This is a genomic window from Anabaena sp. TISTR 8404 (genome assembly GCF_056847745.1).
The window spans coordinates 4290001-4520686 of sequence record NZ_CP180578.1 but is presented as its reverse complement, the minus strand read 5'-3'; the positions used below and the strand labels follow the sequence as shown (position 1 = coordinate 4520686).

Genomic DNA, 230686 nt, shown 5'->3' with positions numbered 1-230686 from the left:
GGTTTACCCTGTTTTTGAGACCAAAATCTAAAACAGCTGGGATTAACTGCTTCCAATAGTTTTTTATGAGAATAGCCCTATTCACCGAAACCTTTTTGCCGAAAGTTGATGGCATAGTTACACGCCTACGCCACACCGTTGACCATCTACAACGCAATGGAAATCAAGTTTTAGTAATCGCCCCTGAGGGTGGAATTACGGAACACAAAGGAGCGAAAGTTTACGGCGTTAGTGGCTTTCCTTTACCTCTGTATCCAGAGTTGAAAATGGCACTGCCTCGCCCAGCAATTGGTTATGCCTTAGAAGAATTTCAGCCAAATTTGATTCATGTTGTGAATCCAGCCGTTTTAGGATTATCAGGCATTTTTTATAGCAAAGTTTTGAAGCTGCCCTTAGTTGCTTCTTACCATACCCATTTACCGCAATATCTCCAGCATTACGGTTTAGGTATGTTAGAAGGATTATTGTGGGAATTGCTCAAAGGCGCTCATAATCAAGCATTGTTAAATCTTTGTACCTCTACAGCCATGATGGATGAACTGTCATCACATGGCATTGAAAGAGTCGATTTGTGGCAACGGGGTGTAGATACAGAATTATTTCACCCTGATTTAGCAAGTTTAGAAATGCGATCGCGTCTTTCACAAAACCATCCCGAAAGCCCTTTGCTACTTTATGTTGGCCGTCTGTCTGCCGAAAAAGAAATCGAACGCATTAAACCAATATTAGAAGCCATCCCCCAAGCACGATTAGCTTTAGTAGGAGATGGGCCACATCGCCAAGCATTAGAAAAACATTTTGCTGGCACAAATACTAATTTTGTTGGCTACCTTATGGGACGTGAGTTAGGTTCTGCCTTTGCTAGTGCTGATGCCTTTATCTTTCCTTCCCGAACAGAAACCCTAGGGTTAGTTCTATTAGAAGCGATGGCCGCTGGTTGTCCAGTAGTTGCAGCCCGTTCTGGAGGAATTCCTGATATTGTTACAGATGGTGTGAATGGATATCTTTTTGACCCCAAAGCTGATATTCAAGATGCTATTTCTGCCACAATTCGCCTCTTGGAAAATCAACAAGAACGAGATATCATTCGTCAAAACGCTCGTAAGGAAGCAGAAAAGTGGGGATGGGCAGCGGCCACACGCCAGCTGCAAGATTACTATCAAAAAATAATCTTGACAAAACAACCGACAGCAGTATTTAAATAGAGGTTTAAATGAGACATTAGGCGGGGTTTCCCGCCTGTAATTCCTGGGAATGGCGATTAACGCTATAGCGCAAGCAACTCTTCAAACTCACATTTAAAATTAAAAATTTCCATGACTCTTCCCAATCCTGGTAGCGTCTTGGCTACATTAACCGAACTTACGCAAGTTAATCGCACCCACGCTTTACTGCGTCGTGTCAAAGACCTGTCTGTTAACGAATTTGTTTGTTTACTGGACTTTATTACTGCTGAGTTCCAACAATTTCTCAGAGCAATTGAATTGATCAATAATGAAGCTCTAGAAACTATGTTGGAGAAGGTTTTAGAAGCAATTACCCTGAAAATTGGTCAAATTCTGCAAGCCGAACACACAGCTATTTTTTTAGTTGACTATGATAAAGGTCAACTGTGGTCAAAAGTTCCTCAAGACAATAGTCAAAAATTTTTAGAAATTCGGACTCCCATTACCGTTGGGATTCCTGGTCATGTTGCGAGTACAGGCCAATACTTAAATATTGCGGAAACTGCTACTCATCCCTTATTTAGTCCCGATTTAGAAAAACAAATGGGCTACAGAATTCGTAATATTTTATGTATGCCTGTGATGAGTAGTAAAAATCAAATTGTTGCCGTAGTCCAACTAGCAAATAAAGAAGGCAATATTCCCTTTAATCATGAAGATGAAAACTGTTTTCGGGATTTTGCAGCTTCGATAGGAATTATTTTAGAAACTTGTCAATCTTTTTATGTTGCAGCCCGCAATCAACGGGGCGCAACAGCACTTTTAAGGGCAACTCAAACACTAGGGCAAAGTTTAGATTTAGAAGCAACTTTGCAAATAGTTATGGAACAAGCCCGAATTTTAATGCAAGCAGACCGCAGCACGCTATTTTTGTATCGCAAAGAAATGGGCGAACTTTGGACAAAAGTAGCTGCTGCTGCTGATCAAACAGATTTTATGGAAATTCGGATGTCGGCAAATCGTGGTATTGCTGGCTATGTCGCATCTACAGGAGAAGCATTGAATATTCCTGATGCTTATAAAGACCCTCGCTTTGACCCCACAACAGATAGAAAAACTGGCTATGTAACTCGGAATATTTTATGTTTACCAGTATTTAATTCTGCCAACGAATTAATTGGTGTCACACAACTAATTAATAAGCAAAAAGGCAGTTTTACTGCTTCTGATGAAGAGTTTATGCGAGCATTTAATATCCAAGCTGGCATAGCATTAGAAAATGCTCGTTTATTTGAAAATGTCTTGCTAGAAAAACAGTATCAAAAAGACATTTTACAAAGTCTTTCAGATGCTGTAATTTCTACAGATATGATTGGTCGAATTGTTACGATTAACGATGCAGCATTAGAGTTATTAGGTTGTCCTGTAGGAGAGGCTAATAACAAAAGCAATAAATTACTATGGGAACAAAATTTAATCGGTCGCTTTGTTTGGGAAGTAGTACCGATTGAAAATTTACAAATTCGCTTAGAAGATAGTTTAACAGTTGGTGCTAGACATTATGTCCCAGAGCAAAGTCTGATAGTAGGGCTGTATCAAGCATTAAGTTTAGATGGGCGAGTTGGTAGTGACACTCAGGATTCAGCAGTTAGTAGTCAACAGTTAATATTAGCAGTACGCGATCGCACCAACCCCGATGTTTTCATTCCCTGGAATCTACCCCTAACTCCCCAATCTCAGTTAATTTCTTCTAGTCAGGTAGAAAAATTAGAACGCAGTATTAATTTAACAGTTAATCCTCTAACAAACCCAGAAGGCGGAGTTAGAGGTGGTTTGGTTGTTTTGGAAGATATTAGTCAAGAAAAACGCCTGAAAACTACAATGTATCGTTATCTTACTCCCCATGTAGCTGAACAAGTAATGGCTTTGGGTGAAGATGCCTTAATGGTGGGTGAACGTAAAGATGTAACGATTTTATTTTCTGATATTCGTGGTTATACTACTTTGACAGAAAATCTGGGAGCAGCGGAAGTTGTATCGTTGTTGAACCAGTATTTTGAAACAATGGTGGAGGCAGTTTTTAATTACGAAGGCACTTTAGATAAGTTTATTGGCGATGCTTTAATGGCTGTTTTTGGTGCGCCGTTACCACTCACAGAAAACCATGCTTGGCAAGCAGTGCAGTCAGCTTTGGATATGCGCCAACGTCTAGAAGAATTTAACCAACGGCGCATTATTGAGGAACAACCTCAAATTCGCATTGGGATTGGAATTAGTTCTGGGGAGGTTGTTTCCGGTAATATTGGTTCCCAAAAACGTATGGATTACACCGTGATTGGTGATAGCGTCAACTTAAGCGCCCGCTTAGAAGCCGTCACCAAAGAATATGGCTGTGATATTATTTTGAGCGAATTTACTTACCAACTGTGCAGCGATCGCATTTGGGTACGTCAGTTAGATAAAATTCGAGTTAAGGGTAAACACCAGGCGGTAAATATTTACGAGTTAATTGGCGATCGCAACACTCCCCTGGATGCTGATACCCAAGAGTTTTTATTTCACTACCATACTGGCAGAGTTGCCTATTTATCGCGTGATTTTACCAAAGCGATCGCTTGTTTTGCCGCTGCTAAATATATTCGACCCAACGACCAAGCTGTAGATATTCATTTAGAACGCGCTCATAATTACCATAAAACACCACCTCCATATTCTTGGGATGGTGTTTGGACAATAGTTAGCAAGTAGCAACGTAAATTTGTGGATTGTTGGCTACAAAATATCTTGAACTGGGTTGAATTCAGGATATGCTGCCACAGAGTAGACACAGCAGATTGCAAGTGAATGAGGTACAAAGTTGAAGAACAAAGCTATATGATATAGGACTCATATTTGATTATTGAAAAAAATTCAGTACACATCTAGCTTCCCTCTTATCCTTTCCCTGTTCCCCGTTCCCTATTCCCTCCCTATACAAGGATTTTCAGTAATCAAATCGGATGCCTATAAGAGGCTTTCAACACTATTCCCTGTTCCCTGTTACCTGCTGTAAAATATCCAGTAATCAATCAAAATTAATTTTTCGCTTTTTACTATTTATTAATCCCAGTATTTTTTCTTATTCTTCAGCTTCTCCACCTTCATTTTTAAAAGGATTCTCGCCAATTTGTAGCTGTTTTTTACTGTGTTTTAACTGTTTCCACAAAGCTTTGATTTGTTCATAAGCATCATCTGGTGCAATTTTTCCGCCTGTTTCTAAGCTACAAACGTAACTAACTTTCTGAGCAAATTCTTGAAGATTGGCATTAAATACTAAGTTTTCTGGTTTGACTTGACCGTAATAGCGGCCATGAGGATAAATAAAATCATCTTTGTTCACTATTTGATGCTCCACTTGTTAAGCTCCGTTATTGTTTGAATATCTAAAGTTCAATTATTAGTTATGCATACATCCTGTGTTTAAAGGTGAAAGAGCTTGATCAGCAATTATCTTGAAACAATCGTTGTGCAGGAATTACTAATAGTGTACCCTTCTGCCAGTTGCTAATTTACATACTTCCAAATTAAATACTAATCATCTTTAAACTGCTATCTACTGAGTTTAAATTTATACTAACTTCTCTAAGATGCAAAAATTTAGCTGATTTTGTAAAAAAACCTACATTGATAGTCTACTGATTTTTAAGGAAATTTAACTCTACTAGAGGTTAGATTTTATATATCTAAAAGCAATTTTACGCACTCCATCTTAACCAAGAATTAATTCGACTCAATAGCAAAAGTTCATTAACCAGAAGCTGCGTTTGTCATATTCACAAAACGACAGCCACAAATGTGATGATGCATTTTCATAACCAATTAAAAAGCATATATTTAGGAATCCGGTTTGATTTCCGAATTTACTTGTGTAGACAGGGAATAGGGAATGGGGAGTAGGGAGTAGAAAAGAAACTTTGTCTAAGTGTACTGATTTTTTTCAAAAATCAAATATGAGTTCTATAGTAACTAAGTTTTTACTTTTAAGGATGTCTCATGAAACAAGCTTCCAAGACAATTAATTGATGAGTGGAGATTGTAAAAAGATTTACGGGTAAATACCCAGTCAGCACAAGAGGAAGCTACTGTAGAAAACCCCTATGATTTCATAAGTTCTGTTTAACCTTTTTATAGCTAACTCACAACTGATTGGCTAATCTTTGTTAACTAAAGATAAAATGGTTAAGCCCGAAAGGACACAAGCTGCCCATTGCTGAAAAGTTTACCTCCTACCATGTCAGTTCATTCCAAGCTATACGAAGGCAAAGCAAAAATACTCTATACAACAGATAATCCAGAAGTCTTGCTGGCTGATTTTAAAGATGATGCGACTGCGTTTAACGCCCAAAAGCGTGGCAGTATCATAGGCAAGGGAAAAATTAACTGTAGTATTTCTAGCCAATTATTTAAACAATTGGAAGCAAACGGTATAAGAACTCACTATATTGACAGTCCAGCCCCAAATCAAATGCGGGTGAAAGCGGTCAAGATTTTACCATTAGAAGTAGTTGTCAGAAATATTGCTGCTGGTAGTCTCAGCCAACAAACAGGTTTACCAGTTGGTACAGTTTTAAAACAGCCTTTGGTTGAGTTTTATTACAAAAATGATCAACTAGGAGACCCGTTGTTAACACGCGATCGTCTACTCTTGCTGGAACTAGCTACGGCGGAACAAGTAGACGCAATTAAGAATCTAGCATTGCAAGTCAACGAGTTTCTGCTTAACTTTTGGCAGCAATGCGGCATTACTCTAGTAGACTTCAAACTAGAATTTGGTTTGGACTCACAACAGCAGATACTCTTGGCAGATGAGATTAGCCCAGACACCTGTCGTTTATGGGACACAGGAGAAACTGATCCTAACCGCAGGGTAATGGATAAAGACCGCTTCCGCCGAGATTTAGGCAATGTAGAAGATGCTTACCAGGAGGTTTTACAACGAGTGCTACAAGTTGTAGAAAATAAAAATTAATTTAAAGTGAGTAGTTATTTGTCCTTGGTCATTTGTATTGACTAATGACTCTTGACTATTGACAAATGACTATTGACTATTGACTAGTGTGTGATGGTGTGCGGAAGTGAAGAGGAATATCAATAAAATGCGTTTATCTCCTATATTAGTAGCAGTTGTAGCAATTACAGCGCCATTAAGCGGTTCTCTCAATGCGAAAGCTCAAACTCCTGAATATTTACAACAGACAGCTAAAGCTTTAAAAACCGCGACAAATCAGCCACAAGAGAATGACGCAAGCCAAGGTTTGGCCAAAGAAAGTTTAACATCTGATCTCAACACCACAGAAGTTAAGGTACTCGAAGATACTAAACCTGAAACTGTCGCAGTTTTTCTAACACAGTCAGCGGCAGCACTGAAACCACAGGTGATCGTACCCACCGTAACAGTACCAAAAATTGCCCAAACTCCAGAAACAACGCCAAACTCTGATATTCAACAGCCCAACACCGTTCCTGATAACCCACCACCAGCTACACAACAAACACCTGCCCCATCTCCTACTACTCCAGAAACAGAAAACACTAATCCGCCGACGGCAGAACCCACCTCTCCCACATCTCCAGAGAATACCAACCCGCCAACAATAGAACCTGCTTTTCCCACATCTCCAGGGAATACTCAACCAGAGAATACCAACCCGCCAACAATAGAACCTGCTTTTCCCACATCTCCAGGGAATACTCAACCAGAGAATACCAACCCGCCAACAATAGAACCTGCTTTTCCCACATCTCCAGGGAATACTCAACCTAATGGCACTTCCGAAACAACAGAACCTAGGGTGTTAGTGTCAGAAGTAGTTGTGAGATCCCAGACAGGACAATTAACCCCAGAACTAGAAGAGAAAGTTTATCAAGTCATTCGGACTCAACCAGGACGAACAACAACCCGTACTCAGTTGCAAGAAGATATTAATTCTATTTTCGGTACGGGTTTCTTCTCCAACGTCCAAGCACAACCAGAAGATACTCCCTTGGGCGTGCGAGTCAGCTTTATTGTGCAGCCTAATCCTGTGCTGACAAAAGTGGAAATTCAAGCTAATCCTGGCACTGGTGTTGCTTCTGTCCTGCCTGCTAACACTGCGGATGAAGTTTTTAAGGATCAGTATGGCAAAATCCTCAATTTGCGTGATTTGCAAGAAGGTATCAAGACCTTAACCAAACGCTATCAAGACCAAGGTTATGTGTTAGCCAACGTGATTGGTGCGCCACAAGTTTCGGAAAACGGAGTCGTCACTCTACAAGTAGCAGAAGGTGTAGTAGAAAATATTAAAGTTAGATTCCGTAACAAAGAAGGTCAGGAAACAGACGACCAAGGCAGACCAATTCGGGGTCGAACACAGGAGTATATTATTACACGCGAAGTAGAATTAAAGCCAGGACAAGTATTTAACCGCAATACAGTACAAAGAGACCTGCAACGGGTATACGGATTAGGCTTATTTGAAGATGTGAATGTTTCTTTAGATCCTGGTACTGACCCTAGCAAAGTCGATGTTGTCGTGAACGTAGCTGAACGTAGTAGTGGTTCGATCGCAGCTGGTGCTGGTATTAGTTCTGCCAGTGGACTATTTGGGACAGTAAGTTATCAACAGCAAAACCTCAACGGTAGAAATCAAAAATTAGGGGCAGAAGTCCAAGTGGGAACACGGGAGTTACTGTTTGATTTGCGATACACTGATCCCTGGATTGCTGGTGACCCCTACCGTACTTCCTACACAGCGAATATTTTCCGTCGCAGTTCTATTTCCTTGGTTTATGAAGGAACAGATGACAACGTAGAAACCTTTAGATCTGGAGATACAGAGGGCGATCGCCCCCGTGTGCTAAGGTTAGGTGGTGGTGTTACCTTTACCCGTCCTTTGTCTGGTAATCCCTACGAACGCGCAGAATGGACAGCGTCAGCAGGTTTGCAATATCAACGAGTTTCCACCCGTGATGCTGATGGTAATCTTAGAAGATTTGGCACAGTGTACACAGATGGAGTACCTGGAGAATTAATTCCCTTAAGCTTCTCTGGTGAAGGTGAAGACGACTTATTGTTATTACAACTAGGTACACAGCGCGATCGCCGTAACAATCCCCTACAACCTACCAGTGGTTCTTTCCTCCGCTTTGGGGTTGATCAGTCAGTACCAGTAGGGCTAGGTAATATTTTACTCACCAGATTGCGGGGAAGCTACAGCCAATACATTCCCGTTCAACTCACTAACTTTTCTAAAGGCCCACAAACTCTAGCTTTTAACATTCAAGGCGGAACTATTTTGGGTGACTTACCGCCTTACGAAGCATTTACTTTGGGTGGTAGTAACTCGGTGCGCGGTTATGAAGAAGGTACATTAGCCAGTGGACGCAGTTACGTACAAGCATCAGTTGAATATCGCTTCCCTGTCTTTTCCATCGTTAGTGGCGCAGTCTTTTTTGATGTTGGTAGCGACTTAGGCAGCAGTACAAGGGCAGCAGAAGTTCTCAACAAAAATGGTACTGGCTATGGTTATGGTCTGGGCGTGCGCGTGCAATCGCCCTTGGGGCCAATTCGCATCGACTACGGTATCAACGACGACGGTGACAGCCGCATTAATTTCGGCATCGGCGAAAGATTTTAAAAAGGCTGAAGTGTGTAGACACCCTTTGGGTGGCGTCCCGCAGGGTAGTCTGAAGTATGAAATTAGCTTTTTCAGACTTCACACTTCATACTTCATACTTTCTCTTGACTCTTTGACCCTTGACCCTTGACTATTTATTAAGGTGTATTAAATTTTCGCCTATGCAACAGCACACCATAGCAGGGGAAATCTACCAAACTGGAGTTGGGCTGCATAGCGGTATCACTACTAATGTGCGGATATTGCCAGCCCCAGCTAACAGTGGGCGTTATTTTGTACGGGTAGATTTACCAGATTTGCCAATTATTCCTGCTCTATTGGCAGCAGTAAATGAAACTGTTCTCTCAACGCAGTTGGGTAAAGGTGAAGCATCTGTTCGCACAGTAGAGCATTTATTGGCAACATTGGCAAGTATGGGTGTCAATAATGCCCGCATCGAAATCGATGGGCCAGAGGTTCCACTATTGGACGGCTCAGCACAAATTTGGGCAGCTAGTATTGCGCAAGTTGGCTTACAACCACAACCAGCGGATGAAACCCAAGTTGGTGTGGTAGTCAACGAACCAATCTGGGTTTATCAAAACGATGCTTTTGCCTGTGCCTTACCAGCAACAGAAACCCGCTTTAGTTACGGTATTGATTTTGATTTGCCTGCCATTGGCAACCAATGGCACAGCTGGTTATTAACGGCTGATGTTGGTGATGCTGCTGTTAGCTTTGCTGCGGAAATTGCACCTGCGCGTACCTTTGGTTTATTACATCAAATAGAATACTTACAAAAGGCTGGATTAATCAAAGGTGGCAGTTTGGATAATGCTCTGGTTTGCGGGTCTGAAGGATGGTTAAATCCGCCATTAAGATTTGCAAATGAGCCAGTCCGTCATAAGATGTTGGATTTAGTAGGGGATTTGAGTTTATTGGGAATTTTCCCGCAGGCTCATTTCTTAGCATATAAAGCCAGCCACAATTTACATATTCAACTTGCGCAAAGGATTTTAGCGGCACAGCAAAATCCCACTGACAAAATCTGAGGGGGTTTCAGCGCCATCCCACTTAAATTTCTACAGTCAAGGTCAAACAATCCGCCAATGTCAATTCTTGCAGAAGTAAATAGTAGCGATGCGATCGCATCCTCATCTGTTGTCACACAAACTCCAACTGCACCTGAAGTGAAAAAAACATTCACTACCGAAGAAATTCAGCAGTTGCTACCCCATCGCTATCCCTTTTTGCTGGTAGACAAAATTATTGACTATATACCAGGAAAACTGGCAGTGGGCGTTAAAAATGTTACTATTAACGAACCTCAATTCCAAGGACATTTCCCCGGTAGACCACTGATGCCAGGCGTGCTAATTGTCGAAGCAATGGCACAAGTTGGCGGAATTGTGTTAACACAACTGCCAGAATACGATGCAGGTGGACTGTTTGTATTTGCTGGTATCGATAAAGCCCGCTTCCGTCGTCAAGTTGTTCCTGGAGATCAGCTAATCATGACAGTGGAACTGTTATGTATCAAACAACGTCGGTTTGGGAAGATGCAAGCCCGGGCCGAAGTTGATGGACAGCTCGCTGCTGAAGGCGAATTGATGTTTTCTTTAGTTGGTTAACAACTTGTTTGAGTATCTCGGTACAACCGTGATGTACCTTGACTCAATCCTGAAAAAGGATAACAAGTAAATAATTATCCACAATAGAATTTGAAATTTCTTGATTTTCGCTGCCCTCACACTTAACTTGCTTCGCCCGACACTTTTCTTTGCTGAAGTTCTCAAAACTCAGCAATGCCAGTTGCCTCAAAGCGCTGGCTTCTCAAGACAGTTCTGGAGATTCACCCTTGAAGACTCTTATTCATCCAACGGCTGTAGTTCATCCTAAAGCGGAACTCCACCCTACAGTGCAAGTCGGTGCCTATGCTGTGATTGGAGCGCATGTCAAAGTCGGCCCTGAAACAATAATTGGCGCTCATGTAGTGCTAGAAGGGCCTTGTGAAATTGGGGCGCGAAATCAGATTTTTCCAGGTGCAGCTATCGGCATGGAACCCCAGGATCTCAAATTTGTGGGAGAACCTACCTGGGTAAGAATTGGTGACGATAATTTAATTCGAGAATATGTCACCATTAACCGCGCCACTGGCGAGGGAGAAGCCACAATCATCGGCAGCAACAACTTGCTGATGGCTTATGTTCATGTGGCGCATAACTGCGTAATAGAAGACCATGTAGTAATTCCCAACTCAGTGGCTTTAGCAGGTCATGTCCACATTGAGTCTCGTGCCAGACTAGGTGGTGTTTTGGGAGTTCATCAATTTGTTCATATTGGTAGACACTCAATGGTCGGTGGAATGTCACGCATTGACCGGGATGTGCCGCCATATATGCTAGTGGAGGGTAATCCGGTACGAGTTAGAACCCTCAACTTAGTAGGACTAAAACGCTCTGGGATGTCAGCCAGTGACCTGCAAATTCTCAAAAAAGCCTTCCGCATTCTCTACCGTTCTAACTTGACTTTCAAGGAAGCATTAGAACAGTTAGAACAGCTAGGAGATACAGAGGAACTACAGCACTTACGCCGCTTTATACTTCTGTCTCAAATGCCAGGAAGACGCGGCTTGATTCCAGGTAGGGGTAAAGCAGGCGCGAGTGATGAGTCCTAAGTTATGTGGGAGAAATTAGGAGTGAATTCAACTTCTAATTTCTCACTGGAAAATTTTGAGTAATTTTTGATAAAAATGCGGATATTTATCAGCACTGGCGAAGTGTCTGGCGATTTGCAAGGGTCGCTGTTAATTGCAGCGATTCAACGTCAAGCCGTTGCTGCTGGGTTGGAATTAGAAATTGTCGCCCTCGGTGGCGAGAAAATGGCAAAGGCAGGGGCAACTATTTTGGGCAATACCAGTGGGATTGGCTCAATGGGTCTTTTAGAATCTCTGCCTTATGTTGTCCCAACTTTATTAGTACAACAAAAAGCGATCGCCTATCTCAAGCAAAATCCGCCAGACCTAGTTGTGTTGATTGATTACATGGGGCCAAACCTTGGCATTGGTACTTATATGCAGCAAAACCTGCCTGATGTACCTGTGGTGTATTACATTGCTCCCCAAGAATGGGTTTGGTCAATGAGTTTGCGAAACACATCTCGCATTGTGGGATTTACAGACAAACTCTTAGCCATCTTCCCCGAAGAAGCACGTTATTATCAAGAAAATGGCGGAAATGTTAGCTGGGTAGGGCATCCGTTAATTGATCGGATGCAGGATACACCCAATCGTCAGGCGGCGCGTGCCAAATTGGGAATTGCAGCAGAACAAATTGCGATCGCACTTTTACCCGCTTCTCGTCAGCAAGAACTCAAATATCTTTTACCCATAATTTTTGAAGCGGCTCAGACAATTCAAGCTAAATTACCAGAAGCTCACTTTTGGATTCCCTTATCTTTAGAAAGCTTTAAACAACCAATAGAAGCAGCAATTCAAAGTTACGGTTTACGAGCAACAATCGTATCTGGCCAACAAAAGGAAGTGTTTGCTGCGGCTGATTTCGCCATTACTAAATCTGGCACGGTTAACTTAGAATTAGCGCTGTTTAATGTGCCGCAAGTTGTGGTTTATCGCCTCAATGCTATTACTGTGTGGATTGCGCGGAAAATCCTTAAAGGTTCTATTCCCTTCGCTTCACCTGTGAACTTAGTAGTGATGAAGGAGATTGTGCCAGAGTTATTACAAGAAAAAGCTACACCAGAAAATATTACCCAAGCAGCGATGGATTTACTGCTGAATCCCGAAAGCCGACAGCAGACATTGACAGATTATGCCGAAATGCGACAATGTTTGGGAGAAATTGGTGTATGCGATCGCGCTGCTCAAGAAATTTTGCAAATGCTAACTGAAGTATGAAGTATGAAGTATAAATTATGAAGTCTGAAGTCTGAAGTGTGAATTAATTTTACTCAGCACTCAGCACTCAGCACTCAGCACTCAGCACTTAATGAAAAAACGACGACCAATCGCAGTTGATTTGTTCGCAGGCGCAGGCGGCATGACCCTTGGCTTTGAACAAGCTGGTTTTGATGTATTGGCAGCTGTAGAAATTGACCCCATCCACTGCGCTACCCATGAGTTTAACTTTCCATTTTGTACAGTATTGTGCAAAAGTGTAGAAGATACGACAGGAGAAGAAATTCGCCAACGTTCTGAAATAGGCGATCGTGAAATTGATGCAGTTATTTGTGGTTCACCTTGTCAAGGTTTCTCACTCATGGGTAAACGGGTTTTTGATGACCCGCGAAACTCTTTAGTATTTCATTTTCATCGCTTAGTGTTGGAACTACAACCGAAATATTTTGTGATGGAAAATGTTCGCGGAATTACAGTTGGCGAACACAAACAAATTCTCAAAAGTTTAATTAGTGAGTTTCAATCTCACGGCTATCAAGTAGAAGAAAATTATCAAATTCTCAATGCTGCTCATTATGGTGTACCACAATCTCGTGAGCGTTTGTTTTTGTTGGGAGCCAGAGAAGATGTCAATTTACCAAAGTATCCCAAACCCATTACTCAAATAGCAAAACCAAATCAGCCAACGCAACAAAATGCTTTACCACTGAGTCCGACGGTGTGGGATGCAATTGGCGATATACCAGAAGTTGAAAATTACTCAGAATTATTAGAGCAAGATTGGGTATTTGCTGAGTATGGCAAACCTAGCGATTATGCTTTAGCACTGCGCGGCATTAGTAATTTAACAGATGATTATAGCTGCGATCGCCAATTCGATTCCCGCATCCTTTCTTCTAGTTTTAGAACGAAACACTCACCCACAACAATTCAACGCTTTCAAGACACACCCCAAGGAGAAAGAGAACCAATTAGTCGCTTTCATAAACTGCATCCTGCTGGTGTCTGCAATACTTTACGCGCTGGAACAGATAGATACAGGGGTTCTTTCACTTCTCCGCGACCAATTCATCCATTTACACCCCGTTGCATCACTGTTAGGGAAGCAGCACGACTGCATTCTTACCCAGACTGGTTTAGATTTCATGTCACCAAATGGCATGGGTTCCGCCAAGTTGGTAATTCTGTACCACCACTATTAGCAAAAGCTGTCGCAACTGAGATTATTCGCAGTTTAAACGTAATTCCTATCAAACCTAGTTATCAACAGCCGCTAGGAGATGAAAAGTTGTTGCAATTGAAAATATTACAAGCAGCACAACGTTATCTCGCTGAAGTCTAAGTACGCAGGGTGGGTATTCTCAGTTCAACTCTTAATTAACCGCAGATTATTTGTTATCTTTAGCAGATTTATATCTTTACTCTATATGATTAGCTTTTTCAAAAAATATTCACATTTCTTATCTTCAACCTAAAATTTTTACATCTCTTCATAAAACCACAAAGAATCCATTAAACAACACTTTTAAGAGCCTCGTCTTAAATTAACTAAAATTCCAGTTATTGTTTAGATTTACGCCAAAAAAGCTTATTAAGATACTGATTATATGACTTTGTAAGAATAAGCTATAAAACTCAACCTGTTATATAAGAAATTTGTAGCAATTTGTTAGTTTGGTTGAAAAATATACCACACTTTCCTATTTACATCCTATATCTCAAGGTAGAAAATAATGTTTAACATTTATTTGGGCAACCTAAGCAAATTTCTGTCTTAGGGGTGTTTGCTCCAAAAGAGCCTGCCTAATGTATCTCCAGTGCAACTGAGGTCAAATGACGCAATCATTCAATCCAGTCCAAGAGTGGGAACAACGTCGAGATCAAGCAACCCGCTATTACCAGGAAGGTAAACTTCAAGAATCACTCGCTCTGGCAACCAAGAATCTAGAATTAGCTAGAGCAATTTCTGATCGAGCCAAAGAGGGTTACACATTAAACGACCTCGGTTTAGCTCACCTTGGCTGCTGGCAACCTCAAAGAGCATTAGAGTGTTTTGAGCAAGCACTTGTAGTTGCTCAAGATATAGGTAACGCAAGAGCCGAAGCAACTGCCCTTAGTAATCTGGGTTCTACTTACAGCCGTCTCGGAAAGTTTTCGCAAGCGCTGAAATATTTGGATAAAGCCCTGGAAATGTTTAGAAGATTGCAAGACAGTCAGGGGGAAGTTTCGACTCTCAATGATGTGGCACTAATTTACACCAAATTAGGAGAACCAAAACGAGCGCTGTTACTACAGCACCAAATTCTCTCAATGCGGCGATTGCTAGGTGACTTTTCTGGTGAAGCCACAACATTAAATGGTCTTGGGTTTGCTTACAGTGTCTTAGGCAAGCATGGGCAAGCTCTAGAGTATTTGCAAGAAGCACTTTCTATTCATCGAGCTGTCAAAAATTTGGTTGGGGAAGCAACAACCATGAATAATATTGCTTCTGTTTACAGTGATTTAGGACAACCTAAACAAGCGTTATTACTTTACTATCAAGTACTGTTGTCTCGTCGCGCCCTGCAAGACCGCGCTGGTGAAGCAACAACTTTAAACAATATTGGTTACACCTACAGCATCCTAGGAAATAACTGGCAGGCAATGAAATTTTATAAACAAGCCATTGCAATTTATCAAGAATTCGGCGATCGCTTGGGAGAAATTTCGACTTTACTAAATATGGGCAACTTGTACGCCTCAACCAAACGCAAAAAGAAGGCCCTATCTTGTTACCAAAATGCCCATGAATTATCTCAGCAAATCGAGTATCAGCCACTGTTACAGAAAGTACAGCAGCATATAGACTCTCTGTAGAGCTTGATTAAAAATGGGTGGTAGAGGAGTCGAACCTCTCTATGGCGGATTAAAAGCCCGCTGCACAGCCGCTATGCCAACCACCCGTGAATGAGGGAGTGGGAAGAAGAGACAAGGGAGACAAGGTGCAGGGGGAAAAGGAGAGAGATTTTCTCTCAACTTCCTGTCTGATGACCTCTTCATACTCCCTACTCACTACTCTCTATTCCCCAAATTCAATCCACCAGGGAGGTACTGCCCCTCCTATAACTGTGTTATCAGCACAGCGCCTCACTTTTCGGCTTCAGGTGGTAATTTAACGGAAGCTAAGAGAATCGAACTCTTGACGGTGTTAGCCGCAGCCGCTTTCAAGGCGGTTTCCTCGTCCATGCCGGACAGCTTCCCTGAAGGGGTGCCTGACGGGGCTTGAACCCGTTACGACTGGTTCCACAAACCAGTGCCTCGACCGCTTTGGCTTCAGACACCATCAATGGAATCAATGGGAATTGAACCCATAACCTCCTGCTTGCAAGGCAGGCGCTCTAGCCATTTGAGCTATGACCCCATGAAGAAAGTAAAAAGTGTAAAGTAAAAAGTAAAAAGAACTGTTTAAATTCTTTCTTTTGGCTTTTTAAGGCAAGAGTGGTAGGACTCAAACCTACAACCTTCGAGTTAGAAGCTCGATGCTCTCTTCGATTGAGCTACACTCTCAATAATTGGTAGTCCTGGCAGGATTTGAACCCGCAACTTATTGCTTGTAAGGCAATTGCTCTACCGTTGAACTACAGGACTACGCAAGCGAGTGGAGGAATTTGTAGACGCGGTAGTGGCTTCCCGAAGGGTACCAGCAACCTCTTCGTTCTAAGCGAAGCGCCTCTTCCGGTTGGGCTACAAGAGCAAAGTTTGGCAGCCCTACCAGGGGTCGAACCTGGAATCTTCGCCTTCAAAGGGCGGGATGTTGCCAATTACACCACAGGGCTTTATTGCCAGGGCAGGGTTTGAACCTGCAACCTCATCGTTCAGAGCAATGCGACTTTCCAATTCGTCCACCCGGCAATGAATGGCTGCCTCGGCAGGTATCGAACCTGCGACCTTTCGCTTAACAGGCGATCGCTACTACCACTGAGCTACGAGGCAACGTAGTCCCCTAGATCGGAATTGAACCGACGACCTCCTGTTCTTGTCCTTATCGGACACGCTTCGCGAACAGACAGGCGCTACTACCAACTGAGCTACCAGGGGATAGGAAGGAGAGATGGGTAATTACCCCGTGGACTGGTTTAATTCAACTTGAATCAGCCACTCCACCATCTCTCCTATGTAACGAGAGCGGAGGGATTTGAACCCCCACGTCTTCAGTTTCGTAGACTGAGATGTTATCCAGTTACACCACGCTCTCAATAGGGATTAGGGACTAGAGGCTAGTATTTTTACTCAGCACTTTGAACTCAGAACTCAGCACTTTTCAGGCGGAGAGAGAGGGATTTGAACCCTCGACGGATATTAACTACCCGTTTCCTCTTAGCAGGAGGACGCTTTGAGCCACTCAGCCACCTCTCCACAGTGGGTCGAGCAGGATTTGAACCTGCGAACAAAATAGAACAGTTTTACAGACTGTCGTCTTTAACCAGACTCGGCCATCGAACCATAATTCCCCCGACGGGATTTGAACCCGCAATCTCCGCTTTGAAAGAGCAGTGACTTAACCGTTCGTCCACGGGGGCAAAAGAATTTTAGATTTTAAATTTTGGATTTTAGATTAAAAACTCAATCTAAAATCGGTAATTCAAAATCCAAAATTGTGTGACGCAGGGACTAGGATTTGTAGATGCCCGCTAGGGCAGCTTCCCGAAGGATACCCAGAACATCGGATTTGGAGTCACGAGGTGTTGCCTTTACACCATCCCTGCATTGGTAGCAGCGGCGGGATTTGTAGACGCGGAGCGGCTTCCCGAAGGGTACCCGCATATACTCGGTTATGAGCCGAGGGCTTTACCGTTAAGCTACACTGCAACGTACCCAAGGCTGAGGTGAGATTTGAACTCACGATGTCCGTTTTGCAGACCAATGCCTTCAACCACTTGGCTACTCAGCCTTATAGGAGCCTTGACGGGAATTGCATCCGCTTCTCTGTGCTTGAGATGCACAGTGACTTATCTAGTCGTCCACAAGGCTACACGGGAGTAACGAGAATCGAACTCGCAACCTATCGCTGGAGCGGCGATCGCTCTCACCATTTGAGCTATACCCCCATGTTTGGTATCTGTGCCTAATGTTTAGAAGGCAAAAGTAAAAAGTTAAAAGGCAAAAGAAAGATTTTTTTACTTTTATCTTTTGAATTTTTAAAGGCACAGATAATTTTTGGTGAACTTGCCCATTCCTTATTTAGTTTTCAAGGTTCGGAAAATTACTTTGCTTGAGAAAAACTGTTAACCAAATAACCGACGCTCTAAGTAATAAACCTGTCGTGTATTACTGATGTATTCGGTGGTTTTTGCTTAAACCAATTGAGAACTTTTGGCTTGGATGTCCTCTACTTCCAGTTGTTTAGAAGTGGGAGAGGCTTTTTTTACTGGAAACTTTCGTTGATTCCAGTGCCTGTTCTGTATTTGTGTGTAGAACATGATTTTTAACTTTGGAAGGCTTTGTCTTTCACCTCACTACATATATACTACATATATACTACAAAAAGTGTCAAGGGGTTGAGCAAAAATTTTTGAAAATGGCTGAAAACCCTTATATTGATTAGCTTTTGACTTATTAACCTCTCTGAAAAGTAAAACTACAAGCTTATGATGGGCTGAATATTTTTAGGAACCTAATGTGAAAGAAAAAGACCTGAAGTTATACAGAATATTTGGTTGTGTAGCGATCGCCTTTTGTGTAACAAGCTGTAGCACGTCTGCAAAATTGGAAAATGCCCAACCAATTAACAAAGTCCATGCAGCACAAGTGCCAGATCAAGCAGTAACCAACCCAATAGATGTCAATTCACAGCCATCAACTAAGCCAGAAAACCCTAATTTCGAGGTTCCGGCGAAATTTCAAGGAAAAACCTTATATAAAGTAGAACCGAGTAATCAAGAGAAAGTTATTGCCTTGACTGTTGATGATGGCCCCTGGCCAAAAACAACTTTACAAATGCTGGATATCTTCAAAGCAAATAATGTTAAGGTGACATTCTTCTGGGTGGGGAGTGCTTTACAAGCAAATCCTGAAATTGCCAAGCGAGTTGTAGCTGAGGGACACGCCATTGGCAACCATACTTGGCATCACTGGTATAAAAACATGGATGCAGTCACAGCCAAAAAGGAAATTGACCGCACATCTGACCTGATTTACAAAACAACAGGAGTCAAAACAACTTTGTTTCGACCTCCTGGCGGCTTTTTAAACAACGGATTAGCTGCTTACGCGAAAAGCCAAAAATATTCTGTAGTTATGTGGTCGTTGACTTCAGCCGATACAGACCCCCACGCTAAACCCCAAGCATTTGTGAATAATGTGTTGAAAGGCGCGAAACCAGGAGCTATTGTTTTAATGCACGATGGTGGAGGCGATCGCCACAGAACAGTAGAAGCACTGCCACAAATCATCACTGGACTAAAACAGCAAGGCTATCGATTCGTCACAATACCCGAACTACTACAAGAAAGTGGAGAAGTCTGAAGTCTGAAAAATTTCAAAGTTAAAGTTGAAAAACTCAAGGATGAACTTCATACCTGACATTTCATACTTCATACTTCACACTTCATACTTTACAGAAGCACAAGCTTGCGCTTCTTGCCAAAGTTTGTGCAGAAAGAACTCAGTGCGATCACTCATTGTGGTAATAAACACACCTACAGAATCTTCAGCACCATTCGATAGCCAAGAACCCCGCAGCGTAACTTCCATATATTCGCTATCGCAGACACACAAAGCTACAACTTCCCGATCATCTCGTTTCACCTCAGCCTTAAGTGCTTCTACCCCTGGCAGATCAACAGGTAGCAAAAAGGAAGCAGAACTTGGTTCAACACACAAATTTTGTCCAACTCGCATAGCGAAAATTACTCGCTGTGCTACCCACTCCTCTAGTGACTGAGGAATACACTCTAAACAAAAGCTCCTTTCGGTGTAAGTTAATTTCAGCATTCCTTATGCTCTCCTGTTATTCCAGGTTTGCTTGCACATTTGTCCAGAACTGTTCTGCAAAAGCGATCGCTGGGTGAATTGGTGCTTTCGGTATTTTCCGTAGCTGCATCCCAGCCTCAGACAAAGTGCGATCGCCTTTTCGGGAATTACATCTTTCACAAGCTGTGACTACGTTATCCCAAGTGTGTAAACCACCTTTAGATCGAGGGATGACGTGATCTAAGGTCAAACGTTTGCTGCTACCGCAATATTGACAAGTGTGATGGTCTCGTCGCAAAACTTCCCGCCGATTCACTGGTGGTACTTTCCATGTCCGCTCACTAGAGCCAATTTTTAAACGGATGTGTTTTGGTACGTTAATTACTAAACTGGGTGAATGAACTCGCCATCCGGCTTCTGAAGTAAAATCTAGCGGTTCTGCTTTGTTTGTTACTAACAGCACGATCGCTCGCTTGATATTTACCCGACACAGTGGCAAGTAATTTTGCGAAAATACCACCACGGATTGCTCTAACACTTGCATTACGCTCGTCACAGCTTCACTCCTTATTAAAAAACCCCCGCTTCTGGTCTAAGTGAAGCGGGGGTTAGAAATTTACCAAAAACTTTTCTGGTTTTATATCGGTACAGCATTCTCTTGTCTGTACCTCCCGCTTATTTGGTTCAGTTGTGGTTTTGCATTCAGCACGCCGATGCCGAGATATCTAGAATCATAATTCTCCTCTGTGATTAGCCCATGAATCTGGCTATCATCGCCCATAAATAAATACTCCACTCCCACAGCGGCTGATTCCCAACTAAATCGGCAGTTGGTGGCACGCAAGGAAGTAGAGATGGGGTAAATGGATTTCACAGAAAATTTCACCTATTGAACATTCCTTTAAACATACTACACTTGTATTACTATCCTGTCTATACTTTAAGGAGAAAAAGTCATGCATACGATTACTCGCACTCCAACTACCGATATGGAAGTTACCAGCATTCGACTGGAGCGAGAACTCAAAGACAAACTCAAAGAAATAGCTGGCAATCAAGGCTATCAAGCCTTAATCCGCGATATTCTCTGGAATTATGTCCAGCAAAAATCCGGTGAGTGGAAACCGCGATTTTCACGAGCCGATATTCGAGCTAGTATAGCCGCCACTGCTCAACAGGAAGAACGTTGTGTACTTACAGGTCAATTGATTCAACCTCAACAACCGATGTTATTAGGACTCACCAGGAATGGGGATATGGTTCCTCTCAGTGTCGAAAGTTTGGCTGGTTAGTTTTTAATTCCATTGAAAGCAGCCTAGTTATCCAGATAACTGGGTTGCTTTCAATATTTGACTTCTGCACTTTATAAATATTTTGTATTTAAATTTATATCTATTTATTAAGCTACAAATACAATAGGCAAGCTGAAGAGCAAACTGGAGTTTGAATAACAGGTATGCGATCGCACTAAATAAAGTAAATGACCAACTTTATTACTACTTAATAAATATAGGCGTAAGCTGGATACAGCAGGCACAAGCCTTTGCCTGAGCAAAACAAGAAACTATCAGAGTTTTTCCAGAGGCTCTGTCATAATAGAATTTAATTTTTGGCAAACTCACACAAATGTACTTAACATTAGAAAAATATTTAGCAACAAATATTACTAAATTTAATCTAATTAGCAGTATTAATGCGGTAATCATTTTTAGAGTTTTTATTTTAATTCCAGAGAAATTACGGTTTATGTATAGTTACCGACAAGCTATTCTAGGCCAAAGTCTAGTAATTAAGTTCTGCGTCAAAGCCTAAAATCCCCTGGAAGCAGCACCTTAGTATATTTTAAATACTTCCATACCCATGTATAAATTAGTTTAATATACCAATAACTTGTTCATCTGCAAGAGAAAGGGGCTATAACAGGTGAGAGAAAGTCTTGATAAAAGATTTACCACTCATCAAGGTGCAGCAACGTAAATAATGGTGAATAACATGCCAAGAAATTGGGTGCATACGATATGAGGTCATTATCCAAGAGCGTGCCAGGAATGAAAAAGCGTTTATCATTGCCGCCACAGAGTTCAGATGACCTAGAACGACTACAATCATACCCAGTCAAACTGATGCAGCATCAGAAAGAACCAACTCTTCAGTTGGTACAAAAAATTAACCACATCATCGCCAATAACTCAGCAACGACATTGATGCTGCAAGAAATTGCTCAATTGCTAGGAGATGCTTTCAAAGTCGATTGCTGTTGTTTAGTAACAGTATCCAAAGAGGCATCTAATGAATCAATAGCCGTGCATTGGTGTTCTGATGAGTATCTGGCAATGCCACACCCAAGTGAGTTGCTCTCGACAGAAAATCTGTTGATGGACTCTCCTGTAGTGCAATGTGCGGCTGAACCATTCACCATTGAGGATATTTCTACTATCCAAAATAGTTTGGTAGTTGGTTGCCAACACCTCCCATTACCAGTAAGAGCAGTTTTAGCAATCCCTACGAGGTTTGCAGGTCAGAATAATGGTGTGATTAATTTGATCAAATTCCAGCAATATAATTGGAATGAGACAGAAAAACAGCTATTAAATTTGATTGAGTCAGCTTGTGCGATCGCTTTTTCTCAAGTATCACAAGTTCAGTTAATCGCCTCGCAACAACAGCATCTGCAAAAAAGCGAGCAACACCAAAGCTTGATCAAGCAACTAACTATATTAAGTCGGAGTAATTTGGAGCTAAATCAAATGCTCCAGTTGGCTATTTCCTCTACTGCTGAATCTTTACAGGCAGACCGAGGCTTACTAATTTTACTCAAATATACAGATCCTTTATTTAGAACTCAACCGAAAAAACAAGTTCCCAAGGCAAAAGCAACTGTAGCTGCTGAATGGAACCGAAATACACAAACTTATTCCGGTAGTAAATCAGATGTTGAGCCTCAGTCATTTTTGATTTCTGAGTGTGGTTTGTGCCAGCGTGTATTCACAGACCCAGGAAAAGCCGTAATTATTAATGATTATAGAGATCTACAAGAGACTTGGACAGCGGCTTCATTATTTGCAGTTGATGCACTACCAGCAGTACTGTTAGTACCATTAGAAAATCAAGGCAAAGTTTTAGGATTTATTGTTCTACAGCAAGGAACAGCCCGGAGTTGGCAATCAGCAGAATTAAATCTTGTGGAAATGGTCTGCGCTCAGATGAGCAACGCCATTATTCAATCACAAACATTGCGGCAAGTACAGACTTTGGTAGATGAACGGACAGCCAAACTCCAAAGCAGTCTAGAATTGCAAGCAAAATTGCATGAAAAAACACGGCAATATGTTGAGCAACTACGTGAACTCAATCATCTCAAAGATGAATTTTTGAGCAATATGAGCGATCGCCTACGATATCCACTGACAAATATGCAAATGTCTATCAAGAATTTGCGTTTGCCAGGAATCCAGCCAGAACGGCAAGCAAGATACATGGATATCTTAGAGCAAGAATGTACGAAAGAAATTAACTTAATTAATGATCTGCTGACACTCCAGAAATTAGAGTCCCAGCAAGAACGTCCACAATTTGAAACTATAGATTTAAATACTAAAATTCAAGCATTAGCAGCCAACCTCCAGCCGAAACTAGCCGCTAAAGCCTTAAGTATCAATCTGGATTTACCTCAGGATTCTTTGAAAATACAGACTGAATTAGAAAGTTTTAACCGCATCCTGCAAGAATTATTAACAAATGCGTGTACATACTCAGAGCATGACACGGTAATTCATGTGCAAGCCTGTCACCAAGTTGAGCAACTGATCGATCAAGTTATTATTAAAGTGACTAATACAGGTCGGGGCATCTCCGAAGAAGAAGCAACCTACATCTTTGATCGGTTCCGTCGTGGTAAAGGAGGACGATGGACTCCGGGTACAGGTTTAGGGCTTGCTTTAGTCAAATCTCTGGTACAGCATTTGAATGGGGCGATCGCTGTTGAAAGTACCCAAATTCCCGATTCTGAACAAAGTCAAGTTTGTTTTACCCTCACCCTGCCACAATTTTCGGACGAAAGCGAACTATAATTCAGACCGTGACTGAACAACACAACTCTACAGTAAACCTTGATTTCAACGCCGCTGTTGATGAAACCAGCCTAGAAGACAACTTGGCTATTGATCCCGCTAATTTGCCTCCTGTGGCTGTCCAAATCGAGAAAATAGCCGAGCGACAACGGCAAATTTCAGCTAAAATCCACATTCCCCATCCTGTGGAACGTATATGGCAAGTGCTGACAGATTATGAAGCCTTAGTTGACTTTATCCCTAATCTTGCCAAAAGTCGTTTATTGGAACATCCTAACGGTGGTATTCGACTTGAGCAAGTAGGCTCGCAACGCTTATTGAATTTCAACTTTTGTGCGCGTGTAGTTTTAGATTTGGAAGAATATTTTCCCAAACAAATTACTTTCTGTATGGTTGAGGGAGATTTTAAAGGTTTTTCTGGTAGTTGGAACCTAGAGCCTCACTCTCTTGATGGCATTATGGGAACTAATCTTTGCTACACCATCCAAGTTTGGCCAAAACTAACTATGCCAGTGACTATTATTGAACGTCGTCTGAGTAAAGATCTCCAGCTAAATCTTTTAGCAATCTACCAGCGTGTAGAACAGTTGGCATAGTAGACATTTGTAGATGGTATTTCGTCAAGGTTTCCTGACTAGAAACTTCTAAGCAGGAAAACCTGACACTTAAACTATTGTCTATTTTTTATATAATACCCCCAGGGGAATTCGAATCCCCGTTACCTCCGTGAAAGGGAGGTGTCCTAGGCCTCTAGACGATGGGGGCGTAAGACTTTTGTTATTTACAAGCTGGAATTTAGTTTGATCATTGCCCATTTAAGATACCCCCAGGGGAATTCGAATCCCCGTCGCCTCCGTGAAAGGGAGGTGTCCTAGGCCTCTAGACGATGGGGGCATAGCAATCAAACCTTTTATAAATTAACCAATTTCCCCAATGATGTCAAGAGCTTTTGCAAAAAAACAATTTTTGTTGCAGATCATCTAAGATGCGGTGAGAAGAGGCAGATGGGTAGGGTGCAGGGGGCAAGGGAGAAAAACAAACAATTGACTATTAACTATTCACCCTTGACTATTAACCAACTACCACTTTTTTTAGAACTAGAGGACAATAGAGTATCGTACAAAACCAAGTATGAAAGAAAATCAAATTTTCATCCGGTACAAAGAGTGTAATGTTGTACTCTGTAGAAGTTATCTTTACACTTCTTTAAAAGAGATTTTGAAATTTATCGCTCAAAATCTACAACATGGAAGCATCTCTTGAAATCACCTTACAGATGGTGATCGCTGTCGTAGCAGGTATTAGCGCCCAAGTAATGGCTGCATACTTGCGTGTACCTAGCATCGTCTTATTGCTCTTATTGGGCATTGTCCTCGGCTCTGATGGTTTGGGATTGCTGCATCCGCATTCGCTAGGTACGGGACTAGAAGTAATTGTTTCCCTAGCAACGGCTATCATCCTGTTTGAAGGTGGACTGAATTTAGATTTGCGAGAATTAGGCAGGGTTTCAGTTAGCCTGCAATTGCTCGTTACCCTAGGAACGCTGATTACCCTACTTGGCGGAAGTATGGCGGCTCATTGGCTGGGTGAATTTCCTTGGAATATTGCTTTCCTTTACGCTTCTATAGTGGTTGTAACGGGGCCAACAGTAATTGGGCCTCTGCTCAAACAAATTAATGTAGATCGGCAGGTTGCAACACTTTTAGAAGGGGAAGGGGTTTTAATCGACCCAGTAGGCGCTATTCTAGCCTTCGTTGTTTTGGATACGATTGTTAATGGTGATGCTGACCCAGTTAACGCCATTGTTGGTTTGTTGATGCGTTTGGGGGTGGGTGCAGCAATTGGTGCAGTTGGTGGCTATTTGATGAGTTGGGTTTTCAAATATGCCAGTTTGCTATCGTTTGAGTTAAAAAACCTGGTTGTATTAGCAATACTTTGGGGTTTGTTTTCTCTGGCCCAGACGATTCGTAGTGAATCGGGAGTGATGACAACAGTAGTAGCGGGAGCAGTATTTGCCAATTCTTCTGTACCTGAAGAACGTCTTTTACGCAGCTTTAAAGGTCAGTTAACTATCCTCAGCGTTTCCGTACTCTTCATTCTGTTAGCGGCTGATTTATCAATTGCGAGTGTGTTTGCTTTGGGTTGGGGTAGTGTATTAACTGTTTTAGTACTGATGTTTGTGGTGCGGCCAATTAACATTTTGGCTTGTACTTGGAACAGTAAGCTCAACTGGCGACAGAAATTATTTTTAAGCTGGGTAGCTCCCAGAGGAATTGTTTCTGCTTCTGTTGCTTCATTATTTGCAATTTTACTCACCCAGCGTGGGATCAATGGTGGTGATGCCATTAAAGCTTTAGTGTTTCTCACCATCATCATGACAGTAGTTTGCCAAGGGTTAACAGCTGGCGGGATCGCCCAACTATTACAAATTACCTCCAAAGATGCAACTGGAGCGGTGATTGTCGGTTGTAATTCTTTGAGTTTGTTAATTGCCCGTTTCTTTCAAGAACGGGGAGAAGCTGTTGTAATGATTGATACAGACCCGGAACGTTGTGAAAAAGCAGCAGAGCAAAATATTCGAGTAATTGCTAGTAGCGCTCTCGACACTGGAGTTTTGGAAGAAGCAGGATTAGCTTCTATGGGAACTTTTTTGGCGATGACGAGTAATGGGGAAGTCAATTTTGTCTTAGCGCAACGCGCGGCTGAGGAATTTAGCCCCCCGCGCGTGTTAGCAGTATTTCCCCGTGACCCGCAGGCGAGTAATGGCGGGAATCAAAAGACGGTTAACCAAGCTTTTGTTAATGACTTAACAATCAAGACTTGGAACGAGTATTTGAATGATGGACGCGTGAAGTTAGGAACAACAACTTTGGAGGCAGCAGATTTTGATAGTCAACAAGAGCGCATCCAAGAAAAAATTCGGACTGGGGTATTGATACCGCTGTTATTAGAACGAGAAGAACGTCTACAAGTGATGTCGGCCAATCAAAATTGGGAAGTAGGCGATCGCATTATATATTTACTGCATGACCCCAGACCAAATCTTTTAAAACGCTTGTCTGGCGCTAGTCAATCTACTCCTTTAGCTGTAGAAAAGTTACCGGAAGTGGAAGAAGTTGCTGTACCAACTTTGGCTCAACTTTCTACTAGTGAAGTTTCGGGAAATTGAGCCAAATTTTCTGCTGTATAAGTTTCCTGTTCTTGCCACAGTAGAGCCAGTAAATGTACTACTGCCAAAATTAAGGTTGCAGCCGCAACAATATAACTGTGGATAGCGTAAAGATGTTGCACTGTCAGGGTGTTAATCGCTCCACCACCAGTCAGGATATTGCGCAGTTGCTCACCAATAAAGGGAATGGCTTCGATAGTTCCCAACTCAATGCTGAAACGCCAGTATCCTTCTTGCGTCCAGTCAAGGAGCATTGCTGTCCAATCTAGCCCGATCGCACTAACTGCTAATAAAACACCACTCACCCAAGCAACTAGCCAACTCTTGCTAAATTGTCGTCCTAAGAACATGACTACAATTTGTACCAAGGCGATCGCAATTGCGGCATTACCTGCTATCTCATGGGTTCTATAAAACAACCAGCCATAAGGCACTTGAGTATTAATCATTTTTAAGGAATTGTAAGCGCCACCTGCTGTAGGTTCGTAGTAAAAAGATAGCAAAATGCCAGTGGTCGTATAAATCAAGCACAGGGTCAGAATTACGACTGACAATATCGTTGCAAGTCGCCGCAAAATTCTCTCGAACTGGGTGCTTTGCATCATTCACCCCTCCTGTTCTTTGTTAAATATGTATTCTTATTACATTTTATTTAAGAAATATAAATATTTTTTGCCTTCATCAAAGAAAGATAAAATTTTTAAATCAGATATTTGACCCAAACTTTTAGTGGTTCTGGCGAACCGTACCAGATTCCAGGGCTTCTGGGTGAGTGTCTCACGCCTTCAATAATCAGATTCTCTGCCCCTTCGAGATGAGCAGCAGTAATAGGTGTAATACCATCTCCCCAAGTGTTCCCTTGACCACATGTTAATTGATAACTGCTGTAGGCTAACCAGCTACCAGGTCGCCGTTCGCCAAAGATGGTTTTGCCAGCAACACACACATAACGCACATTTTTATAGAATGCGCCTGGATAGTTATTAGTCACAAAGTCAAGATTCCAGCGCGTCCAGCGTTCTTGACTGATATGAGGTGTACCTAAGGTGATGAGTGTGGCGACTAAAGGATGAGCATTCCAAACCGAGGGATTAGCTTGACTGCGTGGAGTGTAGGGCTGTTCTCCTAAATAAATCCGGGAAATCCAACCACCCGCTGAATGTCCAATTAGATTGATTTGGGTAGCTTGATATTCCTGCAATATCTGTTTAACAGTCAGGTCTAGCTGCTGCAAAATTGGTGTCACAGGCCTGCCACCGATGGTAGGGAGCCAATCGCGCCGTCGTAGTGGTACTGTGACTGTAGGAAACCCCAACTGTTTCAGGGATTGTTCTAGGGTAAGGTAGGCGATCGCGCTTTCTAAATATCCAGGCACAATAACTGTAGGTAACGGCATTTTGCAATTAAATTAAAGAGTCTCTGAGTTGAAATAATGTCATTAAAATATTAATTATCAAAATGGAATTTAGGAGCCAGTTGTCAAAATTCAGTATGAATTTTGTATAAGTAGTGGATGAATCAACTCTTTTAAAACCTCTACCAATTCTAAAAATTAGTGCAAAAAATTAGTAGTTTTGGCTGCTGAATTCTTCTTCAAGAAGACCTTTTTGTCATTTCTATTAGAGAAAAAGCCAATTTGGCCACAATTTACAACTACCTGATGTGATAATATGTCTTCTGTATGCAATTTTTGGCAACCACCTACTACAAAATCTAAACTGACTAAACAACAGTTATACCGATAGTTAAGTCCGGTTGTATCTAGCTCGATATATCTTTAGACTGATGCGTTCCGCGTCACTGGCAACTACTGTAATTGTCAGTTCAGATTACGTAAACATATACGTAAAATGGCGATTAGTAAAGTGAAAAGTATTTCTTTTCCTGATTTGCAAATGCAACCTAGAAAGATAAAATTGCGTCATTTAAAAATTAAACCTGACTAAAAAATCTAAAATTTGCCATTTTGAGTTCTGCCAGGAACTTATTATCTTTAGAGGGATGCATATTTTACCAACAAGATAATATTGATTTCCCAATAAACTGCAACTGAGCCGAGTGAACGATAACAGCTATGTCTTACGTCTCCCTGCTAAAAAATATACCTGAAATTTTAAGCCAGCCAACTGGAATAGCAGCTATAGCCTCAGTTGGTATTCATGGAGCTATTGCGTTGATTGTGCCATTAATGCCAGTAGATCCTAGTAAACCGAAGGAAACAGCTTCTTCAAAATCTGTTGGCATTTTGGAGTTAAGTCAAGCTGATCAAAATCGTTTACCCCAAACTCCAGGTACACCTAATTTTGCTGTGCAACCGCAACTACCAAAATTTCCACAGCAACAGCAACTAGCGCTACAGCCACAAGTACCTCCACCAAATTTAAATAGCCAGACAACTGTACTGCCTCCGCTACCACCATCTAGTTATACACAGCCAGTACTGCCATCCTTACCTACAACTTCTAATAACTACCGCGTTTCCTCATTACCTACAAGGCAGTCTTTCAAGATTCCCAAACAAGATTTTCAATTTGATAATTCTGGTTTTAAAGTTGGTAGTCAAAAATTTACCTCATCAATTCCTAATTTTGATGACAAGCCTGTAATTCCAGAAACATCGCAACCACTTCCAGTAGAAAGACTACCAGAACTACCACCAGCAAAAATACCTCCGGAATTGCTGAATAGCCCAATTCCCAGTCCTACCACTAGCTCAAGTATTACAGCTGCAAACAACAGAATTACTCCCCAACCAATACAGCCTGATAATAATGTTAATGTAGGGATTCCTCAAAACCAGACTACAGAAACTGGTATAGCTCAAACGCCTAAGGCTGGTGATAATACAACATCATCAACGGCAAGTCTCCCAACTTCACAGCCCGTAAATACACCAATCTTGCCTAAATTGCCCATAAAAGCACCCAACCAAACGCTAATCGCTCAAGTACAATCTTACGAAGAACTGAGAAAAGCACTCCAACAGCAATATCCTAATTCAGAAGAAAAAGCAGTAATTCGGGACACAGTTTCTGTTAGTACAGCGGGTGTGGAGGGTACTGTTTTAGGTTTTATAGTAGTAGATCCTGATGGTAAAGTATTGGATATCAAATTCCAAGACAAATTACTTTCGCCAGCATTGCAATTAAAAGCAAGACAATATTTCAATGCTAATGCCAAATCTCTCAAGGGAGATAAAGCAATTAGCCGTTATCCATTTAGTTTGCGTTTCCAAGATAGTAGCAAGACGGCTGGGGCTACTCCAGAACCAACTGAAACACCATCAGCCACAACTCAACCATTGCCTAAACCAGCAACAGATAATCAGCCTGTGATTACGCCAGTAGGCAATAGTAGTCAGCTAAAGCCGACTCCAGCAGTAACGGCTCAACCATTGTTAACCCCAGTACCTAATAACGTTCAGCCAACACCATCATCGACAACGGTTACTAATACCAGCCGCCTATCATCGTCTGGAGAACCTGACCGTGAATTAATTCAAAAGTTGCGCAAGGTAAGAGAAACAAGAGAAAATTCTAATTCAGAAAAATAAAATAATATAGTTGGTTTTTGGAATGGCGATCGCTCTACAGTAAGGAACAGGTAACAGGGGAGCCAGTCGCGTGCGGAAGTGTCCTCCGTTGAGCGAACTGGCGTGAAAAGGAACAGGCTTGAAAGCCTTTTGTTACATAACTTTTTGGTTAAAACTAGTACCTCATTCACCTGCAATCTGCTGTGTGTCACAGTACAGCACAGGGCGATTTCAATACCATGAATAACTATCTCAACCTATATAGAGGCGCGAAATTTCGTGTCTCTATGTTTGACGTTTTAGTGCTGTAGTTAACTAAACTTGCAGAAAAGAAGGATAAAATGCGATCGCTAAATTAAATTATTTTTTACTCAATTAGATAAATTGAATAGCCATTACCCATAATTACTGAAGTCTGTCAACATACAGCAGCAAGGCTACGAAAACTCTCTGGCTCTGTTAACATTTTTTATAATTTCCTACTTGGTGGGAAGAATAGAGAACAGCGATCGCCTTAACATTATGGAGGAGTGAAATGAGACTGAGCGACAAACTTTTAAACTCAGACAAAAAAGCAATGGTTATAGATGACTGTTGCAAATTGTTAGAAGCACAAATCACTTCTAAGTCAGGAATTAGCGGTATTGCACTCAAAACTGCCTTTGCAGCCCTCAAAGGAATTAAGCCAGGATATATTGCCTACGGTGTTGAGCAACTTTTACCAGAATGCTTTAATGCGCTTGATCCGATGTGGGCTGAAGGTGTACAACAAGGTGATCCAGTAGCGCACTTAGCAACAAATAAATCTCGCACAGCAGACGCAATATTGAGCGTAACTGATACTAAGTTTAAGAGTGTCAAGCGGCAAATTGTGCGTGGAACCTATGAAAAATTTAGGGGTTCCGCCAAACAACACGTAGAAGAAGCAGTACCAGATTTTGCACAGGTAATTAATAAGTACGCCTAATTCTGGTAGAGACGCGAAATTTCGCGTCTCTACAAAAACAACCTTGCTACTTAAATCCCGGCTAATATTACAATTGCCGCACCACTGGCTTACCGTCTACGACTTCACCAACTAAAACTACATCTGCACAGTTGACGAAGATGCCGTTTTCTAAAACGCCAGGAATGTTATTGAGGGTTTTTTCTAAATTCACTGGATCGTCAATAGAGTCAAATCTGACATCAAGGACAAAGTTACCTTGATCGGTGATGACTGGCCCGGCTTTTTTCACACCCATACGCAATTCTGGTTTACCGCCAAGTTGCTTGATGGCATTGGTGACGGGAGTAATTGCCATTGGGATAACTTCTACTGGAACGGCAAACACAGAACCCAAACGATCAACTAACTTACCACTATCTACGACAACAACGAATTGTTTTGCTAAATAATCGACAACTTTTTCGCGGGTATGGGCTGCACCGCCACCTTTAATCAAATTCTTTTGGGGGTCGACTTCATCTGCACCATCAATAGCAATATCAATGTGGTCAACCGCATCTAAAGTGGTGAGTGGTACACCGTACTCTTTTGCTAATACTTCTGATTGAAAAGAAGTAGGAATACCGACAATATCTTTAAGTTCACCAGATTTGAGGCGATCGCCTAAATACTGAATTGTATAAGCTGTAGTTGAACCCGTACCTAAACCGACAATTGAACCTGATTTTACTAATAGGGCGGCAGCTTTACCAACCTCTTGCTTCATCAACTTCACAGGATCTGTTGCGGTCATTCCCAAAACTCCACAAAAACTGACTATAGTCCATATTAGAAGGCAGATGACCCCCATTCGCTTTTTTTCTAGTGCTGAGTTGAAAGTGCTGAGTATCAACAATTAACAATGACCTAGCTGACTTGGTGGTTGCTATAAGATGAATAAGATTGAAGCAGAAAATTTCAGACTTCATACTTCACACTTCATACTTCTATGCGCTTGATTTTATACAGTAAACCCGGTTGTCATCTGTGCGAGGGCTTACAGGAAAAATTAGAACAAATTTTAGAGACACAAAATTTTACTACTGTAGAGTTAGAAATTCGTGACATTACAACTCGTGAAGATTGGTTGCTGGCGTATCAATATGAAGTCCCAGTGCTGGTTTTAGCCAATCTTCCAGGTTCAGAAGCATTTGAACAACCTCTACCACGTCCTTCTCCTCGTGCTAATGTCCAGCAAATTCAGCAAATGTTGTGTAAGTATTTATCCAATACCAAAAAAAATGATGCAGAATAAGCGCAAGACAAGCGTGTGGCGAGGTTCACAAGATGAAATTGCGGGAATTACTAGCAGCAGTAGACAGTGTGGCACAATTGCCTAACAATTCTGAGTTGGCAGATGCCGAAGTCAAGGGGTTAAAAACCAACTCCCATGCTTGCGGTGAAGGAGATTTATTTATTGGAATGCCAGGAACCAGGGTAGATGGGGGAGAATTTTGGCCGAGTGCGATCGCATCTGGTGCGGTAGCGGCGATTGTTTCTTCCCAAGCTGCCGAAAAAAATCCTCCCACGCCGGAGGCTGTAGTGATTAGTGCTAGTGACATGACTCAAGCTTGCGCGCAAATAGCAGCGGCTTTTTACGATTATCCAGGACAAAAACTCAAATTAGTGGGTGTGACCGGCACAAACGGTAAAACGACCACCACTCACTTAATTGAATTTTTCCTTAACAAAGCTCATCTGGCTACGGCTTTGATGGGAACTTTATACACTCGCTGGCCAGGTTTTGTGCAAACTGCTATCCACACTACGCCATTTGCCGTGGAACTACAACAGCAGTTAGCAGCAGCAGTGAATGCTGGTTGTGAGTTTGGTGTAATGGAAGTGAGTTCTCATGCTTTGGCGCAAGGTCGAGTCTTGGGTTGTCCGTTTGAGGTAGGAGTATTTACCAATCTCACCCAAGACCATTTGGACTATCACAGCGATATGGAGGACTATTTCGCGGCGAAGGCGTTGTTATTTAGTCCCAATTATCTCAAAGGCAAGGCGATAATTAACGCTGATGACCCCTACGGCAAACGATTAATTGCGACATTGCAACCAGAACAAGTTTGGAGTTACAGTGTCAGCGAGCGCAATGCCGATTTGTGGATGAGCAATTTAAATTATCAGCCAGATGGTGTTAGTGGTATTTTACATACACCAAAGGGTGAAGTTACATTTCGTTCACCGCTGGTTGGGCAATACAATTTAGAAAATGTCTTAGCAGCAGTGGGAGCAGTTCTTCACTTAGGACTAGACTTACAGTTAATCGCCGCTGCAATTGGTGATTTTCCTGGCGTTCCCGGACGGATGGAACGAGTGCAAGTTAGTCCCCAACAAGATATCAGTGTTATTGTTGATTATGCCCATACCCCCGACAGTTTGGAAAACTTACTCAAAGCTGCACGCCCATTTATTCCAGGTAAGATGATTTGTGTGTTTGGCTGTGGTGGCGATCGCGATCGCACCAAACGTCCAAAAATGGGTAAAATCGCCGCAGATTTGGCAGATGTGGCTGTCGTAACTTCTGATAACCCCCGTACCGAAGACCCAGAACGGATTTTGCAAGATGTTGTAGCCGGAATTCCCGACACTGTGCAACCAACTGTAATTTGCGATCGGGCTACGGCTATTCGTACGGCAATTTTACAAGCCCAACCTGGGGATGGCGTGTTATTAGCTGGTAAAGGTCACGAAGACTATCAAATTCTCGGTACAGAAAAAATTCACTTTGATGATAGAGAACATGCCAGAGATGCTTTACAGTCCAGGCTAGGAAAGGATGAAGGGTGAAGTATGAAGGGTGAAGTGTGAAGTGTGAAATTTAACTTTTCACGCTGGATGTGAATTACGAAATCCTGTTATTTTCTAAGGTTTTCAGGCTTGTCTAAAAACACAATGTTAAAATCATCAACAAAATTACTAGGATTTGTTTCAGACTTCATACTCCATCCTTCATATTTTCTCACGCCCATTTATAACTTAATGTTGTTTACGTAGTCTTTTTGTAACAAACATATACATGAAACTAAAAATCAATGACATAATTATTTCTTCCTTGTTGTGCTTGACTCATGAATGATTCTCTGCGTAAGGAGTTATCCGTTTATCAGCTGGCCTTGGGAGTGGAAGCACCACCTCAACCATTGCCAAGCAATCCTGCTAGTCTGTTATCACTGCTGAAGTCGCAAATTGATTTATTGATTGAGAAGCAAATTACCGCAACTTTTTGGGTTAAGTTACCACCAGGAAAAATTTGGTACGCAGAATTAAAGCGTTATCAATCTGCGATGGGTGGATCTGGTGTGATTAATATTTGTCGAATAGAGAAAATCAAACCTGAGACAGAAGAGAAAGAGACTGATTACACGACCCCAAGGCAGCAAAACTGGGTAGAATTATTATCAAATTATCAATTACGGCGAGAATACTTTTTTATAGTATCCTCGCCGCAATTTTGTAGTTTGATTGTGGCGCGTAGACCACGAAAAAGAAATCAAAACCGCAACGCTAATAAAGCCAAAAATAGTAAACTTCCGTCATTGCTGGCTGTAATGACAATGGAAGGAAGAATAATTCAGCAAGTTTTAGATGCTCTTAAACAGGTGGCTGCACCGGAATCATCTGCTGTTTTTCCAACTGAGTTGATTTATCCAATTACAACTGAACCAGCGCTGATAAGTCAATTACTAACAAAACAACTCCAGCGCCAAAATTCAATCCAACGGCAAATTGCCAATAAACGCATTCACAAATTACAAGAGCAAAATCAAAAGTTGCAAAATAAAGAGCAACTCAAAGATGATTATTTAAGTAGTGTGTGTCAGGAATTGCGTACACCCTTAACACACATGAAAACTGCACTGTCGCTGTTGAATTCTCCTACCCTGAAACCACCGCAGCGACAACGTTATTTACAAATGCTGAATACTCAGTGCGATCGCCAGAGTATACTCATCACTGGTTTATTAGATCTTGTCAATCTAGAACATAATTTAGAAGCAACCAGCTTAGAATTAGTGCGCTTATCGGATATCGTACCCGGAGTAGTTAGCACCTACCAGCCTGTGGCTCAAGAAAAAGGTATTATGCTTGCCTACACTGTACCCACAGAACTACCAGCAGTTTGGTGTGTCACAGGTGGAATAAAGCAAATAGTGATTAACTTGCTCCATAACAGCCTGAAATTTACCCCCAAAGGTGGGCAAGTGTGGGTAAGAGCGCGTCTTCACGGAGATTATGTGCAGTTAGACTTCCGGGATACCGGTATTGGTATTGCGGAAAGCGAAATTTCTAAAATTTTTGACTCTTTTTATCGAGTACGTTCTGGAACCACTGAAGACTTGAGTGGTGCGGGATTGGGCTTAACTATTGTGAAGCGCTTATTGTGGCGCTGTGGTGGTTCAATTTCCGTGAGAAGTAAACTAGATGAAGGGTCTACTTTTACAGTCCAGTTAGTTACTACTCCTAACAAAATCCCGTTTAAATAAATCTTATAACTGAAGCAAAGTCTACTCATACAGTACGTCAGGGAAAAATAGCTAAATATTGCTTAATTTGGGAAAAACATAACGCAGGTGTTTGTTTCGACAAGCACCTCTGCGATGGTATTTCTGCAAAGAGTAATTAGTTTTGCGATATCGCACTTTTGGTAAACTTGCGGGGCGATTTTGGCAATTTATGGGGATTCCCTGTTCCCTGTTGCCCGTTCCCTGTTCCCTTTTAAACTTTTGTACCCCTCTTAACACTAGAGTTTTTGTGTAAGTATTTTTAATCGCCAAGAGAACTGCTAAAATCTCCCTATTCTCGATAGAGAATATGAATTTTTTGTTGAGTTTGCAATTAAACATTACTAATACGTGCAAACATCCAGTAAGATAAACCTTATATAACTATATATACATCAATTTACCGTAGATTAGAGAGGAGCCACGGAATGAACTTTTGGCAGCATCCCTTGAAGCGATCGCAACTTACAACTCAGCAAAGACCTTATCGGTTCAGGCTCAATTCTCTCAAAGGTTTTGTATCACTCACTTTGGTAGGGGCTATTTTGAGTGTGGCGCTGGCCGCCTGCTCTGGTGGAAATAGCAGTAATTCTGCTGGTGAAACTCCTTCTGCGAGTCCGGTTGCAGCTAACAAACCAAACGTTGAAGTCACCCTAGTTTCCTTTGCTGTCACCAAAGCCGCTCACGAAGCCATCATTCCCAAGTTTGTCGAAAAGTGGAAGCAAGAACATAACCAAACTGTTACCTTCAAGCAAAGTTACGGTGGTTCTGGTTCTCAAACTCGTGCCGTCATCGATGGTTTGGAAGCAGATATTGTTCACTTAGCATTGTCTGGAGATACGGAAAAGATTCAGAAAGCTGGATTAATTCAACCCGGATGGGAAACTGAAGTTCCGAACAATGGTATTGTTTCTAAATCTGTTGCTGCGATCGTTACTCGTGAAGGTAATCCTAAAAATATCAAAACTTGGGCAGATTTAGCAAAAGATGGAGTCAAACTAATTACAGCTGACCCAAAAACATCTGGCGTTGCTAAATGGAATTTTCTAGCACTGTGGAATTCTGTCATTAAAACTGGTGGAGATGACGCTAAAGCAACTGAGTTTGTCAGCAAAGTTTACAACAATGTACCGCTTTTGACAAAAGATGCGCGTGAAGCTACTGATGCCTTTTTCAAGCAAGGTCAGGGAGATGCTTTAATCAACTACGAAAATGAAATTGTTTTAGCAGAACAAAAGGGTGAAAAAGTAAATTACATCGTCCCTGATGTCAACATTTCTATTGATAATCCAGTTGCTGTAGTAGACAAAAATGTTGATAAACATGGAACCCGTGAAGTGGCAGAAGCTTTTGTCAAATACCTCTACACACCAGAAGCACAGCAAGAATTCGCCAAATTAGGATTTCGACCTGTAGATGAAACTGTTGCCCAAACTAAAGAAATCAAGGACAAATTCCCCAAAGTAACTACTCTAGGCACAGTTAAAGATTACGGTGGTTGGAGTGAAATCGATAAAAAGTTCTTCGCTGAAGGAGGTATTTTTGACAAGATTCAAGCACAAAAGAAACGGTAATTAATTATTAGTCATTTGTCATTAGTCATTTGTCAAATGACTGATGACAAATAATAAATGATCAAAGACAAATGACATTTTTATGGCTGTATCTTCTTCTCCATCCCCAGATCAAAATCTTGTTTCCGAAACTCCTGTCTGGAAGAAGTTCCTGCATCAGTTAATTCATCTTCCTTGGACATGGCGAATTACCTTGGTATACCTAACATTCATGTTGTTTATGCCAATAGTTGCTATGTTCCTAAAAGCCAGTACAGAACCACCTGCTAGGTTTTGGGAAATTGCTACTAGTGAGGTGGCCTTAGCAACTTACAACGTTACTTTTGTGACATCTATAGCGGCTGCTCTACTGAATGGTGTATTTGGTACTTTAATCGCCTGGGTTTTAGTGCGTTACGACTTTCCCTTGAAAAGGCTAGTTGATGCTACTGTAGATTTGCCCTTTGCACTGCCGACTTCTGTTGCTGGGTTAACATTGGCAACAGTTTACAGCGATAATGGTTGGATTGGTTCACTGTTAGCCCCACTAGGAATCAAAGTATCTTTTACTCGTTTGGGCGTAGCAGTAGCAATGGTATTTATTTCCCTACCTTTTGTAGTGAGAACTGTACAACCTGTACTGCAAGAAATGGAACATGACATTGAAGAAGCAGCTTGGTGTCTTGGTGCTTCGCAATGGCAAACATTTTGGAAAGTAATTTTACCACCGTTATTTCCCACAATTTTGACTGGTATTGCCTTGGGTTTTTCCCGTGCGGTTGGGGAATATGGCTCAACAGTAATTATTTCTTCTAATACACCCTTTCAAGATTTAATTGCGCCAGTATTGATTTTCCAACGATTAGAACAGTATGACTATTCTGGCGCTACTGTTATTGGCATCGTGTTGCTGACAATTTCTTTGATACTGCTATTGGCAATTAATTTCTTACAAGCGTGGGCAAGAAGATATGACAGTAAATGAGCCAAAATTCCACTCGTCTGCTTCTAATGCAGGTATAGCTAAACCCAAACAGCAAAAAAGCTGGGTGCCAACAATTTTAATTGGCATCGCAATTTCTTATCTAGCCTTAATTCAATACATCCCAGCAATTAACGTTTTTTTCCAAGCTTTTAAAAAGGGAGTTGGGCCGTTTTTTGCCAACCTAACGCACCCAGCTTTTCTTCATGCAGCTTGGCTAACGTTCATATTGGCATTGATTGCCGTACCACTAAATACAGTATTTGGATTGTGTGCAGCTTGGGCGATCGCTCGTCATAAATTCCCTGGTCGTGCCATCATTTTAAGTATTATCGACCTGCCCTTTTCCATCTCCCCCGTAGTTGCAGGGTTGATGATTGTCTTACTTTACGGGCGCAATGGCTGGTTTGGCCCTTTCCTGCAAGCCCATGATATTAAAATTATCTTTGCCTTTCCTGGGATGGTGTTGGCCACAGCCTTTGTCAGTATGCCCTTTGTGGCGCGAGAAGTCATTCCTGTGTTAGAGGAATTTGGCAGCGACCAAGAAGAAGCAGCGAAAACCTTGGGTGCAAAAGATTGGCAGATATTTTGGCGCGTCACCTTACCTAGCATCCGTTGGGGATTACTTTACGGCTTAATTTTAACCAATGCCAGAGCAATGGGTGAATTCGGTGCTGTTTCTGTAGTGTCTGGTAACATTGCTGACAAAACTCAGAGTTTACCACTGTTTGTAGAAGATGCTTACAAACAGTATGAAACTGAAGCCGCCTTTTCTGCTGCCGTACTCTTGGCATTGTTAGCAGTAGTTACCTTGATACTGAAGGAAATTTTAGAACGGAAAACTCGCATCAAAGATGTTGAATGAAGTCTGAAGTCTGAAGTCTGAAGTCTGAAGTAGGGAAAATTACCCTACTCCCTACTCCCCATTAGTATGGCAATTGTTCTCACTAACTCATCTGGCTCGATGGGTTTGGCAATATGCTTTTGAAATCCGGCTTGCAGTGCTTGTTGTTGGTTGATTTCACCCGCATAAGCAGAAAGTGCGATCGCAGGTATTGTTCCTCCCTGTTGGGGTGAGTATTGTCTAATTTGCCGAATCAAAGAATAGCCATCCATTTCGGGCATACCGATGTCAGATACTAGTAAATCCGGCAAAGATTGATTTAATAAGGTCAATGCTTCTAATGCGGAAGCGGCTGTAGTCACTTGTGCGCCAGCTTGGGTGAGGATGAATTCTGCTAACTCGCGCATATCTTGATCATCATCGACAACCAATATTTGAATGCCGCTGAGGTCGATCGCACTTCCCAAACGGTTAGTATCTGAAGATAACTTTTGCTCAACAATGTTTAATGGCAACCTGACTGTGAATGTTGCCCCCAAATTCTGCCCTGGACTATCTGCTTGCACTATTCCGCCATGCAGTTCTGTTAAATGGCGGACAATAGCCAGTCCTAAGCCTAATCCTCCAAATTTTCTTGTCGTTGCGCCATCTTGTTGCCGGAAGTATTCAAATACATAAGGTAAAAATTCTGGGGTGATGCCAATGCCTGTGTCTTTTACTTTAATTTGAGCATACATCCCCACCTGATCTAGTTGCACTTTTACTCGTCCGCCTGCTGGGGTGAACTTCACAGCGTTAGAAATCAGGTTCCAGACAACTTGTTGTAAGCGGTTGGTATCACCGGAAACTGTGCCAGAAACAGGATTGAGTATTGTTTGGATTTGAATATTTTTGGCTTCGGCGGCTAGTCGCACTGTTTCTAGGGCGGCTTCAATAGTTGCAGCTAAATTTACTGGTGCAACATTTAACGACATCTTGCCTTGGAGGATGCGAGAAACATCTAATAAATCTTCAATTAATTGTGCTTGCAACTTGGCATTGCGTTCGATGGTTTCTAAGGCTTGGTCGGTTTTGGCAGCATCTAAGCGCTTACTGCGCAACAGTTTTGTCCAACCTAAAATTGGATTGAGGGGCGATCGCAATTCGTGAGATAGTACTGCCAGAAATTCATCTTTAATTCTGTTGGCTGCTTCAGCTTTGGCGCGATCGCTTTGAGCTATGCGGTACAATTGAGCATTATCAATTGCTAAAGAAGCACGCCGCGCTAATTCTTCTGCTAATTGTAAACTGCTCTGGTCATAGCATTGACCAGACTCAGCTGAGATAAAGGAAATCACACCGAGAATTTTGTCTTGGGTTTTTAATGGCACTGACATAAAAGATTTAAACCCAACAGAGCGCAGAATTTCTAAATGTTCTGGGTCACGGGCTGCTTGTACTAACAATTCATCAGGAAAATCAGCTAACATATCTGATTTTCCTGTGCGTAGTGTCCATGCAGCGCCTCTAGGATCATTCGGGTTGAGAGGATATTTCTCCCGCATTTGCTCAGCCCATTGCAGTTTGGCCGGGTCGATGTGAGCTACCGCAATTTGCTCAATAGAATTATCTTCTTGGACTATGTGAACTGTACACCAATCGGCTAACTCTGGTACTGCCAACTGTGCAACTCGTTCTAAGGTAGTTTGGTAATCCAGGGAAGATGCTAAAACTGCGCTGGACTCTGCTAAAAAGCGTTGGTTGCGCTCTAACCTGACTTGCTCAGTAACATCTACCACATACGCTAAAACATCTTCGATTTGCTGGTTGGAGTTGGTTGTGGGCAGATAGTACACATTGTAGTAACCAGGAGAGCGATCGCTCCGACCAGGAGCATTAATAGCAAGGCTGAGTGAGCTAAAGGGATTTCCTGTACTGTAAATTTCATCAAAAACTGAAACTATGCTCGGATCAATTTGGCCAAAAAGCTCAACAACTGAATGTCCTAAATGTTGTTCACGAGTGAGTCCGTTGATTTGAGCTAATGCCTCATTAATTGCAACAAATCGCTGCTGACTATCTAACAAACCAATTCCTATCGGAGAGGTTTCAAAAATAGTTTGTAGCTGACGCTGCACTGTTTCTGCTTGCATCCGGGCAATGCGTTCACGTTCTAGTAATCGTTCCCGTTCTTGTTCAACTTGCTTGCGTTGTGTAATATCGATGACAACACCAATAGAATTTTTAGGGTTTCCCTTCAAATCGTAAGTAAACTTGCCTCTCGCTTCTACCCAATGAATCGAGTTATCTGACCAACGCAGGCGGTATTCGTGGTGATAATCTTTCTTGGTCTGCATAGCTTGCTGAAATTTGGCTTCAGCTTGCCCTAAATCATCTGGATGCACCCGACTTGCCCAAACTTCATGCGCGGGTTGACATTCATAAGGTTGCAGACCTAGCACTGTAAAGTGTCCTTCTGACCAACGCAATGTATTAGTTTGGATATCCCAGTCCCACGCTCCCATACGTCCGACATTGAGTGCTAGTTGCAAGTGCGCCTCACTTTCTCGCAATTCTTCTTCCGCACGCGATCGCTCTACTGCTAACCAAGTTTGTTCCGCAATTTGCTCCATCAGCGTGACTTCTTCTTCTGTCCAGTGACCTGGTGAAGTATGATGTAGCACAAATAACGCTACAAATTTACCTTGTTTCACCAACGGCACACATAACAGAGATTTAGTTTGAATAGCATCAAAAGCTGCCGCACCCCCTCCCTGAGTCCGAGGATCAGCATCCACATCATCTACAACAATTGTCTTGCCTTGTTTGAGTTCAGCAATAATTTCTCGGCCAAAAGAATCCATGTGATGACAGCCAACCACGCTAATCACACCGTTGCAGTAGTCGCGATCGACAATCACGTATTCTTGGGTAGAATCTATTTCACCGTAGGTACAGCGAGTTACTTGGAAATGTTTTCCTGTAGCACGCACCACCTGCCACATAATTTCCTTGGGATCTTGAATAGTCCGAATTGCATCGTTTAATTGAATTAAAAATTCCTTTTGTTTTTCTTTGTGTTGCAGCTGTTCGAGCAGTTGTTTACGCTCTGTGATGTCAACAGAAACGCCGCTCATACGAATTCCCTTTCCAGTTGCATCTAGGTAGACTCTGCCTTGACTATTCAGCCAGCGCACTTCTCCGTCTGGAGTAATTACCCGGTACTCCTGCTGATAAAAAGTTTCTCCCGCAGTTGCTCTTTGGGCTGCTTGCACAATTTGCAACTGATCATCCGGATGAATTGTAGCCACAAACTCTTCTGCTGTCCCGTCTTCCAGTCCCCAAACACCAAGCGCATTCGCAGAACACACCACACGATTTGTAATTAAATCCATATCCCAAGCAACCATCTGGGCTGAGGATAAAGCAAGTTGCAAGCGTTCTTCTGTTTGTCGTAGCTGTTCCTCAATTTGCTTGAGTTGCGTCACATCCTGAAACATCCCAATAGCAATTGCTGGATGTCCATACATGGCTGGCAAGGTTTCTCCCCAACAAAGTGTTGAGCGAATGCCTCCGGGTGTATGCCAGTTCATTTGATAGTTTTCTAGCTTTTCTCCTTGTGCTAACAACACCGCAGGCATTTTTTCTGTGGGGATGCGCCTGCCATTGGTATCGGTGCAATAGTAAAAGTCTGGGTATTTATCCAAAGATTTATTTTTTGGTAAGTCGCCACCAGCTAATTCATTGGCGATGCGATTAGAGAAAGTAACTTTTGCTGTGCCTGGTTCAATAAATACCGTAGGTGTTGGCATTAAATCCAACACAGCTTGTAACCATTGATGCTGGTTTTCTAAGGCTTCAGTTTGTTGCCTCAGAGCGCTTTCTATTTGCTTACGCTCGGTTACATCTTGAAATACAGCAACAGCTGCCACAATTTGATTTTGGCTATTAAGAATTGGGGCAGAATTAACACTAATAAAAGTTTGGTTAGCCTCACTTTGTAGCTGCATTTCTTCGTTAGAAACGACTTCACCTGTGCGGAGCGATCGCGCTAATGGATACTCCTCTGGAGCATACATCTGTCCATTAGGACGAAAGGCTGCAAATGGAGTAATAGGTACATATTCTTCTAGTTCTAGGGATTCTTCATAGCTGTACCCAATAATTTGTTTGGCTTGTTCATTAGCCAGAACTAATTTCCCAGTTGCGGCATCGGCAATTAGCACACCTGTTGGTAACTGCTGTAAAACAGCTGCAAATCGTTTATGTTCCATCTCAAGCTCGTGCAGCAACCGCTCTCGTTCTGCTTCCGCTTGTTTGCGCTCTGTAATATCACGAAAATATACTGCTAGTCCTTCCGGCGAAGGATAAGCATTTACCTCTAACCAACAACTAACTGCCTCCCCATATTCTTCCCAGGAAACTGGAACTTGTTGAGCTAATGCCCGATGCATCGCTTGATATGCGACCCCATCGACAAGTTCTGGAAACACTTCTTGCCAAACGTGTTTACCGATGAGTTGCGCTGGTGTTTTGTGTAAAATTTTAGCTGCTGCCTGATTTACATATGTGTAGTGCCAATTGCAATCAAAGGCAACAAAGGCATCTGTAATACTTTCTAGAATTGTTGTCACCCGATGTTCACTTTTTTGAGCGATCGCATTTGGTGCATTTTCTAGTAAAGCTTCTAAGTCTTGTTTCTGACGTTTTAAGGTGGCGATCGCTTGGTTTTGTTCAAGGATGCGCTCTTGTAACAAAGCGTTTTCAGAACTCGCCCTAATTTCGTAGAAATCGAGATTTTGTTCGTTTTCTAAGCTGCGGGCAAAGTATTCAATCAATTCCGAACGAGAAATTCCTTGCTTTTGCGCTGCTTCATCAAGCGATCGCCATGCTGTACCGGTAAGAGATATACTAACTCGTTGTTTTTTTTCTGAATCCCAGTTACTAACAAACTTACCAGTAGAGTCGCGCTTCATTATAGATTGATCCGTATGCGTACACGGTTCTTCTATTTAAGATCAATTATTTCCTGATTAGGATCTACCTGGGGATTGAGGTTTAAATTTATAGCATTGCAAGGCGATGCATTCACAATGCAAGTCGATGCATTCACAATGCGAGGCAATGCATTAACCCGACTTTTCACGGTATCTGAAAAACCTCTCTCCAAACCTCTCTCCTCGTAGGAGAGAGGCTTTGACTTCTCCCCCTTCCCTCGTAGGGAAGGGGGCTGGGGGGTTAGGTTTCTTATTTGTTTTTCCATATCACGTGAAAAGTCAGATGCATTAACAATGCGAGGCGATGCATTAACATTGCCGATTAAAAACTTAGGTATACACCGTAGGCTAAGTGATTCAGGTGATTGCTGCTAATACCAATTGATTTTCCCAGAGAAATTCCACTCCAGCTGAGAGCGCTTTTAGAGAAAGTGTTTCTTTGGTGCATATTATCCAGCCTCATTGCTGTTAAGAGCTAATTTCCGTTTTATCAAAGACATTTTTTAAAAAGTTTAACCCTTGTTCAATCTGGGAAAATTCCTCGGCTGACAGACCATTGAGAATGTCAGCAATCTGAGCGCGAGTATGGTTGAGGGATTGTTGAAGATGATACTTGCCATCATCAGTAAGATTGAGAACTATCCGCCGTCGCTCTTGGGGATGGTGTTCGCGCTGCACTAAGTTGCGTTGCACTAGTCGTTCTATAGTTGCTGACGCTGTAGCAGAGGTGACACCGAGATGTTCTGCTAAATCAGAGAGTGAAGCACCAGGATTTCGGTTAATAAATGCCAGCGATCGCAACTGCGGAATCGACAAAAAACCAGCATTATGCGCACGCATCTCCTTCCTGATAAACCGCATCACTAATGGAATTGTTTCCATTACTTTGGCAGCACATTCTTCAGAAGTTGCACCATGTGAGGGTTTATCGAGCTTCATGGGCGAGTTATTCTCCTAGTTACATTGCCACCCGTGGATAAAGTTTGCCACAGATGAGGGTTAATATTATTAATGTTAGTAGGAGAATTGTACAATCCAGAGCAAATCCATAAAGACTTGTGCCGTTAAGTAGCATCGTGCCTCTTAAAGCATCCACCTCATAAGTCAATGGGTTGATGTGGGAAATGAATTTTAGCCAGTTAGGCATTAACGAAATCGGATAAATGGCATTGCTGGCAAAAAACAACGGCATGGTTAATAATTGCCCAATGCCGGTCATGCGTTCTCGTGTTTTCACCAAACAACCAATAATTAGGGAAAAAATACAAAAGCAACCCGCACCCATGAGTACAATCAATAAAACTTTGATGATTGCCCAGGGATGCAAATTGAGTTTCACACCTAACAGTAGTGCCAATCCGTAGATAATAAATACCTGTGACAAGCACCTTACTCCACAAGCTACAGCTTTGCCTAATACCATAGCGACGCGGGGTGTAGGACTAGCCAGGAATTTATGCACAATCCCTAAATCTCGTTCCCAAATCAGTGTCATCCCACCAGTAAAAATGGCGACAAACAGTACACTCTGGGCGAGAATTCCGGCTGTCATAAAATCCAAATAAGGCAGATTTCCCCCTGTAGGAATAGCTCTAGTTTTGGAGAACACTTGCCCAAAGATTAATAGCCATAATGCTGGCTGGACGGCTCTAACAATTAAATCAGTGGGGTCGTGGCGTAATTTACGTACTTCTAATTCTGCGATCGCTAATGTTTTTATAATCAACTCACTAATTGCAGAGATCAGATTATTTTTGCGAATCGGTCTGGTTCTAACCCAACCGTTGAGCAGTACGCCTGGTTCTTGCTGTGTCACGGTAGTTAACTCCTGATACTAATTGGTCGCCTGTATAGTGAATAAACACATCATCTAAAGTTGCGTTAGGCTTACCTAAAGAGGCTTTTAAGTCTTTTGGAGCGCCTGTGGTAATTTCCTCGCCTCGTTGCATAATTACCACTCGGTCACAAAGATTATCGGCTTCTTCTAAAAAGTGAGTGGTTAAAAATATCGTTGTACCGAAATCAGTACAAAGCTTTTGCACCAGTTGCCAAACCTGAGTCCGTGCTAAGGGATCTAGTCCGACGGTTGGTTCATCTAAAAACAAAATTTGTGGTTGATGCAAAATTGATTGAGCAATTTCCAGCTTGCGAATCATCCCACCAGAGTAATTTCTCACTAAACGGTGGGTTGCATCTGCTAAACCCATAAATGCCAGAATTTCGCGAATGTATCTTTCTCGATACTTGGTAGGAATTTCATACAACTTGGCAAATATCAACAGATTTTCATAACCTGTGAGGCTACCGTCAGCAGACAGGGCTTGCGGCACATAGCCAATCACCCGTCTGACAGCCATAGATTGATGAGTTATGTCATAGCCAGCTAAAGTTGCTTTTCCTGCATTGGTAGGTAACAAAGTCGTCAACATCTTAATAACTGTACTCTTGCCTGCCCCATTCGGGCCAAGCAAGCCAAAAACTTCACCCTGTTCTACAGATATGTTCAGGTTGTTAACAGCAGTTACTTTGCCAAAGCGGCGTGTGAGTCCTTGAGTTTCTAAAATAATCGGTTTCGGTGTGCTGGCAGGTATCTCCGACCGATTTGCTTTTCCTGTCAGTCCTGTCACAAGTTTATCTACTCACTAATAGTTAGATAAACTAATTATTAGGTTAACAATATATTTTGTCAATAGTTGATTGCAAAAAAATTAACCAAGAATAGCGAACCCTATCCTTGGTCAAAGTAATTAAATAAGAATCCAGAAGCCAGAATGCAAAAATCAGAAACAGAACTTCAATTCTCAAGTCTAACTTCTGATTCCTGAATTCTGTTTTGCAGAACTTCTGTGGCTTTCTCTGCTGGAAGCGGTTTATAGAAAAAATAGCCTTGCACATCCTCACAGTGAATAGATTTCAAGAAATCTAGTTCTTCTTGCTTTTCTACACCTTCGGCCGTGAGTCTTAAGCCTAAGTTACGTCCCAAAGTAACAATTGCCTTCACAATATGAGCAACTCGCACATCTGTGGTTAACTCTTGAATAAAGGATTTATCAATTTTGAGGTTGTGTAGTGGTAGAAGTTGTAGGCGTGAGAGAGAAGAATGACCTGTACCAAAGTCATCTATAGAAAGGTGAACGCCCATCTGTTCTAGATTATGTAAAACAGTTCTGGTAAATTCTAAATCGGCGATCGCAGTCGATTCCGTAATTTCTAATTCTAAAAAACGCGGCTCTAATCCTGTCTGGGCAAGAATTTGGGCTACATCTTCTACCAACGTAGATTGGCGAAACTGTTTAGGAGAAAGATTAACAGCGACAGTTAAAGGGGGTAACCCAGCTTCTTGCCAAGCTTTGTTTTGCCTACAAGCTGCCCGTAATACCCATTCACCAATAGGAATAATTAATCCACTTTCCTCAGCCAGAGGAATAAAAACATTAGGAGCCACTAGCCCCATTTCTGGGTGTTGCCAGCGTACAAGCGCCTCCATTCCAGTGATTTTTCCCGTCCCGATATTCACACGAGGCTGGTAATATACTGTTAATTCTTCTCTTTCTAAGGCACAGCGCAAGCTTTTCTCTAAAGTTAGCAGTTCTGGAGTTCTAGCACTGAGGGTAGTTGTGTAAAACTGATAATTATTTCTGCCTTCGTCTTTAGCGTGATATAAAGCAGCATCTGCATGTTGGATCAGAGTTTCAGCATTATGGCTGTGTTCATCAAACAAAGCAATGCCAATACTAGCACTGACATAAAGTTCGTGACCATCAAAACAAAAGATATCCTGTAAGGTTTGCAGGATTCTTTGGGCTACTTGGGCTACCTCGTCCAGATAATTTACCCTTGGGAGCAGGATAGTAAATTCATCTCCTCCCCAACGCGCTACAGTGTCTCCTTCTCTCAGGCATCCTTTGAGTCTTTGCGCCACACTTTGTAATAATTTGTCTCCCAAAGTATGACCTAAAGTATCATTAATCACTTTAAAGCGATCTAAATCAAGAAACATCACAGCTAAACTTTCACTATTGCGCGTGGCGTTAGGTAAAGCTTTAGACAGCATCTCATTAAATAGCAAACGGTTGGGTAATCCCGTCAGCATATCGTGAAGTGCTTGGTAGCGAATTTCCTCTTCTACTTGTTGACGCTTCCAAGCACCGCTAATACTAGCCGCCATTGTTAACAAAGTTGATTCTTCATGTCTTGACCAAAGACGCTCTTGGGAACAGTCAGCTAAACCAAGACAACCCCAAAATTCATCCTCTAGTCGCAACGGGACTAACAGCAAAGATTGAATACCATCTCTGGCCAGCAGTTCTTGTTCTGCTAGAGGAAATTCTTGAATAGTGCCACTAATCGATTGTCCGCAAGAGAGAGTAGCATACCAACGCGCCAGTTCAGAAGATTGATAAAGCTGATTTTGCCAATGGTATCGAGAAGATGTAAAGTTATCCCGTATCCATTCAAATTGCAGGCTAAGAGCCATTTCTCCTGTATCTAAATGGTGGTGGTTTTTAAATAGATAAGCGCGATCGGCTTTAGCTGCTTCTCCTAGCACTGCCAAGGCTTTATCTATACCAGTTTCATAATTCATTTCCACTAGCAAATAATTTGCTGCTTCTGCTACTGCTTGTAATAAGCGATCGCGTTGGCGTAATTCAGCTTCTGCTTGCTTTTGCTCTGTAATATCCCTAACTATAAAAGTTCTAATTAAATCGCTTTCAGGTAAGTAGTGAATACATTGTTCAAAAACTTCTTTATCAACTTTTATTTCTCGCCAAAAGGAATTTATTTTTCGATCTTCTACCGCATTGAGCAATCCTGCTAAAACAGGGTGCTGCTTGCCAATTTCTTTAATCTTGGGGAATTTCACAGATGCAGCTGGATTAAGATATGTGATTGTTCCCTCTAAATCCATCTCGATAATGGGATTGGGGATGAGTTCCGGGAAAGATGCTAAGCGTGCTAAAGCAGTTTCACTAGCCGCTTCAAAATTAGGATCAACAACCAGAGTTTGAAAAGGATTGGCAAGATTAGCTTGCTCTAACAGAAAATCTGATAAGTCATCAACTTCGCAAGTTTCCGAAAAAGCTTTTTCCGATATATGAGAAATAGCATAGTATTTAGCCTGGACTTGACTATTTCCAAAGGCAACTACATCTCCATGCTGGAGATTATGTGATATGCATTTCGTACCATTCACATACAAGCCATTAGTACTGGCTTTTCCCTTGAAGTTGCCATCAATAATCCGAAAGCCATACTGGTCAGTTTCTGGAAGAGTGACTCGCAGTAAAATCGCATGTTGTCTTGATACTGAACGAGAACGAAGAACAATCGCGTTTCTAGAATCTCGACCAATGGAATAAGTGGTTTCTTGAAGTGGGATAGTTCTTTGCCCTTGTAAGTCTTGGACAACCAACAGGTGGCGTATTTTTTCCCACTCATTTCCTGGCATTGCTTTTCCTCAAAATCTCATTTCTTGAATCTACTGATGAAAAATCTTACTTGTAGTCACTTGCTTTCAGTTTAATACTTGCTTAAATATCTAGAATAAAATTAAAAGTATCCTATTTACATAGTAAAACTGCTGATTTTTATTTATGAATCAGAGATATTTTTTATTACATTAAAAATCTTCTCAGTAACTTACTCAAGATAAAAGCTTTGTAAAAAAATACTTGGTAAAATTACTTAATTATAAATTAATAATTGATTGTTATTTAGTATGATCTCGAACTAATTTAGTTGATGAATTTGACATATTGATTGCTAGTTACATTGTTGTAGCAGGTTTGCCAATCTCGGTTGTTTTCTCTTGAAAACCACCAGCATAGTTAATTACACATATAGTTTTGTAAATTTTATGAGTTCCATAAGCAACGCCACTAACTTTAAATGCAGCGTTAAAGATATTGGTGCGATGACCGCGTGATGGTACTCCATCATCAATAATTAATTGCATAACAATATCTTGGGCTGTATTTGGGCCATAGCTAATATTCTCAGCCGCAGTGATTTGCCATTTACCATAACGATTGATGCGATCAAAAGGATTGCTACCATCACTACCATAATGACCTGTCGCGCCTTTATTACCTTGGTCTTTTACATGAGCTTTTGCAGCCAAAGACATACCCCTCGATATAGTTAATGCTCCAACAGGACGTGCTGATTTAAGAAATGCGATCGCCTCATCAACAGCTTTTTTTCCTTCTTGAGTAATTAAATAAGAATTTTGTGACAACTTGACACGGTTACCTTGAAAACCTTTTCTGTACTTTTCTAAAATGGGTATATAAACTTGAGGATTTTGTCTGACTTTGTTTGTTTCAATAATTACTTGTTGTTCTAAAAGTGAAAGATAATTGGCTTTTGCTACTAAATATAAACTGGCTTTTTCGTCCATAACTAAAGTAGACTCTGCTAGAGACGATCTGGGTTGAAAAAACTGAAAAGAATAAGTAATAGCTAAAACGCTTAGTATAGGTATTGTTAATTTCATGTAATTGATAACCGTAGTTAAATTTCTGTTTTATTGTATTTTTTATTACATAAATTTGTAAATAGTAAATATATGCAAAGTATAATATTTTATTCTTGCTACGTAGAAAATTCTGCTGTACCGAAAGTCAATACAGTAGTAGGGAGAAGTGATCACACATCTCAACTTGCACATTTTTGTGTTGACTGTTAACAGATAACAATCAACAGTCAACAAACTTTATAAGTGATGGATAATTTCAAGGCGTAATAGCTTAACAGTCTTAGCTCACACGCTTTCTAATCAAGTTCTATGAGTATTGAAAAATTCGGGAATTACGCCAAACTAGCATCGGAGTTTGACGGCAGTCTAATCAACGAATCAGGTAAAGTAAAGATAAGTAAAGAAAGCGCTTTAATAATAAATGGCTGCTCTACCCTTACAGGAAATTTCTGCTCAGTTAGAAAGTTCAAATTTACGCGATCGCATGGTTGCGCTTGCAAGTCTGCGCGATGTCCCGGCTGAAGATGCAGTACCTTTAATTAAAAAGGTGTTGAATGATGATTCTCTGCAACTGCGGTCTATGGCAATCTTTGCCTTGGGAGTCAAGCAAACTGACGAATGTTATGCAATTTTAGTTAGAATTTTGCAAACTGACCCTGACTATGGTATCCGTGCTGATGCGGCTGGCGCATTGGGCTATTTAGGTGATACCAGAGCATTTGAGGCGCTGTCTAGAGCATTTTATGAAGATACTGATTGGCTAGTACGCTTTAGTGCTGCTGTAGCTTTAGGGAATCTCAAAGATCCACGCGCCCACGAAATTCTCATGCAAGCCTTGAATAGTGAAGAAACGGTTGTACAAGAAGCGGCGATTTCTGCACTAGGGGAAATTGGCGACTTAGAAGCAGTTGATAGTATTCTCAAATTTGCTCAATCAGAAGATTGGTTAATCCGACAACGGCTGGCAGAAGCTCTAGGAAATCTGCCCACTCCCAAGAGTATCTCGGCTTTAAAATATTTAGAGAAAGATAGCCACCCCAACGTTGCCGAAGCAGCAAGAGTCTGTCTTAAGAGGATTGAGGAAAAAGACAAACAAGCATAAAATTTGCTTCTCCTGCTACCTTTTAATAATAAGAGGGACTTTTAGTATTTTGATGCAGGGTAAAATCATTCATGAATATTGAAGAGTTTTTTGAGTTAAGTGCTGGTAAATGGTTTTCCCATCGTACTAGCCACCATTTAGCATTTAAGCAGTCTGAAGATGGCAAATCAGACATTGTAATTGAGATGTTAGCCGCAGATCATCCAGAAGTTATCAAACTGTGTCAACAGTACGAAGTCAACCCCAGTGAAGCTTCCTGTGGTGCAAGAGTTACCTGGAACGGCACAATGGAATGGGATGAAGAGAAGCACACTGGTTCAACTGTGTTAGTTACTGTACCCGATGCCGATAATCCAAGTGAAGGTAGGTTACTACGAGAAATGGGTTATGCGGAAAAAGCTCCTGTCGCCGGACGCTATAAGATGGGCAGTGATGACGCATTAACTTTAACCACAGAGTACGAAACGATGTGGTCTGAAGAACGTCTGTGGTTTGCTAGTCCCAATTTAAGAATGCGCGTTAGTATTCTCAAGCGCTTTGGCGGTTTTAGTATGGCTTCCTTTACTTCAGAAATTCGTATGGGTGGTAGCCCAGCAGCAGCGAAAGCAACTGAAGTGAGTAATTCAGCATCTTAGAGGATACAAGGGGTAGGAGATAGAAGAAAAACAAATCTTCCCTACTCCCTACTCACCACTCCCCTAAATTTGGAGTAAGTTAGCGATCGCCTGTGGTAATGGCAAAATAATGATGATTAATAAAGTCATAGCCATTAATCCCAAAATGTCACGCCCGTTATCTAATTCTGTAACATCATTCAAGGCGGGTTCATCAATCAGAGGGATAAATAATAAAATGATCGCCCAGACAAAAAATTCTGACTGTACCAAAGACAGTAATAGCAGTAGCAAGCGAGATATTTGACCAATAACTATTGCTGTTCGTTGCCCAAACATCGCATGGACAATATGACCACCATCAAGTTGTCCCACAGGCATCAAATTCAAGGCTGTCACAATTAATCCTAAAAAACCAGCCACAGCCAATGGATGCAAGTCGATAGCAGATTTCGCAGTCAATTGACTACCCAAGGCTAATTTTGAAAGTAATGCTAATAAAATTGAATATCTCGGATTAAGTGCATCTGGGTCGAGAATTCCTGTTTTGTCAGTCATAGGAACTATCTCAGAATGAGCCAAACCCCAAATTATTATGGGTAATGTTGCCAAAAATCCGGCAATTGGCCCAGCAATACTGACATCAAATAAAGCTTTACGGTTAGGTACTGGACTACGCATTTGAATAAATGCGCCGAAAGTGCCTAAGAAAAAAGGCATAGGGATAAAATAAGGCAGCGTTGAGCGAATTTTGTAGAACTTAGCTGTCAAATAGTGACCAAGTTCGTGAATGCCCAAAATCGTGATTAGACCCAAGGAATATGGCAATCCTTTGAATAAAACATTTGGATCAGATTTTAATGCTGTTAGCTCAACACCAGCAATTCTTGCGCCCACAAAGGTAGTAGTAAACAGAGTTGTAATCAGTAGTAAAAGTGCTAATCCTGGTCTAGTTAAATTTTCTGTTTTATTTTTGTTGACATTTGAGGCTGCTTGTGAATTAGGCACTAAAACAAAGAAAGGTTTGCCATTGACTCCTTCTTGAAAAATCACTAAAAAGCGATCGCCAAATTGTGCTTCGATATTGGACTTAATTTGTTGGTAAGCTTGATGAGGTTTAGTTCTTAACTGACCTCGACAGATAATAGCTTGAGGTCGATACTCAAGATTTTGGATGTAGTATACAGACCAGGGAAAACAATTTCGCAGCTGGCTTTCTTCGGTAGGTTCAATGGGACGCACTGGTACTGGTTCTGCGGTAGGATGAATAGCCTGTAATGTAGAAGTTTGGGGTTCAGTTTGCTGATCTGTTGGTGCTGTTCGCCCCCATTGAAATAACAGCCAGTATAACAAAAGGCAAACAATAGACGACCCAATAATCAGACCTGGTGGCGGAGGTTGTTTTATGCCATACCTCATTGTCCATCCAGTTAATAGCAATGCTGGTGTCATTAACACTAGCCATAACAACCAAACAGGCGTGCGTGTAATGCCAACAGCACTGCGTTGCACCATCAGATAAGTAGCTAGTCCCAGTAGGAGGAGAAACCAAAAAGTCATGTGTTCTTTAATAATTTGGAAAAGTGTCTCACCAGTGGTGTTAGCAGCACAGCCCTCACCACAAAGCAGACTCTAAAACCCGAATTTTTAACAATAGTTAACTCTTAAGGATTGATTTTTCATACCAATTTGCAAAATCATTGCAACAGATGAATTGCTCAAAAGATATAAATAGTTCAACTGTGTTACTAAAGTTTTACCACTCCTCATTTTCATTTAGTTTTTTTCATGTGTTCCTTACCTCAACAGCCCAGTCATACAGCTAAGTCACCACGGCCTGTGCTAGATAGCATTTTGGCTTTTCCACCAAATCGGGACACATTGGGAGGAACCTCCTACTTCATTGTAAGAAATGAAGGGAATATCCTCATCGATTGCCCAGCCTTAGACCAAATGAATCTAGATTTTTTGCGATCGCATGGGGGTGTAAGATGGTTATTTATTACTCATCGTAGTGCTATTGGTAAAACAGCAGAACTTCAGTCTGCTTTGGGTTGTGAGATTGTAATTCAAGAACAAGAAGCGTATTTGTTACCAGGTCTAACCGTTACTACCTTTACCCAGGAAATTTCTCTTACTTCCACCGCACAAATAATTTGGACTCCAGGTCATTCTCCAGGTTCATCTTGCCTTTATTACAGTGAATTAGGCGGCGTTTTATTTTCTGGTCGGCATTTAGTACCAAATCAGCAGGGTGAACCAGTCCCATTACGCACAGCCAAAACCTTTCACTGGCTTAGACAAATTAAAAATGTTCAATCTTTATTAGAAAGATTTACCCCAGAAACCCTTCAATATATTTGTCCTGGTGCGAATACAGGGTTTCTCAGAGGTAAACGAGTTATAGACCAAGCATACAAGCAACTTGCTGCCTTGGATTTTCCAGCTTTGTTGCAGGCACAACCGATTTTGTAAAGGTAATAGAGAAGTAGAGACGCGAAATTTCGCGTCTCTACTAATCTCTAGCCCTTAGCCCCTACAGCTACAGTATTTCTCGCCAATATTTCGACTGCTGCTTGATATTGCAAATCGGCTTCTGTTGCAATCTGTTCGCGGGAAATGGGTTGTTGGGTAACTACTTGATCTGGCTTAATTCCTAATTTATTAATATCTCGATGCTGCGGAGTTTCATATTTAGCAATGGTGACTGCCAAACCAGAACCATCTGACAATTCAAATAAAGATTGAATTAAGCCTTTACCAAATGTAGTTTCGCCTACTAATGTCGCCCGTCCATTGTCTTGCAGTGCGCCAGCGAGAATTTCACTAGCACTAGCAGTTCCTTGATTGACCAAAATGACTAAGGGATCTTGTGTCAGTGGCGGGCCAAAGGCTTCAAAACTGCCTTGAATGCCTTGGCGATTAACTGTGTAGACTATTGTGCCAGAATCTAACCACAGCCGAGCAATTTCAATGCCAGCCTGTAAAAGTCCGCCAGGATTGTTGCGTAAATCTAAAATATAGGCAGCAGCGCCTTTTTTTTCTAGACTATTAATAGCGTGTGCCAACTCCATAGAAGCGTTGGCATTAAATTGAGTGAGGCGAAGATAACCAATGGATGTACCTTGAGGAGAAGTACGCAATTGGGCAACAACAGGGTTGAGTTCAATGCGATCGCGTACTATACTAACTTCTCGCTGTTCCTCTCCATCACGTTCAATCAACAGCGTTACTAAACTGCCAATGGGGCCACGCATTCTGGCCGCAGCTTCATCCAGGGTCAAGTTCTCTGTAGAAAATCCTTCAATTTTCAGAATGCGATCGCGCGGTTTAATGCCTGCTTTATCTGCTGGTGAACCTTCAATCGGCGAAACTACTTCTAGTTGTCCTGTATGCGGATTGAGGGCAATTTGCAAACCAACCCCTGTTAATTCTCCAGAAGTATTAACTTGCAAGCTGCGATACTGTTCTGGATCTAAAAAACGGGTAAAAGGGTCATCTAGGCTCTTGAGCATGGACTGAATCGCTGTGTAAGCTGCTTGTGTATTGTTCAGCGGCTTTTCCAAGACTTTTTGTCTGACTGCTGCCCAGTTTTGATGATTAAATGTCTCATCTAGATAAGTGCGATTGACAATGCGCCACACTTCTGAAACTAACTTTTGCTCATTAGTCAAAGCCGTTGCTGTTGGGATGAATCCGCCAATCGCCAAACAAAACGCCAAAAATAGTGAAAATCCTATCCGAAAAACTTGCTTTTGCATGAACCCCATTTTCAATTCCACCTGAACCCAAATTGTACAGAACTGCCCAGTTCTCTTGTTTTTTCTGAAGAGGGAACAGGGAACGGGCAACAGGTGAGACCAGCCCCCGTCTTGGCGATTTCCGTCACGATGGGGGACTGGCGAACCCGAAGGGAAACAGAAGGTTGTGGTGCGGGTTTCAATCCCCAACCAGAACTTGCCACTCATAGAAATATGGGTCTCTAGTTCCCAGATAGAGAACAAGTGCAAAGGAGAAACTGTTCCCTATTCCCTATTCCCTATTCCCTTCTTTGATGAAATCTATCTCTCGACTATGTTACTTTTTTTATAGAAGTAGTGCATTGCTCTCATCAAATTGTTAAAGCAATCGATGAGTACACAAGGCACTCTACAAACGATAAGATCTACTTTGGAACTGGCATTTTAAGTGTTTGGTTGCAAAGAGAACGCCATATATTTCATATTTACAGAGTGTTAAGTTGCTTAAAACTCTGATAACTCTGACAGCAAAAAACCAAACAAACAACCTTTTTGTGAAAATCCCAAAATTGCCAATTGGGAGATTTATCAACCGCAACCGATTTTTAGGAACTTGAGATTGTATGGCCAACGTTTACGACTGGTTTGAGGAACGCTTGGAAATTCAGGCGCTCGCAGAAGACGTAACAAGCAAGTACGTCCCTCCTCACGTCAACATTTTTTATTGCCTGGGTGGAATTACCTTAACTTGCTTTCTCATCCAGTTCGCCACTGGATTTGCCATGACGTTCTACTACAAGCCAACAGTTGCAGAAGCTTACTCTTCTGTGCAGTACATCATGAACGAAGTAAACTTCGGTTGGCTGATTCGTTCTATCCATCGCTGGTCTGCCAGCATGATGGTGTTGATGATGATTCTGCACGTCTTCCGGGTTTACTTGACTGGTGGTTTTAAAAAGCCCCGCGAATTGACCTGGGTGAGTGGTGTAATCATGGCTGTAATCACCGTTTCCTTTGGAGTTACAGGCTACTCCCTGCCTTGGGATCAGGTTGGTTACTGGGCTGTGAAAATTGTTAGTGGTGTACCAGAAGCAATTCCTGTAGTTGGGGTACTGATTTCTGACCTACTACGTGGTGGTTCTAGTGTTGGTCAAGCAACCTTAACTCGTTACTACAGCGCCCACACCTTTGTTTTGCCTTGGTTAATTGCAGTATTCATGCTGTTCCACTTCTTGATGATCCGCAAGCAAGGCATTTCCGGGCCTTTGTAATTTAATTGTTTGTTCGGCCAAAATGTGAAAAGGCAATAGCTGTTTCCAGACAAAGTTGTTTGTTTTAAACTGATGAAAAATTAGATACACCACATCAGCAAAAAAATCACAGACAATTCTATTAGGAAGCTAAAAGCTACTCCCTTATCCAAGGTGGTCTTAAAGACACAAGGCTAGGGCGGCCTGATAGCAAACGGCTAACATCAATGCTTTAACTGAAATTCAGCAGGAGAGCGCACTTAAAAATGGCAACAGTAAAAAAACCCGATCTGAGCGATCCTATTCTAAGAGCTAAACTGGCCAAAGGTATGGGTCACAACTATTACGGTGAACCAGCTTGGCCTAACGACCTACTTTACATCTTTCCAGTTGTAATCATGGGATCTTTCGCTTGTATTGTGGCTCTAGCTGTACTAGATCCAGCAATGACAGGTGAACCAGCAGATCCTTTTGCTACACCACTGGAAATTCTGCCAGAGTGGTACTTGTACCCAGTATTCCAAATTTTGCGATCGCTTCCTAACAAATTGTTGGGAGTTTTAGCAATGGCTTCCGTACCCTTGGGACTAATTCTTGTTCCCTTCATTGAGAGCGTTAATAAGTTCCAAAACCCCTTCCGCCGCCCAGTTGCGACCACAGTATTTCTGTTTGGAACTCTCGTAACTCTGTGGTTGGGTATTGGTGCTGCTTTACCTTTAGACAAATCCTTGACCTTGGGACTGTTCTAAATTTAGATTAGTCACCAAAAATTGCTTTGACGCTTGTAAGTTTCAGAAGCATGTACAAGGAGGTGAGTGGTTAGCGCCACTCATCTCCCCGCAATATGCTTGTGAAACAAGTAACAAGCGTCAATTTTAGTAATCCAGGTAGCATCTTGGATTTTCAGTTTTGGATTATGGCAATAGCCAAGTTAGTTAGGAAATTAACAGATGATAAAACTCAGGCACCAAAAGACTTTTAACTCTGTCCCCTGTCCCCTGTCACCTGTTCCCTGCCATAATAGCTATTCCAAAATTTAAAATCTCTAATAGCCAACAACTAAACACATCTTTTATTGAATATTCAAGTCACGGTCAATGCTAAGCATGGTGGAGCGAGACCATCTGACTGTAACGAGCGACCTTACGCTCTTAAATAAAGTGCAACAATGGTTTGAGCAATTTTGTCTGCAATATGTATTTCAATTTGGTTGGTCAGAAAGCCAACTTTATCGACTTAATTTAGCATTAGCAGAGGGCTTTACCAACGCAGTTCGTCACGCTCATCGAGCTTTACCACCGGAAACAACCATAGAGATAGAAGTTAGCCTATGGGTTGACCGTATGGAAATCAGAATTTGGGATCATGGTAAACCTTTTAATCCCGATGCGATCGCTGAGCCAGAACCCGGTACTCCCCAAGTAGGTGGCTACGGATGGTTTTTGTTGCGGCGGTTAACTGATCGGGTAATTTACGAACGTAGTAATGATGAGAGAAATTGCCTACTAATTGTCAAGTATGCCAACCAAGAAATTCCAAAAGCAAAATAAAACGGGATTTCTTATGCACTAAAAAAGTTTGTATAAAAAAAAATACTCAGTCTAGTAAAGTCAGCATACGATTGTAATTACTCTTTTGCTAAGATTTGGCAGCAGCATTGAGATTACTCAGGCTGCAAAAGAGTAAAACTTATATAAATAAAAACGTAAATGCTGATTGATGTAATGGGAGAAAACCCGAAAGCAAGTAAAAAAAATAACACTAAATCTCGCCATGTCTTCGTTTTTATAGAAATTTTTGCTTGTGAAGGTGGTATTCAATCTTATGTAAAAGATATTTTTCAGGCTTATTTGGAATTAAACTCAGCACACAATGCAGAAGTATTTGTACTGCGAGATAGTCCTAACTGCGCAAATCCTTTTGAGTCTGAGAGTTTAAAATTTCATTATTTTAAAAATAATTCGCCGCAAATAGGCAGAATTAATATGGCAGGGGCTTTGTTAAAGTTTCTGTTACAAAAACGCCCCCAACACGTTTTTTGTGGTCATATTAAACTCGCAGTATTAATCCAAACTCTTTGTCAGCCTTTAAGTATTCCCTACACAGTCCTCACCTACGGTAAAGAAGTTTGGGAACCGTTAAAAAATCCAGAACGCCGCGCCCTCGCCGCCGCCAGCGAAATTTGGACAATTAGCCGCTACAGCCGCGATCGCGCTTGTGCTGCTAATGGGATTGACCCCAACAAAGTTAAAATGCTTCCTTGTGCAATTGATGGGGAGAAATTTACACCAGGGTCAAAACTGCCAGACTTAGTAGAAAAGTATGGCTTAACAGATGCTAAAGTCTTGATGACAGTAGCACGCCTCTGGTCGGGAGATATTTACAAAGGTGTTGACGTAACGATTCGGGCGCTACCGAAAATCGCTCAAGTTTTCCCTGATGTCAAATATTTAGTAATTGGTCGTGGTGATGACCAACCACGATTAGACCAGTTGGCAACAGATTTGGGTGTCAGCGATCGCGTTGTGTTTGCTGGCTTTGTCACAACAGAAGATTTAATCGCCCATTACCGCCTAGCAGATGCTTACATCATGCCTTCTCAAGAAGGTTTTGGGATTGTTTATCTCGAAGCAATGGCTTGTGGTGTACCCGTGTTATCGGGTGATGCTGATGGTTCGGCTGACCCCTTACAAGATGGTAAACTAGGCTGGCGCGTTCCACACCGTAATGCTGATGCCGTCGCCGCAGCTTGTATTGAAATTCTGCACAAGAAAGATCAACGTTGTGATGGACAGTGGTTGCGAGAACAAGCGATCGCTCATTTCGGCACAACAGCCTTCCGACAGCAGCTATTGTCATTAGTCAAGAGTCCATAATCCATAGTCAATAGTTAAAACAGATTAACCATTGACCATTGACAAATAACCATTAACTAACCCCAAACTCGCTATCCTAGAAAGAGAGCAAGACAGTACTTAAAAAATGAGCTTTAACAATTCTCAATTGAATCTGGTAAATCTCCGCCCTTTGCTCACTTTATTAGCAGTTATCTGGTTGCTAGGTTCATTGGGCTTGGGTTGGTTAGTGAAGTCGTTGTTTATTCTGTTTGCACTGCTGTCACTAGCACCTGTGGTTGCATTCTTCGGGTTTCGCTGGTGGCTACAACGCAACTTAGTGACTGACAAGTGTCCCGTTTGTGCATATGAATTCACAGGCTTAAATAATAGCCAATTACAGTGTCCCAACTGTGGAGAACGGATCTTAGTTCAGAAAGGTCATTTCCAACGCTTTGCACCAGAAGGCACAATTGATGTGACAGCGGTAGAAGTACCAGCCAAATCGTTGGAAGAATAAGAAAAAAGTATTCAGTTGTTGACTGTTGATAGTTAACTGTTAGCAGTCAATGAACCTCATGAGTAACTGTGTTATTTAAAAGCCTGATATCTGACTATTTCTGGATGGTTAGTGGTTAGTTTTAAAGGGCTAACCACTAACCTAAATTTAGTTAATGAGTTTAACTAGCATTAGCCAATTTAGCTTCAATGTCTGATGCTTGTACTGCACCAACAAAATCTCCAGCTTTAATCACTAAGAAAGGTGTGCCAGCGATGCCCAATTCATTAGCTAGTTTGAGATCTTTTTCAACTGCTGTTTTAGCAAGCTTGCGATCGCTTTCAAATTTTGGCAAATTTAAATTAAGTTTTTTAGCAATATCTACATACAAAGCTTCACCTAGTTGCTTTTGATTTGCAAACAAAGCATCATGATATTCCCAAAACTTACCCTGTTGTTTAGCCGCCCAAGCTGCTTGTGCTGCTGGTACTGCTTCGGGGTGAGTGGAAACTACAGGTAAATTTTTATAAACCAAGGTGAGATTATCTTTGTGCTTTTCTACTACTGACTTCAATGTTTTCTGCACCTCAGCACAGTAGGGACATTGAAAATCAGAGAATTCTATCAGCACAGTTTTTGATTGAGTTGAGCCAGTTGTCGGTGAATCTCCGATGATACTTTCAGGATTAGTTTTTAAATCGCTTAAAAAAGCTTGTTGTACTTGTACTAATTTCTCTTGCTTTGCCAGCTGATACTCTTGTAGAGCATTGATCACGAATTGGGGATTGTTACGGATAATCTCTAAGACTTGCTTTTCGAGTTTAGAATCAATCTCGGTAGCCGCTTGTGCAGGCAGTGTCCAGCCTAAGACCAAACAAAGCAAGCAGAGGATGACCCCGGTACGTAGATACTGAAATAGTTGTCGCATATCAAAATACGGAAAATGATCCAACACTATTTCAGTATTACCTACTGTCTTTAAAGGTGAACAGTAGACTTAGGTAAATATTTTGTGTGGAGATAAGGCAGGAGTAAAGAGGCTTTTAGCCTTGTGATCTTTTTTGAATGGTTATCTTGAACTCGACTTTCTACTTAATTAAAAATTAAGGATTACCTACAATGATATTGCGATGGATAGATTGACAGAACTCTTACACAGATAGTAAATCTCAATCCAAAATCCCAAATGGTATGACTACCTGTCAAGTCAATTCCAACCGCCCACGATAACCCGTGACAATGCGGCTACCATCCTTGAGAATGTGGATTTCAATTTGGTCACTAGCCCAAGTAATTTGGTCTGCTAAAGCTGGGTTAAAGACATTCACCCGTTGATTACTGGAGGAAACAGGGGAATTGGGAGAATTAATTGCTAAAGATTCAACAAACGGCCCATCAATTAAAATATCTAACTGTTCTAATAATTCCTGAGAACCGGGAGGTGCAGACTCAGACTGGAGTTGTTTGAGGGTAAAACCTGTAAAAGACATGATATTTAAGCCAGCAGCTTTTAGTTTACGTGCCAAAGCGGCTAGTGCAGGTGCTTGCCAAAAGGGTTCACCACCAGAGAAAGTTACACCTGTGTTTTGTGGTTTGCTGAGAATTTGTTCGGCGAGGGTATCCACAGAAATCAGTTGGTTAATTTCAAATGGCCACGACTCAGGGTTAAAGCACCCAGGACACTCACGTGGACAACCTTGTACCCAAACAACAGCACGACAACCAGGGCCGTTAACTTCTGATTCGTCAACATAGCCCATAATGTTGAGATAGCCAGGGGGAATTTCTGGGAGTGTTGGCGATGGGTGAGTTGGTTGAGTTGCCATCTATTTCCTCCTGTGTTTACATTACTCATCAATGCCCTTGATATTCTGAGCAAAATTGCGCGATCGCTGCCAAAATATTCATTAAATCAATTATGGCTACGCGTTACTTGACGTGCTGCATTTGATTTGACGAAACTGCATCTAAATTTTGGTAGTTACGAGAAAATGCCAAAAGCAACACTTCTAACAAAAATTTAACGTTGAAATATGAGGAACTTGTGAAGAATGTCTTAACAAGACAATCAATCACGAGACCTACTAGCAAACATAAAAGAAATTTATTGTCTAGCCTTGATTCTCTAGTTTCTATTTTCAAGCTAGACCTCACACGGATTAAATTTCTGTTACGAGATCCTGCCAACCTAATTTTAGGTATATGAAGAAGTTGGAGAAATAATGGCTAATAATTTATGCTTGCATTATATTTATTAATAATTCTATTTTGCTAGAAATATATTTTATTTTCAATTTTATTTATTAATATTTTCTGAGAAATTAGAAATTTTTATATATATGTATAATCAACCAATCAAAATTGTATTAGTTGATGATCAACCTACTGATTTAGATTTTTTAACTGAAGTTCTTGAAAATCAAAATTGTCAAGTACATAAATTTAGTTCTGGCTCACAGGCAATTAATGCAGTTATAGAAATATTACCTGATTTAATTTTGCTTGACATTATCATGCCAAACATGAATGGTTATGCAGTTTGTCAACATCTCAAAAATAATAAACAAACTCAAAATATTCCCATTATTTTTCTCAGTCCTATAAAAACTTTAAAAGATAAAGCAAAATTTTTTGAATTAGGTGCTGTTGACTATATTACTAAACCACTATGCTCACACGAAATTCTTATCCGAATTCAACCTCATATTAATCTTCAAAATCGGCTAAAATCACCACAATTCCAAGGTACAGAACAAGCGATAAATTTACTTAGTATCAAAATCCGTAACCATAACTTAGCATTAACAGAATTAGCCAAAAATCAGGTATTATATCAAGGCAATCTCAAGGTAGCATTTAGAGAAATTACAGAAGTCGTTACTAAAAACCTGACAATCGAGCGAGCCAGTCTCTGGCTATATAATGAATCTTCAACTCATATCTATTGCCTTGACTTATTTGAGCAAAGTTGTCACCAACATAGTGAAGGGCATACTTTAGCCGTAGCAAACTATCCCATTTATTTTCAAGCTTTGCAGCAAGATGAGGTGATTGCTGTTGAAGATGTTCATACTGATCCTCGAACTAGAGAATTCGCTCAACTTTATTCACGCCTTAATATTACTTCTATTCTGGATACACCAATTAGATTAGAAGGAAAAACCGTGGGAGTTTTGTGTCTGGAGGCGGTGGAAATTTTACGTGAATGGACACTAGAAGACCAAAACTTTGCCCGTTCCCTCAGTAATTTAGCATCTTTAGCATTAGAAGCGCGGGAACGCCAACGGGCCGAAATTGCACGTCGCGCTTCTGAAGCAAAGTTAGCATCCGCTTTTAAAGCATCTCCCGACCCAATTATCCTGTGTAAATTTCCAGAAACTCGCTACATCGAAGTTAATGACAGTTTTTGTAGGCTGTTTGGTTATTCTCGTAACCAAGTGATTGGTCGTACTGAGAAAGAAATGCAGATTTGGGCTAATTGCGAAGAATGTGTTTTGCTTGGGCAAATCCTACAACAAACAAAATCCCTACGCAACTATGAAGTTGATTTCCGTACCTCAAATGCAGAAATCAAAACAATGCTGTTTAGTGCGGAAATGATGGAAATTGATGGACAACAATATGTATTAGGCACTGCTAAAGACATTACGGAACGCAAGCAAGCAGAAAATGAAAGCAGGTTATTACTATTAACTTCGCAAGCTATTACTCGTGCTGTTGATGTTAAGAGTGCTTTAAAAGTAGTGCTGCGCTTAATTTGCCATTCTATAAATTGGGATTTTGGCGAAGCATGGTTACCTAGTGATGATGGCACAGTTTTAGAACATAGTTTAGTTTGGCATGGAGAGGAAATCAACTTAGAGAAATTCTGTGATGAAAGCCAAACTTTCAAATTTGTCCTTGGTGAAGGACTACCAGGACGAATCTGGCAAACTAGACAACCAGAATGGATAGAAGATGTATCTACTGCTAAGCAACCAGTGTTTTTGCGATCGCCACAAGCTGCAAAATTAGGATTAAAAGCTGCTTTTGGTGTGCCAATTTTAGCTGATGGTGAAGTATTAGCGATTTTAGTATTTTTTAAACGCAGTTCAGCATTAATAGATAAGCGTTTGCTGATGTTAATTGGGGCTGTTGCTACCCAGTTAGGTAGTTTGATTCAGCGCAAAATTATCGAAGCCGCCCATAGGCAAAGTGAAGAACGTTTACAATTAGCCCTAGAAGCCAGTGATTTAGGCTTGTGGGATTGGAATCTCAGCAGTGGTAAAGTCTACCGTGACTGGCGGTGGAAAAAAATGCTGGGGTACACAGAAAACGACATTGGGGATAATTATCAAGCTATTGAGCAGATTATCCATCCAGAAGATTTATCAGCAGTCACCTCAGCTTTAAAAGTTCACCTCCAAGGTGCGAGTACTGTTTATGAAGTTGAATGTCGAATGCGCTGTGCTGATGGGGAATGGAAGTGGATTCAGTGTCGCGGCAAAATTGTAGAATGGGGCAGTGGGGGTCAACCGTTGCGGATGACGGGGACTCATAAAGATATTACAGAACGCAAAACTTTAGAACGAGAATTGGCGCTACGAGAGGCTCGACTGAATGCTTTTTTCAGCAGTGCGCCTGTGGGGATGAATATATTAGATAACCAATTGCGGTATGTGCAGATTAATCAAGTTTTAGCTGATATTAACGGGTTATCCCAACAAGAGCATATTGGGAAGACAATGTATGAAGTAATACCCGAAATTGCACCTTTAGTAGCACCATTTTACGAACATGTATTATCGACTGGTCAAGGAATTCTCAATGTAGAAATTTGTACGCCCATACCTAAACAACCAGAGATACAAAGTTATTTCTTGACTTCGTATTTTCCGATACCTGGTGAGGACAACAGCCTTTCTGGTTTGGGTACAGTTGTGATTGAAATTAGCGATCGCAAATACGCAGAACTGGCTTTGCAAGCAAGTCGGCTACGCTATCAAACATTAGCCGAGGCTTCACCTGTGGGGATATGGCATACCGATGAATTAGGTAATTGCATTTATTTCAATCAGCGCTGGTGTGACATTACTGGCTTAAAACAATCAGAAGCGATGGGGACTGGCTGGGCCAAAGGCTTACATCCAGATGATCGCGATCGCGTTTTTGCTACCTGGAATGCAGCAGCAGCTAAATCTTTATACAAGTGTGAGCATCGTTTTCTGCGTCCTGATGGTAAAAGTGTCTGGGTGATTTGCCAAGCTTTACCTGAAATCAACGAAAACGGAGAAATTACCGGACACATAGGGACAATTACAGATATAACCGACAGTAAACTAGCAGAAGCAGCCTTACGCGAGAGTGCAGAACGAGAAAAAGCGATCGCCCAAGTCATTCAAAGAATGCGACAGACCTTAGATTTAGACAAAATCTTTGCCGCCACCACCGCAGAATTAAGACAAGTACTAAATTGCGATCGGGTAGCTGTTTATCGTTTCAATCCTGATTGGAGTGGTGAATTTGTCTCTGAGTCAATGGGAGAAGGTTGGAAATCTTTAATTTTGGAACAGAAAAAAGATCCCATTGTCAAAAACAATGCTATAGAAGATGGTCGATGTTTAGAAACTATTTTAGAGAGTGCAGCTTACCCAATCGAGGATACTTATCTGCAAGCAAACCAAGGTGGAATATATCACCAAGATGTAAGTTTCCGTTGTGTTTCAGATATTTACAAAGCTGACTTTGACCCTTGTTACTTAGACTTATTAGAGCGCTTTCAGGCAAAAGCTTATATTATTGTCCCAATTTTTTGTGGTAGCAAACTGTGGGGATTATTAGCAAGTTATCAAAATTCTAATTCTCGACAATGGAAAACAGGAGAAATTAACATTGTTGTTCAAATTGGCAATCATTTAGGAGTTGCTTTACAACAAGCGGAACTTTTGGCACAAACTCAAAGACAATCAGAAGCATTACAAGCAGCAGTGATTGCTGCTGATGCTGCAAACCGAGCAAAAAGCGAATTTCTCGCCAACATGAGCCACGAATTACGCACACCTCTTAATGCAATTCTTGGCTTTACGCAAATCATGAGCTATGACAATCAACTGTCAACAGAACATCAACAAAACCTAGCAATTATTAATCGTGCAGGCGAACATCTGCTCAACTTAATCAACGACATTTTAGAAATGTCCAAAATCGAAGCTGGCAGAACTACTTTGAACATTAGTAGTTTTGATTTAATTACTTTATTAGAAAACCTCGAAGAAATGTTGCGTTTGCGTGCCAATTCCAAAGGGTTACAACTGCGATTTGAATATGCAGCAAACCTACCGCAATATGTGCAAACAGACGATAACAAACTGCGTCAAGTTCTACTTAACCTCTTAGGAAATGCAATTAAATTTACTCAGACAGGCAGTGTAACTTTGCGCGTCAAATTAGCACCTCAAACAAATGCAGAACACACCACTTTCCACTCCCTAATTTTTGAGGTACAAGACACAGGTGTTGGTATTTCCCCAGAAGAAATCGACTTGTTGTTTCAAGCCTTTGGACAAACCGAAATTGGTAAAAAAACCCAACAGGGAACTGGACTAGGTTTAGCAATTAGTCGTAAATATGTGCAACTAATGGGGGGAGATATCAGTGTCAACAGTCAAAAAGGTATGGGTAGTACATTTACCTTCCGAATTGATATTGGTTTAGCCTCTACTCATCAAGTTTCAGCGAGTCAATCTCAACGCCAAATTCTGGGTTTAGCACCAGGACAAACTGAGTACCGAATTTTGGTTGTGGATGATATTTTAGAAAGTCGTTTGGTACTGGTGAAATTGCTGCAATTCATGGGTTTTGTGGTACAAGAAGCGACAAATGGCGAGGAAGCTGTAGCTTTGTGGCAAGTATGGCAACCACATCTAATTTTTATGGATATGCGTATGCCTGTTATGGATGGCTATACAGCTGCAAAGATGATTAAAGAAACAAATGTTCATTCTATTATTATTGCTTTAACTGCCAATGTCTTTGAAGAACAACGAGAAGCTATCTTATCAGCAGGTTGTGATGATTTAATTAATAAGCCTTTCCGTAAAGAGCAAATATTAGAAAAAATTCAACAATATTTAGATGTCCAATATATTTATCACGAAGAAGAACAGCAACTTTCAAATGTAATACAGCCAAATGTACAACCTATTATTACATATCATGATTTATTACCTTGGTTGGTGCAAATGCCAGATGAATTGCTGGCGCAAATCTATCATGCTGCTGCTCAATGTAGCGATGATTTGATTTTACAGTTAATGGCCAATATTCCTGGTGATAATACTATTAGTAAACAATATTTAGCTGATTTAGCTTATAATTTTAACTTTGAGAAAATTATGGAAGTTACAAAAATGGCTAGGGAGACAAAAATTAACGATTAAATAGATTTTCAGGTTTTGATTTTAATCTGCATGATATCTGTCAATTAATTTAAATTAATTAAATGAAACTACTGGTAATAAAATTTGAGAAGTGCGATCGCCACCACAATGTACTGTCAAGGTGATAATTCGGGCATTGAGTAAATCAGCGCTATTTATAACTGCGCCATTCCCAGAGTTCATCGCATAAGCGGGAAAACACGCCACACTCAAACTCAAACGCAAGGCGTTACCTTCGGCAATACACACACAAGTTGTTTGTAGGTGAATTTTGATTGGGACAGTAGTATTTGGTGGACAATGTACATAACCTTGCGTCAAATTAAATACTCGTCCATCAGGCTGTAATTGCGATAAGACAGCACATAAATCATAACTAGGTTGATCAGCACTGCAATCAATTTCTACAACTACATCACCAAGTAAATATAACTCTTCTGTTAGTGGTTGACTAGTATAAGTTAAAACATCTGAACGGCAATCAATATGCGATCGCTCAAATACACCCGCAGGTATTCCCCCGTGACCGCCTAAAGATGGTGCTGGTCGCCAAGGGTCGTGAACTAACACATCAAAAGAATTTTGGATTTTGGATTTTAGATTTTGGATTAATATTCCTGAGTCCTCGCGGATGCTGGCTAGTCCGGTGGTTGACAAAAAATAGGATTTCTGGTTTGCTGTGTTTAAACTGGGTAAAGTACGCCATATATTACTTCCCATTTCAAACAGGCAAATAGGCGACTCGTGCAGTAAGCCTGTATCTATATCTTTCAAAAATTGATCAAACCAACGGATTTGCATTCTATCTACAGGACTGGTAGCTTTAGCACCAAAATCTACATCCCCCACTTTTCGACCCCAGGGTAAATGCGCCCAAGGCCCGACTAATAAATGCTGGGGTTTACTGCTACGGGCTACCATATCTTTGTATAAATGCAGCGTACCGCGCAGGTAAATATCAAACCATCCCCCGATATGAAACATCGGCAAGTCAACAGTTTGCAAATGATTTTTGGGTGAAAGTTCTTCCCAGTAAGCATCTGGTTGGGGATGTGCTGCCCATTCATGATAAAACGACTCAGGGGCAAGTTGTTGTAGAATTTCAGGGCTATTTACAGGTAAATTGCGAGCAGCAGCAAACAAAGCTTGATAAGCTGTTTGATCATTACGTAGACGCGCAGTTTCTGTAGCTAATTGAATTGCCCAAGCGAGATTAGTTTGCAAACAGAATGCACCACCTTCATAAGCCCAATCTGTATACAAATCATAGCCAATCATGGCTGGACAAATTGTTTTTAAAGCGCTGGGTTGAGAGGCTGCGGCGTATAGTTGTGTCATTCCTTGATAGGAAAAACCATACATCCCGACTTTGCCATTACTACCAGGTAAATGTGCTGCCCAATAGATGGTATCTTCACCATCAGCAATTTCATGGGCGAATAATTTAAATTCGCCTGCGGAAGTTCCACGTCCGCGTACATCTTGAATAACTACAATATAACCGTGAGCAGCATACCAACTTGGATGAGCATAAACAACAGTGGATGCGATCGCTCTACCATAAGGTTGCCGCATTAATAATACAGGAAAGTTCTCTGCGGCATCAGGGCGATAGATATCTGCATCCAGACGCACACCGTCACGGGTGTACATAGATGCGGTTTGTTTCGGAAGAACTTTGTACATGGATAGATATGATGGCGAAAGTGCAAAATAACGCCGATTATGAGATATACCTAGAGAACATCTCGTTTTGGAAACTTGAACTCAGGTTATTTTAGAACAAATTATTTTGAAGAGCGATCGCACTTACTAACGTGACAAAAAATCAAACGTCAAAAAGCAGTACATCTATGGTTTGATTTGAAAGATATCAAATTTGCCAGATTTCTATTCAAGTTCAAGAACTCTCATGATCAAGGTTGCACCTGCTGTTGTCGTTTTGGGTCAAAATAGTGTAGCAATAGCCCGTAAAATAATCAGCGTCCTGCCAGGAGCAACATTATATGGTTTAGCAGACCGTACCTCTGGGGTTGACGTTAGCTTTACAAATTTTGGTGAAACGCTGCGCGAGTTGTTTGCTGCGGGAACTCCGTTAATTGGTATTTGTGCTGCTGGGATTATGATTAGAACTTTAGCCCCCCTGATTTCTGATAAACGTCAGGAACCGCCAGTGTTAGCTGTGGCGGAAGATGGTAGTGCTGTAGTTCCCCTGTTAGGTGGACTGAATGGAGTGAATGATTTAGCACGCCGCATTGCTGAGGTACTAAATGTTAACCCAGCAATTACAACTACAGGAGATATTCGCTTCCGCACAGCTTTGTTATCGCCTCCCCGTGGCTATTATTTAGCAAACCCAGATGACGCTAAGACTTTTATTTCCGATTTGTTAGCAGGGGCGCAGGTAAGATTGGAGGGAACTGCACCTTGGTTGAGTAATAGTCAATTGCCAATTGACGCAAATGGAGATTTAATCATTCGAGTTACAGAAAGATTAGTTACTCATACTGTTAATTGTCTTGTTTACCATCCTCAAACTGTAGCAATCGCCATTACTCATCCCTCTGTTAATTTAACTACAGTAAAGCAAATCCTTGCAGATGCCGAACTTGCACCCGCATCTGTAGCTGGCATATTCGCCCCCCTTAGCATTGCAGCAAATCCAGAAATTCATACTTTAGCTGATGCTTTAAACGTACCTGTCCGCTTTTTTCACCATGAAAGTTTACTTACACCAGGTTATAACCCTGCACAAGCAATCGCACTCGCGGCAACAGGCTCATCTGCTAAACTGATTCCTACTGCATCTACTGAGATAGCACTGGCCATTGCACCCGACTTAATTGACTCCAGCAGTATCGGTCAGCCACGCGGTAAATTAGCAATTATTGGCACTGGCCCTGGTGCAACGCAGTGGATGTCGCCTGAAGTCAAAGAAATTCTCAAGTCAGCTACTGACCTTGTGGGGTATAAAACCTACATCGATTTAATTGGTTCTTTAGCTGATGGTAAGCAACGCCATGAGTCTGACAACCGCGAAGAAATTGCACGGGCAACAATGGCGCTGGATTTAGCAGCCACAGGAAAGTATGTCGCTGTCGTTTCCTCTGGCGATCCTGGTATATATGCAATGGCGGCGGCGGTGTTTGAAGTACTTGACCGTTCTCCCAAACCAGAATGGGACAGTGTAGAAGTTCACGTTGCGCCAGGAATCTCAGCAATGCAGGCGGCGGCGGCGGCGGTTGGCGCACCTTTGGGACACGATTTCTGTGTAATTTCACTATCAGATATTTTGAAACCTTGGTCAATTATTGAACAACGAATTGCAGCGGCGGCTGAAGCAGATTTTGCGATCGCATTTTACAATCCTGTTTCCAAAGACCGCACTTGGCAACTTGCAGCCACCAGAGATATTTTGTTGCGCTATCGCACACCAGCAACCCCTGTAGTGTTAGGTAAAAACCTTGGCAGGCCGGGACAAACAACGCAAGTAATTTCTCTTGACCAATTAACACCAGATGTCGCCGATATGCGGACAGTAATTATTGTTGGTTCTAGCCAAACTAGAATTATCAAACGTAGTGATGGCAATATCTCAGTTTATACACCTCGTCGGTATGGCTAATTAATTACAGAGCTTTTTTAAATGACCTCTACCTAGAGATAATGAGTATTTGATTGAGCCAGAGGTAAATGTTAAACATTTTGATGTTCAAGAACGCTGGTCAAGTTTAGAAGTTGTTGTTGTTGCGATCGCTTTATCGAAAAAAGTAAAAATCGGCAACAACGAAGTAACTCACATTTCTATTGCACTCTCTTAACTTTACCTAATTTTCATAAATTTCATACTTGAGTTTTCTATGCCTGCGTAGTCATACATAACTTTGCTATGTAAAAATAAACAGGCTCAAATGCTGTTAATGCAAGGGTTTCAAGTTGCAAGTAAAAATTATATACCTACGTAGAATATTCAATTTTACTGGCGATCGCCAATTCTAACGTTCTACGCGATCGCCAAAACTGTTATTGGTTAGATATTGGGTTAACTGTTTTCAGCAAATCACTTCAACCCCTGATTGGTAAGTATTTTAGAGATTTTAGTACGTTTGTATATGTGAAGCTCAGGCTAGAAAAAATGAAAATTTGAACAAGAAATCTTAAATGAAAATAAAAAATATTATTATTTTTATACATGTTTATACATAACAACCCAAAACTTGTTACAAAAAGCACATTTTGTCCAAATAACCTCTCTGTAACATTGCTAAACATTTAATAATAATCTTTTTAGAGAATATGCTTTTTAACTCTATAGAGTTTATATTTCTGTTTTTGCCATTAACTCTGTTAATATTTCGCACTCTTAGCAAACATGGCTATTATCGTTTAGCAAGAACATCATTATTACTCGCTTCTTTATTTTTTTATGGTTGGTGGAATCCTAAATATCTCTTGCTGATGCTGATTTCAGTTACTATGAATTTCTTTTTCAGCTTCAGTATTAATAAGTTGTTTGATTCACCACGAAAGAAAAAAGCAATTTTCATACTAGGCGTAGCTTTTAACCTTCTACTTATTGGTTATTACAAATATGCCAACTTCTTCCTTTCGTCAGTAAGCAGCTTGTTTGATATAAACTTTGAATTACAAGCGATTATCTTGCCATTGGGGATATCATTCTACACTTTTCAACAAATAGCTTTTTTAGTTGATTCATACCGAGGAGAAACAGAATATAACTTTTTAGATTACTGCTTATTTATTACCTTTTTTCCGCAACTAATTGCAGGCCCGATCATTCATCATGCAGAAGTGATGCCGCAGTTTGCAAGTAAGAAAATATATCAATATAATCCCGAAAATTTTGCAGTGGGATTAACTATTTTTAGTATAGGGCTGTTTAAAAAGATAATTTTTGCAGATGGCGTTGCAGCTTATGCCAGTCCACTATTTAATGCTACTGCTCAAGGTATAGTGCCAGGATTTTTAGAATCTTGGGTAGGTGTAATCGCCTACACGCTTCAATTGTACTTTGATTTTTCTGGCTACTCTGACATGGCAGTTGGCATAGCCAGAATGTTTGGCATAACTTTACCTGCTAACTTCTTTTCACCTTATAAAGCCATAGGAATCAGCGATTTTTGGCGTAGGTGGCACATTACTCTCTCCAACTTTCTGCGAGATTACCTTTACATTCCTTTAGGTGGTAATCGTCAAGGAGAAGTCAGACGAAACATCAACTTAATGATCACTATGCTACTAGGTGGATTGTGGCATGGCGCAGGCTGGCAGTTTGTCTTTTGGGGTGGATTACATGGAACTTATTTGATTATTAATCATCGATGGAACGCCCTACAAAAAAGAATTGGCTGGAAAGATAACTGGTTCACATTAAAAGCTGCTTGGTTAGTAACTTTTTTAGCTGTTGTAGTAGGTTGGGTATTTTTCAGAGCAGACAGCCTAGGATCTGCTTTTGTGATATTGAAGAGTATGACTGGTTTAAATGGCCTATCATCAAATACTAATTTAGAGTTAGATAAAAGCGCGATCGCTTTTGTGGTACTTTTATTAATTTTCACTTTGTCGATGCCCAACACTCAAGAGTGGATGAGCAAATATGAGCCTGTGTTGGAATACGACAAATTAAGAAAACTTTCCCGTAACAATTCATTTTGGAATAAATTTGTTTGGCATCCTAACACCTTCTATGCAATTGTTACCGCAGTAATCACTGTATTTTCACTTTTGCATCTGACAAGAGTTAGCGAATTTTTATATTTTCAGTTTTAGAGGAATTTATGTATTCTTTCATTTACTTGACCGTAGCAGGGATACTGTTAGGCTCTATTGGCTTGTTTAATTTATTAGTTGACCCCTTTTGGTATAAGGATGGGAATAAAATCACAAAAATTAATCTTACTTTCAATGAAAGAGTGACAAAAACTAATCTTTTAAATAGAGGAGATGCATCAAAATATGATTGTCTAATTTTAGGAAGTTCTAGACTCACTCTTGTAAGTACAAAAGCATTCAAAAAAAATAATTGTTTTAATTATTCTTTTAGTGCTGGGACAGCAGAAGAATTTCCAGTTTATGCAAAGTATGCTCAAGAAGTTGGAGTGAAAGCAAAAAGAGTATACGTAGGTATTGATGGTTTTAACTTCTTACCTGCTACAAAAATGTCTGAATTTAAATCAGATGTTAAAGTGCCAAAACCTACTCCTATATATAATAATTATTTTTTCTCTATAGATGCTTTAAAACTCTCTTTCCGAGCAATTACTACAAATGCTAATAATATTAGCTTTAATGACGCAAGAGAAGTTAGATATTATGATCAAGATTTCCAAGGCAGAGTGTTTTCATCAGTTCCTAAATACGAGCCTAAATTTGTAGATCAGAAAACCAGTGAGGAATGTGATTTTTCTCGCGTCAAGTATTACAAGCAAATCCGTAATGTGTTCCCAAATGCAGAAATAGTTGGTTATGTTGCACCTGTATCTGCATGGTCAGTTTACAACGATGTTTATGCAAAAGGCTTGCTAAATTGCCAAGCACAAGGGATTTATAATGTCTCCAAGAATTTCAATGTTACTTATGATTTTTCTCAACCATCAGAAATAACAGAAAACCCCAAAAATACTTATGATGGCAGTCACTATTACCCCTACATACATGATCAAATAGCCAAAGTATTAGAAGGTGAGCAGTCTGATAATGGCATTATTGTCAATAAACTTACCCTTGAGCAATATCAGCAAATTAATAACATCAAGCTGAAAGAATTTTTGCAAAAACAAGGCAGAGAGGATTTATGGTAATTCTGTCTAATACACTCATTGGTAAAGTTTAGGCAAAAGCGATCGCCTACTATCCTCTGTTCATAACTCAAAACAATACCTCTACAAAGCTTCCTACTCAGTAAACAAAGGTCTGGCTTGTTGCGTTGACTGCAACTTTGCTTCTAAAGTTGTCCAATCTTCCTGTTCAATCAAGTTAATAAAGTCATCCAGGTTTTGGCGATATTGTTGCAACGAACCTAACAATGCTTGGCGATTATACCTTGCCATCATTACCCCTAACTCAGGGTTTCCCCCACCCACACGACTGGTATCTCGAAAACCGGAACTAGCTAAATTTTGAGCTAACAGTAAAACTTCTGAGTCAGTTTCACCCATACAAGCAGTAATGAGTGAAGCACTCACCATAACAGGTAAATGAGAAATCCAACTCACAGCGCGGTCGTGTTGTTCTGGTTGGCAATGGTAAATTTTAGCTCCAAGCGATCGCACAATTTCTTCTAAAATAGCGATCGCATCTTGAGGTGTGGTCGCATCTGGTGTAATTACGTAAGGTCTATCCACAAACAAATTTTTTTGCGCCGCTTCTATGCCACTATCTGCCGTTCCCGCCATTGGATGACCACCCACAAACCTTTTCCATAATGGAGAAACTGCTTTAACTATCGGTGCTTTCACTGAACCAACATCAGTAATAATCGTAGCGACGGAAAGATGTGCAATTAACTGTTCAACTTGGGGAACAATAAGGGCGATAGGCGTACAAATAAAGATAATGTCTGCGGCTGCTAACAAACTCATATCTACAGAGGCTTCATCGACACTGCCAAGGGCTACTGCTGTTTGACAGGTAGATTCACGACGACTCACTCCTAAGACATGATGACCTTGCGATCGCAAATCATAACCCAAAGAACCGCCTATTAAACCCAAACCTAAAATACCAATATTCATAATTTTATTTAGACAGTTTGTTTTTTATGTACATTCTGCATACTTTACCAATTAAAGAAATAAATTTAATTCTTTTGACTTTTAACTTTTGACTTAATATTTATGGGTAGCATCAATGACTGTAGAGGAATTGCTCGAACAATACGCAGCAGGGGTTACAAATTTTAGTGGTATCGAACTTTGTGAAGCAAACCTGAGTGGTGCCAAACTCAATGGTATCAATCTCAGAGAAGCTAATTTGAGCGTGGTAAATCTTAGTGGGGCAAATCTCAGCGAGGCTGACTTAAGTTATGCCAAATTGAATGTGGCTCGACTCAGTGGCGTGAATTTTGTCGGTACAATTATGAATCATGCCAGCTTGAATGTAGCAAACTTGATTCGTGCAGACCTTAGCCGCGCCCAACTGCGAAGTGCTTCCTTGGTACGTGCTGAGTTAATTCGGGCGGAACTAAGTCGTGCTGACTTGTTTGAAGCTAACCTCAACAATGCTGATTTGCGTGAAGCTACACTCCGAAAAGCAAATCTTCGTCGCGCTAATTTAAGCGAAGCCAGTTTAAAAGGTAGTTCCTTGGCTGGTGCAAACTTGGAAATGGCAAACTTAAACGCCGCAGACTTGCATCGTACTGACTTTAGTGGTGCCAATTTACGAGATGCTGAATTTAAACAAGCAAACCTGACCCACGCTAATCTCAGTGGTGCAGATTTAAGCGGGGCAAATCTTCGTTGGGCTGATTTGAGTGGCGCAAATCTCAGTTGGGCTGATTTAAGCAATGCAAAATTGAGTGGTGCGAACTTGATGGGGGCAGACTTGAGCAATGCTAATTTAACTAATACCAGTTTTGTCCATGCAAATTTGACTCAAGCAACATTAATCAAAGCAGAATGGATTGGTGCTGATTTAACAGGCGCAACCTTAACTGGAGCAAAACTACATTCTGCCTCAAGGTTTGGGCTAAAAACCGAAGGCATGATTTGTGAATGGGTTGATCTTAGCCCAAAAGGCGATCGCTCGATCATCCAAAAATTTGAAGCCGACGACCCAGGCGACTTTTTTAACGAAACGCCTCCCACCATTCGCATCATAGTTGATGCCGCCCTCGAACCAGAAGCCAACTTTGCCCTGGCTGGCGCTTATTTCCAAATCGCTCAAGAATATCGGGTTATCAAGCAACCCCCCAGTATGGAAATTGGCCGTCGCCGGACTGTTTTTACATTCCGAGTAGATAGTGATGAAGCTTTATTACCCACCGCCTGTATTGCCATTCTGCCTTTTAGAGATGCCACCAGTACACACAAAAGCATTTATCAAGTAGTAGAACTGCTCAATCAAGAAGATATATCCAACTTAGATATAAAAATACCCCATCGGGTGAAGCAATTGACCACGCTGATCGAACAAGCTATTAGTCAGGCTCAGACTATTAGGCAAATGAAAAAAAATCTAGAGTTAGCAGCAAAATTAAATTTTTTTAAAGCGCCCACGCAGACCATCTTAACTAATTCCAGCGCCCAGACGTTGACAGTATACGATAATCCCAACTTTGGTAAAAAATTTATTAATACCTCGCAAATAGATGCGGCATTCTTAGCTGATAAATCCAGCGAAACAACCACAAATGCACCACTTTCGTTAAATATAGTTGTAGATTTTCTCAAAAGCTTCCACTATATCAGTGAATAAGAAAATCTTGATATTGCCAGAAACGAATTTTTGGAGGTAGCAAATGCGTGATACCTTTAACAGAATGGTAGGTCGGACTCGCTATGTAGTTTGTCGCTTGTTTATCCACCTAGGCGGGTCGGATGTCGCACCAATTTTAGGCGTATTAAATCGCGGTGCGAGAGAAGCGATCGATGCTGATGGTGATATGCAGGTTTTAGGAGAAGTACTAGTTGAACTGTGCGAAACCCTGCTGCGATATGATGAATACTGGATGTCTGCTGCCAACGAAGGCGACGTATTTTGGAATGAAGGCGAAGCAGGCGATTATGTCAACGAGTTATTTACTGACTCAGCCGAAAGATACGGTGCTGATATTGATTGGGACTCTCCCTCTGGCTTTGATGAACCTTTATCCGTCCCGGTGACGCGTAATGTTGTGATAATGATTACCGTAGCTTTTGAAGGGGAAGTACCAGAGTTGGAAACAGACCTATCAAATATTCAAGCACTCAAAGAAGGTTTAAAAGCTTTAATTAATTTGCACTACAAAAACAAACTTCGAGCCATTCAAGTACATTTTTCGCCAGCACAGTTAGGCGACGAACTGACAAACGATCAGCTGTTGCAATATTACCCAGAATTGATACCTTTGTAAATTGTTGGGTTGTCCGTACACCACCCATTTTGAGAAGTTGTTAAGCTCGGAGATAAGACAATACTGCAATGATCATGACCATATTACGTAAATTTACAGTTGTTGTTTTAGCCTTGAGTTTGTGTATAACAACTGTTGCTTGCGGGGGCGGAGAGCAAACTACTCCCACAGGACGGAATGTTAGCCAAACCTCTACTGCCACCAAACTCAGTGATGGTCAGTATCAAGTACAACAAGCTACTTATGACGATGGCACAGGGGAATATACGCTGTTTTTACTGAATAGTAAACCCCCAACCTTTACAACCGAAAATTTGCAAATGGCACGGCTGACTGATGAAGAAATCAAAGAGGGTAAGAAATCTTACCTGAAGGTAGAAAATGGCCAGCCAGCTTTGTACCTCACAGAAGACTTTAAAATTGAGTACGTCCACAACGTTACTCAAACTCAAACTAATCCCCAAACAGGACAACAAGAAACAGTTGTTGTTCGGCGGGAAAACAGCTTTTGGTCACCCTTTGCTGGTTCTTTAGCTGGGAGTTTAGCAGGTCAGGCAATTGGTAGTCTGTTATTTAGGCCCCAATACTATGTACCACCTGTTTATCAACCAGGCGGAGTACTAACTGGTTTTGGTGGTTATGGTTCTAGCTATGACGAAGCTGTTAGCCGTTACCGCAGCCGTTATAATGCACCACCAGCAGCAGTGAGAAATCGTACAGCTTTCCGCACCACAGGCAATATTAGAAGAACATATCCTAGTGGTAGTGGTTCCACTGTCCGCACTACTACCCCTCGCAGAACTACAGTTAACCGTCCTAGTGGTTCTGGGTTTGGTGCTAGTGAACTGCAACCATCGGGTAGATCTAGCACTACCAGACGTAATTCAGGTAGTAGTTTTGGTAGTGGCGGACGGAGTCGGACTCCTAGCCGTAGCGGTGGTTTTGGTAGCAGAAGACGTTAATTAATTTGCAGTTCAGTAGTTAGCATCAAAACTATAATTTGTGTAGGTTGGGTTAAAAATAGTGAAACTTAACCTACGCATTTTTTTAGGTAAAGTTTTAGTTTTTCTACCCGTCGAACTGACATTGAATTATAAATTTAAAAGTTATACTAAACCAGCTTGAAAAATTTGATTTGGAGTGAGATTTAATTCGGGAAAAGTCTGAGAGATAATAGGACTGCTATCTCGAAACTTGCTAATCTGATATTCTCCATCAACTAAATTACAAACAGATATTGTCGGTTGTTTAGGATTACCAATAAAATTACGTCCACCCAACGCCGCATAATCTATAATCCAATACTCGGCAATACCCATCTCTTCATAATCAGCATATTTCATGTAATAATCGTCTCGCCAGTTAGTTGACACAACCTCAATTACCAAAGGTATCGATGCACCTAAACTAATGGTAGATGCTTGTTTCCATAATGGTTCATTTGCCAGATTTGTCTGATTTAGCACTAACACATCAGGAAAATAACCAGAATCTTTTTCCAAAGGTCTAACCATAGCTTGGTTAGGTATAAAGAAAGGAATGTCTAATCGAGAGAACTCAACTGTTACTTTTTTTGCTAAAAAACCCTTGATTTCTTCATGATCTCCTACAGGTTGTGTCATTTCAACAATACTTCCATTATGTAATTCGTAGCGAACTCCTGAGTTTTCAGGCAGCCAATCCACAAATTCCTCAAAGGTTACTAGCTTGGGTATGGCTTGAGTCATAGCTTGTGAAAGTTCTTAGTTTGAAATTATTATCTCTAATTTAGGCGGCTGCGGACAGCTTGATAACTACGGTTAAGTACATTGGTATAATTATATATAGTTGTTTTACATCCTTAAAGCTGTTTTCCCCTGAAGCGTTAAAGTATATGTAGAATATACGTATACTCTCAGGCTAATGTTATATCAAATAACTGTAAAAGTTGATGCTGATTCTGTTTACCATCAACCATATAGATTAACAGTAGATCACTTTATTATCGACGTAATACTTAGTCAAAATAATGTGGTAGAAACTCTAAATCTTGCTTTAAGAGTAAAAAATTACCAAGAATTTTTGCCAGAATTTAGCTCAAATATAGAAAGTTGAATTACCCAGATAAAGTTACGAGATTCATCATTGTCATTTTATCTAATCGATATTGCACAGCATATTGAAGCTCTCGGTAGTTTTTGGTTTGGAATCAAAAAAATATATTGGGAAAATCCTAAAAGGAGTTGGATAGCTGAAACACTAGAAGAAAAAAAAGACTTGGAATGTATAACAAACCACTTCCAGGAAGAGTCTCATGAGAATATATGTTACAAAGAAATGGCTCCTGAAATGTTGGAATCGCTTATAAAGAATCGTCAGCTTCATCAACATTTAGTTCTGCCAATGTCCTTTTACCGAGAAGGATACAATGAGTTTATCTCCAAAAGATATACAAGTTCCTTCATTAATTTCTACTTTTATCTAGATGATTTGTATGGACAAGGCAAAACGAAAAATAAAGAGATAGAAAACCTATTTAAGTCATCAAAACATATTAGAAAAGCTTTTGAACAAGCAATAAGTTTCTTCCAAGAGCAAGACAATTCTGAAAATTTGGAAGAGTTGAATAAATTTTTGGAAATAGAAAGAAAAACTTTAAGTGTTGATGGACTAATTGAACTGATTGTACAAATCCGTGGTAATTTATCACATTTTTCTCAGAAAAGTTCTAAAAAGAAGGGACACCCCTTGAATCAGCGAGACTTTAGAAGTGTTGCACTGTTAATGAATTTAATTTGTATGTTTACATTTGTACATCTGACAACTGGTGAGCAACCACAATAGTACGATCTTCAAATCTTCTAATTTAGATTGCAACTCACCTAATTGATTTTGAGGGTTGAGACAGTGGTAGGACTAAAAAGCGATCGCTGGCAATACTTGAAATCAGCCATACTGCTAGACTGAAGGCATTGATTAGGCTAAGTTGACCTATGACCATTGCAATCGGCCAACCAATACAACAGCAACCACTCAATTTTGACGAGTTTGTTGCCTGTTATGGTGGCGATAACCGCTACGAACTGATCGATGGAGAGGTGTTCGACTTAGAACCAACAGGCCAGCATGAAGAGGTTGCAGCCTTTATTACCGCAAAGATATGTGTCCAGATTGAGAAAAAAGGCTTACCTTGGTTTGTGCTTCAGCGGGGACTATTACGCCCTTTTAACATGGGGATGACAGCATTTCGACCAGATGTTGCAGTTATTGATCGAAATGAACTTGCCAAAGAACCGCTTTGGTCTGACCAGTCAATCCTGACGCTGGGTAGTTCGATTAAATTTATAGCGGAAGTTGTTAGTAGCAACTGGCAAAATGATTATGCCCGTAAGGTAGAAGATTACGCAGTTTTAGGCATTCCCGAATATTGGATTGCAGACTACGCTGGGTTAGGTGGTACTCGACACATTGGGAAACCCAAACAACCTACCCTCTCTATCTGTACGTTAGTGAATGGAAAGTATGAAATTCAGCAGTTTCGGGGCAATCAGACCATCACCTCTCTAAGTTTCCCAGATTTAAAACTGACGGCTGAACAGGTGTTGAAAGCTGCTAGGTAAAATTGCCATGATTTGGCTATCCTCAAAATCAAGTTTGCTAAACTAGTCGCCAATTTGTTGAACTACTGCCTAAATTTGGGTACTGTTGTTGAAATCAAGTGCGATCGCTTCAGCCTGTAATCCTTATGAAAAATAAATTTAATAAAGCTTTATATTCGTCATGAATCAAAGAGCGAGCGCCGAAAAGCCTTGGTTTTCCAAGCCATAATATCCAAGTTATCCGTAGATGCGCGATCGCCCCTAACCAAAAAATTGAATTTCTCTAAGTTTGTGACCACGTTAAAAATTTAGACATATTTTTCCGTAAGCAACGCAAGGTTGAGTATAATCACATAAATCTATGAAAGTAAGAGGTGTCAAGAGATTTTGGCGGAGCGATCGCTGAGAGTCCAATATTTCTTACCACCGCATAACTTCATCATTAGCTGGCTCCCCTGCTTATTGGAGATAAGATAAGCTATGCTTCTGTTTTCTGCCTGGAAATTCTTCAAGTTGACTCCGCTGGCATTAGTACTTTCCCTGGCTGTATCAGGGGTATCCACACTGCTATTCCCCATAGCTATCGATCAGTCTAAAGCAGCAGAAACAACTCAAGCAGTCACAGGAGTCAAGCTGAGTCCATCAAAACGCCTTGCCTTAGTTGTCGGTATCAATGAGTATCCTGAAGACCCTCTAACATTGCCAGTGAGTGACGCACAGCTGGTCAAGCGAGAACTAGAGTCAGTTGGTTTTGAGGTAACACTACTTATCAATCCGACAAAAGGAACTTTGACAGAAGCTAGAGATGCTTTTGTAAGAAAGGTAAATAGCTCTGGTGATAACGTCACAGCCTTATTTTTCTTTGCTGGACATGCGGTGCAGTTTGACGGACACAACTACTTGCTCCCAGCTAAATCTAAGCTTCTTTCTGCACCAAGTGAGGCCGACATCATTGATCAAGCAATGGATGCACAATGGGGTATTCTGAACTATCTAAGTAAGTCAAAAGCTTCACAAGTAATCTTCGTCCTAGATGCCTGTCGCACTAATCCTTTCAATCCAGGGCATCGAGGTACTAGAAGTCCTGGACTAGCAAAGATAAATGTCAACCCTGGTGGCCCCGACACGTTTATTTTGTTTGCTGCTTCACCAGGTCAAGTTGCTTTTGATGGAGATAAAGGTGCATCCAACAGCCCTTTTAGCGAAGCCTTTGCTAAGGCAATCTCTCAACCCGGTTCTTCATTGGAAAGTGTATACAAGCAAGTAAACGAGCAAGTAAAGAAAACCACGGATGGTAAACAGCGTCCCTATCAGGAAGGAGTGCTGTTTAACTTTGAGTTCCGTGAAGCTGTCGCTGCTCCGGTAGTGGCCTCTGGACAAGCTCGATTGCTGGAAACAGGGTTTGAAAAACGTCAGTACGATATTGTTAAGGATGGCTACAAACTGCTCAGGCAGACCTTAGCTAAAAAATCAATCAACGATATCCAAAAAGCTGCTGAAGGTGGAGACGCAGAAGCACAGTACTTACTGGGAATTGCCTACAACGCTGGTGAGGGAGTTGCTGCTGACTCAGAACGAACAGCTTATTGGTTAAGGCGGGCAGCAACCCGTGGCTTTAGTCGCGCCCAATTTGCTTATGGACAGCGACTTTATTGGGGTTGGGGAGAGACACAAGTCAACAAGAAAGAAGGATTTGACTGGTGGTTGGTAGCTGCCGAAAATGGTAATGCATCGGCTATGTTGGAAATTGGTGACACCTATCTCTATGGGAGAGAAGGGGTTCCAGGGCAAGACCTAGCCCAGGCAGAAAAATATTTCAATCAAGCGCTATCAGTTGGGGCATTAGAGGCTGAAACCTATCTCGGCCGTCTTTATGCAGAGAAGGCAAAAAAAGCTCAAAAAGCAGGAGACACCAAGACGTTTGCACAAGCCAGTGAAAAAAGACTAGCTTACTATCAGAAGGCTGCTCAAAAAGGCTCCTCCGATGCCATGTATTGGTTAGCTCAGATGTATCGTTATGGCGATTATGTCAAAGTCGATTTGCCAAAGGCAATTGAATGGTACAAAAAGTCCACATCCGCTGACAATAGTTACGCGGCTGTAGAGCTGGCACAGCTATATGCTGATGAGAGTGCAACAGGATTAGGGAAACCACAACCTGAAGAAGCAGCCAAGTATTTCCGCATTGCTCTGAACCTGGGTTCTAAAACTGCTGGCGTAGAACTGGCTGACCTAATTAGAAATGGTAAAGTTCAAGTTACTCCCAAGACCTCTAAAGAAGCAATCCAGCTTTATGAGCAGGCTGTTGTTGATGGTTCTTTGAGAGCAGCAGCTCACCTGTCAGATCTTTACCTTAAGGGACAATTGGGAGCAAAAGATCTAAAAAAAGCTGAACAGTATGGGCTAAAAGCCCTTGAACTAGAGAAAACGACGAAACCAGATAGCGAAGATGCCTGGCCGATGTATGTACAGAGTGCTTATAGCAATCTGTTGAGGCTTTATAAAGAGGAAAAGTTACAGCCAGCCAAACCCCAGTTAGTTAAAGCTATCGAGGATCGGGTTGGTAGCCTAAACGGTAATCTGAAGCGCTTTACTGTTCCAATAACCTGCGGAACTATAAAGACTCCTTTCCATCTCTATGTGTGGGATTGGAAACTTAATGAACCCCCAACGACAGCCCAGTTCGATTGGATCGAAAAAGCAAGAGGCTGTGAAGTTCCCAAAGATGTCGTTGAGGCATTTGATAAGCTGTATAAGATTGCACGTGAGAATAATGTTTCTTTCCAAGAGCTAACTGTTTATGCGTTAAGTAATGCTAACCAGAAGAAGTAGTGACTAACTAAGTACCTCCATCAAATCGTGTGAAGCTATCAGGTAAATAACTGAAGCACTCATTATATTTAATACTTAGAAATCTACGTGTTTGTCACGTTCGGAAGGTTGATCCTTGCTTTTATTCACAATTAGCATAAATGTGTTACCCTAGTAGAGTTGTCTAAATTCCGCACATCCAGGAGTTCGGGTGTTTTCTGCTGTGAAAATACGCCTGGGTGGAGGTTTAACCCGAATAGGAGTTAAGAATATATGCCAGTCGTTTCATTGGCTCAAATGATGGAGTCAGGAGTTCACTTTGGGCATCAAACCCGCCGCTGGAACCCAAAAATGTCTCCGTACATTTATACTGCCCGCAATGGTGTACATATTATCGACTTGGTGCAAACAGCCCAGTTGATGGAAGATGCTTACACCTACATGAGAACTCAAGCAGAGCAAGGTAAAAAATTCTTGTTTGTTGGTACTAAGCGTCAAGCAGCAGGAATTATTGCTCAAGAAGCATCTCGTTGTGGCGCTCACTATATTAACCAGCGCTGGTTAGGTGGAATGCTCACCAACTGGTCAACCATCAAAACACGGGTAGAACGTCTGAAGGATTTAGAACGCCGCGAAGAAAGTGGCGCTTTAGATTTATTACCCAAAAAAGAAGCTTCCATGCTGCGTCGGGAAATGGCAAAGCTGCAAAAATACCTCGGTGGAATCAAAACCATGCGGAAAGTCCCTGACGTGGTAGTGATTGTAGACCAACGCCGGGAATATAACGCAGTTCAAGAATGCCAAAAACTGTCAATTCCCATTGTGTCCATGTTGGATACCAACTGTGACCCTGATGTTGTGGATATTCCCATCCCAGCAAATGATGACGCTATTAGATCTATTAAGCTGATAGTTGGCAAATTGGCGGATGCAATTTACGAAGGCCGTCATGGTCAGCTGGATGTAGAAGAAGAATACGAAGATTACGAAGGCGCTGAGGAAGATTACGAGTACGACGAAAGTGACTACTCTGACTCGTTGATTCCCGATGATGAAGATGAAGACGAATAAACTATGAAGTTATGAAGTATGAAGTCTGAAAGATAAAACTTCACACTTCATACTTCACACTTCAGACTGTCTTCAGTTCTGAGTAAGATAGAAATACTCAACGCCCGTAAGCGATAAAAACTCTAGGTCAAGTTAGGAATTGAGGCAACATGGCGGAAATATCTGCAAAACTCGTCCAAGAGCTACGCCAAAAAACTGGTGCAGGCATGATGGACTGCAAAAAGGCGCTAAAAGAAACTGATGGCGACATTGAACAAGCTATAGATTGGCTACGGAAAAAGGGCATCGCTTCTGCGGGTAAAAAAAGCGATCGCATCGCAGCTGAAGGTCTAGTAGACACCTACATTGTTCCAGGCGGCAAAGTTGGTGTACTCATAGAAGTTAACTGCCAAACCGATTTCGTTGCCCGAAATGATGCTTTTAAATCTTTAGTTAAAAGCCTCGCACAACAAGCTGCTACTGCTGATAGTGTTGAATCTTTGCTGGCTCAACCTTACATCGGAGATAACAGCATCACTGTAGATGAATTCATCAAGCAAAGTATTGCAGGCCTTGGTGAAAATATCCAGGTACGCCGCTTTGTCAACTTTGCAGTAGCAGACGGTACAGCAGGAGTAGTAGACAGCTACATCCACACTGGTGGTCGCGTTGGTGTACTAGTTGAAGTAAAATCTGCTTCAGAGGCAGCTGCGGGTAACGATGAATTCCAAGCTTTGGCACGGAATGCGGCAATGCAAGTTGCAGCTTGCCCCAACGTTGAGTATGTCAGTGTAGACCAAATCCCTGTCGAAATTGTCAAAAAAGAAAAAGACATTGAAATGGGCAAGGAAGATTTGGCGAACAAACCTGAGAACATCAGAGAAAAGATTGTTCAAGGACGGATTGAAAAACGTCTGAAAGAAATGACTTTGCTCGATCAGCCTTACATCCGCGACCAAAGTATTTCTGTGGAAGACTTGGTGAAACAAGTTAAGGCGAAAGTCGGTGAAGAAGTTCAAGTCAGCCGCTTTGTGCGCTACATCCTAGGTGAAGGTATTGAGAAGCAAGAAACTAACTTTGCTGAGGAAGTTGCTGCTCAAATGGGAGCGAAGTAATTTGGTCAAGAGTCAAGAGTCAATGGTCAATGGTTATTGCTTTTGACTATTGACTCTTGACTATGGACAAAGGACAAATGACACTTTTTAAGACAGGTCAGCTTACACTAAACTGACCTGTATTTTATTATTAGAAGATAACTGCGTACATTTGTACCAAAAGCAGGTTCAGATGATCAATTAAGAAAAGATATGGCGAGAGCAATTGAGCGAATTGATCGGGATTTGGCAATGCTGGAAGAAGCGATACGTGCGATCGCAGCAGAACTTCAAAGCGCCTATACTATATATCTCACCCTCCTAGGTGAAGCCGTGCGGAAGCAGTTGATTCTGGCAAGTTACCATCTGTGTACTCAGGGTTATCCCGAAAACTTTTTAAAGTTGTCGTTAAATCAACGGCAAAAATTGCAACAAGCCATCCGCAAATTAGGCAAAGAACTATCTGAGCAATTACTCACCTATATCAATGGTGAGACAGTCAGAGAAAATGAGGATGTTGAGGAAAATGAAGGCGATGATGAACAAGAGCTTGTTGTTCAGCCCTCAAAACTTAATACCCCTGACTCTTCTAACCCTGTAGAATTGGCAAAATGGCAAAATAGCTTAGAAGAATTGATGCAACAAGCACTAAAAAAAATCTCCCATGACGTAAATGTGTTGTTGCAACAAGCTGATATCTTGCCCAAAAAAGTCCCAGAACCAATTTTAGAAGCAGCCGCAGCAGCCTCAGAAGCAGCAGCCGAAGTCATGCCAGGGCCGCCAAATCTCTTAAACTTGGTAATTGAAATTGACAATGACCAAGATGAAGATGAATCTAGCTTGACACAGATAATGGCAATTAATCTGCGACTAGGAGAAATCGAATTTGCCGACGCGACACTAGCCTCTAGCCGCAAACAAATTCGTAATATCTTAGTGCAACTCCAAAAACTCGGACGAGAGTATCAAAAAAAGCAACGCGAACGTTCTATTGCTGAAGCCGAAGCTGCTTGGCGCTCAAGTTGGTATGAGGATTAGTCAAAAGTCAAAAGTAAAGACTATTGACATTGACTACTGACAATTGACCATTGACCAATAACAAATGACTAATGACACACCAGATTGGATACGCTTACATAAAGCCTTGGCTGTAGAAGCAGAACATGGCTTTACAGACTTAATGGGCAAACAATACCGCTTTAGTGAATTTCTCAGCTTGACTTTTGGGAAATTTCCAGCGGCTTTACCTGCACTTGAGCGTCGCCGCTGGCAAGAACTTGCGACAAAATTTGCCAGCTATCCCAATTTGGAAGTCAAAGAAAGACAACACTTAATTGCTACAACTCGCAGGTATCTCGACCAACTGCAAAAACAGCAAGAAGACCCAGAGGAACTAGAAAAGCAGGGGAGAATTTATAAATCTAAAGTTCCAAATTCTACTCCTGTTGTTAGTGAAGTAAGTCGGAGACTAGCGCCGAGAATTGACCAAAAGCTCAGCGACTTACCAGAAATAGGCATTCGGAAAGCTGACAAATTAGCAGCCTTGTGTTTGTACACCGTGCGAGATTTGCTGTTTTACTATCCCCGCGACCACATTGACTATGCACGTCAGGTAAGTATCCGTGAATTACAAGCGGGTGAGACAGTCACTATTGTGGCCAGTGTGAAGCGTTGCAATTGCTTTACTAGCCCAAAAAATAACAAATTATCGATTTTAGAACTGGTACTTAAAGATAATACAGGTCAAATTAAAGTTGGTCGCTTTTCTGCGGGTGCGCGGTTTACCAGTCGTGGTTGGCAAGAAAGTATAAAACGCCGCTATCCAGTAGGTAGTGTGGTAGCCGCCTGTGGGTTGGTAAAAGAAAGTAAATACGGCTTGACACTAGATAACCCAGAACTAGAAGTTTTGGCACATCCAGGAGACACTATTGAGTCGCTGACTATTGGGCGGGTAGTGCCAATTTATGCACTTACCGAAGGTGTGATGGCGAATATGGTACGCCAAGCGGTGATAGCGGCTTTACCTGCGACGGCACATCTCAAAGACCCTCTGCCCAAGGGTTTGCGAGAAAAGTATAATTTGATGGAATTGAAAGATGCGATCGCTAATATCCACTTTCCTAGTGATAGCGATACTTTACAATCTGCCCGTCGTCGTCTGGTCTTTGATGAATTTTTCTACCTGCAACTCGGCTTACTCCAACGTCAGCAACAAGCCAAGGCTATTCAAACCAGTGCTGTTCTTGCACCTAAAGGCCAATTAATTGAAAAATTCTACGAAATCTTACCCTTTCAACTAACAGGCGCACAGCAAAGAGTTCTCAACGATATTTTGAATGACTTGCAGAAAACTACACCAATGAATCGTTTGGTACAAGGCGATGTTGGTTCTGGTAAAACTGTTGTGGCTGTGGTAGCAATTTTAGCGGCAATTCAATCTGGTTACCAAGCAGCTTTGATGGCTCCTACAGAAGTATTGGCAGAACAGCATTACCGCAAGTTAGTTAGCTGGTTTAATTTGTTGCATTTACCAGTGGAATTACTCACAGGTTCCACTAGAACTGCCAAACGCCGAGAAATTCACTCGCTACTAGAAACAGGGCAATTACCTTTATTAGTAGGAACTCACGCTTTAATTCAAGACCCGGTAAACTTTCATCGCTTGGGGTTAGTGGTTATAGATGAACAACATCGCTTTGGAGTGAAGCAGCGGGCGCTATTACAGCAAAAAGGCGAACAACCCCATGTATTAACAATGACAGCAACTCCCATTCCTCGGACACTAGCACTGACAATTCACGGGGATTTGGATGTTAGCCAAATTGATGAATTACCACCGGGGCGACAAAAAATTCAAACCACTGCCCTAACTAGCCAGCAACGCAGCCATGCTTACGACCTCATCCGCCGAGAAGTTGCTCAAGGTCGGCAAACTTATGTAGTATTGCCTTTGGTGGAAGAATCAGAGAAATTAGACTTGCGATCGGCAGTAGAAGAGCATCAAAAGTTACAAGAAAGCGTATTTCCCGAATTTCAAGTCGGGTTGCTGCACGGCCGTATGAGTTCAGCCGAGAAAGACGAAGCAATTACTCATTTTCGGGATAACAAAACGCAAATTTTAGTATCTACGACTGTGGTTGAGGTAGGTGTAGACGTTCCTAATGCTACAGTAATGCTCATTGAAAATGCAGAGCGCTTTGGCTTATCGCAACTCCACCAGTTGCGAGGGCGTGTCGGTCGGGGTGCGGCTCAGTCTTATTGTTTGCTGATGAGCAGCTCCAGAAGCCCTGACGCTCAACAACGGCTAAAAGTATTGGAACAATCTCAGGATGGCTTTTTCATCTCAGAAATGGATATGCGTTTTCGTGGCCCTGGGGAAGTGCTGGGAACTCGTCAATCGGGTGTGCCGGATTTTACATTAGCTAGTTTAGTGGAAGATGAAGAAGTATTGCTGCTGGCTCGGCAAGCCGCAGAGAAAGTCATAGAAATAGATGTCACCTTAGAGCGCTGGTATTTGATGAAAGAAGAGTTGAAATATCGTTATGACAGATTAATGGGAGGCGCTATTTTAACTTAACTCAGAAATGATTAACTCATCATTGCCTATAAGACCAAAAAAGATACTCAAAAAAGTGGGCTTTCTGAGGGAAATTCTGTAAAATCGAAATTTAAATAACAAAAAGGCAAATTTTATGATACGTTTGCTAAGTTTACTACCAATAATGCTCAGCCTGTTTCTGATGGGATGTTCTACGCAAACAAACGCTAAACCTCCTGTAGATACAACCAATTCTCAACTTCAAATCCCCGCAGCTACTGGTCAAACACTACCAATTTCGGCTAAAGCAGTTGTTCCTAACGGTACAACAATCGAGTTAGAAGTAGCATTGACTCCAGAACAGCAGGAAAAAGGCTTGATGAATAGACCTGCATTACCAAATAATCGCGGTATGTTATTCAAGTTTCCTTCTGCACAGCCTGTTCGGTTTTGGATGAAGAATGTACCCGTACCTCTGGATATGGTCTTTTTACAAAATGGGGTAGTGAAGTATATCCAAACTGCTGCACCTCCTTGTCCTAATGAGCCTTGTGCGACTTATGGCCCAAACGTGCCAGTTGATACTGTAATTGAACTGCGTGGAGGGCGAGCAGAAGAATTAAAGCTCAAGCCAGGAGATAGTGTCAAAATTAAATTTTTAAACAACAGCAGTTTACGGTGATCAGAACGAAAAGCTTTGTTTAATCAGGGATAGCGGCATATAAACAATATTTTTTTGTGTAAAAAAAATGTTAAGTAGATATGAACCAACATTTTGTCACTAGAGTATCTAATATGATGACAAAAATAGTAAAAAAAACTACTTAAGAGGTAAAATAACAATCTTAAGGTTTCACTGCGAAAAATCATCCTTTTGGCGTAAGTGTAAATAGTCCTTCATAAGAGAGCATAGGCTATGGAATCTTTGTCACTCAATGTGTAATTAAATAAAACACTTAGCCAAATTCAGGATGAAACTAATTTAACTTCCCGGAGGTGCTACTAAAAAACTGAGCAAACCGCTGATTTAAAGGGTGAAATTTCTCATTTATTGAGAAAAATTGTTTTATTTGAGGATTATCAAGCAATATTTTGGGATCTTAATCCGGTAATTGCACAGTCCAAACTGAAATAGTAGCTGCGGACAAAAGAGGAATGGTGAATTCATATATGACCATACACACTAGACAAGGAGGTGAGTTACAAATGTCACCATCAACATATTCACGACTGATTCATTTTTTACAGGAAGATTTGTCAATTTCGGCAGCATCTCTTGCAGTAGCTTTACGTCATCGGGAACAAGATCCTGGGCCTTTGCCGATGATTCTTTGGCAGTATGGGTTGATTACGATGGAACAGTTAGAACAAATTTATGATTGGCTAGAGACTGTTTAAGTATGAATGCTCATTGCAGGAGAATTCAGGTATGTCACGTCCACCCTGCCTTTTCCCAAGGCTGATAGATAGGGAAATTGACTTTTACCAATCCTACTTATTTAAATTCAAGTTGAAAGAGCGAGTTAAAGATAGTGATTACACTCGCTCTTTTGCTTTTAGGTCAATGGTCGTAATCAATAACTATAGACCATTGACCATCGACTTTTAACCATTAAGTACTTTAGCAGCTGCGGCTACACCAGCACCTGGTGTAAAGTTTTCATAGCCAAGTTCTAAAAGCACAACTTCTAAGGATGCTATGCAGCTCAGAATATCGCGATCGCTCACAAAGCCCAAGTGACCAATACGGAAGATTTTATTTTTTAGATGGTCTTGACCACCAGCTAAAGCAATATCAAAACGCTTTTTCATCAACGAGCGAATTTTATCTGCTTCTATATTGGGTGGTGCTACCGCTGTAATTGCTGGACTAGCACAGCTATCTGCGGCAAACAAAGGTAAATTTAATCCTTTAATAGCCGCGCGAGTAGCATTCTTTTGCCGTTCGTGTCGTCCAAAGATTGACTCTAAACCTTCTTCTTTCATCATCCCCAAGGTGGTATGCAGCGCCACGATTAAATTCACCGGGGGAGTGAAAGGTGTGGTATTTTTGGCGGCAGATTTTTTGTATTTACCTAAATCTAAATAATATTTGGGCAATTTAGCTGTTTTGTAAGCTTCCCACGCTTTGGCACTTACAGAAACAAAACCCAAACCTGGGGGAATCATGTAACCTTTTTGCGAACCTGAAGCAACGACATCAAGTCCCCAAGCATCAACAGGTAAATTGAATGCTCCCAAACTAGTTACAGCATCCACAATAATTAAAGCTTCGCCGTGTTCTTTAACGTGGCGGTTAATAGTTTCCAAGTCATTGAGAACACCAGTTGATGTTTCACTGTGGGTGACAATAACAGCTTTGATTTCCTTGGCGGTATCAGCTTGCAGTTTTTCGGCAAACTGCGCTGGATCTAAAGGTTGACCCCATTCCGCAGTGATGGTTTCCACATTTAACCCGTAGGCTTGGCTGACTTCGGCCCAGCGTTCACCAAATTTACCATTACAACCAATTAAAACGCGATCGCCAGGCGAGAGAAAATTAATGATCCCCGCTTCTACTGCACCTGTTCCACTGACATTCAGCATCAACACATCACTTTCGGTTTGGTGCAGCCATTTGAGGTTAGCTGTCACCTCAGCCAAAATGTTACTAAACTCACTGGTACGGTGTCCGATGGGGTGCTTGGCCAAGGCCAGTAAAGCGGCTTCTGGCACCGGTGTCGGGCCAGGAATCATCAGCATCAGCTTATCTTCCATGTCTTTGTCCTAATAGTCAAATAACAGTTAATGGTTTAGGGTATGGTTTATTCTGGAGCAAAATTTATACATATTTATCTATAGGTATAGTTGAGTTTTGCACCAGTATTTTCTGTATTCTCCAAATCCATAAGATTATTGGTCAGCTTGACCTTTACAATTTAGTGAGAATTCTAGATAACCTGAACTTTGGTTTTAGACAATCTCACCAGACGCATCAATACCCACATCTGAAAGTTAAGTAGAGGCTTATCTTTGGCTCATGGCAAGGAGACATCTATTTTTGTTACCCAGTTCGTTGAAGTTTTATAGCGGCGATTATCTAGAATCGCACAAATTGGGGTACAGATACAATTAATTTTTTTCTGAATCTGAGTAATGGTGATCGCACCACTTAATCCCACAAAAAATGAACAGAGAGCAATCAGCGATCGCTCTCTTCTTGCGTTTATCTGACAAAATAGCAAGGAAACTATCAATTAAGGTTATTAGCTCAAACTTTAGACGTTGTTTTTTGTTGCTGCTTTTGCTTACGTCGTAACGCTACACCAAAAGCACCTGCTGTTAATGAGCCTATGATAGTAATAGGTTCGGGTACAGGTTCGCTACCACCAGATCTACCAATAATGAGATCAGATGGAAGAGATTGATCAAGTGTATCTATTACCCCAAATCCTATAGTGTATGTTCCGGCTGTAGTGAATGTGTAAGAAGTTTGAGATGCAGTTTCTCCAAAATTACCCACTAGCTGCACATCAGCCAATTTATAAAGTGAAGACCCAATTGAGTAAAACGAAAAATCATTATACGGTAAGAAATCACCTGCTTGAAACAGCCAATCAAACCTCAAAATATCTCCTGCTTGTGCTGCAATGGTGTTTCTAATAGCAGAACCAATAGTAGTATTTTGGGAGTTAACAGCATCTAAAGATCTATTAGCTAAGCCTAAGAAGGACTCTATAGCCGTGTCAGCCACTCCACCAGAAGAAACTTTTGCTTGCTGATTATTAGAACTGAAGCTAACGTTGCCAATTGACTGCCATCCACTAAAATCTGAGATGGTAATCACTGCTGCTTGAGATGGACTAGCGGCAAAAACAAATGTTGCTCCCGCACTAGCCACTAGTAACTTATTCGTCAAACTCAATTTAGTCATTGTATTTACTCTGGAAAAGATTACAAAATTGATCCCAAATTGATATGAGCTAGTATCGCAAAATAATTGTGTAAAAAAAACTACAGAACAGATTATCATTAACCTGCCGCTGAGATAAAAAGCGATAAAAGTTAACACTAACATGATTGCAAGCAAACCTCGCAATCCTAAATAATTTGCAAACAAATATGTTGCCTATTCTCTGCTTCAAAAAATAGTTTATTCATCCAAGATGATTGCTATATAAATTAATTTGCCAAGGTTGTAAAAACTTTATTTTCCCCAAATTAGTTCTAAACGTTCTTGGGCTTTTTTAAGTGCCTCTTGGGGAGATTCACCCAGCAATGCAGCTTCAATTGCTCGACCTAGACTCTCAGATAGACGACTATATCCAGCTAAAGTAGGTCGAGCGCGTGCTACAACCATTTGATCTAAAAAAACTTTCATCCAAGGTCTTTCGTTAATATATTGCTGATAAGCTTTGCTTTGCGCAGATTTGAAATTAACTGGCAAAAAACCTGTACCAATTGACCATTCTGTTTGAAATTCTTCAGTCAAAACATATTCTAAAAATTTTAGTGCTGCTTTCTCTTTCTCTGGTGTGGTCTTCATCACATAAAAATTGCCTGTACCTGTTACAGTTGCTTGACCAACATCTCTAGGTATGGGAAACACTTGATAATCTATCTGAGACTTGGTGATATAAGTCCAAGGCCCAGTAATTTGCATAGCTACACGTCCCTGAAGAAAAGCATCTTCTTCATAACCTCGTTCTGGAGGAGAAAGAGTTGCTGAACCATCTTTTAACAAGTCTTGCCAAAACTGTAGAGCATGAATTGCTCCAGGGTTATTTAAATTCGGCAACCCATTACTGATAACCTCACCGCCAGCACTAAATAAAAAGGGAAACCAACTAAAAACAGTCCATTCTCCTTTACCCATAGGCAGCAACATACCATACTGTTCGGGTCGTCCATCACCATTGCGGTCTACAGTCAATTGTTTGGCAACTTGCTGCAATTCTTCCCAAGTTGCGGGTGTATTTGTAATACCAGCAGCTTTAAACAGTGTGGGACGGTAAAAAATTCCCATATTACTTGTGTAAAGTGGTACTGACCACAAATGCCCATCTAAAGTTAATTCGTCTATAAGGTTCAGGCTAAGTTCTGACTTGATAGGTAATTTGTCTAGCCAGTCTTCTAAGGTTCTAACTGCATTGAGTTCGACCAACTGGCCAGTAATTTGTGGATAAAAGCAAAGAATATCTGGCGGTACTTTACCGACAACTGCTGTTAAAATTTTCGGTAGTTGTTGACCGAGTTGACCAGCGTAAATAGATTCTACCTGGATATCAACATGAGTCTGATTAAATTTATCAACTAACTTTTGAAATACATCACGATTTACAGGTGGATTAATTCCATGCCATAGTGTTATACGAGTAACTTGGTCATTTTGTGGTAACTGTCCTTGACAACTCGATAAAAAAATCAAGCTGACACTCAAGACCACAAACAAAGTAGCAATTCGCCAGATAGAATCAAAAAACTGGTGAATGATTTTAACTATGGGGAATGAAAAAATAGTAAATTTCATACCTAATTTTCCGTCATATACAGTAGTTTTATCATCTAAAGTACTGATTTAGTTTAAAATATTACGTATTTCCAATTAATATAGGTTTAATATGCATAAAAACTTAATTATAGATGTTGGTGTGCATACAGGAGAAGATACTGAGTTTTACCTCAAAAAAGGATTTCGAGTTATTGGGATTGAGGCGAATCCTAATATTTATAATGACACCAAGCAAAGACTAAATTCATATATAGAAAGTGATCAGTTAATTCTCCTTAATATTGCTGTATCATCTCAAAATCAACCAGTTACTTTTTACGTCAACTTAGACAGAAGTTTTTGGAGTACAACCTCAATTGATTTTGTCCGGCGCAACGAATTGTTTGGGACGCGCTCTACTGAAATAACAGTAGAAGGACGGAGATTTGAAGATATTTTACAAGAGTTTGGCATTCCTTATTATCTAAAAATTGATATTGAAGGTGCAGATATATTATGCTTACAGGCTTTACAAATGTTTGAAAGCAAACCTCAATTTTTATCTATAGAATCTACAAAAACATCATGGAATGATCTGTTAGCAGAATTTGCACTACTAAAAAAACTTGGGTATAGAAAATTCAAGGCTGTCAGCCAATCCGAAGTAACTAAACAAGTATGCCCCTATCCTGCTAAGGAAGGTCAATACATAAAGTATCAGTTTGAATACGGTGCTAGTGGGCTTTTCGGTGAAGAAACGCCAGGAGTTTGGCTATCTGACACTGAGGTAATCAAAGTCTACAAACGTGTTTTTCTCCAATACAAACTGTTGGGAGCTAATGGGATTTTAAACAAATTTTTATTAGGGAAAATACTAGTAGATAAACTTCAACTTAAAGACCCTTGGTATGATACTCATGCTAGTCTTTGATTCTATTTTTATCCGAATTTCAAAAAATAAATTTCTTTCGTAAACTTCAAAGTAAATTTTTAGAATTTTCTCACCCTAAGAGGTTGTTTGAAAAGTCTAGATTAAGACTAGCATCGGCGATTAAAAATCGCGGCTATACAGACAAAACTCACGAAGGTGGGTTTTAAACCCTTGATTTTTCATTAGTCCGCGTAGGCGGACTTTGCTTGTGTAGTAGCGAATTATATTCGCCCAAAACTTTTCTTAGACCGTTCAAACATTCTCTTAACCAGATTGAGAAATTTCTTCTAAAACACTTTTTGTGATACTAGTCTCTGCTCTGGTATAGACATAGGTTTGGAATTGAGGCAATTTTTGAGTTTTAAAGACTTTCTCAGCTCTTTGCCAAAAGTCTGTATCTTCTCCATAAGCAATATTATTAAATCCTTTCAATTCAAAAAATACTTCTCTCTTACCAAAAAAGGTAGGGCCTAATACGCATTCTCGAAGATTAATTGTTTTTCCTGGTTGAAAATAATCTGCTACCCAAACCTCTTCTTCTGTCGCAAATCCACCTTCAACTAAATCAATTTCTGGATGTGCTTGCATATATTGAATTCTGGTTTCTAGATGTTCTGGCAGATATGTATCATCGCTATCCAAAAATGTTATATATCTGCCAAAAGATGCTTGAATTCCAGTATTTTTAGCGTACCAAAGTTTCTTATTTTGATGCTTTAGATAGCGAATGTTCGGAAAATCTTGAATATATTGATTAACAATTTCAAAAGTATTATCTTTACTCCCGTCATCGACTACAACTAGTTCCCAACCTTTAAAAGTTTGAGCAATCACACTATTAATACAATTGTTTAAATATTTCTCACGATTGTATGTACAAAGAATAATTGATATTTCAGGAATTACATCAAAAATTACATTATTCATCATTCAATAACTCAAAAATATATAGTTGCTCAACATTAGTGAGCAGGTATAACGGAATTATTGTACAGGATAGTAGATGCTATGCAAGAAAGCATCTTTGTTTTTGCCAAGATGGTAAGAATCAGGCAGGATAAGTAATAGACAAGTGTCTTCACTGATGCTTTGGAGCAATATTTCAGTACTTTAGGTTTCATCAATAGGACATAACAGTGCCACAAAATCAGCCACCCACTAACAATCAAAGTCAACGTTGGACATTTGCCCAACTTTTCGGACTGGTAAGACGTAATCCGTTAATGATTTCTCGATGGGTGCTGCGTTGGGCTGTTGTGGGGACGGTTAGTGGTCTTTTTGCAGGGTTGTACTGGAATGTTTTAGAACTGTTAACGCACCAGTTACAAAAATTTCAAGGTCTCAGCCTGTTAATTGTGATGCCACTGGCTGGTTTAATTGTTGGGTTAGTGATTCATTTTTTAGGCAATCCTGGCGAAATCGCAGTGATTGTAGATAACATTCATTTTCGCGGTGGTCGCTTGGATGCACGCAAAAATCCTTCAATGCTTCTGGCTTCACTTGTGAGTATTGCTGCTGGTGGTAGTGCTGGCCCAGAAGCACCTCTGGTGCAGGTGACAGGTTCCTTTGGGACTTGGGTAGGCGATCGCCTCAAACTTCAAGGTGAAGATTTGCGATCGATGAGTTTGGCGGCGATGGCGGCTGGCTTTACGGCTTTGTTTGGCGCACCTCTGGGTGGTGCGATGTTTGCCCTAGAAATCCTGCACCATCAGCATATTGTGGAGTATTACGAAGCTTTAATGCCAGCGATTGTTTCTAGTTGTGCTAGTTATCTGGTATTTACTGCGATTACTCATTTAGGAATTGCACCGACTTGGCATTTTCCACAATATCGTCTGGAAAATATCGATGATTTTGCCTTGGCAATTTTGTTTGGGATGATTGGGGCGATCGCTGGATGGATTTTCATGGGGATTTTTCGGAGTTGCGATCATCTGTTTGCTCGCATTTCCGTCCCTATCTATTTACGCACCACACTAGCAGGACTTGGACTTGGTATTCTAGCCGCTTTCTTGCCCCTCACCCGTTATTTTGGCCATGAAGAGTTAGAAACTGTAGTCATAAATAACTTTTCTGGTGTTTTCTTGTTAACACTGGCTTTGGGCAAAATGGCTGCCATTAGCATAACAGTTACAGGCGGATGGCGTGGGGGATTCATTATCCCGTTATTTTTCACTGGTGTATGTATTGGCAAAGCAGTAGTAGTTTTAATTCCCGGAATTAATCCTGCCTTGGCGATGATTTGTACAATGGCGGCGATTAACGCAGCAGTCACACGCACACCTATTAGTACAACTTTGCTGCTATCGAAACTGACTGGTTTCAGTCCTTTTACACCAATTTTGTTTGCTAGTTTAGTAGGATTTTTTCTTGCCCCTAAAGTTCCTTTGATTACTGCTCAACTGAAATCTCAACAAGAAGCTATTCATTAACTAAATAATCACTATCAAGAAATTCTTTATCTCTTGAGATTATTTAAAAACTCTTTTTTGGCTGCCAAATATTTAGTAATTTCTGCGGCATTCAACGGAATAACCTTAGTTGTTGGCCGGATTGGTTGTAATAATGCATTCACGCTACAAGAGAAATTACTAGCTTTTCTATATACGCAACCATAACTTACACCTGGCAAACGAAAATAGCTACCTATTGCTAATTGTTGAAATGTCATCAGTGCCTCAGAATTTCTATTGAATAATTACTATGGAAATCTAAATTTATTGACGTAATTTACTATGGTAAGCCGGATAAATTAAATAAGCCATAACACATATTCATTGCATAATCTTTTTATGGTGTTGTTGACAGTTGACTGTTGATTGTCAAAATCATTAAATATACAAACTTTATGTGAAACGACTTAACAACAGATTTGATCTTTATATTGTTGCTTGATTCTGCTTACCATGCCTATCTTAATCGTTAGCTGAATGTTATTCGCTACCTCTTGCTGATTTAGGCTCAGTCATCATTTGTAGTTAGGCAAATTCACCTGATTTTGGGCAAAATTTAGTGGTTGATTTTTTTTAGCTAAAAATTTATAAGTTATTTCTGATTTACTGCACTCAAAATCGCCAATTGATGAGCTACTTTAGGTTAGCTCTTCGGGCAAAAAAAAACAATACGTGCTAGAATTGTATCAAAATATGTCAATTATTCAAGAGTAATTTGGAATAATTTTACGCTTTACCACCTTTAAAGGCTAAATTCTACGATTTTTGGAGTTTTTTAGGTTATGACAACCTCACAGGAGAGGATTATCCCCACAGATCTGCGGAACGAAATGTCCCGGTCTTATCTGGAATACGCCATGAGTGTGATAGTGGGTCGGGCGCTACCAGATGCCAGGGATGGTCTGAAACCTGTGCATCGCCGTATCCTCTACGCTATGCACGAGCTAGGTTTAACGCACGATCGCCCATTTAGAAAGTGCGCTCGTGTGGTGGGGGAAGTTTTGGGTAAATATCACCCCCACGGAGACACAGCAGTATATGATGCCTTGGTGCGGATGGCGCAGGATTTTTCCATGCGATCGCCCCTAATTAACGGACATGGTAACTTCGGTTCCGTAGATAACGATCCGCCAGCGGCAATGCGATACACAGAATGTCGCTTGCAAGCTTTAACCAGCGCCGCTTTACTCCAAGACATTGAATCAGAAACTGTAGACTTTGCAGATAACTTCGACGGTTCCCAACAAGAACCGACAGTTCTCCCATCACGGGTTCCCCAACTGCTACTCAATGGTTCTTCGGGAATTGCTGTGGGGATGGCTACGAATATTCCGCCCCACAACTTAGGCGAACTGATTGATGGGTTGGTGGCTTTGATTCACAATCCCGAAATCACCGACCTCCAGTTAATGCAGTATATCCACGGCCCAGACTTTCCTACAGGGGCGCAGATTCTTGGCACAGCAGCAATTAAAGAAGCTTACACCACTGGGCGCGGTTCCATTACCATGCGTGGTGTTGCTAATATTGAAACCATCGAACAGCGCGGTCGTCCTGAACGAGAAGCAATTATTGTCACTGAACTGCCTTATCAGACTAATAAAGCGGCATTAATTGAGAAAATCGCTGAATTAGTGAACGAAAAGCGCATAGAAGGCATTGCAGATATCCGTGACGAAAGCGATCGCGACGGGATGCGAATTGTCATCGAACTTAAGCGCGATGCTTATCCCCGCGTAGTTTTGAACAACCTTTACAAGCAAACCCCACTGCAAGCCAACTTTGGGGCGAATATGCTGGCGTTGGTCAACGGCGAACCGCAAATTCTCACCCTCAAGCAGTTTTTAGAAGTCTTCCTCGATTTCCGCATCGAAGCTATCACCAGACGCACCCGCTACGAACTGCGAAAAGCGGAAGAACGCGACCATATTTTGCAAGGGTTATTAATTGCTCTATCACAATTAGATGCAATTATTAACTTAATTCGTCATGCGCCAGATGCACCGACAGCTAAAGGTGAATTGATTACAACCTACGGACTCTCGGAAGTCCAAGCCGATGCGATTTTGCAAATGCAACTACGGCGATTAACTGCCCTAGAAGCAGATAAAATTCGCCTAGAACACGAAGATTTGCAAAGACAGATTGCTGATTTGCAAGATATCTTGGCACGGCGAGAAAGAATTTTAGAAATTATTGAAACCGAAGTTTCGCAAATTAAAACCAACTTTGCCACACCCCGGCGGACAGTTATTACCCACGCCGAAGGCGAAATTGATGAACGTGACTTAATTGCTAACGAAAAAGCAATTATCCTCTTAACAGAGCAAGGTTACATCAAACGGATGCCCGTTAACACCTTTGAAGCCCAAAGCCGCGCTACTAGAGGTAAAGCCGCCGCCAAGGTCAAAGATGATGATACTGTAGAGCATTTCTTAACTTGCTGTGATCATGATAGTGTTTTATTCTTTAGCGATCGCGGCGTAGTTTACTGCCTCAAAGCTTATCAAATCCCTGTGGGTTCCCGTACCAGTCGCGGCACACCCATCGTGCAGATGTTACCCATTCCCAAGGAAGAAAAAATCACCTCGATTGTCCCCGTTGATGAATTCAGCAGTGATGAATATCTGGTGATGCTGACTAAAGGCGGCAATATCAAGAAAACTGAATTAGCTGCTTTTAGTAATATTCGGGCGAATGGTTTAATTGCAATTTCCTTAGAAGAAGGTGATCAACTGCGGTGGGTACGCCGCGCCAGAGTCGAAGACAGTATCATCATTGGTTCTCGTCTGGGTATGGCAATTCACTTTAGATGTACCCACGAACAACTGCGTCCTTTAGGTAGGGCGACACGTGGGGTAAAAGCCATGAAACTCAAAGCTGGCGATGAACTGGTGGGAATGGATATTCTGCCCGCAGCGATTCTAGATACACTCAACACTGACGAACCCGAAATCGAAGATGCAGAAACCGAAGATATGGAGAATCTGGAAGAAACCACAGAAGTACCAGGAAACGGCAGCGTTGGCCCTTGGGTGTTAGTCATCACAATGGGCGGATATGGTAAACGCGTACCCGTCGGCCAATTCCGGTTGCAAAACCGTGCTGGACAAGGTTTAATGGCGACCAAATTCAAGAACCGCAAAACCAAAGACAAACTAGCCACCTTGCAAATCGTCAACAACGATGATGAAATCATGATGGTCACAAATCGCGGTATTATTATCCGGCAGGCTACCAATGCAATTTCGATACAATCGCGATCGGCAACAGGTGTAAGAGTGCAACGCTTGGATGACGATGACGCAATTACCGGAGTTGCCATAGTCCCGCCTGATACTGGTGAAGCTGAAGAGGCAGAATGAAGTTAGAAGTATGAAGTGTGAAGTATGAAGTATGAAATATCAGACAAAAAAGCTGTTTTCAGCCTTTAGCCTTTACACTTTATCATTACTAATTGGTGTTTTGATGGGGCTAACCGTCGCCCCTGCGGGGGCATGGTTTTTGGCTTGGATAGCCTTAGCCCCACTTTGGGTATTAGTTCTTACTTCTTCAAATAAGAAAAAACCCCCAGCTTATATCCTTGGTTTAGCTTGGGGTATCGGTTATCACAGTGTTGCCCTCTTCTGGATTACCGGGATTCATCCTATGGATTGGTTGGGTGTGCCTTGGTGGCCAAGTTTAGCTATTACCCTATTTTGTTGGGGATTTATTAGCCTGTGGGGAGGGCTGTTTGTCAGTATTTGGGCTGCTGTAATGGCACGACTGAATCAGTCTAAACCTTTGTTGAGGGTTCTGATTGGTACAGCAGTTTGGTGCGGTTTAGAAAGTTTGTGGAGTTCTGGTTCCTTGTGGTGGAGTTCTTTAGCTTACACTCAATCACCGCATAATTTGGTAATTTTACACCTTGGGCAACTATCTGGCCCTAATACTGTAACAGGTGCGATCGCCACCATCAATGGCCTAATAGCCGAAGCCTACCTATCCTCTGCACCTCGGCGATTCATCAATAAATATCTAGCACTAGCCACAACATTATTCATCACCTTACATCTAATAGGCTGGTTCTTATATAGCCAACCCCTCGCCCAACCACCAGAAGCAGTCTTAAAAATTGGGGTGATTCAAGGTAATATCCCCAACAAAATAAAAGTCAAACCCGAAGGTTATCGCCGCGCCATTACAGGCTACACCAGCGGCTATTTAAATCTAGCCGAACAAGGTGTAAATGCCGTCCTTACGCCCGAAGGTGCTTTACCTATTTTTGAGCGTAACTTAGTTGATACTCCCCTAATTTCAGCAGTCAAAGAAAAAGGTGTGGTAGTTTGGGTTGGTGCTTTTGGCGAACGCGGACGCAGTTATACAAATAGTTTATTTACCGTGAATAGCAAGGGTGAAGTTACCAGCCGCTACGATAAATCCAAACTAGTCCCATTGGGCGAATATATCCCCTTTGAAGAAATTTTAGGTAAATTAATCAGCCGCTTGTCACCTTTGGATGAACACCAAGTTCACGGTGCAGCCAACCAGATATTTGATACACCTTTTGGCAGGGCAATTGTAGGTATTTGTTACGAATCTGCATTTCCTGAGATATTCCGCCGTCAAGCTGCGGCGGGTGGGCAATTTATCCTTAGTTCTTCTAACGATGCCCATTACAGTGCAGCTATGCCATTTCAGCATCATGCTCAGGATATTATGCGAGCCATTGAAACCGATAGATGGTCAGCACGGGCAACAAATACCGGCTATTCCGCTTTTATCGACCCTCACGGCAAAACATTGTGGTTCTCTGGCTATAACATCTACCAAACTCAAGCAGAAACCATATATCGCCGCCAAACGCAGACTTTATATGTGCGTTGGGGAGATTGGCTGACACCGTTGTTGTTGGGTTTAGGTGTTGTTGGATGGTTTATGGAGAGAAGCAAGGTTAGTTCAACTTAATAACCCATATTAATCACTTTGCTTTTTTGCTGTTCTTGGTCTCATTCCTCTCAAAGACTGATTAGATAGTCAGGCTTCATAACCTATTCATAACTAATCTGTTATGGACAATCCGGTAGTCTAAATTTCTGACTATGGCGTGGGCAAAAGCTACTTGCTCAAGATGCATTCACGGATGACAAAAATAATCGAGGATATGATGAAAAAGCCTGGCTATTCTGTGTTTCAACGTATCACTGCTGCACATTTACTGCGGAAAATGTGTTTACTAGGATTGACTTTACCGTTCTTGGCATCCGTCACCAGCAGTTTGGTAGTGGCTAGAGAGAATGAGAACGCCAACGCACCTTATGAGATTGGACTTTGGGGCGATTTGCCATACTCACAGGAGCAAGAAGTAGGCGTAACAAGACTAATCGAGGATATGAATTCGCAGAAACTTGCTTTCACAGTCCATGATGGCGACCTCAAGGCTGGTTCTAACAGCCTTTGTGACAATGCACTGTACACCAAAGCGCTCGGCTACTTCAACGCCCTGGAAGCACCAGCAGCCTTTACACCAGGTGACAACGATTGGACAGACTGCGATCGCCCTTCCAATGGCGGATATAATTCACTAGAGCGCCTCGACTACGAGCGTCAGTTATTCTTCAGCACAAATTATTCTTTAGGGCAGCGTCGAATAGCCCAGGAAGTCCAAACAACACCGCTGTGCCTCGGTGTTAATGGCGCAGTACCTTGTGTCGAGAACCGCCGCTGGACTGTGGGTAGGGTAACTTATGCGACACTCAACGTTCAGGGTTCGTGCAATAACCTCTGCGATACTGCGCCTGACCCAGCAGAGTACGCGGCGCGAAACGCAGCCAATATTGCATGGCTGAGAGAGACCTTTAGAGTTGCCAAAGAACGCAACTCGGCGGCGGTTATGTTGATTTCTCAAGGTAATCCGGGGTGGGATCTGAGTGACTCAACCAGAGCGCCTTTGCGTAATCCAAGAACGCTTGTGGAAACCGATGGTCAACCTGATGGCTTCAAGGACTTTTTATTAGCGTTGCGCGATGAGGTGATTGCTTTCCGTAAACCTGTTGCCTACGTGCATGGCGATTCGCACTACCACCGCATAGATAGGCCATTTTTAGATGCTCAAGGCAGACGGCTGGAGAACTTTACTCGCATTGAGACATTTGGTGACAATCAAGGGAATGGCACTAACGATGTACAGTGGATCAAGGTGAGAGTCGATCCCCATAGCCGCGAAGTGTTTTCTTATCAAGCACAAATTGTTCCTGGTAATCGAGTAGCGGTTCCGGCTCCCTAATGCTACGCAGGTTCTAATCATTAATAACTAAGCTTGTGTAACATTAGTTAGTTATTTGATAATTGCACTCAACTTAAAACCCTCGCTATAAAGTGAGGGTTTTGGCAATTTATACCATACGCGCTCAAAGACTAGCAGAACGATTAAGAACCCTGGGTGTAGACCCAGATTCTTTGATTTAAACAGGTTTATCTGTTAACTCTGGTTGGGATTTATTTGCTTGTAATTGCACCCAAACAAAGAAGGGAATTGCTAGTAGTTGAGTAGCAGTCGAAAATACGACTAATAGGGTGATAGAGCGATCATACAAAACACCCATTAAAGTGCTACCTAAAAACCAAGCAAAACCATAGCCAGTGCTGAAGATACCATAAGCTGTGGCGCGTTTATTTTTGGGTACAAGTCCAGCGATCGCAGCTTTCAAAATTGACTCTTGCGCCCCCATACCAATACCCCAAAATGCTATGCCTAACAGCGCTAGTTGGGTATTACCTAAAAATACCAAAGGTGCAAACAAAGATGATACAAACGCTGCAACCATCAAAATCGAAATACCAACTCTATCGAAGAAATAGCCAAATATGAGTGCAGCGATCGCATCAACTCCCATTGCGAAGGCATAGAATAGGGGAATTGTTTGCCCTGAAGCAATATCTCCTTTTTGAAAATGAAAAGCGATTAAGGGAAAATCTGCATAACCAGCCGCAATAATCGCAACTGCACCAAGATATATCCAAAATGCTCGTGGTATTCCGTCTTCTTCATTAATTTCATGTTCAATTTCCAAATCGCTGGGGTTGGGATAGAGAAATTGCAAAACCAATAACACAATCACTCCCAACACCGCAGGTACAATCAAAATCGTGAAGCCGTTGCGATACTCTCCTTGGAAATAAACCATTGCTGCTACCGCTAAAGGCCCCATCACAGCACCGGTTTGATCCATTGCTTCATGTAAACCAAAGCCAAAACCTCTGCCAATTTGACTCACACCATGAGAAAGGAGTGCATCTCGTGGGGGAGTACGCACGGCTTTTCCAGTGCGTTCTGCCATCATCAAACCTGCTGCAACCTCCCATCTGCCTGCAAATGCTAATAGTGGTACAACAGCAGTATTCAAAATAAAACCTAAGGTTGTAATTCCCCAATACTTGCGGGTCTGGTCACTGAGATAACCAATGACTAAGCGCAAACCATAACCGATAAGTTCCCCAAAACCCGCTACTAGACCTACCACAGTGCCGCTTGCTCCCAAAACCTGCAAATAAGCCCCCGTAATACTACGCGCTCCTTCATAGGTGGCATCGGCACAGAGGCTGACAAAACCCAATAAAATCACAAACTTCAAAGCGGCTGATTTCTGTGGCATACCGTATCTATTCAAATTGCTACTTTATAGACTTCTGTCTTGACTCTGTGTTGGAAACCGGAGAAAAATCGTCGTTTTTCCTGGAAATTACTTCCTGTAGCAGTTAAGACAGAATTTTGGTTATATCATAAACTCCTTGAATAGTTGGCAAAGTTCACTTTAAACATTCAGATTCAGCCGCATAAGATAAAAATTACCAAAATCTCTCCGCCCCACTTGCAATTTTTTACATAGATAAATTGCTCAACAAGGTGATTTTGGTATTGATTGTGTAGTATTTTTGGTGCTAGTTCTGTCTTAGGATCAATCCAATGAAACAGCTCCTCAGAACAGTATTTGGCATTAAAACATACATCATTTGGCTGCTGACACCAATACTGGCAATTATTCTTGGTGCATCGCTATTAGCTACCCCAGCGTTAGCTACTGGCGTGTATCAAATTCCGAATTTAAACCCTGGCGGCGACTGGGTGGTAGATCAAGGTGAAGTGATTAGTCGCATCAACGAAGGTAAAATTAGCAGTGCCTTTGAAGATTTAGCAAAAAAAACTGGCAATGAAGTGAGATTTGTCACCATTCGCCGTTTAGACTATGGTGAAACACCAGAAAGCTTTACTAAAGGGCTTTTTGAAAAATGGTTTCCTACCAAAGAAGCGCAAGCTAACCAAACTTTGTTGGTGCTAGATACTGTTACCAACAATACTGCCATTCTGAGCGGAGATAAAGTCAAGTCTTTGCTAACTGATTCTATCGCTGAGAGTGTAGCTACAGAAACTTTAGCTGCACCCTTACGAAATGGTAACAAATATAACCAGGCATTTTTGGATGCCAGCGATCGCCTAGTTAAAGTTCTTTCTGGTGAACCCGACCCCGGCCCACCACAAATTGCTGATAACGTACAGGTAGAAGGCACATTCACAAAAGCAGAAGATACCAACCAAGGTAACGCTACTGCTTGGGTGATAGGATTGCTAATTGCTGCAACCGTTATTCCGATGGCGACTTACTACATCTATCTGGTATATCAACCACCATCTAACGGGTAATCTTAAAGTCTAAAGTATGAAGTCTGAAGTCTGAAATTTCATACTTTATACTTTCCATATCCCGAACTCTGGTCAAGTAAATCAACCACCAGCGAACTGATGATTTCATAAGTTGAAGTATGAATTATAAAGTACTAAATTTTATACTTCATACTTCACACTTCATACTTTTTTCAGTCTTGAACATAGTCTTGTCCTGTCACCAAAGCAACCTCAGCCCGGACAAATTCTCGGCCTAAATAGGCTGCATGGTCTAACTGAGTCACTGGACAGGGTTGAGCTTGTTCAAAAATTTTGACACTGAGTTCTTTAGCTGTTCTGCCACTATAAACTGTGGTGTGAGTTCTTTCTACCTTACCGCGTGCTGGAATTACTTTGCCTGTTTCGGGATCTACAGCTAAACCACGTTCATCAATAACATTAGTGAAATGCTTGGCATAAATTAATCCCTCTCCTCTATCTAAATAGATGATGAAATATCCAGCGGAGTCAAGGTCAATATGACGCTGAGAAAGTCTATCATCAATTGCCGCTAAATCTTTAACTATTAAATCCATAAGCATGAACAAAAGTAAAATTCTTTATTCAGGGTTTTTACACTATATACTTAAGTGTAATTCTTATTTTCCTCAGTACGATAATTAAATTGGTAAGCGATTAATATCTTTGTTACAACCAATAACTACCATTGCCGAACCACGTTCTAGACGTTTGTGAGGATCTGGATTAATTACAAATTTGCCATCTTGACTCACAGCCAGCAAATTCAAACCATAACGGTTACGCAACTGAATTTCTGTAATGGTTTTACCATGAAATTCATCTGGAACAATCAACTCCACAATACTATGATCTGGATCAAGATCAAATCTATCGAGTATGGACGGTTTAGTGAGGGTACGTGCTAAAGCACAACCTGCTTCATATTCTGGAAAAACAACGTGGTCTGCACCGACTCTTTTTAATAATTTGCGGTGAACTTCACTAGATGCTTTGGCCACAATGTGAGGTACACCACCCTCTTTAACATTAAGAGTAGTAATAATACTTTCCTGAACATAATTGCCGATCGCTACAATTACCGTATCAAATTCAAAAATACCTGCTTCTTTGAGTGCTGCTGGTTCTGTAGAATCTAATTGCAACGCGTGACCAACTATTTCTTCTGTTAATGCTTCTGAAACTCTTTTTTCATCAACATCTGTCGCCAGCACTTGATAACCCAATTTATGCAGTGTTAAGCAAACAGATCGACCAAAGCGACCTAACCCAATTACAGCAAATTGCTGATTATCTTTACGTAAACTGCGAAAAAAACCTAGTGATGCAAGATTCACAGTTGTTATCCTTATAAAAGCTCCCTGTATTTAGGACAAAAAATTCTTAAATCTCACTTGAAGTAACAATTTTTATTTTTTGCCTAGTGACTTAATATTTTACCAGTTTAAGTTAATAGTATCGACAATACTAGGTGTGTTTATCCTACCAGTAAGTTTTCTTCTGGATAGTGAATTCTGGTAGGACGAGGGTCGCCTAAAATAGCAGCCATTAATAGTAAAACTCCAACTCTGCCTATATACATAGTCATAATTAACACTACCTTAGCTGCGGTGGAGACTGTACTTGTAATCCCTGTAGAAAGACCGACCGTAGCAAAGGCAGATACTACTTCAAACAAAATTTGAATAAAGTCTAATTTTGGATCTGTTAAGGAAATAAGAATAGTTGCGAAAATCACCGTACCTACGGAGCCAACTAATACACCCACAGCTTTCAAGATTAAAGTTATTGCTATTTTACGGTCAAATAGTAAAACTTCTTCTTTGCCTTGGAGAATTGCTTTTGTACAACTAGTAAGAACGCGTAAAGTTGTAGTTTTAATACCGCCGCCTGTACCACCAGGACTAGCACCTATAAACATCAGTGCTATGGTAATGAATAAACCAGCAGTGGTCATTTTACCAATATCTATAGTGTTAAACCCGGCAGTTCTAGGGGTTACAGATTGAAACCAAGCCACTAATAATTGACCACCAAAATTTAGTTTGCCAAAGGTTTCATAGTTTCTAAACTCTATGCAGAAAAAAGCAATTGTTCCGAGCAATAAAAGAATTAAAGTTGTACTGGTAGCAACTTTGAAATCTAAAGAAATTACCAAAGTTGTCTTCTGTTTGAGGATGCGATCGCGTAACCACAGGTACATTTCTAAAATAACTTGATAACCAATACCCCCAAAGATAATCAATGTAGTCACAGTGAAAACGACTAACCCAGATGTTTGATAACCAATTAAATTATCTTTAAATAAGCTAAAACCTGCATTATTCCAAGAATTAATGCTATGAAAAATCGCTAACCACAGACCTTTTGACCAACCATAATCTGGAACAAAAGCGGGCAGCAGTAAAAATATGCCTGTAATTTCAAAAATTAAAGTAGTGGCAATAATTGAGCGGATAACTTGGGCGCTACCATGCATTCCTGGCCTGTCTAAAGCTTGTTGAATTGCCATTTTTTGTCGAAGGTCGAATCTGCGCCCAATTAGCAAAATCAAAAAGGTAGTGGTTGTCATATAGCCTAAACCACCAATTTGAACTAATAGCAAAATAAACAACTCACCCCAAAAAGAAAAATAAGTCCCAGGGTCAACTACTGATAGGCCTGTAACACAAACTGCGGATGTTGAAGTGAATAATGCCACAACTAAGTTATTCCAGTTGCCATCGCTAGTTGAAATAGGCAGCATCAGTAAAATAGTTCCTACTGTGATGACAGCCAGAAATCCCAAGCAAATTGTCCGCGAAACAGTCATATTAAGGTAAAACCTCTGAATTCTTCCAGGGAAGCGTTTGGCGAATAGAATTCACTACTACACAAACAAAGTCCGCCTTTGCGGACTAATAAAAAGCAAGAGTTTCAAACCCACGGAGGTGGGTTTTGTCTGTGTAGCTGCGACTTCCAGTCGCCTAAGTGATATACAAACATTCTCTTTAGCTCTCCTTGGAAGGAAAAACATCCTTATTTAATTAAAAACACACATGGTAGCCTACCAGTATGTTTATTTAAACTCTGCTTTGTCTTAGCATTATTTGTTTTATGAGTACAACACTATATCAGCAAATTCAGCAGTTTTACGATGCTTCTTCTGGTTTATGGGAAGAAATTTGGGGCGAACACATGCACCACGGCTACTATGGTGCAGATGGAACACAGAAAAAAGACCGCCGTCAAGCGCAAATTGATTTAATTGAAGAACTACTGAATTGGGCAGGTGTAGAAACAGCAACTAACATTTTGGATGTAGGTTGTGGAATTGGGGGTAGTTCTTTATACTTAGCAGAAAAGTTTCATGCTAGGGCTACAGGTATTACTTTAAGCCCTGTGCAAGCCGCCAGAGCCACAGAACGCGCCCAGGAAATGCTATTACATCTCAAAACTCAGTTTTTGGTTGCTAATGCTCAAGCCATGCCTTTTGCAGATGATACTTTTGACTTGGTGTGGTCGCTGGAAAGTGGCGAACACATGCCCGATAAAACTCTGTTTTTGCAAGAGTGTTATCGGGTATTAAAACCGGGTGGAACTTTGATAATGGCAACTTGGTGTCATCGCCCTACAGATGATTTACCACTCACAGCAGATGAACAAAAGCATTTGCAGGATATTTACCGAGTGTATTGTTTACCTTATGTGATTTCTTTACCAGAGTATGAAGCGATCGCCCTTCAACTACCGTTAAAAAATATCCGCACTGCTGATTGGTCAACTGCTGTGGCCCCATTTTGGAATGTGGTAATTGATTCAGCTGTAACGCCAGGTGCGATTTTTGGGTTGTTGCGTTCTGGCTGGAGTACCATTCAAGGAGCCTTATCGCTAGGCTTAATGCGTCGCGGTTATGAACGTGGATTAATTAAGTTTGGCTTGGTGTGCGGGAATAAGTAGATATTCCGGCTTCTTGAATTGCAGAAAAGGCTGTTTCTCCGATAATCCGGTGCGCCGCAGTTGTCGGATGAATACCATCCCAAAATAAGAACTGGTCTGGATTACCACATAGTTGAGAACCAGATAAGCACGAACTAGTAACATTCGTAAAACCAAATGCAGCCGGATTGGCGATCGCATTCCGATACAGAGTGTTAGCATCCAAAGTTACAATCTCTAACTCAGGATATTGCTGATTCAGTATTTTTAGCGATCGCCGCAAGCCTTGATTATGTGCTTGGGTTAATGAACTCAGGTTGGCAGAATTGGTATTAGTTCTGGTTGCGGGTAACTTGCCTAAATCTGGTAAATTAGCCACCAAAAATTTTTTTGCACCGACATCAGTTAAAGAAGCGATCGCTTGGTTGACATTCTGCACTGGGACTGTAGCATTATTTACCCCTTGTAAATAATCATTAGCCCCTGCCCACACTACATACAAAGCATTTGGATTAACTTTTTGATGTGCCTGGGTAAAGGACTTGACTTGAGTAAGTAAGTTTGGAACATAATTGTTACCAACATTGCCAGTAGTTGCACCTCCATAAGCAAAATTGTTAGTTTGCTTGCTGGATATTTGTAGGCGATCGGCAAGATACTCAATCCAAACCCGACCATTTGAGTAACGCCCTTGAAAGTATGTCGGACTAGGCGGGTATATTCCCCCTGTTGCTTGAAATACCATACCTGCATCCGAAAGACTATCACCAAACACATAAAGTCCGGCGATGGGATGAGTACTACCAAGAGAATTTGTGATTACAACCATGATAAAAATTAAAAATGCCAGTCCTATTGCTAAAAACAAATTTCTTTTTGGCATGAATTTGTGGTTTTGCCAGTCTCTAAACTAATAGTTACTTGGCGAAAAATTGCCAGGAAAATTAATTTCTTCTCTAGGCTAACAAGCTAACTGAAGGGATTGTGAGCGCAACCGAATACTTTTAGGTGTGGATTTTGCTAAATATACTGCTGATATATATTCATTCTATTTGATGCAAAAACTTACTTGTGGAGGAAGACAAAACGAAACATATTTGTTTGTCAATCAATTAAAGCTGATTTTTGACAATTATGTCGCTTTTAATGAAACCTTTTTTTAAAGCAGTCATCACAGCTTGAGTGCGATCGCTCACCTCTAACTTCTGTAAAATTGCATGGATATGAACTCGCACTGTTCCCGGTGCAATATATAGTGTATGAGCAATTTCTTGATTGGTTTTGCCAGCTGCTAACAGTGAGAGAATTTCTTGTTCGCGCCCAGTCAATGGATTGGCAGGTTTTGAGATGTTTTCTGAGTCAGGTGAAAATGTTTCAGACACAAAAGAAGAGCGAATTTCTTTGGTTGCAGTTTCATCCCACCAAGAAGCCCCAGCCGCTACAGAACGCAATGCTAATACTAATTTTTCCGCAGCAATACCTTTCAGACAATAACCTTGAGCGCCTGCTTCAATCAACTGCGAAATTAAAGGCTTTTGCCAATGGGAGGTAAGAACTAAAATTGGTAGCAGCGGATTTTGCTGCTTAATTTGTCTACAAGTTTCTATTCCGCCAATTCCTGGTAAACCTACATCTAACAGCACGATATCTAGAGGATTTTGCTTGACTAATTCAATAGCTGTTTCACCATCTTCCGTCTCAGCAATAATCTCTAACCCAGGTTCTTGTTGCAACCGCACATGCAAACCTAACCGAAAGAGTTCATCATCCTCAACTAACAGAATTTTGATTGGGGTAGAGGACATTTCACACAGTTGGAGAAGATTGAAATGGGTAGACAGGCAATTTGAAAGCAAACACAGCACCAGTAGGTACTAGGTTCTCTGCCCAGATTATACCCCCGTGGGCTTCAATAATTTGCCGAGATAAATAAAGCCCCAATCCCGAACCTTTAGCTTGGCGTTGGTAAAGCCCACCGCCAGCATCACTATGGCCTTGATAAAATCTTTCAAATAAGTGCGAGAACTGTTCTGGTTGAATACCCGCACCTGTATCTAAAATTTTCACTACTTGATAAGAAGCTTGCGGTTCTAAGACAACTTCTACCCTACCACCACGTCGAGAATGATTAATGGCATTTACTAAAAGATTATTAAACACTCGATGCAGTTGCAACCCATCACCATGAACCCACAAAGATTGTCGCCAATTAGAATCACCATAACTTACCGACAGATGCACACGACGATTAGCCCCTAATTCCATCAAATCACCAGTAGCTTCTTCTGCCAGGATAGTTAAATCAACAGGTGCTAAGTCCAGCTTTAAACCTTCGCTATCGTTGCGATAGACATCTAAAAGTGTTTCTAGTAGTTGTAGGGAAGTCTCATGACTACGTGCCATGATTGACAAGACTTGTTGCTGGTTTGGTAAGACTGGGCCAAATTTTTCTTGTTGAAAGGCTTTGATAGTTTCAATCGCCCCTAATAATGGTGTTTTTAAATCATGGGTAAGGGTAGAGGCAAAATCTTCTCGTACCTTGACTAATTCCTCTTGAGATTCTAACTTGGCGCGAGTCACTGCGATCGCTTCTTGAGAACGACGTAAGCGATCGCTTAAAACACCAGTCACAATTAATGCCATCGCCGCAATTAATCGGCTGGCTATTGTAGATACCTTAACTAATTCACCTCCTGGTACAACCAGATTCAACAGCGTTAAGCACACAGCAACTACAGTCGCCTGAAAAGTTGCAATTCCCCCAAACCAGTAGTTTGTCAATAAGATTGCGCCTGTATAAAGATAGCCAAACACATATTCTGTTGGTGTTTTAAACTCCATCAACATCACTGCAATAAACATCCCCACTATGACTAAAAACTTCCACATTTGTGAGTTTTTAGCTAGTACTTTCTTTGGAAATAACCTCATTTAATTTAAAATACAGCAGGGAACAGGATTGAAAGTCTTGTTTGACATGGCTTTTTGGTGAAAACCTGTACCTCATTCACCTGCAATCTGCTGTATATTCCTCATTTAGATTTTCTTTGACTAGTTTATCCTCTCTGCTTTATCTGCACCTCTGTGGTTAGTTATAAGCAGTTGACAGCGTTTAGTTTTTTCTAAACGCTATAAACGCTAGATATATAAAAAATAAACACTGTATAAACAAAAAATAAGCATAAATTTATATCTTCTATCTCTTGTTTTTACTAGTAAAGAAATCGATGATTTAAATTAATACAAGTAATTGTAATTTGACTTAATAATCTAATTACGAATTACGAATTACAAATTAACAATTATGCTCCAAGGATGGATTCAAATTGGACTAACTCTACTAATTGTCGGAGCAATAACTCCATTGTTTGGGCGATATATGGCGCGTGTCTACCAAGAACGTAGCACTATTCTCGACCCATTTTTAAACTCAGTTGAAAGAGTCCTTTACTCTTTAGTTGGTGTGCAAACTAAAGCAGATATGACAGGTTGGCAATATGCCAGAGCCATTTTATATAGCAATGTAGTTATGGCGTTGTTGATATTCTTGATTATTATGAATCAAGGATGGCTACCTTTTAACCCAACAAACATACCTGCACCAACCTGGGACACAGCATTACACACAATAATTTCTTTTATTACTAACACCAACCAACAACATTATTCTGGGGAAACATATTTGAGTTACGCCAGTCAAATGTGGGGACTTGGTTATCACATGTTCACCTCAGCCGCCACTGGTTTAGCAGTAGGAATTGCTTTTATTCGGGGATTAACTGGTAGACCTTTAGGTAACTTTTATGTAGATTTAATTCGCACAATTACGCGAATTTTGTTACCTATTTGTATTGTTGGTGGTATTGCCTTGATGGCGGCTGGTGTTCCCGAAACATTGGCAGGGCCAGTTGTATTTCCCACCTTAGAAAATCCTAATATTAGTCAGGCGATCGCACTTGGCCCTGTTGCGCATTTTGAAATCATCAAAGAATTAGGAGAAAACGGCGGGGGCTTTTTTGCCATTAACTCAGCCCATCCTTTTGAAAATCCCAACGGGTTTTCTAACTTAATTGAAATTGTGGCGCTGCTGTCAATCCCCGCTTCCTTGATTTACACCTACGGCTTGTTTGCTAACAATACTAAACAAGCTTGGTTAGTCTACGGAATGGTAGGCGTGATTTACATAACATTTATTATCATCACAGCCATTGGTGAATATAACGGCAATCCGGCGGTGAATGCACTGCTAGGTAGTACACAACCAAACTTAGAAGGTAAAGAAGTCCGATTTGGCTGGGCGCAGTCTGCATTGTTCGCTGTTAGTACAACTGGCACTATGACTGGTGCAGTCAATAGTATGCACGACTCATTCATGCCTAATGGCGGTTTTGTTACCCTGTCTAATATGTTCTTGCAAATCATCTGGGGTGGACAAGGTACAGGCACAGCTTACCTGTTTGCCTACTTGATTTTGGCGGTGTTTGCCACAGGCTTAATGGTAGGGCGCACACCAGAATTTCTTGGACGCAAAATCGAAAAACGCGAGGTGGTACTAGCGAGTTTTTTAATTCTTTTAGTTCACCCCATTGCCATTATGATTCCCGCTGGCATAACTTTAGCCTTCCCCGAACAACTAGCAGGAATTAGCAATCCTGGCTTTCATGGATTTGCTCAAGTTATTTACGAATATGCCTCCGCTGCGGCTAACAACGGTTCAGGATTTGAAGGCTTAGGAGATTCTCAACCATCACCTTTGGCGATCGCAACAGGCGCAAAAACCACAGTTACCGCCCTGTGGTGGAACCTCAGTACTTGCTTCAGCCTCCTCGCCGGACGTTACATCCCCATCACTGGCTTACTTTTACTCGCCGATAGTATGTCCCGCAAACCACAAGTTCCCTTCACCACTGGCACATTACGCACCGACACCGGATTATTTACAGGCGTAACCGCAGGCGTAATTTTAATTCTCGGCGCACTCACATTCTTCCCAGTCTTAGCATTCGGCCCTATCGGCGAAGCCTTCTGGATTACCAAAGGTATCGGCTAATACAATTTTGGATTTTAGATTTTGGATTTTGGATTGAAAATCCCTTTCTCTTAATCACTAAACCACTATTTGCGAGCTTTTCTTTGCGTCTTTGCGCCTTTGCGTGAAACATTTCTATGAAAACCAACATAACTCCTCATCTTCCTCAAGGAACGCGTGACTCACGCAAGCATACCCCGAAAGCAGATATGCGAGGACTCTACCAAAGAGCAATTAAAGAGTCATTTGTCAAGCTAAATCCCCGAATTGCTGTCAAGAACCCAGTCATGTTTGTGGTTTGGGTAGGGACAATAGTCACCTTCCTAGTAACCCTTGACCCCAATTTATTTGGCACAATCCAGGCAAATGTTAACCAACAACGCTTATTAAACGGGTTAATTACATTTATTCTCTTTTTCACAGTGCTTTTCGCCAACTTTGCCGAAGCCGTTGCAGAAGGACGAGGTAAAGCTCAGGCAGATTCTTTGCGGTCAACACGTTCTGATACTATTGCTAATAAAATTCTCCCCGATGGTTCTATTCAAAAAGTCAATTCTACAGAACTACGACGCGGCGATTTGGTAAAAGTGGTAGCTAATGACATGATTCCCGCCGATGGCGAAGTGATTCAAGGGATTGGCTCAGTGGATGAGTCGGCAATCACGGGCGAATCTGCCCCTGTACTGAAACAACCAGGTACAGATATTGCCAGTTCTGTTACAGGCGGTACGCGTTTACTCTCAGATGAATTGACAATTCGGATTACAGCAGATCCTGGTAAAGGCTTTATAGATCGGATGATTTCTTTGGTAGAAGGTGCCGAACGTACCAAGACACCGAATGAAATTGCCCTGACTGTATTGTTAGCCGTACTAACACAAGTCTTTTTAATTGTGGTAGCAACTATGCCGCCCTTTGTCAACTACATTGCTAACTTTATCAGTACTGCATTTGGGACAGAAGCCGGAAATAGTTTGCGTGCAGGTGCAAGTGTTGCTATTTTGATTTCGTTGTTGGTTGCTTTGATACCGACAACCATCGGTGGTTTACTCAGTGCGATCGGGATTGCGGGAATGGATAGGGTAGCGCAGTTTAACGTGATCGCAACCTCTGGACGCGCCGTCGAAGCCTGTGGTGATATCAATACCTTAGTGCTAGATAAAACAGGCACAATCACCTTGGGCAACCGCATGGCTGATGAGTTTATCCCTGTCAATAGTTACACAATAGAAGATTTGGCACGAATTGCTTATGCTGCCAGTGTATTTGATGAAACTCCAGAAGGTAGGTCAATTATCAAACTAGCAGATACTTACGGAGTTGGGATAGATTTCAACATCAACCAAGCAGAAGGTGTGGAATTTTCTGCAAAAACCCGGATGAGTGGCACTAATTTGCCCAACGGTAAGCAAGTCCGCAAAGGAGCAGTGGATGCAATTAAAGGATTTGTTCGTTCTCGTGGTGGCCATGTTGGAAGTGAAGTTGATGCAGCCTACGAGCGAGTTTCTCGTTTAGGTGGTACACCTCTAGCCGTTTGTCAAGATGACCAAATTTTTGGTGTTATCTATCTCAAAGATATTGTCAAACCTGGTTTACGAGAAAGATTCGACCAACTCCGCCGTATGGGTGTGAAGACAATTATGCTGACAGGTGATAACCGCATTACAGCTGGTGTAATTGCTCAGGAAGCAGGAGTTGATGATTTCATCGCTGAAGCCACACCAGAAGACAAAATTAGTGTGATTCGTACCGAGCAATCTGAAGGTAAGTTGGTAGCTATGACCGGAGATGGTACGAATGATGCACCTGCATTAGCTCAAGCCAACGTGGGTTTGGCTATGAACTCTGGAACCCAAGCTGCTAAAGAAGCTGCCAACATGGTGGATTTAGATTCTGACCCCACTAAGTTAATTGATTTAGTGACTATTGGTAAACAATTGCTCATCACTCGTGGGGCGTTAACCACTTTCTCTATTGCCAATGACATCGCTAAGTATTTCGCTATTATTCCGACTATCTTTGCAGCTGCAGGAATTGGCGCACTTAACATTATGGGACTTAAAAGCGCTCAATCTGCAATTATCTCAGCCCTGATTTACAACGCTCTGATTATTCCCGCACTTATTCCTTTAGCACTGACAGGAGTGAAATTCCGCCCTCTGACAGCTGATCAATTATTAAGACGCAACATTTTGATTTATGGTTTGGGCGGGATTATTGCACCTTTTATCGCCATCAAATTGATTGATGTCATCTTACCTTTGTCTTGAAAGTAGGGAATAGGGGCGTATGGGTGTAAGGGCAAGAATTTTTCATGTTTGGTAGTGGGATTTTTTTTGGTGAATAACTATTATGAAATCTTTTCGTTTACCTCAAATATTTGCAGAAGTGATTGAACTCGTATCTGATTTGCGCTTGGCAAAACTACCTTTGTATATTTTTTTGGGAATGTGTTGCAATCTTCTGATTGCACCTGTTGTATATGCTGCTACCGGAGATAGTTTTTCCCATTTGCAAGCTTGGGCATTGGGTTTATTAGGAATAGTAACTTTGAGTCTTTCTACATATTTATTTTTTGTCATGTTTGTCCCGGAGAAATTCTAATGAGTTTTGCACGCGAAGTTAACAGAGCTATTCGTTCTACTTTAATACTGTGGGTAATTGGCGCTATCATCTATCCTTTGGTGATGATTGGCTTTGGACAAATTATCTTTCCATCTCAAGTCAACGGAAGTCTAATTAAAAATAGCCAAGGTCAAGTTATTGGTTCTGCTTTAATTGGTCAACCTTTTACTTCCGAAAGATACTTTAACAGTCGCCCCAGTACTACCAGTTACAGCACTGCTGACCCAAAAAAAGATGAGGCGGGAGTTTTAAAAACAGGTGTTTCTGGTGCTAGTAATTTAGCTCCTAGTAATTCAGCATTAATCGAACGCATCAAAGGTGATTTAAATCGGCTCAAAACAATAGGTATCCAACCTAATAACGATTTAGTTTATACTTCTGGTTCTAGTCTTGACCCCCACATTACTCCTGAAGCAGCCAGAGCGCAAGTTAGCCGCGTAGCAAAAGCGCGAGGACTCCAACCTGCTCAACTAGAAACTTTGATTGCTCAAAATACCGATGGTCGCTTTCTCGGTATTTTTGGTGAGCCGGGAGTCAATGTTTTGAAATTGAATTTAGCTTTGGATACTTTAAAGTCTGCAAGTTAGTAATACTTAGACTTGGTTGAATAATTATGATTTGCTACCAGAAAATTAAGTTCTTGATTTGTTTTAGTTTTGTTGCGTGGATGCTATCAACTTCTCTCTATTCCTACTTCATTCTAGGATTACAACATCAAGCTTTTCCCCTGCTGGCAGATATTAATTTGCTTCCTGATTTCCCAGAAATAAAATTGTTTCAACGTGAACGTGGTGGTATCAGACGTATAGGAAGTAATAGCGGGAGAAATAGCATAAAGGTAAGTTATGGCAAATTAATTTAAATCATGTAGCTGAAGGAGTAATCCTTTGTATGTGCAGCGGTTTTCCCCATACTCACAAATCTTCACAGCCTCCGCAGGAAACTGGATTGAGTCAGTCAAATAGCTTGCTTAATGACCGCTATCGTATCCTTAAACCTCTTGGACAAGGAACATTCCTGGTTATTGATGAGCAAGACTCACGAAATGATCAAGACCTGACATCTTTTGAGCAGGCAACATCCAAATTGTGCGTTATCAAAAAATTCTTACCACAATGTCAAACTTTTCACCATAACCAGAAAACTTCTGAGCTATTTCACCAGGAAACTTTACGTTTAACTCAACTTGGTAAACATCCCCAAATTCCTCAATTGCTAAATACCTTTGAGCAGGATGATAAAAAGTATTTAGTGCAAGAATGGATTGATGGACAAACCTTGGAACAAGAATTTGTTGAAGCAGGAGCATTCAATGAATTAAAAATTCGTAAATTGCTTGGTGATTTGTTGCCAGTATTGCAGTTTATTCACGCTCATCAAGTAATTCATCGTGATATCAAACCTAGCAATATTATTCGTTGCCAAAGCAATGTCTACGGCAGACAAGGGCAATTATTTTTAGTAGATTTCGCAGATGCTAAATATATTCCTAGTAATTGTGAACAAACTGGAACTATAATTGGTAGTCCTGAATATGCTGCACCCGAACACATTCGAGGCAAAGCTGTATTCGCCAGTGACCTCTATAGTTTGGGTCTTACCTGCTTATACTTGCTCACTCAGATGTCACCTTTTGAACTATATGATTGCAGTGAAGATGTCTGGATATGGCGTTCATATTTGATTGAGCCTATAAGTCCATCTTTGGAGAAGATTCTTGCCAAGTTGGTGCAGCCAGCTACTAAACTACGCTATCAATTTGCGGCAGAGGTACTGATAGATTTAAATAATTCATCAAATCACTTTGGTGGTTCATTAGGTGGTTCTGCTAATACCAATATAGATGATGAGTTAGAAAATCCTTATTTTGGGTTGAAGCGTGAAGCAGATTTACTAGCTTCTATATATTTGATCAAAGATAGTTCTGTTACATCTGTAACTATTTTTGACCCTAAAACACAAACTTGGCATTACTTACTTGCTAGGAATGAATGTTCAGAACTGGCAAGAAAAGTAGCTGCGTTTTTAACTCCGCGTCCAGATGCGGCTACACCTGTTAAAGTTTCTCGGAAGATAATGCGGGAATCAAACAAAATATCCCAAGTAATTTTAACAGCGATCGCCTTGACTGTTGCTTGTCTCGTCTGGGGTCTGGAATCAAATTCGACTTACACCCATTTAAAATTTGAGTTAGTCAGAACTTTTCAGGAATTGCTCAACGTAGGGAGATAGTAAAACTACTTATTTTCCAAGATACAAACTTGTAACTAACTTGCAATTAGTTTTGCATCAAAAACAATCTGCGGTCAGCTATGAATTCCCAAACTTTAAATTTACATCAAACTGCTACAGTGGCGATCGCTCCTCCATCTATTCAACCACAATCAACAAATTATAGCCAACACAATTTCGGCTATTTTATTGGTATATTTGTTGTTTTTGTGATTATAGATTTTATTCTTGGCTGTTTTTTGCGCTATAAAAGCTACCAAAAGCAGCGTTATCTAAAAACAATAGAAATTATCCAGGAAGTTAAGAGATTAGACCAGTTTCAAAAGGACAAAACTTAAATTTATCCAGAGATAAATCTCAAAAAACAGCAGATTTGAACCTTAGAAAAAACCTGGAACAAGACTCTTTAGTATCAATTTAGTAAAACCAAAGGCACTTATGAGACAGAAAGAAACAATCTTCGTGATTCCTACCCATCGTTTGAGAGATGTAGCCCAGACTATTGAAAAATATGATGAAAATTTTTGGGCAAATGGTCATGCAGTAAAAATGATCATCTTTGATGATTCCACTATTGCTAATTATGAAAAATACTATCCACTTCTAGAACAAACTAAAACTGTCAATGATGTGTTTTATGTTGGCCCTTATGAAAAAGAACAGTTTATTACTTTCTTAAATGAAAGACTGCATGATAAAAAGCTAGAATCACTTGTCAAAAATTTATTTCGACCTAGTTATGGTGGCAATCGTAACTTTACACTGATGTATACTTTGGGTAATTTAATGGTCAGTGCAGATGATGATATGCGACCAGATGCACTGATTGAAACTAGTCCAGAATCTTTATCAAATGATGAAATATGTCGAGGTAAACTGATCAAAGCAGATCAAAAAGAAGGTTTTATTCATAAATCTTTTGACATACTCACAGCTTTTGATGATGTTCTTGGAAAAAAAGCTAGTCATGTTCCTGAAAACTTTGAGATGGGAGAATATTTGATTGATACAGCAATGGACTTAGAAACCAACACAACAAAAGGTTACTTTACGGAAAATTCCCTCTTAGTACAAAAAGGGACTGTGTTAAATAATGCTGTAGTCAAGATTGCTCAGACATTTCGTACAGGAACTAATGATATTGATACACTTGATTTTGTCAATATGTATCTCAATGATGAAAATCAAATTAGTCCATACGATCTAAATGATTTTTATATATTGACTAATTTTAGACCTGTAGTTACTAACAAAAACTGGAGGATGGATTGTGGTGTTGCTGGCTATGATAATCAGCTAGGTTTACCTCCCTTTTTCCCAACTCGACTCAGATTTGAAGATTATATCTACAGGCTATGGATACAACAAGAAGGCATTGTAGCGGCTCATGTTGATGCAGTCCAAAATCATATTCGGAATAACTATATGCGGAATCCGTTGGCTAGTGAAATATTTAATGAAGAAATATGCAGCCTGCTCAAAAAGAAAATTAAGGAGAGCGTGTATCATCTTGACGATTTGAGTATTAAATTTGATTATTCTGGTGAAGTAACTCTACTAGATTCTGAGGAAATTCTGGAAAAAATTTCTGCCATTTATAATCAAGTGTTACAAGCAGCATTATCTACCAAAAATGAAGAACGTAAACAGTCTCTCCAATTATTTGCCAATAACTTGTCAAGGGTATTTTATGGCTTTGAACCTGACTTTTTTCAACAAAATGTCTCTCGGATTGTTGATGATGTAATTAGTCAATTTCATGCGTCTCTAGAAATTTGGCCAACTTTAATAGAAATTTGTTACTTCTATAAAGATAAGAAAAATCTACCACAAGTTCGAGTTAAAAATAATAAGTTGAAGTCGAGACATGGATCTAGATTAAGTGAAGTAGTAGCGTAAATTCATGCAAACAAGCAATCAGCAAGATAAAAATACTTTTCTCTATCCTCGCACTCCCTACCAGGGCAAACGCATCTAAATATTGATGCACAGAACGAAAGAAGAGGCTTGGAAGTACAACCGTAAGCCATCAGTAACAATAAGAACTGATCGGTTGAGAAGAGAGTAGGGATACAGAACATAAACTCGGTATGGTATTGTCAAAAAGTATCCTCAAGAAAAAAAGCACGCTACACTGACGTTTGGATGAAGCTCAAGCCCAAAATCACAATAGCTGACCATTTTGCACAGATGTCAGATCCAAGAGTAGACCGCACAAGATTACATAAGCTAATTGATATTTTGACAATTGCGATTTGTGCAGTAATCTGTGGAGCAGATAGTTGGGTGGCAATAGAATTGTATGGCTGCACAAAGTATGAGTGGTTAAAAACATTTTTGGAGTTACCAAACGGAATACCATCACACGATACATTTGCAAGAGTGTTTGCACAATTGAATCCACAGCAATTTCAGTCATGTTTCTTAAACTGGATAAAATCAACTCAGAAGATAACAAATGGTGAAGTTGTAGCAATTGACGGTAAAACTTTATGTGGTTCTTATGATAAAAGTAGTGGTCAGAGTGCGATTCAAATGGTAAGTGCATGGGCAACTACGAATAAATTAGTGTTGGGACAGGTAAAAGTAAACGAAGCATCTAATGAAATTACAGCTATCCCAGAACTACTGAATGTTTTAGAGTTGAATGGTTGTATCGTGACAATTGATGCAATCGGTTGCCAAAAAGAAATTGTGAAGTTAATTACGCAACAAAACGCAGATTATGTAATCACCTTAAAAAAGAATCAGGGTAATCTATATGAGTTAGTAGAAGAACTATTAAGAACAGGAATAAGCACAGGGTTTGAAGGGCTTCACCATAGCACATATAAAACAGAAGAAACGGGGCATGGTCGTGATGAAATCCGCAATTATGTGATGTTATCTGGAATTGAATCTCAGCTTGACCCAGATTCAGTTTGGTCAAACTTAAAAAGTGTTGGGATGGTAGAGTCTGTTCGACAAATAGATGGTAAAACAACAGTGGAGACTCGTTATTATATTAGCAGTCTTGAGAATGATGCGAAAAAATTTGCTAATTGTGTTCGCAGTCATTGGGGCATAGAAAATTCGTTACATTGGGTATTAGATGTAGCTTTAAAAGAAAATGACTGCCGGATTAGGAAAGATAATGCTCCACAAAATTTTGCAGTGATGCGGCAGATAGCAGTAAATCTTTTAGGTAAAGAGAAACGTGTGAAGCGGGGAATCAAAAATAAACAGTTTTTGGCAGCAATGGATAATAACTATTTAGAAAGAGTTTTAGCTTTAGCGTAAACTAGCTTGTCAATAATTTGGTTAAGATTGTTGCTTATTTTTAAGGGTAAGCTTACTTATTTATAGCTGAATAGTTAGCTAATTTATCTTTAAACAAGAGTTATTTCATTAGCGATAAGCTAATTTACTTGTTAGCAAAAAAATCGATTTGTTCTATTTATATTTTGGTCAAGTTTTGCACTTATGAAAATGATTTTGAAATCCTTATTAGTTTTTGTTAGGAAATAAGGTGCGTTTTCCCTGCACTCCCTACTACGGACAAGTCAAACCAGAGAATTTGGTTTTTCATACCAATCTTCAAGAATTTGCTCAAAAAGTCAGCTACATAGCAGGGTTAGAAACAGGTGGGAAACTGTCTTTAGTAGAAGCCTATGAAAGAATTGAAATCCTCTGGAAACAATTGGAACACAGCAAGAAACAATTGGGCGTTAGTGCAGAGTTCAAATAAACACTCTTGTGGATTGTAAAAGGTGTTACCTAAAAACTCATCATTCAAATTTAGATTCATAAAAAGTACAAAATATGAATTTTTTTTAAGGAAGATTTAATAATTAAATCGGGGTAAGATGAAATTGATTGACCTAGATACTCCAATGAAATCTAACCCCTTTCCTGTTTCCAGTAACATTAGCTACACTCGTGCTTCTCGTTGTGGCAAACACAAGATTTTTCTTGGTATGGCCCCTGGTGTTGGTAAAACCTACAAAATGCTTGATGAAGCACATCGGCTCAAACAAGAAGGTAAAGATGTAGTTATTGGTACTTTAGAAACTCACGGTCGTATAGACATAGCAGCCAAAACTGTTGGTTTGGAGGTAATTGCTCAAAAGACTTTACAGCAGGGGGAGTTAACACTTATAAAGATTGACACTGATGCGATCATAGACCGTCAACCCCAGCTAGTTCTGATTGATGAACTAGCACACACCTATATACCAGGGTCACAGCGAGACAGAAGCTATCATGATGTGGAAACAATACTAAAAGCAGGTATAGATGTATATTCCACAGTAAATATTCAACACTTAGAAAAATTCCGTAATTTAATTACTCAAATCACAGGAGTTGTAGAACAAGAGTATATTCCCGATAGTTTATTAGAACTAGCGAACGAAGTAGTAGTTGTAGATGTTACTCCCCAAACATTACAAGAGCGGTTACTGGATGGCAAGATTTATCCATCAGATAGAATTAAACAGTCATACAAAAACCTATTTCAATACAGCAATTTAGTACTTTTTAGAGAACTAGTACTGCGGGAAGCTCAGGTGGCAGAGTTATACCGGATTACACAAATTGTTTTAAGACAAACACATAATAGTTTTTGGCACATTCTCTTACGAGGTTCTTTAATTAGTAAATTATCACGTAGATTAGTTCGCCGATTAGATCAGGTTTTGAACTGTAGCTCTTGTAGTCAAGAAGTAACTTGTGGTCAAACATTGCTTTCCCAAATTGACCTTCATATTATTTCTACAGTTTCTTTTGTAATTGTTTTAGCATTTTTTATTTTTACTATCTCAGAAATATGCAAATTTGCCCAAAAGAAAATTGGAATATTTACTATTATTACTTTTCGGAAATATCCTTGTTATAAATGCCGATATTTTAAAGATAATCAATATATGAAATGTGCAGTAAATCCTGCTGATGTTTTAACTAAACAGTCATTCAATTGCTCTGAATACCAATCTAAATAGATTTTTTCAGTTTTTTCGATAGATATTTTCATCTATAAATGCAAATGATTTTCTTTAGTTTGACTTATGATTTCTTTTGTAAGACCTTTCTGTGTCGTCAGCATTGTTCTAACATCCTCATTGGTTAGTCAAGGTAATAATTTTATCTGGCAAAATCCAATTAAACAACTGCAAGAAGCTAGAAAATGTCTTGGCTGTAACTTATCAGGAGCTAACTTGTCGGGTGCTAACTTAGAGAGAGTTGATTTGCGTTCATCTGACCTTCAGAGGGCTAACCTCAAAAATGCTAATCTTCGGTATGCAAATTTAGAGTGGGCAGACTTACGCATAGCAAATTTACAAGGAGCTGATATGACGGGAGCAAACCTCAGCATGACCTCTTTGAGTGAAGCCAATTTACAAGGGGCAAATCTAGAAACATCTAACTTGAAGATGGCCAGTTTAAGAAGTAGTAATCTCAGCCATGCTAACCTTGTTAAAGCATTAATAAATCAGGATTTGCTAAATAGCCATTCTGTGATTTTATGTAAAACAATATTACCAAATGGAATTACATCTCTTCGCTGCAATAGTCAGCCTGATAAAAACTAAAATTTTAATGATTGAGCGATCGCCCTTATGTAATGCGATCGCCTTTAGCTTTAATTAATTACGCGCATCGTCAATTACGCAAGACTTAAACTTCTCAATCTGGGCTTTTGGACTATTGATCAGCAAGTCACTAATCAAGGTACTGGGAGTAATATCGCCTGTGAGATTAACCCAAAGCTCACCCAATACTGAATTGGTGCATTTGACTTCTATCTTGTCCCCAGCATTAGCACCAAAAGACGACAAGGCTTGATCAATATCCTTAAGAGTGACTTGACGACCAATGTTACTAGCCATTAATGCTTGGATAGGCGATTTGTTCAAAGCATCAATCAGGGCAATGGACTCAGTATAATATTCCTCTGGTGTACCTTGATAGCAAGTACCATGCTTAATCCATTCATGCCGATGCAAATTTGAAGCTGTTCCTGGCATAACTACTTGTAGCCTTGCCCAAGTTTCAGGAGAAAGTTCTGACTCTACAGCAGGCAACTTTGACCAAGCATTTGCTTTATCAAAGGCGATGTCACTCTTGCTGACTCCGCAGTAAATATTTGATTTCGGCTGAGGCCACAAACCGTGTAACGCGAAGTTGGTAGCTTCCGGGCGGTTTGGATTTTTTGCTAAAGTTTGGCACTCAGTTTTTTCGGGTTTAGTCTCACAAAAAGCTGGTTGCCAACTCACGGCTAGTAGATAATCTTTACCTACAGCCACAGGAATTACAGGCGGGATGTTTCCTGTTGTATCAGAAGGCACACCCTCAGAACTCACGCAACTAGTAGGAACCCAACGCCGAGAGGGGCTGGCACTGGCAATTTCTAAGAGATAGTGAGAAGGGATATCCTTATTTTTAGCAACTATTTGATAAGTCTGTCCTGGCTGTAATCTGACATTGCCGGGGTTTGTGCCTTTTTTAATGGAAGTTACGGCTTCACACGCGCCGACAGCGGTGGTGAATTGATTTTCTGAGGGAACTAAAGCTAGAGCAGGATTAGGCAATAAGATGAAGGACAACGCCAATAAAATTACTAATGCCAGCGTTTGTTTAAGCGATCGCAGCATAGGATACTCCTTAATATTTATATTGAATATTCATAAAACGGTAATGCTTTTCCTGATTTTGCTAAGTAATATCTTTGTCGTATAGCTTGTAGCCAAACTCTGCTCGACTATAAGTGCATCAGACAAAAATATATAAGTGTTTATACTTAAAATAAAATAAAATTATTAACTTTATAAATTGCTGAGTTATTCAATCAGAATGCAAATTTCCGAAATTAGAGTGCCAGTACCGAGTAAAAAGAATAGAATTTAGCTCTTTTCAGCGCTTGTGTCTCTAAGTTTTTTTGGATAACTTATTTCTGGACAATTCCTAATGTAAAAACTTGTTGTTCTTGAGTTTGTAGGTGTATTTCTAGTTCAAAATTTTTAGTAAAAGTCCCAAACTTAAAGAACTCACCCCAGCGACTTTTTTAACAAAATCCGATTTAATGGCTAAATCAATGTTCTCAACAAAACGGCTCAGCAGAAAGTTCATGCGTTGGCTGCTGGCAGAAAACCGAAGAGAGAAAGAAGGCCCTTACCAAAAAGAAGAAACACACCGCCAGCATCCTTGGTGGCAAGTTATGTGCTTAACGGGTGTAGATTATTTCTCTACCCTCGGTTATCAACCAGGAATTGCCGCACTGGCAGCAGGTGCGCTTTCTCCTCTGGCTACTCTCATTTTGGTTTTATTAACGCTCTTTGGTGCATTACCAATCTATCGGCGCATTGCTGCCAAAAGCCCACATGGCGAAGGTTCTATTGCTATGCTGGAGCATTTACTTTCTTGGTGGCAAGGCAAATTACTAGTACTGTGTTTACTTGGCTTTGTGGCAACCGACTTTATTATTACCATTACCTTGTCTGCTGCTGATGCCACAGCCCATATTATCGAAAATCCTCTCACCCCAAGTTTGCTGCACAATCAAAGCATTGCTATCACACTCTTGTTAATTACCTTACTTGGTGCAGTTTTCCTGAGAGGTTTTAAAGAAGCAATTGGTATTGCAGTATTTTTGGTAGCAGTTTATCTGCTGTTGAATTTGATTGTCATTAGCATTGGTTTACATCAAATTGTAGTTCACCCAGGAGCGATCGCCGACTGGCAGACAGCACTTTTCGCACGCCATACCAATGTTTTTGTGCTTATTGGTGTGGCTATCCTATTATTTCCCAGGCTGGCATTGGGTTTATCGGGGTTTGAAACTGGTGTAACCGTTATGCCTCTTGTCCAAGGTAGCAGTAGCGATACTCCCGAAATGCCTAGAGGACGAGTTCGGAATACCCGCAAGCTACTAACTGCTGCTGCTGTCATTATGAGCTTCTTTTTGCTAACCAGCAGTTTTGTGACGACTCTTTTGATTCCAGCAGCAGAATTTGCCACAGGAGGTAAAGCCAATGGCCGCGCCCTTGCTTATCTAGCACATCTTTATTTAGGCAATGGCTTTGGCACAATTTATGACTTAAGCACCATTTCCATTCTGTGGTTTGCCGGGGCATCGGCAATGGCAGGACTGCTGAATATTGTGCCGCGTTACCTACCACGCTATGGTATGGCACCTAGTTGGGCGCTATTAACACGACCATTAGTATTGGTATATACAGCAATTGCTTTTGTGGTGACAGTGATTTTCCAGGCCAACGTAGAAGCACAGGGTGGTGCTTATGCCACAGGTGTGCTGGTATTAATTAGCTCCGCAGCCTTTGCTGTGACTCTATCAGCCCATCGTCAACACTCTACACGGGGAAGATTTATCTTTGCACTAATAACACTGGTTTTTATATATACGACAATTGTTAATATCATTGAGAGACCAGAAGGGATTAAAATTGCTACTTTTTTCATTGGTGCAATCATTTTTACTTCGTTAGTTTCCCGCGTTTGGCGCTCAACGGAACTGCGAGTAGAACAAATAGAAGTTGATGAAAATGCCCACCAATTCATAGCAGAAGAAAGCCAAGGCGCGATCCGCATTATTGCTAATCGGTTAAATGTGGGTAATGAACAAGAATATGTTTTCAAGGAAAAAGAAGTACGGGAAGACAACCACATTCCACCTACAGATCCGGTTCTGTTTCTAGAGATTTTGGTATCTGATGCGTCAGACTTTACTGATGTGATCAGGGTGAAAGGTGTACAAGTTGGTGATTATCGGATTTTACGTGCTGAGAGTGCCGCAGTACCGAATGCGATCGCTGCTTTGCTACTTTATATTCGTGACCAAACTGGTAAAATTCCTCATGCTTACTTCGGCTGGGTAGAAGGAAATCCGATCCAATACTTACTGCGTTTTATCTTGTTTGGGGAAGGTGATATTGCTGTAGTTACCCGTGAAGTACTGCGTCGAGCCGAAAAAAATCCCGAAAGACGACCTGGAATTCATGTTGGCGGTTAAGACAATGTAGAGACGTTGCATTGCAACGTCTCTACACACGGTTGTCGGTAGGCACATTGTTTGATTTGCAAGACATAGCATCCCTATTCCCACAGTAAATAACAAGTGCTAAATTTTTACGTAATAAGTCAGTACGCAGATGTAGAACTAGTTTAGTGGTTTGTACATCCCTAACTTTGAATCAAGACAATGGATACAAAAAGCAAAGTCAACGTTTGGTGGAGATACGTTGTTTTATTTACGCTGCTTGTGGCATTCAAACCAACTAACCATTTCCTTCACCAGGCTTTGCAGGGACATCCACTAGATATTAATTATTTTTGGACAGAACTTTCGCCCTTTGGGTTGCTCAAGCAAGGTCTTTACAACGGTAATGGTGGCGCTGATTGGAAAATCGGTCAGCCAAAAGCTACTATCTGGAATGCGGAACAGTTGCGTTCTGTGCCAGAGTTAAGAAAATTTGCCTTGGAACTGGTAAATCGCGATCGCACAATCAATAATTTAAAACCTTTAAAAGAAGATACTTTACTGTCACAAGCAGCGCAACTTTATGCCCGAGATATGCTTGAGCAGCAATACTTGAATCATATTTCTTTAGATGGGAAAAACCCCCGCGATCGCTATATTGCAGTTGGTGGTAGTCGGCGTGTGGGAGTTGGCGAAAATATTATTAGAGATAGTATTCAAGGTTTGGGGTTAACTTACGGCACAGTCGAAGATTTTCAACGTGGTTGGATGTACAGCAATAGTCACCGCGCAAACCTCCTCACTCGTGAATACAGCAAATTTGGCTATGGCATAGCTGCTGGGAAAAATGGCCAGATTTATGCAGTACAAATGTTTGGCGATTAGACTAGCTAAGGAATTCACCAAAAGACAAAACTCGGTCGAGTTTCTGGGATATCCTTAAATAAGTGAGAGATTTGCCAAAGATAAGTAAGAATGAAACTGGCAGCAAGAGTAAGTCAGGTCAAGCCTTCTTTAACCTTAGCGATCGCAGCTAAAGCTAAGGCCATGAAGGCAGAAGGTATAGATGTTTGTAGTTTTAGCGCTGGCGAACCGGATTTTGACACACCAGCGCATATTAAAGCCGCAGCAGCAAAAGCTTTGGAAGAAGGCAAAACCAAGTATGGCCCTGCACCCGGAGAACCAAAGTTAAGGGAAGCGATCGCCCAGAAGCTGAAAACGGATAATGGTTTAGATTACAAGGCAGAAAATGTGATCGTCACTAATGGCGGTAAGCATTCTTTGTACAACTTGATATTGGCGCTGATCGATCCGGGTGATGAGGTAATTATCCCGGCTCCCTATTGGCTCAGTTATCCCGAAATGGTAACTTTGGCAGGTGGCGTATCAGTTATTGTTAACACCGATGCTGCCACAGGCTATAAAATTACACCAGAACAACTGCGTCAAGCCATTACCCCCAAGACGAAGTTATTTGTCCTCAACTCCCCATCCAACCCGACAGGGATGGTGTACACGCCCGATGAAATTAAAGCTTTGGCGCAAGTAGTAGTTGATGCAGATATCTATGTAGTCTCCGATGAGATTTACGAAAAAATTCTCTACGACGGTGCAGAACACGTTAGTATTGGTTCTCTTGGTCAAGAAATTTTTGAGCGCACCTTTATTAGTAACGGGTTTGCCAAAGCTTACTCCATGACTGGCTGGCGCTTGGGTTATTTAGCCGGGCCAGTAGAGATTATTAAAGCCGCCAATTCCATTCAAGGGCATAGTACATCTAACGTTTGTACCTTTGCCCAATATGGTGCGATCGCAGCCTTACAAGAATCTCAAGACTGTGTAGCCGAAATGCTTGAAGCTTTCGCCAAACGGCGACAAGTCATGCTAGAGAGAATTAACGGCATTCCCGGCCTATATTGTCCTAAACCAGACGGCGCATTTTATCTGTTTCCCGACATCAGCAAAACCGGACTCAAATCTCTAGAATTTTGCGACGCTTTAATCGAAGAACATCAAGTTGCAGTTATTCCCGGAATTGCCTTTGGTGCAGATAATAACATTCGCCTTTCCTACGCCACCGATTTGGCCACAATCGAAAAAGGATTGGATAGGTTAGAGAAATTTGTGCGATCGAGGATTTAGGGTTGTCATTGGTCATTTGTCATACGACAGATGACCAAATAATTACAAATGCAGTAGGACAAAAACTTTGGTATCGAAAGTATCGTTCTATTCTAAAATTATTTGTTGTTATTTATAGTACTAATGCAGGTTGCTGATATGGAACGAGCGCAATCAATGAAGCAGCGTTTTAGTTAAGTTACTTTATGCTTTTAACGAATGCAAATTTATTAATTGACGTTATGTCCCGTAAATTAGCGCATCAGATTGAGAGGATGTAGTGCCAGTTAATGCTGATAAACCCCACCTGTGGAAGCAAGATATTGCTCAGTCGGTAGACTTTTACAACAGTTGGTTCATGGAATTTGCTCCCAGAGCCTATCGGGATACTCGCATTGCTACAACCCAACAAGTAGAATCAGCTTTAGTCTGTACAGACAACCTCACCAACATTACACCAGCTGTGCTGGGCCAATATCCCTTGGTACTGCCAATACTCCGCATGGCAACAGCACCACCCATTGCACGAGATCGCCTGATTGGACTAGCTGGGGTATTGCCCAACGTTGTCAAAAATATGGAAGAAAAGCAACGCATCCCGCCCAAAATGGATAGTACAATGCTGGATGCCGAGCTACAAAAAATCGTTCAAGTCTTGGCACGGTTGATAGATAGAGATATCTTCCCCTGGCTGGAAACAATGCTAGAACCAACACAGATACAAATCCATAGGGCAGCAACAATTGTTGCAGACCGTCTTTGTGGTGCGCTGGCTGACCCAATTATTCGCAACGCCCAAGAACAGAGACAACTGGCCACAATTAAGCAGTGGTTAGAGGCGCGTGACTACTCTTACATCAGGGGAGGTACAGGAGTAAGATTTGAAACCATGCAGCCAGGAACCTTTGCGTTTCGACTCAACATTCCTGTCAGCTTGCAGTCTGGTAGCAAACAAATCAACATTCCCATTGACGTAGTAATTATGCCATTTGAGTCCCAAAGAGGAGATTTACCCTTACTAATTGAAGCTAAATCAGCCGGGGATTTTACTAATCCCAACAAGCGACGCAAAGAGGAAGCCATTAAGGTAGCTCAATTAAGGAGCAACTACGGTAATCAAGTCCGTTTTGTTCTATTCCTTTGCGGTTATTTTGATAGCGGTTACTTGGGTTATGAAGCTGCTGAAGGAATTGATTGGTTGTGGGAACATCGCATTGAGGACTTAGCATTATTTGGCGTATGAACATAACGAAGGCAACTGAACAAGCAAGGGTGTTAAGCCAATTGCAACTAGATGCAGCCAAAACCCAAATAGAGCGTAACAAGCTCGGACAGTTTGCTACACCAACAGATTTGGCAGCCGACATTTTGAAATATGCCTTGGAATTATTACCAGCACATCTACAAATCCGGTTTCTTGACCCAGCTTTTGGCACAGGTTCTTTCTATTCGGCATTATTACAAGAATTGAACCCATTACAAATAATTTCAGCAGTAGGCTACGAAATTGACCCGCATTACGGCTTGTCAGCGATTTCTCTTTGGCGTAGCACGCCATTAGAATTAAATATTACTGACTTTACCCAAGCAACACCACCCCAAACTAACGCTGAAAAAGCCAACTTAATCATTTGCAATCCGCCTTATGTACGACATCATCATTTAAGCAAAGTTGAAAAGCAGAGATTACAAAATACAACTTTTCAAATCACAGGTATAAAACTCAGCCAGTTAGCTAGTCTTTACTGCCATTTTTTATGCATTGCAGATGCTTGGATGGCTGATAATTGCCTAGCTGGGTGGCTAATACCTAGTGGATTTATGGACGTAAATTATGGACAACAAGTTAAGGAGTATCTGTTAAATCGGGTTACATTACTACGTGTTCATCAGTTCCATCCCCATGATGTGCAATTTACAGATGCACTAGTATCTAGCGCAGTTGTTTGGTTCAAGAAAGCTTTGCCACCAGCTAACCATCATGCTGAGTTTAGTTATGGTGGCAGTCTAGCGACACCCAATGAAAGAAAATTAGTCTCTTGTGAGGTACTAAACTCAACAGCCAAGTGGACAAAAATTGGATTTATTGCCAATCAAATAAATTCTATTTTCAAGCAGTTTAAACTAAAAGATTTATTTACAATCAAACGAGGTTTAGCGACAGGAGCTAATAATTTTTTCGTATTAACACCAGCACAAGTCTCTGCATATCAAATTCCCACTGAGTTTTTAAAACCAATTCTGCCTAGTCCCCGCTATTTACCAGTTGATGAAATTGCAACTGATAGTATGGGGCATCCCATTTTGAAGCAACAGCTATTTTTGTTGGACTGTAATTTGCCTTTATCTGAGGTGGAATCAAAGCATCCTTCACTTATAAAATATCTTCAAAAGGGAGTAGAAAATGGAATTAGTTCCCGCTATCTTTGCCAGCATCGCTCTCCCTGGTACTCACAAGAACATCGCCCACCTTCTCCATTTCTTTGTACCTATATGGGTCGTCAAGATACTAAAAGAGGCAGACCCTTTCGATTTATTCTCAATCACTCCCAAGCAACGGTTACTAACGTTTACTTAATCTTATATCCCAAACCTATTTTGAGTAAAGCACTGGCACAAAATTCGGAATTACTAAAGTTGGTATGGCAGGCTTTGAATCAAATTTCAGATGAAATGCTAATGGGTGAGGGTCGCGTTTATGGGGGTGGATTATATAAGCTAGAACCAAAAGAATTAGGTAATGCTACTGCCTCGATTCCATTATTGTTTTAATGTTAAGCTTGTAAACATCAATTTATGAACTCAGAATTACTCCATATCTCGTCCTTGCAACATTCCCATCAACTTACGTTTGCGGGTGTGGATTTCCATTAATTTGGCACGATAATTTGACCATTGGGCTTGTTTATCTGATGCTATGTAGGCGGCGCGGGCTTTTTTTAACCACTCAACAGCAGCATCATAATATTCTGCTTTCCCGGCATCCATAATTGCTTCGGCACGACGACAAGCATGGGTAATTACCCACTCAGGACGATGGGGGATAGCAGCATTCATTACATGATGAATAATATCAGAGTGATAGTGACTGAGTTCATTGGCGATCGCGATCGCATCATCAATCAATTTCTCATATAAGAAAATATCCACCTTAACTGTGTCAATTTCCCAACTAGTGGAAAGACGGAGCATTTTTAACAATTCAGTTTTGACATTGACCCATTCTTCCCCAGCTAAATCTTTGATATCTTGATATTCTTCTAGAGAAGGGTGTGCCTGAAAGGCCAGTTTTTTTGCTTGCAATGCTGTGGTTTGATCTCCCAACTTTTGGGCTAAATCACTTGTCCAAGTACCCAAGTCATATTGGCAATTTCCCTTTAAGTGCAAGCCAATTTGCGCAATATGTAAAGCTTGTTGTAATGCCCCCTGTTCTTGCAGGGTTTTTCCCAAGGCAAAAGCTTCTTCCATTGAATTCATCTCGGTTTGGGCAGCTTCTAAAGCTTCCTCTACCCTGCCTAATCTGCCCAGCATCGTGAGATATTGCCGGGTTTGTCCTTCCGCTTCCGCCAAATATAAATATTCTTGATAACGTTCTTGGCGTTCGAGAATTTTCAGCCGAATTAAAGCTAAATCATCGGCATAATCAGGAATAGTGGCTTCCCATACTCCCCTTTCGCTAATTTTGCCTTCAAGAACTTCTATTAGTGGTGGGTAATCCCATCCTTGGCGTAAAGCTTCTAAACTCAAACCAAAATCAACATCCCATTCGTCTTGCCAAACTTCCAAATTTACCTGGATGTCAACTTTTTCTTCTGGAGTCAGTTTTGCTGTGAGAATAGCTTCACACCAAGCATTGTTCAATTCCCAAGCAATTTCATCATAGTCAGCACCATACTCGGCGACTTCATACCAATTTTCGATACAGCTAGAAGTAATGGCTTCCAAAACTGCGATCGCTTTATTCCCTTCTCCTTGCTCTATCAAATCTACAGCAGATTGGACTAAACTCAGCAATTCCTCTGCTATTGGATCTTCTTCACAGCCATCCTCAAAATAGCGTACACCATCGTGGATAATCTGCCGCACTTGCCGCCGTAATGGAGCCGTATCAATAGTATTCTGGTGCAGAGATTTGAGCTTGTTCTTCTGGGGAGCAGGGTTTGTCATCCAGATTACATGGCGATCAATTGTATCGATCAGTTGTGGATGTTCGGCTACTAATTCTTGTACTAGCCGCTGAGTTTGCACATGATCTAGACGATCTAGCAATTGCTCTAAAGTCGGGCGATGCTCAATAATTTCTGGCTGGCGGACACAAACAAGCATAGTTGCCACAATGTGTTTACACCATCCGTCAAAGTTATAGGCACAGGTGCAAGTTGCTGAAGTTAAACTATGTCCATCAAAGCTGAGGTTGACACGATATGGTCTAGCCTCACTACCATCAACTTCTGCATGTAACAGATTACCGCGTCGAATGATGGTATCCACAGCACCTGACTCAAAATAAGCCTCACCACGTTGGTAAGACTTAGCGTTGGCATAACGACGGATGGTAAATTCACTGATTTTGGGAATAGACATCGGGCAGACGAAGTGCGAAAATCCTATGGGTAAATGAATTTTAGATCCAGGTTGGCTTTTCGGCTCATACCGATTTTGAATTCCCAGTCATCACCATAAGGCTGTTACTGAAATTTCAAACAATTACGATACTAGTACAAGAAAGCAGAAGACAAAATATTTACCTCAACAGTGGTTTATTTTCTATATTGACTACTAGTATTTTCTAATACTTATTATCTCAGTTTAATTGTCCAATTTATTGATTAATCAAAGCACAAGCGACTTACTAAGGTAAAAATAATAAGTTGTTGGCAACCTGAATCAGCTATTATAGCTTTCCGAAAAAATTAGCCATATCAGTATAAAATTCAATAAGTGAATAATGTTTACTAAAATTGTCAATAAATTTATATCTTCGCTTGCTAGGGTGAAAGATAATAGTTGATTTAGCCATTCCCAACTCTCATCGGGTTGTGAGGATAGCTAGTCGAGTTGAGAATAAATAGGCGAAGCACACGGGGAAACTAACGTGAGTCATGGATTTGATTACGATTTAGTAATTATTGGCGCTGGTGTAGGCGGACATGGCGCTGCCCTACACGCGGTAAGCTGCGGTCTGAAAACAGCGATTATCGAAGCAGCAGACATGGGCGGAACCTGTGTCAACAGGGGCTGTATTCCATCGAAAGCTTTGCTGGCAGCAGCTGGACGTGTGCGGGAGTTACGTAATGCCCACCACCTCAAGTCACTGGGCATTCAAATTAGCAATGTGGAATTTGATCGCCAAGCGATCGCAGATCATGCAGGCAATTTAGTCTCGAAAATTCAAGGCGATTTAACCAACAGCCTCAAGCGCTTGGGAGTAGATATCATCCGGGGTTGGGGAAAAATCGCGGGTACACAGAAAATCACTGTCACTGGAGATGGCAGTGAAAAAACAATCACCGCTAAAGATATTATTCTTTCTCCTGGTTCAGTTCCCTTCGTCCCTCCAGGGATTGAAGTTGACGGTAAAACTGTCTTTACCAGTGACCAAGGTGTAAAGCTAGAATCTCTACCACCCTGGGTAGCAATTATTGGTAGCGGTTACATCGGCTTGGAATTTTCTGATGTTTACTCGGCTTTGGGCAGTGAAATCACGATGATTGAAGCCCTAGACCAGTTAATGCCAGGGTTTGACCGCGATATCGCCAAACTTGCTGAACGGGTACTCATTACCCCCCGCGATATTGAAACCAAAGTCGGTATCTATGCTAAAAGAGTTATCCCTGGTACACCAGTGGTAATTGAGTTAGCTGATTTTAAAACCAAAGAAGATTTAGAAGTCCTGGAAGTTGATGCTTGCTTAGTTGCTACAGGACGCATCCCCGCCACCCAAAACCTTGGTTTGGAATCTGTGGGTGTGGAATTAGACAGGCGGAATTTTATCCCCGTCGATGATCGCATGGCAGTATTGAGTGCAGGCGAAGTTGTGCCGCATCTGTGGGCAATTGGTGATGCCAATGGCAAAATGATGCTGGCTCATGCTGCTTCTGCTCAAGGTATTGTAGCTGTAGAAAATATCGTTGGGCGATCACGGACTGTTGATTATCGCAGCATCCCCGCCGCAGCCTTCACTCACCCAGAAGTTAGCTATGTCGGTTTAACAGAAACCGCTGCTAAAGAATTGGGACAAGCAGAAGGTTTTGAAGTCGGTACTAGTAAGAGTTACTTCAAAGGCAACTCTAAGGCGTTGGCAGAAAACGAAGCCGACGGTATTGCTAAGGTAATCTATCGCAAAGACACAGGCGAAGTTTTAGGCGTTCACATCTTTGGGATGCACGCTTCCGACTTAATTCACGAAGCCTCAGCCGCCGTCGCTAAACGTGAATCTGTTCACACCCTCGCCCATCTAGTTCACGCCCACCCAACCCTCTCGGAAGTTCTAGATGAAGCCTATAAACGGGCAGTAGCTGTTTAGTCAAGAGTCCATAGTCAAGAGTCCATAGTCAAAAATGTTTTGATGATTGGCTCTTGACCATTGACTATTGACAACTAACCATTGACCATTGACCATTGACTCTTGACTACCTATGCAAATCCGTCGCCGTTCACCTAGCCCAGCTATAGATGTATCTATATTGCGCTATCAAGTTGCACTGCCAGATGCCGCACCTAACAATATTTTGGAAGAAATTGTCTGGCACAAAGAAACTGAAATTGACCAAATGCGGGAAAAGCAGCCTTTGAGAGAATTACAAAAGCAAGCACTTTCTGCACCGCCAACTCTGGATTTTGTCGCCGCCCTCAAACAAGGTAAGACAAAACCAGCGTTGATTGCGGAAGTCAAAAAAGCTTCTCCAAGTAAGGGAGTGTTACGGGAGGATTTTGACCCTGTAGCGATCGCTTTATCTTACCAACAAGGTGGTGCTAGTTGTATTTCTGTTTTGACAGATGTGAAATTTTTTCAAGGCAGCTTTGACAACTTAGCAAAAGTACGAGCTGCCGTAGATTTACCTTTACTATGTAAGGATTTTATTATCTATCCTTATCAGATGTACTTAGCCCGCATTCAAGGTGCAGATGCAGTTTTATTAATTGCCGCTATCTTGAGTGACCAAGACTTGCAGTACTTCATCAAAATTGCCAAAGCCTTAAATATGGCAGCATTGATAGAAGTTCATAGTCTAGAAGAACTCGATAGAGTACTGGCTTTAGAGGATGTCTCTGTAGTTGGGATTAATAACCGCAATCTTGAAGACTTTACCGTAGACTTACAAACCACTTGTCAACTTTTAGAAGCTAGAAGTCAGCAATTACGCGATCGCGATATTGTGGTTGTCAGCGAATCAGGTCTACATACACCTGATGATTTGAGTGTAGTAGAAAAAGCAGGCGCAACCGCTGTACTGATAGGAGAATCATTAGTCAAACAACCAGATCCAGAATTAGCGATCGCCCGGATTTTACCAAACAGTTATTCAAGGTAAAGTTCTCTTGCTCTGTCAAAGCAGAGCAATGAATATCGTATCAATAAAAACAAAATACTTTGCGTAATTTCTCTTGACTTGTCTAAAACTTAATTGTTAATTACACGCATGTTATAACCAAATTTTGGTTTCTTGTGTAACAATTCATGGCAAGAGATAAACTCTAAACAACATAAATTATACATTTGCAATATTTAAGCCACATGGAGCAAATTCCTCTGCCGTCACCTATTCACTACGAATTGATACTTCAACTTTTAGAAAGACAAACCTTGTTAGCCGTCAATCAAAATCCCGATTTGCGACATCAGGTAAACCAACTCATTATTACGCTTCGGAAAGCCGCAGTCCAACAAAAACGGTTAGAAGAAATTTGTGAAGTTACTTCTATGACTGTTGACCATCGTTGGTCGCTAAATCATCATATTGCGGAGAAAGTAGTTGCTCCTGACTGACGAAGATTTTGTGCAACTATTATGCCTAGCGATCGCCTCTTATACCGTTTCACTTTAAGTTTGATACAAATAGACCGCAGGGCGCAGGGAGAAAGAGTAAACAACCAATGAATTTGTATCAAGATTTTGGTGAAATGGTATTAGTCATCTTCATCTTCTGCAACTTAATTTTAAATTTTGGATTGGGGTTGATTGGTCAGTACCCCAGCTCATCAATTGTTCAATCTCTTTCAATCTACAATCCAAAATCCAAAATCCAAAATTGATTCACTTGATGTTTTCTACTAAGCTTGCCACTACAGTCAGCAAATGTATTGGTTCTATCGGTTTGGCTATGTGGGTTTGGTAGCCTGATGCGATCGCCTTTTGTCTATCTTCTTCCCGTGCAAAGGCTGTAACCGCTACAGCAGGAATATGACAGCCTGCTTCCATCTCCCACTGCCGGACTTTTCGCATAAACTCGTAGCCGTCTTCCTGAGGCATACCGATGTCAGAAAGAATCACAGTCGGTTGCCACTCGAACACTTGTATGAGCGCCTCTGCTGCTGAACCACAGGTGCGTGCTTCTGCTCCCTGCTGTATGAGTACTGCTGAAATAATATCTCTAGCATCGGGTTCGTCATCAACTACAAGTATCCGCACACCTTCAAGCCTGTGTAAGTTTTTGTCCAGGGAAGACGATTCTATAAGTTTCATCGCTAGATTGCTTATGCTTTCCCGGTTAGTAATCATAGGCAGTTTAATTGTGAAAGTTGCCCCTTTGCCCTCACCATCACTATCAGCCTGCACTTTCCCACCATGAAGTTCGACTAAATGCCGAACAATTGCTAAACCCAGCCCCAAGCCGCCAAACTCTCTTGTTGTTGAGCCATCAGCTTGACGAAAGCGCTCAAAAACGTATGGCAGAAATTCTGGTTTGATACCCACACCAGTGTCCCGCACTATTACTTCAGCCAGTGAGTTAGTCTGCTGAAGTTTTATTTCCACCCGGCCACCTGGGGGCGTGAATTTCACAGCATTTGAGAGCAGGTTCCATACTACCTGTTGAAGCCGATTTTGGTCTCCTAAGATAGGTTCTACATGGGCAAGTTGTAGTTGTAAATCGATGTCTTTAACTTCAGCGGCGTGGCGCACCGAATCGATCGCATTAATAATTACAGTGGCTAAATTGAGCGGCTGTGGTTCGAGACGCAATTTACCAATGATGATCCGTGATGTGTCGAGAAGGTCATTGACCAGTTGAGCTTGAGATCTGGCATTGCGCTCGATAGTGGCGATCGCATGTTGTGTTTTTTCTGGGTTGAGCCTCCCGGTATTTAGCAACTGCGCCCAGCCGCAGATAGCATTGAGAGGGGTTCTCAGTTCGTGGGAAACGGTAATTAAAAACTCGTCTTTGAGACGGTTAGCCGCCTCCGCCTCAGTTCGTGCGGCTTCAACTTGAGACAAGTGTTCGTTCCGCTCACGCTCACGCTGTGTCAGCAAGTCAGCCGAAAATTCTAAGGCTTTGCCTAACAAAGCTACTTCCTGAATGTTTGAGAAACTGATGCGCGGATATTCACCTTTGGCTAGCGCTTCCGCAGCACCAGCAGCCTCAGCAATGCTTTGTGAAATTCGGCGTGAGAGAACAAGCGCACCCACACAACTTACCACAAGCAACGCCAAACCAGAGCCAACGACGAGCCACATCGCACGGCGTGCCGGACTTTCAATCACCTCAACCGGCACGACAACGGCGGTCGTCCAGTCAGAGAAATTGGCTCGTCTGAAGGCAACATACACTGGCGTTCCCTCCAAGGTGGTATCACGGTAAACACCCTCGGTTGTTGCCGCGATCCGCGTCTGAAAAGACGGTGTACCAGGCTTTCCAACAAACCGCTCAGGACTGCGAGTCCGGGCTACAACAATACCATAACCATCAACTACAGTACGCGTCCATTCCCCATCAATCTTTGTCTGGGACTTAATAACGCTAGTGAGTGCTTCTGAAGTAATGATGGCAGTAAGTACATACCTTAGCTTGCCACCTTGTATGATGGGAACGCGGACAGGAAAAGCCCATTTTTGCTTGAGACGTGACAAGGCTAAGTACCCCACTGTTGGCTGGCGTGTTTTGACAACACGGCGCAGACTTTCAGGCTCATTTGCCAAAGGTAGTGTCGTGCCGTAGGGGCGAAAAGTATTGAAGACCTGCTGTCCATCCGGCGTTAAGAGGATGACACTCAACCAAGTTGGCTGCGTCTGCACTGTGCGCTGCGCTTCGCTATAAAAGGCTTTTAATTCATCTTGGTCGAGCCGGTCAGAGGCTGCCAGTGCTTGGAGTGTCCTAGTTGTACTTGAAACCTCTTGTTCTACATCTTGTGTGAGATTGCGTGCTGCTAAAACCAAGCGGCGCTCTGACGCTGCACGCTCATTCAATGAGAGTTTGTATACAACAGCAACAGCAAACAGTACAACTGGAATTAATGCCCCTGTGATGAGTAATACAAGGTGCCACTTCAGAGCCAGCGTGCGTCCGCCGAACAAATTCCAGCTGCAATTTATACTTGTTTTACGCAAACCAACTTCCAAGTGTGAGGATAGTTTGGTTTTTTTTGATCTTGTCACGCTTTTTTGCTGAAAGCACACAAATCATTTAGTGTGCTTTCATGATTGGATTATAACTAGGGATTTATAGCAGGGAACAGGGAACAGGGAACAGGTAATAGGCTTTAAAGTCTCTCAGTGTCTATGTTTGATAATTAATATTTGTCATTATCCATGCTTCGACTACTATATCTCGTACTAGTGAGAGTACTCAAAGATTTTCTCTAAGTAATAGTAGAGACCTAGCAATACTAGGTCTCTAGAAGTGTTATTTGTAACGATTTATTCACTATTTATGATGCTGATGTGTGGACTGGTTGTTTAACTAGCGATCGCACTACGGCAATAATGGCATCAGCATCAATTTTGGCAGCATGAAGTAATTCTTCTGGGGTTCCAGAAGTTGGCATTTCACTCACGGCTAATTTGATCAGTTGCAGTTGTGGCCCTTCATAAGTTGGCATTTCTCCTACACCTGCAAAAGCATCTAGTACAGCAGAGCCTAATCCCCCTTCTAGCCAATGATCTTCAACGACGACCAAGTTACCTTCAGTATCGTGCGCTGCTTGATGGAGAGTTTGCACATCAATGGGTTTAACTGAGTAAGCATCGATGATACGGACTGTAATTCCTTCGTTTTTCAGGTGTTCATAAGCTTTGAGTGCTTCATGTAAAGTAATACCTGCGCCAATAACTGTTGCTTGGTCTTGGTCAGAACTGCGGATAACCTTGCTACCACCAATGGGAAATTCTTCTTCTGCACCGTAAATTACTGATGTCGCTTCGCGGGTAGTACGTAAGTATACAATACCTTGGCGATCGCTCATTTGCGCTACTAATTTAGCAGTTTGATTAGCATCACTGGGATATAATACAGTGCTACTCCATACAGCCCGAAAAGCAGCTAAATCTTCCAATCCCATTTGGGAAGCGCCATCTTGACCGATGGATACACCAGCATGGGAACCCATCAATTTAACATTGGCGCGGGAAACAGCCGCCATTCTAATAAAATCATAGGCGCGGGTTAAAAAAGCGGCAAAAGTCGAAGCGAAGGGTTTATATTTTCTGACTTGCAAACCAACCGCAGCGGCGACCATTTGCTGTTCTGCAATGTACATTTCAAAGTAGCGTTCGGGAAAAGCTTCGGCAAAATCTTCGACATAAGTGGAATTACTGACTTCAGCATCAAGAGCAACTACATCTGGTTGAGCAGTTCCTAAAGCTTTTAAAGCATCGCCATAAGCTCGACGTGTAGCTACTTTTGTGCCTTTTTGGTAACTAGGAAGTTGCAGTGGTTGAGGATTACCTGTAGAAACCGGTTGTGCTTGGGTTTCTGGTTGATTGACTTGGATGGTAATCTGACGTTCACCACCTAATTCTGCGATCGCTTGTTTTTCTTGTTCAGTTTTTAAAGCTTTACCATGCCAACCACCTAAATCTTCTAAAGAAGCCACACCTTTACCTTTCTTGGTACGGGCGATAATAACTGTAGGGCGATCATTAACTGCAATAGCCGCACTCAAAGCTTCATCTATTTGGGCCAAATCATGTCCATCAATTTCCATTGCTTGCCAACCAAAGGCTCTAGCACGATTAGCATAAGCTTGGGTGTTCCAGCCTAATTCAGTTTGACCCCGTTGACCCAAGCGGTTGACATCAATAATGGCAATCAAATTATCTAAGGTGTAGTGTGCAGCATGGTCAAATGCTTCCCAAACCGAGCCTTCGGCTGTTTCACTATCGCCAAGCAGCACCCAGACATGATAAGGAAGTTGGTCTAAATATTTACCTGCTAAAGCTAACCCTACAGCAATGGGTAAACCTTGCCCTAGAGAACCAGTTGCCACATCTACCCAAGGTAAAATGGGCGTGGGATGACCTTCTAAACGGCTACCAAATTGCCGCAGCGATCGCAATTCCTCATCATTAATCACCCCTGCTGCTTTGTACATAGAATATAGCAATGGTGCAGCGTGTCCTTTAGAAAAAATCAAGCGATCGTTATTCGGATTTTCAGGATGCGTAAAATCGTAGCGGAAATATTTGGCAAGTAAAACCGCCATCAAATCCGCAGCAGACATAGATGATGTAGGATGACCAGAACCAGCAATGGTTGTCGCCCGAATACTATCAACACGCAACTGTTGAGCTAGTTCATACCATTGATGCAGTTGCTCTTGTGTAGTCATAATTGTTTTCCTAAATTAAAATAATCAAAATTAAAAGCAAATTACTTTTGATTTTTGCTATTGATCAAAAACTTGTGTCTATGAAGATTTGTTTTGATTGATGAATTTATCAGCCTTGCTCAAATAGCCCAAAGCTTTTCTAAATAAATCTGATTTATCAGAATATAATTCAGGAAACTTATCTGTAACCGCAGATAAATAAACGGTGAAACAACACACCAAATTGAAAATTTAGTGCTGAACAATTATTAGTGGGTCTTTTTTCCCACTAATTAATTCTGAATTATTCTGTAAAACTCACTTCACTAATCAGATATGAATGCTGTTGTAAATAATCTGTCTATCTTGGTCTACTTTAGAGAGGAGAATAAAAAAACTCTTCTTACTAATGGAATAACTAATATTTCTATCTAGAAGAAGACTGCAAAACAGAATTCAGGAGTTAAAAGTCACAATCCAGAATACAATTGGAGTCTGACTGGTGGATAGATAATAAGTGCAGTACCACATTATCATCTGAATGAGCATATAAACACATTAGTGGTATGTTAAAATTCCCCACTTTCTTGTTCTGACTTCTAAATTCTTCAATGCACAGCTATTGGCTACAATATGGCTATGTCTGAAACTTCTCCTTCTTTAACTACAACACGCCCCACGTTCATCTTAGTAGATGGACATTCTTTAGCATTCCGTTCATACTTTGCTTTCGCCAAAGGACGAGATGGTGGACTGCGGACTAAAACAGGGATACCAACGAGTGTATGTTTTGGCTTTCTTAAGACCTTGTTGGAAGTCATGGCGACACAGCAGCCACAAGCAATGGCGGTTGCATTTGATTTGGGTTTACCGACTTTTCGCCACGAAGCTGACGATACCTACAAAGCCGACCGTCCGGGAACACCAGAAGATTTTGTTCCTGATTTGAAAAATTTGCACGAGTTACTCGAAGGGTTGAACCTGAATATTTTTACTGCGCCTGGTTACGAAGCCGATGATGTTTTGGGAACTTTAGCACAAACAGCCACTGCGGCTGGGTATAGGGTGAAGATTTTAACAGGCGATCGCGATTTATTTCAACTGATTGACCCAGACAAAGAAATTACTGTTTTAAACTTTAGTCCCGATGCTTTAAAACGCTCTACAAATAGTATTACAGAATTTAGTACAGAACAAGTTAAAGAAAAACTAGGCGTATTACCTACACAAATCGTCGATTTTAAAGCTCTTTGTGGTGATAAATCAGATAATATTCCTGGAGTTAAAGGAATAGGTGAAAAAACCGCAGTACAGCTATTAAATACTTATGGTTCTCTCGAAAATATTTATACTGCAATTAATGAAATAAAAGGCGCAACTCAAAAAAAACTCACAGAAGGTCAAGAGGATGCTAAAAAGTCTCAATATTTAGCACAAATAGTCACAGATGTACCTCTCGAAGTTAATTTAGAAAACTGTAAATTAACCGGATTTGACACAAGTATTATCACGCCGGTTTTAGAAAAATTAGAATTCAATACTTTTTTAAAAAAAATTAACGAACTTCAGCATAAATTTGGTGGGACAGTCACAGAAACTCCAACAGTAGAAGAAACACCAGCAGTATTCAGCACTGATGACGACGATGATGATTTATCGTTTTTTACGGCTGCTGAGACATCTGCATTCCAACAGCAACCAGTTTCGGAAATTCAACCACGAATAATTGATAGCCAAGACAAACTAACTGAGTTAGTAAATTTATTGCAACAATTTACCGACCCAGCAAAACCAGTTGCTTGGGATACAGAAACCAGCGATTTAGAACCACGAGATGCTGTCTTAGTTGGAATTGGTTGTTGTTGGGGAACTCAACCAGATGAATCAGCTTATATTCCCTTAGCGCATAAAAATGGGGAAAATTTAGATAAAGAAATAGCACTTGCAGCACTACGTCCAATCTTAGAAAGTGCTGATTATCCGAAGACATTTCAGAATGGCAAATTTGACCGCTTAGTTTTTCGCTGTCAAGGAATTAACTTAGCTGGAATTGTCTTCGATCCCATGCTGGCTAGTTATGTTTTAAATCCCGATACCAGCCATAATTTAACTGATTTGGCTTTGCGTTACTTGGGTTTGAACATCCAAAATTATGCAGAGTTGGTTCCTAAAGGTAAAACTATTGGTGACATAGATATCTTGGCTGTCGCTAATTACTGTTGTTTTCAAGTTCATGCAACATGGCAATTAGTACCAAAATTGCGTGCAGAATTAGATAAATTTCCAGCGTTATCTCAACTATTACTCGAAGTAGAACAGCCGCTAGAAGCAGTTCTCGCAGAGATGGAATATACAGGTGTCCGCATTGACTCCGCTTATTTGCGAGAACTCTCAAAACAGTTAGAAACAGATTTAAAAAGGTTAGAAGAAAAAGCGACTGAAATAGCTGGGGAAAAATTTAATTTAGGTTCTCCGAAAAAATTAAGCCAAATCTTGTTTGAAAAGTTAGGATTAAGCACTAAATATTCTCGCAAAATTCAAACAGGCTATTCTACCGATGCAGCAACTTTAGAAAAACTGCTAGAAGTTGATCATACTGGGTTTGTTGAGGCGATAATTGAGTACCGAACCTTAGCAAAACTAAAGTCTACTTATGTAGACGCACTACCAGCATTGGTGCGTCCAGATACTCTACGAGTGCATACAAATTTTAACCAAACAGCAACATCAACTGGACGCTTATCTTCTTCTAATCCAAATTTACAAAATATTCCAATTAGAACTGCTTTTAGTCGGCAAATTCGCAAAGCTTTTTTACCGGAAAAAAATTATTTAATGGTAGCTGCTGATTACTCACAAATTGAGTTGAGAATTTTGGCACATTTGAGTCAAGAGCCGTTGTTAGTGCAAGCATATCAACAAAATGAAGATATTCACACAGTGACAGCTCGATTAGTTTTTGAAAAAGATGATATTTCCGCAGATGAAAGAAGAATAGCCAAGACCATTAATTTTGGTGTAATTTATGGTATGGGTTCGCTGAAATTCTCGCGTTCAACTGGGATAGATAAAAACGTTGCGAATGAGTTTATTAAGCGATTTAACGAGCGTTATGCTCAAGTTTTTGCATATCTGGAGGGAGTAAAAAAACAAGCGATCGCCCAAGGTTATGTTGAAACAATTCTCGGTCGTCGGCGTTATTTTGACTTTACGAATAACAGTTTACGCAAGTTAAAAAATAGTAATCCTGAAGATATTGACTTGAGTAAGTTGAAAAATTTAGGCGCTTTCGATGCTGGCTTACTGCGTTCTGCTGCTAATGCACCTATTCAAGGTTCTAGCGCTGATATTATCAAAATTGCAATGGTGAGATTGCATGAGATTTTAAAACAATATCAAGCACGTTTGTTATTGCAAGTTCACGACGAATTAGTGTTTGAAGTTCCTCCTCAAGAATGGGAAGAATTACAACCGCAGATTAAATCAGTGATGGAAGGTGCAGTGTCTTTGAGTGTGCCTTTGCTAGTAGAGGTACGTGCAGGGGAGAATTGGATGGAAACGAAGTAATTCGCAATTAGAAGATGAGGGGAAAAATTTTACATCCCCTCTGCTTGTTTAACGAATGCGACAGAATTTGCGATCGCTAAAATTAGCCTCAAAAGAGTTTCAATTTTTTGTAGAAAGACTATTCATAAACCTATGGCAACAGATCAGGTGATGATTGTTTTATCTGCGCCACTTAAACCTGTTAGCTAGAGAATTAAACCTTGATAATTCATAACTTGCTTTTTTATCTATGGAAGTGTGCGATGTCTACGACGGGCTACGCCTACGCACTTTACATGATTTGTGGAAGCGATCGCACGTATAACTCATTATGCAACTGATTTTTTGCGGCTAGGACGCTTATATTCCGATTTTTTCTTCAATCCTACCGCTTGGGCTTGATCGCTATCTAATCCATATTGCCCCCGCACAACTTCTTTCATCGCTAAAACCGCATTGTGAAATTCCCATTCTGCTAATCGCGCCGCATCAGCCGCAGCACGGTATAAAGCTTGTTTTTCGGTTTCGGCTTGTTGTGTAGCTAACATAGCTTGATAAGCTTGCTGTAATTTGGCAGCAGAAGCATCAGTACGGTTAGTTTCATAGGTAGTGATCGTTTGTAAACCATGCCATGAACTAATGTCTTCATTAATTAATTGAGGCCGCAAACGGCGTGTTGTATCTTGGGTAGGCATATTAGCATACTGTAGTAAACTATGCTTTTAATGTACCCATTGCTACCCTCAATTTATCAGGAAGATAAAGTTTTTAGGTAAAAAAATGTGAGTTCGATGCAACAAAGGTGCAAAGCAATGCAACAAAGGTGCAAGGCAATGCAACTAAGTTGCAAGACAATGCAATCAAGTTGCAAGCTAATGCAATCAAGATGTAAGCCAATACAACAAAAGTGCAAGTCAATGCACCTAAATAAATTAGAGAGTGGACAAACAGTCGCCCACTCAACAGACTTAAACAGAAACAAAATTATTCTGAGTCAGCGTAGTGGTATCAAAGTCAGTCAGAATCGCTAAAGTTTGATTACCCAAACGAATCTCATTCCCAGCGAAAAACAACTGACTAAAACTCAAACCAGACAAACCAATCTTATCGCCTTGACCCAAACTAAAGTCAGTAATCGTATCTCGACCGGCAGATTTCTCCAACACGAAGGTATCAATACCAGTACCGCCAGTCAGGATATCATCGGCTTTGCCACCATTGAGGAAATCATTCCCCACCCCGCCAACTAGTAAATCTTGACCATTGCCACCTAAGAGAGTGTCGTTCCCGTCACCACCATAGAGGGTGTCATCACCGTTATCACCTTCGAGACGGTCATTCCCAGCATCACCATAAAGTGTATCTTCACCGTTGCCACCTAAAAGGATGTCGTTGCCAGTCCCACCATAGAGGGTGTCGTTACCATTATCACCTACTAGGTTATCGTTACCAGCCAAGCCAAAGACAATATCGTTACCGTTGAGTGCATTAATGATGTCGTTGCCAGATGTACCGTTGAGGTTATCGTCTTTGTTAGTACCGTTGAGGTCAACCCCGACTGCTACTGTTACCGTTGCCACATCTGTACCACCATTGCCATCGCTGACGGTATAGTTAAAGCTGCCATTGCCGCTAAATCCTGCGGTGGGAGTAAAGACGACATTGCCACTGCTGTTGAGAGTCACAGTACCGTTAACACCGTTACTCACTGCCGAGATACTCAAAGCACCACCATCGACATCGGTGTCGTTTGCTAATAAGTCAGTTGACAACAGAGTTAATGGGGTATTTTGGTTGGCGGTGGCTGAGTCATCACCAGCGACAGGGGCATCATTGACGGGTGTGACTGTGAGGTTAAAGGTAGTGTTGGCACTGGCATTGCTGGTGTCAGTAGCGGTGACTTTGATGCTAATTGTGCCGTTATCTGGGTCGTCGGGTGTGCCGCTAAAAGTTTGGGTATTGGCATCGAAGCTTAACCATGTGGGTAAGGGGTTGCCGTTATCGAGAGTAGCAGTGTAAGTTAAGCTATCACCTGCATCGACATCAGCAAAGGTATTGGCAGGAATAGTAAAGCTGAAGAAGCCATCTTCTAGGGTGGTTTGGTTAGCGATCGCATTTGCCACTGTAGGCGCATCGTTGACACCGTTGATGGTGAGGTTAACTGTGGCTGTGCTAGTGCCGCCTTTGCCATCACTGATAGTGTAAGTAAAACTATCATTGGCAGTAGCTCCCACACCTAAAGATTCAAATTTAGCGTTGGGGTTGTAGGCGAATGTGCCATCAGAATTGAGCGTTAATAGCGCACCTGATAAGAGAGTAATTTGATTACCCACATTAGCAGGATTGCCGTTGACGGCACTGACGGTGAGAATATCACCTGTATCGGGGTCAGTATCATTAGTGAGGACATTACCGTTAACAGCATTATCTTCATTGGTGGTTACGCTGTCGTCTGTAGCTGTTGGGTTGTTATTTTGTACTTCGTAAGCTCCGATATCGACTGTGCCGCCCCTAATGCGGTTAAAACCTGTACCCCGTTGGTCAGTGGTGACACCAGAGGGAACAAAGGCGTTATTACCAGCATTGATGGCAGCTGAACCTGCGACTAAAGCGTGGGTTTGGGTTGCACCACCGTTATTGGCTAGTGCTGCTAAGACTTGGTTAATATTGGTGATGCCAGCCGAGGCGAAGGTGATGTCGCTTCCTGTACCGATCGTGCCGGACGCGCCGGATAGGCTACCGATGAGGTTATTGGCGTTGCCCGTCACCGTGCCTGCGATATCGGGGGCTTCGTTACCCGAATCGGAGTTCCCGGCGATGATAGTATTTCGGGCGGTGACAGTACCACCATTATTATCATTATTGTAGATCCCGCCCCCATCACCGGCACCATCATTATCGGAGTCGGCGGTATTATCGGTAATCGTGCTGTTGGTCAGATCGAGTGTAGTACCTAAGTTGTAGATGCCACCGCCGCTATCTAGCGCGGAGTTACCGGAGATGGTGCTGTTGGTTATGGCGAGAGTAAAAAAGTTAGCGATACCGCCGCCAGCGTTTCCGGAATTGCCGGAGATAGTGCTATTGGTTATGCCGAGAGTTCCAGAGTTATCGATACCGCCGACTTGCTCCCCGGAATTATCGGAGATGGTGCTATCGGTAATCGTGGATATTCCCAAGTTTAAAAAGCCGCCGGCTTGAGACCCGGAATTCCCGGAGATGGTGCTATTGGTAATCGTGCCTGTTCCATCGATAGCGATGCCGCCGATGGCAAACCCGGAATTCCCGGAGATTATACTATCGGTCAGGCCGAGAGTTCCAAGGCTGATGATACCCGCGATCGCCCCGGAATTACCGGAGATAATGCTGTTGTTAATAGTGAGCGTTCCTCCTTGGTTGAAGATGCCACCAGCGTATCCAAAATTACCGGAGATGGTGCTGTTGTTAATAGTGGTTTCTCCTCCCAGGCTAAAAATGCCGCCGGCACCATTGCCCGAATTCTCGGAGATAGTGCTGTTATTGACGGTTAGATTTTCCAAGCTAAAGATGCCAAGGGTTCCACTGGTAACTGTCAGGTCGTTAATCGCTACATCAATTCGATTGTTACTATTGCCATCATCCACAACAAAGACAGTAGAGGTATTATTACCACTGATACTGAGATTGTTCGCTCCCAGTCCATTAATAGTCAAAGCGTCGGTAATCTGTAATTCCCCGGTTGTTAGGGTAATCGTGTCGGGGGTGGCATCGGTGAAGACGCTACCTGCAAAGGTAATGATGTCAGCACCAGGATTGGCGTTGGCGTTGAGAATCGCTTGCCGCAAGGAACCTTCACCAGAATCGTTGGTGTTGGTGACAACAGTATCGTTGGCAGCAATGGTGACTGTGGTGGTGTTATTTGTGCCGTCAACGGTGTATCCTGTACCCGTGTCGAGATTAAGGGTTAGGGTTTCGGCTGCTTCGGCTTGGATGTCGTCGATCGCTGCTAGGTCAAGGTCAACAAAGCTTTGACCATCGGCGATGGTGACGGTTAAAGTATTGCCGGAAACGCTGACGCTACCACCACTGAGGGTATAGTCGCCAGAGGCGGCGGTGCTGCTGCCATCTAGGGTGAGGTTGATAGTTAAATCCCCGGCGGTGTCGCTGCGGCTGATGCGATAAACGCCATTGCTACCGCCTTCGTTGGCTGTGGCTGTTTGGGCGGTGATGCTAACAGTGGGAACGGGGGGTGAAGTGATGTTAATTGTGCCGTAAACATTATCATTGTTGGTGGCAGTTCCCGCATCGTTAGCTGCACTGTTACCGCTAAAGGTAGGATTACCTACAGAAGTGACAGTTGGTAAAACAGTGGGCATTCCCTGGTTGTTGCCGTTGGTGTTGGTGGTGGACTGCATAATGAAGATTGCCCCACCTATGCCTTGACCGTCGTTAGCACCTGTGCCGCCTGTAGCTGTGTTGTTGGTAAAGCTGGTGTTGCTCAGGGTTAAAGAGCCACTGCGGACGAAGATGCCACCCCCTAATCCAGCACCGCCACCACCTTGGCCAGTAGAATTACCGTTGCCAGCAGCAAATCCACCTGAGCCTCCAAAACTGTTGCCACCAGAGCCGTTGGAGCCACCACCGCCAGCACCATAGCCACCTCTGCCCCCGAAGACAGGATCGAAACTAGTGCTAAATCTATTGCTGAAGCTGCCACCACCACCGAATCCCCCGGCAAAACCCTGATTACCGCCGATGAAACCAGCACCGCCGCCGAAGCCGCCATTTGTTACACCGCCGCCGCCGAAGCCGCCGTTGCCGTTGTTGCTATAGCTGCCACCGTAGCCGCCGTAGTTGCCGTTGCCCCCGTAGCCACCAACCCCGTAGCCTGAAGAGTCGGTAGTGCTACCAGCAAACAGTCCGCCGCCAGGATTATTGCCAAACTGTCCGACGGCATTGCTGTTGCCAAACATACCGCCGCCGCCGCCAGTCAGTCCACTGACACCGCTACTACCGCCCTGTGCTGCGTTATTAGTAAAGCCGACATTGGTGAGGGAAACATTGCCATCATAGATGAACAAGCCGCCGCCCAGACCAGCGCCGCCGCCACCAGTGTTACTATCTCCACCTTTAGCTCGTCCGTTGGTGATGGTTAAATCGGAAATACCAACTGTTCCTGACAAAATAAACAAGGGGCGCACGTCGCCATCGTCGTTGATGCCGTTGTTGTTGGCATCACCGCTAATACTGTAGTTATTGCCCATGATGGTGATGTTGCTGTTCACCAGGGTTTTCATCACCCCAGTAATGCGGACATCGTTATTAATGGTAATTGTGTCATCCCCTGCAAGTTGGTTAGCTTGGAGAATGGCATAACTAAGAGTTCCTGCGGTGCTACCGCTACCGTCGTCAGTGGTTTGATTAACGATGAAATTTGCCATTTGATTGATTTCCTTTGGTGTTAGGTAAATGAGAAGAAAATGGTAAGTTGAGTTGATGCAACAAAACCCAACATCTGCAAGTCTTTGTTGGGCTGCAAGATCCCCGACTTCTTCAAGAAGTCGGGGATCTGACCTTTGAGATTCTCAGCTTGATGAATTTGCTGCTGGTATTGGCTGGGCGACAATCACATTTGCTCGACTATTGCTAGGGTTTTGCCAAAAAGACAACTTTTCATATTGAGTAAATAAATCCGGAGGTAAAATTGTCGGTCGTGGTTGAAACTCGACTTTGGGACGCACTTGATGTAACCCTTTGGTATTGAGCCGATAATCAAATTCCTCGGCTTCGTATTCCACATGGTCAAAATCATGTTTAAAGGGTTCTTCTTCTAAAAACTGATAAATTAGCGAGAGGGTTTTATCTGGTGCTTGGGTTAATAAGTCATAGTCCACCAACAGTAAACAAGCACTGTGTTCGCTATAAAATGCTTCCTTGAGGGCGTTATAAGCAAACCCGACTAACCTTCCCCCACCACTTAAAGCTTCGGTGCGCGTGTAAACTGTGGAACGTTCGCCAGAATTGTTAAACATCCGTGATACATCAAAGGCGTTTTTTCTAATTAATCGTTCGATGCTATCCATAATCCAAGCCACATTCCGCACGCAGCAAATTACCTTGGAGCCGGGAAATAACTCGTGAATTAAAGACAATTTGCTACACCACAAGCGATTTGTGTCAAAGATGACTTGTTTATCAGCTTGGGGCTGGTAGAAGGTGGAAAATATCGTTAAGGTTAATGCTCGTTTTTGCTCTGGGGTGATGAACACAGAAAATTCGTTGTCTTCGCTCATCGCTTCGAGCATTCGGTTCACTAAACTACCAACGGGGCTAGTCATACTGGCGTGAAATCGGGGATTTTGCCGCAGTAAAGCGCCGAGTAAGGTGGAACCGGAACGAGGTAAGCCGGAGATAAAGTGGATTTTGGCAGTCATTACGGTTAATTAGTTTTGAATTATTGCCTTGATATAAAAGCTTTTGCACCTATGCGTTGTGACTGCACAGGCTAGGCAGTTGTGACAATTTTGTTGTGGCGAAATGGGTTATAGAGCGATGTTTAACGACAAGCCGAAGCAGAGCGTCTACACCCCAACGCCCGCATTGAACAAAGATCCAAGTTTTGACTAGGATCTTTGTCCTATATAATTAGTGCTTATAGTTGTTGGCAGTGTTAAACTTCTGCTGTGGCAAAATCGATGATGTAGCGATCGCCTTTTACGCTTAACCTAGCGGTTGCTAATCAACTACTACGGTTTTAGTACATTATCAGCAAACTGTCCTTGCACATTTCCTGCGGGAGAATACTGGCAAACTACATAGACACCATCGTACTTAGTACCATCAATTGTTGCAGGGCCAGGTGCAGCACCGCAGCCTATTTTGGTACTGCCCTTCCAGACTACCTGAGTAAAATGCCCAGTTGAGCCAGAAAATACAGGGTTGTTGTAGTCATAATCTTTAATTTCACTGTACCATTCCTCAACTGCTGCGCTACCTAAGTTTGCTGAGTCTCCACTCCAATATATGTTCTCTCCTACATTGTTTCGATTGGTACTGTGTTCTAAATCACCTTTCGCTGCTATGGTTTTTGCCCAAGCTTGTGCGCTTTCGTTGAGAGTATCATCAATAGTCTCGTTAGGACTCTTATGCTTGGCTCGATAAGTGTTGTGTGCAGATAAAGCATCACTACGCAACTTGGCTAAGTCAATAGATATCTGTCCTAAAACAAAGTGATTACCAATTGCTACTCCAGTAAGTCCAATAGCTAAAGTTGTAGCTGTTGTGAAGGTTAGAGTCGAAAAGAATTTATTCATGATTTTGTCTGTGTTAAGTTAACTTTTCCAAGTCAATGCAACTAAAGTAAAACTTGAGAAAAAAGGCGGAAGATTCATCGCCTTATCAGTTGAGCCATCATTTTTAAGTTAGGTAATTACCCAACTTTTGCTGTAGCGAAATGGATTATATAGCGATCGCTCAAATCACCGCATCGAACAAAGATCCAAGTTTTGACTAGGATCTTTATCCTATATAATTACTGCTTATGTAAGTTATGCCAGTGGCGATTATCGCTACTACTAAAAAACTAAGTAAGGTTAATTTATGCACCTTGAATGCAACAAAGGTGCAAGGCAATACAACTAACTTGCAAGTCAATACATCAAAGTTGCAGGTAAATACAACAAGGGTGCAAGTCGATGCTACAAAAGTGTGGGTCGATGTAACTCAATTGCCAGCTAATGCAACAAAGGTGCAAGAAGGCAGAAAAAAACCCCCTAAATAGATTTAGGTGGCCCGATATATTTGTAGTAAAGGAAATTCAAATTTATCAGCCTAGTAAAAATCTACTTAATTTTGGTATACCTTATAGGTCAGTTGGAGATTTAGCGGTCATTGTGTTACCTGTTGAAGTAAATCGCGAAACTCTTCATAGCTGATTTGTTGATCGCCGCTAGTGTCTGCTAGTTTCAGCATGTGTTCAATTTCAGTTTTAGTGATATTGGGAACAATATCTTTGATGTATAATTGCAATTCCTCTAAGCTAATATAACCAGAGCCATCGGCATCAAATAGATGAAACCACTGTAATATCTGATCTTTATTGGTAGAGCCTAGATCGCTTTGTAGTAGTACAGTAAATTCCTCAAAACTAATACTGCTACTATTAGAGTGTCCTGAAATTACATTCATCATTTCTTGTACCCGTTGAGGTGCAAACGGGCGACCAAGAACTCTTAAAACCGAGCATAATTCTCCTATTGATAAACGATTATTACCATCTTTATCAAATTTTTGGAAAATTTCTTGGCAATGAGCAACTTGCTCAACGCTTAATTCCTGGTTAACAGTAATAGGTGTAGTTTCTTTTATGATTTGGCGCTTAATGGCAATCGCTTCTAACCGATTAAGTGTATCAAGAGTATGAGCGATAGTTGTCCATAACTGACGAGGCTCTGTTGTTTTCAATATCTCTTCTTCCTCTGCGGCTGTAATCGCATATTCCTCTCTGATCTGTTGCAGGGGAAGAGATGTGTCTTTAGATAACTTATTGAGTACAGCATCAAGAGATTCAATTGGTTTTTCCCCAGTCATTACCTCGACTAATTCCGCTACCACGGCTTGATTAGGATGGTTTTTTGCCGCCTCTATAAATACATCCAACAAAGCTTCGCGGTAACTTTCTTGTCGCAGCAAATCTTCACGATTATGTTGCTTAGTGGGATCTAGTAAACTTGGATACTCAACCTCAAGCTCGGTTAAAATTAACTCATGTTCCTCTTTTGTAATATCTAGTTCTTGACGCATCTGCTGGAGAACTTCTAGGCTGCTTCTATAGTCAACATATCCTTCTTTGAGTGCTTCTTGTAGAACGCCTTTATAAACTTGAAGACGTTTCTCTTTATGAAAACCTGGGAGAACTTTTGCTAAAACATAAACTTCATCAGCACTAAGTTCGTCAAGTGAGCGTCCCTCTAAAAAACGTGAGGTATCTAAATTAAGCTTACTTAACTGCTTACGAAGCCGACTGGCGAGGCTTTCTCGTTGGTAAAGATGAGGATTGCGTTGCCAAGTTCTACAGAGCCAAATGGTACTGCACACAGCAATTAGAACCGGGAACAGATATTGTAAAGGTGCAGGTAACAAGCGGATAAAATTACGCCCAGCAAAGATAAAGAAAAAATTAAAAATAAAGAACGTGCAAAGCGTAAACATCCGATAGCGAACTATTTCTATACTTGCTGATTGGTGCTGACGAAGCAGATACGCTTTATATCGCTTTTCTAATTTACGCCCTAGAAAATAGCCACCGAAAGTAAATGCTCCTAGCGTCAAGGGAACAGCAACTATTTTGGGAATAGGAATGGCATGAGAGAATAGATAAAAACCCGGACTTAGTAATGTACCGAGCTGATCGTTTTGGTGTGTCCAAGCTCCTGAAAAGTAATATTCCCAATTACCTGCATAAAGATAGTAGTAAACAAAGTAGCCAATCACTAAACCAACATAAGCGTAATAAAGCCATTGTTGTTCGGGTTTAGCAATGTTTTCCCAGTAAGCGCGTTCGGCATCAATATCAATACAAGGACTATTACAAGCTACACAAGCACTAAGCTCTTTTCCCTCTTTGTTGACGGTGCGGCACATAGATTGAGTAATCGCTTGGCGCTCGCCATCATGTGCTTTACTATTAAACAATCCCCTCGGTTCAGCATAGATTTTTTGTACAGGAGCCATCGGGCAAAAATACTGACACCAAGATTTGCCGCCATAAAGATAACCTACTGCGATCGCTGCTGTGATTGTAATAATTAGAAAACTAAATAAAGCCGTGCGATCTGAATTAATAAACAGGATACGGCTACATAATCCTATATAAAACAGTCCAAATTGTATGTAAAGGTAATTGTTAGCTAACCAGGATTTTTGGGGAACTTTTACCAACTCAAAGCGTTCCTTATTCGTTTTTGCATCCACGCGCCGTTTATGCCGTTGCCATCCCAAAGCACGGGGAATTTGAGAAAGAAAAGACAATGGGCAAATTCTTCGCCAAGTTTCATGTCCAAATACCAAGAGGATGAAAATAGCAGCCGGAATAATAATTCCCCAAAAAATTGGTGCGCCCAAAGCATAGTTCGTTTCTTCTAAACACTTTCCCTGAACTTGCACGCAAATTTCAGGATTAATTTTTAGAGGACTAATACTATTGGTAGGAAATGTAAACCAAGGAGAGAGCGGATCGTACAACAGAGAAACAATCAGCAATCCCCAGCCAATTGTAAGCATCCATCTCATAAGGTGCATTCGTCTTTCTGAAATATTTGCCAACATGATTTTATTCCTTTTGTGTCAACAACAAGGGTGTAGGTAAAGTGTTGGTATTGTCAGGCTTAATTCAATAAAAGGTTGAAAATTTAGTTTCAATTATTGTTTTACAAAAGTGACATAACAGGGTTATACACAAATGAAACTAAGTTAGTAGACATAAAATTTTCCAAATAAGTGGAATACGTTCGATAACGTGTGCTGTTTTTACCTAAATTTTGCTGTAGCGAAATGGATTATATAGCGATCGCCTCAATTACCGCATCGGACAAAGATCCAAGCTTTGACTAGGATCTTTGTCCTATATAAGGAATACTTATAGAAATTATGAGAGAAGCCACCACTACTTAAAAACTAAGTAAGGCTAATTTGTGCAGATAGAATGCAACTAAGGTGCAACTCTATGCAACGAAGGCACAAATTGATGCAACTAAGTTAGAACTCAAAGCAACAAAGGTGCAGGTCGATGTAACTAAATTGCAACCTAATGCAACAAAGGTGCAGGTTGTTGTAACGAAGTTGCAGCTTGATGTAATAAAGTTACACATCAAAGCACTGAGACAATTTATAAAAGTAAGTAAATTTTTTCCACCCAACAAAGCTTAAAATAAAAATGTTGCCTTGATTACCGCATCAGATATTTACCCTATTTTTGGCTAAGATTAATGTTTTTTGGAAAGAATATTGATCAATAGAGAATTTATGTATTCAAGTAATATTACTGATTTATTGCTAGGTAAAACTTTTCTATAGAATTAAGTAATGACTCTTATTTCAATTGTCCTAGGTATAGTTGCTGGTATTTGTTTATATGTTGGTCTGTTTCACCTGCTCATTGCCTGTGGACGATTACAAACCACGCTTCATTTGTGCTTTGGCTTAGTTTGCTTATTATCTGTTAGCTATATTCTGGCTTTAATGCTGACATATCAAGCTGCTAATGTAGATAACTACATCTTTGCCAGAAAATTGCTATCTTCTCTAGGATATATTTATGGTGTCACTATTGTATGGTTTATAGGTGTTTTTACGAAAATAAAGCCAGTGCGTTTAATTTTGGTACTGAATAGCCTGTACGCCATCTGCTTGTTAATTAACCAAGTTTCCCCAACAGGGATTATCTACTCTGATGTAAGTAGACTATCAAGCGTTTCTTTGCCTTGGGGCGAATCGATTCGTTACCTAGAAGGTACACGTAACCCTTTATTTAGTTTTCAATTATTAACTTTAATCAGTAATAGTGTTTTTTGTTTTTTTGCCTTTTATCGCCAATATCGGCGTGGTGAGAAGAAATCTGCTCTAACTCTAGGTCTGAGTTTATCGATTCTGATAGCAACTGTTCAACACGATCGCTTGGTAGATTTAGGCAAGATCCAATCCATATACCTTGGTGAATTTGGATTTTTGTCCTTCATAGTAATTATGAGTCTAGGCTTATCCAAAAACTTGCTCCAGGCGGTGAAAATCCGCGAACAACTAATAGAAAGCGAACGTTTACGAAAAATAGCTGTGGAATTAGAGCGAAATCGTCTTGCTCGTGACTTACACGATTCAGTATCTCAGACGTTGTTTACTGTAGCGACAACTGCTGAAGCTTTACCGAGAGTTTGGAAACGCAACCCAGACATAGCCGAACAGGGATTAGAGGAACTTGCCCAACTCACACAAACAGCGTTAGCAGAAATGCGGAGTTTATTAATTGAGTTGCGTCCTAGCGGTTTGACAGAGAAATCATTGGGTGAATTACTACAGCAGTTAACCAAAGCCATCTCTGGACGGGCAAATTTACAGATAACAATAATTGTAGAAGGCGATCGGCCTGTAACTGATGAGGTAAAACTTGTTTTTTATAGAGTTACTCAAGAAGCACTGAACAATATCATTAAATATGCCCAGGCAACGCAAGTATCCGTCAGTCTTTACAGTAACTCACAAAAGATAGTTTTGCGTATTAGCGATAATGGCTGTGGTTTTGACCCCAATAACATACCATCTGGTCATTTAGGCATCACAATTATGAAAGAACGAGCTGCTTCAATTGGTGCAACTTTTCATCTAGAAAGTTCTCTAGGACAAGGGACTGAGATTGTCCTGAGTTGCAACATATAGTCAGGTGCAGAATTTCCTCTACCTCAAGTATTGTTCTGGCTCTCAAATTGAACATTCCAGACACTGAAGCCCCGTTAATTTTTTTGTTAACGTTCTTTGCAGATTAATTGCTTATTGTCATCAACCTAAGAAACCTAGCCTTCAACAGTATGTTTAACCCGAACTCAGGTTACTTATTGATGTGTCATGTTAACTAACTCGTTATGACATAATATTACACCTCTATTAATTAAAAATTAAGAAAATCCAAGTATAAACACGGAGAATGGAACAATAACGTATCAAAAAGAATTCTCTCATAAAGAATTTTTATATGACAAAAGATACATTAGTTGAACCAATTCGTGTCATGACTGTTGATGATCACGAAATCTTGCGAGGAGGTATCAAGTTTCTCTTACTGGCCTTTGATGATATTCAATTAGTAGGAGAAGGACGTAACGGAGATGAGGCAGTATGTTTGTGCGAACAGTTGCAACCAGATGTGGTGCTGATGGACTTGATGATGGTGGGGATGAATGGGGCAGAAACCACAAAAGCTATCCGCAAAAAATACCCAAATATTCAGGTGTTAATTTTGACCAGTTTTTTTGAAAATGCTTTAGTAAAGCAAGCAATACAAGCCGGAGCCATTGGCTATCTGCTGAAGGGGATTTCAATTGATGAATTAGCAGATGCCATACGAGCAGCAGCAATGGGGCGTTCTATGTTAAACAAAGAAGTTATTCAAGCGTTGTTGCAACCGCACAAACCACCATCCCAATCTCTCTATGAATTGAGCAAGCGACAACAAGAGGTATTATCACTGTTAGCTTTAGGATTGAGTAATGAAGCGATCGCTCAACGAATGAAACTGAGTCCTTCTACCATTAGACATCATGTGAGCCATGTACTGAATAAGTTAGGAGTAACGAACCGCACCGAGGCTGCTACCAGGGCAGTGCAAGTTGGCTGTGTTAATGCACTTGTTTAAAAACTTGCAGGCAATTTTTTGAGAAGTTTGGAAATAGCAGGTGACAGGCTTCCGCCGTGAGTTTCGACAAGCTCAACTTCCGCGTCAGCCAAACGGTGACAGGGGACAGATAGCTACTACTACAGCACTTTCGAGGTAAATGAGGTACACATAGTATTGGTGCATCAAGACTTAAAATGAAAGCATACTCAATCGATTTACGAGAAAAAATAGTAAATACTTACGAAAAGGGTGGTACTTCAATAAGAAAGGTTGCTGTGCAATTTGGTGTAGCAAAAAGCTATGTGCAAAAGCTAATCCAACTTCATAGAGTGCAAGGACATCTAGAACCCAAAAAGCAAGGTGGAGCCATGAAGGGTAGGCTAGATGATTTCGCGAGCGAATTAGCCGAAATGGTTCAAATTTACCCAGATGCAACTTTATTGGAATATTGCGAATATTTTGGAGAAAAATACAACGTTTGGGTGTGTGCAAGTGTGATGTGTTGTGCATTACAAAAACAAAAATTAACTCGAAAAAAAAGACTTTGCGTAGCAGCCAAGGAAAAACAGAAAGAGTCCAAAAACTGAGAATAGAGTATTGGGAGAAAGTAAAGCAAGTAGACCCAGAAAACCTTGTATTTATAGATGAAATGGGTGTTTTACTTGGCTTAACTAGGACTCATCAAAGAAGCGAGCGCGGCACTAGAGCGTATAATTTTAAACCATATTACCGGGGAGCAAAAATAAGTGTAATCGGAGGAATTAGCTTAAAGAAAGTTTTAGCGGTGATGACTTTAAACGGCTCAATGGATGGAGATGCATATAAAGTTTTTGTAGAACATTTTTTACTTCCGCAATTATGGGTTGGTGCAGTCGTTGTAATGGATAATCTACCTGCTCATAAAGTCGAAGAGATTCAGCTTTTGATTGAAGGAGTGGGAGCAAGTGTTCTTTATCTATCTCCTTATTCTCCTGAATTCAATCCAATTGAACATTGGTGGTCACAATTAAAAGCTTTTCTGAAACAATTTTCTCCCAAGAGTGCATCTGTCGTTGATGGTTTAATTAAAATTGCGCTGAAACTAGTTGATCCAAAGCATCTAAAAAATTGGTTTACTAATTGCTGCTACTGTACCTCATGAACCTCAAATCTGCTGTATAAACAGACCAAATCATAATTAACCTTATGAAATTGAGGGAGGCAAAATTTTCCTCCCTGATACGTTTTTACCGAAGACGACAAAATTTGCGATCACTATCATTCTCAGGGTACTGCCAAGAATATGCAAAATGGCTCACTCCCGCCAGTTGGGGCGCAAATTTACGTAGTGCCTGCATTTGTACTTCTAGAGATGGGCGATTGCTGGTTGATTGCCCCCATGCCCCTGCCAAGGCGGGAATAATTTGTGTCCCTGGTTTTGCGGCACTGATCACTCGTTGCACTTGGGTTGCAATACAACTAACATCATCACAAGTCGCATAAGCCATAGCGTGCCACTGCAAGTTACTCGGAAATCGATCCCAAGGTTGCAAGCGGGAATCATACCCTTGCCCCACCATTTGGTTGCCATCTGGGAAAAACACCACTCCCGATGGAATACCTAGCTGTTGTGCTGGGTAACTTGCTAAAGCGACAAAATCCAAAATACCTTGCATAGCATGGGCAACCATCAACTGCCACAATTCAACCTGCAAAGTTGGTTGTCTGTCAGCTGCTGGTAAAAGTGCCTTTTCTTGTGGTGGCGGAATGCGCCCTTGCCACATTGGTTCACCTTCTTGGGGATAAAGTTTATCGACTTGATCTATATCGCCTGCGGTGACGTATCCTTTACTGAGAAATCGTCGAATCAAATCCAGCCCTTTAGAATTCAAAGCCCGATGAAATAATGCTTCTTGAGTCGCTGGGGTAAATAGCCATAAATCAGTGACTTTTGTGGCGATAGAATCACTACCAGCTTGCCTGGGATAACGCACATAATCAAATAGCAAACCATCCGGGCGACGGCGTAGCACTTGCTGTACCATCTGGAAATAATCGCGTTTGGCTTGCATATTGTAGGGGTCAATAAATACCTGGGAACTGTTATCTACAACATATAAGCTAGTTTGCCCCTTACCGTTACGGGCGATCGCAGCTTCGCGATCTGGACGTTGCGCGTAGGTATAACCAAAATTAGCCGTATACATCCAGGCATAAACCTTTAATCCACGTTCCCGCCCTTTTTGAATTGCGATTGAGAGTAAATCAATTTTTTCTGCCCCTGGAGTACGAATTATAGAAGGCCATACCGTGTTGTTATCGGCTGCGGGCAGTAGTACCTGCCCATCATAAAATGTTTCTACATAAATTTGGTTATAACCACGATTAACCATGCGATCCATAATTTGGTCAATTGTCCCTGGTTGAATATCACAAGGATACAAACGTAACCAAACAGCTTGGATTTTTGGCCAATTACGACTGCGGCATTCTTTTAACTCTTGGGCGTGTTGGCGTAACAACTGCTGGTAGCGGCTTTGGGCATCGCGATCGCCTTTTAATGCCAACAAACGCAACTTTTCTTTTGTTTGTGCTGCTGTCGTCGATAACTGGCAATCTTGTTTGACTTGTGCTTGTGCTGGTTGGCTAATAAAGTTAGGCATCAACAGACTACTGCTAAAAACCACAGCAAACAAGCTCTGCCACAAAGATTTTGTGGATCTGTTAAACATGCCTACAAGGTAGATGTAAAAATTCACAGGAATTGGGTATTAAGGTGTATCAATTGTTATAGTCCAAAAATAAGGGCTTGGAAGCCTAATTTTCGAGACTCCTAAACCCTAATTACTGTTGCTAAATTTTTTAATTTTGTGATGTTCTGGTCAATACTGACCTAATTCCTTCACAAGCATTTATCAAAGTTAAAATTTTAAGCTGCTGTTTTCATTGATCAGCAATATAAAAACTTTGCGCACCTTTGCGTTGATCTCAGCGTACCTCCGCGTTTAAAAATGATCATCAAGAGTCCAAAGTAATAACTCTGAACTCTGATCAAGGATAATTAAGCACCACGCTTCAATGCAGACTCTACCTGCTGGAACTCCTGTTCTAGACGATTTTTCAGCTTTTGTGGAACTGGACGATTTGGGTAAGAACTGTAGTGTCCCGCCAGAGAGTTGAGGGCGGTACGCATGGTTGTAAAAGAACTTAAACCAGAAATAGAACCAGCCCGTTGATAGCGGGCGGAGAAATCGTTGATTTTTTGACGCGCTTCTGCCTGAATTGCTGCTTTATCTGGTGAATTTTCAGTTACTTCTAGGGCTTTTCTCAGGGTACTGACTACAGTTAATGTGTCTTGGCGATAATCCCCTGTCAAGCTATCAGGGCTAGAACAGCCGATTAAGCCGATAGCTAAAACCAAAACCAAAGCAAGCAGACGCGACCAATAGCGTTTCATAAGCATTATCTGAAACTACACGTAAATCATCGTCCATCCTATCTTGGATTGGTATCATGGGGATCATGAGAAGAATGAAGGATATCTAGATAAAGGATAAAATCAGTAAAAAATTTTATCTTTCATACTTAATACTTCACACTTTTTGATACAAAGTATCTCGCTGTTGGTAAGGCCGTCCTAAGGATGCGATCGCAGCTTGTAAACTTTCCACTTCCATACAAGTACCACCAATAGCACCAGCCATTGTAGTGATATGTTCTTCCATTAAAGTGCCGCCAATATCGTTACAACCCCAAACTAAAGCTTCTGTCGCACCCGCTAGTCCCAACTTTACCCAACTTGGCTGATGGTTTGGAATCCAATTACCCAAGTAAATCCGGGCTACAGCCCCTAATAGCAGGGCATCAGCTAGAATTGGTTGATCGCGCCCAACTCGACGGCGTAAAGATTTTGGCGCTTCTTGACCGACAAATGGTAATAAAATAAACTCTGTGATTTTTGCGGGATAGCCTTGATGGATGGCAATTTGTTGCAGCGATCGCAATTTTTCTAAATGCCCAATTTGCTGTTCTGGGGTTTCAATATGCCCGGATAACATGGTGCTAGTGGTAGGTAAACCTAACTTGTGTGCTGTGGAGATAATTTCTAACCAAGTCGCTGTATCAATTTTCTCTGGACATAATACTTTCCTCACTTCGTCATCTAACACCTCGGCTGCTGTACCTGGCATAGAACCGACACCAGCATCTCGCAAAGCTGCAATCACAGTCTGATAATCCAGTCCATCAATTCTGGCGATAAACTGCACTTCTTGGGGAGAAAAGGCGTGTAAGTGAATTTGCGGAAATTCTTGTTTGATAGTTTCCACTAACTTGAGGTAGTAAGGTAAAGATTTACCGTTAATTTGGGCTTGCGGGTTTAATCCCCCCTGCATACAGATTTCCGTCGCCCCACGCCCGACTGCATCTTGGGATTTTTCTAAAATTTGCTCCCAATCTAACCAATAAGCACCTGCATCACCATCATCTCGGCGGAAAGCACAAAAACTACAATGCTGTTCGCAGATGTTAGTGAAATTGATATTACGGTTAATTACATAAGTAATAGTGTCGCCTACCTGATTGTAGCGGAGTTGATCAGCCGTGCTACGAATGGATGCGATCGCCTCTGGGTCAGTTTGTTTTAATAAAAATACTCCCTCTTGAGGAGATAAATCGTACCCCATTAAGGCACGCTCAAGAATGTATTTAACAGAAGTTTCTATCACAATTAATTACTAAAACTCAGATAATTGCTGTTTTACTGTGTTCATTTACGCATCTACAGACTCAATCTCATTTCTTGTTAAGTATAACTGCGACGAAAAACCAAACTATGTGAAGAAATATAAAATAGGTTAACATCCTCATTGCCTACTGCTTCCTCCCCAAGTTGATTTAGCTCAATGAACAACAGTCCAACTCATACATTATTATCAGTGCCATCGAGTGCGTTACAGATTCCTGAGTTCCCGGCTCATAATCTGACGATAGATAGTCAAAGCATTTATTTTTCTTTGATAATTCCTACTTATAAAGAGCGTGACAACATCGCCAAGGTAATCAAGATACTAAGTGAACTGATAGAAGAATTGATCCCAGGAGATTACGAGCTAATAGTGGTAGATGATGATAGTCCAGACCGCACTTGGGAAGTAGCGCAATCGATGATAGCAGAATATCCCCACTTGCGGGTGATGCGTCGTCAACAGGAACGAGGATTATCTTCAGCAGTCATTCGTGGATGGCAAGTTGCTAGGGGGCGGATTTTAGGAGTAATTGATGGGGATTTACAGCATCCACCAGAAGTGCTGGCACAGATGTTACGTAGTATCGAACAGGGCGCAGACTTGGCCGTAGCTAGTCGTCATGTGGAAGGTGGTGGTGTCAGCAGTTGGAGTGTTGTCAGGCGTTTTTTGTCTCGTGGCGCTCAAGTGTTGGGTTTGATTATCTTGCCTGGGGTAGTTGGGAGAGTTTCTGACCCGATGAGTGGTTATTTTATGGTGCGTCGCAGTTGTATTGCTGGTGTAACACTTAATCCTGTAGGTTACAAAATTCTTTTAGAAGTGATTGGAAGGGGAAATGTAGAAAACATTGCTGAGGTTGGTTACGTATTCTGCGAACGCAAAAAAGGTGAAAGTAAAGTGACATGGAAGCAATATGTAGAATACCTGCATCACTTATTGCGCCTACGGCTGACAACAAAACAGGCGGGGCAAAAATCTTCTTTCCCAATTGGTCGATTTCTCCGCTTTGGCTTGGTAGGACTAAGTGGTGTATTTGTGGATATGGCAATACTTTATTTACTTAGTGACCCATCAACTCTGGCTTTGCCCTTGACACGAAGCAAAATTATTGCTGGTGAAATTGCAATTTTCAACAATTTTTTGTGGAATGATGCTTGGACATTTGCAGATGTAGCGATGCAACAGCAAGAATGGCATCACCGAGTCAAGCGATTTTTAAAATTCAATCTTGTTTGCTTGGCAGGGTTAGCAATTAATGTTTTGGTGTTAAATTTGGTGTTTAATTTGATAATTCCCAATCGTTATATTGCTAACTTGATTGCGATCGCAGTTGCTACTGTCTGGAATTTTTGGGTGAACTTAAAACTGAGTTGGCGCGTAACTGATGTGAAATAAGCGAACTTAAATTGACAATTCAAGTCAAAATATCTAGAGTTGACTTGTAAATGACGCGGCTATGAAAGTTTTTTTTGGGAGTGCATCGAAATTTTACAAATATGCGATCCTATTTTTCTCTACCTTTGCTAACCGCCGCGTGCCTTTAGCAGACGAAATGTCTACCCCAAAACCAATATCGGAGAATTGGCAGCTTGTTATTAATAATCCTTGGTTTCATTTTTTGCTGTTACTGCTTTGGTTGCTAATTGGTCTTGGTTTGCGTTTCACCAATTTAACTGCCAAGCCGCCTTGGACTGATGAATTTTCGACTTTAGTGTTTAGCTTGGGAAATAGTTTTTTACCAGTATCTTTAGACCAAGCGATCGCACCTGATATTTTATTACAACCACTACAACCACAACCAAGTGCCACTGTACAAGATGTTTGGGCGCACTTAAGCCACGAAACGAATCATCCGCCACTGTATTTTTTCTTAGCCCACTGGTGGATGCAGTTATTTCTGACACAACAAGGTCTAGTTTCATTATGGGGGGCGCGATCGCTCGCTGCAATTTTTGGTGCTGCGTCTATTCCCGCTATCTATAGTTTAGGTTGGCTAACTTTTCGCTCTCGCTTGATTGCACATATCGCTGCTGCTATCATGGCAGTATCACCCTACGCTATTTTTTTGGCGCAAGAAGCACGTCATTACACTTTGGCAATTTTGTGGGTGATTGCATCTTTTGCTTGCTTGATTATCGCTACACGCCACATTCAAAATCGCACACAATTACCCATCACCACCGCACTTTCTTGGATAGGAATTAACGCTTTAGGAATTGCTACCCATTACTTTTTTGTTCTTACCTTAGGTAGTGAAGCCTTAGTTTTAATTTTCCTTGGTTGGCGACAACGCACTTTTTTATCTCCTCCTTGGCGACGAATTTATGCTGTTGCTGCTGGTACTGCTGTCTCAGGTATAGTTTGGCTACCAATCTTTTTACACAATAGTTATGGTGATAAATTAACAGATTGGATACAACAACCGCGTCAAGGATTTGAGTGGCTAAATCCACTTTTTCAAGCTTTTGCCGCTTGGGTGACAATGTTGTTTTTACTCCCAGTTGAAGCACCACAATTGGCAATTATTTTAATTTCTGGTTTGGTAATGTTGATTTTCTTTATTTGGTTTTTACCGATATTCATTCGGGGAGTCAAAGTTCAACTTCAACAACCAGAAACTCAGGTTTTATGGGGAATTATTTTAGCTGCGATCGCATTATTTTTTGTCTTCACTTATTTCCTCGGAATTGATTTAACCAGAGGCGCTCGTTATAACTTTGTTTATTTTCCTGCTGTCATCCTTTTACTCGGAGCCAGTTTAGCAGTTCGTTGGCAAACTACTCAAAACAATCAAAAAATTACTGGCAAACAAGCTGTAGCAATAATTTGGCTGATGGGATTTTGTAGTGCAATAACTGTGATTTGTAATCTGGGATATCAAAAATACTACCGTCCTGACTTGTTTTTACAATTAATCAGACAAACATCCCAAGTTCCAGCAGTGATTGCTACTACCCAAATTACTCATGTCCAAATTGGTGAAATGATGGGTATTGCTAGAGAGTGGAAAATTTCCAATATTCCTTCACCATCACTTCAGTTTATACTTGCCCATCAAGACCAAGACCCGAATACTTCTACAAATACCCTCAATAATATTTTAAAGACGCTACCAAAACCTTTTGATTTGTGGTTAGTAAATTTCCATGCCCCAGTAGCAGCAGAAGCAGAAAAATGTCTTGCGGAAACTCAATCTTTACCAGCAGTCAACGGTTACGAGTACAAAATTTATCATTGTGAATAATCAATAGTCATTTGTGCTTCTCTGCGCGTATTTTTGCGTTTACCTTAGCGTTCCTCCGCGTTAAAAAACTCCGGTATACCCACAGGAGACAAAAGAGCGATCGCTCGTAAGTTTTGACAACGAATCAACTCGCTAAAATTTAACCCAGAACGTTTTTCAATTTTGGCTACTGCTTCAATTGCAGATAGTAAATGTTGTGCCGCTTCTGTTTCGGAATAACCCCGGCGTTGAGCTATTTTAATTGCTGCTGCATCTGCATTTAACTCTGACTCTGATGACTTGTTAGTACGCCAGATGCGGAAAATGGCGATCGCACTTAATCCGCCAGCAACAGCCACACCTACAGCATCTGACTGTGAAGATTCGATTAATCCAGCCAACAATCCCAACAGCACTACACCTTGATAAATATCCGGTTTAAACCATCTCACCCCTGTTAACCAGCTAACTTTCTGCAACAGCAGTAAATCCCGTTGCGGTTTTGTTAAACGACTCCACAAATCAAAATTAATGTATATCGGTCTATCTTGATGCCAAGGTAGGGGAAAGGTAGCATCAATGACTGTGGCTTGCTCTGGTTTACTGACGATTTTGGTTGTCATTCTGCCAGAAGCAGGCATGACATCTAATAACCGCCGGATTTCAGCATTTGGCTCCATTTTGAACTTATAGAAATTAAGAGTTGTAAAAAAACAGCCGAATTTATCAAAATACTAGATAAACAGATCTATATTAATTCGAGCTTATATGCTGCCTACTGAGATTAAATTTTAAATTACATGGACGCTTTTGCTCCCATCCCACCTGAATGGACATCCGAGGCAGTTCATGCGTATGAATTTTGCTGTCCTACCTGCCGTTCCAGCAGTCTAGAAGCATTACAAGTTTGGATTAATCGGCGATCGCCTGTCATCTCAGAAGAACATCGTCGCAAATGGCAGGAGTTTTATAAATGCCAATGTGGTTGTGCGTGGTGGGCTTGGAGTAGCGATCGGCCTCCATCAGATTTGGCAAAACAAGAGGATGATCATCCCCAATAAAAAAAGCCCACGTAACAGTGGGCTTTTATTTATCTCATCTCATCCAAAACTAAATTCTAGAAAGAGAATGTAGTACGGAGTGTACCTACATAGACAGTATCGTTGTTGTCGTTATGTTCAGGGTTGAATATAACCAACAAGCCAGGGGTAACTAAGATGTTATCGCTGACTTTGATTTTATAAAGACCTTCTAAGTGATAAGAAGTGTCTCTATCGGTATTTGCAGCAGTACCAAAATTTAGATCTGTTACTTTAGGTGGTTGACCGAAAATTACACCCAAGGTGTTGCCTTCTCTACCCAAGTCCTTAATAGCCAAATTAGCAGCCCAGTACCAAATATCTGCATTACCGGAGGTTGGGCCAGCTTCAATTTGGGCATCTGTGTAACCTACCCAACCACCAACGGAAATTTTATCGGTAGGGCGGAAGTTAGCTAAGATACTGTAGTTATTAGTTGAGGTAGCAACGTTACCAAAGGGTCTGTTAGAGATAGAGCTACCTTGGCTGCCAAACAAGTTCACACCAAAAGCGGGGTTCTGATAGGCGTGAGAGTAGGCAAAACCAACGTTTATCAACTTGCTTGGTTTAAAGTCTATTTGACCAAAGAATGCGTTAGCTCCATTGAACAGGCCGTTATCACTGGTGGGATCACTAGCTCTTGGTGCAAGGTATGCGCCTGTCAGGCTGATAGGCCCTTTGGGATTGAATGTGACAGTCAAACCAGCGCCACCAGGAGATGATGCCCGATAAATGGGGCTGAAACGTCCATAACGAGAAATAGCACCTGTACCACTACTTCTGAAGTCAGGGTTGAACACGTTGATGTTATTCCACAGTTCTGCACCAAATGCGTCAACCTTGACTCGGATTGCATCACTTACCAGGTTGAATTCATAGTTGAGTTTATCAACTTCAACCTCGTTCCCGTTGTCACCATCATGTCCTAACCGAGTCATGTTGGTTCCGGTAACACCAGTGCCAAGTGAGGCAATGTTCCGAGCTTGCAGACGAGTTTGCAATCTATCTGATCCTGTGAAACTGGTGTACAAGTTTAACCGCACCCGATCAGAGAAAGTGACGTTGCTATCTAAATCACGATTGTTGTTGGGATTAGTGTCTGTATCAGCGCGATCGTCACCAAAAGGCGCAGTTACACTGAAAATAGCTTCACCAACCAACTTGGTAGTAGTAGAGAATTGATTTGCTTCTAATTCCGCAGTCCGTGCTTCTAGTGCATCTACTCGACCGCGCAAAGTTGCCAGTTCAGCAGAAAATTCTTCTTGTAAACGCTGTAACGTTGCTAAATCTTCTTTGGTGACTAAATCAGCTGTGGCTGTAGCAATTAGTTCGTTAACTCTGTCTAAACAAGCATTCAAACCTGCTGCAAACTCATAACGAGTCAAAGCACGGTTCCCGCGATATGTGCCGTTGGGATAACCTGCAATACAACCGTAACGTTCCACTAAAGACTGCAAAGCTTGGAATGCCCAATCTGTAGGTTGCACATCAGAGAACTGCGATACTGATGTCACTTGTCCCATGCTGTCAGATTGTTGGGACAACTGCGCAACCGTTGTGATTTGTTCGTTAGCTTCTCCTGCTAAAGCGCTGTTAGCAGCTAATAAGGTCGCAGCTAAAACTGCTGGACTGACTTTTAGTACATTCCAGAAAGAGTTTGTCATGATTTTGCTTTCACTCACACCATACCGTCAAAATTTAATGGGTACATCCCTCATTATTTTTAAGGGAAAATACCCATTAACTTTGTTTCTATTATATCACGTAAGTGATGTTTTAGAAAGTGAAAGTGGTACGAATTGTACCGACGTAAATGTTGTCGTTTCTATCGTTATTTTCAGGGTTGAAAATAACTAACAAGCCAGGAGTAACTTGAATGTTGTCGCTAACCTTGATTTTGTACAGACCTTCTAGATGATAGGCAGTATCTCCATCTCTACGATTAGCAACGGGAGTATCTGTAACTGTTGGCTGCTGACCAAATACAATACCCAGTACGTTACCTTCTTTACCAAAATCTTTGAAAGCTAAGGTTCCAGCCCAGTAGACGACATCTGCATTTTGTCCTCTTCTGATGGTTCCTGAGCTGGTTTCAGCTACAGCATTGGAGTATCCAGCCCAAGCACCAAGAGTCAACTTATTGCTAGGCTGAAAGCTTGCTTGTATACCGTAGTGATTACCTGTAGTAGCAACACCAGTACCAAAGGGAGCGCCAGCAAATGTACTACCTGTAGTGCCTATGAAATTGATATTGTTACTTGCAGTACCAGCAGGTGAAGTTCTAGCACCGTCGTAAGTATGGGCGTAGGCGAGACCAATGTTAAAGGCTTTGCTAGGTTTAAATTCTAATTGTCCAAAAGCTGTGTAGTCACCGTTGAACAAGCCAAAACCTGAATCGGGTGTGCTGGCTTTAGATGCTAAATAAGCTCCAGTCAAGCTAATAGCACCTTTAGGGTTAAGAGTAACCGTTAAACCAGCACCGCCAGAACCTAGACGATAAATCGGGCTGAAACGTCCGTAACGTGAAATTGCACCTGTACCACTGCTTCTAAAATCTGGGTTGAAGACGTTGACGTTCTCCCATAACTCGGCAGTGTTGGCATCAATTTTGACACGAGCGTAGTTGCCCAGATTGAAAGCGTAGTTAACTTTATCGACTTGAACGTTATTGTTAGTATTGTCTGCAAAAGCCAAGCGGGTTTGATTTGTTCCAGTTACACTTGGTGTACCATTGACGTTATTACCAGCTTGTAACCGGACTTGCAGTTGGTCTGTGCCTGTGAAACTGCTTAATAAGCTTAAACGCGCCCGATAATCGAAAGTAGTGTTAGAAGTTAAATCCCTTGTTGGTGTTTGAGGATTGGGTACTGCTACATTGTCTCCAAAAACTTGAGATGCGTCAAAAACCGCTTCACCAACCAACTTGGTGGTAGTAGAGAATTGATTTGCTTCTAATTCCGCAGTCCGTGCTTCTAGTGCATCTACTCGACCGCGCAAAGTTGCCAGTTCAGCAGAAAATTCTTCTTGTAAACGCTGTAACGTTGCTAAATCTTCTTTGGTGACTAAATCAGCTGTGGCTGTAGCAATTAGTTCGTTAACTCTGTCTAAACAAGCATTCAAACCTGCTGCAAACTCATAACGAGTCAAAGCACGGTTCCCGCGATATGTGCCGTTGGGATAACCTGCAATACAACCGTAACGTTCCACTAAAGACTGCAAAGCTTGGAATGCCCAATCTGTAGGTTGCACATCAGAGAACTGCGATACTGATGTCACTTGTCCCATGCTGTCAGATTGTTGGGACAACTGCGCAACCGTTGTGATTTGTTCGTTAGCTTCTCCTGCTAAAGCACTGTTAGCAGCTAATAAGGTCGCAGCTAAAACTGCTGGACTGACTTTCATTACATTCCAAAAAATTTTGCTCATTATCTTAACTCTCACTCACACCCACTAGTAAAATGTATGGCTGTATTTCGGCTACAATTACTGCTTGTTTTTTGGGTATATGTTCATAATTCCAGGCATCAATATATATAACAGATACGATGCAATTAACACAAGTCAATAAACATTGTTTTTAACTATAGTTTCTGTAGTAAATTTATTTGGTAAACGTAAAATAATGCGCCGCTTGTATCTTAACAATACGCCTGCTTCTTCAAATTGTTGTAATAGTCTTGTAATTGTCACTCTAGTTGTGTTTAAAACTTCTGCTATTTCCTGATGGGTGATGTTGATATCAATAACTTTATCTTGTTCCACATCTCGCCCAAATTTGTCACCGAGCCATACCAAAAATTTCCATAAGCGGAGGGAAATTGGTTTGAGATGGACTATGCTTAAAAGTTCTTCTGACTGTTGAATATGGGCAAATAAACCTTCAATATCTTGATGCCAGAGATAAGATGGTACAACACTTACCTCTACACTTGTCAGGCATTCAATTTGGTAGGGTTTAACTTTAGATAATGGAGAACCAATCAAATCTCCTGGCCCCCAATAACCTAAAGTGATGAACGTACCATCTTCCGCCCAAGTTAAGGTACGAACTGCGCCACGCTCTATCCGCCATAGTATCTCGTTACGCAAGGGAATTATTTCTTTACGGGCAAAAATTTTTAGTGATAGTTGTTCACTAACAGATGCCTTGGGGAAGGTTGGTGTCAGACTAGTGGATGTCATTAGAAATTTAATGGTAGCTAGTGAAAATTTGGAATGTTTTAGTGGGCGATCGCAGAAAATCTGCTAATCTATAAAAATTATTTTTTGCTATTTTCTAGCAGCTATCTGCTTGATAATTTAATAACAATTTGGCTGAGAAATAGTAGGTTTATCCTTATATAACTAATTGAATCTTTTGATGTTGTTTGTCAGTAAATTTATATTGAATTAGGATTTTGCGATTGCAATCACCGCTGGTTTAGGAGGTGCATTGGAAGTTTTATCAGGCCAATTAGAACCAACGGGAACTTGGCGAGTTTGTAAAAATTCTGTGCCTGTAGTAGTAGTAACTACAAATTGTCTAGTTTCGATAGCTTGGTTTCTGCGAGTACCATTTGTTTCTCCTGGGTGTTGTATAGATAAGAACATGGTTGTTTGATCAGGTGTAAAACAGGGGCCAGTAGTTTCACATTCCATTGGTGCGATCGCAAATAAGAAAGCTTTACCTGCATCTGCACCAGTGGTAGGGATAAACCACATAGAGTTATTACCAAACAAACCAGACAAACTCACAGATTTTCCTGGTTCAGCATTACGGTTGTTGACAGTGTTGTTGAGTTTTGAAGTGGAAATGTCAGTCACCATCCAGACATTTCCTTGAGGATCAAGTAATAAATTATCGGGATTAGCAAAACCCATACCGCCCGCTGCTGGTTCCCCACCTGTGGCTAACATTTGCCAACGAAAAGTTAGTGCTGCGGGGTCGTTGTTATCTTCGCTTAAACGCATCACCCAGCCGTATTCATAGCCTGCTTCACCTTTGGGACTTTTAAACACTCGCACATCAGAACCACCTTGTTTGTCAGCAGCACCAGATGTAAAGCTAATGTACAAGTCGCCATTAGGTGCAATTTCTGTATCTTCGGGACGTGCTGTGCAGGTAGCGCCAGCTGCGTTAGCGGCGTAGTGTGCATCAATTAAAATTACACCTTGCTTTTCTTCGGGGTTTCCGATGTACAGATCTCCCAGTTTTTGGTACTTTTGCTTGTAATCTGCGATCGCCTCATCTTTGGTAACTGGTAAATAACCTGCTTTCAGGTCTGCTTTTTCAGCTTTGGAGCCTAGTGGTAAGAGTATGATATTGCCAGCAATATTACTGGGAACATCTGGGTTAACAGGAGTTTCAGCTTTGAGAGGTATCCAGCTACCAGTACCATCAGCGTTGAATTTAGCTGCATATAGCATTCCTTGTTGCAATAGACGAGAATTAGCTTTGTCTTGGGGATTGCTGACTTGATCAAAGCTGACAAATTTATAGATGTGTCCACCCCGGCGATCGCATCCTGAATAAAAAGCTAGTGGTTTACCTGCTTCTACCCGCACACCCACAGCTTCATGGCGGTAACGTCCCAACCAAGTATGCTTCGTACCGTAATCTTGTGGGTTCGCTGGATCAATTTCCACAATCCAACCGTATTTATTTCCCGCTAAACCAAATACATTCCCCTGACCAAATAATTCTTCATCACCCAAAGCAAACGGCAATGTCCCAGGGTCAAAAGCTGTGCCATCGGCGTAGACTGGTTCTGGTACTTGGGCTTGAAAGTTTTCTTCGGCGCTGAGAACTGTTCCCCAAGGTGTTGTTCCACCAGCACAATTGCCAAAAGTACCAATAATGCGATCGCCTAGTTCATCTATGTATCCCTGACCTGTTTGTTTCCGAAATACCGCGACTGCGGGGCCAGTTGCTTGCAAATACCGATTATCTTTTAATCCAGAAATGCCGCTAATTCGTCTATCGGCTGTGGAATTAGTTCTTTCCCACTTCCCATTTGCTGTTTTACGTAGCGAAATTACACCTAGTCCTTGGTCTAATAAGGCTTCTTGACAAATTTCAGCAATTTTAGTTTTTATCGGGTCATTATCTGGCAAAGCATAAGCATTAATTTCACTTTTTCCTGAATTTGTGCTATCTAAAGCTGTTTTCACATCTGCAAATGGCAGGGATTTGCCAATAACTTGCTGATAGGTTTCCATCCAAGGAATAGCGCTGATATACTCAAAGTTGACTGCGAGATGACCAGCATTGTCTGCCGTGGGGATAAAAGACAAATAGTCGTTGTTGTAACCGAAGCGGGAATTACCAACTTGATCACCCCAAGCTGCTATTACTTGGTATTCAAACCCTTCTGGCAGGATCAAGTCATCTAATACTTCATAAGAACTATATCTGGCTTGCTGCTGTTCTGGGTTGAAACCTGCGGTTTCTAAGGGTATTGGCCCCTGAACTGGTTTAAATGAGAATGGCGACCCTACCACTGATGATGTGGTTTTTTGCGTCGTAGTATTTTGACCGCAACCTGTGAGATTACTCAGCGCTAATACACTAGCGCTACCTCCCATTAATAGCAAGAAATCCCGACGCTTGATACTCATTTATATCAGTAAAGCGATGTCTATTGTGCTTTCGGATACTCTAATCATCCAAGGTTAAGAATAGGTAAACTTTTAGTGAAATCTAAGTCAGTTAAGTAATTTTTAACTTTTTTATGACTTGCGCTAGTGGCCTATATTTGTCAACAGTCAATGGTCAATAGTGAAAAAAAACCGTATTGGTTAAATAATCACGATTGATGGAAATTAGCAGAAATCAGTTCAGAAAAAAATCGAGAATTGGCATGTCTAAATTTCCAATTCTCGATTTTTTTAATTTTGGTATTTAGTTACAGAAAATTTGCTAAAACAATCAAACTTATCATCTGGAAGAATCTAGTGCCAAACTTTTCACCAACAAACAGAGAAAAATTTCATTAGGTTTTCTTCCCCTATTTTATTAAGAGCGTTGACCAGTGACGATGTAAGCCACTCTTTGACCAATATTAGTAGCATGATCTGCCATACGTTCCAGACAACGAATTGCCAGCGCTAGTAGTATAATTGGCTCTACTACTCCTGGCAAATCCCGCTGCTGGGCTAAAGTTTGATAAAGGCGATCGTAAGCATTATCTACAGCATCATCTAAGTATTTAATTCCCCGGCCACCAGCTTCATCTAAATCTGCCAAAGCCACCAAGCTAGTTGCTAACATCGCTTGTGCGTGGTGTGACATGACTTCAATTTCTGGCAAAGAAGCATGAGGTGAATAAGGAAAGAGTTTCACCGCGATTTCGGCTAAATCTTTGGCATAATCACCTATACGTTCTAAATCTCGTACTAATTGCATAAAAGCACTTAAACAGCGCAAATCTTGGGCTGTTGGTGCTTGTGTCATGATAGCTGTACAGTCTGATTCTATTTGTCTATAAAAGCGATCAATTTTTTTATCTAATTGAGGGAGTTCTTCAGCAGCGGTTAAGTTACGAGCAAATAACGCTTGGTGGCTAAGGCGAAATGATTGTTCTACCAAAGCTCCCATACGTAAAACATCTCGTTCTAAGCGCCTGATAGCGCGTGCCAACTGAGAACTGTCAGGGTTGGGGTTATAAACGACAGCTTCCACACTTGTATTCTCAAAAGTGAAGATACTATTAACTATAGTCTTGGCTTTGATAGTTCGCCATAACTTCAGGAAGTATAAGTTGCATCCAAGCACCTCCTGTTTTGGGATGATTCATGGCTTTAATGGAACCACCGTGAGCCAAGAGAATTTGCCGTACAATTGCTAAACCCAAACCATTACCAACAATTGAACCGATAGAATTGCTCTCTGACAAGGGAGTGTGAGTCCTGGCTTGATCCCCTCGATAAAATCGCTCAAAAATATGGGGTAAATCTGCTTCTGCAAAACCTGTACCTGAATCAATTAAATTTAGTTCTAAAGTGGAAGATGTAGAATTATTCTGATGATCATCAGAAAATATTATTTTTGCTTCTACTTGAATACTAGTGTTAGGACTACTGTACTTAATGCTGTTGTCTAGCAAGTTGAGAAAAACTTGATAAATCCGTGCTTGATCAGCTTTGATCCAAATGTCTTCTGGCCCAAAATAGTGAAGAGAAAGATGTTGTCTTTGTGCTAAGGGTTCTAAAGTTTCCCAAACAGACGTAATTAGCGATCGCACTTCTACTGGCTCAAGATGCAGTTGCATTTTGGGGTTAGCTTCGATTTGCGTCAATTCTAACCAGCCTTGTACTAAGCTAATTAATCTGTCAACTTCTTGCATAAGGCGGTCAACCCAGCGATTTAAGGGTGGTTCTAAGCGATGTTGTAAAGTTTCCGCCACCAGCCGAATCGAAGTCAAAGGTGTTCTGAGTTCGTGGGCTAAATCAGAAAACGAGCGATCGCGTTCTTGATTTACGTCCAAAAGTGGTTGACGATTTTCCAAAAATACGCCTACTTGGCCATTAAGCAAGGGCAAGCCAGATGCTCGTAAAGTTATAGATTTGATGGTGGGTAATTCTGCTGCATTGTCGGACGAGGGATGAAATAACCACTCTTTAGTTTGGGGTTTTTGGCGATCGCGTGTTTGCTCAATCAACCGATCTAATTCATAAGACCGCACTAACTCTAGCAACAAACGTACCTGTCCTGGTTGCCATCTTTGCAGATATAAAATTTCTCGTGCTTGTTGGTTGCACCACAGCAGTTGATTTTCTTCATCTACTTGCAAATATCCTATGGGTGCAAAATCCAGCAGGTCTTGATAAGTTTGCAGGGATTGCTGCAAATCTTGACGTTGTTGCTGTAATGTTTTGATTTCTTGACGCAAACGAGGTAGCAGTGGCAGAGCTACCTCCGTAGAACTAGAGTAGGGTTGTAGAACTTTGCCCAGGTAGCGGTTTAGTTGAACCTGTTGCCAAATCCAAAACCCGATACCTACCGCCAAACCTAGAATAAATCCCAATAAGAACATGTGAGTCCCAGTTGCTAGTTGCGTCGTGATTAATAAAAACTAACAACTATCTTCACCAATTATCCGAAACGATAGCCAAATCCTCTCACAGTCACAATATATTCGGGGTGGCTAGGGTCTAACTCTAACTTCTCCCGCAACCAACGGATGTGAACATCTACAGTTTTGCTATCTCCAACGAAATCTGGCCCCCAAACCTGATCAAGCAATTGCTCCCGCGACCAAACTCGCCGCGCATAACTCATAAACAACTCCAACAGCCGGAATTCTTTTGGGGAAAGATTTACTTCTTGACCCCGCACTAACACGCGACACTCTTGGGGATTTAAGCTAACGTCTTTGTATTTCAGAACTGGTAGCTGCGGTAAAGTACTTAAACGCTGACGACGCAGTAGTGCGCGACAACGAGCCACTAATTCCCGCATACTAAAGGGTTTGGTGAGATAGTCATCTGCGCCAACTTCTAAACCCAAAACGCGATCGGTTTCACTACCCTTAGCACTGAGCATCAAAATCGGTACTGGGTTGCCTTGATGACGCAGCAAGCGACAAATATCTAGCCCATTAATTTGGGGCAACATTAAGTCAAGAATCACCAAGTCAAAAGGAAACTCGCCTGAGTTGGGTTCAAAACTTTTGAGATATTCGACCGCAACCCGTCCATCTGGGGCTGTCACAACCCCATAACCTTCTTCCTCCAATGCTACAGCGAGCATCTCTTGGATTAGCTCTTCATCTTCTACCACTAGAATCTGGCTTGTGTGTCCGATATCTGCTCTGGCAGAATACTTGGTCGATTCACTGGTGTACATTGATATCACAAAAGTCTGCCCTGTGCTTGTATCAATATAAGAATTGAGTCAATTATCTAACTACTCGGTACATTTACAGTTGCACCGTTGCAAATAACTTTGCAAAAAGTAACATATGTAACAGCTATCTTAACAAGATTATAAAGCAAATTTGTCGCTTCTTGGCAAGCAAAATTCTTTATTAAATCTTAATATTACGATTTTGCGGGTGCATAATACGTAATTTTTACCTGCTATATCCCATAAATACAAGCTTTTTAGCACATAAATCACATATCCTCACGGCAGCATCCACTATCTATTGACAATGACAAATGAATTTGAGTATATTTATAGTACAAATATACTATAAAATTTCAAATTAGAAACCATACCTACAAAAAACAGTACGGTCAATTTACATCGGAATCAAGTTTTAGTATTGCATCATTCCAGTATTTGTACTGAACAAAAAGTACTGTTTTAAAGGTTACTCTGATGTCTGCATAGGGTAGATATTGGTATGGTTTGCTACCCAATCAATTCATTGCTAATTAAGGGAGTTTGAGTATGACTTCAGTTGCAGTTAAAGACAGCAAACAGCAACTAATGCAAGCATTTCAACAGATTTTAGCTGAAAGAAAAAAATTAGAATCAAAAATTGCTACCAAACAAGAAGAAGCAGAAAAAGCAAAAAATCAAGACATTTTAAATGCGGCTTCTACATATACAGTTGATAGTATTGTTAAAGGCTTAGCAGATTTACAATTGGAATTTGGTAGTATTGTCAACTCCCTATCAGAAAAACTAGCTAAGGAAAACTCCAAACTAGATGAACTGAACCAAGCGATAGAAATAGAAACGCAACATTTACAAGAACTTCAAAGGATTAGAATTGTAGCAGATACACTAGATATTCTTACTCAAGAACATCTAGAAAAATTAAAAATTCTAGAACAAGATACTGCCAGCAAAAAAGAAGCAATTGAGAAAGAAATTGCTCTCAAGCGGAAAGAATGGCAAAAAGAACAATCAGAGTATGAAGAAGCAGTAACAGCATACAATGATGTTACTGTTAAAGAACGTCTACAAGAACAAGAAGAATATCAATATAAATTAGAAACAACTCGTAAACTAACTACAGACGCTTATGAAGCGAAGAAGCGCAACTTAGAAAGAGATATTCAAGAAAAAACACAGCAAAAAGACAAAGACTGGACTGAACGAGAAAAAATTCTCTCTAGTAATCAAGCTTTATTTAAAGAATATCAACAAAAAGTTGCAGCTTTCCCCGCTGAACTAGAAGAAGCAATTAAAAAAGCTCGAGAAGAAGCAATCAAAGAAACTAGCCAAAAAGCCAAAATTGAGGCTGATTTATTTGAGAAAGAGTGGGAATCTACTAAGCAAAGCTATGAACTCAAAATCCAAAGCTTAGAAGAGACAATTACAAAACAAACTGAGCAAATCGAAAGTATTTCGACACAATTACAAGCCACTTTGAAGCAGGCACAAGATTTAGCAATGAGAGCTTTTGGTAATTCTACTGCTAAATAGATAGTTCTTGTCTGAATAATTGAGAATCATTGGAGGTTAATTATGGTTGGTAAAAAACTAACAGATAAGAATACCAAAGCCGAAATTTTGCAAGCTTATGAAGAGTTGGCGAAAGAAACATCAGGATTAAGAACTCAATTAAATCAAGCTGTAAAAGCTAGTCAAACTGTCAACATAGAGAACCCCAAAGTAGAACAAAATACAGCTATGAATAAGCCAGCTACTATCCAACAAAAAATGAATTATACAATTGAAAGCCTAGCTAAAATTCAATTAGGCTTTGGTAGTGCGGCGAATGAGCTATCAGAACAGTTGACTACACAAGCTTCTAAATTAGGAGAAATTCAGCAATCTGTAGAAAATGAAATTGCAGCCTTAAGACAATTACATAATTTAGAAATTGCCGAAGATACATTAGACACTTTAATTACAGCCTATGAAGATAATTCTAAGGCATATCAAGAAGAGTATAGTCAACGTTATGAAATACTTTCACAAGAGATACTAGAGCAACGAATTGCTTGGCAAAAAGAACAAGACGAATATAAACAGTCAATTAAAGAACGCAATGATAACTTAAATAAAACTCGACAAAGAGATACAGCAGAGTATAAATATGATTTAGAACTTCAACGTAAGTTGGAAGCTGATGAATATGAACAAAGCCAAAAAACCTTATACAAGCAGTTGGAAGAATTTCAACAAGAAACAGAAAAGCAGTGGGATGAACGTGAAAAACAAATTGCTGAACGAGAAAAGCAATTTGAAGAAGCTAAAGCTAAGGTAGAAGCATTCCCGAAAGAAAAAGAAGCAGCCCAGAAAAAAGCTACGGAAGAAGGTAAAGGTATTGCTCATTACCAGGCAAAGGTAAAAGCAGATTTATATGCTAAAGAAGTAGAAGGGCAAAAGCGTTTCTATGAGCAGAGATTACAATCTCTAGAACAGACTATTACCAATCAAGAAACACGTATACAAAATCTCTCAAAACAACTAGAGTCTGCGCTCAAACAAGTTCAAGATTTAGCAGTTAAGGCTATTGAAGGTACTGCCAATGTCAATTCATACCAAGCAATTAAAGAGATAGCATTAGAACAGGCAAAAAGCCAAGTGAAAAATAAATAGCTAAGATATAAAGACATTAATTAAGAGACGTAATTTGGAATTACGTCTCTAATTTTTAGTCATAATTTATTATGAATTTTTATTGATAATTAGGGATCTGTTTTATCTGGCTTACCGTTGTCTAAAGGTTTCTTACGAGGAGGAATAACTTGATTAGCTTTTTTACTTGGTTGCTGATTAGCATTCGATTTTTGATTAGACATAAGACTGTGGAAATTAACTATAAGTTTATATACAACAAGAACATTACTGAATCCAGAAAATAGTCAAAAAATTTACAGATAAAATAAAAAAGAGACGCGATGATATTTGCGCCTCTATGGAAAGAAGAAACCCAATATTTTAAATAATTAAAAGTTTTAGGAAATATTATTTTTATAGATATGTAATTAAATTGTATACACGGCTATTATGGTTCATCGATTTTTTTCAGATGTGGTTGAGCAATGTTGTCATTTTTGCCGATAACCCAAATAGCACCAGGTTCTGTTTTAATTGGTTTACCATTATTACGGGGTTTTTTGCGAGGCATAATCAAGACACTCACTGTTTGTATAATCTTTACTAATTGAACTACAACAGTGTAAATAGCTATTCCGGAAATTATCCGCAGCTAAACAGACATAACTTGCTTTATGTGTTTACAACATAGTTTGTTTAGCTGCGATTTTACATCAAGCTATTTTTAGGCGAAAGAGGAAAAGCCAAGATTTGGGGGTATGTCCTGAATGCGTCCTGGCCCGATCGCTCGCAGTGCTTCTTGGAGTAAAATATCGCCAGTATACAAAGCACGTCCCACAATTGCACCTGTGACACCTTGGGGTTCTAAGGCTAACAAACTCAACAAATCAGTCACAGAACTGACACCACCAGAAGCAATTACAGGGATGGAAATAGCATTGGCAAGTTCGCGCAAGGCTTCGATGTTGGGGCCACTAAGAGTGCCATCGCGGTGAATATCGGTGTAGATAATGGCTGCTGCACCTAATTCTTGCATTCGCACAGCCAGTTGGGTGGCTAAAACTTCCGAGGTTTCTAACCAACCACGCGTTGCTACTTTCCCATTGCGGGCATCAATGCCAATAATAATCTGTTGGGGAAATTCTTGGCAGAGTTCTTGGACTAGCTGGGGTTGTTCGACGGCGACAGTTCCCAGAATTGCCCATTGTACTCCCAAGTTAAACACTTGTTGCACACTAGAACGATCGCGCAATCCACCACCAACTTCAATCGGTACTGATATTGCTTGAGCGATCGCTTCAATAGCCTTCAAGTTTACTACTTTACCTGCTTTTGCTCCATCTAAATCAACTAAGTGCAAGCGAGTTGCACCTTGATCTACCCATTGTTTGGCAACATCAACAGGATTTTCACTAAAAACTTGCGATTTTTCATAGTCTCCCTGATACAGTCGCACACATCGACCTTCAAGTAAATCAATTGCTGGAATTACGTCCATTTATCTTTCCTTTTTAAAAGTGCTAAGTGCTGAGGAGCCAGCGCCGTGGTGAGGCAGTCCGGTCTTGGGGGTTTCCCCCAGGAGGAACTGCCGAAAGGGTTTCCCACGCCACTTGCTACAACGGGGGGAACCCCCGTAACGCAGTGGCTCGACTTGAGTGAACTGGCGTTGCTGAGTGCTGAGTAAAAATACTAGCCTCTAGTCTCTAGTCCCTAACCTCTCTTTCACAGCTTGGCGAAAACCAATCACAATCAAAATATTGGCCAGGGTTAAAAAGACTTCCGCACCCCCATGTAACCAATCTACATTCGCCAAAGCCTCTCCGTACTGCACTTTGGCGTAAATACCCGCAGGAATGGTAATGCCGACAAACACAAGTGTGCCGTAAAATCCATACAGTGCTAAACGTGGCATTTGTTGACTGCGGCTAATAAACCACAAGAAACCCAAATAGGGAAATAAAGAAAGGGCAAATAGGGTTTCTTTTGATATCATAATTCCGATTTAATAGATGGGACTACAATAGTATTAGTGACATTTTTGGCAGACTTGGTGGAACGCCAAATCCACACAGCTGCTGCCCAAAGCGTAAAATTACCAACTAAGGTCATGGTAGCTTGTAGCGTTACCAGCCATTCTAAAGATTCTGCATTGTCAAAATAATGCCAAGTGCAAGCACACATAGCACTCACTAAAGCTGGTAACATGGCCAGGGACAATCCCCACCAACTGCGGTTACCAGTGATTTCGCCGTAAGTCCAGATTAACCAAATCGCGGCAATCCACTCAATAACGCTAGAAATATGAATAATCCAAGTGGGAATTGATAGGGCGTGCATAAAAAAGTCAAAGGTCAAGAGTCAAAAGTTAATCGTAGTTTAAAGTTGACGCAAGTAAAATAGCAGCTTGCGATCGCCTTTGAATATCTTCACCTAATTGAAGCTCTTCACCCAGATGCTCAAATTTGGATTGTTATTGTTGGCTCTCGTTATGTTCAACACCAATTTTCTCATAACTCAGAAAGTTTTTTATGTAACTAACCTTTAACAAATATATAAATTTTTATTTTTGGCTTTGCCTGTACACATTTACAGTTATTTTTAGGTAAATAAACCACATCTTTTTTATCTCACGCAGAGGCGCTCCAGACGCGAAGAAGAGAGCAAGAGTTTTATGAATCCTACAAGAAACTATCTTTTTTACGCTTTAACAAATAGCATTTGCTCAAGATGTCTTGTAAAAGTTGAAGCAAAAATTATTTTCCAAGATAGCTGTGTTTACATGATTAAACACTGTCCGACGCATGGACAGGAAAAAGTTTTAATAGCAGATGATATTGAATATTATAAAAAATCACTTCAATTTATTAAACCAGGGGATATGCCTTTAAAGTTTAATACACCAATTAAACACGGTTGTCCTTATGATTGTGGGTTGTGTCCTGACCATGAACAGCATAGTTGTTTAACTTTAATAGAAGTAACTGATAGATGCAATCTTTCATGCCCAATTTGTTATGCTGATTCTGGCACATCTGAGGTTTCGGAAATATCTCATCAACCCCGCCGTCATCGCAGTTTAGAACATATTGAAAAAATGATTGATGCGGTGGTGGCGAATGAAGGTGAACCCCAGATAGTACAACTAAGTGGTGGTGAACCGACTATCCATCCAGAGTTTTTTGAAATATTGGATATTGCCAAAAGTAAGCCGATTAAGCATTTAATGATTAATACCAATGGTGTGAGGATTGCCAAGGATAAATCATTTTGCGATCGCCTCAGTCAATATATGCCAGGAATTGAATTATATCTGCAATTTGATAGTTTTGAAAAGGCAGCTTTAGAAGAGTTACGCGGCGCAGATTTACGTGAGATTCGAGAAAAAGCAATTGAGCATCTCAACGAATATAATATCTCGACAACTTTGGTAGTTACGCTCAAAAAAGGGCTTAATGACCATGAAATTGGTAAAATTATTGATTACGCCTTACAACAAAAATGTATTCGTGGTGTAACTTTTCAACTAATACAAGCAGCAGGTAGATTAGAAGGATTTGACGAAAAACGAGATAGGTATACTTTGACAGAAGTGCGTCGGTCAATTCTAGAACAAACTCATCATTTTAAACCAGAAGATATTCTACCAGTTCCCTGCCATCCAGATTGTTTAGCAATGGCTTATGCGTTGAAACTTAACGGTAAAGTTATACCCCTAACTAGCTTAATCAATCCTGATATTTTTGTAGATATTGTGCCTAACAGCGTACTTTATGAGCAAAATGAAGAACTAAAACGGCACATTTTTCAACTATTTTCTACAAGCCATTCACCAAACTCTGCGGCTGTATCATTGAAGCAACTTTTGTGTTGTTTACCAATGTTACCTGTCCCCGAAAGTATCAACTACAGCAATGTATTTCGAGTAATGATTGTGCAGTTTCTCGACCCCTTCAACTTTGATGTACGTTCAGTGAAGCGTTCCTGCATCCATATTGTTCATCCCGATGGTAGGATTATTCCGTTTGATACTTTCAATATTTTTTACCGCGAAGGTAGTGCGGGGTATTCTTTAGTAAACAATAAGTACTAGGATAATTTAATGTCGCAAAGAAATAATAAAAATGAAATTATACAAACAATTTTAGGTATCCTATTGCTGTTAGGATGCCATATTATAGCCATAATCATCATATTTGCGCTTGGTTATATTTTAGAGGTAAATTCTCGTTCTGGTAGCTACGCTGGGTTACAAGTTTTGCTAATTGGAACTTTAGGTTTTCTGTTTTGGCAGCTTTTTTATGTGATTCCACTTTGTATTTTATTACAACGGAAGCGGCAAATAGCTATGAGAAATGGTGTAGTTATTGGTGCAGCAATTACTGCTTTATTGAATGGTGGTTGTTTTTTACTGTTTACTGTACGTTAAAAGTTAAATTTCTAGTATTTTCTTCTCAGTTAAACACATAGCAATTCCCTTTTCGTAATATGCAGCTTCGTTGATGAAAATAGGGTAAACTGTAGATGTGCCTTGGTATGCGATCGCACTCTCATCAAATGTTAAAAATAGCGGCTCACCAGGGTTCAGCGGTTCATAATCTCGAAACTGAAGTTGGGGGTGAATCATTCCCTGAATTTCTCCATCTTTGTTGCGTGGATAATCAATAACTCCTGTATATTGATAATATGTCAAGCTACGATTTTGATGTTGAGATAATCCTTGATTGTAACTTTCTATATAGTCTAAAACTTGATAAATTAACGCTTCAGTTTTTTGAAATAACTCAGCATTTAAAACTGCCTGTGCTACAGGGCCTACTTCAATAGCAAAACCCAATTCAGATATCGAACAAAGATAGTTATAGTTGCTTGTAGGTTGAGAATAACAAATTCTCACATCAGGATTAATTGCACTTAATGCAGCAGCTAATTGCAGTAAAAATGGATGTTGACTTTTTAAAATAATAGTTAGCTGCATATTTGCAGTTGAGCTATGCAAATCAATAAGCACCTGTCGCTGATTTTTACTTTCTTCTTTTAGAGAAGAATAAATATTTTTTGCCAGAATGTCTTCATAACTAGCAAGTAGGGGGTTTTGTAAATCTGCTGTTGCAAAGCACCGATTTAAGTCTTTATCAATATAACGTCTAGCTGCTGCAAATGCTTTAGGATTATTCAATAAAACACGAGTAGCAAAACTAGGACGCTGAATCAGGCTTGGAAACTGTTCAAACTTTTTACCCAGATATATGCCTGTAAATTCATTACCATGTGTGCCAGTAGAAATTACTACTGAATTGATGTTTACCATATTTTTTAAAGATTGTTTAGATCGATTCCCTTTTGTTGTAATTTAGCTAAGAGTTCTTGAAGCTGGTTTTGAGTTTCTTCTAGTTGCTGTTGTCGTGCAGTTGCTAATTCTTCTGGTGTGGAATATCGTTTACCATTTTCGTCGTACCAATATAGCCATTCCCGCGTCATTCCTTGATAAGTTCCGCGTTCTCTGCCAATACCTAAACCCACTTCTGGCATCCAAATTTTATCGCTGGATTGTAAAATGTATTCTCCATCAACTAAGCGATAAACTTCCAGGCGTTGACGTTTCCGGCGTAAGCGTGTTGGTGCGTAAATCACATAATATAATACGCCCAATTGAGCATAATCTAATTTCTTTTGCTCATATTCGTAGTTGTATGCTTGGGATACAATTTCTAACGTTAAAATTGGCGGAATACCATCTTCTTCCCACATCACATAACTAGAACGTCCATGTTCGCCAATAAAACGTTCTACGCCTAAACTTAAAAATCCATATGGTACGATCGCAGGTGTACTAGCTGCATAATAAATCCCCATATTTATACCAAAAAACCAGTCTTCACGACTTTGCCAAATGTTGGTTAAAATTGCTAATAATAAGCTGGGAATTAATATTTGTAGTTCATTATCCACGGGTGTATCGTCAGAGTCGGGTAATTCTGCTGATGAAGGTAAACATTCTAACGGATTGTAGTGAAACATACGAGTATTTCCTACTAATTGGGTTTTCCTCAACTTACCTGAGTTTGGCGTTGTAAACGCCTTTTTAAAGTACATAATCCAATAGCTGGTACAACTCCTAGAATAATTGCTGTAAATCCTTGTTGGCTACCATACAATATTGCTTCGGGAATAAAATTCTGCACAAAGGATAGTAACCAAACCAACAAACTAATCAATAAGAAAGCAATTGACGGGACAAAAATCCACCACCAGGATTTACTTGTGTAACGCCTTACTACTAACCATTGAAGTAATCCCATCCAAATTCCAGAAAAAATATAAGCAATTGTTGATAAGAATCCAAAGATAACAGCTAACTCAGGAGATAAAGCTTCATTAAGCGAACTGGCTATGAAGGAAATATAATTAATCCAAGCTGTCGCTACACAATCAGCAGTTAGCCAACCTATACTAGTGGCAATCATCCATCGCCAACCAGAAAGATAACGACGCACTACTAATGCTTGGTCACCAGCAAAAATTACGGCAAATACAATATTGCTGAGTAATCTTATCCAATAACTCCATATTTGCAATTGTGAAGCCCCAGCCGCAGCAAGACTTTGTGTCAGAATTCTTTCTACAGCAAGACTGAACACACCACCTACCACCCAACCCAAAACTGTCATAAAAATAAACAATAGAAAAAACCTGCGGCTTTGGGAACGTGGGATTAATAATTTTCCTGGTGCGGAATTGCTATTAGTAGCTGCAACATTAGAAGGATTTGGATTATTAGAATCAGTTGGCATATTAAGTTAAGTAAAGCTAAGACTTGGGCTTTTAAAGCAAGCCTTCTGAAAAAGCGTAATCTCAGAATGATAAGCTAAACATTGACATAACAAAGTGACTTAGGATGAAGTGTTAAATGGGTGTTTCCTCAACGGCTCCTCATCTCCTGCGGGCTGCTCGTGGTGAAATAGTAGATCGTCCCCCCGTATGGATGATGCGACAAGCGGGACGATATATGAAGGCGTACCGAGATCTAAGGGAAAAGTATCCTTCATTTCGCGAGCGCTCCGAAATTCCTGAAGTAGCGATTGAAGTATCCCTGCAACCTTGGAGAGCCTTCCAGCCGGACGGAGTGATTTTATTTTCCGACATTGTAACTCCATTGCCTGGTTTGGGCATTGATATGGACATTGCGGAAGGTAAAGGGCCAATTATTCATTCGCCCATTCGCACTCAAGCACAAGTTGATAGCCTGCATAATTTAGATCCAGAGGCATCACTACCGTTTATTAAACCCATCTTGCAGGCGTTACGCCAAGAAGTGGGCAACAAATCAACAGTATTAGGCTTTGTCGGTGCGCCTTGGACGTTAGCTGCTTATGCAGTCGAAGGAAAAGGTTCTAAAACCTATTCCATCATCAAAAACTTGGCCTTCTCAGACCCGGCAATTTTACACCAACTGCTAACAAAATTGGCAGATGCGATCGCTGTTTACGCCCGTTACCAAATTGACTGCGGCGCTCAAGTAGTGCAAATGTTCGATTCTTGGGCAGGACAATTAAGTCCTCAAGATTACGATACCTTTGCCCTGCCTTATCAAAAACGAGTATTCCAGCAAGTCAAACAAACCCACCCTGACACACCATTAATTCTTTTAGTTAGTGGAAGTGCTGGCGTGTTAGAAAGAATGGCTCAATCTGGTGCTGATATCGTCACCGTTGACTGGACTGTAGACATGGCGGATGCTCGCGCTCGATTAGGCAAGCACATGAAAGTACAAGGTAATCTTGATCCTGGTGTACTCTATGGTTCCAAAGAGTTCATCCGCGATCGCATTTATGATACCGTTCGCAAAGCTGGCAATTGGGGTCATATCCTCAACCTTGGTCATGGTGTCCTACCAGATACCCCAGAAGAAAACGTCGCTTTCTTCTTTGAAACAGCCAAGCAACTCAGTACAGCAGCACTGGTGAGTTAACTACCTTTGTGTCTTTGTGGTAAGAAAGTTTTTACCACAAAGACACTATTTTGCGCCTTTGCCCGGCAGTCGCTTCAAGTCGGGAAACCCGCCCAGCGCGCTGCCTTGCCTTTGCGCGAAACAAATTTTATCCCGGAACATTTAACTTTATTATTAACTCTTAATTGCAAAAACATTTAATATGAGTCAGAAAAGAATTTTAGTCACAGGCGCAAGTGGCTGCATCGGTCATTACATTTCAGAAGCATTAATTCAAAATACAAATCACGAGCTATTTTTACTAGTTAGAAACCCTAATAAACTGCAAGTCAATACACAATTACGCCCCGGTATTACTGTCTTGCAAGGTGATATGCAAGAAATTAAACGCTTTGCTGATTTATTATCAACTATTGATGTAGCAGTGTTAACAGCAACAGCTTGGGGCGGAGAGAATACTTACGATATTAATGTCGCTAAAACAATAGAATTGCTCAGTTTGTTAGACCCAGAACGTTGCGAACAGGTAATCTATTTTTCTACAGCTAGTGTTTTAGATAACAAAAACCAACCTCTTAAAGAAGCAGGTGAGATTGGCACTGATTATATCGGTTCTAAATATCAATGTTTGCATGAGAAAGAAAAACTAGCGATCGCACCTAAAATTACCACGGTCTTTCCCACGCTAGTTTTAGGTGGCGATGCTAACAAACCCTATTCGCACCTTACATCTGGCATTCAAGAAGTTACAAAATATATTAATTTAATTCGCTTTTTACAAGCAGACGGTAGTTTTCACTTTATCCACGGAAAAGATATTGCTACTGTCGTACAATATTTAATTGAAAATCCACCCCAAACAGAGAAACAACGCAAATTAGTTTTAGGTCAAAAAGGGTTACACGTTAATCAAGCAATAGAAGAAGTTTGTACTTATCTAGGCAAAAAAATTTATTTTCGTATTCCCCTATCCATATCATTAGCTAATTTGATTATTGCGGTGTTCCGTATTCAAATGGCTGCTTGGGATAGATTTTGCATGAATTATCGTCATTTTACTTATGAAAATGCTGTCAATCCTGCTAGTTTTGGTTTGCCAAATTATTGTGCAACCATGAGTGATGTGTTGAAAATTAGCGGTGTGCCTGGAAGAAAATAAATTACTAATTTCAATCCCACACCCGACACAAATTCAAAATAAACCCTGGTAAAACTGCTTCACCCAACAACTCAGCCAGATTTTCTAACACTTCTACCGCCAAACTTGGGCGATAAATTTCTACCCATCCCTGCTGCGGATCGATTAACCAGCCTAGTTTTGCGCCATTTTCGATATACTCCCTCATTTTCTCTTGTAGAGTTTTGAGGGTATCCAAACTATAGCGTAATTCAACTATAAAATCTGTGCAGATATTAGCAAAAGTTCCTTTTTGTTCGGGAGTTAGTGCTTGCCAACGTTTTTGACTTACCCAAGAAGCATCAGGAGAACGAATCGCACCATTGGGTAAGACAAAGCCAGTTGAGGAGTCAAAGGCTTGACCCGGTTCACCCGCATTCCGCCACCACAGGTATAATTCTCCAGCAATACTCCAATTGCGTTTCCCAGTTTCCCAACCAGTTGGCGGATTCACGATTAATTCTCCTTGTGCCGTTCTTTCCAGTCTCAAGTCTCGGTTAGCTGCGGCTATTGCGGCAAACTGTTCCTGGGTGACATACAATGCGATCGCCTTCGGTAACTCAATCAATAGCGTTTCTGGGTTAGCAGGTATCTGTGCCATCTTGACCTCTTACATCACTAAGAATCGATGGTCATCCTATTTTTACAATATTGAATATTCTTTACAATGAAGGCACAAATTAATAATTGCACAGTCAAAACTATTAACGGTAAGCTAAAGCCAATATAACTAAAAGTCAATAAGTAATGATTTTCGTTAGAGTGGGAAAATAATAAGAGTGTGAGGATTGCTACTACATGCGAGTTTTATTAGTCTATCCAATATTTCCTAAAACCTTTTGGTCTTATGAAAAGATTCTGGATTTAGTCGATCGCAAGGTTTTATTACCACCTTTGGGTTTAGTTACTGTAGCGGCAATTCTGCCCCAAGAATGGGAATTTAAACTAGTTGATCGCAATATTCGCCCTGTGACCGAAGCAGAATGGGCATGGGCAGATGTGGTCATTTTCTCGGCGATGATTGTCCAGAAGCAAGACTTACTCGAACAGATTCAAGAAGCAAAACGGCGTGGTAAGTTAGTTGCAGTTGGTGGCCCTTACCCAACATCCACACCCCACGAAGTCCAAAATGTTGGTGCAGATTTCCTCATTCTGGATGAAGGGGAAATCACCTTACCGATGTTTGTGGAAGCAATTCAACGGGGTGAAAAATCTGGGACTTTTCGTACCACAGAAAAACCAGATGTCACAAGCACGCCCGTACCCCGCTTTGATTTGCTCGAACTAGATGCTTATGACATGATGTCGGTGCAATTTTCGCGCGGTTGTCCATTCCAGTGCGAATTTTGCGACATTATTGTTCTCTATGGTCGTAAACCACGCACCAAAACCCCAGCCCAACTGTTAGCAGAGTTGGATTATCTCTATGAATTAGGTTGGCGGCGGGGTGTGTTCATGGTAGATGACAACTTTATCGGTAACAAGCGGAATGTGAAATTATTACTGAAAGAGTTAAAAGTCTGGATGCAAGAACATCAGTATCCTTTCCGGTTTGATACCGAAGCTTCTGTGGACTTGGCGCAAGACCCTGAATTGCTAGAATTGATGGTTGAATCTGGATTCTCGGCGGTATTTCTGGGAATTGAAACACCAGACGAAGATAGCTTGCAACTCACCAAAAAGTTTCAAAATACCCGTAACTCCTTGATAGATGCAGTGCAAACCATCATCAAAGCGGGTTTGCGTCCAATGGCTGGGTTTATTATCGGGTTTGATGGTGAAAAAGCAGGCGCAGGCGATCGCATCGTCCGTTTTGCAGAACAAGCTGGTATTCCCTCAACTACTTTCGCTATGTTACAAGCGCTACCCAACACTGCACTGTGGCATCGTCTGAAAAAAGAAGGTAGATTGCGAGAAAATACAGAAAGTAACATCAACCAAACCACGTTGATGAACTTTATTCCTACCCGTCCTTTAGAAGAACTTGCCAGGGAATACGTTGAAGCTTTTTGTACTTTATACGACCCAGTAAAATATTTAGACCGCACCTATCGCTGCTTTTTAATGATGGGTACACCAAAATGGAAAGCACCCTTCAAAATGCCAGAGTGGGTAGTAGTGAAAGCACTGCTGATTGTCATTTGGCGACAAGGAATTAAACGGGAAACCCGTTGGAAGTTCTGGCATCATTTATTTAGCATTCTCAAGCGGAACCCTGGTGTTCTTGAACATTACATTGCTGTTTGCGCCCATAACGAGCATTTTCTAGAATATCGCCAAATTGTCCGCGACCAAATTGAAAGCCAGTTAGCTGCATATTTGGCACAAGGCGCAGAAAAACCTTATGTGCCAGTGGCAGAAAAAACAGAGGCGATCGCTAGTTAAATTAAAGATAGGAAATAGGGAGTAGGGAATAAAAAAACATCCTCTCCCAAAATCCAAAATCTAAAATCTAAAATCCAAAATTGTATGTCTTCCACCGCATCAGAAAAAGTCCGTTGGACAACTGCTGACTTAGAGTTATTTCCTGACGACGGCAAGCGTTATGAGATAATCGATGGAGAACTGTTTGTGACCAGAGCGCCGCATTGGAAACATCAAAATGTTGGTGATAATGTTTGTATGCAGCTAAAACTCTGGTCTAGGGAAACAGAGTTAGGTGATGCTGCTACTGGTATAGGAATCATTTTCAACGATGCTGATAATGTGATTCCTGATGTAGTTTGGGTAAGTAATGAGCGTTTGTCAGAAATATTGGATGAAGCGGGACATTTAACAGGTGCGCCGGAGTTAGTAATAGAGGTTCTGTCTCCAGGTGAAGTGCAGAAGAAACGAGATAAGCAGTTAAAGCTAAAACTATACTCAGTTCAAGGAGTGCAAGAATACTGGATTTTTGATCGCGAGAGAGAAACAGTAGAAATATACCGTCGTGAAAATGGTGTTTTAAAATTAGCGGCTACTTTATATAAAGAAGATAATTTAACTAGTCCGCTTTTGCCAGGATTTAGTTGTGCTGTTAAGGTTTGTTTTAGTTAGCGATCGCCTGATAATTTTATAGCAAAGATACCGAGTATTGATTTGGTTGCGGCGTGCATTGGGGCTGTTGGGATGCGTCAAAGAGGAAGCTTTGCAATGCGATTCATTCACTCCTCTGCACTGGATGCTATCCAAATTAACAATAACTCCTCAATAACAACCTCAACCGATAGCTTTCTGGAAACGATGATAACCCCTGAGCTTTGATTGCTGGTAATAAACGTAGCAAATTCCGATGGCATTGTTTTGCGGTCGTGACTAACAAGAATTCGTTGCTGTTGCGCTGCGATCGCCAATACTTCTGGATCTTTAACTCCTGCCAATCCAGCAGCAAAGGCTGTTTGAAAGTCAACTGTCGGCTCTCGTCGTAAAACCCCTGTGACGATTGCTTGGTTCAAATCAGCATCGGCTTAGTAGCGAACAATCACGGCTCTACCTGCTGTCTTGCTGCTTTAGCCGCTATGAGTTTGTTATACAAATCAGGATCACTGGCTTGAAGAGGTTGAGGCATAGAATCAAATGCTGCTTCCTTTGCTGCTAAGTAAGCATCGATTTCAATACTATTCGCTAGATAAAACGCGATCGCTCCATAAACCTGTTCAAGTGTCAGCAACGGAAAAGACTGAACAATACTTTCAGGCGATAACCCTTTTCGGAAAGCGTAGACAATCGAGTCAAGGGAAATCCAAGTTCCTTCTACCCAATAAGCATCATTGCGGTATTCTACGTAAGATTTAGCTGCTAAGACTGGCATAAATCCACTATGAATCTAACTGTTTTCAATCATAAATGGATTTTTGCTGGAAAGATTAGCATAGACTGTTCTTCAAACTTAGTTGATGGAGAATACCAGATCAGTCAGTTTCGAGATAGCGATCGCCCAATCATTCGATGAGAAAATTCAAAGCGATCGCCCTCAGTATAAACCTAAAACTGCCAATTCAGTTGTAATCCCAAAACATCTACAGAGCTTTCAAATTCACCTCTAACTGTACCCGTGGTAGTGCTGGACTGATTGATGGGGCTGTCTTCTGCAAAAACATGACTATAGGCAACATCAAGGCTAAAGGACTTGGAAGGACGGTAACTAGCACCCACACCTACCAAAGTGCGATCGCCACCTGGTAATCTAGCAGTTACAAATTCATCTTTAATGGGACTAGGATCGTAAGTCACACCAGTCCGCAGTGTTAATTTATCGTTCACCGCGTAATTTACACCAACTCCAAAACGATATGTATCTTCCCAGTTTTCTGGCTGCACACTATCTGCTTGTCTGGGATTATCAAACTGAACCCGTAATTCTTTAAAGCGACTCCAATTTGTCCAAGTCACATCACCAACAACCGAAACACGGGGACTCAATTCTTGATATACAGCAAGTGATAGGATATCAGGAAGATTGACAACGGCTTTAGCCCCGGTATCTGTAAACTGACCTCTCGCTGTTAGTACTTGAAGACTTTGTGGAACCGTGAAATCTGCATTCCCCCGAATATCTTGGGTAATCGGAGAACGGTAACTTAAACCGATGCGGGTGCGTTTGCTTGGTTCATACATTACTCCTAAGTTATAACCCACACTCCAATCAGAACCAGTTACTTTCACAAAACCATCTGCTTGTTGCGGTTGGGTAGGTAAGCCGACACTCCGCCCGATTAAACCAAAGTCAATGGCGTTAGAAAGTGTAGCCTCTGCATACTGTACATCTAAACCTGCACCCACAGAAAAGTTATCTGACAATTTAGCCGCCACTGTGGGATTAATATTAATTGTGGAAAGCCTAGACTCGACAGCTTGGTAACGTCCAACCCAATCATTACTATATTTTGTCGCCAAGCCAAAAGGAACATTAAAGCCAATACCCGCCTTCACCGTATCAGACAGACTCCAAGCAGCGTAGAGATTTGGGACAATAACATCAACACCAGCTTCACCGCCATTACTTCCTGTCAAGTGCGCACCTGTGACAACTGTTGAACCCTGATTTTGAAATTTCACCGTCGGGAAAATCACAAAGGTAGCTCCAGTAATTGAGTTACCTGTTAAGTGCGTCAACCCAGCCGGATTAAAAAAGATAGCACTAGCATCGTCAATGTTAACAGCAGTTCCCGCATAGCCATTGCCCACGTTTTTGACACTTTGTTCATTCAGGGCAAATCCGCCAGCTAATACTAAATTTGCAGTGTTACTAATTATTAATGCTGTAAGTGTTGGTACTAAGTAAAAATGCGCTTGCGATCGCTTCATATTAAAAAGTTTTTAAGTGCTAATACTTATTGTGCATCAACTTGATACATCCTTATAAGTGATATTTGTGACAATAAGTGAAGCAATCAGCTAAATTAAATTTAATTTTTGTGAGGATAAACTACTTAGTTTTTGACAGTGATATTTTGCTTTTTGATTATCGATTTAAACTCTTCCAATAACTTGGGATACTAACTCCGACACTTGATTAAGTAATGCAATATCTATATTAATTTGATAATTTCCTAACTCTAAAATACTATGCACAACTTTTGCTAAATCTGCATTTCCTTTTCTTGCGCCTAAACCATTAATTTAACACTCAATTTGTCTTACGCCACAATTTAAGGCTATCAATGAATTTTCAACAGCCATACCTAAATCATCATGGCAATGAACTGCAACAACAGCTTTGTCAATATTAGGAACTCGATTAAAAATCATTTGTAGAAGTTGGGAAAATTCTGCTGATGATGATAGCCCTAAACTATCAGGGATACTAACAGTTGTCGCACCATGAGTAATTGCAGTTTCAACAGCTTTACACAAAAAATCAGGTTCACTTCTCGGAGCATCAAAAGCGCTCCATTCGATATCATCACAATAATTTCGCGCTAAAGAAACACTAGCTTTGATAGTTTCTAATACCTGTTCTGCGTTTAATTTAGATTTATTTTGTAGATTGACTGGTGTATAAGTATGAATTTTCCCTTTAATTGCGGGTTTAATAGCTTCAGCAACGCTAATTATTTCCTCTGGTTTGGTGCTGGCTAATCCACAAATTGTAGAATTTTTGATAATTTTTGAAATATTAAAGACCTCACCAAAATCTTTTGGTGAACTTCCTGGATAGCCCACTTCAATAATATCTACTCCCATTTCTTCTAATAGTTGGGAGATAGCTATTTTTTGTTCTAGATTCATTTTGACACCAGGTATCAGTTCGCCATCGCGCATGGTGGTATCAAAAATTATCAATTTATCCATCTTGAAGCAGTGAGCATTAATTGGCCGCAGACTGAGCTTCTTGATACATGATTTCCTGAAACTGGATCATATCTTTTTGCGGATCTGCAATGCTAACTTTCACTAACAACTGTTCACCTAATGTCACAGAACGTCTGAAAGCCATTGGCAACTGCAAGCCCAAATCTTCTAATAGAATCAGTGCTAAGTTACTGTCTTCTCGTAGCCACATTAAAACTGTGACTGACCAAATTTGCTCAGGGTGACGACGGAGATATTCTAATGCCCAATATCTATTAGTTTGTCTTTCCACCATTGTTACCTCTTGGGTAATGGTAGAGACAGTCATCATCACTTCTTTGAGTTGTTCTGCGGAAAAAGGTAGCACTTCACCCCGGAGGTGGGCTTTGAGTTGAAAATGGGTGAGCAAATCACTGTAACGGCGGATGGGTGAAGTTGCTTGGGTATAAGTATCTAAACCCAAACCTGCATGGCGTACAGGGGTGATGCTCATTTCACTTTTGGGCATACAGCGCCGCATAGCACAAGCACGAACGAATCCTGCCGGTAGCTGAATTAATTCTTCTTCCGGTGGCAATTCTGGCTGTGGCTGACCACGAAAGGGCAAGGGTATATTATGGGTTTGACCGTAACGGGCGGCTACTTCACCAGCAAGAATCATCATTTCTGCTACCAGTTGCCGCGATGAGGAATCATCTAAGATATCAATACTAATATCGTCGCCTTTGACTTTAATCATCGCCTCTGGCATATTAATGCTGATGGCTCCTTGGTTGTAACGCCAAGATTTACGCTTTTTTGCCCAGTTTGCGATCGCTTCAATTTCTGGTTCTGCTTGTACCCCTAATTCCAGCATCTCATCGACATCTTCGTAGGTGAGCCGATAAGTCGGTTTAATTAAGCTGGCATGAATACTGTAATCTTCTACTGCCCCATTACTATCTAAAATAATTCCAAAACTGAGGGCGCAACAAACTCTTCCCTGTACCAGACTCATTGGCCCAGTTGCCAAGATTTCCGGGAACATGGGAATCATCCCTGTGGGCAAATAAACTGTACTACCGCGCTTTCTAGCTTCTAAATCTAAGTCATCTTCTGGCTCTAACCAGCGCGTAGGGTCAGCAATATGTACCCACAATCTTTCTCTGCCATCGGGTAGTGATTCCCAACTGAGACCATCATCTATCTCAGTCGTACTTTCATCATCAATTGTGTAAACCTTCAGATGAGTCAAATCCAGGCGATTTGCATCTAAATCTGTTGTTGGGGAATCCAAACGCTGTTGCGCCACTTCTAATACCTTGCTAGGAAACTGAACTGGAATTGACGAACGACGCAGGAACAAGTTTTCATACGGACTCCACCAGCCCAGGTCTACTAATAATTGAAATGCTCCTTGGGGGGTTGCAGGCCGCCCCAGCATATTCATGGTTTCTAAGACTGGTGCTGGAGGAGGATAAGCCCTAGCTAGGGCATCATATTTTACTCCCTCCCGCACAATATCGGCCATTAAGGCTGCGTATTTTTCTAATGCTTCTAGGCGCTGGCGGTCATGGCGTTGCCATTCTACTGCTTCACCTTTGAGCGCTTGCTCGACACGCTCCAAAAATTCCTGCTGTCCCTTTGCTTTGAGGGTTTCTACTTCTATTTGGTGTTTACGTTCTGCTACCTGCGCCGTTGTGCGCGGTTCATAGGCATCGCCTTTTTGCTTGAAGTAGAGTTTGTCATCTGATAACAAGCAATGGGCTGCATAACAAGGGGCTGGGTCTGATTCGGAAAATAGCAGATTCGCCATTTGCGTTGGTGTGACTGCTTCCCCGTCCTCTACTAGTAATTCCCAAGCCACTTCCAAGCTGGATGGGTCTAAATAAGGCTTGACTTGCTCCAGAAATTTGGGTATGTCAGAGGACTTGTAAGTTTGTCCGTTAACTGTATATGTAATTTGTCTCGGCGCGAGGCTGTGGGATTGACTGCGTTCATCTACCACAAACCAACGGGTCTTACCATCTGGACGATCTACCACACCCAGACGGCGATCGCCTTGAACCCTAAATTCAACTAGCGTCCCCTTCTCCACAACCCTCGCACTCTTTTAATTTTAGATTTTAGGTTTTTGATTTTAGATTTAATAAACACTATTAAATCTTGAATCCTATCAATATTTATGTAGGAATCAATTTTACACTTTATTATTCAGATTTGAGATTTTGGACTCAGAAAGACAAAGCCAATTCTTTCAATCAGCTTTTCCCGTCGATCCAAAATCTAAAATCCTAAATTTAAAATTGATTTAGCCTTCAGCGTTGATGAATGGCAACAACGCTACAATCCGCGCCCGTTTAATTGCTAATGTTAAGTCTCGCTGTTGCTGACAAGTCAGCCCAGTAATCCGGCGAGGTAAAATTTTGCCTCGTTCGGTAATAAACTTCCGCAGTAAATCAACATCTTTGTAATCGATTGGCTCTCCTGGCTTAATTGGAGACAGACGGCGACGATAATAACTCATCTTTACTTAATTTCCTTGTGAACGGTATGTTTGTTGCAGTGGGTACAGAACTTATTCAGTTCTAAGCGGTTGGTCGTATTACGACGGTTCTTCATGGTGGTATACCGGGACACACCAGGAGAACGTTTGTCAGGGTTGCTACGACACTCGGTACATTCTAGTGTCACAATTATGCGGACACCTTTACTCTTAGCCATAATCTTACAAACAGTAAAGCCTGAAGAGAAATTTACACAAATGACTATCTTCGCACATTTCGTTGCAAAGTATCAACTAAACGCTTGATTTTTAGATCGAGCGAGTAGCCCCGACGCGACGAAACTATAAAAGTTCTAGCGTAACGGTCATGCAAAGCTTGCCGCAACTGGGGATCAGAGAAAGCTGCACCACAGTCTATTGCCAGAGGAAGTAATAGCAGTATAGCAGTGGGATTAGCTCTAATGTTGCCGAGGGCGATCGACACCAACAAAGCACCAAAGCCAATTATAGCTTCTCGCTTCACCAGTGCCAGCAACTGGGGAATTCTCCCTACTACTTGGCCATTTTCTACTTCTAAGATTTTCAAGTCAAAAGCCCAGCGTCCCAAACTTTGCCCTTGATTGTTAAATACCACCACTACCCGTAAAATCAGCCAACAAAAGATAAAAACTAAAATTTGGACAAATTGAATACCAAGGCTATTACTACCAAATAGTGAACTGACTAACCAAGCACCTAAAAAATCCAGCCCCAAAGCCATACCGCGCCGCCAAATCTCAGCTTTGGGATAGTGTTTTTGCGGAATTCTTTCGATAGTCATATAAAATAGGTATTTTTATTTAGCGGTTGGGAAATAATCTATGCTTCTATTTTTAATATTAAGGTGATAGCTTGGTGCTGGCTTTGCTGAAAAAGTTCAGAATCATGCCAAATAAAGCTAAAATTTTATCTTTGCGATTGCTCGAATGCCAGAAATTAGCCGTTTTTTAGGAATTATTATCACTATGTATTATAACGACCATCCGCCACCACATTTCCACGTTCGCTATAATCAGCAAAAAGCAATTATTGATATTGATACTTTATCAATATTAGAAGGTAAACTTTCGTCTAGAGTATTAGCGCTTGTACTTGAATGGGCAAACTTACATAAAACAGAATTGATGGATAACTGGGAAAAAGCTAGACTCAATGCTCCTCTAGAAAAAATTGAACCACTGGAATAAGTTATGCTCAAAGACATTGTTGCAGTCGAACCAAAAGAAAGTTATCAACTGTACATCAAATTTGAAGATGACAAACAAGGAATTATTGATATTAGTAAATTCATTTCCTTTACAGGAATTTTTGCACCACTAAAAGATATTAACTATTTTAAACAAGTAAAAATAAATCCTGAATGGGGAACTATTTACTGGGAAAACGGTGCTGATTTTGACCCCGATGTACTTTATGCAGAAATTACGGGAGAAGCAATCAGTAATTATCAAATTGCAAAAACAGCAAATGAAGATTGAACTATAGCAGCAGTGTATCGCTTTAAATACTAGCTTACATAAAAAATAGCTTACCAAGTTATTTATGATAAAACCCAACATTATCAAAGGATATGTTGGGCTTTTTGGTTTGTTTTATGAATTCCTTAATGTTTCTAATACTCCATTTATATGGAGGTAAATCTTTAGAAAATAGGACAATTACCAGATTTAGCCGCTTGAATATCTATGATAATTTTTCTATAGCCTGCTGCATAAAGTAATTTTTCTGCTTGTTCTTTTGCGTTTTTATTAGCAGTATCTATGATACCATTTTCACAAGCTTCTACTCTAATGGTTTTAAGAGCATCTCTTTGTTCTTGGTCTTGTAGTTCAATTTTTGATTTAAAACTAACTCCATCACGATGATGATCTAAAAGACGTGAAGATTCAACATCTAGAGTAGTCTCCGTGATGTATGGTGGAGGTAAGATAATATGTACTAAATGATTATTTTCATCCAATTCTTTAACTTCAAGTAACTTCATATCCATTCCAACACGAATCGTACCTACTCCTTCATAAATAACTTTAGTCTGTCCCAAAGGAATAGAAAAAACTACATTTTTTTCTTGTTCAACTACAGTAGCTTTACTTTGCATTTTCACAACGTTAAAGTCACTTATTTCTTTTAATCCACCAAGAATAACTGTTTGTATTTTTGTCTCACTCTTAGTAGTAAACCAATGACCAGAAAAAATATAAAAGCTCAACAAAAGTATAGAGAGAGAAAATATTATTACTGCGATTGCTGTTTTTTTGATGTCAACAAAAATACCTGTAGCACCTTGTATTGTCTGCATTAAGCCACTGAAAGAAGTCATCACTAATGCCTTTTAGATTGTATTTAGAGAGTAATAGTAATATTGGTAACTTATAATACGGATATATAGCTCGCGTCTTTACTCTTAAAATAATTGATATCAGTAATTTCGCTGTGTCAGAAATCCATTTTAAATTTACTTTATAAAATCTGAAAGATTTACTAATTACCCAAACAGATAAATAGTAGTTTTCTTAATAAGAAGAATTATGTAAATAACTTGAGGCAATAGCAATGTTACCAGTTAGGGATGCAGAAGCAATTATTTTAAATTTGGTCAAACCGTTAGATACTGAACGGGATATTGAAATTGTAGATTTATTGGCAGCAAGCGATCGCATTCTGGCAAATCCCATCACCAGCCAGCTAGATTTTCCCCATTGGGATAATTCCGCAATGGATGGCTATGCAGTCCGTTACGAAGATGTACAGCAAGCTAACGCTGAAAAGCCAGCCATCTTAGAAATTGTTGAGGAAATCCCCGCTGGATATCAACCTAAAACCGCAATTCAACCAGGACAAGCAGCAAGAATTTTTACTGGTGCAGTAATTCCAGCAGGTGCAGATACCGTAGTGATGCAAGAGAGGACACGCCGCGAGGAAAATTGCGTTTTTATTCAAGCCGCACCTCAACCAAAAGAATTTGTTCGACGCAAAGCATCTTACTATCAAGCTGGAACTCAACTGTTACCAGCAGGAATTAAATTAAAGGCGTCAGAAATAGCGGTATTAGCAGCAGCACAGTGTCCCCAAGTCAAAGTTTACCGCCGTCCAAAAGTAGCAATTTTTTCAACTGGCGATGAGTTAGTCACACCAGATACACCACTACAACCAGGGCAAATTGTCGATTCTAATAATTATGCCCTGGCAACTTTAGTCAAAGAAAGTGGAGCAGAACCTTTATTATTAGGCATTGTTAAAGATAATGCAGTTGCTTTACAAGAAACAATTGCCTACGCCATCGCTAATGCTGATATTGTGCTTTCTTCTGGTGGAGTTTCTGTTGGCGAATATGATTATGTTGACAAAATTTTAGAAGCTTTAGGTGCAGAAATTCATATTCGTGCTGTGGAAATGACTCCGGGCAAACCTTTAACTGTTGCGAATTTTTCTAATCAAAACTCAGCACTTTACTTTGGTTTACCAGGAAATCCTGTTTCTGCTTTAGTAAATTTTTGGCGGTTTGTACAACCAGCAATTAAAAAATTGGCTGGACTTGCTGAAGGTTGGGAGGCAAGATTTTTAAAGGTGCGATCGCCTGATGAATTACGCGCCAATGGCAAACGCGAAACTTATATTTTGGGACGCTTAAATTTAGTTAACGGCGTTTACGAATTTCACAAAGCTGGCGGTAGTCATAGTTCCGGCAATTTAATTAACTTAGCTCAAACTAACGCCTTAGCAGTTTTACCAGTCGGTCAAACTTTAATTTCACCAGAAGAAGAAGTTCAAGTTTTGTTAATTGCTACGGTGTAAATTATGAGCTTTGACAATGTTTGTAAAGTATTAGCTGAAAAATATCCAGCAGAATTTGTTAATTGGTTACTCAATGAAGAATCGACACAAGTTAAGGTGTTGAAAACCGAATTGAGTTTAGAACCAATTCGTGACGATTCTGTAACATTTTTGCAAACAACCAATCGAATTTTACATATCGAATTTCAAACTCGCACCATCTCAAATCCTCCGCTTCCATTCAGGATGCTGGATTATTCGGTAAGGTTAATACGTCAATATAATGTCCCTGTAACCCAGGTAGTGATTTTTTTGCAAGAGACAAATAACGAAATTGCTTTTACCGAAGAATATGTAAATGAGACAACTACTCACCGTTACCGAGTTCTACGAATGTGGGAGGAAGACTCAGCAATATTTATCGATAACCCTGCATTATTACCTTTAGCACCATTAACACGCACAACCTCACCTCAACGGTTGCTGTCGCAGGTTGCCCAGAGTCTTGCTAGAATTCCTGATAGAAATATTAGGCAAGATATTGTAGCTTACACCGAGATTTTAGCTGGTTTGAAATTTGAAAAAGGATTAATTCGTCAATTTTTAAGCGAGGATGTTATGCAAGAGTCAGTAATTTATCAGGATATTTTACAGAAGGGACAACAACAGGGAAAAGAACAGGGACAACAAGAAGAAGCCTTCCGGTTTTTGATGCGTCAGTTAACTCGACGTTTTGGTGAGATAGACTCGTCGATTATTGAGCGTATCCGAGTATTATCTACTGAACAATTGGAGATATTGGGTGAGGAATTTGTAGATTTTTCTACAATATCTGATTTGGTTAATTTATTAGAACAACAAGAAAATAGTTGAACAAGTAATAACTAAATACTTGGCTCATCAAGCAAACTGTCAGTTTGTAAAGGATAAACATGACGTAAGCTGCGCCATGACTGAAAAGGCTGGTCGTCAATCATTACGTTTGGTTTGGGAAGATAACCAATAAAACAATCATCCAGTCCTAATTCTATAGCTGAAGCACGGGCATATTCACTACCGCCACTACTCCAACAGTAGAGAACTGCTCCTTTTATTTTGAGTTGTCGAATTGTCTCGATAACACTTGTTATAGGAATACGCTTTGTCCCAAATGAGCGAACGAGAGTATCATTAACATCAACAAAAATAACCATATTTGTAGCTGTTTTTTTATTTTTAACGCACCACAGAGACACAGAGAACACAGAGTATAAAAGTTAGATTTCTTTGCGCCTTTGCGACTTCGCGTGAGCATTTCACTGGACTAAAGCTCTAACATCATTTGCAGAATCTAGTTGTAAGGCTGTTGCTACGATCGCCTCAGCTTGAGCTACAGTTAATTTTGCGATCGCCTGTTTAACTATCCCAATAGCTTGAGGATTCACACTCAATTCATCTAACCCTAAACCTATTAATATTCCTGCGGCTGTGGGATCTGCGGCTAATTCTCCACATAATCCTACCCAAATTCCGGCGGCGTGGGCAGCTTGTACAGTTTGTTGTATCATTCGCAATACGGCAGGATGTAAAGCATCGGCTAAATAAGCTACTCTGGGGTTATTGCGATCGCCTGCCATGACATACTGGCTTAAATCATTAGTTCCGATACTGAAAAAGTTGACTTCTGCGGCTAAATGATCAGCTATAGCGACTGCTGCGGGGACTTCTATCATCACACCCACTTCCATATTTTCACTGAAGCTGATACCTGCTTGGCGTAGTTCTGCCTGTACTTCACCTAAAATTGCCTTAGCGGTGCGTACTTCTGTCACACTCGCAATCATCGGGAACATTACCTTAATATTGTGTTCTGCGCTGGCGCGTAAAATAGCCCGTAATTGAGTTTTAAATAAATCGGGATGATCTAAACAGAAACGTATACCCCGCCAGCCTAAGAAAGGGTTGGCTTCGGGAATGCCGAATCTCAAATAAGGTAATGGCTTGTCGCCGCCGACATCTAGAGTGCGGATAATTAACGGACGGTTATCTAAAACTTGGGCGATCGCCTGATACACTGCTAGTTGTTCTTCTTCTGTGGGTGCGGTGTTCCTATTTAAATACAAAAACTCAGTCCGCAGTAGTCCCACACCTTCTGCACCACCAGCCACAGCCACTTGTACATCTGCGATACTGCCAATATTTGCAAGGACATTTACCTGTTTTCCATCACGGGTAATTGCTGGTTGATGCGCCTTGGCGAGTGCTTCTTGTTTGGCTGTTTGCCAAGCTTCTCGTTTAGCCTCCAATGCACCGAGAATATCGGGTTCTGGTTCTACCCAAGCCTTGCCACTTTCACCATCTAGTGCCATTAATGTACCATCTTGCAACCGCAACACTTCTGGATTAACACCCAAAACGGCGGGAATTCCCAATGTCCGCGCAATAATGGCGCTGTGAGATGTGGCACTTCCCGACACTGTACAAATACCGAGTACCTTGCTGGGATCTAAACCGGCTGTGTCTGAAGGTGTCAAGTCTGTGGCTAGTAAAATTGCTGGTTCTGTGAGATGCAAGCTAGTAGCGGCACTTCCGGCTAACAGTCGCAGCACTCTTTGTCCAACATCCACCACATCTTCGACACGTTCTTGTAAATACGCATCATCTAAGGTGCGGTAGGAAGTTGCAACTTCATCAATTGCGGCTTGCCAAGCTGCTTCTGCATTCAGGTGATGTTCCATGATGCGTTGCTGCACAGTTTCTAGCAACACTGGATCTTCTAAAAATAGTAAATGAGCATCAAAAATTGCGGCTTCTGTATCACCTATTTGAAATGATGCTTGCGAGAAAATTATCTGAATTTCTTGTTGAGCCGTGTGAATGGCTGACTGTAAACGCTGACATTCTGCTTCCGGATCGTTGACATGGTATTGTGTTACCGTCACCGGGGCAGGTTCATAATGAATTACAGGTGCGATCGCAACTCCTGGAGAAGCCGCAATTCCTGAAAGTTCGCCATGAGTCGCTAGAGTTGCTTCTTGCTGTGTTGTTAGTGGAGACACAACAGCAGTATCATCTTCACCAAAGTTATTAGCAAATAAGGTTTGTAAAGCTGCTAGTGCTGCATCAGCATCAACACCAGTCGCAGTAATTAATACTTCGTGTCCTTGGCGCACGCCTAAAGTTCCAACTTGGTTAATACTGTCACCCCGGACAACTGCTGTATTTCTAGTTAAATTCTGCACATGAATTCGAGATTGAAATTTTGCGGCTGTGGCGACAAACTGCGCCGCCGGACGCGCGTGTAAGCCTAAACGATTATGAACAGTCAGTCGAATTTCTCTACTAGGATAAGCTGCACTCGTTATGGGTTGAGTATTAGTACTACTGTCAATTGTTATATTAGTAACGCTTAATTGTGTAGCTTTGGCGTTTAATGCTCCTCTCGCTTCTGCCATTACCTGCTGGATATTTTTACCTGTAGCGGCTGCAACGGCTGCTGCGATCGCACCTTCTACCAGTGGTGCTTCACAGAGGTATACTTTTTCTTGATGTGCTTCTGGTAAGAACTCCACAGCCATTTCTGCATTCATGACGGCACTACCGAGATCCATCAAAACCAATACACCATCATCACTAAATACAGATGCGATCGCCTTATAAATCTTCAGTGCATCCGTACCGAGTGGATTTTCTGCATCTTCAATACCAGCCGCCACCGCAATGGCAACTTTGTCCTGAACCATTTGTGCAGCGAGTTCCTGCACACCCAGAGCCAATTGTTTACTGTGAGAAACGATAACTATTCCGACCACTGCAACACCATCAACTTTGTTGAGAGTCTGAGATTGAGCAAGCTACTCGTTGCAGTCCAAAATAGCATCAATATTTCATTACCGTTGCAATTGTCCAAAAATATTTAGAATGAGGTTTTGCAGCTAGGGCAAGGATGCGATTTTACTTGATATTCAGAAATAGTCCAAACTATTTTTACATAACCATGACGTACAAATATCCATTGGCTATTTGTTTATCCTTCGTATATTTAACTAAATAACTACGTAACTCAATAACCTCCCTTAGCCCAGAGAAACTTATTTCTTTTGAAAGAAAGGTTTTTGAAGAAAGTTCTGAGCCAAATTTGTGAATATAATCTGTCAGTTCCGAGCAGAATTGATTAAGGACATTTTCATCTAAATCTTTTGATTTACAAATATATGCCCTACCAGACAAACCTTTCAAAGTGATAGATTTATTAATGGATTTTTGTTCAGGTAATTGCTTTTGACTCCTGACTTTATCCCTTCTGTTTTTTTTATCATTTTGAGCCTTTTGAATTGGCAGATTATCTACAATGCCAACTTCCTCAAATTTTGCGATAAAACGCTCAAAAGTGCTTACAATATCTGGAAAGGATATTAAAATTGGCTGTTCGGTAAATTCTTGTGGATTGTAGACAATATAAGAACCGTCTTTTTCTAATTTCATTGAAAAATTTAAAGTGTACTTCATGAGTCTTGAGGAGTCTTTTCTCTAGCGACTATAGTTATTCTGATACCGTATGAATCAACCGCATCATACGCTGTTTTTGCAGCTGAACGACATCGAATTATAATTTCTGTTGCATCTGGAACAGCGCGAAGTTGAGCGCCTACTATTCCATCAAGCATTGGACGAGTCAGATGACGATCCTTAAACTCCAAGGCAATTTTTTGTTGAGACATTAATAATCACCATTGATAAGGATATTTCTGATACGTGTTGCTACATTTTTTGCACCTCTCTCGGTTGGGGCAATTATCTGGATAATGCAGTCAATTCCGCCATCTTTGCCAAAACGTTTATCGATACCCTGACGTGTAATTCTCTCACCATAAACGTCTGTAAACTTAACTGTTTCAAAACTTTCTAGCCTATCCATTAAACGTTTGAGTTCTTCATGCTCAAAATAGTAGCCCATTAGGCTAGGTGTTAATTTTTCTACTGGTGTAAACTTCTCAACTTGGGAAGAGTTGAACAGTTTTTTGACACATCCTACTATCAGTTCAATCACAGCATTTGCCTCTTAATTCACTTTCGCTGTGATTATTATTCCCACACTTATGCTTTGGTTATCACATTGGCAACTCAACTTACTTAGTTCTCCATACATTACTTAGAATAAACGGCTAATGTAACGAAAGACCGCCCAGCATATCTTTATTAATTCTGTTTATAACTAGCTTCTAATCGGCAAAATTCTTACTCTTGAACGAGAACGGTCTATTGTCATCAAGACACCGGCTTCTAGTTGTGTTTGGAATTGAAGTAAAGTTGTAATTACTAACTCCCCAATAGCAGCAGGTAATAAATCTTGAGTACGTACTTGCACGACACTAGGGGAGTTGGCTTGAGTAGCTGCTAAAAGTGTTCCAAAATCTAAATCATTTGTAAACACAATGTAGTTGTTATCAACAGCCCAAGTCATAATTACACGGTCTGTTGCACCAGGATTTCCAATAGTTGACCAATGAACAGCTTCAATACCTGCTTGTACAAAAGTTTCCACCCATTCCGGTGAAAGATTCATATCAATAAGAATTTTCATGCTGAAGTTAGAGGCAATTCTATCTCCTCAACCCGCCAAGCTGCATAAGCTAAAGCCTCATAAATATCAGCTAATTCTAAATAAGGATAGGCTTTGAGAATTTCTTCTGGAGTTCTACCAGATGCCATTAATCCAACAAGAGTACCAACAGTTACCCGCAAACCACGAATACAAGGTTTACCTCCCATGACTTCAGGGTTGAATGTAATTCTAGTTAGCTGATTCATAAGTATTTCTGTTATAAAATCAACGACCTGATTTATCGTTATTTTAAATTATTGGGATATAGGTTTTTATCTGCCTAATCTTCCACCACTTCTATCAACTCTTCAATCGATACATCAAAGACACGCGCCAGCTTTAGCACAGACATTAAATTAGCCATTGACATTCCAGGTGAGTTTGCGTAAGTTGCAACAGTGCTGTAGGGAAGTCCAGAACGCTCAGATACTTCCTTGAGTGTCCAACCTCGCGCCGTAGCAAGTTCTTTAATTCGCAATTTAAACACACATTATCCTGACTTGACAGTATCGAGATTTCGATTTTTAATAGTTTTAGCCTCAAAAATCGAAATCTCGATTTTTGAAGTAAACACATCAAAAGCGATCGCTCGTCTTGCCTGGAAAACAACAGAGCGATCGCTATTCCTAACACATCCCACAAAGTGGGAAAGTATTAACCTATGATACCAACCTCAAAGTCAAAATTAAATAGTCATCCTTGGTGTATTATTCGTTAACTACCCAATATGCAAAGGATAGTAGTAGCTAGGTTTCATCGTCATCATGATGCAGATGCTTACAGGCAAATTCTTCAGCGATTATTACCTACCGCCAGCCATGTAATTATATTTGACTCTGAGACGGCACAAGATTTTTAAATCTGTCACCTGTCACTTCTTACCTGTCCCCTGTTCTAATTTCAACAAAAAACCGAGAAACTTTGATGTTTCCCGGTTTATTTTTAATATTAAAACCCTCAGTTAAAGGAAACACTAATGTGTTCCCTATAATTCTTTAGCTAAATTAAACTTTAGCAGCAGCCTTGGTGACAGCGTTCAATTCACCTTTAGCATACTTAGCAGCAAAATCTTCTAAAGTAACTTGCTTAATCTTGCTTGCGTTACCAGCAGTACCGAATTGTACATAGCGTTCAGCACAAACCTTCTGCATATATTTGATAGAAGGCTTGAGGAAGTGACGGGGATCAAATTCCTTGGGAGCTTTTGCTAAAGCTTCGCGCACAGCTGCGGTGATAGCCAAACGGTTGTCGGTGTCGATGTTAACTTTACGAACACCACTCTTGATACCTTTTTGAATTTCTTCTACAGGTACGCCGTAGGTTTCAGGAATAGCACCGCCGTACTCGTTAATCAAAGCGATTAAATCTTCAGGTACGGAAGAAGAACCGTGCATTACCAAGTGGGTGTTAGGTAGGCGACGGTGAATTTCTTCAATACGGCTGATAGCCAAAATTTCGCCAGTTGGTTTGCGGGTAAACTTGTAAGCACCGTGGCTTGTACCAATAGCTACAGCCAAAGCATCTACTTGGGTTGCTTCTACAAAGCTAACAGCTTCATCGGGGTCGGTTAACAGTTGGGAGTGGTCAAGAGTACCTTCAAAACCGTGACCATCTTCAGCTTCACCCGCGCCGGTTTCCAGAGAACCCAAGCAACCGAGTTCACCTTCTACACTTACGCCCAAAGCATGAGCTACATTTACAACTTCACGGGTAACATTAACGTTGTACTCGAAGCTGGCAGGGGTTTTAGCATCAGCTTCCAAGGAACCATCCATCATTACGCTGGTGAAGTTATTCTTGATAGCTGAGTAGCAGGTAGAAGGAGCATTACCATGATCTTGGTGCATCACAATGGGAATGTGAGGATATGTCTCTACAGCAGCCAAAATCAGGTGGCGCAGGAAGTTTTCACCTGCATAGTTACGAGCGCCACGAGAAGCTTGCAAAATGACGGGGCTATCTGTTTCTTCAGCCGCCTTCATAATTGCCTGAATTTGCTCCAGGTTGTTAACGTTAAAAGCTGGGATGCCGTAACCGTTCTCAGCCGCGTGATCCAACAGCAGCCGCATTGGTACCAGCGCCATAGATAGTCCTCCTAATGTGGTTGTCAGCTAGTCGGTGTGAGACAAGCGTAAAAGTTACGCTAATCTTAAGAGTTTTTTCAACTTATAGGAAATTATAACTAGTGTCGGGTGTTTATGTTGAAAAAGTTTACGCCATCTCTCATCAAGATGCCTTATGCTTGACTTCAACGACTGTCAAGTATGCTACGTTACAGTTTTTTGTTTTGGTAGTGTGTTATTCCAGATGATGCAAATATACAGGCAATGCCTGCGGCGGGCTTTGCCTACGCACTTCATTTCGCTTCCAGTTTCTCAACAAATGCTGCGTGTTCAGAAGATTGCAAGCCTGCTTGTAAAACACTCACCACAGCTTCCAAATTTCCCGTTAATAACTCTGTAGCCGCTAACCACAAACCGGGAAAAACCTGACTTCGCATAATTCCATCATGATCAGATATTAATTCTAAATATTCACCTTGTTCCAAATAAAACCAAGTCAATTTTTGATCGAGAACTTGCCAGACAATATATTCTTTAACTCCATTGCGGCGATAAGCTTGTTTTTTTGCATGAAGGTCAATCGCTACACTACTTGCAGCAATCTCTACAACTAACTCTGGCGCACCTTCGATATAATCATCCTCACTCTCCCTTGCTTGACCGCCTGCTGCTTGGTCAATAAGTAAAACCGCATCTGGTTGAGGTTCATTATCCAAATCTAAACGTACAGTGGGTTCGATCGCTAAAAATACATTAGGTGTAGCAGTTCGATAAGTAAATAACCAACCGATTATGGTACTGTGCGGTTCACCATGACTTCTAAAACGTAACGCAGCAGGCATTATATAAACAATTCCTTCGATTAATTCAGCTTTTTTGACGTTAGGCATAGCGTTATAACGACGCTCAAATTCATAGCGGGTGAGTTTGTCGCCGTTTTCTAACTGAGGAATTGTTCGATGTTGTGGAGGAGTTTTGACCATAGCGATCGCATCTTGGTTGAGCTTATGCCTATCCTACAGAATTATTTGTGCGTAGACGCGGAGCGGCTTGTCCTTGGACATCGCCTTTTCCGAATCCCCACATACAATAAGACTTGCCTCAACTTCGAGTTTCAGCAAGCCTGTTTCCTTTCTATATGGGTCGCCCGGGATTCGAACCCGGAACTAATCGGTTAAAAGCCGAGTACTCTACCGTTGAGTTAGCGACCCTTGCGCTTCCTTCGCAACTTTGCCATCATAGCACGAACATCTATAGATTTGTAAAGGGGTTTCTAGAAAAAATTTGCTGTCAATCTAACAGATGCTTGATAGCTGGCTCCTGGCTCTAAAACAGTCAAGTGTTCGCCTGTGTTTAGAGAGTTGCGCGGTGCGCTCCAAGGTTCCAGACAATAAAAGTCTTTGCCTTTGAGCGTCCAAAATACCACGATGGGATAGTCATCGCCGTATTCTAAAGTCAATTTTAATTTACTGCTATTGTCCGTGACTGTAGCCGATTTACCAGTTAGCGGCTTGAAGGCAACATCAATTTCATCTACGTTGAAATCAAAATTCCCACTAAAGAATTTAATTTCCTTAGTTCTCTGGTCTTGATATTCTCCAGCAGGAATGGCAAACTCTAGCTGTATTTTATCCTGGGTGAGGAAGTAAGGATGAAACCCGGTGGAAAAGGGTATCGATGTTGCAGAGGAGTTATGCAGATGTTGCTGAATTTCCAGAGTATTCCCGTTGATTTTGTAACTGAAACTTAAATGAAAATCAAAGGGATATAAGGCTTTGGTTTGCTCGTTGCTGACAAGATGGAGTTTAAGATAAGTCGTATTATCATCAGATACTTCCTCCACTTCCCAAGGTAAATCACGGGCAAAGCCATGCTGTTTGAGGGTATATTGCTGCCCGTTGTAGGTGTAGGAATTATCTGGTAGGTTGCCACAAATAGGAAAAAGAATTGGGACTCCACCCCTGACACTCAAATCAGGGTTAGCAAAACGCTCTTTATCCAAATAAAGAATTTCTTGACCTTGAACACGCCAGCCTGTGATGATACCACCCCGTTCTGGGACAACTTCTAATTCAGAACCAGAGTTTTGTTCCGACAGAACGTGGGTTTTGTACTGTTGCTGTTTAACCGTAACGGTATACACAATTTTATTCCTTAGAGGCTAGAGGCTAGAGGTTAGAGTTTAGTTCCTGTAGTTTGGGTAGAGCGTAGCGTAACCCAACAAAAGCGTTGGGTTCCACTTCGTTACACCCAACCTACGGTAATTATAAGCTAGTCCCTAGTTTCTAATAATTACTCGTCTTCTGCAAATATAAAGCGATACAATTCGCTAGGATCTGGTTCAGGACTGCTTTCGGCAAACTTAACTGCTTCGTCAATCACGTCCTGAATCTTCTTGTCAATTGCCTTTAGTTCTTCTTCACTGGCTAAATTTTGTTCCACCATATAAGCAGCCAGCTTCTTAATTGGGTCACGGGAGAACCAAAATTCTTTCTCGGCTTTGGTTCGCAGTTCGTCCGGATCGGCCAAGGAGTGACCACGGAAGCGGTAGGTAAGGGCTTCAATTAATGTTGGGCCTTCTCCAGCACGAGCGCGGGCGACGGCTTCTTGGGCTACAGACCGAACTGCGAGTACGTCCATACCGTCTACTTCTACGCCCACCATGTTAAATACGCTGGCTTTTTTGTAAATTTCTGGGTCAGAGGTGGCGCGGTCATGAGCCATCCCAATTGCCCATTTATTATTTTCCACCACAAAAATAATTGGCAGTTTCCATAAAGCTGCCATATTTAGTGTTTCAAAAAACTGACCGTTGTTAGCAGCACCATCACCAAAGAAGCAAGCGGTTACTTGGTCAGCGTTGGGGTCGCCCAAAACTTCGCGGCGATATTTGCTTTGAAAAGCTGCACCAGCCGCAACAGGAATCCCTTCTGCGACGAAAGCGTAGCCACCCAACAAACCATGTTCCGCAGAAAACATGTGCATGGAACCACCGCGTCCTTTGCTGCAACCTGTCTCTTTGCCAAATAATTCGGCCATGACTTCTCTGGCTGGAACTCCGGCACTCAGGGCGTGAACGTGGTCGCGGTAGGTACTGCTAACGAAATCTTCTCCCGGACGCATTGCTTTGATAACGCCAGTCGAAACAGCTTCTTGACCGTTATATAGGTGGACAAAACCAAACATTTTGCCCCTATAGTACATTTCAGCGCATTTATCTTCAAAAAAGCGTCCTAACACCATGTCTTCGTAAAGCATTAAGCCTTCTTCTTTGGTGATTTTGGCGCTGGCAGTATCAAATTTAGGTAACGTCCGTTCTTGAATCATTATTTTTTTAGTATCCCTGTTGTAAAACTGAAATTTACCACGTTAAATAGGCCGCTTTCTGACAAATCAGCTGCTTTGTCTAAGCTAGGTTTTGCTGGAGACAAAAACTTAAAATTTATGCGCTAAGAAGGATTATTGGGATTAGAGGAAATAAATAGGTGAATTCTGGAATTTTATAATTCGCTATCTGCGATTTTTACACCTTAAATGCAATACATGACTTCTCATGCTGCCCTCTGTTGTTTTACAATCCCAAATCCTGTACATAGGCTATCAATCAGGATAGCTTGGTTTCTGCATATCTATTAACAATTTCCTTCAAAATTAACGCCGCAACTGAATTTATTTTGCTAGATACTTGTGATCAAGACTTGAGCATGGTAACATTTTAATCCTTGTTATTATTAGCATCTACCATTACAAGTATTGCTACTATCACTGCATAGCCGGGGAAAATACTTACGTATACATCAAGCAGATAAGCTTATAAGTTGGGTATGATTAGTATGATGAACGATCGCAGCACAGTTTTGCAGTGTTTAATAGCTGATAGCAGTTATACACAAATAAATACTAAGAATTAAAACAAAGTTTCCCTCGTACCTAGGCGAAGTCAAATTAATAGTACTAAAATGTGTCTCAAAATTTCAGAGGGAACAAAATTAATTGTTGCACTATACACTTATAGTGTAAGTCCGGCACGGTGTTATTCACCGTAATATTATGGCACGGTTTTACATGCCTGGAATGCTCTAGGTGGATTATGTTGATCACGGTGCAGGGGAAGTAGGCTGTGCGAATTCCGCTAGATTACTACCGAATTTTAGGACTACCGTTAGCGGCAAGCGAAGAACAGTTGCGGCAAGCATATAGCGATCGCATTGTGCAATTGCCGCGACGAGAGTATTCTCAAGCAGCAATTTCTTCTCGTAAACAACTTATAGAAACAGCTTACGTGGTTTTATCAAATCCGAAAGAACGTAGCAGTTACGATCAGCTTTATCTGTCCCATGCTTATGACCCTGATGGTACTGCTACTGCCACAGTCACAGCAGGCAAACGCATAGACACTAATGGTGATCTTGATAGTCAAGGTCTTAGTATTGAAATTGCCCAACAAGAATTAGTTGGTGCGCTGTTAATATTGCAAGAGCTAGGAGAATATGAACTCGTCCTTAAATTAGGTCGTACCTACCTAGCCAATCATCACAGTACAGCCTCTACCAAAATAGGTAATCCTCTTACTGAGGAAGACTTTCTCGAAACGAGTGACCATCCAGATATTGTCCTGACTCTGGCTTTAGCTTGTCTAGAATTAGGGCGGGAACAGTGGCAGCAAGGTTATTACGAAAATGCCGCAGTTTCTCTAGAATCTGGGTTAGATATGCTGGCTAGTGAAGGAATATTCTCTAGCGTCCAGGCAGAAATTCAGGCTGATCTTTATAAATTACGTCCTTATCGGGTTTTAGAATTACTAGAGTTACCTTTAGAGAAGACTGGAGAACGCCGCCAAGGGTTGGAATTATTGCAGAGCCTCCTTGACGATCGCGGCGGTATTGATGGAACTAACAACGATCAATCGGGTTTAAGTATAGATGACTTTCTACGATTTATTCAGCAAATACGCAACTACTTAACAGTTGCCGAACAACACAAGTTATTTGAAGCAGAAAGTAAGCGTCCATCGGCTGTGGCCACTTACCTAGCAGTTTATGCTTTGATTGCTAGAGGATTTGCCCAACGTCAACCGGCGTTAATTCGTCAGGCCAGACAAATGCTGATGCATTTAGGTAAGCGTCAAGATGTGCATTTAGAACAGTCACTCTGTGCGCTATTGTTGGGGCAAACTGAAGAAGCAACCCGTGTTTTAGAAATGAGTCAGGAGTATGAAGCTTTAGCTTTTATTCGAGAAAAATCCCAAGACTCTCCTGATTTATTACCGGGGTTGTGCCTGTATGGTGAACAGTGGTTACAACATGAAGTGTTTCCACATTTTCGTGATCTGTCAAGACAGCAAGCTGCTCTCAAAGATTACTTTGCTAACCCGCAAGTGCAAGCATATTTAGAAGCACTGCCTACAGATGCAGAAACTAGCAACGAGTGGGGTGTAATTAATCGTCAACCTTTTGCTTCACCACAACCCAATAATCATCGTCAACAAAATCATGCGCCTGGGGTTGCTCGCCAGAATCACGCTAGAATGCCTGATCTGGATTTGCCAGAAACTCCAAACCAAAGAAGCACTGAGTATCCCAACTCGCCACTTCCGAGATGGAACACACCACCTGCATCACCTGCGGTAAATCATACCCAGCCACCAGAAATACCTGTGGCATCTTCTACCACCGCACGACCAGAAAAACCAACTAGTCATCATCTAAATGGTAAAGGTGCTGCGCCTACGCCTCGTCCTACGCAAAAGCGCAGACGGCGTAAGCCTCCTAGTCAACAAGTTAACCGAGAACATGGGTTAGATAATAATCGCGATCGCCGGACTCGGCAACGGCGTACTGTCAGCAGCAGTTTAGACAGTAAAACACGCTTAGTCTGGACAGTGTTTGCTTCATTAGCTGGTATATTGGTCTTCTGGCTGATAGTTTCCACAACTTTTGGTTGGTTAAAAGATATATTTTTCCCGGCTCCTGCTTTAGAAGGTAAGCAGTTGTCTGTGCAACTAAATCAACCACCAATAGAAATTCCTAATGGCTATAGCGAGTTACTCCCACCTGATGGCCCGCTTACAGATGCAACCGCCGAAGAGGTAATTCGGACTTGGCTTTCTACCAAAGCCCTAGCTTTGGGACCAAACCATGATGTTGAGAGTCTCAGCGATATCTTAACTGGTTCATCTTTATCTCAATGGCGATTAATTGCCCAGCAAGATAAATTAGATAACCGTTATCGCCAGTACGACCACAGCGTTAAAGTCGAATTTGTGAGTAAAAATGAGCTAGACCCCAATCGCGCCGCAGTTTTAGCTACTGTCAAAGAAGCAACACAATTTTATGAAAATGGTCAGAAGAAAAAGTCTTCTAACGAAAGTTTGCGGGTTCGCTATGATTTAATTCGACGAGAAGGTAAATGGCGAATTCAGAGTATGTATGTTGTAAATCAAGTGAGCATGAACTTTTAAAACTCAGCCAGCTTAATCATCTTCAGCTGTTTCCCATTTGATTTGCATATTTAATGGCGTTAACGGTTGACTGTCAACGGTCAACTGTTAAACGTCAACAATCAAAAACACCATGAAAAGATTGTGTAATGAATAAGTATTTTCGCTGAGCAAAGCTTTGAGCAATTAAAAATGGTTTCAATTTATGTGACTACCGCTATATATGCAAATCTCTAGTAATGCGAGTAGGAATATATTTAGTTTAGTTAAGTACCATAAAAAAGGTTGCAGTTTGTAACATTAATCGCAGTGCTTATTGCAGTTTGTAAATATTTTGTGTAACTGAAAGGAATATTCCTTTAGACTGAATCTCAATTGCAAAGTATTGGGATCGAGGCAAATGCATTCGATGAATTTTTTGTGTCATGAATTTGTAGTTGCTGTTTCCTTTGGTGCTTGTGTTCTTGGTTTAGTATTACTCTGGGACGGTAAGCAACCAAAAGATGACATAGAAGAAACAGAAAAGATTTTATTTAGAATGAGCTTTTCTTACTGGCTTGTATATTGTGTTGCTTTTGCGCTAGAAAAGGTAATTTTACCTGACTGGGAATCTGTAGTGATGTCTTTGAAAATCACTACAGCATTGTCATATTTTTTAACTTTTTCTTGTATTTTGAGTTTACCGCTACATAAATTTGCAGTACGTCGGGTTGAAGAATAGTTAACTGAAGTATGAAGTGTGAAGTGTGAAGTCTGGAATTATATCTAATATAAAGGTATGGGTTATAGGCGAGGTTTGTACCACTTTTTTAGTCAAAAGCTTTGAATTACTATGAACTAGTAACTGTTAAGCTGATTGATGTTTCATAGCGATCGCAATAGCTGTTTGAAGTTCATCCTGGACTAAACTAGTCAGGATGAACACCTCTTGTACTGTCTTACCGTGTCTAGCGATAACTTTGTAACCCCCGCGAATTGGCACAGATATGCGTAATTGCATTTTTGGGCTATGACCTTTTACCCTTCCAATTACCCCTGGGGTAACGGTGTGAATGCCATCTTGCTGGCAGAGAAGTTCTAAAATAGGTATAAGACCGGGAAGATGGGTAGAGTGATTCCAAACGAGTCTGCCATCTTTGCGGTTATTTGCTTTTTGGGAGCCTGTATTTTTGCCCATGATGTTAAGCTGCTTCTAGGGGAGCCATTGTTAAACCGGCTCGCCGCAGCTGTTGGTGATACAATTCTGCTGGTTCTTGGGGGCCTACCCAAACGATCGCTTGCCCTTCATAATGAACCTGATTAGTTAAATCCCAAGCGCGATCGCTAGTCATATTCGGGATATACTTCATCAAACACTCAGCGACGTGTTGAAAAGTATTGAAGTCATCGTTTAAAACAATAACCTTGTAATTGGGATACGGTTTGCGAATAGTTTGACTAGACCGTTCAGGAGCAACAGTTGGTGCTGTACCCATTCCGTACACAGCTGCTGAAAGTCTTGTAATCATAAGACAATTGGCTAACAAGATTTTACAAAACTACATTATAAGTAAATAGTTTAGTCCATAGTCTGACGTGTATGAGTTATTGGTATACCAACCAAGGGTGCAAGGGAGAATAAATAATAACTATTGACTATTGACCATTGACTAATAATAGGTAAACCTAGCAGGAAGCACATCACAAACTACCTGCTAGGAAATGAAGATCTATTCTCGCCATGTTTGAAGGGTAGAGCTTATTTGTAATCAATAATGCCTATCCTTAGTTAGGATAACCAAATTGTTGGTACAACAGGGTTAAGAAAAGTCAATCAATTAGTTAACGCTTTGGGAAAGTCAATAAGCAACAGGCAAACAAATAGCTTCTTTCCATTCCTTATTCCCTTTTCAAACTGCTGTAATATTTGATGAATCAAGGTTTTCCATCCAAAATCACGTCACTTGCTACAACGGAGGGAGCCTCTGCAACGCAGTGGCTCCAAAATCTAAAATCCAAAATTGGTATCACACTCTCGTAAAAAACCTACTCCTGTCAGGAGTAGGGAGTAGGGGATAGTATGAAAATGAAATCTAGTTGTACTACTATCACTAACAGAAGTAGCATCAGTAAATGCTATGTATGAATGCAGCGAAAGACTTAGTGCTAGTTGGTGGTGGTCACAGTCATGCGATCGCCCTAAGAATGTTTGGCATGAAACCATTACCAGGAGTACGTTTAACTTTAATTACTCCAGCATCAGATACACCTTATTCTGGAATGTTACCAGGACACATTGCTGGATTATATAGTTATGAGGAATGCCACATTAATTTGCGGAAATTGGCTAACTTTGCTCATGCAAAGTTATGTATAGACCAAGCCATTGGTCTAGATTTAGAAAATCACAAAGTCATTTGCGCTAACCATCCTCCTGTAAATTTTGATGTTTTGTCTATTGATATTGGTAGCACTCCAGCCACAACATCTGTACCTGGTGCCGCAGAATATGCAATCCCAGCTAAACCAGTAGCAAAGCTGCTAGAAAATTGGTATAAACTGCTGCAAAGCTTTAACGATAATCCCCAACAACAACTGAAAATTGCCATTGTTGGTGGTGGTGCTGGTGGCGTAGAATTAGCACTCTCAATACAAACACATTTACAGCAGATACTGATTGCTAACAAACAACCAATTCAAAATCTAGAAATTCACTTATTTCAGCGCCATCAGGAAATTTTGCCTCATTACCATTTTTCAGTGCAGCGTCAGGTACAAAAAATCTTCACCAGTCGAGATATTAAGCTGCATCTAGGGGAATCTGTATCTCAAATTGCACCTGTGGATAATCAGAGAACTGAAGAATTATTTACAGTGAAATGTGAATCTGGGTTAGGAGTAGAGTGCCAAAGAATTTTTTGGGTAACACAAGCATCAGCACCAGACTGGTTAAAAACTACAGGATTAGGGACTGATGAACAAGGCTTTATTTCAGTCAATGACACATTGCAATCTCAAACGCACCCACAGGTATTTGCAGCAGGTGATATTGCCACAATGGTAAATCATCCCCGGCCAAAAGCGGGTGTATTTGCGGTGCGTCAGGGTAAGCCTTTATTTGAAAACTTGCAACGAATTATCTTAAGCAAGCCACTCAAACCTTATAGACCACAGCAGCAATATTTAAGTCTAATTGGTACAGGCGACAAAAGAGCGATCGCCACCAAAGGCGCATTCACCTTACCACCTCACCCTCTACTATGGTGCTGGAAAGATTGGATTGACCGTCGCTTTATGGAGCAGTTTAGTAGATAATACTGTTTATCCACACTAAAAGATAACTTGCGATCTTCAAAACTTGCATCACACAGTACGATATTATGTACTATGATATTTTTCGCTGGACTGAACATAGGGTTGTCTTTTCATTCCCTAAACAGTGAGCGAAGTCATCTACTGGATTTTAATTTTTACATCCGATGTCTGCATTCTTTAATAAATTGTATTGATCAACACTTTGAACATTTGTCTTTGCATGGTCAAATAAAAATAATTTAATAAATTTCTTGATAAATAAGAAAATAGCATCAATTGGCTTACATTTGATAACCTTTACGATTAAATTATTTGCAATTTCTAAGAACTACATAGCTATTCACTGATGAAAAACGCTTTTATTCGTACCACAGCACTACTACCTGTTTTTGCTTTATTACTAACCGCCTGTGGTGGTTCTAACACCAACACAAATACTACAATTAATAGCGCAGTAACCACAGAAACATCAGGCGTTATCCCTATTGGTATTGCTGTGGCACAAACTAGCAATGTTGCATTACTTGGTCAAGAACAAGTTGCTGGCGCTAAAATTGCTGAGAAATATTTTAATGATCAAGGTGGTATCAATGGTACACCTATTAAATTAGTATTTCAAGATACTGCTGGTGATGAAGCTGGAACAATCAATGCCTTTCAAGCATTAATTAATAAAGATAAAGTAGTTGGAATTGTTGGCCCGACTTTATCACAACAAGCTTTTAGTGCTGACCCGATTGCTGAACGTTCTAAAATCCCAGTAATTGGGCCATCAAACACAGCTAAAGGTATACCCGAAATTGGTGATTATATTGCGCGTGTTTCTGCACCTGTTTCTGTTGTTGCACCTAATTCAATTAAAGCTGCACTCAAGCTAAATCCTAAGATTAAAAAAGTTGCAGTTTTCTATGCACAAAATGATGCGTTCAGCAAATCAGAAACAGAAATTTTTCAGGAAACTGTTAAACAGCAAAATTTAGAACTAGTTACAGTCCAAAAATTCCAAACTAGCGATACAGATTTTCAAAGCCAAGCCACCAATGCTATTAATCTTAAACCAGATTTAGTGATTATTTCTGGTTTAGCAGCTGATGGTGGTAACTTAGTGCGACAACTAAGAGAACTAGGCTATAAAGGCTTAATTGTTGGTGGTAATGGTCTGAATACCTCCAATATATTCCCAGTTTGTAAAGCACTTTGCGATGGTTTACTAATTGCTCAAGCATACAGCCCAGAACATCCAGGTGAGATTAATGCAGTATTTCGTAAAGCTTATGTAGACCAATTTAAAAAAGAACCACCACAATTTAGCGCTCAAGCTTTTGCAGCAGTTCAGGTATATGTAGAAGCATTAAAATATTTAGATCAAAAGAGCAAAGTGAATAAATTACAACTACCAGCATTACGAACAGAATTGAATCAGCAGTTACTAGCTGGTAAGTATAATACACCTTTGGGTGAAATAGGTTTTACACCGCTAGGAGAAGTTGTACAAAAAGATTTTTATGTAGCTCAAATCAAAATGGAACCAGACGGTAGTAAAGGTAAATTCACATTTTTAAAATAGTGGCTAAATGGATATTAGTCTGTTTTTCCAACAATTATTAAATGGGTTATCAATTGGCAGTGTCTATGCAATTTTTGCTTTAGGATATACCCTTGTTTACTCTATTTTAGGCATCATTAACTTAGCTCATGGTGCAATTTTTACCCTGGGTGCTTATTTTACTTACGCACTCATGGGTGGAACTTTTGGATTTAATGGTTTGCTGGCTAATGTTAGCCTACCAGTACAATTACCATTTGCCATATCCTTGATTATAGGAAGCGTCTTAGCTGGACTGGTGGGAGTTGCAATGGAACGTATTGCTTTTCTACCGTTGCGTCGTCAAGGATCTGACCCTTTATTAACAGTTGTTTCTAGCTTGGGCGTAGCAGTAGTAATTGTTAACTTAATTCAGTATTTAGTAGGGGCAGAAAGTTATACATATCCAGCCAATACTTTTGGTAATTTACCACCTGCAATTAACTTTGGCACAGAAGAAAAACCAATTCCGATTCGCAGCGTGCAAGTGTTAATTTTTGTTGTGTCAATGGTAATTGTGGCAATTCTTACCTATTTTATCAATCGAACTAAATATGGTAAGGCTATGCAAGCGATCGCCGAAGATCCAACAACAGCTAGTTTACTAGGAATTAACAGCGATCGCTTCATTGTTTTGACATTCTTCATCAGCAGTTTCCTGGCAGGATTAGCCGGAACATTGGTGGCTTCTAGTGTGAGTATCGCTGGCCCATACTTTGGTATCGCCTTTGGATTGCGGGGTTTAGCAGTGATAGTCTTGGGAGGTTTGGGTAGTATTCCTGGTGCTGTGCTAGGAGGATTACTCATTGGATTAGTAGAAGCTTTTGTCCCCGCTGAATATTCCGGTTACAAAGATGCCGTAGCTTTTGGAATATTGTTTATCATGCTATTAGTTAGACCTCAAGGTTTACTGGGTCGGCGATTCATTCAGAAAGTCTAATAAAGTCTGCATTCTGGCAATTTATGGCTGAATTTTTTTCAACTTATGGTTCGCTAATTGTCTCTATGGTACTGGGGGCATTATTAGGACTTTCTTTATATTTACCTTTAATGACTGGGCAATTATCTTTAGCAAGCCCAGGATTCTATGCTTTAGGTGGATATATCGCAGCGATTTTATCCACAAAAGTTTTTACATCCAGTAGTAATTTATTTCCCCTACATTTAGTTTTATTGGAAATGTTAATTGCTGGTTTAGTGTCCGGAATATTAGGTGTAGTAGTAGGGATTCCGGCGCTAAGATTAAGGGGAATTTATTTAGCGATCGCCACTATTGCTTTTGTCGAAGTTTTGCGAGTTCTTTCCTTAAATTTAGAAATAACAGGCGGTGCTGTCGGGATTTTTGGTATACCTCAACCCTTCCAAAATCAAATCGAATATTTATGGATTGCTTTACCATTACTATTGATTAGTATGGTGTTATTCTATCGTTTAGAACGCGTGCGAGTGGGTAGGGCATTTACAGCTATCCGCGAAGACGAATTAGCCGCAGGGGCAATGGGAATTAATCCCACCTACTACAAAGTTTTAGCTTTTACTCTGGGTGCAATTCTTGCTGGAGTTGTGGGTGCAATTAGCGCCCATTTTCTTAACACGTGGAATGCACGACAAGGTACATTTGATGCCAGTATTATTTACTTGACTTTTGTCTTAATTGGTGGTTCAAGAACTTTTTTAGGTTCAGTAGTAGGCGGTATGGTATTTACAGCCTTACCAGAAATTTTACGCGGTATCGCAGATTCAGGTATTTTTCCTAATTGGTTAAGTTGGTTAGCGCAATTTCTCCGAGATGGACGATTAATTATTTTTGGTTTACTTATAGTTATAGGTACTATATTTTTCCCTCAAGGTTTAATTACTCCTGAGATTTTTACAATTTATAAGGCAAGGAAAAAGGAAATAAAAGATAAAATATAAGTTTAAAGATGTCTCAAACTATTTCTCCAGATAAAAGCAAAGTTATATTAGAAGCTAACTCACTAACCCGCCGCTTTGATGGTTTAGTAGCAGTAAATAATGTATCTTTTAAAGTTAATCAACATGAGATTTTTGGATTAATTGGCCCGAATGGTGCTGGGAAAACAACTTTATTTAATTTAATTACAGCCCTGATTCCTCCTTCGGATGGAGGATTAATTTATCAAGGCAGAAAAATATCCCAACTACGCCCCCATCAAATTGCGGGTTTAGGTATTGCTAGAACTTTTCAGAACATTCGCTTATTTGGCGAATTATCAGCGTTAGAAAATGTTATTATTGCCAGGCATTTGCATACTAAAAGTAATATGATTACAGGAGTTTTGGGATTGCCCCCTGCTCCCAATGAAGAATATCAAAGTAAACAAAAAGCTTTAGAATTATTAGAACTAGTAGGATTGAGTGATCGCACAGAAGAGAAAGCTAAAAATTTCGCTTATGGTGACCAACGTCGCTTAGAAATTGCTCGTGCTTTAGCGTTAGAACCACAAATTTTACTTTTAGATGAACCAGCAGCAGGGATGAACCCCAGCGAGAAAAAGCATCTCAGTGAATTTATCCGCAATATACGCGATCGCTTCAGTTTAACGATTATTCTGATTGAGCATCACGTACCATTAGTGATGGGTTTGTGCGATCGTATTGCTGTATTAGATTTTGGACAAATAATTGCTATAGGTGAACCATCAGTAGTCAGAAATAATCCGGCTGTAATTGAAGCTTATTTAGGAAATGAATAATCTTCCTACAATTACAGCCGAATTGAGCATAAGGCGGTATCTTGCTGAGACAGCACCGTAATGTTAGACAAAAAGTAGTGTGCGTAGTAGTTTCGAGGCTTGTAAAACTCACACAGATGTTTTCTTCAGCAAAGGATAACCCAACTTTTCTCGCTGTTCTACATATAGTTGTGCTACTTTTCGTGCTAAATGACGAATCCTGGCAATATAGCGAGTTCTTTCCGTTACAGAAATTACTCCTCTAGCATCCAGTAGATTGAAAGTATGCGAACACTTCATTACATAGTCTAAGCTTGGTAAGACTAAACCACGCTCCGTCAACTGGTTAGCTTCCTGCTCATACAAATTAAATAATGTTAACAGCATCTCAGGATTTGATGCTTCAAAATTATAAGTACTCTGTTCAATCTCATTTTGCAGGAAAACATCTCCATAAGTAATGTTGTCTGTCCACTGAAGCTTTGTAATTGCTTCAACTTGCTGGAGATACATCGCTAACCGCTCTAATCCGTATGTAATTTCAATCGATACAGGTCTGCAATCTACTCCACCACATTGTTGGAAGTAGGTAAATTGAGTAATTTCCATCCCATCCAACCATACTTCCCAACCAGTACCCCAAGCACCTACCGTTGCATCTTCCCAGTTGTCTTCCACAAACCGAATATCATGGTCTTCCGGACGAATACCCAAAGCCCTCAAAGAATCAAGATAAATTTCCTGAATATTATCTGGCGACGGCTTAATTAAAACTTGGTACTGATAATAATGCTGGAAGCGGTTAGGGTTTTCGCCGTAGCGTCCATCTGTAGGACGACGGCATGGTTCAACATACGCCACAGCCCAAGGTTCCGGGCCCAAGGCTCTTAAAAATGTATGCGGATTTTTAGTACCAGCCCCTTTCTCAATGTCGTATGGCTGAGCAATTAAGCAACCGCGATCGCTCCAGAATTGATGCAGTGTGGCTATTACCGACTGAAAATTCACGCTCTACCCTTCCTTACTCTGCACAGTGCATTCACTATTGTGAACTAGAAAGTCTATCAGTAGGGAGTTTCCAGAGGTGCGAAAAAAATTTTTGGAAAAGAGGTTGACACTATTAAGTAGGTTAGTTATATTGAATAAGTGCCTGAGAGAGGCGGACGCGGAAAAGCGTCGCTCGATAGGGAACCGAACCATGAAAAGATTATAGTTTGAAAGCAATCATAGCACAAGTAGCCTGCGTCAAGTAAATAAAATAACCAGGCTGAGGTTAAAAAAGCGCAGCCATATAGAGAGCTAAAAACAAACGATTCAAAACGGAGAGTTTGATCCTGGCTCAGGATGAACGCTGGCGGTATGCTTAACACATGCAAGTCGAACGGTCTCTTCGGAGATAGTGGCGGACGGGTGAGTAACGCGTGAGAATCTGGCTTCAGGTCGGGGATAACTACTGGAAACGGTGGCTAATACCGGATGTGCCGAAAGGTGAAAGGCTTGCTGCCTGAAGATGAGCTCGCGTCTGATTAGCTAGTTGGTGTGGTAAGAGCGCACCAAGGCGACGATCAGTAGCTGGTCTGAGAGGATGATCAGCCACACTGGGACTGAGACACGGCCCAGACTCCTACGGGAGGCAGCAGTGGGGAATTTTCCGCAATGGGCGAAAGCCTGACGGAGCAATACCGCGTGAGGGAGGAAGGCTCTTGGGTTGTAAACCTCTTTTCTCAAGGAATAACAAAATGAAGGTACTTGAGGAATCAGCATCGGCTAACTCCGTGCCAGCAGCCGCGGTAATACGGAGGATGCAAGCGTTATCCGGAATGATTGGGCGTAAAGCGTCCGCAGGTGGCTATGTAAGTCTGCTGTTAAAGAGCAAAGCTTAACTTTGTAAAAGCAGTGGAAACTACATAGCTAGAGTGCGTTCGGGGTAGAGGGAATTCCTGGTGTAGCGGTGAAATGCGTAGAGATCAGGAAGAACACCGGTGGCGAAGGCGCTCTACTAGGCCGCAACTGACACTGAGGGACGAAAGCTAGGGGAGCGAATGGGATTAGATACCCCAGTAGTCCTAGCCGTAAACGATGGATACTAGGCGTTGCGAGTATCGACCCTCGCAGTGCCGGAGCCAACGCGTTAAGTATCCCGCCTGGGGAGTACGCACGCAAGTGTGAAACTCAAAGGAATTGACGGGGGCCCGCACAAGCGGTGGAGTATGTGGTTTAATTCGATGCAACGCGAAGAACCTTACCAAGACTTGACATGTCGCGAATCTTCTTGAAAGGGAAGAGTGCCTTCGGGAGCGCGAACACAGGTGGTGCATGGCTGTCGTCAGCTCGTGTCGTGAGATGTTGGGTTAAGTCCCGCAACGAGCGCAACCCTCGTTTTTAGTTGCCAGCATTAAGTTGGGCACTCTAGAGAGACTGCCGGTGACAAACCGGAGGAAGGTGGGGATGACGTCAAGTCAGCATGCCCCTTACGTCTTGGGCTACACACGTACTACAATGCTACGAACAGAGGGCAGCAAGCGTGCGAACGCAAGCAAATCCCGGAAATCGTAGCTCAGTTCAGATCGAAGGCTGCAACTCGCCTTCGTGAAGGAGGAATCGCTAGTAATTGCAGGTCAGCATACTGCAGTGAATTCGTTCCCGGGCCTTGTACACACCGCCCGTCACACCATGGAAGCTGGCAACGCCCGAAGTCATTACCCCAACTTTTCGGAGAGGGGGATGCCTAAGGCAGTGCTGGTGACTGGGGTGAAGTCGTAACAAGGTAGCCGTACCGGAAGGTGTGGCTGGATCACCTCCTTTTAGGGAGACCTACCCACTCAAGTATCGAAAGCAAACAGCAAATAGAAACTGAGATGGTCAACCGAGGTCGGTCGCAGAGAGAAGTGCCTGCTTTCAAACTATAGGTTGGTTCGCATTGGGGCTATTAGCTCAGGTGGTTAGAGCGCACCCCTGATAAGGGTGAGGTCCCTGGTTCGAGTCCAGGATGGCCCACCTAAAGAATTTTAGATTTTAAATTGTGGATTTTAGATTGTTATTGTTCAATCCGAAATCGCAAATCAAAAATCCAAAATTCATGATGGGGGTTTAGCTCAGTTGGTAGAGCGCCTGCTTTGCAAGCAGGATGTCAGCGGTTCGAGTCCGCTAACCTCCACCTGAAAAGCAAAATAACCAAAAAAAGGAACAGACAGCAACTAACGATAGTTAGACTGCTGGGAGTGATTCCAGCCAGAACCTTGAAAACTGCATAGAAACGCGATTAATAGCAGGCAGACGAATCGAAGTGCTGAGTGCTGAGTGCGGAATGTTGAGTGAATCAGCGGCAAGCACGAAGTAAACAGAACCAAGAAAAGTTTGCATGGATAAGCCAAATGTAAAGTGGTCAAGCGAATAAGAGCTAATGGTGGA

Annotated in this window: 193 protein-coding genes, 23 tRNA genes, 2 rRNA genes and 1 pseudogene (2 of these 219 running past the window's edge); 111 read left to right on the top strand and 108 right to left on the bottom strand. The window is 41.1% G+C overall.

The annotated features are described in order from the left end of the window. Positions 1-56, bottom strand: the 5' portion of a protein-coding gene (locus ACMX3D_RS19635; protein WP_482747527.1) for a hypothetical protein. 232 nt of this gene lie to the left of the window's left edge; the window shows 56 of its 288 coding nt (coding positions 1-56); its start codon is at positions 54-56; its stop codon lies off the left edge, out of view. A 9-nt stretch (positions 57-65) separates the two neighbouring features. On the opposite strand from ACMX3D_RS19635, the gene ACMX3D_RS19630 reads away from it, so the two are divergent. Both ACMX3D_RS19630 and ACMX3D_RS19625 read left to right on the top strand, forming a co-directional pair. Beyond that, positions 66-1205 (top strand): glycosyltransferase family 4 protein, encoded by a 1140-nt coding sequence (locus ACMX3D_RS19630; RefSeq protein ID WP_482747526.1) that lies wholly within the window; start codon positions 66-68, stop codon positions 1203-1205. A 111-nt stretch (positions 1206-1316) separates the two neighbouring features. Next, the gene (locus ACMX3D_RS19625) at positions 1317-3914 is read left to right on the top strand and encodes a GAF domain-containing protein (RefSeq protein WP_482747525.1); all 2598 of its coding nucleotides are present in this window, start codon (positions 1317-1319) and stop codon (positions 3912-3914) included. A gap of 370 nt (positions 3915-4284) precedes the next feature. Here ACMX3D_RS19625 and ACMX3D_RS19620 read toward each other — a convergent pair whose 3' ends face one another. Next, a complete protein-coding gene (locus ACMX3D_RS19620) occupies positions 4285-4545 on the bottom strand; it encodes a DUF7219 family protein (RefSeq protein WP_482747524.1) in 261 nt (86 codons plus the stop codon). Between the two features lie 891 nt (positions 4546-5436). Between ACMX3D_RS19620 and purC the strand changes: the two genes are divergently transcribed. From purC to ACMX3D_RS19580, 8 genes are all read left to right on the top strand, one after another. After that, positions 5437-6174 (top strand): phosphoribosylaminoimidazolesuccinocarboxamide synthase, encoded by a 738-nt coding sequence (gene purC, locus ACMX3D_RS19615; protein ID WP_482747523.1) that lies wholly within the window; start codon positions 5437-5439, stop codon positions 6172-6174. 127 nt (positions 6175-6301) lie between these two features. Continuing rightward, positions 6302-8821 (top strand): BamA/TamA family outer membrane protein, encoded by a 2520-nt coding sequence (locus ACMX3D_RS19610; protein WP_482747522.1) that lies wholly within the window; start codon positions 6302-6304, stop codon positions 8819-8821. 161 nt (positions 8822-8982) lie between these two features. After that, positions 8983-9852, top strand: coding sequence for a UDP-3-O-acyl-N-acetylglucosamine deacetylase (gene lpxC, locus ACMX3D_RS19605; protein WP_482747521.1), 870 nt, complete (start codon positions 8983-8985; stop codon positions 9850-9852). 57 nt (positions 9853-9909) lie between these two features. Then, positions 9910-10431 carry a 3-hydroxyacyl-ACP dehydratase FabZ gene (gene fabZ, locus ACMX3D_RS19600; RefSeq protein ID WP_482747520.1) on the top strand — a complete coding sequence of 174 codons (522 nt, stop codon included), beginning with the start codon at positions 9910-9912 and terminating at the stop codon, positions 10429-10431. Positions 10432-10658: 227 nt separating this feature from the next. Continuing rightward, positions 10659-11477, top strand: a complete 819-nt coding sequence (lpxA, locus tag ACMX3D_RS19595) for an acyl-ACP--UDP-N-acetylglucosamine O-acyltransferase (protein WP_482752381.1) — start codon at positions 10659-10661, stop codon at positions 11475-11477. A gap of 75 nt (positions 11478-11552) precedes the next feature. Next, positions 11553-12716, top strand: coding sequence for a lipid-A-disaccharide synthase (gene lpxB, locus ACMX3D_RS19590; RefSeq protein ID WP_482747519.1), 1164 nt, complete (start codon positions 11553-11555; stop codon positions 12714-12716). Positions 12717-12807: 91 nt separating this feature from the next. Further along, positions 12808-14058 carry a DNA cytosine methyltransferase gene (locus ACMX3D_RS19585; protein WP_482747518.1) on the top strand — a complete coding sequence of 417 codons (1251 nt, stop codon included), beginning with the start codon at positions 12808-12810 and terminating at the stop codon, positions 14056-14058. 491 nt (positions 14059-14549) lie between these two features. Beyond that, entirely contained in the window at positions 14550-15572 is a 1023-nt protein-coding gene (locus ACMX3D_RS19580; protein ID WP_482747517.1) for a tetratricopeptide repeat protein, read from the top strand. Positions 15573-15586: 14 nt separating this feature from the next. Here ACMX3D_RS19580 and ACMX3D_RS19575 read toward each other — a convergent pair. From ACMX3D_RS19575 to ACMX3D_RS19490, 18 genes are all read right to left on the bottom strand, one after another. Continuing rightward, positions 15587-15658 (bottom strand) — tRNA-Lys (locus tag ACMX3D_RS19575). Between the two features lie 213 nt (positions 15659-15871). After that, positions 15872-15955 (bottom strand) — tRNA-Ser (locus ACMX3D_RS19570). Between the two features lie 7 nt (positions 15956-15962). Continuing rightward, positions 15963-16036: transfer RNA gene (locus ACMX3D_RS19565), tRNA-His, on the bottom strand. Between the two features lie 6 nt (positions 16037-16042). After that, positions 16043-16116: transfer RNA gene (locus ACMX3D_RS19560), tRNA-Ala, on the bottom strand. Positions 16117-16188: 72 nt separating this feature from the next. Next, a tRNA-Arg gene (locus ACMX3D_RS19555) sits at positions 16189-16262 on the bottom strand. A 6-nt stretch (positions 16263-16268) separates the two neighbouring features. After that, a tRNA-Val gene (locus ACMX3D_RS19550) sits at positions 16269-16343 on the bottom strand. A gap of 112 nt (positions 16344-16455) precedes the next feature. Next, positions 16456-16531, bottom strand: a tRNA-Gln gene (locus ACMX3D_RS19545). A gap of 3 nt (positions 16532-16534) precedes the next feature. Beyond that, positions 16535-16607 (bottom strand) — tRNA-Gln (locus ACMX3D_RS19540). Positions 16608-16612: 5 nt separating this feature from the next. Continuing rightward, positions 16613-16688: transfer RNA gene (locus ACMX3D_RS19535), tRNA-Asn, on the bottom strand. A 6-nt stretch (positions 16689-16694) separates the two neighbouring features. Continuing rightward, positions 16695-16793, bottom strand: a tRNA-OTHER gene (locus tag ACMX3D_RS19530). 82 nt (positions 16794-16875) lie between these two features. Further along, positions 16876-16950, bottom strand: a tRNA-Arg gene (locus ACMX3D_RS19525). A 71-nt stretch (positions 16951-17021) separates the two neighbouring features. Further along, positions 17022-17111, bottom strand: a tRNA-Ser gene (locus tag ACMX3D_RS19520). 4 nt (positions 17112-17115) lie between these two features. After that, positions 17116-17198 (bottom strand) — tRNA-Tyr (locus ACMX3D_RS19515). Between the two features lie 4 nt (positions 17199-17202). Next, positions 17203-17274: transfer RNA gene (locus ACMX3D_RS19510), tRNA-Glu, on the bottom strand. Positions 17275-17358: 84 nt separating this feature from the next. Further along, positions 17359-17461: transfer RNA gene (locus ACMX3D_RS19505), tRNA-Trp, on the bottom strand. 2 nt (positions 17462-17463) lie between these two features. Then, positions 17464-17564, bottom strand: a tRNA-Ile gene (locus tag ACMX3D_RS19500). A 9-nt stretch (positions 17565-17573) separates the two neighbouring features. Next, positions 17574-17646: transfer RNA gene (locus ACMX3D_RS19495), tRNA-Cys, on the bottom strand. Between the two features lie 83 nt (positions 17647-17729). Further along, positions 17730-17803: transfer RNA gene (locus ACMX3D_RS19490), tRNA-Glu, on the bottom strand. Between the two features lie 571 nt (positions 17804-18374). Between ACMX3D_RS19490 and ACMX3D_RS19485 the strand changes: the two genes are divergently transcribed. Continuing rightward, positions 18375-19220, top strand: coding sequence for a polysaccharide deacetylase family protein (locus ACMX3D_RS19485; protein WP_482747516.1), 846 nt, complete (start codon positions 18375-18377; stop codon positions 19218-19220). A 75-nt stretch (positions 19221-19295) separates the two neighbouring features. On the opposite strand, the gene ACMX3D_RS19480 is transcribed toward ACMX3D_RS19485, so the two are convergent. The 3 genes from ACMX3D_RS19480 to ACMX3D_RS19470 all read right to left on the bottom strand — a co-directional run bounded on the left by ACMX3D_RS19480 (position 19296) and on the right by ACMX3D_RS19470 (position 20553). Further along, a complete protein-coding gene (locus ACMX3D_RS19480) occupies positions 19296-19688 on the bottom strand; it encodes an alr0857 family protein (protein WP_482747515.1) in 393 nt (130 codons plus the stop codon). Positions 19689-19704: 16 nt separating this feature from the next. Next, positions 19705-20223, bottom strand: coding sequence for an HNH endonuclease (locus ACMX3D_RS19475; protein ID WP_482747514.1), 519 nt, complete (start codon positions 20221-20223; stop codon positions 19705-19707). Positions 20224-20304: 81 nt separating this feature from the next. Further along, positions 20305-20553 (bottom strand): hypothetical protein, encoded by a 249-nt coding sequence (locus tag ACMX3D_RS19470; protein WP_482747513.1) that lies wholly within the window; start codon positions 20551-20553, stop codon positions 20305-20307. Between the two features lie 70 nt (positions 20554-20623). Here ACMX3D_RS19470 and ACMX3D_RS19465 point away from each other — a divergent pair, with 70 nt between their 5' ends. The 3 genes from ACMX3D_RS19465 to ACMX3D_RS19455 all read left to right on the top strand — a co-directional run bounded on the left by ACMX3D_RS19465 (position 20624) and on the right by ACMX3D_RS19455 (position 24333). Further along, positions 20624-20959, top strand: coding sequence for a ribbon-helix-helix domain-containing protein (locus tag ACMX3D_RS19465; RefSeq protein ID WP_015113795.1), 336 nt, complete (start codon positions 20624-20626; stop codon positions 20957-20959). A gap of 756 nt (positions 20960-21715) precedes the next feature. Continuing rightward, positions 21716-23737 (top strand): sensor histidine kinase, encoded by a 2022-nt coding sequence (locus ACMX3D_RS19460; protein WP_482747512.1) that lies wholly within the window; start codon positions 21716-21718, stop codon positions 23735-23737. Positions 23738-23745: 8 nt separating this feature from the next. Beyond that, entirely contained in the window at positions 23746-24333 is a 588-nt protein-coding gene (locus ACMX3D_RS19455; RefSeq protein WP_482747511.1) for an SRPBCC family protein, read from the top strand. 96 nt (positions 24334-24429) lie between these two features. On the opposite strand, the gene ACMX3D_RS19450 is transcribed toward ACMX3D_RS19455, so the two are convergent. Beyond that, positions 24430-24502: transfer RNA gene (locus ACMX3D_RS19450), tRNA-Glu, on the bottom strand. Positions 24503-24558: 56 nt separating this feature from the next. Beyond that, positions 24559-24631 (bottom strand) — tRNA-Glu (locus ACMX3D_RS19445). 352 nt (positions 24632-24983) lie between these two features. Here ACMX3D_RS19445 and ACMX3D_RS19440 point away from each other — a divergent pair. Then, complete coding sequence (locus tag ACMX3D_RS19440; protein WP_482747510.1) at positions 24984-26906, top strand: cation:proton antiporter; 1923 nt, start codon at positions 24984-24986, stop codon at positions 26904-26906. On the opposite strand, the gene ACMX3D_RS19435 is transcribed toward ACMX3D_RS19440, so the two are convergent. Further along, complete coding sequence (locus ACMX3D_RS19435) at positions 26873-27508, bottom strand: cytochrome b N-terminal domain-containing protein (protein ID WP_482752380.1); 636 nt, start codon at positions 27506-27508, stop codon at positions 26873-26875. The two genes, ACMX3D_RS19440 and ACMX3D_RS19435, sit on opposite strands and share 34 nt — an antisense overlap. Before the next feature lie 98 nt (positions 27509-27606). Continuing rightward, entirely contained in the window at positions 27607-28302 is a 696-nt protein-coding gene (locus ACMX3D_RS19430) for an esterase/lipase family protein (protein WP_482747509.1), read from the bottom strand. Positions 28303-28980: 678 nt separating this feature from the next. On the opposite strand from ACMX3D_RS19430, the gene ACMX3D_RS19425 reads away from it, so the two are divergent. Both ACMX3D_RS19425 and ACMX3D_RS19420 read left to right on the top strand, forming a co-directional pair. Beyond that, positions 28981-30459, top strand: a complete 1479-nt coding sequence (locus tag ACMX3D_RS19425) for a hypothetical protein (protein WP_482747508.1) — start codon at positions 28981-28983, stop codon at positions 30457-30459. Positions 30460-30973: 514 nt separating this feature from the next. Beyond that, on the top strand, positions 30974-31405 hold the full coding sequence (locus ACMX3D_RS19420) for a DUF6918 family protein (protein WP_482747507.1): 432 nt from the start codon (positions 30974-30976) through the stop codon (positions 31403-31405). Positions 31406-31472: 67 nt separating this feature from the next. Here ACMX3D_RS19420 and rpiA read toward each other — a convergent pair whose 3' ends face one another. After that, a complete protein-coding gene (rpiA, locus tag ACMX3D_RS19415) occupies positions 31473-32180 on the bottom strand; it encodes a ribose-5-phosphate isomerase RpiA (protein WP_482747506.1) in 708 nt (235 codons plus the stop codon). Positions 32181-32375: 195 nt separating this feature from the next. Here rpiA and ACMX3D_RS19410 point away from each other — a divergent pair, with 195 nt between their 5' ends. The 6 genes from ACMX3D_RS19410 to cysW all read left to right on the top strand — a co-directional run bounded on the left by ACMX3D_RS19410 (position 32376) and on the right by cysW (position 39334). Continuing rightward, positions 32376-32681 carry a glutaredoxin family protein gene (locus tag ACMX3D_RS19410; protein WP_482747505.1) on the top strand — a complete coding sequence of 102 codons (306 nt, stop codon included), beginning with the start codon at positions 32376-32378 and terminating at the stop codon, positions 32679-32681. A 32-nt stretch (positions 32682-32713) separates the two neighbouring features. Next, the gene (locus tag ACMX3D_RS19405) at positions 32714-34219 is read left to right on the top strand and encodes a UDP-N-acetylmuramoyl-L-alanyl-D-glutamate--2,6-diaminopimelate ligase (protein WP_482747504.1); all 1506 of its coding nucleotides are present in this window, start codon (positions 32714-32716) and stop codon (positions 34217-34219) included. Between the two features lie 281 nt (positions 34220-34500). Beyond that, on the top strand, positions 34501-35916 hold the full coding sequence (locus ACMX3D_RS19400; protein ID WP_482747503.1) for a DICT sensory domain-containing protein: 1416 nt from the start codon (positions 34501-34503) through the stop codon (positions 35914-35916). Positions 35917-36362: 446 nt separating this feature from the next. Continuing rightward, a complete protein-coding gene (locus ACMX3D_RS19395) occupies positions 36363-37508 on the top strand; it encodes a sulfate ABC transporter substrate-binding protein (RefSeq protein WP_482747502.1) in 1146 nt (381 codons plus the stop codon). 82 nt (positions 37509-37590) lie between these two features. Next, positions 37591-38472: a sulfate ABC transporter permease subunit CysT gene (gene cysT, locus ACMX3D_RS19390; protein ID WP_482747501.1), complete on the top strand. Its 882-nt coding sequence runs from the start codon at positions 37591-37593 to the stop codon at positions 38470-38472. Continuing rightward, on the top strand, positions 38459-39334 hold the full coding sequence (cysW, locus tag ACMX3D_RS19385) for a sulfate ABC transporter permease subunit CysW (protein ID WP_482747500.1): 876 nt from the start codon (positions 38459-38461) through the stop codon (positions 39332-39334). The genes cysT and cysW overlap by 14 nt, the downstream gene beginning before the upstream one ends. Positions 39335-39378: 44 nt before the next feature. Here the strand turns inward: cysW and ACMX3D_RS19380 are convergent, their stop codons facing one another. From ACMX3D_RS19380 to ACMX3D_RS19355, 6 genes are all read right to left on the bottom strand, one after another. After that, positions 39379-44268 carry a PAS domain S-box protein gene (locus ACMX3D_RS19380; RefSeq protein WP_482747499.1) on the bottom strand — a complete coding sequence of 1630 codons (4890 nt, stop codon included), beginning with the start codon at positions 44266-44268 and terminating at the stop codon, positions 39379-39381. A 489-nt stretch (positions 44269-44757) separates the two neighbouring features. Then, positions 44758-45228, bottom strand: a complete 471-nt coding sequence (locus ACMX3D_RS19375) for a MarR family winged helix-turn-helix transcriptional regulator (RefSeq protein ID WP_482747498.1) — start codon at positions 45226-45228, stop codon at positions 44758-44760. Positions 45229-45247: 19 nt separating this feature from the next. After that, the gene (locus ACMX3D_RS19370; protein WP_482747497.1) at positions 45248-46105 is read right to left on the bottom strand and encodes an ABC transporter permease; all 858 of its coding nucleotides are present in this window, start codon (positions 46103-46105) and stop codon (positions 45248-45250) included. Next, entirely contained in the window at positions 46062-46916 is an 855-nt protein-coding gene (locus ACMX3D_RS19365) for an ABC transporter ATP-binding protein (protein WP_482747496.1), read from the bottom strand. The genes ACMX3D_RS19370 and ACMX3D_RS19365 overlap by 44 nt, the downstream gene beginning before the upstream one ends. Positions 46917-47083: 167 nt before the next feature. Continuing rightward, on the bottom strand, positions 47084-49738 hold the full coding sequence (locus tag ACMX3D_RS19360; RefSeq protein ID WP_482747495.1) for an EAL domain-containing protein: 2655 nt from the start codon (positions 49736-49738) through the stop codon (positions 47084-47086). Between the two features lie 318 nt (positions 49739-50056). Further along, positions 50057-50785, bottom strand: coding sequence for a CAP domain-containing protein (locus ACMX3D_RS19355; protein ID WP_482747494.1), 729 nt, complete (start codon positions 50783-50785; stop codon positions 50057-50059). Between the two features lie 403 nt (positions 50786-51188). On the opposite strand from ACMX3D_RS19355, the gene ACMX3D_RS19350 reads away from it, so the two are divergent. Further along, positions 51189-51869: a HEAT repeat domain-containing protein gene (locus ACMX3D_RS19350; RefSeq protein ID WP_482747493.1), complete on the top strand. Its 681-nt coding sequence runs from the start codon at positions 51189-51191 to the stop codon at positions 51867-51869. 71 nt (positions 51870-51940) lie between these two features. After that, on the top strand, positions 51941-52504 hold the full coding sequence (locus ACMX3D_RS19345) for a phycobiliprotein lyase (RefSeq protein ID WP_482747492.1): 564 nt from the start codon (positions 51941-51943) through the stop codon (positions 52502-52504). A 63-nt stretch (positions 52505-52567) separates the two neighbouring features. Here the strand turns inward: ACMX3D_RS19345 and ACMX3D_RS19340 are convergent, their stop codons facing one another. Further along, positions 52568-54043 (bottom strand): site-2 protease family protein, encoded by a 1476-nt coding sequence (locus ACMX3D_RS19340; RefSeq protein WP_482747491.1) that lies wholly within the window; start codon positions 54041-54043, stop codon positions 52568-52570. A gap of 228 nt (positions 54044-54271) precedes the next feature. Here ACMX3D_RS19340 and ACMX3D_RS19335 point away from each other — a divergent pair, with 228 nt between their 5' ends. Beyond that, the gene (locus tag ACMX3D_RS19335) at positions 54272-54958 is read left to right on the top strand and encodes an MBL fold metallo-hydrolase (RefSeq protein WP_482747490.1); all 687 of its coding nucleotides are present in this window, start codon (positions 54272-54274) and stop codon (positions 54956-54958) included. 47 nt (positions 54959-55005) lie between these two features. Here the strand turns inward: ACMX3D_RS19335 and ctpA are convergent, their stop codons facing one another. Beyond that, a complete protein-coding gene (gene ctpA, locus ACMX3D_RS19330; RefSeq protein WP_482747489.1) occupies positions 55006-56253 on the bottom strand; it encodes a carboxyl-terminal processing protease CtpA in 1248 nt (415 codons plus the stop codon). 593 nt (positions 56254-56846) lie between these two features. On the opposite strand from ctpA, the gene petB reads away from it, so the two are divergent. From petB to ACMX3D_RS19305, 5 genes are all read left to right on the top strand, one after another. After that, positions 56847-57494 (top strand): cytochrome b6, encoded by a 648-nt coding sequence (petB, locus tag ACMX3D_RS19325; protein WP_190707232.1) that lies wholly within the window; start codon positions 56847-56849, stop codon positions 57492-57494. A 245-nt stretch (positions 57495-57739) separates the two neighbouring features. Further along, complete coding sequence (gene petD, locus ACMX3D_RS19320; protein ID WP_482747488.1) at positions 57740-58222, top strand: cytochrome b6-f complex subunit IV; 483 nt, start codon at positions 57740-57742, stop codon at positions 58220-58222. 348 nt (positions 58223-58570) lie between these two features. Further along, entirely contained in the window at positions 58571-59023 is a 453-nt protein-coding gene (locus tag ACMX3D_RS19315) for an ATP-binding protein (RefSeq protein ID WP_482747487.1), read from the top strand. Between the two features lie 159 nt (positions 59024-59182). Beyond that, complete coding sequence (locus tag ACMX3D_RS19310) at positions 59183-60349, top strand: glycosyltransferase family 4 protein (RefSeq protein ID WP_482747486.1); 1167 nt, start codon at positions 59183-59185, stop codon at positions 60347-60349. A gap of 106 nt (positions 60350-60455) precedes the next feature. After that, on the top strand, positions 60456-60827 hold the full coding sequence (locus tag ACMX3D_RS19305) for a hypothetical protein (protein WP_482747485.1): 372 nt from the start codon (positions 60456-60458) through the stop codon (positions 60825-60827). A gap of 160 nt (positions 60828-60987) precedes the next feature. Here the strand turns inward: ACMX3D_RS19305 and ACMX3D_RS19300 are convergent, their stop codons facing one another. Together ACMX3D_RS19300 and ACMX3D_RS19295 are read right to left on the bottom strand one after the other, a co-directional pair. Further along, positions 60988-61734, bottom strand: coding sequence for a DsbA family protein (locus tag ACMX3D_RS19300; RefSeq protein WP_482747484.1), 747 nt, complete (start codon positions 61732-61734; stop codon positions 60988-60990). 274 nt (positions 61735-62008) lie between these two features. Beyond that, positions 62009-62632, bottom strand: a complete 624-nt coding sequence (locus ACMX3D_RS19295; RefSeq protein ID WP_482747483.1) for a 4Fe-4S single cluster domain-containing protein — start codon at positions 62630-62632, stop codon at positions 62009-62011. A gap of 513 nt (positions 62633-63145) precedes the next feature. Here ACMX3D_RS19295 and ACMX3D_RS19290 point away from each other — a divergent pair. After that, entirely contained in the window at positions 63146-68224 is a 5079-nt protein-coding gene (locus ACMX3D_RS19290; protein WP_482747482.1) for a PAS domain S-box protein, read from the top strand. 54 nt (positions 68225-68278) lie between these two features. Here the strand turns inward: ACMX3D_RS19290 and ACMX3D_RS19285 are convergent, their stop codons facing one another. Further along, complete coding sequence (locus ACMX3D_RS19285) at positions 68279-69910, bottom strand: CocE/NonD family hydrolase (protein ID WP_482747481.1); 1632 nt, start codon at positions 69908-69910, stop codon at positions 68279-68281. 226 nt (positions 69911-70136) lie between these two features. On the opposite strand from ACMX3D_RS19285, the gene cobJ reads away from it, so the two are divergent. The 4 genes from cobJ (at position 70137) to ACMX3D_RS19265 (ending at position 75045) form a co-directional block, all read left to right on the top strand. Then, positions 70137-71849 (top strand): precorrin-3B C(17)-methyltransferase, encoded by a 1713-nt coding sequence (gene cobJ, locus ACMX3D_RS19280; protein WP_482747480.1) that lies wholly within the window; start codon positions 70137-70139, stop codon positions 71847-71849. Positions 71850-71898: 49 nt separating this feature from the next. After that, entirely contained in the window at positions 71899-72045 is a 147-nt protein-coding gene (locus ACMX3D_RS19275; protein ID WP_482747479.1) for a hypothetical protein, read from the top strand. A 475-nt stretch (positions 72046-72520) separates the two neighbouring features. Then, a complete protein-coding gene (locus tag ACMX3D_RS19270; RefSeq protein ID WP_482747478.1) occupies positions 72521-74014 on the top strand; it encodes an MBOAT family O-acyltransferase in 1494 nt (497 codons plus the stop codon). Positions 74015-74022: 8 nt separating this feature from the next. Next, positions 74023-75045: a hypothetical protein gene (locus ACMX3D_RS19265; protein WP_482747477.1), complete on the top strand. Its 1023-nt coding sequence runs from the start codon at positions 74023-74025 to the stop codon at positions 75043-75045. A gap of 93 nt (positions 75046-75138) precedes the next feature. On the opposite strand, the gene ACMX3D_RS19260 is transcribed toward ACMX3D_RS19265, so the two are convergent. Beyond that, positions 75139-75978 carry a prephenate/arogenate dehydrogenase gene (locus tag ACMX3D_RS19260; protein WP_482747476.1) on the bottom strand — a complete coding sequence of 280 codons (840 nt, stop codon included), beginning with the start codon at positions 75976-75978 and terminating at the stop codon, positions 75139-75141. Positions 75979-76093: 115 nt separating this feature from the next. Here ACMX3D_RS19260 and ACMX3D_RS19255 point away from each other — a divergent pair, with 115 nt between their 5' ends. The 3 genes from ACMX3D_RS19255 to ACMX3D_RS19245 all read left to right on the top strand — a co-directional run bounded on the left by ACMX3D_RS19255 (position 76094) and on the right by ACMX3D_RS19245 (position 79258). Then, positions 76094-77659, top strand: coding sequence for a pentapeptide repeat-containing protein (locus ACMX3D_RS19255; protein WP_482747475.1), 1566 nt, complete (start codon positions 76094-76096; stop codon positions 77657-77659). A gap of 43 nt (positions 77660-77702) precedes the next feature. Then, positions 77703-78296, top strand: a complete 594-nt coding sequence (locus ACMX3D_RS19250; protein WP_482747474.1) for a DUF1517 domain-containing protein — start codon at positions 77703-77705, stop codon at positions 78294-78296. Positions 78297-78364: 68 nt separating this feature from the next. Next, positions 78365-79258, top strand: a complete 894-nt coding sequence (locus ACMX3D_RS19245) for a hypothetical protein (protein ID WP_482747473.1) — start codon at positions 78365-78367, stop codon at positions 79256-79258. Between the two features lie 144 nt (positions 79259-79402). On the opposite strand, the gene ACMX3D_RS19240 is transcribed toward ACMX3D_RS19245, so the two are convergent. After that, a complete protein-coding gene (locus ACMX3D_RS19240) occupies positions 79403-80023 on the bottom strand; it encodes a Uma2 family endonuclease (protein ID WP_482747472.1) in 621 nt (206 codons plus the stop codon). A 397-nt stretch (positions 80024-80420) separates the two neighbouring features. Here ACMX3D_RS19240 and ACMX3D_RS19235 point away from each other — a divergent pair, with 397 nt between their 5' ends. From ACMX3D_RS19235 to ACMX3D_RS19195, 9 genes are all read left to right on the top strand, one after another. Continuing rightward, positions 80421-81119: a hypothetical protein gene (locus ACMX3D_RS19235; RefSeq protein WP_482747471.1), complete on the top strand. Its 699-nt coding sequence runs from the start codon at positions 80421-80423 to the stop codon at positions 81117-81119. 149 nt (positions 81120-81268) lie between these two features. Beyond that, positions 81269-81895: a Uma2 family endonuclease gene (locus ACMX3D_RS19230; RefSeq protein WP_482747470.1), complete on the top strand. Its 627-nt coding sequence runs from the start codon at positions 81269-81271 to the stop codon at positions 81893-81895. Positions 81896-82387: 492 nt separating this feature from the next. Next, entirely contained in the window at positions 82388-84706 is a 2319-nt protein-coding gene (locus ACMX3D_RS19225) for a DUF2610 domain-containing protein (RefSeq protein WP_482747469.1), read from the top strand. 252 nt (positions 84707-84958) lie between these two features. Beyond that, complete coding sequence (gene rpsB / locus ACMX3D_RS19220; RefSeq protein WP_482747468.1) at positions 84959-85756, top strand: 30S ribosomal protein S2; 798 nt, start codon at positions 84959-84961, stop codon at positions 85754-85756. Positions 85757-85905: 149 nt separating this feature from the next. Beyond that, positions 85906-86850 carry a translation elongation factor Ts gene (tsf, locus tag ACMX3D_RS19215; RefSeq protein WP_482747467.1) on the top strand — a complete coding sequence of 315 codons (945 nt, stop codon included), beginning with the start codon at positions 85906-85908 and terminating at the stop codon, positions 86848-86850. 192 nt (positions 86851-87042) lie between these two features. Next, entirely contained in the window at positions 87043-87867 is an 825-nt protein-coding gene (locus ACMX3D_RS19210; protein WP_482747466.1) for a hypothetical protein, read from the top strand. A gap of 64 nt (positions 87868-87931) precedes the next feature. Next, positions 87932-90406 carry an ATP-dependent DNA helicase RecG gene (gene recG, locus ACMX3D_RS19205; RefSeq protein WP_482747465.1) on the top strand — a complete coding sequence of 825 codons (2475 nt, stop codon included), beginning with the start codon at positions 87932-87934 and terminating at the stop codon, positions 90404-90406. 115 nt (positions 90407-90521) lie between these two features. Beyond that, positions 90522-91049, top strand: a complete 528-nt coding sequence (locus tag ACMX3D_RS19200; RefSeq protein ID WP_482747464.1) for a DUF192 domain-containing protein — start codon at positions 90522-90524, stop codon at positions 91047-91049. A gap of 488 nt (positions 91050-91537) precedes the next feature. Continuing rightward, the gene (locus ACMX3D_RS19195) at positions 91538-91765 is read left to right on the top strand and encodes a DUF2949 domain-containing protein (RefSeq protein ID WP_482747463.1); all 228 of its coding nucleotides are present in this window, start codon (positions 91538-91540) and stop codon (positions 91763-91765) included. Positions 91766-91972: 207 nt separating this feature from the next. Here the strand turns inward: ACMX3D_RS19195 and ACMX3D_RS19190 are convergent, their stop codons facing one another. From ACMX3D_RS19190 to ACMX3D_RS19180, 3 genes are all read right to left on the bottom strand, one after another. Continuing rightward, positions 91973-93124, bottom strand: coding sequence for a pyridoxal-phosphate-dependent aminotransferase family protein (locus ACMX3D_RS19190; protein WP_482747462.1), 1152 nt, complete (start codon positions 93122-93124; stop codon positions 91973-91975). A 493-nt stretch (positions 93125-93617) separates the two neighbouring features. Next, positions 93618-94280: a PEP-CTERM sorting domain-containing protein gene (locus ACMX3D_RS19185; protein ID WP_482747461.1), complete on the bottom strand. Its 663-nt coding sequence runs from the start codon at positions 94278-94280 to the stop codon at positions 93618-93620. 273 nt (positions 94281-94553) lie between these two features. Then, positions 94554-95876, bottom strand: a complete 1323-nt coding sequence (locus ACMX3D_RS19180; RefSeq protein ID WP_482747460.1) for an ABC transporter substrate-binding protein — start codon at positions 95874-95876, stop codon at positions 94554-94556. 91 nt (positions 95877-95967) lie between these two features. On the opposite strand from ACMX3D_RS19180, the gene ACMX3D_RS19175 reads away from it, so the two are divergent. Beyond that, positions 95968-96768, top strand: a complete 801-nt coding sequence (locus ACMX3D_RS19175; protein WP_482747459.1) for an FkbM family methyltransferase — start codon at positions 95968-95970, stop codon at positions 96766-96768. A 264-nt stretch (positions 96769-97032) separates the two neighbouring features. On the opposite strand, the gene ACMX3D_RS19170 is transcribed toward ACMX3D_RS19175, so the two are convergent. Further along, positions 97033-97695: a glycosyltransferase family 2 protein gene (locus ACMX3D_RS19170; RefSeq protein ID WP_482747458.1), complete on the bottom strand. Its 663-nt coding sequence runs from the start codon at positions 97693-97695 to the stop codon at positions 97033-97035. Between the two features lie 209 nt (positions 97696-97904). On the opposite strand from ACMX3D_RS19170, the gene ACMX3D_RS19165 reads away from it, so the two are divergent. Further along, positions 97905-99200, top strand: coding sequence for a chloride channel protein (locus ACMX3D_RS19165; protein ID WP_482747457.1), 1296 nt, complete (start codon positions 97905-97907; stop codon positions 99198-99200). 26 nt (positions 99201-99226) lie between these two features. Here ACMX3D_RS19165 and ACMX3D_RS19160 read toward each other — a convergent pair whose 3' ends face one another. Then, positions 99227-99439 (bottom strand): hypothetical protein, encoded by a 213-nt coding sequence (locus tag ACMX3D_RS19160; RefSeq protein WP_482747456.1) that lies wholly within the window; start codon positions 99437-99439, stop codon positions 99227-99229. A gap of 564 nt (positions 99440-100003) precedes the next feature. Between ACMX3D_RS19160 and gyrA the strand changes: the two genes are divergently transcribed. The 3 genes from gyrA (at position 100004) to ACMX3D_RS19145 (ending at position 105486) form a co-directional block, all read left to right on the top strand. Next, entirely contained in the window at positions 100004-102586 is a 2583-nt protein-coding gene (gyrA, locus tag ACMX3D_RS19155; RefSeq protein ID WP_482747455.1) for a DNA gyrase subunit A, read from the top strand. 31 nt (positions 102587-102617) lie between these two features. Then, on the top strand, positions 102618-104168 hold the full coding sequence (gene lnt / locus ACMX3D_RS19150; protein ID WP_482747454.1) for an apolipoprotein N-acyltransferase: 1551 nt from the start codon (positions 102618-102620) through the stop codon (positions 104166-104168). Between the two features lie 196 nt (positions 104169-104364). After that, on the top strand, positions 104365-105486 hold the full coding sequence (locus ACMX3D_RS19145; RefSeq protein ID WP_482747453.1) for a hypothetical protein: 1122 nt from the start codon (positions 104365-104367) through the stop codon (positions 105484-105486). A gap of 178 nt (positions 105487-105664) precedes the next feature. Here the strand turns inward: ACMX3D_RS19145 and ACMX3D_RS19140 are convergent, their stop codons facing one another. Next, positions 105665-106855: an MFS transporter gene (locus tag ACMX3D_RS19140; RefSeq protein WP_482747452.1), complete on the bottom strand. Its 1191-nt coding sequence runs from the start codon at positions 106853-106855 to the stop codon at positions 105665-105667. 311 nt (positions 106856-107166) lie between these two features. Here ACMX3D_RS19140 and psb32 point away from each other — a divergent pair, with 311 nt between their 5' ends. Next, positions 107167-107901: a photosystem II repair protein Psb32 gene (psb32, locus tag ACMX3D_RS19135; protein ID WP_482747451.1), complete on the top strand. Its 735-nt coding sequence runs from the start codon at positions 107167-107169 to the stop codon at positions 107899-107901. A 173-nt stretch (positions 107902-108074) separates the two neighbouring features. On the opposite strand, the gene ACMX3D_RS19130 is transcribed toward psb32, so the two are convergent. The 3 genes from ACMX3D_RS19130 to ACMX3D_RS19120 all read right to left on the bottom strand — a co-directional run bounded on the left by ACMX3D_RS19130 (position 108075) and on the right by ACMX3D_RS19120 (position 110713). Then, positions 108075-108458 carry a DUF4346 domain-containing protein gene (locus ACMX3D_RS19130; protein WP_482747450.1) on the bottom strand — a complete coding sequence of 128 codons (384 nt, stop codon included), beginning with the start codon at positions 108456-108458 and terminating at the stop codon, positions 108075-108077. 84 nt (positions 108459-108542) lie between these two features. Then, positions 108543-109238 carry a potassium channel family protein gene (locus ACMX3D_RS19125; RefSeq protein WP_482747449.1) on the bottom strand — a complete coding sequence of 232 codons (696 nt, stop codon included), beginning with the start codon at positions 109236-109238 and terminating at the stop codon, positions 108543-108545. Positions 109239-109378: 140 nt separating this feature from the next. Continuing rightward, a complete protein-coding gene (locus ACMX3D_RS19120; protein WP_482747448.1) occupies positions 109379-110713 on the bottom strand; it encodes a TrkH family potassium uptake protein in 1335 nt (444 codons plus the stop codon). 284 nt (positions 110714-110997) lie between these two features. On the opposite strand from ACMX3D_RS19120, the gene ACMX3D_RS19115 reads away from it, so the two are divergent. After that, complete coding sequence (locus ACMX3D_RS19115) at positions 110998-111840, top strand: methyltransferase domain-containing protein (protein WP_482747447.1); 843 nt, start codon at positions 110998-111000, stop codon at positions 111838-111840. Here the strand turns inward: ACMX3D_RS19115 and ACMX3D_RS19110 are convergent. From ACMX3D_RS19110 to ACMX3D_RS19100, 3 genes are all read right to left on the bottom strand, one after another. After that, a complete protein-coding gene (locus ACMX3D_RS19110) occupies positions 111809-112702 on the bottom strand; it encodes an SGNH/GDSL hydrolase family protein (RefSeq protein ID WP_482747446.1) in 894 nt (297 codons plus the stop codon). The genes ACMX3D_RS19115 and ACMX3D_RS19110 overlap by 32 nt on opposite strands. Before the next feature lie 229 nt (positions 112703-112931). Further along, entirely contained in the window at positions 112932-113624 is a 693-nt protein-coding gene (locus tag ACMX3D_RS19105; RefSeq protein ID WP_482747445.1) for a response regulator transcription factor, read from the bottom strand. A gap of 1 nt (position 113625) precedes the next feature. Continuing rightward, entirely contained in the window at positions 113626-114708 is a 1083-nt protein-coding gene (locus ACMX3D_RS19100) for a sensor histidine kinase (protein WP_482747444.1), read from the bottom strand. Between the two features lie 415 nt (positions 114709-115123). On the opposite strand from ACMX3D_RS19100, the gene kdpA reads away from it, so the two are divergent. From kdpA to ACMX3D_RS19040, 12 genes are all read left to right on the top strand, one after another. Further along, positions 115124-116869: a potassium-transporting ATPase subunit KdpA gene (kdpA, locus tag ACMX3D_RS19095; protein ID WP_482747443.1), complete on the top strand. Its 1746-nt coding sequence runs from the start codon at positions 115124-115126 to the stop codon at positions 116867-116869. Between the two features lie 116 nt (positions 116870-116985). Then, positions 116986-119118 (top strand): potassium-transporting ATPase subunit KdpB, encoded by a 2133-nt coding sequence (gene kdpB, locus ACMX3D_RS19090; protein ID WP_482747442.1) that lies wholly within the window; start codon positions 116986-116988, stop codon positions 119116-119118. A gap of 82 nt (positions 119119-119200) precedes the next feature. Further along, positions 119201-119452, top strand: coding sequence for a potassium-transporting ATPase subunit F (locus ACMX3D_RS19085; protein WP_482747441.1), 252 nt, complete (start codon positions 119201-119203; stop codon positions 119450-119452). Continuing rightward, positions 119452-120060 carry a K(+)-transporting ATPase subunit C gene (gene kdpC / locus ACMX3D_RS19080; RefSeq protein ID WP_482747440.1) on the top strand — a complete coding sequence of 203 codons (609 nt, stop codon included), beginning with the start codon at positions 119452-119454 and terminating at the stop codon, positions 120058-120060. Before ACMX3D_RS19085 ends, kdpC begins: the two co-directional genes overlap by 1 nt. An 80-nt stretch (positions 120061-120140) precedes the next feature. Further along, entirely contained in the window at positions 120141-120335 is a 195-nt protein-coding gene (locus tag ACMX3D_RS19075; RefSeq protein WP_482747439.1) for a hypothetical protein, read from the top strand. Positions 120336-120364: 29 nt separating this feature from the next. Further along, positions 120365-121705, top strand: coding sequence for a protein kinase domain-containing protein (locus tag ACMX3D_RS19070; protein WP_482747438.1), 1341 nt, complete (start codon positions 120365-120367; stop codon positions 121703-121705). An 80-nt stretch (positions 121706-121785) separates the two neighbouring features. Next, complete coding sequence (locus ACMX3D_RS19065) at positions 121786-122043, top strand: hypothetical protein (protein WP_482747437.1); 258 nt, start codon at positions 121786-121788, stop codon at positions 122041-122043. A gap of 100 nt (positions 122044-122143) precedes the next feature. Further along, positions 122144-123604, top strand: coding sequence for a hypothetical protein (locus ACMX3D_RS19060; protein ID WP_482747436.1), 1461 nt, complete (start codon positions 122144-122146; stop codon positions 123602-123604). A gap of 246 nt (positions 123605-123850) precedes the next feature. After that, a complete protein-coding gene (locus ACMX3D_RS19055; RefSeq protein WP_482747435.1) occupies positions 123851-124984 on the top strand; it encodes an ISAs1 family transposase in 1134 nt (377 codons plus the stop codon). Positions 124985-125198: 214 nt separating this feature from the next. After that, complete coding sequence (locus ACMX3D_RS19050) at positions 125199-125432, top strand: DUF7219 family protein (protein ID WP_482747434.1); 234 nt, start codon at positions 125199-125201, stop codon at positions 125430-125432. A gap of 118 nt (positions 125433-125550) precedes the next feature. Beyond that, on the top strand, positions 125551-126684 hold the full coding sequence (locus tag ACMX3D_RS19045) for a sensor histidine kinase KdpD (protein WP_482747433.1): 1134 nt from the start codon (positions 125551-125553) through the stop codon (positions 126682-126684). A gap of 66 nt (positions 126685-126750) precedes the next feature. Beyond that, positions 126751-127275 (top strand): pentapeptide repeat-containing protein, encoded by a 525-nt coding sequence (locus tag ACMX3D_RS19040; RefSeq protein ID WP_482747432.1) that lies wholly within the window; start codon positions 126751-126753, stop codon positions 127273-127275. Positions 127276-127329: 54 nt separating this feature from the next. Here ACMX3D_RS19040 and ACMX3D_RS19035 read toward each other — a convergent pair whose 3' ends face one another. Then, on the bottom strand, positions 127330-128337 hold the full coding sequence (locus ACMX3D_RS19035) for a ribonuclease T2 family protein (protein WP_482747431.1): 1008 nt from the start codon (positions 128335-128337) through the stop codon (positions 127330-127332). 428 nt (positions 128338-128765) lie between these two features. Between ACMX3D_RS19035 and ACMX3D_RS19030 the strand changes: the two genes are divergently transcribed. The 5 genes from ACMX3D_RS19030 to ACMX3D_RS19010 all read left to right on the top strand — a co-directional run bounded on the left by ACMX3D_RS19030 (position 128766) and on the right by ACMX3D_RS19010 (position 135572). Next, positions 128766-130712, top strand: a complete 1947-nt coding sequence (locus ACMX3D_RS19030) for an APC family permease (protein WP_482747430.1) — start codon at positions 128766-128768, stop codon at positions 130710-130712. Between the two features lie 189 nt (positions 130713-130901). Next, entirely contained in the window at positions 130902-131564 is a 663-nt protein-coding gene (locus ACMX3D_RS19025; RefSeq protein WP_482747429.1) for a CAP domain-containing protein, read from the top strand. A 90-nt stretch (positions 131565-131654) separates the two neighbouring features. Then, positions 131655-132821: a pyridoxal phosphate-dependent aminotransferase gene (locus ACMX3D_RS19020; RefSeq protein ID WP_482747428.1), complete on the top strand. Its 1167-nt coding sequence runs from the start codon at positions 131655-131657 to the stop codon at positions 132819-132821. A 259-nt stretch (positions 132822-133080) separates the two neighbouring features. Continuing rightward, positions 133081-134043, top strand: coding sequence for a XamI family restriction endonuclease (locus tag ACMX3D_RS19015; RefSeq protein ID WP_482747427.1), 963 nt, complete (start codon positions 133081-133083; stop codon positions 134041-134043). Further along, positions 134040-135572 (top strand): Eco57I restriction-modification methylase domain-containing protein, encoded by a 1533-nt coding sequence (locus tag ACMX3D_RS19010; protein ID WP_482747426.1) that lies wholly within the window; start codon positions 134040-134042, stop codon positions 135570-135572. The genes ACMX3D_RS19015 and ACMX3D_RS19010 overlap by 4 nt, the downstream gene beginning before the upstream one ends. A gap of 36 nt (positions 135573-135608) precedes the next feature. Here ACMX3D_RS19010 and ACMX3D_RS19005 read toward each other — a convergent pair whose 3' ends face one another. Continuing rightward, positions 135609-137384, bottom strand: a complete 1776-nt coding sequence (locus ACMX3D_RS19005) for an SWIM zinc finger family protein (protein ID WP_482747425.1) — start codon at positions 137382-137384, stop codon at positions 135609-135611. Positions 137385-137895: 511 nt separating this feature from the next. Between ACMX3D_RS19005 and lpdA the strand changes: the two genes are divergently transcribed. The 3 genes from lpdA to ACMX3D_RS18990 all read left to right on the top strand — a co-directional run bounded on the left by lpdA (position 137896) and on the right by ACMX3D_RS18990 (position 140790). Further along, entirely contained in the window at positions 137896-139326 is a 1431-nt protein-coding gene (gene lpdA, locus ACMX3D_RS19000) for a dihydrolipoyl dehydrogenase (protein WP_482747424.1), read from the top strand. A 112-nt stretch (positions 139327-139438) separates the two neighbouring features. Beyond that, positions 139439-140335: an indole-3-glycerol phosphate synthase TrpC gene (gene trpC, locus ACMX3D_RS18995; RefSeq protein ID WP_482747423.1), complete on the top strand. Its 897-nt coding sequence runs from the start codon at positions 139439-139441 to the stop codon at positions 140333-140335. A 203-nt stretch (positions 140336-140538) separates the two neighbouring features. Then, positions 140539-140790 carry a DUF5340 domain-containing protein gene (locus ACMX3D_RS18990; RefSeq protein WP_482747422.1) on the top strand — a complete coding sequence of 84 codons (252 nt, stop codon included), beginning with the start codon at positions 140539-140541 and terminating at the stop codon, positions 140788-140790. A 267-nt stretch (positions 140791-141057) separates the two neighbouring features. Here the strand turns inward: ACMX3D_RS18990 and ACMX3D_RS18985 are convergent, their stop codons facing one another. Both ACMX3D_RS18985 and ACMX3D_RS18980 read right to left on the bottom strand, forming a co-directional pair. Beyond that, positions 141058-143394, bottom strand: coding sequence for a hybrid sensor histidine kinase/response regulator (locus ACMX3D_RS18985; protein ID WP_482747421.1), 2337 nt, complete (start codon positions 143392-143394; stop codon positions 141058-141060). Positions 143395-143666: 272 nt separating this feature from the next. Next, positions 143667-145565 carry a transketolase gene (locus tag ACMX3D_RS18980; protein WP_482747420.1) on the bottom strand — a complete coding sequence of 633 codons (1899 nt, stop codon included), beginning with the start codon at positions 145563-145565 and terminating at the stop codon, positions 143667-143669. Positions 145566-146183: 618 nt separating this feature from the next. Here ACMX3D_RS18980 and polA point away from each other — a divergent pair. Next, positions 146184-149111 (top strand): DNA polymerase I, encoded by a 2928-nt coding sequence (polA, locus tag ACMX3D_RS18975; protein ID WP_482747419.1) that lies wholly within the window; start codon positions 146184-146186, stop codon positions 149109-149111. Between the two features lie 308 nt (positions 149112-149419). Here polA and ACMX3D_RS18970 read toward each other — a convergent pair whose 3' ends face one another. The 4 genes from ACMX3D_RS18970 to ACMX3D_RS18955 form a co-directional block, all read right to left on the bottom strand. Further along, the gene (locus ACMX3D_RS18970; RefSeq protein WP_482747418.1) at positions 149420-149785 is read right to left on the bottom strand and encodes a hypothetical protein; all 366 of its coding nucleotides are present in this window, start codon (positions 149783-149785) and stop codon (positions 149420-149422) included. Positions 149786-150058: 273 nt separating this feature from the next. Continuing rightward, entirely contained in the window at positions 150059-154507 is a 4449-nt protein-coding gene (locus tag ACMX3D_RS18965) for a beta strand repeat-containing protein (RefSeq protein WP_482747417.1), read from the bottom strand. A gap of 144 nt (positions 154508-154651) precedes the next feature. After that, positions 154652-155500: a sulfotransferase family protein gene (locus tag ACMX3D_RS18960; RefSeq protein ID WP_482747416.1), complete on the bottom strand. Its 849-nt coding sequence runs from the start codon at positions 155498-155500 to the stop codon at positions 154652-154654. A 312-nt stretch (positions 155501-155812) separates the two neighbouring features. After that, positions 155813-156379 (bottom strand): CAP family protein, encoded by a 567-nt coding sequence (locus ACMX3D_RS18955; RefSeq protein WP_482747415.1) that lies wholly within the window; start codon positions 156377-156379, stop codon positions 155813-155815. Between the two features lie 236 nt (positions 156380-156615). Between ACMX3D_RS18955 and ACMX3D_RS18950 the strand changes: the two genes are divergently transcribed. Then, entirely contained in the window at positions 156616-156846 is a 231-nt protein-coding gene (locus ACMX3D_RS18950) for a hypothetical protein (protein WP_482747414.1), read from the top strand. Positions 156847-156953: 107 nt separating this feature from the next. Here the strand turns inward: ACMX3D_RS18950 and ACMX3D_RS18945 are convergent, their stop codons facing one another. Next, positions 156954-159392, bottom strand: coding sequence for an EF-hand domain-containing protein (locus tag ACMX3D_RS18945; RefSeq protein WP_482747413.1), 2439 nt, complete (start codon positions 159390-159392; stop codon positions 156954-156956). A 387-nt stretch (positions 159393-159779) separates the two neighbouring features. Between ACMX3D_RS18945 and ACMX3D_RS18940 the strand changes: the two genes are divergently transcribed. The 6 genes and pseudogenes from ACMX3D_RS18940 (at position 159780) to ACMX3D_RS18915 (ending at position 163591) form a co-directional block, all read left to right on the top strand. Continuing rightward, positions 159780-159992, top strand: coding sequence for a hypothetical protein (locus ACMX3D_RS18940; RefSeq protein ID WP_482747412.1), 213 nt, complete (start codon positions 159780-159782; stop codon positions 159990-159992). 156 nt (positions 159993-160148) lie between these two features. Next, a complete protein-coding gene (locus ACMX3D_RS18935) occupies positions 160149-161495 on the top strand; it encodes a sensor histidine kinase (protein WP_482747411.1) in 1347 nt (448 codons plus the stop codon). 40 nt (positions 161496-161535) lie between these two features. After that, positions 161536-161652, top strand: a pseudogene (locus ACMX3D_RS18930) (IS982 family transposase); the annotation flags it as partial. A 156-nt stretch (positions 161653-161808) separates the two neighbouring features. After that, positions 161809-162468, top strand: coding sequence for a response regulator (locus ACMX3D_RS18925; RefSeq protein WP_482747410.1), 660 nt, complete (start codon positions 161809-161811; stop codon positions 162466-162468). Positions 162469-162644: 176 nt separating this feature from the next. After that, positions 162645-163037 (top strand): helix-turn-helix domain-containing protein, encoded by a 393-nt coding sequence (locus tag ACMX3D_RS18920; RefSeq protein WP_482747409.1) that lies wholly within the window; start codon positions 162645-162647, stop codon positions 163035-163037. Next, positions 162995-163591: a transposase gene (locus tag ACMX3D_RS18915; RefSeq protein ID WP_482747408.1), complete on the top strand. Its 597-nt coding sequence runs from the start codon at positions 162995-162997 to the stop codon at positions 163589-163591. The genes ACMX3D_RS18920 and ACMX3D_RS18915 overlap by 43 nt, the downstream gene beginning before the upstream one ends. An 85-nt stretch (positions 163592-163676) precedes the next feature. On the opposite strand, the gene ACMX3D_RS18910 is transcribed toward ACMX3D_RS18915, so the two are convergent. From ACMX3D_RS18910 to cofH, 3 genes are all read right to left on the bottom strand, one after another. Then, positions 163677-165161, bottom strand: a complete 1485-nt coding sequence (locus ACMX3D_RS18910; protein ID WP_482747407.1) for a family 10 glycosylhydrolase — start codon at positions 165159-165161, stop codon at positions 163677-163679. Between the two features lie 329 nt (positions 165162-165490). Then, positions 165491-165886 carry a photosystem II protein Psb27 gene (gene psb27, locus ACMX3D_RS18905; RefSeq protein ID WP_482747406.1) on the bottom strand — a complete coding sequence of 132 codons (396 nt, stop codon included), beginning with the start codon at positions 165884-165886 and terminating at the stop codon, positions 165491-165493. Between the two features lie 136 nt (positions 165887-166022). Further along, positions 166023-167156, bottom strand: coding sequence for a 7,8-didemethyl-8-hydroxy-5-deazariboflavin synthase subunit CofH (gene cofH / locus ACMX3D_RS18900; protein WP_482747405.1), 1134 nt, complete (start codon positions 167154-167156; stop codon positions 166023-166025). A gap of 177 nt (positions 167157-167333) precedes the next feature. On the opposite strand from cofH, the gene ACMX3D_RS18895 reads away from it, so the two are divergent. Together ACMX3D_RS18895 and ACMX3D_RS18890 are read left to right on the top strand one after the other, a co-directional pair. Next, complete coding sequence (locus tag ACMX3D_RS18895; RefSeq protein ID WP_482747404.1) at positions 167334-168569, top strand: glycosyltransferase; 1236 nt, start codon at positions 167334-167336, stop codon at positions 168567-168569. 157 nt (positions 168570-168726) lie between these two features. Continuing rightward, entirely contained in the window at positions 168727-170418 is a 1692-nt protein-coding gene (locus tag ACMX3D_RS18890; RefSeq protein WP_482752379.1) for a glycosyltransferase family 39 protein, read from the top strand. Positions 170419-170462: 44 nt separating this feature from the next. Here the strand turns inward: ACMX3D_RS18890 and ACMX3D_RS18885 are convergent, their stop codons facing one another. Further along, positions 170463-171077: a DUF3318 domain-containing protein gene (locus tag ACMX3D_RS18885; protein ID WP_482747403.1), complete on the bottom strand. Its 615-nt coding sequence runs from the start codon at positions 171075-171077 to the stop codon at positions 170463-170465. Between the two features lie 120 nt (positions 171078-171197). On the opposite strand from ACMX3D_RS18885, the gene ACMX3D_RS18880 reads away from it, so the two are divergent. Next, positions 171198-171458 carry a hypothetical protein gene (locus ACMX3D_RS18880; RefSeq protein ID WP_482747402.1) on the top strand — a complete coding sequence of 87 codons (261 nt, stop codon included), beginning with the start codon at positions 171198-171200 and terminating at the stop codon, positions 171456-171458. A gap of 56 nt (positions 171459-171514) precedes the next feature. Here ACMX3D_RS18880 and ACMX3D_RS18875 read toward each other — a convergent pair whose 3' ends face one another. The 7 genes from ACMX3D_RS18875 to ACMX3D_RS18845 all read right to left on the bottom strand — a co-directional run bounded on the left by ACMX3D_RS18875 (position 171515) and on the right by ACMX3D_RS18845 (position 181302). After that, a complete protein-coding gene (locus tag ACMX3D_RS18875) occupies positions 171515-173140 on the bottom strand; it encodes an iron uptake porin (RefSeq protein WP_482747401.1) in 1626 nt (541 codons plus the stop codon). A gap of 112 nt (positions 173141-173252) precedes the next feature. Then, positions 173253-174902, bottom strand: a complete 1650-nt coding sequence (locus tag ACMX3D_RS18870) for an iron uptake porin (RefSeq protein WP_482747400.1) — start codon at positions 174900-174902, stop codon at positions 173253-173255. Positions 174903-175037: 135 nt separating this feature from the next. Next, entirely contained in the window at positions 175038-175658 is a 621-nt protein-coding gene (locus tag ACMX3D_RS18865; RefSeq protein ID WP_482747399.1) for a Crp/Fnr family transcriptional regulator, read from the bottom strand. A 207-nt stretch (positions 175659-175865) separates the two neighbouring features. After that, positions 175866-178073, bottom strand: a complete 2208-nt coding sequence (locus ACMX3D_RS18860; protein ID WP_482747398.1) for a PhoX family protein — start codon at positions 178071-178073, stop codon at positions 175866-175868. Between the two features lie 397 nt (positions 178074-178470). After that, positions 178471-179136, bottom strand: a complete 666-nt coding sequence (gene phoU, locus ACMX3D_RS18855) for a phosphate signaling complex protein PhoU (RefSeq protein WP_482747397.1) — start codon at positions 179134-179136, stop codon at positions 178471-178473. Positions 179137-179164: 28 nt separating this feature from the next. Then, a complete protein-coding gene (locus ACMX3D_RS18850; RefSeq protein WP_482747396.1) occupies positions 179165-180490 on the bottom strand; it encodes an ATP-binding protein in 1326 nt (441 codons plus the stop codon). A gap of 59 nt (positions 180491-180549) precedes the next feature. Next, positions 180550-181302, bottom strand: a complete 753-nt coding sequence (locus tag ACMX3D_RS18845) for a winged helix-turn-helix domain-containing protein (protein WP_482747395.1) — start codon at positions 181300-181302, stop codon at positions 180550-180552. Positions 181303-181851: 549 nt separating this feature from the next. On the opposite strand from ACMX3D_RS18845, the gene ACMX3D_RS18840 reads away from it, so the two are divergent. Together ACMX3D_RS18840 and ACMX3D_RS18835 are read left to right on the top strand one after the other, a co-directional pair. Beyond that, positions 181852-182835: a hypothetical protein gene (locus ACMX3D_RS18840; RefSeq protein ID WP_482747394.1), complete on the top strand. Its 984-nt coding sequence runs from the start codon at positions 181852-181854 to the stop codon at positions 182833-182835. Positions 182836-182877: 42 nt separating this feature from the next. Continuing rightward, the gene (locus ACMX3D_RS18835; protein ID WP_482747393.1) at positions 182878-183957 is read left to right on the top strand and encodes a hypothetical protein; all 1080 of its coding nucleotides are present in this window, start codon (positions 182878-182880) and stop codon (positions 183955-183957) included. A gap of 409 nt (positions 183958-184366) precedes the next feature. On the opposite strand, the gene ACMX3D_RS18830 is transcribed toward ACMX3D_RS18835, so the two are convergent. The 4 genes from ACMX3D_RS18830 to ACMX3D_RS18815 form a co-directional block, all read right to left on the bottom strand. Then, positions 184367-184489: a hypothetical protein gene (locus ACMX3D_RS18830; protein WP_482747392.1), complete on the bottom strand. Its 123-nt coding sequence runs from the start codon at positions 184487-184489 to the stop codon at positions 184367-184369. 153 nt (positions 184490-184642) lie between these two features. Beyond that, the gene (hisA, locus tag ACMX3D_RS18825; RefSeq protein WP_482747391.1) at positions 184643-185416 is read right to left on the bottom strand and encodes a 1-(5-phosphoribosyl)-5-[(5-phosphoribosylamino)methylideneamino]imidazole-4-carboxamide isomerase; all 774 of its coding nucleotides are present in this window, start codon (positions 185414-185416) and stop codon (positions 184643-184645) included. Between the two features lie 198 nt (positions 185417-185614). After that, positions 185615-185911: a DUF3593 domain-containing protein gene (locus ACMX3D_RS18820; RefSeq protein WP_482747390.1), complete on the bottom strand. Its 297-nt coding sequence runs from the start codon at positions 185909-185911 to the stop codon at positions 185615-185617. Further along, the gene (locus ACMX3D_RS18815) at positions 185908-186255 is read right to left on the bottom strand and encodes a DUF2499 domain-containing protein (protein WP_482752378.1); all 348 of its coding nucleotides are present in this window, start codon (positions 186253-186255) and stop codon (positions 185908-185910) included. The genes ACMX3D_RS18820 and ACMX3D_RS18815 overlap by 4 nt, the downstream gene beginning before the upstream one ends. Before the next feature lie 334 nt (positions 186256-186589). Between ACMX3D_RS18815 and ACMX3D_RS18810 the strand changes: the two genes are divergently transcribed. Continuing rightward, positions 186590-188008 (top strand): radical SAM protein, encoded by a 1419-nt coding sequence (locus ACMX3D_RS18810; RefSeq protein ID WP_482747389.1) that lies wholly within the window; start codon positions 186590-186592, stop codon positions 188006-188008. Positions 188009-188017: 9 nt separating this feature from the next. Further along, positions 188018-188344, top strand: a complete 327-nt coding sequence (locus ACMX3D_RS18805; RefSeq protein ID WP_482747388.1) for a hypothetical protein — start codon at positions 188018-188020, stop codon at positions 188342-188344. Between the two features lie 3 nt (positions 188345-188347). Here the strand turns inward: ACMX3D_RS18805 and ACMX3D_RS18800 are convergent, their stop codons facing one another. Genes ACMX3D_RS18800 through ACMX3D_RS18790 form a run of 3 tightly spaced genes read right to left on the bottom strand, consistent with a single transcriptional unit; the run spans position 188348 to position 190709 of the window. After that, on the bottom strand, positions 188348-189226 hold the full coding sequence (locus tag ACMX3D_RS18800; protein WP_482747387.1) for an aspartoacylase: 879 nt from the start codon (positions 189224-189226) through the stop codon (positions 188348-188350). 5 nt (positions 189227-189231) lie between these two features. Beyond that, positions 189232-189936, bottom strand: coding sequence for a Uma2 family endonuclease (locus tag ACMX3D_RS18795; protein ID WP_482747386.1), 705 nt, complete (start codon positions 189934-189936; stop codon positions 189232-189234). A gap of 29 nt (positions 189937-189965) precedes the next feature. Further along, the gene (locus tag ACMX3D_RS18790) at positions 189966-190709 is read right to left on the bottom strand and encodes a hypothetical protein (protein ID WP_482747385.1); all 744 of its coding nucleotides are present in this window, start codon (positions 190707-190709) and stop codon (positions 189966-189968) included. 116 nt (positions 190710-190825) lie between these two features. On the opposite strand from ACMX3D_RS18790, the gene hemE reads away from it, so the two are divergent. Together hemE and ACMX3D_RS18780 are read left to right on the top strand one after the other, a co-directional pair. Beyond that, positions 190826-191887, top strand: a complete 1062-nt coding sequence (gene hemE / locus ACMX3D_RS18785; RefSeq protein ID WP_482747384.1) for a uroporphyrinogen decarboxylase — start codon at positions 190826-190828, stop codon at positions 191885-191887. 181 nt (positions 191888-192068) lie between these two features. After that, positions 192069-193025, top strand: a complete 957-nt coding sequence (locus ACMX3D_RS18780) for an NAD-dependent epimerase/dehydratase family protein (protein WP_482747383.1) — start codon at positions 192069-192071, stop codon at positions 193023-193025. A 10-nt stretch (positions 193026-193035) separates the two neighbouring features. Here the strand turns inward: ACMX3D_RS18780 and ACMX3D_RS18775 are convergent, their stop codons facing one another. Beyond that, the gene (locus ACMX3D_RS18775; RefSeq protein WP_482747382.1) at positions 193036-193644 is read right to left on the bottom strand and encodes a Uma2 family endonuclease; all 609 of its coding nucleotides are present in this window, start codon (positions 193642-193644) and stop codon (positions 193036-193038) included. Positions 193645-193841: 197 nt separating this feature from the next. Here ACMX3D_RS18775 and ACMX3D_RS18770 point away from each other — a divergent pair, with 197 nt between their 5' ends. Together ACMX3D_RS18770 and ACMX3D_RS18765 are read left to right on the top strand one after the other, a co-directional pair. Further along, the gene (locus ACMX3D_RS18770) at positions 193842-195428 is read left to right on the top strand and encodes a B12-binding domain-containing radical SAM protein (RefSeq protein ID WP_482747381.1); all 1587 of its coding nucleotides are present in this window, start codon (positions 193842-193844) and stop codon (positions 195426-195428) included. Between the two features lie 84 nt (positions 195429-195512). Beyond that, the gene (locus ACMX3D_RS18765; RefSeq protein WP_482747380.1) at positions 195513-196079 is read left to right on the top strand and encodes a Uma2 family endonuclease; all 567 of its coding nucleotides are present in this window, start codon (positions 195513-195515) and stop codon (positions 196077-196079) included. A gap of 107 nt (positions 196080-196186) precedes the next feature. On the opposite strand, the gene ACMX3D_RS18760 is transcribed toward ACMX3D_RS18765, so the two are convergent. Together ACMX3D_RS18760 and ACMX3D_RS18755 are read right to left on the bottom strand one after the other, a co-directional pair. Then, on the bottom strand, positions 196187-196477 hold the full coding sequence (locus tag ACMX3D_RS18760; RefSeq protein WP_482747379.1) for a DUF5615 family PIN-like protein: 291 nt from the start codon (positions 196475-196477) through the stop codon (positions 196187-196189). A 26-nt stretch (positions 196478-196503) separates the two neighbouring features. After that, on the bottom strand, positions 196504-196833 hold the full coding sequence (locus tag ACMX3D_RS18755) for a DUF433 domain-containing protein (RefSeq protein ID WP_482747378.1): 330 nt from the start codon (positions 196831-196833) through the stop codon (positions 196504-196506). 9 nt (positions 196834-196842) lie between these two features. Between ACMX3D_RS18755 and ACMX3D_RS18750 the strand changes: the two genes are divergently transcribed. Further along, a complete protein-coding gene (locus ACMX3D_RS18750; RefSeq protein WP_482747377.1) occupies positions 196843-196974 on the top strand; it encodes a hypothetical protein in 132 nt (43 codons plus the stop codon). A gap of 32 nt (positions 196975-197006) precedes the next feature. Here ACMX3D_RS18750 and ACMX3D_RS18745 read toward each other — a convergent pair whose 3' ends face one another. The 6 genes from ACMX3D_RS18745 to ACMX3D_RS18720 form a co-directional block, all read right to left on the bottom strand. Then, positions 197007-198329: an OmpP1/FadL family transporter gene (locus ACMX3D_RS18745; protein ID WP_482747376.1), complete on the bottom strand. Its 1323-nt coding sequence runs from the start codon at positions 198327-198329 to the stop codon at positions 197007-197009. Positions 198330-198644: 315 nt separating this feature from the next. After that, the gene (locus ACMX3D_RS18740; protein ID WP_482747375.1) at positions 198645-199316 is read right to left on the bottom strand and encodes a beta/alpha barrel domain-containing protein; all 672 of its coding nucleotides are present in this window, start codon (positions 199314-199316) and stop codon (positions 198645-198647) included. A 16-nt stretch (positions 199317-199332) separates the two neighbouring features. Then, complete coding sequence (locus ACMX3D_RS18735; RefSeq protein ID WP_482747374.1) at positions 199333-201393, bottom strand: ribonuclease catalytic domain-containing protein; 2061 nt, start codon at positions 201391-201393, stop codon at positions 199333-199335. A 213-nt stretch (positions 201394-201606) separates the two neighbouring features. Next, complete coding sequence (gene rpsR / locus ACMX3D_RS18730; protein ID WP_062296148.1) at positions 201607-201822, bottom strand: 30S ribosomal protein S18; 216 nt, start codon at positions 201820-201822, stop codon at positions 201607-201609. Between the two features lie 2 nt (positions 201823-201824). Beyond that, positions 201825-202019 carry a 50S ribosomal protein L33 gene (gene rpmG, locus ACMX3D_RS18725; RefSeq protein ID WP_083468823.1) on the bottom strand — a complete coding sequence of 65 codons (195 nt, stop codon included), beginning with the start codon at positions 202017-202019 and terminating at the stop codon, positions 201825-201827. Positions 202020-202063: 44 nt separating this feature from the next. Beyond that, positions 202064-202621, bottom strand: coding sequence for an RDD family protein (locus ACMX3D_RS18720; protein WP_482747373.1), 558 nt, complete (start codon positions 202619-202621; stop codon positions 202064-202066). A 145-nt stretch (positions 202622-202766) separates the two neighbouring features. Between ACMX3D_RS18720 and ACMX3D_RS18715 the strand changes: the two genes are divergently transcribed. Then, positions 202767-203027, top strand: coding sequence for a DUF4160 domain-containing protein (locus tag ACMX3D_RS18715; protein ID WP_482747372.1), 261 nt, complete (start codon positions 202767-202769; stop codon positions 203025-203027). Positions 203028-203030: 3 nt separating this feature from the next. Then, positions 203031-203318, top strand: a complete 288-nt coding sequence (locus tag ACMX3D_RS18710; protein WP_482747371.1) for a DUF2442 domain-containing protein — start codon at positions 203031-203033, stop codon at positions 203316-203318. 164 nt (positions 203319-203482) lie between these two features. Here the strand turns inward: ACMX3D_RS18710 and ACMX3D_RS18705 are convergent, their stop codons facing one another. Then, positions 203483-204160 (bottom strand): DUF4230 domain-containing protein, encoded by a 678-nt coding sequence (locus ACMX3D_RS18705; protein WP_482747370.1) that lies wholly within the window; start codon positions 204158-204160, stop codon positions 203483-203485. Between the two features lie 233 nt (positions 204161-204393). Here ACMX3D_RS18705 and ACMX3D_RS18700 point away from each other — a divergent pair, with 233 nt between their 5' ends. Both ACMX3D_RS18700 and ACMX3D_RS18695 read left to right on the top strand, forming a co-directional pair. Beyond that, complete coding sequence (locus ACMX3D_RS18700; protein ID WP_482747369.1) at positions 204394-205635, top strand: molybdopterin molybdotransferase MoeA; 1242 nt, start codon at positions 204394-204396, stop codon at positions 205633-205635. A gap of 3 nt (positions 205636-205638) precedes the next feature. Continuing rightward, positions 205639-206487 (top strand): Rpn family recombination-promoting nuclease/putative transposase, encoded by an 849-nt coding sequence (locus ACMX3D_RS18695; RefSeq protein WP_482747368.1) that lies wholly within the window; start codon positions 205639-205641, stop codon positions 206485-206487. 11 nt (positions 206488-206498) lie between these two features. On the opposite strand, the gene ACMX3D_RS18690 is transcribed toward ACMX3D_RS18695, so the two are convergent. From ACMX3D_RS18690 to ACMX3D_RS18650, 9 genes are all read right to left on the bottom strand, one after another. Continuing rightward, a complete protein-coding gene (locus ACMX3D_RS18690) occupies positions 206499-206807 on the bottom strand; it encodes a hypothetical protein (RefSeq protein ID WP_482747367.1) in 309 nt (102 codons plus the stop codon). A 102-nt stretch (positions 206808-206909) separates the two neighbouring features. Further along, complete coding sequence (gene ptsP / locus ACMX3D_RS18685; protein ID WP_482747366.1) at positions 206910-209405, bottom strand: phosphoenolpyruvate--protein phosphotransferase; 2496 nt, start codon at positions 209403-209405, stop codon at positions 206910-206912. A 175-nt stretch (positions 209406-209580) separates the two neighbouring features. After that, positions 209581-210102, bottom strand: coding sequence for a hypothetical protein (locus ACMX3D_RS18680; RefSeq protein WP_482747365.1), 522 nt, complete (start codon positions 210100-210102; stop codon positions 209581-209583). Further along, positions 210099-210314 carry a hypothetical protein gene (locus tag ACMX3D_RS18675; RefSeq protein WP_482747364.1) on the bottom strand — a complete coding sequence of 72 codons (216 nt, stop codon included), beginning with the start codon at positions 210312-210314 and terminating at the stop codon, positions 210099-210101. The genes ACMX3D_RS18680 and ACMX3D_RS18675 overlap by 4 nt, the downstream gene beginning before the upstream one ends. Next, on the bottom strand, positions 210314-210643 hold the full coding sequence (locus ACMX3D_RS18670) for a hypothetical protein (protein ID WP_482747363.1): 330 nt from the start codon (positions 210641-210643) through the stop codon (positions 210314-210316). Before ACMX3D_RS18670 ends, ACMX3D_RS18675 begins: the two co-directional genes overlap by 1 nt. 165 nt (positions 210644-210808) lie before the next feature. After that, on the bottom strand, positions 210809-211177 hold the full coding sequence (locus ACMX3D_RS18665; RefSeq protein WP_482747362.1) for a DUF5615 family PIN-like protein: 369 nt from the start codon (positions 211175-211177) through the stop codon (positions 210809-210811). Continuing rightward, positions 211174-211404 (bottom strand): DUF433 domain-containing protein, encoded by a 231-nt coding sequence (locus ACMX3D_RS18660; protein WP_482747361.1) that lies wholly within the window; start codon positions 211402-211404, stop codon positions 211174-211176. Before ACMX3D_RS18660 ends, ACMX3D_RS18665 begins: the two co-directional genes overlap by 4 nt. A gap of 74 nt (positions 211405-211478) precedes the next feature. Then, positions 211479-211685 carry a helix-turn-helix domain-containing protein gene (locus tag ACMX3D_RS18655; RefSeq protein ID WP_482747360.1) on the bottom strand — a complete coding sequence of 69 codons (207 nt, stop codon included), beginning with the start codon at positions 211683-211685 and terminating at the stop codon, positions 211479-211481. A gap of 3 nt (positions 211686-211688) precedes the next feature. Continuing rightward, the gene (locus ACMX3D_RS18650; protein ID WP_482747359.1) at positions 211689-211838 is read right to left on the bottom strand and encodes a hypothetical protein; all 150 of its coding nucleotides are present in this window, start codon (positions 211836-211838) and stop codon (positions 211689-211691) included. Positions 211839-211925: 87 nt separating this feature from the next. Here ACMX3D_RS18650 and ACMX3D_RS18645 point away from each other — a divergent pair, with 87 nt between their 5' ends. Beyond that, a complete protein-coding gene (locus tag ACMX3D_RS18645) occupies positions 211926-212057 on the top strand; it encodes a hypothetical protein (protein ID WP_482747358.1) in 132 nt (43 codons plus the stop codon). Positions 212058-212202: 145 nt separating this feature from the next. Here ACMX3D_RS18645 and fba read toward each other — a convergent pair whose 3' ends face one another. The 5 genes from fba to pdhA all read right to left on the bottom strand — a co-directional run bounded on the left by fba (position 212203) and on the right by pdhA (position 216588). Then, the gene (gene fba, locus ACMX3D_RS18640; protein ID WP_482747357.1) at positions 212203-213282 is read right to left on the bottom strand and encodes a class II fructose-bisphosphate aldolase; all 1080 of its coding nucleotides are present in this window, start codon (positions 213280-213282) and stop codon (positions 212203-212205) included. Positions 213283-213554: 272 nt separating this feature from the next. After that, the gene (locus ACMX3D_RS18635; RefSeq protein WP_482747356.1) at positions 213555-214244 is read right to left on the bottom strand and encodes a Uma2 family endonuclease; all 690 of its coding nucleotides are present in this window, start codon (positions 214242-214244) and stop codon (positions 213555-213557) included. A gap of 156 nt (positions 214245-214400) precedes the next feature. Continuing rightward, positions 214401-214472 (bottom strand) — tRNA-Lys (locus ACMX3D_RS18630). 62 nt (positions 214473-214534) lie between these two features. Beyond that, positions 214535-215404, bottom strand: a complete 870-nt coding sequence (locus tag ACMX3D_RS18625) for an aldose epimerase family protein (RefSeq protein ID WP_482747355.1) — start codon at positions 215402-215404, stop codon at positions 214535-214537. Positions 215405-215553: 149 nt separating this feature from the next. Further along, entirely contained in the window at positions 215554-216588 is a 1035-nt protein-coding gene (pdhA, locus tag ACMX3D_RS18620) for a pyruvate dehydrogenase (acetyl-transferring) E1 component subunit alpha (RefSeq protein WP_482747354.1), read from the bottom strand. Between the two features lie 793 nt (positions 216589-217381). Between pdhA and ACMX3D_RS18615 the strand changes: the two genes are divergently transcribed. Next, the gene (locus tag ACMX3D_RS18615; RefSeq protein WP_482747353.1) at positions 217382-219721 is read left to right on the top strand and encodes an IMS domain-containing protein; all 2340 of its coding nucleotides are present in this window, start codon (positions 217382-217384) and stop codon (positions 219719-219721) included. Positions 219722-220100: 379 nt separating this feature from the next. Then, positions 220101-220421: a hypothetical protein gene (locus ACMX3D_RS18610; protein ID WP_482747352.1), complete on the top strand. Its 321-nt coding sequence runs from the start codon at positions 220101-220103 to the stop codon at positions 220419-220421. A gap of 126 nt (positions 220422-220547) precedes the next feature. Here ACMX3D_RS18610 and ACMX3D_RS18605 read toward each other — a convergent pair whose 3' ends face one another. Beyond that, a complete protein-coding gene (locus tag ACMX3D_RS18605; protein ID WP_482747351.1) occupies positions 220548-220877 on the bottom strand; it encodes a DUF2103 domain-containing protein in 330 nt (109 codons plus the stop codon). Positions 220878-220881: 4 nt separating this feature from the next. Next, positions 220882-221208: an ATP-dependent Clp protease adapter ClpS gene (clpS, locus tag ACMX3D_RS18600; protein WP_482747350.1), complete on the bottom strand. Its 327-nt coding sequence runs from the start codon at positions 221206-221208 to the stop codon at positions 220882-220884. A gap of 613 nt (positions 221209-221821) precedes the next feature. Between clpS and ACMX3D_RS18595 the strand changes: the two genes are divergently transcribed. The 5 genes from ACMX3D_RS18595 to ACMX3D_RS18575 all read left to right on the top strand — a co-directional run bounded on the left by ACMX3D_RS18595 (position 221822) and on the right by ACMX3D_RS18575 (position 227296). Further along, a complete protein-coding gene (locus ACMX3D_RS18595) occupies positions 221822-222994 on the top strand; it encodes an FAD-dependent oxidoreductase (protein WP_482747349.1) in 1173 nt (390 codons plus the stop codon). Between the two features lie 346 nt (positions 222995-223340). Next, the gene (locus tag ACMX3D_RS18590; RefSeq protein WP_482747348.1) at positions 223341-224561 is read left to right on the top strand and encodes an ABC transporter substrate-binding protein; all 1221 of its coding nucleotides are present in this window, start codon (positions 223341-223343) and stop codon (positions 224559-224561) included. 7 nt (positions 224562-224568) lie between these two features. Continuing rightward, a complete protein-coding gene (locus ACMX3D_RS18585) occupies positions 224569-225519 on the top strand; it encodes a branched-chain amino acid ABC transporter permease (RefSeq protein WP_482747347.1) in 951 nt (316 codons plus the stop codon). Between the two features lie 23 nt (positions 225520-225542). Continuing rightward, positions 225543-226496 (top strand): branched-chain amino acid ABC transporter permease, encoded by a 954-nt coding sequence (locus ACMX3D_RS18580; RefSeq protein ID WP_482747346.1) that lies wholly within the window; start codon positions 225543-225545, stop codon positions 226494-226496. An 8-nt stretch (positions 226497-226504) separates the two neighbouring features. Beyond that, the gene (locus ACMX3D_RS18575; protein WP_482747345.1) at positions 226505-227296 is read left to right on the top strand and encodes an ABC transporter ATP-binding protein; all 792 of its coding nucleotides are present in this window, start codon (positions 226505-226507) and stop codon (positions 227294-227296) included. Between the two features lie 108 nt (positions 227297-227404). Here ACMX3D_RS18575 and glyQ read toward each other — a convergent pair whose 3' ends face one another. Then, positions 227405-228283: a glycine--tRNA ligase subunit alpha gene (gene glyQ, locus ACMX3D_RS18570; RefSeq protein ID WP_482747344.1), complete on the bottom strand. Its 879-nt coding sequence runs from the start codon at positions 228281-228283 to the stop codon at positions 227405-227407. A gap of 308 nt (positions 228284-228591) precedes the next feature. Between glyQ and ACMX3D_RS18565 the strand changes: the two genes are divergently transcribed. The 3 genes from ACMX3D_RS18565 (at position 228592) to ACMX3D_RS18555 (ending at position 230432) form a co-directional block, all read left to right on the top strand. Next, a 16S ribosomal RNA gene (locus ACMX3D_RS18565) occupies positions 228592-230080 on the top strand. Positions 230081-230198: 118 nt separating this feature from the next. Further along, positions 230199-230272, top strand: a tRNA-Ile gene (locus tag ACMX3D_RS18560). Positions 230273-230359: 87 nt separating this feature from the next. Continuing rightward, positions 230360-230432 (top strand) — tRNA-Ala (locus tag ACMX3D_RS18555). A gap of 50 nt (positions 230433-230482) precedes the next feature. Here the strand turns inward: ACMX3D_RS18555 and ACMX3D_RS18550 are convergent. After that, the gene (locus tag ACMX3D_RS18550; protein ID WP_482747343.1) at positions 230483-230638 is read right to left on the bottom strand and encodes a hypothetical protein; all 156 of its coding nucleotides are present in this window, start codon (positions 230636-230638) and stop codon (positions 230483-230485) included. A 20-nt stretch (positions 230639-230658) separates the two neighbouring features. Here ACMX3D_RS18550 and ACMX3D_RS18545 point away from each other — a divergent pair. Beyond that, positions 230659-230686 (top strand): 23S ribosomal RNA (locus ACMX3D_RS18545); it runs 2792 nt beyond the window's last position. Together the 16S and 23S rRNA genes with 2 tRNA genes alongside form the textbook arrangement of a ribosomal RNA operon.

Coding starts and splice junctions, on each gene's coding strand:
- ACMX3D_RS19630 (WP_482747526.1), top strand. CDS start 66: ATGAGAATAGCCCTATTCACCGAAACCTTTTTGCCGAAAGTTGATGGC.
- ACMX3D_RS19625 (WP_482747525.1), top strand. CDS start 1,317: ATGACTCTTCCCAATCCTGGTAGCGTCTTGGCTACATTAACCGAACTT.
- purC (WP_482747523.1), top strand. CDS start 5,437: ATGTCAGTTCATTCCAAGCTATACGAAGGCAAAGCAAAAATACTCTAT.
- ACMX3D_RS19610 (WP_482747522.1), top strand. CDS start 6,302: ATGCGTTTATCTCCTATATTAGTAGCAGTTGTAGCAATTACAGCGCCA.
- lpxC (WP_482747521.1), top strand. CDS start 8,983: ATGCAACAGCACACCATAGCAGGGGAAATCTACCAAACTGGAGTTGGG.
- fabZ (WP_482747520.1), top strand. CDS start 9,910: ATGTCAATTCTTGCAGAAGTAAATAGTAGCGATGCGATCGCATCCTCA.
- lpxB (WP_482747519.1), top strand. CDS start 11,553: ATGCGGATATTTATCAGCACTGGCGAAGTGTCTGGCGATTTGCAAGGG.
- ACMX3D_RS19585 (WP_482747518.1), top strand. CDS start 12,808: ATGAAAAAACGACGACCAATCGCAGTTGATTTGTTCGCAGGCGCAGGC.
- ACMX3D_RS19580 (WP_482747517.1), top strand. CDS start 14,550: ATGACGCAATCATTCAATCCAGTCCAAGAGTGGGAACAACGTCGAGAT.
- ACMX3D_RS19480 (WP_482747515.1), bottom strand. CDS start 19,688: ATGCTGAAATTAACTTACACCGAAAGGAGCTTTTGTTTAGAGTGTATT.
- ACMX3D_RS19465 (WP_015113795.1), top strand. CDS start 20,624: ATGCATACGATTACTCGCACTCCAACTACCGATATGGAAGTTACCAGC.
- ACMX3D_RS19460 (WP_482747512.1), top strand. CDS start 21,716: ATGAAAAAGCGTTTATCATTGCCGCCACAGAGTTCAGATGACCTAGAA.
- ACMX3D_RS19440 (WP_482747510.1), top strand. CDS start 24,984: ATGGAAGCATCTCTTGAAATCACCTTACAGATGGTGATCGCTGTCGTA.
- ACMX3D_RS19435 (WP_482752380.1), bottom strand. CDS start 27,508: ATGCAAAGCACCCAGTTCGAGAGAATTTTGCGGCGACTTGCAACGATA.
- ACMX3D_RS19430 (WP_482747509.1), bottom strand. CDS start 28,302: ATGCCGTTACCTACAGTTATTGTGCCTGGATATTTAGAAAGCGCGATC.
- ACMX3D_RS19425 (WP_482747508.1), top strand. CDS start 28,981: ATGTCTTACGTCTCCCTGCTAAAAAATATACCTGAAATTTTAAGCCAG.
- ACMX3D_RS19420 (WP_482747507.1), top strand. CDS start 30,974: ATGAGACTGAGCGACAAACTTTTAAACTCAGACAAAAAAGCAATGGTT.
- rpiA (WP_482747506.1), bottom strand. CDS start 32,180: ATGACCGCAACAGATCCTGTGAAGTTGATGAAGCAAGAGGTTGGTAAA.
- ACMX3D_RS19410 (WP_482747505.1), top strand. CDS start 32,376: ATGCGCTTGATTTTATACAGTAAACCCGGTTGTCATCTGTGCGAGGGC.
- ACMX3D_RS19405 (WP_482747504.1), top strand. CDS start 32,714: ATGAAATTGCGGGAATTACTAGCAGCAGTAGACAGTGTGGCACAATTG.
- ACMX3D_RS19400 (WP_482747503.1), top strand. CDS start 34,501: ATGAATGATTCTCTGCGTAAGGAGTTATCCGTTTATCAGCTGGCCTTG.
- ACMX3D_RS19395 (WP_482747502.1), top strand. CDS start 36,363: ATGAACTTTTGGCAGCATCCCTTGAAGCGATCGCAACTTACAACTCAG.
- cysT (WP_482747501.1), top strand. CDS start 37,591: ATGGCTGTATCTTCTTCTCCATCCCCAGATCAAAATCTTGTTTCCGAA.
- cysW (WP_482747500.1), top strand. CDS start 38,459: ATGACAGTAAATGAGCCAAAATTCCACTCGTCTGCTTCTAATGCAGGT.
- ACMX3D_RS19380 (WP_482747499.1), bottom strand. CDS start 44,268: ATGAAGCGCGACTCTACTGGTAAGTTTGTTAGTAACTGGGATTCAGAA.
- ACMX3D_RS19375 (WP_482747498.1), bottom strand. CDS start 45,228: ATGAAGCTCGATAAACCCTCACATGGTGCAACTTCTGAAGAATGTGCT.
- ACMX3D_RS19360 (WP_482747495.1), bottom strand. CDS start 49,738: ATGCCAGGAAATGAGTGGGAAAAAATACGCCACCTGTTGGTTGTCCAA.
- ACMX3D_RS19355 (WP_482747494.1), bottom strand. CDS start 50,785: ATGAAATTAACAATACCTATACTAAGCGTTTTAGCTATTACTTATTCT.
- ACMX3D_RS19350 (WP_482747493.1), top strand. CDS start 51,189: ATGGCTGCTCTACCCTTACAGGAAATTTCTGCTCAGTTAGAAAGTTCA.
- ACMX3D_RS19345 (WP_482747492.1), top strand. CDS start 51,941: ATGAATATTGAAGAGTTTTTTGAGTTAAGTGCTGGTAAATGGTTTTCC.
- ACMX3D_RS19340 (WP_482747491.1), bottom strand. CDS start 54,043: ATGACTTTTTGGTTTCTCCTCCTACTGGGACTAGCTACTTATCTGATG.
- ACMX3D_RS19335 (WP_482747490.1), top strand. CDS start 54,272: ATGTGTTCCTTACCTCAACAGCCCAGTCATACAGCTAAGTCACCACGG.
- ctpA (WP_482747489.1), bottom strand. CDS start 56,253: ATGGGGTTCATGCAAAAGCAAGTTTTTCGGATAGGATTTTCACTATTT.
- petB (WP_190707232.1), top strand. CDS start 56,847: ATGGCCAACGTTTACGACTGGTTTGAGGAACGCTTGGAAATTCAGGCG.
- petD (WP_482747488.1), top strand. CDS start 57,740: ATGGCAACAGTAAAAAAACCCGATCTGAGCGATCCTATTCTAAGAGCT.
- ACMX3D_RS19315 (WP_482747487.1), top strand. CDS start 58,571: ATGCTAAGCATGGTGGAGCGAGACCATCTGACTGTAACGAGCGACCTT.
- ACMX3D_RS19310 (WP_482747486.1), top strand. CDS start 59,183: ATGCTGATTGATGTAATGGGAGAAAACCCGAAAGCAAGTAAAAAAAAT.
- ACMX3D_RS19305 (WP_482747485.1), top strand. CDS start 60,456: ATGAGCTTTAACAATTCTCAATTGAATCTGGTAAATCTCCGCCCTTTG.
- ACMX3D_RS19300 (WP_482747484.1), bottom strand. CDS start 61,734: ATGCGACAACTATTTCAGTATCTACGTACCGGGGTCATCCTCTGCTTG.
- ACMX3D_RS19295 (WP_482747483.1), bottom strand. CDS start 62,632: ATGGCAACTCAACCAACTCACCCATCGCCAACACTCCCAGAAATTCCC.
- ACMX3D_RS19290 (WP_482747482.1), top strand. CDS start 63,146: ATGTATAATCAACCAATCAAAATTGTATTAGTTGATGATCAACCTACT.
- ACMX3D_RS19285 (WP_482747481.1), bottom strand. CDS start 69,910: ATGTACAAAGTTCTTCCGAAACAAACCGCATCTATGTACACCCGTGAC.
- cobJ (WP_482747480.1), top strand. CDS start 70,137: ATGATCAAGGTTGCACCTGCTGTTGTCGTTTTGGGTCAAAATAGTGTA.
- ACMX3D_RS19270 (WP_482747478.1), top strand. CDS start 72,521: ATGCTTTTTAACTCTATAGAGTTTATATTTCTGTTTTTGCCATTAACT.
- ACMX3D_RS19265 (WP_482747477.1), top strand. CDS start 74,023: ATGTATTCTTTCATTTACTTGACCGTAGCAGGGATACTGTTAGGCTCT.
- ACMX3D_RS19260 (WP_482747476.1), bottom strand. CDS start 75,978: ATGAATATTGGTATTTTAGGTTTGGGTTTAATAGGCGGTTCTTTGGGT.
- ACMX3D_RS19255 (WP_482747475.1), top strand. CDS start 76,094: ATGACTGTAGAGGAATTGCTCGAACAATACGCAGCAGGGGTTACAAAT.
- ACMX3D_RS19250 (WP_482747474.1), top strand. CDS start 77,703: ATGCGTGATACCTTTAACAGAATGGTAGGTCGGACTCGCTATGTAGTT.
- ACMX3D_RS19245 (WP_482747473.1), top strand. CDS start 78,365: ATGATCATGACCATATTACGTAAATTTACAGTTGTTGTTTTAGCCTTG.
- ACMX3D_RS19240 (WP_482747472.1), bottom strand. CDS start 80,023: ATGACTCAAGCCATACCCAAGCTAGTAACCTTTGAGGAATTTGTGGAT.
- ACMX3D_RS19230 (WP_482747470.1), top strand. CDS start 81,269: ATGACCATTGCAATCGGCCAACCAATACAACAGCAACCACTCAATTTT.
- rpsB (WP_482747468.1), top strand. CDS start 84,959: ATGCCAGTCGTTTCATTGGCTCAAATGATGGAGTCAGGAGTTCACTTT.
- tsf (WP_482747467.1), top strand. CDS start 85,906: ATGGCGGAAATATCTGCAAAACTCGTCCAAGAGCTACGCCAAAAAACT.
- ACMX3D_RS19210 (WP_482747466.1), top strand. CDS start 87,043: ATGGCGAGAGCAATTGAGCGAATTGATCGGGATTTGGCAATGCTGGAA.
- recG (WP_482747465.1), top strand. CDS start 87,932: ATGACTAATGACACACCAGATTGGATACGCTTACATAAAGCCTTGGCT.
- ACMX3D_RS19200 (WP_482747464.1), top strand. CDS start 90,522: ATGATACGTTTGCTAAGTTTACTACCAATAATGCTCAGCCTGTTTCTG.
- ACMX3D_RS19195 (WP_482747463.1), top strand. CDS start 91,538: ATGACCATACACACTAGACAAGGAGGTGAGTTACAAATGTCACCATCA.
- ACMX3D_RS19190 (WP_482747462.1), bottom strand. CDS start 93,124: ATGGAAGATAAGCTGATGCTGATGATTCCTGGCCCGACACCGGTGCCA.
- ACMX3D_RS19185 (WP_482747461.1), bottom strand. CDS start 94,280: ATGACTAAATTGAGTTTGACGAATAAGTTACTAGTGGCTAGTGCGGGA.
- ACMX3D_RS19180 (WP_482747460.1), bottom strand. CDS start 95,876: ATGAAATTTACTATTTTTTCATTCCCCATAGTTAAAATCATTCACCAG.
- ACMX3D_RS19175 (WP_482747459.1), top strand. CDS start 95,968: ATGCATAAAAACTTAATTATAGATGTTGGTGTGCATACAGGAGAAGAT.
- ACMX3D_RS19170 (WP_482747458.1), bottom strand. CDS start 97,695: ATGAATAATGTAATTTTTGATGTAATTCCTGAAATATCAATTATTCTT.
- ACMX3D_RS19160 (WP_482747456.1), bottom strand. CDS start 99,439: ATGACATTTCAACAATTAGCAATAGGTAGCTATTTTCGTTTGCCAGGT.
- gyrA (WP_482747455.1), top strand. CDS start 100,004: ATGACAACCTCACAGGAGAGGATTATCCCCACAGATCTGCGGAACGAA.
- lnt (WP_482747454.1), top strand. CDS start 102,618: ATGAAATATCAGACAAAAAAGCTGTTTTCAGCCTTTAGCCTTTACACT.
- ACMX3D_RS19145 (WP_482747453.1), top strand. CDS start 104,365: ATGATGAAAAAGCCTGGCTATTCTGTGTTTCAACGTATCACTGCTGCA.
- ACMX3D_RS19140 (WP_482747452.1), bottom strand. CDS start 106,855: ATGCCACAGAAATCAGCCGCTTTGAAGTTTGTGATTTTATTGGGTTTT.
- psb32 (WP_482747451.1), top strand. CDS start 107,167: ATGAAACAGCTCCTCAGAACAGTATTTGGCATTAAAACATACATCATT.
- ACMX3D_RS19130 (WP_482747450.1), bottom strand. CDS start 108,458: ATGGATTTAATAGTTAAAGATTTAGCGGCAATTGATGATAGACTTTCT.
- ACMX3D_RS19120 (WP_482747448.1), bottom strand. CDS start 110,713: ATGACTGTTTCGCGGACAATTTGCTTGGGATTTCTGGCTGTCATCACA.
- ACMX3D_RS19115 (WP_482747447.1), top strand. CDS start 110,998: ATGAGTACAACACTATATCAGCAAATTCAGCAGTTTTACGATGCTTCT.
- ACMX3D_RS19110 (WP_482747446.1), bottom strand. CDS start 112,702: ATGCCAAAAAGAAATTTGTTTTTAGCAATAGGACTGGCATTTTTAATT.
- ACMX3D_RS19105 (WP_482747445.1), bottom strand. CDS start 113,624: ATGTCCTCTACCCCAATCAAAATTCTGTTAGTTGAGGATGATGAACTC.
- ACMX3D_RS19100 (WP_482747444.1), bottom strand. CDS start 114,708: ATGTGGAAGTTTTTAGTCATAGTGGGGATGTTTATTGCAGTGATGTTG.
- kdpA (WP_482747443.1), top strand. CDS start 115,124: ATGCTCCAAGGATGGATTCAAATTGGACTAACTCTACTAATTGTCGGA.
- kdpB (WP_482747442.1), top strand. CDS start 116,986: ATGAAAACCAACATAACTCCTCATCTTCCTCAAGGAACGCGTGACTCA.
- ACMX3D_RS19085 (WP_482747441.1), top strand. CDS start 119,201: ATGAAATCTTTTCGTTTACCTCAAATATTTGCAGAAGTGATTGAACTC.
- kdpC (WP_482747440.1), top strand. CDS start 119,452: ATGAGTTTTGCACGCGAAGTTAACAGAGCTATTCGTTCTACTTTAATA.
- ACMX3D_RS19075 (WP_482747439.1), top strand. CDS start 120,141: ATGCTATCAACTTCTCTCTATTCCTACTTCATTCTAGGATTACAACAT.
- ACMX3D_RS19070 (WP_482747438.1), top strand. CDS start 120,365: ATGTGCAGCGGTTTTCCCCATACTCACAAATCTTCACAGCCTCCGCAG.
- ACMX3D_RS19065 (WP_482747437.1), top strand. CDS start 121,786: ATGAATTCCCAAACTTTAAATTTACATCAAACTGCTACAGTGGCGATC.
- ACMX3D_RS19060 (WP_482747436.1), top strand. CDS start 122,144: ATGAGACAGAAAGAAACAATCTTCGTGATTCCTACCCATCGTTTGAGA.
- ACMX3D_RS19055 (WP_482747435.1), top strand. CDS start 123,851: ATGAAGCTCAAGCCCAAAATCACAATAGCTGACCATTTTGCACAGATG.
- ACMX3D_RS19045 (WP_482747433.1), top strand. CDS start 125,551: ATGAAATTGATTGACCTAGATACTCCAATGAAATCTAACCCCTTTCCT.
- ACMX3D_RS19040 (WP_482747432.1), top strand. CDS start 126,751: ATGATTTCTTTTGTAAGACCTTTCTGTGTCGTCAGCATTGTTCTAACA.
- ACMX3D_RS19035 (WP_482747431.1), bottom strand. CDS start 128,337: ATGCTGCGATCGCTTAAACAAACGCTGGCATTAGTAATTTTATTGGCG.
- ACMX3D_RS19030 (WP_482747430.1), top strand. CDS start 128,766: ATGGCTAAATCAATGTTCTCAACAAAACGGCTCAGCAGAAAGTTCATG.
- ACMX3D_RS19025 (WP_482747429.1), top strand. CDS start 130,902: ATGGATACAAAAAGCAAAGTCAACGTTTGGTGGAGATACGTTGTTTTA.
- ACMX3D_RS19020 (WP_482747428.1), top strand. CDS start 131,655: ATGAAACTGGCAGCAAGAGTAAGTCAGGTCAAGCCTTCTTTAACCTTA.
- ACMX3D_RS19010 (WP_482747426.1), top strand. CDS start 134,040: ATGAACATAACGAAGGCAACTGAACAAGCAAGGGTGTTAAGCCAATTG.
- ACMX3D_RS19005 (WP_482747425.1), bottom strand. CDS start 137,384: ATGTCTATTCCCAAAATCAGTGAATTTACCATCCGTCGTTATGCCAAC.
- trpC (WP_482747423.1), top strand. CDS start 139,439: ATGCAAATCCGTCGCCGTTCACCTAGCCCAGCTATAGATGTATCTATA.
- ACMX3D_RS18990 (WP_482747422.1), top strand. CDS start 140,539: ATGGAGCAAATTCCTCTGCCGTCACCTATTCACTACGAATTGATACTT.
- ACMX3D_RS18980 (WP_482747420.1), bottom strand. CDS start 145,565: ATGACTACACAAGAGCAACTGCATCAATGGTATGAACTAGCTCAACAG.
- polA (WP_482747419.1), top strand. CDS start 146,184: ATGTCTGAAACTTCTCCTTCTTTAACTACAACACGCCCCACGTTCATC.
- ACMX3D_RS18970 (WP_482747418.1), bottom strand. CDS start 149,785: ATGCCTACCCAAGATACAACACGCCGTTTGCGGCCTCAATTAATTAAT.
- ACMX3D_RS18965 (WP_482747417.1), bottom strand. CDS start 154,507: ATGGCAAATTTCATCGTTAATCAAACCACTGACGACGGTAGCGGTAGC.
- ACMX3D_RS18960 (WP_482747416.1), bottom strand. CDS start 155,500: ATGACTGCCAAAATCCACTTTATCTCCGGCTTACCTCGTTCCGGTTCC.
- ACMX3D_RS18955 (WP_482747415.1), bottom strand. CDS start 156,379: ATGAATAAATTCTTTTCGACTCTAACCTTCACAACAGCTACAACTTTA.
- ACMX3D_RS18950 (WP_482747414.1), top strand. CDS start 156,616: ATGCCAGTGGCGATTATCGCTACTACTAAAAAACTAAGTAAGGTTAAT.
- ACMX3D_RS18945 (WP_482747413.1), bottom strand. CDS start 159,392: ATGTTGGCAAATATTTCAGAAAGACGAATGCACCTTATGAGATGGATG.
- ACMX3D_RS18935 (WP_482747411.1), top strand. CDS start 160,149: ATGACTCTTATTTCAATTGTCCTAGGTATAGTTGCTGGTATTTGTTTA.
- ACMX3D_RS18925 (WP_482747410.1), top strand. CDS start 161,809: ATGACAAAAGATACATTAGTTGAACCAATTCGTGTCATGACTGTTGAT.
- ACMX3D_RS18920 (WP_482747409.1), top strand. CDS start 162,645: ATGAAAGCATACTCAATCGATTTACGAGAAAAAATAGTAAATACTTAC.
- ACMX3D_RS18910 (WP_482747407.1), bottom strand. CDS start 165,161: ATGTTTAACAGATCCACAAAATCTTTGTGGCAGAGCTTGTTTGCTGTG.
- psb27 (WP_482747406.1), bottom strand. CDS start 165,886: ATGAAACGCTATTGGTCGCGTCTGCTTGCTTTGGTTTTGGTTTTAGCT.
- ACMX3D_RS18895 (WP_482747404.1), top strand. CDS start 167,334: ATGAACAACAGTCCAACTCATACATTATTATCAGTGCCATCGAGTGCG.
- ACMX3D_RS18890 (WP_482752379.1), top strand. CDS start 168,727: ATGTCTACCCCAAAACCAATATCGGAGAATTGGCAGCTTGTTATTAAT.
- ACMX3D_RS18885 (WP_482747403.1), bottom strand. CDS start 171,077: ATGGAGCCAAATGCTGAAATCCGGCGGTTATTAGATGTCATGCCTGCT.
- ACMX3D_RS18880 (WP_482747402.1), top strand. CDS start 171,198: ATGGACGCTTTTGCTCCCATCCCACCTGAATGGACATCCGAGGCAGTT.
- ACMX3D_RS18875 (WP_482747401.1), bottom strand. CDS start 173,140: ATGACAAACTCTTTCTGGAATGTACTAAAAGTCAGTCCAGCAGTTTTA.
- ACMX3D_RS18870 (WP_482747400.1), bottom strand. CDS start 174,902: ATGAGCAAAATTTTTTGGAATGTAATGAAAGTCAGTCCAGCAGTTTTA.
- ACMX3D_RS18865 (WP_482747399.1), bottom strand. CDS start 175,658: ATGACATCCACTAGTCTGACACCAACCTTCCCCAAGGCATCTGTTAGT.
- ACMX3D_RS18860 (WP_482747398.1), bottom strand. CDS start 178,073: ATGAGTATCAAGCGTCGGGATTTCTTGCTATTAATGGGAGGTAGCGCT.
- ACMX3D_RS18850 (WP_482747396.1), bottom strand. CDS start 180,490: ATGTTCTTATTGGGATTTATTCTAGGTTTGGCGGTAGGTATCGGGTTT.
- ACMX3D_RS18845 (WP_482747395.1), bottom strand. CDS start 181,302: ATGTACACCAGTGAATCGACCAAGTATTCTGCCAGAGCAGATATCGGA.
- ACMX3D_RS18840 (WP_482747394.1), top strand. CDS start 181,852: ATGACTTCAGTTGCAGTTAAAGACAGCAAACAGCAACTAATGCAAGCA.
- ACMX3D_RS18835 (WP_482747393.1), top strand. CDS start 182,878: ATGGTTGGTAAAAAACTAACAGATAAGAATACCAAAGCCGAAATTTTG.
- ACMX3D_RS18830 (WP_482747392.1), bottom strand. CDS start 184,489: ATGCCTCGCAAAAAACCCCGTAATAATGGTAAACCAATTAAAACAGAA.
- hisA (WP_482747391.1), bottom strand. CDS start 185,416: ATGGACGTAATTCCAGCAATTGATTTACTTGAAGGTCGATGTGTGCGA.
- ACMX3D_RS18820 (WP_482747390.1), bottom strand. CDS start 185,911: ATGATATCAAAAGAAACCCTATTTGCCCTTTCTTTATTTCCCTATTTG.
- ACMX3D_RS18815 (WP_482752378.1), bottom strand. CDS start 186,255: ATGCACGCCCTATCAATTCCCACTTGGATTATTCATATTTCTAGCGTT.
- ACMX3D_RS18810 (WP_482747389.1), top strand. CDS start 186,590: ATGAATCCTACAAGAAACTATCTTTTTTACGCTTTAACAAATAGCATT.
- ACMX3D_RS18805 (WP_482747388.1), top strand. CDS start 188,018: ATGTCGCAAAGAAATAATAAAAATGAAATTATACAAACAATTTTAGGT.
- ACMX3D_RS18800 (WP_482747387.1), bottom strand. CDS start 189,226: ATGGTAAACATCAATTCAGTAGTAATTTCTACTGGCACACATGGTAAT.
- ACMX3D_RS18795 (WP_482747386.1), bottom strand. CDS start 189,936: ATGTTTCACTACAATCCGTTAGAATGTTTACCTTCATCAGCAGAATTA.
- ACMX3D_RS18790 (WP_482747385.1), bottom strand. CDS start 190,709: ATGCCAACTGATTCTAATAATCCAAATCCTTCTAATGTTGCAGCTACT.
- hemE (WP_482747384.1), top strand. CDS start 190,826: ATGGGTGTTTCCTCAACGGCTCCTCATCTCCTGCGGGCTGCTCGTGGT.
- ACMX3D_RS18780 (WP_482747383.1), top strand. CDS start 192,069: ATGAGTCAGAAAAGAATTTTAGTCACAGGCGCAAGTGGCTGCATCGGT.
- ACMX3D_RS18775 (WP_482747382.1), bottom strand. CDS start 193,644: ATGGCACAGATACCTGCTAACCCAGAAACGCTATTGATTGAGTTACCG.
- ACMX3D_RS18770 (WP_482747381.1), top strand. CDS start 193,842: ATGCGAGTTTTATTAGTCTATCCAATATTTCCTAAAACCTTTTGGTCT.
- ACMX3D_RS18765 (WP_482747380.1), top strand. CDS start 195,513: ATGTCTTCCACCGCATCAGAAAAAGTCCGTTGGACAACTGCTGACTTA.
- ACMX3D_RS18755 (WP_482747378.1), bottom strand. CDS start 196,833: ATGCCAGTCTTAGCAGCTAAATCTTACGTAGAATACCGCAATGATGCT.
- ACMX3D_RS18750 (WP_482747377.1), top strand. CDS start 196,843: ATGAATCTAACTGTTTTCAATCATAAATGGATTTTTGCTGGAAAGATT.
- ACMX3D_RS18745 (WP_482747376.1), bottom strand. CDS start 198,329: ATGAAGCGATCGCAAGCGCATTTTTACTTAGTACCAACACTTACAGCA.
- ACMX3D_RS18740 (WP_482747375.1), bottom strand. CDS start 199,316: ATGGATAAATTGATAATTTTTGATACCACCATGCGCGATGGCGAACTG.
- rpsR (WP_062296148.1), bottom strand. CDS start 201,822: ATGAGTTATTATCGTCGCCGTCTGTCTCCAATTAAGCCAGGAGAGCCA.
- rpmG (WP_083468823.1), bottom strand. CDS start 202,019: ATGGCTAAGAGTAAAGGTGTCCGCATAATTGTGACACTAGAATGTACC.
- ACMX3D_RS18720 (WP_482747373.1), bottom strand. CDS start 202,621: ATGACTATCGAAAGAATTCCGCAAAAACACTATCCCAAAGCTGAGATT.
- ACMX3D_RS18715 (WP_482747372.1), top strand. CDS start 202,767: ATGCCAGAAATTAGCCGTTTTTTAGGAATTATTATCACTATGTATTAT.
- ACMX3D_RS18710 (WP_482747371.1), top strand. CDS start 203,031: ATGCTCAAAGACATTGTTGCAGTCGAACCAAAAGAAAGTTATCAACTG.
- ACMX3D_RS18705 (WP_482747370.1), bottom strand. CDS start 204,160: ATGACTTCTTTCAGTGGCTTAATGCAGACAATACAAGGTGCTACAGGT.
- ACMX3D_RS18700 (WP_482747369.1), top strand. CDS start 204,394: ATGTTACCAGTTAGGGATGCAGAAGCAATTATTTTAAATTTGGTCAAA.
- ACMX3D_RS18695 (WP_482747368.1), top strand. CDS start 205,639: ATGAGCTTTGACAATGTTTGTAAAGTATTAGCTGAAAAATATCCAGCA.
- ACMX3D_RS18690 (WP_482747367.1), bottom strand. CDS start 206,807: ATGGTTATTTTTGTTGATGTTAATGATACTCTCGTTCGCTCATTTGGG.
- ACMX3D_RS18680 (WP_482747365.1), bottom strand. CDS start 210,102: ATGAAGTACACTTTAAATTTTTCAATGAAATTAGAAAAAGACGGTTCT.
- ACMX3D_RS18675 (WP_482747364.1), bottom strand. CDS start 210,314: ATGTCTCAACAAAAAATTGCCTTGGAGTTTAAGGATCGTCATCTGACT.
- ACMX3D_RS18665 (WP_482747362.1), bottom strand. CDS start 211,177: ATGAAAATTCTTATTGATATGAATCTTTCACCGGAATGGGTGGAAACT.
- ACMX3D_RS18660 (WP_482747361.1), bottom strand. CDS start 211,404: ATGAATCAGCTAACTAGAATTACATTCAACCCTGAAGTCATGGGAGGT.
- ACMX3D_RS18645 (WP_482747358.1), top strand. CDS start 211,926: ATGCAAAGGATAGTAGTAGCTAGGTTTCATCGTCATCATGATGCAGAT.
- fba (WP_482747357.1), bottom strand. CDS start 213,282: ATGGCGCTGGTACCAATGCGGCTGCTGTTGGATCACGCGGCTGAGAAC.
- ACMX3D_RS18635 (WP_482747356.1), bottom strand. CDS start 214,244: ATGGTCAAAACTCCTCCACAACATCGAACAATTCCTCAGTTAGAAAAC.
- pdhA (WP_482747354.1), bottom strand. CDS start 216,588: ATGATTCAAGAACGGACGTTACCTAAATTTGATACTGCCAGCGCCAAA.
- ACMX3D_RS18610 (WP_482747352.1), top strand. CDS start 220,101: ATGCATTCGATGAATTTTTTGTGTCATGAATTTGTAGTTGCTGTTTCC.
- ACMX3D_RS18605 (WP_482747351.1), bottom strand. CDS start 220,877: ATGGGCAAAAATACAGGCTCCCAAAAAGCAAATAACCGCAAAGATGGC.
- clpS (WP_482747350.1), bottom strand. CDS start 221,208: ATGATTACAAGACTTTCAGCAGCTGTGTACGGAATGGGTACAGCACCA.
- ACMX3D_RS18595 (WP_482747349.1), top strand. CDS start 221,822: ATGAATGCAGCGAAAGACTTAGTGCTAGTTGGTGGTGGTCACAGTCAT.
- ACMX3D_RS18590 (WP_482747348.1), top strand. CDS start 223,341: ATGAAAAACGCTTTTATTCGTACCACAGCACTACTACCTGTTTTTGCT.
- ACMX3D_RS18585 (WP_482747347.1), top strand. CDS start 224,569: ATGGATATTAGTCTGTTTTTCCAACAATTATTAAATGGGTTATCAATT.
- ACMX3D_RS18580 (WP_482747346.1), top strand. CDS start 225,543: ATGGCTGAATTTTTTTCAACTTATGGTTCGCTAATTGTCTCTATGGTA.
- ACMX3D_RS18575 (WP_482747345.1), top strand. CDS start 226,505: ATGTCTCAAACTATTTCTCCAGATAAAAGCAAAGTTATATTAGAAGCT.
- ACMX3D_RS18550 (WP_482747343.1), bottom strand. CDS start 230,638: ATGCAAACTTTTCTTGGTTCTGTTTACTTCGTGCTTGCCGCTGATTCA.